The sequence below is a fragment of the Hyphomonas sp. genome, assembly GCF_016125515.1.
Classification (GTDB): domain Bacteria; phylum Pseudomonadota; class Alphaproteobacteria; order Caulobacterales; family Hyphomonadaceae; genus Hyphomonas.
This window is the reverse complement of sequence record NZ_WGLO01000001.1, coordinates 1-230686: the sequence shown is the minus strand read 5'-3', so window position 1 is coordinate 230686 and position 230686 is coordinate 1. Positions and strand designations below refer to the sequence as shown.

At 64.0% G+C, this 230686-nt stretch carries 214 protein-coding genes and 1 other RNA gene (1 of these 215 cut by a window edge); 91 read left to right on the top strand and 124 right to left on the bottom strand.

Features of this window, described 5'->3' with window-relative positions:
• Nucleotides 1-492: the 5' portion of a hypothetical protein gene (locus tag GC148_RS01075; RefSeq protein WP_291068172.1), read on the bottom strand. It extends 123 nt beyond the left edge of the window; the window shows 492 of its 615 coding nt (coding positions 1-492); the start codon lies at nt 490-492; its stop codon lies beyond the left edge, outside the window.
• A gap of 111 nt (nt 493-603) precedes the next feature.
• Between GC148_RS01075 and pip the strand changes: the two genes are divergently transcribed.
• Entirely contained in the window at nt 604-1593 is a 990-nt protein-coding gene (gene pip, locus GC148_RS01070) for a prolyl aminopeptidase (protein ID WP_291068171.1), read from the top strand.
• A gap of 60 nt (nt 1594-1653) precedes the next feature.
• On the opposite strand, the gene GC148_RS01065 is transcribed toward pip, so the two are convergent.
• From GC148_RS01065 to GC148_RS01030, 8 genes are all read right to left on the bottom strand, one after another.
• The gene (locus GC148_RS01065) at nt 1654-1938 is read right to left on the bottom strand and encodes a hypothetical protein (protein WP_291068170.1); all 285 of its coding nucleotides are present in this window, start codon (nt 1936-1938) and stop codon (nt 1654-1656) included.
• A gap of 138 nt (nt 1939-2076) precedes the next feature.
• Nucleotides 2077-3498 carry a sodium-dependent transporter gene (locus GC148_RS01060; RefSeq protein WP_291068169.1) on the bottom strand — a complete coding sequence of 474 codons (1422 nt, stop codon included), beginning with the start codon at nt 3496-3498 and terminating at the stop codon, nt 2077-2079.
• Nucleotides 3499-3579: 81 nt separating this feature from the next.
• On the bottom strand, nt 3580-4812 hold the full coding sequence (rodA, locus tag GC148_RS01055) for a rod shape-determining protein RodA (protein WP_291068168.1): 1233 nt from the start codon (nt 4810-4812) through the stop codon (nt 3580-3582).
• Nucleotides 4809-6764 carry a penicillin-binding protein 2 gene (mrdA, locus tag GC148_RS01050; RefSeq protein WP_291068167.1) on the bottom strand — a complete coding sequence of 652 codons (1956 nt, stop codon included), beginning with the start codon at nt 6762-6764 and terminating at the stop codon, nt 4809-4811. The genes rodA and mrdA overlap by 4 nt, the downstream gene beginning before the upstream one ends.
• On the bottom strand, nt 6764-7315 hold the full coding sequence (locus tag GC148_RS01045) for a hypothetical protein (protein ID WP_291068166.1): 552 nt from the start codon (nt 7313-7315) through the stop codon (nt 6764-6766). The genes mrdA and GC148_RS01045 overlap by 1 nt, the downstream gene beginning before the upstream one ends.
• A gap of 3 nt (nt 7316-7318) precedes the next feature.
• Nucleotides 7319-8188 carry a rod shape-determining protein MreC gene (gene mreC, locus GC148_RS01040; RefSeq protein ID WP_291068165.1) on the bottom strand — a complete coding sequence of 290 codons (870 nt, stop codon included), beginning with the start codon at nt 8186-8188 and terminating at the stop codon, nt 7319-7321.
• A 37-nt stretch (nt 8189-8225) separates the two neighbouring features.
• The gene (locus tag GC148_RS01035) at nt 8226-9266 is read right to left on the bottom strand and encodes a rod shape-determining protein (protein WP_291068355.1); all 1041 of its coding nucleotides are present in this window, start codon (nt 9264-9266) and stop codon (nt 8226-8228) included.
• Nucleotides 9267-9765: 499 nt separating this feature from the next.
• Nucleotides 9766-12102: a UvrD-helicase domain-containing protein gene (locus GC148_RS01030; protein WP_291068164.1), complete on the bottom strand. Its 2337-nt coding sequence runs from the start codon at nt 12100-12102 to the stop codon at nt 9766-9768.
• A 69-nt stretch (nt 12103-12171) separates the two neighbouring features.
• On the opposite strand from GC148_RS01030, the gene GC148_RS01025 reads away from it, so the two are divergent.
• Nucleotides 12172-12720 (top strand): DUF5655 domain-containing protein, encoded by a 549-nt coding sequence (locus GC148_RS01025; protein ID WP_291068163.1) that lies wholly within the window; start codon nt 12172-12174, stop codon nt 12718-12720.
• Here GC148_RS01025 and GC148_RS01020 read toward each other — a convergent pair whose 3' ends face one another.
• Both GC148_RS01020 and GC148_RS01015 read right to left on the bottom strand, forming a co-directional pair.
• Nucleotides 12721-13260 carry a DUF3833 domain-containing protein gene (locus tag GC148_RS01020; protein ID WP_291068162.1) on the bottom strand — a complete coding sequence of 180 codons (540 nt, stop codon included), beginning with the start codon at nt 13258-13260 and terminating at the stop codon, nt 12721-12723.
• 83 nt (nt 13261-13343) lie between these two features.
• Complete coding sequence (locus GC148_RS01015) at nt 13344-14450, bottom strand: NADH:flavin oxidoreductase (protein WP_291068161.1); 1107 nt, start codon at nt 14448-14450, stop codon at nt 13344-13346.
• 116 nt (nt 14451-14566) lie between these two features.
• Here GC148_RS01015 and GC148_RS01010 point away from each other — a divergent pair, with 116 nt between their 5' ends.
• The gene (locus GC148_RS01010; RefSeq protein ID WP_291068160.1) at nt 14567-15571 is read left to right on the top strand and encodes a hypothetical protein; all 1005 of its coding nucleotides are present in this window, start codon (nt 14567-14569) and stop codon (nt 15569-15571) included.
• 11 nt (nt 15572-15582) lie between these two features.
• Here the strand turns inward: GC148_RS01010 and GC148_RS01005 are convergent, their stop codons facing one another.
• The 9 genes from GC148_RS01005 to fumC all read right to left on the bottom strand — a co-directional run bounded on the left by GC148_RS01005 (nt 15583) and on the right by fumC (nt 21781).
• Entirely contained in the window at nt 15583-15708 is a 126-nt protein-coding gene (locus tag GC148_RS01005; protein ID WP_291061953.1) for a hypothetical protein, read from the bottom strand.
• 71 nt (nt 15709-15779) lie between these two features.
• A complete protein-coding gene (locus tag GC148_RS01000) occupies nt 15780-15974 on the bottom strand; it encodes a DUF4169 family protein (RefSeq protein WP_291068159.1) in 195 nt (64 codons plus the stop codon).
• Nucleotides 15971-16567, bottom strand: a complete 597-nt coding sequence (locus GC148_RS00995) for a GNAT family protein (RefSeq protein ID WP_291068158.1) — start codon at nt 16565-16567, stop codon at nt 15971-15973. Before GC148_RS00995 ends, GC148_RS01000 begins: the two co-directional genes overlap by 4 nt.
• Before the next feature lie 10 nt (nt 16568-16577).
• Complete coding sequence (locus tag GC148_RS00990) at nt 16578-16874, bottom strand: aspartate decarboxylase (protein ID WP_291068157.1); 297 nt, start codon at nt 16872-16874, stop codon at nt 16578-16580.
• 130 nt (nt 16875-17004) lie between these two features.
• Nucleotides 17005-17310, bottom strand: a complete 306-nt coding sequence (locus tag GC148_RS00985) for a PepSY domain-containing protein (RefSeq protein WP_291068156.1) — start codon at nt 17308-17310, stop codon at nt 17005-17007.
• 66 nt (nt 17311-17376) lie between these two features.
• Nucleotides 17377-18903 (bottom strand): type IV secretory system conjugative DNA transfer family protein, encoded by a 1527-nt coding sequence (locus GC148_RS00980; RefSeq protein ID WP_291068155.1) that lies wholly within the window; start codon nt 18901-18903, stop codon nt 17377-17379.
• 87 nt (nt 18904-18990) lie between these two features.
• Nucleotides 18991-19443, bottom strand: coding sequence for a GNAT family N-acetyltransferase (locus GC148_RS00975; RefSeq protein ID WP_291068154.1), 453 nt, complete (start codon nt 19441-19443; stop codon nt 18991-18993).
• Nucleotides 19444-19474: 31 nt separating this feature from the next.
• Nucleotides 19475-20278 (bottom strand): SDR family oxidoreductase, encoded by an 804-nt coding sequence (locus tag GC148_RS00970; protein ID WP_291068153.1) that lies wholly within the window; start codon nt 20276-20278, stop codon nt 19475-19477.
• A 96-nt stretch (nt 20279-20374) separates the two neighbouring features.
• Nucleotides 20375-21781, bottom strand: a complete 1407-nt coding sequence (gene fumC, locus GC148_RS00965; protein ID WP_291068152.1) for a class II fumarate hydratase — start codon at nt 21779-21781, stop codon at nt 20375-20377.
• A gap of 132 nt (nt 21782-21913) precedes the next feature.
• Between fumC and GC148_RS00960 the strand changes: the two genes are divergently transcribed.
• The gene (locus tag GC148_RS00960) at nt 21914-22273 is read left to right on the top strand and encodes a RusA family crossover junction endodeoxyribonuclease (RefSeq protein ID WP_291068151.1); all 360 of its coding nucleotides are present in this window, start codon (nt 21914-21916) and stop codon (nt 22271-22273) included.
• Between the two features lie 145 nt (nt 22274-22418).
• Here the strand turns inward: GC148_RS00960 and GC148_RS00955 are convergent, their stop codons facing one another.
• The 5 genes from GC148_RS00955 to GC148_RS00935 all read right to left on the bottom strand — a co-directional run bounded on the left by GC148_RS00955 (nt 22419) and on the right by GC148_RS00935 (nt 25891).
• Nucleotides 22419-22793, bottom strand: a complete 375-nt coding sequence (locus GC148_RS00955; protein WP_291068150.1) for a hypothetical protein — start codon at nt 22791-22793, stop codon at nt 22419-22421.
• A 258-nt stretch (nt 22794-23051) separates the two neighbouring features.
• Nucleotides 23052-24281, bottom strand: coding sequence for a cytochrome P450 (locus tag GC148_RS00950; RefSeq protein ID WP_291068149.1), 1230 nt, complete (start codon nt 24279-24281; stop codon nt 23052-23054).
• A 79-nt stretch (nt 24282-24360) separates the two neighbouring features.
• Nucleotides 24361-24957 (bottom strand): hypothetical protein, encoded by a 597-nt coding sequence (locus tag GC148_RS00945; protein ID WP_291068148.1) that lies wholly within the window; start codon nt 24955-24957, stop codon nt 24361-24363.
• Between the two features lie 8 nt (nt 24958-24965).
• Nucleotides 24966-25418, bottom strand: coding sequence for a PaaI family thioesterase (locus GC148_RS00940; RefSeq protein WP_291068147.1), 453 nt, complete (start codon nt 25416-25418; stop codon nt 24966-24968).
• 11 nt (nt 25419-25429) lie between these two features.
• A complete protein-coding gene (locus tag GC148_RS00935) occupies nt 25430-25891 on the bottom strand; it encodes a ClpXP protease specificity-enhancing factor SspB (protein ID WP_291068146.1) in 462 nt (153 codons plus the stop codon).
• A gap of 200 nt (nt 25892-26091) precedes the next feature.
• On the opposite strand from GC148_RS00935, the gene GC148_RS00930 reads away from it, so the two are divergent.
• Both GC148_RS00930 and GC148_RS00925 read left to right on the top strand, forming a co-directional pair.
• The gene (locus tag GC148_RS00930) at nt 26092-27330 is read left to right on the top strand and encodes an aminotransferase class I/II-fold pyridoxal phosphate-dependent enzyme (RefSeq protein ID WP_291068145.1); all 1239 of its coding nucleotides are present in this window, start codon (nt 26092-26094) and stop codon (nt 27328-27330) included.
• Nucleotides 27331-27515: 185 nt separating this feature from the next.
• Nucleotides 27516-27794, top strand: a complete 279-nt coding sequence (locus GC148_RS00925) for a hypothetical protein (RefSeq protein WP_291068144.1) — start codon at nt 27516-27518, stop codon at nt 27792-27794.
• Between the two features lie 62 nt (nt 27795-27856).
• Here GC148_RS00925 and GC148_RS00920 read toward each other — a convergent pair whose 3' ends face one another.
• A complete protein-coding gene (locus GC148_RS00920; protein ID WP_291068143.1) occupies nt 27857-29221 on the bottom strand; it encodes an ectonucleotide pyrophosphatase/phosphodiesterase in 1365 nt (454 codons plus the stop codon).
• A 149-nt stretch (nt 29222-29370) separates the two neighbouring features.
• Here GC148_RS00920 and GC148_RS00915 point away from each other — a divergent pair, with 149 nt between their 5' ends.
• The gene (locus GC148_RS00915; protein WP_291068142.1) at nt 29371-31323 is read left to right on the top strand and encodes a S9 family peptidase; all 1953 of its coding nucleotides are present in this window, start codon (nt 29371-29373) and stop codon (nt 31321-31323) included.
• 49 nt (nt 31324-31372) lie between these two features.
• Entirely contained in the window at nt 31373-32065 is a 693-nt protein-coding gene (locus tag GC148_RS00910) for a glutathione S-transferase (protein ID WP_291068141.1), read from the top strand.
• Nucleotides 32066-32078: 13 nt separating this feature from the next.
• On the opposite strand, the gene GC148_RS00905 is transcribed toward GC148_RS00910, so the two are convergent.
• The 4 genes from GC148_RS00905 to GC148_RS00890 form a co-directional block, all read right to left on the bottom strand.
• On the bottom strand, nt 32079-32564 hold the full coding sequence (locus tag GC148_RS00905; protein WP_291068140.1) for a hypothetical protein: 486 nt from the start codon (nt 32562-32564) through the stop codon (nt 32079-32081).
• Nucleotides 32554-33198: a DUF5671 domain-containing protein gene (locus GC148_RS00900; protein ID WP_291068139.1), complete on the bottom strand. Its 645-nt coding sequence runs from the start codon at nt 33196-33198 to the stop codon at nt 32554-32556. Before GC148_RS00900 ends, GC148_RS00905 begins: the two co-directional genes overlap by 11 nt.
• Nucleotides 33199-33282: 84 nt before the next feature.
• Nucleotides 33283-33635: a transfer-messenger RNA gene (ssrA, locus tag GC148_RS00895) on the bottom strand.
• A gap of 8 nt (nt 33636-33643) precedes the next feature.
• A complete protein-coding gene (locus tag GC148_RS00890; protein ID WP_291068138.1) occupies nt 33644-34978 on the bottom strand; it encodes an oxygenase MpaB family protein in 1335 nt (444 codons plus the stop codon).
• A 113-nt stretch (nt 34979-35091) separates the two neighbouring features.
• On the opposite strand from GC148_RS00890, the gene GC148_RS00885 reads away from it, so the two are divergent.
• Nucleotides 35092-35703 (top strand): TetR/AcrR family transcriptional regulator, encoded by a 612-nt coding sequence (locus GC148_RS00885; RefSeq protein ID WP_291068137.1) that lies wholly within the window; start codon nt 35092-35094, stop codon nt 35701-35703.
• Between the two features lie 14 nt (nt 35704-35717).
• On the opposite strand, the gene uvrC is transcribed toward GC148_RS00885, so the two are convergent.
• Together uvrC and GC148_RS00875 are read right to left on the bottom strand one after the other, a co-directional pair.
• Entirely contained in the window at nt 35718-37592 is a 1875-nt protein-coding gene (gene uvrC / locus GC148_RS00880; RefSeq protein WP_291068136.1) for an excinuclease ABC subunit UvrC, read from the bottom strand.
• Between the two features lie 40 nt (nt 37593-37632).
• Nucleotides 37633-37920, bottom strand: coding sequence for a hypothetical protein (locus GC148_RS00875; protein ID WP_291068135.1), 288 nt, complete (start codon nt 37918-37920; stop codon nt 37633-37635).
• Nucleotides 37921-38146: 226 nt separating this feature from the next.
• Between GC148_RS00875 and GC148_RS00870 the strand changes: the two genes are divergently transcribed.
• Together GC148_RS00870 and GC148_RS00865 are read left to right on the top strand one after the other, a co-directional pair.
• Nucleotides 38147-39358 carry a pyridoxal phosphate-dependent aminotransferase gene (locus tag GC148_RS00870; protein WP_291068134.1) on the top strand — a complete coding sequence of 404 codons (1212 nt, stop codon included), beginning with the start codon at nt 38147-38149 and terminating at the stop codon, nt 39356-39358.
• Nucleotides 39359-39456: 98 nt separating this feature from the next.
• Nucleotides 39457-39921, top strand: a complete 465-nt coding sequence (locus GC148_RS00865; RefSeq protein WP_291068133.1) for a Dps family protein — start codon at nt 39457-39459, stop codon at nt 39919-39921.
• Nucleotides 39922-39923: 2 nt separating this feature from the next.
• Here GC148_RS00865 and GC148_RS00860 read toward each other — a convergent pair whose 3' ends face one another.
• Nucleotides 39924-40880: an alpha/beta hydrolase gene (locus GC148_RS00860; RefSeq protein WP_291068132.1), complete on the bottom strand. Its 957-nt coding sequence runs from the start codon at nt 40878-40880 to the stop codon at nt 39924-39926.
• A 25-nt stretch (nt 40881-40905) separates the two neighbouring features.
• Nucleotides 40906-42723: an alpha/beta hydrolase gene (locus tag GC148_RS00855; RefSeq protein WP_291068131.1), complete on the bottom strand. Its 1818-nt coding sequence runs from the start codon at nt 42721-42723 to the stop codon at nt 40906-40908.
• Between the two features lie 123 nt (nt 42724-42846).
• Here GC148_RS00855 and GC148_RS00850 point away from each other — a divergent pair, with 123 nt between their 5' ends.
• Complete coding sequence (locus GC148_RS00850) at nt 42847-43731, top strand: hypothetical protein (RefSeq protein WP_291068130.1); 885 nt, start codon at nt 42847-42849, stop codon at nt 43729-43731.
• A 29-nt stretch (nt 43732-43760) separates the two neighbouring features.
• The gene (locus GC148_RS00845) at nt 43761-45692 is read left to right on the top strand and encodes a hypothetical protein (RefSeq protein WP_291068129.1); all 1932 of its coding nucleotides are present in this window, start codon (nt 43761-43763) and stop codon (nt 45690-45692) included.
• 215 nt (nt 45693-45907) lie between these two features.
• Here the strand turns inward: GC148_RS00845 and GC148_RS00840 are convergent, their stop codons facing one another.
• The 8 genes from GC148_RS00840 to GC148_RS00805 all read right to left on the bottom strand — a co-directional run bounded on the left by GC148_RS00840 (nt 45908) and on the right by GC148_RS00805 (nt 54640).
• Entirely contained in the window at nt 45908-46810 is a 903-nt protein-coding gene (locus GC148_RS00840; RefSeq protein WP_291068128.1) for a LysR family transcriptional regulator, read from the bottom strand.
• A 91-nt stretch (nt 46811-46901) separates the two neighbouring features.
• Nucleotides 46902-48347 (bottom strand): pyridoxal-dependent decarboxylase, encoded by a 1446-nt coding sequence (locus tag GC148_RS00835; protein WP_291068127.1) that lies wholly within the window; start codon nt 48345-48347, stop codon nt 46902-46904.
• Between the two features lie 21 nt (nt 48348-48368).
• On the bottom strand, nt 48369-48986 hold the full coding sequence (locus tag GC148_RS00830) for a helix-turn-helix transcriptional regulator (protein WP_291068126.1): 618 nt from the start codon (nt 48984-48986) through the stop codon (nt 48369-48371).
• A 55-nt stretch (nt 48987-49041) separates the two neighbouring features.
• Nucleotides 49042-50304 carry a SulP family inorganic anion transporter gene (locus GC148_RS00825; RefSeq protein WP_291068125.1) on the bottom strand — a complete coding sequence of 421 codons (1263 nt, stop codon included), beginning with the start codon at nt 50302-50304 and terminating at the stop codon, nt 49042-49044.
• A 178-nt stretch (nt 50305-50482) separates the two neighbouring features.
• On the bottom strand, nt 50483-50878 hold the full coding sequence (locus GC148_RS00820; RefSeq protein WP_291068124.1) for a hypothetical protein: 396 nt from the start codon (nt 50876-50878) through the stop codon (nt 50483-50485).
• A gap of 195 nt (nt 50879-51073) precedes the next feature.
• Nucleotides 51074-51283, bottom strand: coding sequence for a hypothetical protein (locus GC148_RS00815; RefSeq protein ID WP_291068123.1), 210 nt, complete (start codon nt 51281-51283; stop codon nt 51074-51076).
• 76 nt (nt 51284-51359) lie between these two features.
• The gene (pdeM, locus tag GC148_RS00810; protein WP_291068122.1) at nt 51360-52088 is read right to left on the bottom strand and encodes a ligase-associated DNA damage response endonuclease PdeM; all 729 of its coding nucleotides are present in this window, start codon (nt 52086-52088) and stop codon (nt 51360-51362) included.
• Between the two features lie 53 nt (nt 52089-52141).
• Complete coding sequence (locus GC148_RS00805) at nt 52142-54640, bottom strand: ligase-associated DNA damage response DEXH box helicase (protein WP_366062857.1); 2499 nt, start codon at nt 54638-54640, stop codon at nt 52142-52144.
• A 91-nt stretch (nt 54641-54731) separates the two neighbouring features.
• Between GC148_RS00805 and GC148_RS00800 the strand changes: the two genes are divergently transcribed.
• Entirely contained in the window at nt 54732-55415 is a 684-nt protein-coding gene (locus tag GC148_RS00800; protein WP_291068120.1) for a hypothetical protein, read from the top strand.
• A gap of 102 nt (nt 55416-55517) precedes the next feature.
• Nucleotides 55518-57389, top strand: a complete 1872-nt coding sequence (locus GC148_RS00795) for a hypothetical protein (protein WP_291068119.1) — start codon at nt 55518-55520, stop codon at nt 57387-57389.
• A 25-nt stretch (nt 57390-57414) separates the two neighbouring features.
• Here the strand turns inward: GC148_RS00795 and GC148_RS00790 are convergent, their stop codons facing one another.
• Nucleotides 57415-58884 carry a serine hydrolase gene (locus GC148_RS00790; protein WP_291068118.1) on the bottom strand — a complete coding sequence of 490 codons (1470 nt, stop codon included), beginning with the start codon at nt 58882-58884 and terminating at the stop codon, nt 57415-57417.
• 158 nt (nt 58885-59042) lie between these two features.
• On the opposite strand from GC148_RS00790, the gene GC148_RS00785 reads away from it, so the two are divergent.
• The 4 genes from GC148_RS00785 to GC148_RS00770 are packed head-to-tail and all read left to right on the top strand — an operon-like array spanning nt 59043 to nt 62565.
• On the top strand, nt 59043-60194 hold the full coding sequence (locus GC148_RS00785; protein ID WP_291068117.1) for a trypsin-like serine protease: 1152 nt from the start codon (nt 59043-59045) through the stop codon (nt 60192-60194).
• Between the two features lie 19 nt (nt 60195-60213).
• On the top strand, nt 60214-60972 hold the full coding sequence (locus GC148_RS00780; RefSeq protein ID WP_291068116.1) for a hypothetical protein: 759 nt from the start codon (nt 60214-60216) through the stop codon (nt 60970-60972).
• Complete coding sequence (locus GC148_RS00775) at nt 60969-62195, top strand: mechanosensitive ion channel family protein (RefSeq protein ID WP_291068115.1); 1227 nt, start codon at nt 60969-60971, stop codon at nt 62193-62195. The genes GC148_RS00780 and GC148_RS00775 overlap by 4 nt, the downstream gene beginning before the upstream one ends.
• 1 nt (nt 62196) lies before the next feature.
• Nucleotides 62197-62565 carry a hypothetical protein gene (locus GC148_RS00770; protein ID WP_291068114.1) on the top strand — a complete coding sequence of 123 codons (369 nt, stop codon included), beginning with the start codon at nt 62197-62199 and terminating at the stop codon, nt 62563-62565.
• Nucleotides 62566-62569: 4 nt separating this feature from the next.
• On the opposite strand, the gene GC148_RS00765 is transcribed toward GC148_RS00770, so the two are convergent.
• On the bottom strand, nt 62570-62986 hold the full coding sequence (locus GC148_RS00765; protein ID WP_291068113.1) for a DUF2147 domain-containing protein: 417 nt from the start codon (nt 62984-62986) through the stop codon (nt 62570-62572).
• A 64-nt stretch (nt 62987-63050) separates the two neighbouring features.
• Here GC148_RS00765 and GC148_RS00760 point away from each other — a divergent pair, with 64 nt between their 5' ends.
• On the top strand, nt 63051-63953 hold the full coding sequence (locus GC148_RS00760) for an SDR family oxidoreductase (RefSeq protein ID WP_291068112.1): 903 nt from the start codon (nt 63051-63053) through the stop codon (nt 63951-63953).
• 60 nt (nt 63954-64013) lie between these two features.
• A complete protein-coding gene (locus GC148_RS00755; protein ID WP_291068111.1) occupies nt 64014-65021 on the top strand; it encodes a hypothetical protein in 1008 nt (335 codons plus the stop codon).
• Here GC148_RS00755 and GC148_RS00750 read toward each other — a convergent pair whose 3' ends face one another.
• The 8 genes from GC148_RS00750 to GC148_RS00715 all read right to left on the bottom strand — a co-directional run bounded on the left by GC148_RS00750 (nt 65022) and on the right by GC148_RS00715 (nt 71750).
• Nucleotides 65022-65993, bottom strand: coding sequence for an NADPH:quinone oxidoreductase family protein (locus tag GC148_RS00750; protein WP_291068110.1), 972 nt, complete (start codon nt 65991-65993; stop codon nt 65022-65024).
• Nucleotides 65990-67039 carry an alpha/beta hydrolase fold domain-containing protein gene (locus GC148_RS00745; protein ID WP_291068109.1) on the bottom strand — a complete coding sequence of 350 codons (1050 nt, stop codon included), beginning with the start codon at nt 67037-67039 and terminating at the stop codon, nt 65990-65992. The genes GC148_RS00750 and GC148_RS00745 overlap by 4 nt, the downstream gene beginning before the upstream one ends.
• 99 nt (nt 67040-67138) lie before the next feature.
• Nucleotides 67139-67762 (bottom strand): TetR/AcrR family transcriptional regulator, encoded by a 624-nt coding sequence (locus GC148_RS00740; RefSeq protein ID WP_291068108.1) that lies wholly within the window; start codon nt 67760-67762, stop codon nt 67139-67141.
• A 69-nt stretch (nt 67763-67831) separates the two neighbouring features.
• Nucleotides 67832-68464: a trimeric intracellular cation channel family protein gene (locus GC148_RS00735; protein WP_291068107.1), complete on the bottom strand. Its 633-nt coding sequence runs from the start codon at nt 68462-68464 to the stop codon at nt 67832-67834.
• Nucleotides 68461-69132, bottom strand: coding sequence for a DUF6498-containing protein (locus tag GC148_RS00730; RefSeq protein ID WP_291068106.1), 672 nt, complete (start codon nt 69130-69132; stop codon nt 68461-68463). Before GC148_RS00730 ends, GC148_RS00735 begins: the two co-directional genes overlap by 4 nt.
• Complete coding sequence (locus GC148_RS00725; protein WP_291068105.1) at nt 69129-69722, bottom strand: hypothetical protein; 594 nt, start codon at nt 69720-69722, stop codon at nt 69129-69131. Before GC148_RS00725 ends, GC148_RS00730 begins: the two co-directional genes overlap by 4 nt.
• A 19-nt stretch (nt 69723-69741) precedes the next feature.
• Nucleotides 69742-70422, bottom strand: coding sequence for a M23 family metallopeptidase (locus GC148_RS00720; RefSeq protein WP_291068104.1), 681 nt, complete (start codon nt 70420-70422; stop codon nt 69742-69744).
• Entirely contained in the window at nt 70419-71750 is a 1332-nt protein-coding gene (locus GC148_RS00715; RefSeq protein WP_291068103.1) for an NAD(P)-binding domain-containing protein, read from the bottom strand. Before GC148_RS00715 ends, GC148_RS00720 begins: the two co-directional genes overlap by 4 nt.
• Before the next feature lie 99 nt (nt 71751-71849).
• Between GC148_RS00715 and GC148_RS00710 the strand changes: the two genes are divergently transcribed.
• The 3 genes from GC148_RS00710 (at nt 71850) to GC148_RS00700 (ending at nt 73514) form a co-directional block, all read left to right on the top strand.
• Entirely contained in the window at nt 71850-72329 is a 480-nt protein-coding gene (locus tag GC148_RS00710) for a PaaI family thioesterase (protein ID WP_291068102.1), read from the top strand.
• On the top strand, nt 72326-72754 hold the full coding sequence (locus tag GC148_RS00705) for a PaaI family thioesterase (protein WP_291068101.1): 429 nt from the start codon (nt 72326-72328) through the stop codon (nt 72752-72754). The genes GC148_RS00710 and GC148_RS00705 overlap by 4 nt, the downstream gene beginning before the upstream one ends.
• Before the next feature lie 322 nt (nt 72755-73076).
• Entirely contained in the window at nt 73077-73514 is a 438-nt protein-coding gene (locus GC148_RS00700; protein ID WP_291068100.1) for a DUF6265 family protein, read from the top strand.
• Between the two features lie 25 nt (nt 73515-73539).
• Here the strand turns inward: GC148_RS00700 and GC148_RS00695 are convergent, their stop codons facing one another.
• The 3 genes from GC148_RS00695 to GC148_RS00685 all read right to left on the bottom strand — a co-directional run bounded on the left by GC148_RS00695 (nt 73540) and on the right by GC148_RS00685 (nt 78490).
• Nucleotides 73540-74430, bottom strand: coding sequence for a DUF3298 and DUF4163 domain-containing protein (locus GC148_RS00695; RefSeq protein WP_291068099.1), 891 nt, complete (start codon nt 74428-74430; stop codon nt 73540-73542).
• Nucleotides 74431-74443: 13 nt separating this feature from the next.
• Nucleotides 74444-77578 carry a bifunctional proline dehydrogenase/L-glutamate gamma-semialdehyde dehydrogenase PutA gene (gene putA / locus GC148_RS00690; protein ID WP_291068098.1) on the bottom strand — a complete coding sequence of 1045 codons (3135 nt, stop codon included), beginning with the start codon at nt 77576-77578 and terminating at the stop codon, nt 74444-74446.
• A gap of 117 nt (nt 77579-77695) precedes the next feature.
• Nucleotides 77696-78490 carry a GGDEF domain-containing protein gene (locus tag GC148_RS00685; RefSeq protein ID WP_291068097.1) on the bottom strand — a complete coding sequence of 265 codons (795 nt, stop codon included), beginning with the start codon at nt 78488-78490 and terminating at the stop codon, nt 77696-77698.
• A 221-nt stretch (nt 78491-78711) separates the two neighbouring features.
• Between GC148_RS00685 and GC148_RS00680 the strand changes: the two genes are divergently transcribed.
• A complete protein-coding gene (locus tag GC148_RS00680) occupies nt 78712-79842 on the top strand; it encodes a glycosyltransferase family 1 protein (protein WP_366062856.1) in 1131 nt (376 codons plus the stop codon).
• Nucleotides 79843-79902: 60 nt separating this feature from the next.
• On the opposite strand, the gene GC148_RS00675 is transcribed toward GC148_RS00680, so the two are convergent.
• Entirely contained in the window at nt 79903-81009 is a 1107-nt protein-coding gene (locus GC148_RS00675; protein WP_291068095.1) for a substrate-binding domain-containing protein, read from the bottom strand.
• A gap of 262 nt (nt 81010-81271) precedes the next feature.
• Here GC148_RS00675 and GC148_RS00670 point away from each other — a divergent pair, with 262 nt between their 5' ends.
• Nucleotides 81272-82465: a type III PLP-dependent enzyme gene (locus GC148_RS00670; RefSeq protein WP_291068094.1), complete on the top strand. Its 1194-nt coding sequence runs from the start codon at nt 81272-81274 to the stop codon at nt 82463-82465.
• On the opposite strand, the gene murI is transcribed toward GC148_RS00670, so the two are convergent.
• Entirely contained in the window at nt 82411-83280 is an 870-nt protein-coding gene (murI, locus tag GC148_RS00665) for a glutamate racemase (RefSeq protein ID WP_291068093.1), read from the bottom strand. The two genes, GC148_RS00670 and murI, sit on opposite strands and share 55 nt — an antisense overlap.
• A gap of 124 nt (nt 83281-83404) precedes the next feature.
• On the opposite strand from murI, the gene GC148_RS00660 reads away from it, so the two are divergent.
• From GC148_RS00660 to GC148_RS00645, 4 genes are all read left to right on the top strand, one after another.
• The gene (locus tag GC148_RS00660) at nt 83405-83728 is read left to right on the top strand and encodes a hypothetical protein (protein ID WP_291068092.1); all 324 of its coding nucleotides are present in this window, start codon (nt 83405-83407) and stop codon (nt 83726-83728) included.
• A gap of 61 nt (nt 83729-83789) precedes the next feature.
• The gene (locus GC148_RS00655) at nt 83790-86174 is read left to right on the top strand and encodes a transketolase (RefSeq protein WP_291068091.1); all 2385 of its coding nucleotides are present in this window, start codon (nt 83790-83792) and stop codon (nt 86172-86174) included.
• Nucleotides 86175-86250: 76 nt separating this feature from the next.
• Nucleotides 86251-87990, top strand: coding sequence for an amidohydrolase family protein (locus tag GC148_RS00650; protein ID WP_291068090.1), 1740 nt, complete (start codon nt 86251-86253; stop codon nt 87988-87990).
• A 110-nt stretch (nt 87991-88100) separates the two neighbouring features.
• Complete coding sequence (locus tag GC148_RS00645; protein ID WP_291068089.1) at nt 88101-89435, top strand: MFS transporter; 1335 nt, start codon at nt 88101-88103, stop codon at nt 89433-89435.
• Here the strand turns inward: GC148_RS00645 and aguB are convergent.
• From aguB to GC148_RS00630, 3 genes are all read right to left on the bottom strand, one after another.
• On the bottom strand, nt 89432-90274 hold the full coding sequence (gene aguB / locus GC148_RS00640; protein WP_291068088.1) for an N-carbamoylputrescine amidase: 843 nt from the start codon (nt 90272-90274) through the stop codon (nt 89432-89434). The two genes, GC148_RS00645 and aguB, sit on opposite strands and share 4 nt — an antisense overlap.
• A 13-nt stretch (nt 90275-90287) precedes the next feature.
• Nucleotides 90288-91271 (bottom strand): agmatine deiminase family protein, encoded by a 984-nt coding sequence (locus GC148_RS00635; RefSeq protein ID WP_291068087.1) that lies wholly within the window; start codon nt 91269-91271, stop codon nt 90288-90290.
• Between the two features lie 94 nt (nt 91272-91365).
• Nucleotides 91366-94530, bottom strand: a complete 3165-nt coding sequence (locus GC148_RS00630) for a TonB-dependent receptor (protein ID WP_291068086.1) — start codon at nt 94528-94530, stop codon at nt 91366-91368.
• Between the two features lie 182 nt (nt 94531-94712).
• Between GC148_RS00630 and GC148_RS00625 the strand changes: the two genes are divergently transcribed.
• Nucleotides 94713-96350, top strand: a complete 1638-nt coding sequence (locus tag GC148_RS00625; protein ID WP_291068085.1) for a glycosyltransferase family 39 protein — start codon at nt 94713-94715, stop codon at nt 96348-96350.
• Nucleotides 96351-96371: 21 nt separating this feature from the next.
• Here the strand turns inward: GC148_RS00625 and msrA are convergent, their stop codons facing one another.
• The 4 genes from msrA to GC148_RS00605 form a co-directional block, all read right to left on the bottom strand.
• Complete coding sequence (gene msrA / locus GC148_RS00620; RefSeq protein ID WP_291068084.1) at nt 96372-97013, bottom strand: peptide-methionine (S)-S-oxide reductase MsrA; 642 nt, start codon at nt 97011-97013, stop codon at nt 96372-96374.
• Nucleotides 97014-97153: 140 nt separating this feature from the next.
• Nucleotides 97154-99274 carry a penicillin-binding protein 1C gene (pbpC, locus tag GC148_RS00615; RefSeq protein ID WP_291068083.1) on the bottom strand — a complete coding sequence of 707 codons (2121 nt, stop codon included), beginning with the start codon at nt 99272-99274 and terminating at the stop codon, nt 97154-97156.
• 18 nt (nt 99275-99292) lie between these two features.
• Complete coding sequence (locus tag GC148_RS00610; RefSeq protein WP_291068082.1) at nt 99293-104287, bottom strand: alpha-2-macroglobulin; 4995 nt, start codon at nt 104285-104287, stop codon at nt 99293-99295.
• 95 nt (nt 104288-104382) lie between these two features.
• The gene (locus GC148_RS00605) at nt 104383-105249 is read right to left on the bottom strand and encodes an SDR family oxidoreductase (RefSeq protein WP_291068081.1); all 867 of its coding nucleotides are present in this window, start codon (nt 105247-105249) and stop codon (nt 104383-104385) included.
• 63 nt (nt 105250-105312) lie between these two features.
• On the opposite strand from GC148_RS00605, the gene GC148_RS00600 reads away from it, so the two are divergent.
• Nucleotides 105313-105987: a hypothetical protein gene (locus GC148_RS00600; protein WP_291068080.1), complete on the top strand. Its 675-nt coding sequence runs from the start codon at nt 105313-105315 to the stop codon at nt 105985-105987.
• On the opposite strand, the gene GC148_RS00595 is transcribed toward GC148_RS00600, so the two are convergent.
• On the bottom strand, nt 105984-107348 hold the full coding sequence (locus GC148_RS00595; RefSeq protein WP_291068079.1) for a leucyl aminopeptidase family protein: 1365 nt from the start codon (nt 107346-107348) through the stop codon (nt 105984-105986). The genes GC148_RS00600 and GC148_RS00595 overlap by 4 nt on opposite strands.
• 127 nt (nt 107349-107475) lie before the next feature.
• Here GC148_RS00595 and GC148_RS00590 point away from each other — a divergent pair, with 127 nt between their 5' ends.
• Complete coding sequence (locus GC148_RS00590) at nt 107476-108402, top strand: tetratricopeptide repeat protein (protein WP_291068078.1); 927 nt, start codon at nt 107476-107478, stop codon at nt 108400-108402.
• Between the two features lie 14 nt (nt 108403-108416).
• Here the strand turns inward: GC148_RS00590 and GC148_RS00585 are convergent, their stop codons facing one another.
• From GC148_RS00585 to GC148_RS00535, 11 genes are all read right to left on the bottom strand, one after another.
• On the bottom strand, nt 108417-109535 hold the full coding sequence (locus tag GC148_RS00585; protein ID WP_291068077.1) for a glutathione S-transferase family protein: 1119 nt from the start codon (nt 109533-109535) through the stop codon (nt 108417-108419).
• Nucleotides 109536-109547: 12 nt separating this feature from the next.
• Nucleotides 109548-111044: an aldehyde dehydrogenase family protein gene (locus GC148_RS00580; RefSeq protein ID WP_291068076.1), complete on the bottom strand. Its 1497-nt coding sequence runs from the start codon at nt 111042-111044 to the stop codon at nt 109548-109550.
• 52 nt (nt 111045-111096) lie between these two features.
• Nucleotides 111097-112122, bottom strand: coding sequence for a type II secretion system F family protein (locus GC148_RS00575; RefSeq protein ID WP_291068075.1), 1026 nt, complete (start codon nt 112120-112122; stop codon nt 111097-111099).
• Between the two features lie 12 nt (nt 112123-112134).
• The gene (locus GC148_RS00570) at nt 112135-113169 is read right to left on the bottom strand and encodes a type II secretion system F family protein (RefSeq protein WP_291068074.1); all 1035 of its coding nucleotides are present in this window, start codon (nt 113167-113169) and stop codon (nt 112135-112137) included.
• Nucleotides 113169-114668, bottom strand: a complete 1500-nt coding sequence (locus GC148_RS00565; protein WP_366062855.1) for a CpaF family protein — start codon at nt 114666-114668, stop codon at nt 113169-113171. The genes GC148_RS00570 and GC148_RS00565 overlap by 1 nt, the downstream gene beginning before the upstream one ends.
• Nucleotides 114669-114695: 27 nt before the next feature.
• Nucleotides 114696-116096 (bottom strand): AAA family ATPase, encoded by a 1401-nt coding sequence (locus GC148_RS00560; RefSeq protein WP_291068072.1) that lies wholly within the window; start codon nt 116094-116096, stop codon nt 114696-114698.
• 33 nt (nt 116097-116129) lie between these two features.
• Nucleotides 116130-116840, bottom strand: coding sequence for a CpaD family pilus assembly lipoprotein (locus GC148_RS00555; protein ID WP_291068071.1), 711 nt, complete (start codon nt 116838-116840; stop codon nt 116130-116132).
• Nucleotides 116841-116851: 11 nt separating this feature from the next.
• On the bottom strand, nt 116852-118354 hold the full coding sequence (locus GC148_RS00550) for a type II and III secretion system protein family protein (RefSeq protein WP_291068070.1): 1503 nt from the start codon (nt 118352-118354) through the stop codon (nt 116852-116854).
• Nucleotides 118355-118356: 2 nt separating this feature from the next.
• Nucleotides 118357-119205: a Flp pilus assembly protein CpaB gene (gene cpaB / locus GC148_RS00545; protein WP_291068069.1), complete on the bottom strand. Its 849-nt coding sequence runs from the start codon at nt 119203-119205 to the stop codon at nt 118357-118359.
• Between the two features lie 97 nt (nt 119206-119302).
• The gene (locus GC148_RS00540; protein ID WP_291068068.1) at nt 119303-119818 is read right to left on the bottom strand and encodes a prepilin peptidase; all 516 of its coding nucleotides are present in this window, start codon (nt 119816-119818) and stop codon (nt 119303-119305) included.
• 145 nt (nt 119819-119963) lie between these two features.
• Nucleotides 119964-120122: a Flp family type IVb pilin gene (locus GC148_RS00535; protein WP_291068067.1), complete on the bottom strand. Its 159-nt coding sequence runs from the start codon at nt 120120-120122 to the stop codon at nt 119964-119966.
• A gap of 363 nt (nt 120123-120485) precedes the next feature.
• Here GC148_RS00535 and GC148_RS00530 point away from each other — a divergent pair, with 363 nt between their 5' ends.
• From GC148_RS00530 to GC148_RS00520, 3 genes are all read left to right on the top strand, one after another.
• Entirely contained in the window at nt 120486-120929 is a 444-nt protein-coding gene (locus GC148_RS00530; RefSeq protein ID WP_291068066.1) for a pilus assembly protein N-terminal domain-containing protein, read from the top strand.
• A gap of 106 nt (nt 120930-121035) precedes the next feature.
• Nucleotides 121036-121596 (top strand): TadE/TadG family type IV pilus assembly protein, encoded by a 561-nt coding sequence (locus tag GC148_RS00525; RefSeq protein WP_291068065.1) that lies wholly within the window; start codon nt 121036-121038, stop codon nt 121594-121596.
• A 4-nt stretch (nt 121597-121600) separates the two neighbouring features.
• Nucleotides 121601-122209 carry a TadE/TadG family type IV pilus assembly protein gene (locus GC148_RS00520; protein ID WP_291068064.1) on the top strand — a complete coding sequence of 203 codons (609 nt, stop codon included), beginning with the start codon at nt 121601-121603 and terminating at the stop codon, nt 122207-122209.
• Between the two features lie 20 nt (nt 122210-122229).
• Here GC148_RS00520 and GC148_RS00515 read toward each other — a convergent pair whose 3' ends face one another.
• Nucleotides 122230-123723, bottom strand: coding sequence for an MFS transporter (locus GC148_RS00515; RefSeq protein ID WP_291068063.1), 1494 nt, complete (start codon nt 123721-123723; stop codon nt 122230-122232).
• Between the two features lie 121 nt (nt 123724-123844).
• On the opposite strand from GC148_RS00515, the gene GC148_RS00510 reads away from it, so the two are divergent.
• The gene (locus tag GC148_RS00510; protein ID WP_291068062.1) at nt 123845-124630 is read left to right on the top strand and encodes a hypothetical protein; all 786 of its coding nucleotides are present in this window, start codon (nt 123845-123847) and stop codon (nt 124628-124630) included.
• On the opposite strand, the gene murC is transcribed toward GC148_RS00510, so the two are convergent.
• From murC to GC148_RS00440, 14 genes are all read right to left on the bottom strand, one after another.
• Entirely contained in the window at nt 124627-126042 is a 1416-nt protein-coding gene (gene murC / locus GC148_RS00505; RefSeq protein WP_291068061.1) for a UDP-N-acetylmuramate--L-alanine ligase, read from the bottom strand. The genes GC148_RS00510 and murC overlap by 4 nt on opposite strands.
• Before the next feature lie 16 nt (nt 126043-126058).
• Nucleotides 126059-126433, bottom strand: a complete 375-nt coding sequence (locus GC148_RS00500) for a hypothetical protein (protein WP_291068060.1) — start codon at nt 126431-126433, stop codon at nt 126059-126061.
• Nucleotides 126430-127530 carry an undecaprenyldiphospho-muramoylpentapeptide beta-N-acetylglucosaminyltransferase gene (murG, locus tag GC148_RS00495; RefSeq protein ID WP_291068059.1) on the bottom strand — a complete coding sequence of 367 codons (1101 nt, stop codon included), beginning with the start codon at nt 127528-127530 and terminating at the stop codon, nt 126430-126432. Before murG ends, GC148_RS00500 begins: the two co-directional genes overlap by 4 nt.
• Nucleotides 127523-128674: a putative peptidoglycan glycosyltransferase FtsW gene (locus GC148_RS00490; RefSeq protein WP_291068058.1), complete on the bottom strand. Its 1152-nt coding sequence runs from the start codon at nt 128672-128674 to the stop codon at nt 127523-127525. The genes murG and GC148_RS00490 overlap by 8 nt, the downstream gene beginning before the upstream one ends.
• Nucleotides 128671-130086, bottom strand: a complete 1416-nt coding sequence (gene murD, locus GC148_RS00485) for a UDP-N-acetylmuramoyl-L-alanine--D-glutamate ligase (protein ID WP_291068057.1) — start codon at nt 130084-130086, stop codon at nt 128671-128673. The genes GC148_RS00490 and murD overlap by 4 nt, the downstream gene beginning before the upstream one ends.
• 10 nt (nt 130087-130096) lie before the next feature.
• Nucleotides 130097-131290, bottom strand: coding sequence for a phospho-N-acetylmuramoyl-pentapeptide-transferase (gene mraY, locus GC148_RS00480; protein WP_291068056.1), 1194 nt, complete (start codon nt 131288-131290; stop codon nt 130097-130099).
• Complete coding sequence (murF, locus tag GC148_RS00475; protein WP_291068055.1) at nt 131290-132726, bottom strand: UDP-N-acetylmuramoyl-tripeptide--D-alanyl-D-alanine ligase; 1437 nt, start codon at nt 132724-132726, stop codon at nt 131290-131292. Before murF ends, mraY begins: the two co-directional genes overlap by 1 nt.
• Nucleotides 132723-134159, bottom strand: coding sequence for a UDP-N-acetylmuramoyl-L-alanyl-D-glutamate--2,6-diaminopimelate ligase (locus GC148_RS00470; protein WP_291068054.1), 1437 nt, complete (start codon nt 134157-134159; stop codon nt 132723-132725). The genes murF and GC148_RS00470 overlap by 4 nt, the downstream gene beginning before the upstream one ends.
• Nucleotides 134156-135787: a penicillin-binding protein 2 gene (locus tag GC148_RS00465; protein WP_291068053.1), complete on the bottom strand. Its 1632-nt coding sequence runs from the start codon at nt 135785-135787 to the stop codon at nt 134156-134158. Before GC148_RS00465 ends, GC148_RS00470 begins: the two co-directional genes overlap by 4 nt.
• The gene (gene ftsL, locus GC148_RS00460) at nt 135784-136119 is read right to left on the bottom strand and encodes a cell division protein FtsL (protein WP_291068052.1); all 336 of its coding nucleotides are present in this window, start codon (nt 136117-136119) and stop codon (nt 135784-135786) included. The genes GC148_RS00465 and ftsL overlap by 4 nt, the downstream gene beginning before the upstream one ends.
• Complete coding sequence (gene rsmH / locus GC148_RS00455; protein ID WP_366062889.1) at nt 136116-137144, bottom strand: 16S rRNA (cytosine(1402)-N(4))-methyltransferase RsmH; 1029 nt, start codon at nt 137142-137144, stop codon at nt 136116-136118. The genes ftsL and rsmH overlap by 4 nt, the downstream gene beginning before the upstream one ends.
• Nucleotides 137144-137707, bottom strand: a complete 564-nt coding sequence (locus GC148_RS00450; RefSeq protein ID WP_291068050.1) for a hypothetical protein — start codon at nt 137705-137707, stop codon at nt 137144-137146. Before GC148_RS00450 ends, rsmH begins: the two co-directional genes overlap by 1 nt.
• Nucleotides 137708-138018: 311 nt before the next feature.
• Nucleotides 138019-138561: a carboxymuconolactone decarboxylase family protein gene (locus GC148_RS00445; protein WP_291068049.1), complete on the bottom strand. Its 543-nt coding sequence runs from the start codon at nt 138559-138561 to the stop codon at nt 138019-138021.
• Nucleotides 138562-138694: 133 nt separating this feature from the next.
• A complete protein-coding gene (locus GC148_RS00440) occupies nt 138695-139252 on the bottom strand; it encodes a peroxiredoxin (RefSeq protein ID WP_291068048.1) in 558 nt (185 codons plus the stop codon).
• A gap of 131 nt (nt 139253-139383) precedes the next feature.
• Here GC148_RS00440 and GC148_RS00435 point away from each other — a divergent pair, with 131 nt between their 5' ends.
• Complete coding sequence (locus GC148_RS00435) at nt 139384-140301, top strand: hydrogen peroxide-inducible genes activator (protein WP_291068047.1); 918 nt, start codon at nt 139384-139386, stop codon at nt 140299-140301.
• Between the two features lie 103 nt (nt 140302-140404).
• Nucleotides 140405-141595, top strand: a complete 1191-nt coding sequence (locus tag GC148_RS00430) for an MFS transporter (RefSeq protein ID WP_291068046.1) — start codon at nt 140405-140407, stop codon at nt 141593-141595.
• Between the two features lie 67 nt (nt 141596-141662).
• Here GC148_RS00430 and GC148_RS00425 read toward each other — a convergent pair whose 3' ends face one another.
• Nucleotides 141663-143129 (bottom strand): sigma-54 dependent transcriptional regulator, encoded by a 1467-nt coding sequence (locus GC148_RS00425; RefSeq protein ID WP_291068045.1) that lies wholly within the window; start codon nt 143127-143129, stop codon nt 141663-141665.
• A gap of 328 nt (nt 143130-143457) precedes the next feature.
• On the opposite strand from GC148_RS00425, the gene GC148_RS00420 reads away from it, so the two are divergent.
• Complete coding sequence (locus GC148_RS00420) at nt 143458-144054, top strand: RNA polymerase sigma factor (protein WP_291068044.1); 597 nt, start codon at nt 143458-143460, stop codon at nt 144052-144054.
• A gap of 37 nt (nt 144055-144091) precedes the next feature.
• Here GC148_RS00420 and GC148_RS00415 read toward each other — a convergent pair whose 3' ends face one another.
• Together GC148_RS00415 and GC148_RS00410 are read right to left on the bottom strand one after the other, a co-directional pair.
• Nucleotides 144092-144448, bottom strand: a complete 357-nt coding sequence (locus tag GC148_RS00415) for a PilZ domain-containing protein (RefSeq protein ID WP_291068043.1) — start codon at nt 144446-144448, stop codon at nt 144092-144094.
• A gap of 223 nt (nt 144449-144671) precedes the next feature.
• Complete coding sequence (locus tag GC148_RS00410) at nt 144672-145031, bottom strand: DUF2200 domain-containing protein (protein WP_291068042.1); 360 nt, start codon at nt 145029-145031, stop codon at nt 144672-144674.
• A gap of 100 nt (nt 145032-145131) precedes the next feature.
• Here GC148_RS00410 and uvrB point away from each other — a divergent pair, with 100 nt between their 5' ends.
• Nucleotides 145132-147315 carry an excinuclease ABC subunit UvrB gene (gene uvrB, locus GC148_RS00405; protein ID WP_291068041.1) on the top strand — a complete coding sequence of 728 codons (2184 nt, stop codon included), beginning with the start codon at nt 145132-145134 and terminating at the stop codon, nt 147313-147315.
• Nucleotides 147316-148526: 1211 nt separating this feature from the next.
• Nucleotides 148527-148829: a hypothetical protein gene (locus GC148_RS00400; RefSeq protein WP_291068040.1), complete on the top strand. Its 303-nt coding sequence runs from the start codon at nt 148527-148529 to the stop codon at nt 148827-148829.
• Nucleotides 148830-150039: 1210 nt separating this feature from the next.
• Here GC148_RS00400 and GC148_RS00395 read toward each other — a convergent pair.
• Together GC148_RS00395 and GC148_RS00390 are read right to left on the bottom strand one after the other, a co-directional pair.
• Nucleotides 150040-150654: a hypothetical protein gene (locus GC148_RS00395; RefSeq protein WP_291068039.1), complete on the bottom strand. Its 615-nt coding sequence runs from the start codon at nt 150652-150654 to the stop codon at nt 150040-150042.
• 107 nt (nt 150655-150761) lie between these two features.
• Nucleotides 150762-151592, bottom strand: coding sequence for an ABC transporter permease (locus GC148_RS00390; RefSeq protein ID WP_291068038.1), 831 nt, complete (start codon nt 151590-151592; stop codon nt 150762-150764).
• Nucleotides 151593-151822: 230 nt separating this feature from the next.
• Here GC148_RS00390 and GC148_RS00385 point away from each other — a divergent pair, with 230 nt between their 5' ends.
• Nucleotides 151823-152353: a GcrA family cell cycle regulator gene (locus tag GC148_RS00385; RefSeq protein ID WP_291068037.1), complete on the top strand. Its 531-nt coding sequence runs from the start codon at nt 151823-151825 to the stop codon at nt 152351-152353.
• A gap of 164 nt (nt 152354-152517) precedes the next feature.
• On the opposite strand, the gene GC148_RS00380 is transcribed toward GC148_RS00385, so the two are convergent.
• Entirely contained in the window at nt 152518-153843 is a 1326-nt protein-coding gene (locus tag GC148_RS00380) for an ATP-binding protein (protein ID WP_291068036.1), read from the bottom strand.
• A gap of 247 nt (nt 153844-154090) precedes the next feature.
• Here GC148_RS00380 and GC148_RS00375 point away from each other — a divergent pair, with 247 nt between their 5' ends.
• From GC148_RS00375 to GC148_RS00325, 11 genes are all read left to right on the top strand, one after another.
• Nucleotides 154091-155554 carry an efflux transporter outer membrane subunit gene (locus GC148_RS00375; RefSeq protein ID WP_291068035.1) on the top strand — a complete coding sequence of 488 codons (1464 nt, stop codon included), beginning with the start codon at nt 154091-154093 and terminating at the stop codon, nt 155552-155554.
• Between the two features lie 2 nt (nt 155555-155556).
• A complete protein-coding gene (locus GC148_RS00370; protein WP_291068034.1) occupies nt 155557-156840 on the top strand; it encodes an efflux RND transporter periplasmic adaptor subunit in 1284 nt (427 codons plus the stop codon).
• Complete coding sequence (locus GC148_RS00365) at nt 156837-160058, top strand: efflux RND transporter permease subunit (protein ID WP_291068033.1); 3222 nt, start codon at nt 156837-156839, stop codon at nt 160056-160058. The genes GC148_RS00370 and GC148_RS00365 overlap by 4 nt, the downstream gene beginning before the upstream one ends.
• Nucleotides 160059-160124: 66 nt before the next feature.
• Nucleotides 160125-162314: a M13 family metallopeptidase gene (locus GC148_RS00360; protein WP_291068032.1), complete on the top strand. Its 2190-nt coding sequence runs from the start codon at nt 160125-160127 to the stop codon at nt 162312-162314.
• A gap of 145 nt (nt 162315-162459) precedes the next feature.
• Nucleotides 162460-162786 (top strand): hypothetical protein, encoded by a 327-nt coding sequence (locus tag GC148_RS00355; RefSeq protein WP_291068031.1) that lies wholly within the window; start codon nt 162460-162462, stop codon nt 162784-162786.
• Nucleotides 162787-162878: 92 nt separating this feature from the next.
• Nucleotides 162879-163124, top strand: coding sequence for a dodecin family protein (locus tag GC148_RS00350; RefSeq protein ID WP_291068030.1), 246 nt, complete (start codon nt 162879-162881; stop codon nt 163122-163124).
• Between the two features lie 64 nt (nt 163125-163188).
• Entirely contained in the window at nt 163189-163773 is a 585-nt protein-coding gene (locus GC148_RS00345) for a glutathione peroxidase (RefSeq protein WP_291068028.1), read from the top strand.
• An 89-nt stretch (nt 163774-163862) separates the two neighbouring features.
• Nucleotides 163863-165044, top strand: a complete 1182-nt coding sequence (locus GC148_RS00340; protein WP_291068027.1) for a thiolase family protein — start codon at nt 163863-163865, stop codon at nt 165042-165044.
• 78 nt (nt 165045-165122) lie between these two features.
• Nucleotides 165123-165743 carry a hypothetical protein gene (locus GC148_RS00335; protein WP_291068025.1) on the top strand — a complete coding sequence of 207 codons (621 nt, stop codon included), beginning with the start codon at nt 165123-165125 and terminating at the stop codon, nt 165741-165743.
• Nucleotides 165740-166825, top strand: coding sequence for a DUF2332 domain-containing protein (locus tag GC148_RS00330; protein WP_291068023.1), 1086 nt, complete (start codon nt 165740-165742; stop codon nt 166823-166825). The genes GC148_RS00335 and GC148_RS00330 overlap by 4 nt, the downstream gene beginning before the upstream one ends.
• A 79-nt stretch (nt 166826-166904) precedes the next feature.
• The gene (locus tag GC148_RS00325; RefSeq protein WP_291068022.1) at nt 166905-167831 is read left to right on the top strand and encodes a hypothetical protein; all 927 of its coding nucleotides are present in this window, start codon (nt 166905-166907) and stop codon (nt 167829-167831) included.
• On the opposite strand, the gene GC148_RS00320 is transcribed toward GC148_RS00325, so the two are convergent.
• Both GC148_RS00320 and GC148_RS00315 read right to left on the bottom strand, forming a co-directional pair.
• Nucleotides 167807-168976: a serine hydrolase domain-containing protein gene (locus tag GC148_RS00320; RefSeq protein WP_291068021.1), complete on the bottom strand. Its 1170-nt coding sequence runs from the start codon at nt 168974-168976 to the stop codon at nt 167807-167809. The two genes, GC148_RS00325 and GC148_RS00320, sit on opposite strands and share 25 nt — an antisense overlap.
• The gene (locus tag GC148_RS00315) at nt 168969-169466 is read right to left on the bottom strand and encodes an Lrp/AsnC family transcriptional regulator (RefSeq protein ID WP_291068019.1); all 498 of its coding nucleotides are present in this window, start codon (nt 169464-169466) and stop codon (nt 168969-168971) included. Before GC148_RS00315 ends, GC148_RS00320 begins: the two co-directional genes overlap by 8 nt.
• A 127-nt stretch (nt 169467-169593) precedes the next feature.
• Here GC148_RS00315 and GC148_RS00310 point away from each other — a divergent pair, with 127 nt between their 5' ends.
• Nucleotides 169594-173055 (top strand): indolepyruvate ferredoxin oxidoreductase family protein, encoded by a 3462-nt coding sequence (locus GC148_RS00310; protein WP_291068017.1) that lies wholly within the window; start codon nt 169594-169596, stop codon nt 173053-173055.
• Nucleotides 173056-173121: 66 nt separating this feature from the next.
• Here GC148_RS00310 and GC148_RS00305 read toward each other — a convergent pair whose 3' ends face one another.
• Complete coding sequence (locus tag GC148_RS00305; protein WP_291068015.1) at nt 173122-173454, bottom strand: DUF6726 family protein; 333 nt, start codon at nt 173452-173454, stop codon at nt 173122-173124.
• 62 nt (nt 173455-173516) lie between these two features.
• Nucleotides 173517-175106 carry a lysine--tRNA ligase gene (locus GC148_RS00300; protein WP_291068013.1) on the bottom strand — a complete coding sequence of 530 codons (1590 nt, stop codon included), beginning with the start codon at nt 175104-175106 and terminating at the stop codon, nt 173517-173519.
• Between the two features lie 161 nt (nt 175107-175267).
• On the opposite strand from GC148_RS00300, the gene GC148_RS00295 reads away from it, so the two are divergent.
• The 8 genes from GC148_RS00295 to GC148_RS00260 all read left to right on the top strand — a co-directional run bounded on the left by GC148_RS00295 (nt 175268) and on the right by GC148_RS00260 (nt 178931).
• Nucleotides 175268-175705 (top strand): hypothetical protein, encoded by a 438-nt coding sequence (locus GC148_RS00295; protein ID WP_291068011.1) that lies wholly within the window; start codon nt 175268-175270, stop codon nt 175703-175705.
• A gap of 3 nt (nt 175706-175708) precedes the next feature.
• Nucleotides 175709-175921, top strand: coding sequence for a helix-turn-helix transcriptional regulator (locus GC148_RS00290; RefSeq protein ID WP_291068010.1), 213 nt, complete (start codon nt 175709-175711; stop codon nt 175919-175921).
• On the top strand, nt 175918-176307 hold the full coding sequence (locus tag GC148_RS00285; protein WP_291068009.1) for a hypothetical protein: 390 nt from the start codon (nt 175918-175920) through the stop codon (nt 176305-176307). Before GC148_RS00290 ends, GC148_RS00285 begins: the two co-directional genes overlap by 4 nt.
• Nucleotides 176256-176483, top strand: coding sequence for a hypothetical protein (locus GC148_RS00280; protein ID WP_291068008.1), 228 nt, complete (start codon nt 176256-176258; stop codon nt 176481-176483). The genes GC148_RS00285 and GC148_RS00280 overlap by 52 nt, the downstream gene beginning before the upstream one ends.
• A 48-nt stretch (nt 176484-176531) precedes the next feature.
• Nucleotides 176532-176732, top strand: coding sequence for a (2Fe-2S)-binding protein (locus GC148_RS00275; protein WP_291068006.1), 201 nt, complete (start codon nt 176532-176534; stop codon nt 176730-176732).
• A 193-nt stretch (nt 176733-176925) separates the two neighbouring features.
• On the top strand, nt 176926-177402 hold the full coding sequence (gene bfr, locus GC148_RS00270; protein ID WP_291068005.1) for a bacterioferritin: 477 nt from the start codon (nt 176926-176928) through the stop codon (nt 177400-177402).
• 104 nt (nt 177403-177506) lie between these two features.
• Nucleotides 177507-178406 (top strand): SIMPL domain-containing protein, encoded by a 900-nt coding sequence (locus GC148_RS00265; RefSeq protein WP_291068003.1) that lies wholly within the window; start codon nt 177507-177509, stop codon nt 178404-178406.
• Nucleotides 178407-178568: 162 nt separating this feature from the next.
• Nucleotides 178569-178931, top strand: coding sequence for a DUF2853 family protein (locus GC148_RS00260; protein WP_291061682.1), 363 nt, complete (start codon nt 178569-178571; stop codon nt 178929-178931).
• A 75-nt stretch (nt 178932-179006) separates the two neighbouring features.
• Here the strand turns inward: GC148_RS00260 and GC148_RS00255 are convergent, their stop codons facing one another.
• The 6 genes from GC148_RS00255 to GC148_RS00230 all read right to left on the bottom strand — a co-directional run bounded on the left by GC148_RS00255 (nt 179007) and on the right by GC148_RS00230 (nt 183340).
• Nucleotides 179007-180143, bottom strand: a complete 1137-nt coding sequence (locus GC148_RS00255; RefSeq protein WP_291068001.1) for an acyl-CoA dehydrogenase family protein — start codon at nt 180141-180143, stop codon at nt 179007-179009.
• Nucleotides 180140-180766, bottom strand: a complete 627-nt coding sequence (locus GC148_RS00250; RefSeq protein ID WP_291067999.1) for a 2-hydroxychromene-2-carboxylate isomerase — start codon at nt 180764-180766, stop codon at nt 180140-180142. Before GC148_RS00250 ends, GC148_RS00255 begins: the two co-directional genes overlap by 4 nt.
• Nucleotides 180767-180770: 4 nt before the next feature.
• Nucleotides 180771-181985, bottom strand: coding sequence for an acyl-CoA dehydrogenase family protein (locus GC148_RS00245; RefSeq protein ID WP_291067997.1), 1215 nt, complete (start codon nt 181983-181985; stop codon nt 180771-180773).
• 236 nt (nt 181986-182221) lie between these two features.
• Entirely contained in the window at nt 182222-182380 is a 159-nt protein-coding gene (locus GC148_RS00240) for a hypothetical protein (protein ID WP_291067996.1), read from the bottom strand.
• Between the two features lie 18 nt (nt 182381-182398).
• Nucleotides 182399-182848, bottom strand: a complete 450-nt coding sequence (locus GC148_RS00235; RefSeq protein ID WP_291067994.1) for a glycosyltransferase — start codon at nt 182846-182848, stop codon at nt 182399-182401.
• Nucleotides 182849-182929: 81 nt separating this feature from the next.
• On the bottom strand, nt 182930-183340 hold the full coding sequence (locus GC148_RS00230) for a hypothetical protein (RefSeq protein ID WP_291067992.1): 411 nt from the start codon (nt 183338-183340) through the stop codon (nt 182930-182932).
• A gap of 55 nt (nt 183341-183395) precedes the next feature.
• On the opposite strand from GC148_RS00230, the gene GC148_RS00225 reads away from it, so the two are divergent.
• The 3 genes from GC148_RS00225 to GC148_RS00215 all read left to right on the top strand — a co-directional run bounded on the left by GC148_RS00225 (nt 183396) and on the right by GC148_RS00215 (nt 185788).
• Nucleotides 183396-184934, top strand: coding sequence for an FAD-binding domain-containing protein (locus tag GC148_RS00225; RefSeq protein WP_291067991.1), 1539 nt, complete (start codon nt 183396-183398; stop codon nt 184932-184934).
• 267 nt (nt 184935-185201) lie between these two features.
• On the top strand, nt 185202-185387 hold the full coding sequence (locus tag GC148_RS00220) for a hypothetical protein (RefSeq protein ID WP_291067989.1): 186 nt from the start codon (nt 185202-185204) through the stop codon (nt 185385-185387).
• A gap of 98 nt (nt 185388-185485) precedes the next feature.
• Entirely contained in the window at nt 185486-185788 is a 303-nt protein-coding gene (locus tag GC148_RS00215) for a UrcA family protein (RefSeq protein WP_291067988.1), read from the top strand.
• A 118-nt stretch (nt 185789-185906) separates the two neighbouring features.
• Here the strand turns inward: GC148_RS00215 and GC148_RS00210 are convergent, their stop codons facing one another.
• Nucleotides 185907-186434 carry a histidine phosphatase family protein gene (locus tag GC148_RS00210; protein ID WP_291067986.1) on the bottom strand — a complete coding sequence of 176 codons (528 nt, stop codon included), beginning with the start codon at nt 186432-186434 and terminating at the stop codon, nt 185907-185909.
• 119 nt (nt 186435-186553) lie between these two features.
• Here GC148_RS00210 and GC148_RS00205 point away from each other — a divergent pair, with 119 nt between their 5' ends.
• Nucleotides 186554-187195 (top strand): peroxiredoxin, encoded by a 642-nt coding sequence (locus GC148_RS00205; RefSeq protein WP_291067984.1) that lies wholly within the window; start codon nt 186554-186556, stop codon nt 187193-187195.
• A 107-nt stretch (nt 187196-187302) separates the two neighbouring features.
• On the top strand, nt 187303-188265 hold the full coding sequence (locus GC148_RS00200) for a calcium/sodium antiporter (RefSeq protein WP_291067982.1): 963 nt from the start codon (nt 187303-187305) through the stop codon (nt 188263-188265).
• Nucleotides 188266-188301: 36 nt separating this feature from the next.
• Here the strand turns inward: GC148_RS00200 and GC148_RS00195 are convergent, their stop codons facing one another.
• From GC148_RS00195 to GC148_RS00185, 3 genes are all read right to left on the bottom strand, one after another.
• The gene (locus GC148_RS00195) at nt 188302-188772 is read right to left on the bottom strand and encodes a hypothetical protein (RefSeq protein WP_291067980.1); all 471 of its coding nucleotides are present in this window, start codon (nt 188770-188772) and stop codon (nt 188302-188304) included.
• A gap of 14 nt (nt 188773-188786) precedes the next feature.
• Entirely contained in the window at nt 188787-189176 is a 390-nt protein-coding gene (gene csgH, locus GC148_RS00190) for a curli-like amyloid fiber formation chaperone CsgH (protein ID WP_291067978.1), read from the bottom strand.
• Between the two features lie 64 nt (nt 189177-189240).
• A complete protein-coding gene (locus GC148_RS00185) occupies nt 189241-189747 on the bottom strand; it encodes a curlin-associated protein (RefSeq protein WP_291067977.1) in 507 nt (168 codons plus the stop codon).
• Nucleotides 189748-189946: 199 nt separating this feature from the next.
• On the opposite strand from GC148_RS00185, the gene GC148_RS00180 reads away from it, so the two are divergent.
• Complete coding sequence (locus GC148_RS00180; RefSeq protein ID WP_291067975.1) at nt 189947-190858, top strand: DMT family transporter; 912 nt, start codon at nt 189947-189949, stop codon at nt 190856-190858.
• Nucleotides 190859-190861: 3 nt separating this feature from the next.
• Here GC148_RS00180 and GC148_RS00175 read toward each other — a convergent pair whose 3' ends face one another.
• Nucleotides 190862-191383 carry a DUF1003 domain-containing protein gene (locus GC148_RS00175; protein WP_291067957.1) on the bottom strand — a complete coding sequence of 174 codons (522 nt, stop codon included), beginning with the start codon at nt 191381-191383 and terminating at the stop codon, nt 190862-190864.
• A gap of 106 nt (nt 191384-191489) precedes the next feature.
• On the opposite strand from GC148_RS00175, the gene GC148_RS00170 reads away from it, so the two are divergent.
• Nucleotides 191490-193163 (top strand): phosphatidylglycerol lysyltransferase domain-containing protein, encoded by a 1674-nt coding sequence (locus tag GC148_RS00170; RefSeq protein WP_291067955.1) that lies wholly within the window; start codon nt 191490-191492, stop codon nt 193161-193163.
• 12 nt (nt 193164-193175) lie between these two features.
• On the opposite strand, the gene GC148_RS00165 is transcribed toward GC148_RS00170, so the two are convergent.
• The gene (locus tag GC148_RS00165; RefSeq protein ID WP_291067953.1) at nt 193176-194060 is read right to left on the bottom strand and encodes a branched-chain amino acid aminotransferase; all 885 of its coding nucleotides are present in this window, start codon (nt 194058-194060) and stop codon (nt 193176-193178) included.
• Nucleotides 194061-194111: 51 nt separating this feature from the next.
• Here GC148_RS00165 and GC148_RS00160 point away from each other — a divergent pair, with 51 nt between their 5' ends.
• The 4 genes from GC148_RS00160 to GC148_RS00145 are packed head-to-tail and all read left to right on the top strand — an operon-like array spanning nt 194112 to nt 198134.
• Nucleotides 194112-194576, top strand: coding sequence for a MarR family winged helix-turn-helix transcriptional regulator (locus GC148_RS00160; RefSeq protein ID WP_291067951.1), 465 nt, complete (start codon nt 194112-194114; stop codon nt 194574-194576).
• Complete coding sequence (locus GC148_RS00155) at nt 194573-195268, top strand: response regulator (protein WP_291067948.1); 696 nt, start codon at nt 194573-194575, stop codon at nt 195266-195268. The genes GC148_RS00160 and GC148_RS00155 overlap by 4 nt, the downstream gene beginning before the upstream one ends.
• A gap of 1 nt (nt 195269) precedes the next feature.
• Nucleotides 195270-196580, top strand: coding sequence for an ATP-binding protein (locus tag GC148_RS00150; RefSeq protein ID WP_291067946.1), 1311 nt, complete (start codon nt 195270-195272; stop codon nt 196578-196580).
• A 9-nt stretch (nt 196581-196589) separates the two neighbouring features.
• The gene (locus GC148_RS00145) at nt 196590-198134 is read left to right on the top strand and encodes a carbon-nitrogen hydrolase family protein (RefSeq protein ID WP_291067945.1); all 1545 of its coding nucleotides are present in this window, start codon (nt 196590-196592) and stop codon (nt 198132-198134) included.
• Nucleotide 198135: 1 nt separating this feature from the next.
• Here the strand turns inward: GC148_RS00145 and GC148_RS00140 are convergent, their stop codons facing one another.
• The 3 genes from GC148_RS00140 to GC148_RS00130 are packed head-to-tail and all read right to left on the bottom strand — an operon-like array spanning nt 198136 to nt 199659.
• Nucleotides 198136-198429, bottom strand: a complete 294-nt coding sequence (locus GC148_RS00140; RefSeq protein ID WP_291067943.1) for a 4a-hydroxytetrahydrobiopterin dehydratase — start codon at nt 198427-198429, stop codon at nt 198136-198138.
• 2 nt (nt 198430-198431) lie between these two features.
• Nucleotides 198432-199022 (bottom strand): hypothetical protein, encoded by a 591-nt coding sequence (locus GC148_RS00135; RefSeq protein WP_291067941.1) that lies wholly within the window; start codon nt 199020-199022, stop codon nt 198432-198434.
• The gene (locus GC148_RS00130) at nt 199009-199659 is read right to left on the bottom strand and encodes an HAD-IA family hydrolase (protein WP_291067939.1); all 651 of its coding nucleotides are present in this window, start codon (nt 199657-199659) and stop codon (nt 199009-199011) included. The genes GC148_RS00135 and GC148_RS00130 overlap by 14 nt, the downstream gene beginning before the upstream one ends.
• A 117-nt stretch (nt 199660-199776) precedes the next feature.
• Here GC148_RS00130 and GC148_RS00125 point away from each other — a divergent pair, with 117 nt between their 5' ends.
• Nucleotides 199777-200694 carry an SDR family NAD(P)-dependent oxidoreductase gene (locus GC148_RS00125; RefSeq protein ID WP_291067937.1) on the top strand — a complete coding sequence of 306 codons (918 nt, stop codon included), beginning with the start codon at nt 199777-199779 and terminating at the stop codon, nt 200692-200694.
• A 187-nt stretch (nt 200695-200881) separates the two neighbouring features.
• Here the strand turns inward: GC148_RS00125 and mtgA are convergent, their stop codons facing one another.
• Nucleotides 200882-201982: a monofunctional biosynthetic peptidoglycan transglycosylase gene (mtgA, locus tag GC148_RS00120; RefSeq protein ID WP_291067935.1), complete on the bottom strand. Its 1101-nt coding sequence runs from the start codon at nt 201980-201982 to the stop codon at nt 200882-200884.
• Between the two features lie 185 nt (nt 201983-202167).
• On the opposite strand from mtgA, the gene GC148_RS00115 reads away from it, so the two are divergent.
• Nucleotides 202168-204867, top strand: coding sequence for a M1 family metallopeptidase (locus GC148_RS00115; protein WP_291067933.1), 2700 nt, complete (start codon nt 202168-202170; stop codon nt 204865-204867).
• Here the strand turns inward: GC148_RS00115 and GC148_RS00110 are convergent, their stop codons facing one another.
• From GC148_RS00110 to GC148_RS00100, 3 genes are all read right to left on the bottom strand, one after another.
• Nucleotides 204868-205317 (bottom strand): hypothetical protein, encoded by a 450-nt coding sequence (locus GC148_RS00110; RefSeq protein ID WP_291067932.1) that lies wholly within the window; start codon nt 205315-205317, stop codon nt 204868-204870. It abuts the gene before it with no gap.
• A gap of 64 nt (nt 205318-205381) precedes the next feature.
• Nucleotides 205382-210103 (bottom strand): NAD-glutamate dehydrogenase, encoded by a 4722-nt coding sequence (locus tag GC148_RS00105; protein ID WP_291067930.1) that lies wholly within the window; start codon nt 210101-210103, stop codon nt 205382-205384.
• 380 nt (nt 210104-210483) lie between these two features.
• On the bottom strand, nt 210484-211581 hold the full coding sequence (locus GC148_RS00100; protein WP_291067928.1) for an AI-2E family transporter: 1098 nt from the start codon (nt 211579-211581) through the stop codon (nt 210484-210486).
• Between the two features lie 137 nt (nt 211582-211718).
• On the opposite strand from GC148_RS00100, the gene GC148_RS00095 reads away from it, so the two are divergent.
• The 7 genes from GC148_RS00095 to GC148_RS00065 all read left to right on the top strand — a co-directional run bounded on the left by GC148_RS00095 (nt 211719) and on the right by GC148_RS00065 (nt 219652).
• Nucleotides 211719-213242: a helicase HerA-like domain-containing protein gene (locus GC148_RS00095; protein WP_291067926.1), complete on the top strand. Its 1524-nt coding sequence runs from the start codon at nt 211719-211721 to the stop codon at nt 213240-213242.
• A gap of 17 nt (nt 213243-213259) precedes the next feature.
• The gene (locus GC148_RS00090; protein WP_291067924.1) at nt 213260-213445 is read left to right on the top strand and encodes a hypothetical protein; all 186 of its coding nucleotides are present in this window, start codon (nt 213260-213262) and stop codon (nt 213443-213445) included.
• Nucleotides 213446-213547: 102 nt separating this feature from the next.
• The gene (locus tag GC148_RS00085) at nt 213548-214978 is read left to right on the top strand and encodes an aldehyde dehydrogenase family protein (RefSeq protein WP_291067923.1); all 1431 of its coding nucleotides are present in this window, start codon (nt 213548-213550) and stop codon (nt 214976-214978) included.
• Nucleotides 214979-215059: 81 nt separating this feature from the next.
• Nucleotides 215060-215674, top strand: a complete 615-nt coding sequence (locus tag GC148_RS00080) for a glutathione S-transferase (protein WP_291067921.1) — start codon at nt 215060-215062, stop codon at nt 215672-215674.
• A 99-nt stretch (nt 215675-215773) separates the two neighbouring features.
• The gene (locus GC148_RS00075; protein WP_291067920.1) at nt 215774-216358 is read left to right on the top strand and encodes a hypothetical protein; all 585 of its coding nucleotides are present in this window, start codon (nt 215774-215776) and stop codon (nt 216356-216358) included.
• 146 nt (nt 216359-216504) lie between these two features.
• The gene (locus tag GC148_RS00070) at nt 216505-217758 is read left to right on the top strand and encodes a multidrug effflux MFS transporter (RefSeq protein ID WP_291067918.1); all 1254 of its coding nucleotides are present in this window, start codon (nt 216505-216507) and stop codon (nt 217756-217758) included.
• Between the two features lie 67 nt (nt 217759-217825).
• On the top strand, nt 217826-219652 hold the full coding sequence (locus tag GC148_RS00065; RefSeq protein WP_291067916.1) for a DUF885 domain-containing protein: 1827 nt from the start codon (nt 217826-217828) through the stop codon (nt 219650-219652).
• Here GC148_RS00065 and GC148_RS00060 read toward each other — a convergent pair.
• Nucleotides 219649-221643 (bottom strand): methylmalonyl-CoA mutase family protein, encoded by a 1995-nt coding sequence (locus GC148_RS00060; RefSeq protein WP_291067914.1) that lies wholly within the window; start codon nt 221641-221643, stop codon nt 219649-219651. The genes GC148_RS00065 and GC148_RS00060 overlap by 4 nt on opposite strands.
• A 143-nt stretch (nt 221644-221786) precedes the next feature.
• On the opposite strand from GC148_RS00060, the gene GC148_RS00055 reads away from it, so the two are divergent.
• Both GC148_RS00055 and GC148_RS00050 read left to right on the top strand, forming a co-directional pair.
• Nucleotides 221787-222290, top strand: coding sequence for a hypothetical protein (locus GC148_RS00055; protein ID WP_291067912.1), 504 nt, complete (start codon nt 221787-221789; stop codon nt 222288-222290).
• 53 nt (nt 222291-222343) lie between these two features.
• Complete coding sequence (locus tag GC148_RS00050) at nt 222344-222652, top strand: SemiSWEET transporter (protein ID WP_291067910.1); 309 nt, start codon at nt 222344-222346, stop codon at nt 222650-222652.
• Here GC148_RS00050 and GC148_RS00045 read toward each other — a convergent pair.
• Nucleotides 222592-223482, bottom strand: coding sequence for an aminotransferase class IV (locus GC148_RS00045; RefSeq protein WP_291067908.1), 891 nt, complete (start codon nt 223480-223482; stop codon nt 222592-222594). The genes GC148_RS00050 and GC148_RS00045 overlap by 61 nt on opposite strands.
• Before the next feature lie 151 nt (nt 223483-223633).
• On the opposite strand from GC148_RS00045, the gene ccrA reads away from it, so the two are divergent.
• Complete coding sequence (gene ccrA / locus GC148_RS00040; RefSeq protein ID WP_291067907.1) at nt 223634-224905, top strand: crotonyl-CoA carboxylase/reductase; 1272 nt, start codon at nt 223634-223636, stop codon at nt 224903-224905.
• A gap of 9 nt (nt 224906-224914) precedes the next feature.
• Entirely contained in the window at nt 224915-225280 is a 366-nt protein-coding gene (locus GC148_RS00035; protein ID WP_291067905.1) for a nuclear transport factor 2 family protein, read from the top strand.
• Here the strand turns inward: GC148_RS00035 and GC148_RS00030 are convergent.
• Nucleotides 225271-226218, bottom strand: a complete 948-nt coding sequence (locus GC148_RS00030) for a DMT family transporter (protein ID WP_291067903.1) — start codon at nt 226216-226218, stop codon at nt 225271-225273. The genes GC148_RS00035 and GC148_RS00030 overlap by 10 nt on opposite strands.
• Nucleotides 226219-226434: 216 nt before the next feature.
• Between GC148_RS00030 and gap the strand changes: the two genes are divergently transcribed.
• The 4 genes from gap (at nt 226435) to GC148_RS00010 (ending at nt 230189) form a co-directional block, all read left to right on the top strand.
• Entirely contained in the window at nt 226435-227448 is a 1014-nt protein-coding gene (gene gap, locus GC148_RS00025; RefSeq protein WP_291067901.1) for a type I glyceraldehyde-3-phosphate dehydrogenase, read from the top strand.
• Between the two features lie 6 nt (nt 227449-227454).
• Complete coding sequence (locus GC148_RS00020; protein WP_291067899.1) at nt 227455-228651, top strand: phosphoglycerate kinase; 1197 nt, start codon at nt 227455-227457, stop codon at nt 228649-228651.
• A 243-nt stretch (nt 228652-228894) separates the two neighbouring features.
• Complete coding sequence (locus GC148_RS00015; protein ID WP_366062887.1) at nt 228895-229806, top strand: fructose bisphosphate aldolase; 912 nt, start codon at nt 228895-228897, stop codon at nt 229804-229806.
• 92 nt (nt 229807-229898) lie between these two features.
• Nucleotides 229899-230189, top strand: a complete 291-nt coding sequence (locus GC148_RS00010) for a zf-TFIIB domain-containing protein (RefSeq protein ID WP_291067895.1) — start codon at nt 229899-229901, stop codon at nt 230187-230189.
• 10 nt (nt 230190-230199) lie between these two features.
• On the opposite strand, the gene GC148_RS00005 is transcribed toward GC148_RS00010, so the two are convergent.
• A partial coding sequence (locus GC148_RS00005) for a hypothetical protein (protein WP_291067893.1) occupies nt 230200-230686 on the bottom strand: 487 nt, incomplete at its 5' end.

Genomic DNA, 230686 nt, shown 5'->3' with positions numbered 1-230686 from the left:
CGCACGCTCCGAGACCAGATCGAGCGCTTCCTGGAAGCCGCGATGGGCCATCTGGGCGCGCACGAGGGCGCGTTCGAAGCTCATCACGTCGGCGCGGTTGGACGCGTTCTTGTCCCGACTGCGCAGCAGTGTTTCGGCTTCGGTGGTGACATCCGCCAGCCCGTTGCGGGCGGCCTGGCTGTCCGCAACGATCCGGCCCAGCACGAGCGCCGGCGCCTTGGTTTCCGCGCCGATCCGCGTGGCATAATAGCCAGCCGCATCGGCCACTTCCGTGCGTCCATGCATCAACGTGTCAGCAAGACTGGCGATGCCGCCTGATTCCTCGACCCAGCCGGCCTGGACGACTTCCTCGCAATAGGCGTTGGAGGCTTCACGCAGCTCGGACTGATTCCTGGTCAGCGATGTCTCGAAAGTCGCCTCGCCGGGCACAACCGAAACGGTTGCGCATCCCGCAAGAACGCATAGGGATACACTAAGAACAACGCTACGCATCAATTTGCCACCCGCCAGCAGCTATGGCTTCACTCATGAGAATTAGTATGGGTGTGGAGTACGGAAGTCCAGTCATTGGCTAAAAGCTAGCCGAACATAAGTGAAGAGTGCATGAACAGACGCCAGAGCCGCCGGATTCTCTATCATAGACACGAGCCCTATGCTTCCGGACGCCTGCGCGTCTCGCCCGTGCACGAGATCTTCTGGGAAGAATCAGGCAATCCCAAGGGCATTCCGGTCGTGGCGCTGCATGGCGGCCCGGGCGGCGGCTCCAGCCCGGAAATGCGCCGATTCTTCGATCCGGACCGCTATCGCATCTTCCTGTTCGACCAGCGCGGCTGCGGCCGCTCTACGCCTCATTCGGAGCTGGAAGGCAATACGACCTGGGATCTGGTCGAGGACATCGAGACCCTGCGCAAGCATGCCGGCGTTTCCAGCTGGCTCGTCTTCGGCGGCTCGTGGGGCTCGACCCTCGCCCTCGCCTATGCGGTTAAGCATACCCCGCAAGTGCTCGGCCTGGTGCTGCGCGGCATTTTCCTCGTCTCGAAATCGGAAATCCGCTGGTTCTACCAGGAGGGCGCCAGCCGCCTCTTCCCGGATGCGTTCGAGCGCTATGTGGCGCCAATCCCGGAGGCGGAGCGCGGCGACCTCGTGAACGCCTTCTACAAACGCCTGACCGGCGATGATCCGGTGGCCCGGATCGATGCCGCCCGCGCCTGGTCGCGCTGGGAAGGCCAGACCCTGTCCATCAAGGGCCCGGTCACCACGCCGCCGCGCTTCAACGAAGACGATTTCGTTGACGCCTTCGCGCGCATCGAGTGCCACTATTTCGTCAATGAGGGCTTTTTCGAGAGCGACAACTGGTTGCTCGAGCAAGCCAAGCTCAAGCTGCAATCGACACCGGGCGTGATCGTGCACGGGCGCTATGACGTGGTCACCCCTCTGTCGACTGCCTGGGCCCTGTCTGAGGCCTGGCCGAAAGCCGAGCTTCACATCGTGCCGGACGCCGGCCACTCCTCGATGGAGCCTGGAATCATCGACCGCCTCGTTCAGGCCACGGACGATTTCGCAGACAAGCTGACGGTGAAGTCGAGAGCCTGAAGGCGGGTTTGAACCTGCGCCGTGCGCACCGCTTCGGCAACAATCTAGCTGAAGGTTGAACTATGGCGCCCACTCTTCTTCGCGCGAAACTCCGACATTGAATCGGAAAATGCCGCCGATGCGGTGCGCTTCCTCCAACATGTTCAGCATGTCCGACTTTACTGCTGTGATGCGTTCGCCCCAATTCAACTTGCTATAGTCGCCATGCACTTCAGCTGGCGATAGCGTGAGATGCGCGTGAGGAATCTCTTGATCCGCTTCCAGCAGGAACGGCTCAATCCGATCTAAAATCAGTCCACTTGAAGCAGCGCAATCAAATAGAGCTAACAGGGTCTCCTCGGTCACCAGACTAGCGTAACCGGAGCAAGCGATCTCAAGTAGCTGCGCCAATTCACTGCTCAACGAAAAAGCCCTGCTTATGTTGGGGTCTGACGTGAGCGACGATTTCCTCGCCGCTCACCCCGCGCCCTGCGCTGCAGCCCGCTACTCCGCTGGCGGAGCAGTCCAGTTCGGGCCCAGCAGGGATTCCAGCACGGCGGGCAGCTGCACGTGGTACTGGTCCTGCACCTTGTCGAGGAAGCCGAAGACCAGGACGAAGGCGATGAAGGGCGGCACGAACCATCGGATCAGGAACCGCCAGACGTTCATCACCATGCCCTCGCCAAGCTCCGAGACCAGCATGTCGCGTGACAGGATCCAGCCCGCGAAGACAGCGCACAGGAGACCGCCGAGCGGCAGCAGCAAGCCTTCGGTCATGAAGTCCATGAAGTCGAGATAGTCGCCGCCGAACACATAGCCCGCGCCGATCATCCACAGCACGAAGCCGATGCCGATGGAGGCGCCGAGGCGCGTGACTCCCTGGCGTTCCTCGAACCAGGACACGCCGACTTCCATCAGCGAGATCGACGAGGTGAAGGCGGCAAACAAGGCCAGCGCGAAGAAGACGACCGCGAACACCGAGCCATAAGGGATCGCCTCAAACGCCACGGGCATCGAGATGAAAAAGAGGCTTGGGCCGGAGGCTTCCGGCAGGCCTGCGGCGAATACGATCGGGAAGATGGTGAAGCCCGCAATGATCGCGACCAGCGTGTCCGACCCCGCGATGATGGCGGAGGAACGCGGAATGTCGGTGCCCCGATCGAGATAGGCGCCATAGGTGATCATCAGGCCGACACCGACCCCGATGGAGAAGAAGGCCTGGCCAAGCGCGGAAAGGAAAGTGCCGAAGCCGACCTTGCTGAAGTCCGGTTTGAGGATGAAGTCGACTGTGCGCGCCACATCGCCGTTCATCAGCGAGAAGCCGAGCACGACCAGCAGCATGATGAAGAAGGCCGGCATCAGGATCGTCGCTGCTTTCTCGAGACCGCCTTTGACGCCCCGGCCAACCACAATGACGTTCGCCGCGATGAACACCGCGGCGAGGCCGAGGATGTACCATTTGGACTGCAGCGGATGCTCGCCCGCGCCGATGATGTCGCGGAAGTTCTGGCCGGACGCGGCGGCGTCATGGCCGTGCAGGTTCCCGCCGACGGCCTGGATCACATAGGCCAGCAGCCAGGCGGAGATGACCATGTAGAAGGTGAGGATGAAGAAGGCGGTCAGGGCGCCGACCCAGCCGACGATTCCCCAATACTGGGTCTTCGATTCGGCGCGGGCGAGCGACTGGACACCCTCAATGGCCGACATGCCGGATTTGCGGCCCATGGCATATTCCGCCATCAGCAGCGGAAGCGCGATCAGCGCCGCGCACAGCACGTAGATGAGGATGAACGCCCCGCCGCCATTCTCGCCGGCGGTATAGGGAAAGCGCCAGAAATTGCCGAGGCCGACAGAGGAGCCGACGGCCGCCATCATGAAGGCAAAGCGCGAGCTCCAGTTCTCAGTCTTGCGGCCAATCTGTTCCATGATTCCTGCTCCCCCGGGGCATGTTTGGCCGGACCCTAGCCATGCAGGGTCAAAAATCAACGAGGATTGCGCTGAAGATCGCTAAAACAATCCGCGGGAGGAGAGCTTTTCATCCTGGTGCAGGTGCGCCGACAGGATCAGGCCGAAGCAGGCCATCACCGTGATCATGGCCGTGCCGCCATAGGAAATCAGCGGCAGCGGCATGCCCAGCACGGGCAGGAGGCCCAGCACCATGCCGCTGTTGAAGATGGCGAAGAAGGCGATGGTCGAGGTCGCGCCGATGGTCGCCAGACGGCCGAACCAGCTCTTGTTGCGCCCCGCCACGCGGAACGACCAGACGAACAGGAAGGCAAACACCGTCAGCAGGCCGACCGCGCCGATGAAGCCGAATTCCTCGGCAATGATCGTCAGGATGAAGTCCGTATGCTGCTCGGGCACGTATTCCTGTTGTGACTGGATACCCTGCAGGTAACCGCGCCCGCTGAACCCGCCCGCGCCGATCGCGATCTTCGCCTGCTCGATCTGGTAGCTTTCACCCAGCCCATTGGTTGCCTGGCCGGTAATGCCCGCGATCAGCGTATCGACGCGCTCGCGCTGGTAAGGCTTCAGGACGAAGGTATAGATTGCCGGCACGGCCATGATGCCAAGGCCGATGGCGCCGACAACATAGCGCATCGCGATACCCGCGAAGAAGATGATCATCACACCGGCCGCGGCCAGGGCGAGCGCGGTGGAGAGGTTCGGCTGGTGGAAGACCAGGCCAGCCGGAATCAGCAGGATCAGGAGCGCGCCGCCATGCACCCAGAGCGGCGGAGCCTGCCCGCCCGTCGGCATCATCCGCTGGTACCAACTGGCAAGCGCCATCGTGACGGCGAGCTTCGCCGGCTCCGACGGCTGGATCACGATCGGGCCGAGCTTCAGCCAGCGCGCCGCGCCGCCGCCCATCACCCCGAACAGTTCCACCAGCACCAGCAGGACGATCACACCGACATAGGCCGGCCAGGCAAAGCGCGCCCAGAGGCCCAGCGGCATCAGCGCCAGGAAGATCATCAGTACAAAGCCGATTCCCAGACGGGTCAGCTGGTCACGCCAGAGATTGGCCTCATCCGGCGACGGCGCCTGCGCAACAGGGTCCCAGCCGACCGAGAACAGCATCGCCGCACCGGTCAGCCCGACGGCGACGATCAGCAGGATGATGCTCCAGGGCAGGCGCGCGATTTTTCCGAACGGGCCAAAATTGGCGAAGCGCAGCGACCCGGCGGTCGCCGTGCGGGCTTCGCCGCGGGTAAACCCGGTATAGCCTTCGCGGCTCATGCGGGATCTCCTTCCGGCGCGCTGTCGGATGCCTGGGGTGGCTGGGCCACATCGGCGCGTTTGGAATAGAGGGGCGTGCGTCCGCTATCCATCTTGATGGCCGCCGCGAGGATGTCGCGCGCCAGCGGCGCGGCGGCGCCGGAGCCGCTCTCACCGTGCTCGACCACGACAGAGATCGCATAGCGCGGATTGTCGGCGGGCGCATAGGCCACGAACAATGCATGGTCGCGCAGCTCGCGCTCGATGTTGACGCCTTTGCGGATGCCCTTGTCGCGTTCGGCCTGCGTGATGCGGCGCACCTGCGCCGTGCCGGACTTGCCCGCCATCCGCGGTCCGCCGAGGCCGAGATCGCCTGACCTGTAACCCGTGCCGCCGGGCTCCGACGTGACGCCATACATGCCGGATTGCATGATATCGACGATATCCTTGTCGAGCGGCGCATCGAGCGTGATGCTGTGCTCGTCTTCCGGGCCGAGCCCGACAAGGCGCGGCGTCATCGGAGCGCCTTCGGCGGCGATGCGCGCCGTCATCAGCGCGAGCTGCAGCGGCGTAACGCCCAGCTGCCCCTGCCCGATACCGAAGTTCAGCGTTTCGCCCTCGAACCAGGGCTCGCCGCGGTTCGCCTGCTTCCAGGCCGGGTCCGGCACAAGGCCGCTGCGCGCACCGGTCATTCCGAGCACGAACGTTTCGCCGAAACCGAATTTGTGCGCGACCTCTGCAATCTTGTTCACGCCGGTGCGGCGCGCGATCTCATAGAAATAGACGTCGCACGAATGCTTGATGCCATTGTGCATGTCCATCGTGCCATGGCCGCCTTTTTTCCAGCAGTGCCAGGTGCGATTGCCGAACCGGTAGGAGCCGCTGCAGCGTACCGTGTCCGACGGTTTGACCACGCCCGATTCCAGCGCGGCGGTGGCGACCACCATCTTGAAGGTCGAGCCGGGCGGATAGACGCCGCCATGTGCGCGCGGATAGAGCGGCGCCATTGGATTGTCGCGCAGCTCGGCATAATCCTTGCCGGATATTCCGTTCACGAACGCATTTGGATCGAAGGCCGGCGTCGAGACCATGGCCAGCACATCGCCGTTGGACACGTCCACCACCACGGCCGCGCCGCTTTCACCGGCAAAGCGTTCGATGGCCGCGCGCTGCAGCTCGGCATCGATGGTGACGTAGAGATCCTTGCCGGGCACGGCCGCGTTGGCGGGGTCCTGCTCCAGTTCCTGCATCGGACGCCCGTGCGCATTGGTCACCACGCGGCGCCGGCCGGGGCGGCCCCGCAGCCAGTCTTCGGCGAAGCGTTCCATGCCCTGCCGTCCGACGCGAATGTCCGGATGGCGCAGCAATTCCTCAAAGGTGCGCTGCTCGTCGGGCGAGCGGCCTTCCGACAGGCGCGTCAGATCATCCGCGCTGGCGCGCGCCACATAGCCGAGCACGTGCGCGAAATCGCGTCCGCGCGGATAGGACCGGGTCGACGCCATCTGCACATCGACGCCTTCCATCTCCACCGCATGCACGCGAAGGCGCGCGAATTCCTCATAGCTCAGTTCCTGCGCCACCGTGACCGGCACAAAGCCCGCGCGGCGGATGCGGTTGTTCTTCACCTCTTGCAGAACGCGGTCGCGGCGGGTGTCGGGCAAGTCAATAAATTTGCCGAGCTGCGCCAGCGTGGCCTGCGGGTCGCTCACGCGCTCCGGCACGACCGAGACCCGGCCGGCCTGTCGCTGCGAGGCAAGCGGGCGGCCGAAACGGTCGAGGATCTGCCCGCGCTCCGGCGGAGCGAGCACGAGGCGGATATGGTTCTCGGCGGCGAGTTCCTTGTAATAGTCCGCTTCGAGGAATTGCAGCTGTGACAGGCGCGCCACGAGCGTTGCGAACACGGTGCCGCCCACGCCCATCATGATCAGCATGCGGCGGTCGAAATCGGCTTCGGGGCTCAGCTTGCGGGCCATCAGCCATTCCCTCCCGGCGACTCGCCCGGGCGACGCCCCAGATCATACATCCGGTTGGCGAAGGCGTAGATCAGGCCCGTATTGATGAAGCTGGTCAACAGCGGCCAGGTGCGCACGATATGGTCGCTGGTAATGCTGGCAAAGCCCCAGACCAGAAGGAACGCCGCCGACAGCAGCACGACCGGTCCCACAAACGCCACCAGCGTATCGCGCATGCCGTCGGTCTGGTCGGCAATGCCGGCGCTCATTCCGTATACCAACAGGTTGATCAGCGCGAAGCAGCCGAGCGGCGCATTCGAAACGATGTCCTGCATCACACCGAAGATTACGAGGAGGATCATGGGGCGCAGCGACAGGCCGACCCTGCCCCAACCCATCGCACCCCAGAGCGCCGCGAACGGCCAGGCGAGCGGAATGCCGAAAAACTCCTTCGGCGTCATGCCCAGCACGCCGACGATGGCAATGATCGCCGCGCCGAACACGAGCCGCGGGCTAGGCCCGGACTGGCTCCAGAGCGTACGGCGTTTCCGGTTGGGCAGGTTCCTCGCCATCGCTCATTGCGCCCCTTGCGACGCACTGGCGGTGCCGTCTTCCGGTGGCAGTTCGGGCAGTTCGGATTCCGGCAGCGGCTCGACGATCTCAGGCGGCGCAATCATGCGCACATAGCCGCTGGAATGTTCGCGCATGGCGAGTTTGACGATCCAGTCATTACCCTGTTTGGTGACGGTACCGACCACGAGGCCGCGCGGAAACGCGCCGCCTTCGCCCGAGCTGAGGATGCGTTCGCCCTCGATGAACTCAGCTTCTTCGGGCATGTCCTTGAGCACGCCGCGGTCGCGGTCCTTGCCCTGCATCACGGCGCGCACGCCGCTGACTTCGCCGAGGGCGGGCAGCTGGCTCTGGTAATTGCTGACGAGCAGGATGCGCGACGAGCGGTCGCCGAGCTGTGTGACGCGGCCGACGAGGCCGCCTTCATTGAGCGCGATGGCGCCCGGCTCAACGCCCTGCAGGCGGCCGGCATTGGCCAGCACGGTTTGCGCGAACGGACCGTCGACAACGGTGGTGATGCGCGCCGTCACGCCGCGTTCCGGCGGCTCGCCCATCAGGTTCAGGATGCGCTCATAGGCTTCCATGCGTTCCGCCATCGAAATGGCAGCCGCCTTGTAGCGTGCGAGATCGCGCACTTCGTTTTCAAGCTCGCGGATGCGGCGTTCGCGTTCGGCCTGCCCGCTGATCTGTGCCCAGAAACTGGTATCGGCGGGCGCGCCGATCCGGTCGTTGATCGTGGTGCGAGCGGGAACGAAGAAATTGCTAATCTGCGGGGCCGACTGAGCGACGATCAGGGCAAGCGCGCCAAAGATCAGGATGCCCAGCGTAACACGCCGGGCACCGGATTTCTGACTGGAGCGGCCGGATCGTGCCATGCCTCAGGCTCCCTCGCCTCGCTGCAATGCCCGCGTTTCAGACCTCCGGGCAGAGGACGCTTTTCATCTTGGAGTAATTCTCCAGGACCTGACCACAGCCATTGACCACGCATTTCAGTGGATCATCGGCGATCATCACCGGCAATTGTGCCTGATTGCGGATGACCGTGTCGAGGTTGCGCAGCAGTGCGCCGCCGCCCGTCAGCACGATACCGCGGTCGACGATGTCGGCGGCGAGTTCCGGCGGCATCGCTTCGAGCGCGATCTTCACGGCATCGATAATGTCGGTGACCGGTTCCTTCAGCGCTTCGGCGATCATCGCCTCAGTGATTTCAGTTTCCTTCGGAACGCCGTCCAGCGTGCCGCGGCCGCGCACGGTCAGGGCCATGCCGGTGCCGTTTTCCGGCGGCAGGGCGGTGCCGATTTCCTTCTTGATCCGCTCGGCCGACATTTCGCCGATCAGGATCTTCTGCTCGCGGCGCAGATAGTTGACGATGGCCTGGTCCATCTTGTCACCGCCCACGCGCACCGAGCGCGAATACACGATGCCGCCGAGGGACAGCACGGCCACTTCCGAGGTGCCGCCGCCGATATCCACAACCATCGAGCCGGCCGGATCATCGATCGGCAGGCCGGCGCCGATCGCCGCCGCCATCGGCTCCTCGATCAGTTCCACATGGCGCGCACCGGCCGCCAGGGCCGACTGGTGGATGGCGCGGCGCTCGACGCTGGTGGCGGAGCTGGGCACGCAGATGATGATGAGGGGAGACACGAACGCCCGGCGGTTGTGAACCTTCCGGATGAAGTGCTTGATCATTTCCTCGGCGACTTCGAAGTCCGCGATCACGCCGTCGCGCATGGGGCGGATCGCCTCCATGTTGACCGGGGTCTTGCCGAGCATGTTCTTCGCCTGCTCGCCGACCGCATAGACGATCTTGCGGCCGCCTTGCGTCATGTACGCGACGACAGAAGGCTCATCGAGCTGAACGCCCTGACCCTTCACGTAGACAAGCGTGTTAGCGGTCCCGAGGTCGATGGCCATGTCCGTGGACAACAGGCCGAGTAGGCTACCAATCATGGTCAATCCGAGCTCTTTTCTATACGGTCCGAAGCGTTCCGTTCGGCGACGTGCACTTGTTTGATCTCAGCCCTGTACACCATGTGCCGTTAACGCCCATTTAAAGCAAGAAGAAGGAAACAGTTAAATGGAACTTTCCGTTCCGTTCATTCAGAGCCCTTGCAAATCCGGGGCTCCTGGCCTTTCGTGCCGTCTAGGCCGCAGATCGAGCGGAACGCATCGTTCCGATTTTGTTAACAGCAAGGTCGGTTTTGTTAACGATCAGGATGCCCACGGATAGGCGGCGGGCGGGGGTCGAGTCGCAAGGTGAGCGCTAGATGAACGGGTCGTTCGGATTTGATTGGGCCGGAGGATGAGACTGTTCACCTGCAACGCCGGTGCGGATGTCTTTTTCTCCCGACACCTCCACCTCCCCGGAGCCGGCACACGGACCCAGCCCCCCTCCCCCCTCAGGCGGGTCCCCCATCCCCCGGCGTTGCATATTTCCCGAAGGGGCGGATCAGGCCGCCGTCACAAAGGTGGCAATGACTTTCTTGCGGCCGGTCTTGTCGAAATCGACCGTCAGCTTGTTGCCTTCGGTGAAAGCGACCTTGCCGTAGCCGAACTTGTCATGGAACACGCGCGCGCCGACGCGGAAGGCGTCCGGCCCGGAGGCCGTGGCGTTAAGGCCCGAGGCCTCGCCCGGCGGCGGGCCGGAGGGCCGGCCGGCATTTTCTTTCAGCCGTTTCCAGCCAGGCGACTGGTAATCCGACCGCTCGCCCAGGTCCTCCACCGTACCGATGAACGCCGATTCGGCCCCCGGCATGCCCGAATAGCCAGTCTCCGAGACCGCATCGACATGCTCGTGGGGCAGCTCGTCCACGAAGCGGCTGGGCATCACGGCCTGCCAACGGCCGTAGATCTGGCGATTGGCGACGAAGGAAATGTAGCATAGCTGGCGCGCCCGGGTGATGCCGACATAGGCGAGCCGGCGCTCCTCCTCCAGGCCGCGCAGGCCGCTCTCGTCGAGGCTGCGGCGGGAGGGAAAGACTTCCTCCTCCCAGCCGGGCAGGAACACGACCGGCCATTCCAGGCCCTTGGCGCCGTGCAGGGTCAGGATCTGCACCTGATCGTCACCGCCGCTGCCCGTGGCGGCGTCCATCACCAGCTCCACATGCTCCAGGAAGCCCGCCAACGTGTCAAACTCGCCCATCGCGCGGACGAGTTCCTTGAGGTTGTCCAGCCGGCCCTGCGCCTGAGGGCTGCGATCCTTCTGCAACATGTCGGTATAGCCCGACTCCTCAAGGATCATCTCGGCCAGCTCGGTATGGGGCATGCCGTCTGCCAGCTTGCCGCGCCAGAAATTGATCTGGTCGATGAACTGGGTGAGGCCGCGCTTGGCGCCGCCCTTGATCTCGTCGGTCTGCAGTACCATCGGCGTCAGCGTGAACAGGCTGCGCCCGTCAGCGCGCGCATAGGATTGCAGCTTGGCAAGCGTCGTATCCCCCACCCCGCGCTTCGGCTCGTTGACGACGCGCTCGAAGGCAAGGTCGTCATCCGGCGAGCGCACGAGGCGCAGGTAGGCCATCGCATCGCGGATCTCGGCGCGCTCGAAGAAGCGCGGGCCGCCGATCACGCGGTACGGGATGCCGAGCAGGATGAAGCGTTCCTCGAAGGCCCGCATCTGCCAGGAGGCGCGCACCAGCACGGCACAGTCGTCATGGCGCCCGCCATTGCGCACCCAGCTTTCGATATCGTCCGCGATCAGGCGGCTTTCCGCCTCGCCGTCCCACAGGCCGCGCACCTTCACCTTGGCCGCATCGGTATCGTCGGCAGCCGCGCTGTCATCGCCCACGAAGAGGGTCTTGCCGAGACGTCCCTTGTTGTGCGCGATCACCGAGGAAGCGGCCGCAAGTATATGTTTTGTCGAGCGATAATTCCGCTCCAGCCGCACCACCTTGGCGCCCGGGAAGTCGTGCTCGAAGCGCAGGATGTTGTCCACTTCCGCGCCGCGCCAGCCATAGATCGACTGGTCATCATCGCCCACGCAGCAGATATTCTTCGAGCCCTGCGCGAGGAGGCGCAGCCACAGATACTGCGCGACGTTCGTATCCTGATACTCATCGACCAGGATGTAGCGAAACTTCGAATGAAAATCCCGAAGCAGATCAGGGTTCTGCTGGAAGATCGTGATGTTGTGGATCAAGAGGTCGCCGAAATCGCAGGCATTCAGCACCTTCAGCCGCGCCTGGTAGATCTCGTAGCACTTGATGCCCTTGCCATTGCCGAACAGCTCCGCCTCTTCCGCCGGCACCTTGTCTGGCGTCAGCGCCCGGTTCTTCCAGCCATCGATCAGGCCGGCGAGATTGCGCGGCGTCCAGCGCTTGGGGTCGAGATTTTCCGCCTGCACGATCTGCTTGCACAGCCGCACCTGGTCGTCGGTGTCGAGGATGGTGAAGCTGGACTTCAGCCCCACCAGTTCCGAATGCCGCCGCAGGATTTGCGCCGAGATGGAGTGGAACGTGCCGAGCCAGCGCAGGCCCTCGCCGGCGTCGCCCAACAGGGCCAGCGCGCGCTCGCGCATTTCCCGGGCCGCCTTGTTGGTGAAGGTCACGGTCAGCGTCTGCGATGGGTAGGCCAGCCGCGTGGAGATGATGTGGGCAAGGCGCGCGGTCAGCACCCGCGTCTTGCCGGTGCCCGCGCCCGCCAGCACCAGCAGCGGCCCCTCGGTGTGCAGCACGGCCTCGCGCTGCTCGGGGTTGAGGCCCTGCAGATAAGCCGCGCCGTCCGACGCCGGCGCGGGGGGCCGTGCGGCGGCCATCTGGCTGATGGGAAGACGATTCGGATTGGAACTCATCGGGAACGTATAGCAGGGACTGGCGATTGTGTTAGGTTTGTCCGGCACCAAAATGTCAGGGAGGATGTGGTGGCTTTATCCGATCAGGAGGTGCTGGCGGGCATGAAAACCGGCCTGCTGGTGAAGACGGGCAAGCCGCTGGAACACTGGGTCCAGCTGGTTCAGGCGAGCGGAATCGAGAAATTCAGCGACCAGATCGCCCTGTTGAAAACCCACGGCGTGGGCCATGGGCATGCCAGTTTCATCTGCCAGGCGGCCAAAGGCCGGTTCGAAGCCGATCCCGGCGACATGCTGGAAGGCCAGTACAACGGCAAGGAAACGCTGCGCCCGGTCTACGACGCGATCGCGAAATATGCAGCCACGCTGGGCAAGGACGTGATGGCCGACCCCGGCAAGACCGCCGTCAGCCTCCGGCGCAACAAGAAATTTGCGAACATCCTGCCCGCGAGCAAGACCCGCATCGACCTCGGCATCAACCTGAAGGGTCACCCCGGCACGGACCGGCTGGTCCCTGAAAAACCGGGCGCGATGTGCACGCACAAGGTCAAGCTGGAAACGGAAAAGGATTTCGACGCCGAGGTGAAGGCCTGGCTGAAGGAAGCCTACGGCAAAGCCTGATTATTTCTTGTTGAACGCGATCGTCACCTGGCCGATCTCGATGCCGTAGCGGGTGACGTAGGCGCGGTTGATCAGGACGTCGTCCTGCATCAGGAACATCCAGTCGTCGAAGCCGACATTCCAGACCGATCCGCCGACTTTGAGGTCGACCTTGTATTTCCAGTTGAACGCATTGCCGCTCACCTGCCCTTCCGCCGGCACCGGCACATCGCCGGCCGTGCCGCGGTAGCGCCCATTGCCGAGGATATCGATTTCCCAGACGCGCGTTTCGCGCTCGCCATCATCGTATTCGAATTTCTCGGTCAGGGTCATGTGATCGCCGGTCACGACGCCGGTGATGTCCACCTTGAACTGGCGGCGCACCTTGCCGAACCGGTCTTCGAACAGTCCGTAGGCGGTGGTCTGGCCTTCGAAATATTCCTCGAGCACGAGTTGCCTCGGCGCGCTCTCGAACTGGGCGAGACGGTCGGAGGAAGCGCAGCCTGCCGTGCCGGCGGCGCTGGCCAGCATCGCAGGCGCAAGAAGTCTGGAAAAGCGCATGGGTCGGGTCCGGTCTGCAAGGGTTTGTCCCCTCGATACGCAGGCCGGACCCGATTGGATGCGCACAAAATGCGCGGACGGCGCTAGTACAGCGTCGCCAGCGACTTGGCGTCGTAGTCGGCAATCTCGCTGACGCGGCCTTCTTTGACCTTCTTCGCCCATTCCGGGTCCTGAAGGATCGCGCGGCCCACGGCGACAAGATCGAACTCGCCGCGATCGAGGCGGGCTTCGAGATCTTCCAGCGAGCGCTGGCCGGCACCTTCGCCCCGGAAGGCATTGACGAAGTCGCCATTGAGGCCGACCGAGCCGACGGTGATCGTCGGCAGGCCGGTGAGCTTCTTCGCCCAGCCCGCACCGTTGAGACCGTTCTCGCCGTCGATTTCCGGGAACTCCGGCTCCCAGTAGCGGCGCTGCGAAACGTGCAGGCAGTCGACGCCCGCATCCACGAACACCTTGAGGAAAGCCTCCAGCGCGTCCGGCGTGGTGGCGAGGCGCGCCGTGTAGTCCTGCTGCTTCCATTGCGAGTAACGCAGGATGATCGGATAATCCGGACCCGTCCGTTTACGGATTTCCCGGATGATGTCGCCGGCGAAGGTTGCCCGCTCCGTCAGGCTGCCGCCATAGCGGTCGCTGCGCTTGTTCATCACGTCCCAGAAGAATTCGTCGATCAGGTAGCCATGCGCGCCGTGGATCTCGACCGAGTCGAAGCCGAGCGACTTGGCCTCGGCGGCCGCATCGGCATAGGCGAGCACCATGTCATCGACTTCCGCCGAGGTCGGCGGATCGAACACCTGCTTGCCGGAATGGGTGACGCCCGAGGGGCTGTCGGTCGGCGCGTCCGGGAACGGGCCGGTGCCTGGCTTGCGCATCATGCCCTGGTGCCAGATCTGCGGCGCGATCGCCCCGCCCTTCCCATGCACTTTCTCCACCACACGGCCCCAGCCGGCGAGGGCTTCGGGCTTGAAGAAGTTCGGCACGTTCGGATCGTTGGACGAGCCGCCCCGGCGCACCGTGGTGCCTTCGGTGACGATCAGGCCGACATCGGCCTCCGCGCGGCGGGCGTAATAGTCCGCGACATTCTCCCCCGGAATCCCGCCGGGCGAGAAGGAGCGCGTCATCGGCGCCATCACGATCCGGTTCTTCAGTTGGAGTCCGTTCAGCTTGAAGGGGGTAAAGAGGGTGCGCGTCATGTGAGTGTCCTGTTTCAGCTTGCGACGAGTTGGGTCTCTCGGGCAACTTCGTCAACCATTGACGCAGCGGCGCACCGGCGTCACGGCTAAACTATGAGTTAAGTGGGGATCGATTCATGCGTGTTCTGGTTTTTGCCCTGATCGGCCTCGTCGCGGCCTGCCAGTCGCCCGGATATGACTATACGGCCCGCGCCGCGCCGACTTTCCCCGAAGCGCTGGACTATACCGACGTTGCCGCCGGCCGGTTCCAGGGGCCCGCCGGGGATATCGCGGAGGCCGAGTTCGCCGCGATGATCGAGGGCACCGAGCTGGAAGGCCGGCCCTGGTTCGTGGTGCTGGACCCAACCCAGCCGCAAGGCATCTATGAGGGCGAGGTCACGGTGACCGGCTATCGCGGCGAGATCCGCCATGAAACGTCGAAGCGCTGTGTCGAGTATGACGCGCCCTTCGATTGCGAACACCGCGCCATCGTCGAGGAGGAATGCGTTAAGGACATCGTGGATGTGGAAGTCCGCGCGCGCCTGATCGACCTCGCCACGCGCCGCCCGGTCTTTACCTCCGCCAAGCTCGGCACCGCCGAGCGCGAGGATTGTTACGACTTTGCCGAGTATCCCGACACCGGCCAGCCGACCGGCTCGGTGGGCTCGGTCGTCTACGAAATCTACGATTCCTATGACGCGCCCTATGGCCTGATCCAGCAGGCCGTGCCCGAAGCGGTGCGTCAGTTCCGGTTCGACATCGCGCCCTACATGACCAGCTTCCGCGCCGAGATCGTCACCAAGCCGCTGGTCGGCGAGGAAGCTGGCGAGCCGCGGTTCGAGGCCGCCGTGAAGGCGACCCGGCAGGGCAATTTCATCGGGGCCTGCGCGCAGTGGCAGGAACTGGCGGCCGCCTATCCCGATGCGCCCGGCATCCAGGCAAACTGGGGCGCCTGCGCCGAGGCGCGCGGCGACATGGCCGAAGCCCATTCGCAATACGCCCGCGCCGCCGAACTCGCCCGCGCGATACCGCTGCTGAAGGACAAGGATGCCAAGCCGATCTTCGAAGCCCTCGAACGCGTGTCACGCGGACGCTACGAAGACACGCTGATCGAACGGGCAAAAGATACCGGCGGGAGCTGAGCGTTAACGCCTCAGCCCTGGAACACGCCGATCAGCGGAAGGCCGGCAGCGCTGGCTTCAGCAGCGATGCCCCAGATGATTCCGGCACCGAACGAGACGAAGCTGAAAGCGGTCTTCATCAAGACGTTTTTCACCATGGCTCCGCACTCCCGATCTGACACAACGCCCGAGACGAAGTGCAAAGCCGGGGCCGTGTGTCAACGCTTTTTTAACCGTCTTTTGGATCAGGCGGGGTGAGCTTGTGCGACTCGGTCAGCCGCGCCTGCTTTTCGGCCCGCGCGGCCTCCAATGACTTGACGGATTTGGGCTGGCCGAACTTCGCGCGGTTCTCTTTTGCGCGCTGTTCCTTCTCCGCCTTCGTCCGCGCCTTGCGGGCCTTGTTGAGATTGATCGGCGTGGTCATGCGCTGGCCGCCGCGATGCGCGCGTCGAGCCTGGCTTTCACGTCCGGCCACTCGCGGTCGATGATCGAGAAGAAAGCGGTGTCGCGCACGAAACCGTCCGAGACGGTCTTGTGATTGCGCAGCACGCCCTCCAGCTTGGCGCCGAGTTTCAGCACCGCCGCCTTGGACCGTTCATTGCGGTTGTCGACCTGGTACTGTACGCGCCGCGCGCCCCAGGCCTCGAACGCCTCTCCCATCAGCAGGCGCTTGGCCGAGGGGTTGACGACCGTGCCCTGCACTTCCGGCGCATAGCAGGTCATGCCCACCTCGACGCTCTTGCTGGTCTCGTTCGGATCGAGCCAGCTGGTGATGCCGAGGAAGGCGCCGTCCTCCGGCCGCGTGACCGCGAACGGGATCATCGTCCCGTCCAATATCCGCTTACGGATGACCTCGATCCAGTCACCCACCCAGTCTCCGGGGCCCCGGTGCGACCAGAGCCGGAAGATTTCCGGCGCCCGTTCGGCCAGCGCGTAAAGCTCCGGCCCGTCGCGCTCCGGCTCGAACGGGCGCAGGCGAACGTGGGCATTCTCCAGGATCATCGGAGCGAGCGGCATCGCGGACGGCTCAGTCCTTGTTGGCTTCGCGCCATTGTTCCATCGCCAGCGAGATGGCGAAGGTTTCGCGGTATTTCGGGCTGGAGGCCGGGCGCGGCGGCTTCTGCGAGGTCATCGCCATGATCTCGGCGAGCTTGTTGTGGGCGGCGCCCGACTGGCCCGCGCCGATATAGGCATGCAGCTCAACCAGCGCCGAGGACAGCGGGTCGTGCGCGCGGATCACGAAATAAGGTTCGTCCTGTGCCAGCTTGGGCAGCACATCGAACTGGGACGGGTTGGCTTTCGAGCCGACGGGGGGCTTGGACATGAGCGGGCCTTTCTGGGTGCGGGTGATTCTCGTGCGCTATCCTAACCGCCCGCCGCCGCGCCGTCAGCCAAACCTTCAAATGCCGAATAAAAGCCTGTTGAAGGCCCTCGCCACCCAAAAAGTCTCCAGATCAGGGCGTGCTGCCGGATTTCCGGTAGCGCTCGACCTTGACGACATCGCCGGTCAGACCGTCGATCTCGACCTCGAGCTTGCTGCCATCGGCGTCTGCCCCTTCAATTTTCCAGACGCCGCGGCGGGCTTCCACTTCCCACACGTCGACAATCCCTTCGGCCTCGGCGATATCGACCGCCTCACTGCGGGTGACCTCGAAGTTAGCTGAAGGTCCCCGGTCGTCGCCACCATGCGCCAGCGCGGCGCCGGCGCCAAACATTGCCAGCGCGGCCGCTGATAGGGCCCCTTTGATTCGTCTGGTCATGGTTCCCTCCTCTGTCTGGGAGGGAGCCATAGCACGGGCGGTCCACAACGCGAGTTGAAAAAGCGTTCAGAGCGCGTTGGACGGACCACCTGATCCGCTGGGCGGCTTGCCACCCATCAACGGGTTCGGGTCATACAGCCCGGCAAACTCGGGATCGGTCAGATAATCGAGCCGCCGGACGGTGATGCCCCGCTGACCCGAGATCTGCAGCGCGAGGTCGCTCCAATCCATCCGGCGCAGCGCCTCGTCCGAGAAGTCCCCCAGCACCTTGGAGAGCTGGGAGGCCGACAGGAAGCCGGGCACACCGAAGGCCTGAATGGCCGCCGTGTTGTTGAGAACGGTTTCCCATTCCGTGGGCAGCGACCGTCTGATCTGCGCGAGGTCCTGGAAGAAGGCCCAGACTCGCATGCCGTATGAGCGCGCCAGCGTGTAGACCATCGGCAGGAGGCCGAAATCCCCGAGCTGGGCGCACTCGTCGATGGCGAACAGGGTCCGGTGCTTCGGCAAGGCGCCGTCGCGCGAGAGCACGGCCGACATCAGCGCCGCCGTCCACAGCCGGAAGAGCGGCGCATGGCTGGCGAGCTTGGTGGGCGGAACGACCAGGTAGATCGTCATCGGGTCGCCGCGCCGCACGGCCGCCAGATCGATGGTGGAATCGCTGACCGTCCGCTGCGCGGCGGCCGAGGCTATCACCGAGAAATAACTGCAGGCCGTGGCATGGATGCCCGAGCGGGTAACGTCCGTGACCTGAAGGTAGTTCGAGATTTCCTCATAGGCGAAGGAAGGCAGCTTGCCGCCGAGCGTGTCGAGCATGACCGCCAGATTGTAGGTGCTGTCGTCCAGTTTCAGCAGGCGGCGCACCTGGATCAGGTTGCGCTGGCCCTTCTCGCGCGTCGCTGCAATCGCTGCAATCACGCCTGCGGAGAGATCATGCCCGCGGATATCCCAGAAGGGATCCTTGCCGATGCTTCCGCCGCCGGACAATTGCTTGGCGATGTCCAGGGCCAGTGCCGAAGGGTCCACGCCCGGGATGTCGAACGCATCCATCGGGTTCAGGCTGTCGGTCTGGTCCGAGATCACCGAGAAGGGATCGAGCACATGCACCGTATGGCCCATTTCGCGGCGGCGCCGCGCGGTGGTATGGCAGGCCTCGCCCTTCGGATCGATGACGATCACCGGACCTTCGTAGGTGAGCAGGTTCGGAATCAGGCCGCCTCGGCCCTTTCCGGCACCGGTGGGCGCGACGGTCAACAGGTGACCCTCGCCGTCCAGCCAGATCGGATCGCCGGCGCTGGCTTGCGTTTCGGGCGCAGGCCCGTCGCGGAAGCCGATGGGCCGGGAAACCACTTCCTTCTGCCAGCCCAGCAACAGCCGGTCACCGGCGCGCAGGACTGGATTATCCGTGTTCGGAGTTTTTTTTGGAGTTTTTGGCTGGCGCTTGCACGCCGCACCTGATCTGGCAGCTTTCGCCGCATCACGCTTCGGCTTTGCCGAAGCCTTCTTCCTGGTCGATGCCGCTGCCTTGCGCTTTGGCTTGTTCGTCCCTGCCCCCCCGGTTTCCCAGCCCCGTGGAGTCTCAGATGACGATGACATGGTGCTTGGTTCCTCCTTATGGGAAGAGGCTCCCTCAACACTTGTTGAATGTCAATTCGGATTTTTATGGGAAATCGCGCATGGCTGCTATGCAGCGGAATTCATCCCGGCACGGAATATGTGCGTATAGCTGACGCCATCGACTTTTGCAAACCCCAACGCTTCCCAGAAGGGCGCGGCCGCTTCGCTCGCGCGGGCATTGCACGTCAACACGGATGCATGGCTGAGCGCGTGAGCCATGACTTCGCGCGCAAGACGCGATCCGAGACCCAGCCGCCGGTATGAAGGATGGACGTAGAAGCGGTGCATCCGCATCGCAGACTCATCCGTGTCCGTCTCGCGCCGTACGCCGCTGATGGCGGCGGCCGTTTCGCCCTCCACTGCCGCAAACAATGCAGCGCCGGCCTGATCGAACCGTTGCGCGCCGCTCTCCCAGTTTTCGATCAGCAGGCGGACATTGCGCACGCCCCCGGCAGCCGCAACCGCCGCCAGACTCTCAAGTCCGGGCGGCAGCCGGTGGTGCACGCGCAGGATCTGCATGGCGCCCTGCCCTCTCGCAAGTCGCGGCGGGTCAGCTCGCCGAGACGATGCCGACGTCACACGGGATCGTGTGGCCGTTGATATAGGCCGAGGCCTTCGAGGACAGGAACATGGCGAGGCCTGCGATGTCTTCGGGCCGGCCGACGCGCCCGGCGGGGCTGCGCGAGCCGATGGCGTCCCAGTCCACCCCCTCGGTCTCGCCTTTGTACCCCACGCCGGTGGACAGCATGTAGGTCGGGAACGGACCCGGCGCGATGCCGTTGACGAGGATGTGCTCTTTCGCCAGCTGCGAGCCCATGAAGCGCGTCAGATGGATCACGGCGGCCTTTGACGTGCCATAGGCATAACCGCTCATCGGCGAGGTGTGCATGCCGTCGATCGAGGCGATGTTGATGACCCGCGCCGGATTGTCGGCGCTCGCCGCCTTGCGCAGCAGCGGCATCAGTTTCTGCGTCAGGAAAAAGATGCCCTTGACGTTGACATCCATCACCTTGTCCCAGCCCTTTTCCGGGAACTCGTCGAGCGAAGCGCCCCAGGCGACGCCGGCATTGTTGATGAGGACGTTGACCTTGTCTTCACGCTTGGCGATCTCGCCGGCGAGGTGGAGGATGCCGTCCATCTGGCCGACATCGGACGGGATGGCGTAGATCTCGCCGCCGAACTGGGCTTTCAGCCGCTCGACCGTTTCATGGCAGGCGGCCTCCTTGCGCGAGGAAATGATCACCTTGGCGCCATTCGCCAGGAAGCCCGCCGCCAGCATCTCGCCAATGCCGCGCGAGCCGCCCGTAATCACCACCGTCTTGCCGTTGACCGAAAACAGATTGCCGAAGTCCATGCGCGTTTCCCTTCACTCCCGGAGTTTCTCCGGTCGTAGTGCAGGACCCGCAGCCTGACGGCAACGGAAAATCGTCCGGATCGGCCCGCCCCGCTCTCAGGCTGGATCTGGGCCGATCATTTTTTCGGGGCGGACGATGGCGTCGAAGTCGGCTTCGGAGATGCCGAGTTTCAGGGCTTCCACTTTCAGGGTCGTGCCATTCTTGTGAGCGGTCTTGGCGACCTTGGCGGCGAGGTCGTAGCCGTACTTTTCCTTCAGCGGCGTCACCAGCATCAGCGAGTTCTCGAGGCCGCGCTGGATGTTGTCGAGGCGCGGTTCGATGCCGACGACGCAATTGTCGGTGAACGAGATGGCGGCATCGGAGAGCAGCTTCACCGATTGCAGGAAATTGTAGGCCATCATCGGGTTGAAGACGTTGAGTTCGAAATGGCCCTGCGAGCCGGCAAAGCCGATGGCGGCGTTGTTGCCGTGGATATGGGCGCAGACCTGGGTCATCGCTTCGCACTGAGTGGGGTTCACCTTGCCCGGCATGATCGACGAGCCCGGCTCGTTTTCCGGCAGGGCCAGCTCGCCCAGTCCAGAACGTGGACCCGAGCCGAGGAAGCGAATGTCGTTGGCGATCTTGAAGCAGCTCATCGCGACCGTGGCGATGGCGCCGTGGGTCATCACCATGGCGTCATGGGCCGCGAGCGCCTCGAACTTGTTCGGGGCGGAGGTGAATTTGAGGCCGGTGATCTGGCTGATCTTGTCGGCGACCATCTCGGCAAAGCCGGCCGGCGAGGCGAGGCCGGTGCCGACAGCGGTGCCGCCCTGGGCCAGTTCCATCAGCATGGACAGCGTCATCTCGATGCGCTTGATGCCATTCTCGATCTGCTTGGCGTACCCTGAGAATTCCTGACCGAGGGTGACCGGGGTGGCATCCTGGGTATGGGTACGGCCGATCTTGATGATGTCCTTCCAGGCCTGGGCCTTGTCGTTCAGCGCATTGTGCAGCGTCTGCAGCGCCGGCACGAGCCGATGGACGACCTCTTCGGCGCAGGCGATGTGCATGGCGGTCGGGAACGTGTCGTTCGAGGACTGGCTCATGTTCACATGGTCGTTCGGGTGGACCGGCGCCTTGGAGCCGACCTTGCCGCCGAGGATCTCGATGGCCCGGTTGGAGATCACCTCATTGGCGTTCATGTTCGACTGGGTCCCCGACCCGGTCTGCCAGACGACCAGCGGAAAATGCGCGTTGAGCTTGCCTTCGATCACCTCGTCGGCGGCCTGGATGATGGCGCGCCCGACCAGCGGGTCCATCTTGTGCAGGGCCATGTTCACCTCGGCCGCCGCCTTCTTGACGATGCCGAGGGCGCGGATGATGGGCACGGGCTGCTTTTCCCAGCCGATCTTGAAATTGCCAAGCGAGCGCTGGGCCTGCGCGCCCCAATACTTGTCGGCTTCCACCTCGATGGGGCCAAAGGTATCGGTTTCCGTGCGGGTGTCGGGGGTCTTGGCGGCCATGCGGGGCTCCTCGGGTCTGGGATGATCTGCCCGGGCGGTCTAGCGAGGCGGCGGGGAAGCTTCAAGGGCGCTCGCGGCGGGGCGGCACCGGGGGTCGTTGCAGCGCGGCCGGGTTGTGCCTATTCGGAAGCGATGAACACAGACTGGATCCAGAGCGGAAAGGTGCGGGCGCGCATCACCGAGGACGGCGCACTGGAGGTGGCGTGCACCGGGCTGACGACGCAGACGAAGTATTACAAGACGCTGCTGAAGGAGTTCTTCCGCAAGGACTTCCCGCCGCTGCGACCGGGCTATGGCGATTACAGCATCCATATCGTGATGGAGCATATGGGCGACGCGCCGTGGATGGACCTCGACAACCTCGCCAAGGCGCTGCTGGATTCGCTCACCGGGAATGTGTTCGAGGATGACCATCAGGTGGCGCGGCTGCTGGTGGAGCGGCGAGGCGCCGAGCGCGACGGAATCTGGCTGCGCGCCGAGGCGATGGGGTAATGGCCTTCCGGCAGCGCGAGTGCCCGGACGCAGCGGGTGCGGGCCGGTTGGAATTGGCATTATTTCAAGGAACTCATCCTGAGCGAAGTCGAAGGATCGAGCGAGTCGTCAGGCGTTTGCGCACGCGCCCATCCTTCGACTTCGCTCAGGATAAGCTTTGATAGGCAGCGCTAGGAGGTGTTGGGAAAGAGCGTGCGGGAGATTGCCCCGCTGCCTGCTTCGCCGTCACCTCCCCCGCGACGCAGGGGCAGATTGAGCTGAAGTCCAGACGCACAGTCAGGGGATCGCACGCGAAGGCCAGCGGCACATCGTTTTCCCGGCAGGGACTGTTCCAGCGAGGCCGGGTCAGGACGTATGGTCTGTAGGCGGAGGGGTCGGGCAGCTTGTCGCCGGTGAAAACGATCTCCACTCCGCCCCACCAGTGGATCGTCAGCAACACATCCGTGATGCCGGTGCGGTTCATCCACGCAATCGTCATTTCGAGCTGCCACCAGAGCACTGGCCAGAAGATCGGATGCACCTGGTCGAACCAGGGGCGGTAAGCTGGGCTTCAGAGGAGGCGTTGAAGGCGCGTCATGAAGCGGAGAATAACTCCGCCTCAAGGGGGGGGGGGGGGTGCACAAGTTTTGCCCCACTATTTTACAAGCCGAGGAATTGGCTCGGTATTTTGTTTCCGGGGCATACGGATTTTGTTGCGTAAGCCCCTCACCTCCCACGCCCCGCGGGCGCGGCCCCCCCCCTCTCCCGCAGGCGGGAGAGGGGTTGCGTAGCGCCTGCCTCAGCCCTCGACGATGAGCGTCTCGAGGCCCCGGAAGAAGGGCAGCGTGCGCCAGTTCATGGCCTGGGGGGCGAGGCGCAGGTTCGGATATCTCTCCAGCAGCTTCAGATAGACATGCCGCGCCTCGATACGCGCGAGCGGCGCACCGATGCAGATATGCGGGCCACCTCCGAACGCGATGTGACTGGCACGTTTTCGTGTGATGTCGAAATCCTGCGCTGCCTCGAAGACTTCGGGGTCGCGGTTTGCCGCCGCGAGCGACATGAAGACCGGTTGGCTCTTGTGCATCGGGCAGCCGGCAACGGTGCGGTCCTGCTCGACGATGCGGGAGGTGACCTGTACGGGCGCTTCATAGCGCAGCACTTCCTCGACCGCCTGAGCGGCGAGCGAGGGATCGGCGCGCAGGGCGGCGGCCTGTTCCGGATGGGTGAGCAGGAGCCAGATGCCGTTGCCGATGAGATCGGTGGTGGTGAGGTTGCCGCCGACCAGAAGGGCCTGCAGGTTGAGGCGGACTTCGTCATCCGCGATATTGGCCTCTCCCCTCGCCTGCAGCTGCACCATGTCGGTGACGAGATCGTCCTGCGGGGCAGCGCGGCGGGCCTCCATCAGCTCGCCGAAATAGGTGTCGAGCGCTTCGCCGCCCGACAACATGCGGGCATTCTCCTCCGGTGTGCGGACGGGGTTCAGACCGAGGATGACATCTTCCGACCACTGACGGAAATCGGCCAAGCGGGATTCATCGACTCCGAGGATGCGGGCGATCACCAGCACGGGCACCGGCACCGCGATCTCTTCCATCAGGTCGAACGCGCCGCTGGCAGGGGCGGCGTCGATGATTTCATCGATCATGGCCTCGATCTCGGGGCGCATCTTGTTGATGCGGGCGTAGAAGGCCTTGGCGAGCGGCTGACGGATGCGGGCATGGTCCGGATCGTCGAGGAAGAGGATGCTGGTGCGGCGCTCGTTGCCTTCCTCGATCAGGCGGGCGGTGATCGAGTCCGGGTCGGCGTTCAGCGGATGACGCACGAAGGTGCGGTCGTTCACCGTGTCGCGGATGTCCTTGTAGCGGCTGAGCACCCAGACCTTCGCGGCTTCATCGCGCATCACGGGGCAGCCCGACTGCAACGACTGCAGGATCGGGTGCGGATTGTCGCGCGCCACCGGATTGAAGGCAGAGATATCGAGAATGGAATTCGGGACGCCGGGCGGCGTCTTCGGATCGTCGGCCATGGATCTTCTCCCCGGGAGTTATTGTTATGGCACAACTATAGCCGATTTATCCGGCGATGGCGCGGGGAATCGACGCCGGCTATCTGGCGATGGGCCCGCCGGTCAGGTCGATCGGGCAATCGGTGAGCAATCCGGCGGTCAGACCGGGCGGCTGGTCCGGCGCTGCGAAGCAAGCTTCAATCTTTGCCTGAAGGTAGGCGCGCTGCGCGGCGGCGTCGCCCTGCTCGCGGAACTCCTCGCGGTCCTGGATCAGGCCGGAGTTGTAATACTGGAAGCGGTCCATCTCGCTGAGGGTGATGGCCTTGTCAGCCTCGGCATAGAAGGCGGCGGTCGCCTGGGACGACTTTGCGAGGCAGGCTTCGTCTTTCGGCAAGCCGGCATTCGACTCATCGAAAAGTTTGCGCGAGCCATAATCTGACGCGTAACGGCCGCAATCCATCATCAGGGCAAAGCGGGCCTTCGCTTCAGTCGTTGCTTCGGCGCGGGCAAGAATGTCTGCGCGCTGGAGACGGGTGACGCGGGCCCATTCGGCGTCGGTGTTCGGCCCGCCATACGGGCCCTGAGCCGGCCCCTCGATCACCATCATCGGCGACGGCGCTTCGGCGGGCGGCGCTTCTGGCGCGGCGCAGGCCGAGAGAACAAGCAGGGTCAGCGCCAAAAGGCGTTGCAGGCGCATTGGCGGCCTCAGAGGCGTTTGAAGGGCATCGGGATTGCGGTGGCCGTGGCCTTGGCGACGAGGGCGCCCTCGGCGTCGAAACACTCCGCCTCCATGAAGCAGGCGGACTTGCCGAGCCTCAGGATGCGCGCCTCGACCGAGGCTTTGCCGGGCATCAGGCGTTTCAGGTAGCTGGTCTTCATCTCGAGGGTCGGCGCGGTCATCGTGACGTTGGAGGCGATGATCACGGCAGTGCTCATCGCTTCATCCAGCATGGCGGAGATGAACCCGCCCTGCACCGCGCCGGTGGGATTGGCGAAGCTGGGCGAGACATCGAACTCCATGCGCACCCACTGGTCGTCCTGGCTGAGCGCGGCAAGGCGCATGCCCAGCGTATCCGAACAGGGCGGGCGCTTCTTCGAGTTCTGGAAACGGGCCAGCATCTCGGCATCTGAGACGCGGGGTCTGGTCTCTTCGGTCAAACGCCGGGGCCTTACTTGCGGCGGTAGGCGTCGAGGTTGACCACCGTTTCGGCCGGCGCAGCCTTCGGCGCCTCGGCGACGACTTCGGTGGCCGGGGCGAGCACGCCGGCATCGCGGCCGCGCGTTTCGAAGGTGAGGCCGAAATTCACCGACGGGTCCACAAAGCGCGTGATCGCGGCCAGCGGGATCGACAGGTGCTGCGGCACGCCGGAGAATTTCAGGACGATCTCGAAATGGCCTTCATGGACTTCGAGGTCCCAGTACTGGTGCTGGATGACGATGGTCATCTCTTCCGGGAAGCGCTGGACCAGGTGGTCCGCGATCTTCACGCCCGGCGCGCGGGTGCGGAAGGAAATGTAGAAATGATGGTCGCCCGGAATGCCGCCATTCGACTTGGCGCGGCGCAGGGCCTCGCGCACGACGCCGCGCATGGCAGCCTGGGTCAGCGCTTCATATCCGATGTAGTCCGTCATCCTGGCGCCGCTCTTCCCGATGTTGATAGGTTATCGAGATGTAAATTACGCAGACCGCAGGAAGGCCGCAACGCCCTTAGCGCAACACGCGAGCATTTATTTTTCTCTCGCGCGCCGTTGTGCGCTGCATCGTGCGGGACATCTGGCCAGCTGCGCGCCCGCAGCATACGCTGGCGGCGCGAACAGGAGGAGCCAGCGCCATGCAAATGCCGACCGAAGGCCGCGACTGGAACGAGGTGCGCGAGGAGATGGTCGCGCGCAGCGGCAAGGACGTGGATTGGCGCAGCGGCCGCACTGCCGTCTATGTTTTCAATGCCGGCGAGGACATTCACCATGTCCAGAAAGAGGCCTACGCGCTGTTCATGGCGGAGAACGGGCTAGGCCCCCTCGCCTTCCCGTCGCTCGCGCAGATGGAGAAGGACGTCATCGCCATGGCGCTCGGCCTGCTGCACGGGCCGCAGGGGGCGACCGGCGCGATCACCTCCGGCGGGACCGATTCGATCACCATGGCGATGAAGACCGCGCGCGACTTTGCCCGCGAATCGGGCCGCCAGCAGACCGGCCACAATATCGTTCTGCCGCGATCGGCCCACCTTGCCTTCGACAAGGCGGCGCACCTGATGGACATCGCCGTGCGGCGCGTGCCGCTGAAGACCGATGGCAGCTTCGAGGCCGACCCGGCCGCGATGGCGGCGGCGGTGGACGAGGCGACGATCATGATGGTCGGCTCAGCGCCGAACTTCCCGCATGGCATCATCGACCCCATCGCGGCGCTCGGCGAGGTCGCGGCAGAGAAGAAGGTGTGGCTGCATGTCGATGCCTGCGTCGGCGGCTATTTCGCGCCGTTTGCGAGGATGAACGGCGTGGCCGTGCCGGCCTTCGATTTCGCGGTGCCGGCGGTGCACTCCATGAGCGCGGACCTGCACAAGTATGGCTATTGCGCCAAGGGCGCCTCGACCGTGCTGTTCCGCTCGGAGGACCTCTACAAGCACATGCCATTCAATTACCGCGACTGGAGCGGCGCGCCGATGAAGACGCCGACGCTGGCGGGTACGCGGCCGGGCGGCGCGATCTCGGCAGCCTGGGCGGTGATGAATGTGTTGGGCGTTTCGGGCTACCGCGAGAAGCAGGGCCTCGTCTGCGCGACGCGGGAGAAGATCGAGGCGGGCGTCAAGGCGCTGGGCTTTGAAGTGCTCGGCCGGCCGCTGCTCGGGCTGATGGCGTTCCGGCATCCCGAGGCGGATACCCTGGCGCTCTACGGCGCAATGCGGGCGCGCGGCTGGTTCACCTCGTTCACCGCCGAGCCGCAGAGCCTGCACCTGATGCTGTCACCCAAGCATGCGGAGGTCGCGGACGACTATCTGCGCGACCTCGCGGCGGCGCTGGCGGATGTGAGGGCGGGGGTGACGAGCGAGAAGGTTGAGGCGCGGTATAGTTGAGGGAGCGTTCGAGATGTCATCGAACATTGAGCGGTTCAATCAATACACGGCGCACTTTTCTGCGAAGCTGTACCTAACATTTCCCCAACCCTGTACATTGGACACGGTTGAGGCAGTGATGGGCGGCGGTTTTCCGGACGCAGTTACGACTTGTCAACTCCAAACGGCAACGTTGAACCCAGAGATTGGATTTTGTTGCGACACTCTTCAGTGGTTGCGAAACACGGGCTATTTCACGGGGGGATGCTCGTCTTCATTTCGTCCAGCTTGCGCGAGCCGTTCTTACTCCAAAAGGATTCGAAGCACTTAATGCTTTCCCTGATGCTATTCAGGGAAAAACTCCTCTGGGAGAAAAACTTTCACACCTCGCGGCCGAAGGGACCAAGGAAGCATCCAAAGCAGCGATCAGCGAAGTTGTTGGACAGGTTATTGGCGTCGCCGCGCGACACCTGTTCCAATCCTAAACAAGGCCAGCGCACTAAAACATAACGACCGAATTGAGTGTCGCCTTGATAGCTTTGTGCAGTTAATTTGATGACGCGGTGCCGACCGCAAACTGGGGCTTCGGCGCCGCACACTTCCCGCCTGTGACGCGTTCCACAACCTCCGCGTCGCCATCCGTCTGCGCGGGCATGATGCCGAGGGCGCAGGCGATCATTCCGTAGACGTTGACGTTCTCGAACGGCGCGACGGTGATACCTTCGGGGAAGATCGGGCCGGCGGCGATGAAGGTGGCGTTCATGCTGGGGTCGTGGTTGTCGTAGCCGTGGTTGCCGGGGATCGGGGCGCTCCAGCCGCCGACATCGGCGGTGCGCATGGTCCAGCCGGGATCGGCGACGGCGAGGAGGTCCGGGCCGCGGGTCGGGTGGTCCATGTGGTAGTGGGCGGGCATCTCGCCCTTTCGGTAGACGTGGATATGTTCGTGCACGGACTTCAGGCCTTCATAGGCGGCCTCAAGCGCGTCGCCCTTACCGTAGATCTGGATGAAGGTCTGGGCCGAGCCGCCATACTTGCCGGTGAATTGCGGCACGACGAGCTGTTTCAGGTCGATGAAGTGGCCCACTTCGACGACCTTCTCTTCCTCGATCCTGGCCATACCGTGATCGGAGACGACGATGATGTCGGTCGTATCGAGGAGGCCGCGCGCCTTAAGGCCATCGACCAGCTGGCCGACATAGCCATCGACTTCGAGCAGGGCCTCTTTCGTCTTGTCCGAGCGCGGGCCGGTATAGTGGCCGGCGGTATCGACGCGGTCGAAATAGACGGCGGCGAAGCGAGGGCGCTCGGTTTCCGGCTTGTCGAACCAGGCGAGGACTTCGTCGACGCGTTCCTGATAGGGCTTGGTGTGCTGGTAGGGCGTCCAGATGGTGGGGCGCACACCGTCATGCGCCACTTCGGAGCCGAGCCAGAACATGATGGCGGTGGGCAGGCCCTGCTTCTCGGCAGTGATCCAGATCGGCTCGCCCTGCCACCATTTTTCCTGCTGCGGGCCAGTGGCGACATCGAAGATCTCGCCGGTGGTGGGATCATAGGGATAGTTGGTCACCATGCCGTGGTGTTCGGGATAGAGGCCGGTCGCGAGGGAATAGAAGTTCACGAAGGTGAGGCTGGGCATCACGGGATACATTGCCTCCGCCTGCACGCCGCGCGCGGCGAGGGCCTTGAGATTGGGCGCGTCCCAGTCCTTGAGAAGAGCGGGGTTGAGGCCATCCAGGCCGATCATCAGAACGCTTTGCGGCCTGGCGGGCGCCTCCGGCGCGGCGGCGGGCGATTCGGGGGCAGCCGCTTCGGCCACCGGGGCGGCGGGGGCCGGCGCGGGCGTCTCATGCACACAGGCCGCAGCGAGCAGCAGCGCGGCCATCGCCGAAGCCCAAAGTTTAATCCTGGCCATGGCGTGCTCCCTGCCGGCTTGAGTCGTGGCCCGTGTTAGACGCCATCTGATGCGCCCGTGTGAAGCCTGCGAACTGAAAAAATAGTGACGCGGCGCGCAAACGCATTAAACCCGTGCGCATAACAAGACTGACAGACCGGGAGACCAAGATGACCCTGCGCCCTGCCCTGCTGGCCTCGATCGCCGCGATTGCACTCAGCGCCTGCGCGACAGCGCCCGCCTCCGAACCGCAAGCCCTGGCGCCCGCCGCCGAGACGGTGCGCAAGACCACAGGCACCCTTGTGACCGAGAACATTCCCGACGCGCCGCCATCGCTGGTGGAGCGTATGGAGCGCTACGAGAACGTGCGCAGCCACAGCTTCCAGGACTGGACGGGCGAAGGCGGCATCCTCATCACGACCCGGTTCGGCGATGTGAACGCGGTGCACGAAGTGCGCTCGCCGGGCGGCGCGCGGCGCCAGCTGACCTTCTACAAGGAACCGGTGAACAATGCCGACGCGAGCCCGAAGGGCGGCGCGTTCCTGTTCGCCAAGGACCGGGGCGGCGACGAGTATTACCAGTCCTACCAGTTCGACCTGGAGACCGGCGAGGTGACGCAATATTCCGAACCCGGATCGCGCAATGGCGCGGCGTTGTGGTCGGACGACGGCGCGCTGGTCGCCTGGGCCCGCACGCGGGCCGGCGACCCGAACAATGATATCCTGATTGCCGACCCGGCAGACCCGGCGAGCCTGCGGGTGGCGCTGGAGGGCGAAGGCGCGATCGGGCCGGTCGACTGGTCGGGCGATGGCAAGACGCTGCTGCTGCAGCGCTACCAGTCGATCACCAAGAGCCAGATCTTCAGCCTGGATGTGGCCACCGGCACGCTGACCGAGATCAATCCCGGCGATGATGTGGCTTATTCGGGCGCGGCGCTGTTGCCGGACGGGTCGGTGCTGACGGTGACCGACAAGGACAGCGAGTTCCAGAACCTGGTGCGCATCGCGCCGGATGGCACGCTGACGAATTATACCGGAAACATCGAGTGGGATGTGTCCGACTGGGCGCTGTCGCCAGACGAGAAGACGGTGGCCTTCACCGTCAATGAAGGCGGGCTGGGCACGATCCGCCTGCTGGAGCTGGAGAGCGGCCAGGTTCGTCCGGGACCGACCCTGCCGGTGGGAATTGCGAGCGGGCTCGTCTTCTCGCCGGGCGGCAGCCAGATCGGCTTCACCTTCAACGGCGCGACGAGCCCGGCCGATGCCTGGTCGTTCGACGTGGCGACGCTGAACCTGACGCGCTGGACCGAGGCGGAGACCGGCGGGCTCGACCCGGACGGTTTCATCACGCCGGAAATGTTCAGCTACAGGAATGCGGACGGCATGGACATTCCGGCCTTCATCTACCGTGCGGAAGGCGACGGGCCGCATCCGGTGATCATCTCGATCCATGGCGGCCCGGAAAGCCAGTCGCGTCCGGGCTTCTCCTCGACCTATCAATACTGGGCGAAGGAACTTGGCCTGACCGTGGTGGTGCCGAACGTGCGTGGATCGTCCGGCTACGGAAAGACCTATGTGTCGCTGGACAATGGCCTGAACCGTAAGAAATCGGTTGAGGATATCGGCGCACTGCTCGACTGGATCGCGGCGCAGCCGGACCTCGATGCGGAGAAAGTGGTTGTGTATGGCGGCTCGTATGGCGGCTACATGGTGCTCGCCTCCGCCATCGATTATCCAGACCGGCTTGCCGGCGCGATCGACATTGTCGGCATCTCGGATTTCAAGACCTTCCTGGAGAATACGGAAGGCTATCGCCGGGACCTGCGCCGGGCCGAATATGGCGACGAGCGCGATCCGGAAATCGCAGCCTTCTTCGAGGCGATCTCGCCGCTGCGCAACGCCGCCAGGATCACCAAGCCGATGCTGGTGATCCAGGGCTTCAACGATCCGCGCGTGCCCTACACAGAGGCCGAGCAGATCCTGGCGGCGCTGAAAGCGAACGGCGTGACGGCCTGGTTCATGATGGCGATGGACGAGGGCCACGGCTTCCGCAAGCAGGCGAACCGCGAGGCCCAGCGCAAGGCGGAGACGCTGTTCCTGCGGGAGGTGCTGGGGGTCGAGTAATCGCCCCCTCGCCCGCGCGCGCGGGCGGTCTATATCCGGCTACTGATACTTGAAGCCTGGAGGATCGAACGTGATCACGCTGCACCACCTTGAGAAGTCCCAGTCGATCCGCATCCTGTGGCTGCTGGAGGAACTCGGCGCACCGTACGAGATCAAGCTCTACGACCGCGATCCAAAGACGCGGCTCGCGCCGGCGGCGTACAAGGCGATTTCGCCGCTGGGCACGGCGCCGGTGATCACGGACGGGGCGGTCACGCTGGCCGAGACGAACGCCATCGTGGACTACATCCTCGACCAGTACGGCGATGGGCGGCTGCGCCCGGCCGCGGGCACGCCGGAGCGGGCGGATTACCTGTTCTGGTTTCACACCGCGCAGGGCAGCCTGCAGCCCTTGCTCACCAACAAGTTCGTGATGTTGGCGATGACCACGCGCGCGCCCTTCCTGGTGCGGCCGATTGCAAAGTCGCTGGTCAATGCGCTGGAGGCCGGCTTCTTCGGCCCGCGCCTCAATGCGTTGATGGGCGAGATCGAGAAGGCGCTGGGCAAGCGCAAGTGGTTTGCGGGCGATGAGCTGACGGCGGCCGACATCGTGATGGGCTATTCGATGGAGCTGTGCGCGCACCGCGCCGGAATGGATGCGGAGCGCTTTCCCAACGGTCACCGGTTCCTCAAACAGATGCGGGAATACCCCTCCTACATCCGCGCGATGGAGAAGGACGGCAAAGGCACGATTTTGCTTTAGGCGGGCAGCTGGCTCAGTCGAGTGCGGCGTTGAGATTTATAGCGAAGCAGTGCTCGCCGCCGGATTTACGGGGTTCGTAGAGCGTCGGCACAATACCAGATTCCCTGGGCCGGTAGACGCCGTTGGAGGAATTCCCGGTCGCGAACACGGCGCAGATATGGGTAACGGCGCCACCATCGCGGCGAAGAACAAAAGCTTCTCCACTCACCGGGTCTCTGGCAACTTTCGAAGCGGAGCAGTTTTCCCGCTCGTGAACATCCGCATTGGCGATGGCGAGTTCGGCATCGACGAGCGAAAGGTCTTCCGGAATTTCGTCCTTAGCCTGATAGTAGCAGGCGAGCGCGCGGGCGGCGTCCGAGAGGGCGTCGATCCGCAGAGCGTCTTGCCGGAGCATTCGAGCCTTTCCGGGACCGCCGGTGATTGCGAGACCCGCCACGATAGCGGCCAGGATGACGGCGCCAAGTGCATAGGCGAAGAGCGTGTGCCGGTCAGATGCCATGGGCTTCGTCCCGTTCCGCATTGGTGATGAAGTAACCGAAGATCGCGCCGGCAATTGCCGCCACGACGAGGGACTTCAGGAAGAACCGCGTACCCAGCTCGCCACTGAGGAAACTGTAGACGAGCGAGATGGCATCGCCAACGAGTACGCAGCCTGCGATAACGAGGCTGACATAGATCAGCCATTTGCGGATGCGCGAACGCTGGAGCGCGGGATTGGTGCGGCGCGCCTTGAGCAGAATTCGGGCGAGCCAGAAGAAGATCGGCGCCGCGACAATGAGGCCCGCGACAGCGCCGTTGATCTGGGAATCCGCGCCGCCGAAGTAGTAGTTGTCGCCCGCGAGCGCGTCCGGCGCTGCCTTGTCGATCAGAGCGAAGAGGAGAGAGCCAAGATTGAACGAGACGATCGAGAGTAGGATGAAGAAGAGGAGGTAGAAAAAGGCTTCTCGGGCCGAGAGATAGATGGCCGGTTTGGGCACGGCGACGGGATAGGCGACATCGGCGAATGCGCTGAGTGACTCGTCGACCTCCCCTGCCCGCCAACCAGCGGCGAGCAACGCCGCACGGATGCCGTCGCGGCCCTCTCCCTTCTCCAGGGCTTCCTTCACGAAAGACGTCAGTGTGGAATTGGCCATTTGCATCTCCCCGTGATTGCAGAAGAGTTTCTGCTCGCGCGCGAGGGAGCGCAAGAGGGACGGGAAGGCCAAGGATAGGAGATAGGTGGGGGCTTCTGTTGCCAGGCGCCCCCGGGCCCCGCCTAGGGGTCTGAAACCCTAGGAGTTAAGTCGGAAAAACCGAGCACCGCTTACGCGGCGAGCAGTTCGCCCTCAGCAAAGTTGTCGTTTGCAACTATTTGCTTTTGAGCTTCTAACGCAGCTCAAGCGAGCGAAAGCCTCGTTTTTACACGTCCGTCGACACTATTTCAGCCCCATCAGGAAACGGCCGCTGAGCCGTCTTTTGGTGGAGCTGCCGGGTACCGCCCCCGGGTCCGAGCCGCTTATTACACGCGCGTTTATCGCCATAGTCCGAAGACAGGACACATATAGGCGATGATGGCCGGGCTGATAAGCCCCTCAATCCTTAACCAGGCTTAACAGCGACCGCACCGGGCGCGGGACGGTAGGCTTCGGCATTGGTGGTGAACTCGGCATTGCCGTAGCGCCGCAGCAGCCGGCGGATCTTCGCGACCAGGCGCCGGTCGGCCAGATCCTTCAGGCCGGGTGTCTTCAGTGCGAGACTGTAGAACGCGGTCTTGAGCGTGATCATCGAGAGGATGACGATACCGATGGCATAGTCCACCGGGCCGACGGGCACGCCCATGTCGCGGGCGGCCTGGGCATTGCCGCCCAGGAAATTCTTGACCAGCACGAGGCGGGCCACGCGGCCTTCGAGCGTATTTCGGATGCGGTTACCGAGTGAGCGATCGGGCGGCAGATAGGCGGCCATGGTGGCGCGCACCAGTTCGCCGCAGGTTGCGTCGTCGAAGCCCTGGCGGATCGAGGCGCTGCGGGCATTCATGATGTCGATGATGCCTTGCGGCGTATCCATCAGCAGGTCTTCCGGCAGGCCGAGCAGGACGCAGCGATAGCGGCTGAATTCGACGCGGGCGCGCTCGTCCTCCGTGAATTCGGTGCGGCCTTCTTCCTTCATCTTATAGGCGAGCAGGAACACATCGATCAGGCCGGCGGGCATCTGGTCGACCTGCGGAATTGGTATTCCGTAGACGGACTTGTCCCAGCCGCTCATGCCGCGCAGCACGTTGAAGCGCACCATCGAGTGCATCAGACGCACCATGGCCGCCGCCTTGAACCCCTCCCCGCGCGGCTCCAGCGCGCCGGGCAATGTGGTAACTGTGAAGAAGGTGGCGGTTTCGTTGACGCGCTTGGCGGCGGTCGTGTTGGACAAGGTGCCGGTCAGCGCCATGGGCAGCGCTGTATACTTGTTCATGAAGGTGGCCAGGAAAGCGCCCCGGATGGTCCAGGGGGCAAAGATGGCCATCGGCAGGCGGTTCAGTTCCGCGCCGCGGCGCACGAGGTCCATGTCGAGCCAGGCCGGCTTCGCCTCCATCTCGCGGATCAGGGCGACGAGTTCGGGCGGCGCATCGGCCACCGCCTCGACGCCCCGCTCGCAGGCCTGCTGCAGCATGCCGACGAGCCGGCGGAAACCGTATTTCGGGATCAGCGCGGCATAGGCGTCTGCGGTGACATCGCCCAGCATCGTATAGGCCTTTACACGCTCAACCATATCGGCAGGCGGCGGCGGGAACCGGTCCGCATAGGCCGCCATCGAGGAGACCGAGATGTCGTCGGTGTAGCGCTCCGGCGTTGCCGAAAAATCGACCTCGCCATACATCACCGGCAAGGCGTCCTTCTGGAACGCAATGCGCTGGCGGACATGTTCGAGCGAAACCTGCATCCTGACTCCTCTGGCGCACGGGATTGGCACCGGTGCTGCAATAATGTAAGTAATCCTCAGATTTTCCACTCGCATAAGCAGAAACACGGGTGGGCGTCGGCGGAGACGCATAAGTGACTGAAAAGAAAAGACGAAACCCCAAACAGGCCCGCGCGCAGGCGACCGTCAATGCGGTTTTAGAGGCGGCGTTTCAGATTCTGGAACAGGACGGCGAAGCCCGCCTGACCACAAACCTGATCGCCGAACGGGCCGGCGTCAGCATCGGCACGCTCTACCAGTATTTCGAGGACCGCGAGGCGATCCTCGCTGCAATGGGCCAGCGCCAGGCCGAAGCGACGCGGGAGCGCATCACCAACATCATCCTGGAATCGCCGGAAACCAGCTCGATGCGCGCCATCGTGAAGGCGATCATGTCCGGCATCGCCGGATCGCCGACGACCCGGATTGCGCTGTCCGATGCCCTGTTCCGGACGCGAGGTGAATCCGTGCTCAGCGAACAGCACGCGATGTTCTTCGACTCGCTGAGCGGCCGGCGGGAGTTCGGTTTCGAGATGACGAAGGAGACCGCCTTCGTGCTGACCCATGCTGTTATCTGCCTGTTGCGCTCGGCGGCGGCGGAGCCTGAACTCAAACTGGCACCGGATGCGCTGGAAGACGAATTGGTTTTGCTGATGGACAGTTATCTTGCGGCGAAGGCGGCGCAGGCCTACCCGTCCGCAGGCTGACGGCTTGCCGCAGATCAGCCGCCGTTGAAATGTCCGTGAATGCGTATGGCGAGGGCTTCGTTCACACCTTCGACCTGCATCAGGTCAGCGACCTTGGCGCGGGAGACACCGCGGGCCGAGCCGAAATGGTGCAGCAGCGCCTTCTTGCGCGTCGGGCCGATGCCTTCGATCTCATCCAGCGGTGAGCGGGCGGCCTCGGCGGCGCGCTTCTGGCGGTGGGCACCGATAGCCCAGCGGTGGGCCTCGTCGCGCAGGCGCTGAAGGTAATAGAGGACGGGCGCGTTTTCCGGCAGCTTGAAGGGCGCGCGGCCCGGGCGGAAGAACTGCTCGCGGCCGGCATTGCGGTCGACGCCCTTGGCGATGGAGACGAGGGTGACATCGTCCGGGGTCAGACCAAGCTCAGCGAGGGTTTGGATCGTGGCGTTCAGCTGGCCGAGACCGCCATCGATGAGCACGAGGTCCGGCCAGTCCTGGTCCTGCCCCGCTTCGCGCTCCTTCAGGGCGCGGGAAAACCGCCGGCGCATGACTTCGCGCATCATGCCGAAATCATCGCCCGGCACGAGATCGGCATCCTTGATGTTGAACTTGCGATAGGCGGACTTCCGGAAGCCTTCCGGCCCCGCGACGATCATGCCGCCTACGGCATTCGTGCCCTGGATGTGGGAGTTGTCGTAGACCTCGATCCGCTCCGGGACTTCGGGCAGTTCGAACACTTTCTGAACTTCGAGCAGCAGCCGCTCCTGGCTGGCGGTTTCGGCGAGCTTGCGGGTGAGCGCCTCGGCGGCGTTGCGTTCTGCCTGGGTGAGCAGGTCGCGTTTGGCCCCGCGCTCGGGGCGGCGCAGCTCGATCCGGCGGCCGGCTTTCAGGCCGAGAGCTTCCTCGATCAGCTCGGCCTGCTCCGGCTTCTCGTTGACGAGGATCAGGCGCGGCGGCGGGCGCTTGTCGTAGAATTGCACGAGAAAGGCGGCGAGCACTTCCTCCGCCGGCTGATCACGTTCGTGGCGCGGGAAATGGACGGTCGCGCCCCAGTTCTGGCCAGCGCGGATGAAGAAGACCTGCACGCAGGAGACACCGCCGTCGACCGCGATGGCGAACACGTCCGCCTCCTCGATGCCGTCGGGGTTCACATCCTGCGTTGAACGCACATGGGCGAGCGCGCGAATTCTGTCACGCAGGCGCGCGGCGGTTTCAAAATCCATCGCATCGGCAGCGGTTTCCATTTCGGCCGCGAGGCGTTTCTGGAGGTCTGCCCCCTTGCCGCGCAGGAAGTCTGCCGCTTCGTTGGCAAGCTCGGTATAATCCTCGGTCGAGATGAGGCCGACGCACGGCGCCGCGCAGCGCTTGATCTGGTGGAGCATGCAGGGGCGCGTGCGCGCAGAGTAGACGCTGTCCTCGCAGGTGCGCAGCAGGAAGGCCTTCTGCAATGTGTCGAGCGTGCGCATCACCGCGCCGGCATTCGCGAAGGGGCCGAAATAATCCCCTTCGTCCTGCTTGCTGCCGCGATACTTCTTGATCTGCGGCGCCTCGTGGTTGCGGCGGATCAGGATATAGGGGAAGGACTTGTCGTCGCGCAGCAGCACGTTGAAGCGCGGCTTCAGGGATTTGACGAGGCTCGCCTCGAGCAAAAGCGCCTCGGTTTCGGTCTCGGTGACGACAAATTCCATCGCCCGGGTCAGCGAGATCATGCGGGCAATGCGCTGGGTGTGTCCGGCCATGCGGGTGTAGTTGGACACCCGCGCTTTCAGGTCGCGCGCCTTGCCGACATACAGGACTTCGTCCGCCTCGCCGAACATGCGGTAGACGCCCGGCTTGGACGGCAGGCGGGTCAGGTTATCCTTGATGACGTCGACGCCGCGCGGGGGCGCAGCGCCGGTGTGATTCTCGCTCATGACCCAGAGATAGTTCACCCCGGGCGGCGCCGGAAGGGCGCTATACCGTTTGACCTGATGCCATCCAGCCGAAGACGGCAGCAACCGAGACGAACAGGAACATCGAGCCGACAAAGCGCACGCTCGCCTCCTCCCCCTCCCGGCGGCCCTGGAAGTGGTGCAGCAGCAGGAAAAACATGCCCATCATCAGCACGCCGGCGAGGACCAGCTTCTCGGACGTCTGCAGTCCTTCCACATATTGAGCGAAGCGGCGGACCATGTCGTGCAGGTCACGCCCGACTCCCGAGAGCGCGGATTCGATCCGCGCCTTCCAGGTGAAACCATCCATTTTGAACCTCCGGGCCAGCCCAACGGCCTGAAGCTTGTCGCCCGTGTTAACAGAATGGCCGATTTATTTTACGGATCACCCAATATTCCGATCAAATTTTTCCTAAACGGGACAATCGGCAGGAAACCAAGCCCTTTCGCGGCGACGCCCCCCGCACGCCTTGCGGAGACGGGGGCGCCCCGGTATGCGTGCGCCGCCTGCCCCCTGCACAAAGGACCTGCCTTCCATGGCCGCCGATATCCAGCTTTCCGATGCCATCTCGCGCGTGAAACCTTCCGCCACGATCGCCGTGACGACCAAGGCCAACGAAATGAAACGGCAGGGCCTGGACGTGATCGGTCTCGGCGCAGGCGAGCCGGACTTCGACACGCCGGAGAACATCAAGGAAGCGGCCATCCGCGCGATCCGCGAAGGCAAGACCAAGTACACGCCTTCGGACGGCATTCCGGAACTGAAGGAAGCGATCTGCGCGAAGTTCGCGCGCGAGAACGGCCTGACCTACAAGCCCTCGCAGGTGAACGTGTCGCCCGGCGGCAAGGCCGTGCTGTTCAACGCGTTCATGGCCACGCTGAATGCCGGCGACGAGGTGGTGATCCCGGCGCCCTATTGGGTGAGCTATCCGGAGATGGTGCTGCTGGCGGGCGGTACGCCGGTGACCGTCAGCTGCGGCCCGAATTCGAATTACAAGCTGCTGCCCGAGCAGCTGGAAGCTGCGATCACGCCGAAGACGAAGTGGCTGATCCTGAACTCGCCGTCGAACCCGACCGGTGCGGCCTATACCGGCGCCGAGCTGAAAGCGCTGGCGGATGTGTTGCTACGCCATCCGCAGGTCTGGGTGCTGACCGACGACATGTACGAGCACCTCGTTTATGACGGGTTCGAGTATGCCACGATCGCGCAGGTCGAGCCGTCGCTTTATGACCGCACATTGACGATGAACGGCGTGTCCAAGGCCTATGCGATGACCGGCTGGCGGATCGGCTACGCGGCCGGCCCGGAAAAACTGATCGGCGCAATGCGCAAGGTGATGGACCAGTCGACCTCCAACCCCTGCTCGATCAGCCAGTGGGCGAGTGTCGAGGCGCTGAACGGCCCGCAGGATTTCCTGCCAGGCTTCCGCGCCGCCTATCAGGGCCGGCGCAACCTTATGGTCGAGGGCCTGAACAAGGCGGCTGGCCTGCACTGCCCGAAACCGGAGGGCGCGTTCTATGTCTATCCGTCCTGCGCTGAATTGATCGGCAAGACGAGCGCGTCGGGCGTGGTGATTGCCGACGACAAGACGTTTGCGAGCGAGCTGCTGGAACACGAGAAGGTGGCGCTGGTGTTCGGCGAGGCGTTCGGACTGCCGGGTACGTTCCGTATTTCCTACGCGACCTCGGATGCGATCCTCAAAGAAGCGCTGGTCCGCATCCAGCGGTTCTGCGCATCCCTGTCATAGACGCAGTCTATAACGGCCTAAAAGAATACTCATTTGAATGGCGCCGGTCGGATCCCCACCTAAGGGACATACGATCAGACATTCGAAAGGATATTTGCATGTCAATTGATATTGGACTGAGCGATGCGGCACGACAACAATCGGCCGACGCGATGAAGGTGCTGCTGGGCGAAACCTACGCGCTTTATGTCAAGACGCACGGCTATCACTGGAACGTCACCGGCCCTCGCTTCAACGAGCTGCACGGCATGTTCATGACGCAATATAATGAACTCTGGCTGGCACTGGACCTGATTGCGGAACGTATCCGTGCGCTGGGCCATTTCGCGCCTGGCTCCTCGGCAGAGATGCTGGAACATGCGACCATCAAACCCGATAAGGGCGTGCCCAATGCGGCGGAGATGGTGAAGAACCTTGCCGCGGGCCATGAGGCGGTCAGCAAAGCGGCGAAGGCCGGCATCAAGATCGGCGAGAAGACGCATGACCCGGTCTCGGTGGACCTATTCACCCAGCGCGCCCAGATTGCCGAGAAGACAGCCTGGATGCTGCGCGCTTCAGCCTGAACCTAGACCGGCACCTTCAACCCGCGCGCCATGGCTGCCATGGCGTCGCGGGCATAGGTTTTCGACACGCCGGCCTTCATCCATTGCATGAAGCCATGCGGGGCGCCCGGATAGACGTGTAATTCGACCGGCACGCCGTCCGCCATCAGGCGCTTGGCATAGTCGAGATTTTCTTCCGTAAACAGATCAAGTGCGCCCGTTGCCATGAAAACCGGCGGGAGGCCCTTGAGGCTTTCTGCGCGCGCCGCCGCTGCGTAGGACGAGACGCCTTCGCTGCCGGGCGGCTGACCGAGCAGGCTTTCCCAGCCGAAATGGTTTGACCGGTTGTTCCAGACGAATTCGCCATACATCGGCGAAAGATCTGTGCGGATGGCCGTGCGGTCGTCGATCATCGGGAAGATCAGCTGCTGGTGACAAAAGCTGTATTCGCCCCGGTCGCGCACGAGCAGGGCAAGGCTTGCGGCGAGACCACCGCCAGCGCTCTCCCCTGCCACCGCAATGCGGCCCGTGTCGATGCCTAGCGCATCCGCCGACTTAACCGCCCAGGCGAGCGTGGCATAGGCGTCCTCGACATTGCCGGGATAGCTCGTCTCCGGACCAAGCCGGTAGGCAGGTGCCACCACGACCGCATCGAACGTGGCCGCCCACTGCGCGCAGAACGGCGCCGAGAAATCCGGACTGCCGAGAACATAGCCGCCGCCATGCAGGTGCAGGATCGCCGGGCGGAGGGCGGCGCCCTCCTTCTTGCGGAAGAGTTTCACCCGCACCTCTGGCGCACCTTCCGGGCCCGGCACGCGCAACTCCGTCACCTCGACCGAGTCGGGCAAAGGTGGAAGTTGGCCCAGCAGGCTCATGCGCGCGGCGCGAACCGCGGCGATGTTGTCTGCAGACAGGGTCAGCGTCGGAAAGGCCTCCAGAAAAGGCAGAAGTTCCGGATCGACAAGATGGCGCGACGACAAGGCAGTCTCCTTCTGCAAGATCCGCTTACTGAGCGTAATAGATCGTGATCTCGATGCGCTGATTGCGTGGCTCGGCGGTTTCATCCGGCACATCGACGAGCGGCCTGTCTTCGCCATAACCCTGAGCGGTAATGATGGCTGGATCGACACCGTCCATCACGAGCCAGTCGCGCATCGTGAACGCCCAGCGCTGGCTGAGCGCGCGGTTTGCTTCAGCGTCGCCGACACTGTCCGTATGCGCCTCGATCACCACTTGCTCCAGCAGCGCAGCGCCGAGCGGGACGAGGACCTGTTCACGGTATTGCGCCTCGGTGATGAAGGCCTCACGGTCTTCCACCGACAGGATGAGCTGCACAGGCGCACGCGTGACCGGCGCAGCCGGCGGCGCCGGAGGCGGCGACATGCGGGGCAACGGCACGGGGGCAAGGTCCGGCTCGGGCGCTGGAACGACGGCCTCATCAGGCACTTCCATCATCACTTCCGGCGGCGCGCTTTCTTCCATCATCTCAGGCGCCTGTTCGGCGGGCACAGAGGCGGGCGTGGCTGCGGCGCTTCGGTCGGTGCCCGGCGGGAATGCCGTGCGGTAGAGCGAGCAATCCTGGTTGACGGGCGCGACAGCCGCGTTCACACGAAAATATTCAAGCCCGTCCGGCACGCCGCCATAGCGTCGCCGCTCCAACGCGCGCAGCTCGGGATTGGCCTCGGCGAGCGCGCAGACGATGTCGCCCAGGATGAACGGGTTGTCGGAATAATAGTTGTGGCCGACGCCGAAGAGTTCGGTGGCAATGCCGGTGGCATCGACGGTCTGGTAGTAGGGATTGGCGCGGATGAAGGGCTTGTCGCCATTGGTGTCGCCGAGGCGCAGCTTGCTGTTGACGATCTCGGAAACGTGCAGCGCGCGGTCGGCGTCGGACGTGTAGATTGTGACGTTGGCCTGCAGGTTGTCGAGGATGCCGGTGGTCGCCTCGAAGATGTCGCGGTCGACATCGGCAGCAACGAGGATGATGCGGAATTCGAGATCGTCGCGCCCGTGCCGCTCCAGATAGTCGCCGGCGTAGGATTCCAGCGCCTGCGTGAGGATGCGGTTGCCCATCGAATGGGCGATGATGTTGATGCGGTGGATCTCCGCATTGTCGGTAATCACGTCGAGGAATTGTTCGAGATAGGGCGCGGCCGCGATGGAACGGTCCTGGTCGCCGCGATAGTCCTCGAGCGAGACCTGTCCGGCCGAGGGCCAGCTGAACAGGACCGGCACGCCGACATCGAAGACATTTCGGCGCGACAGGTCCACCGACAGCTGGGCGGACCGGATCAGCGCATCCTCGAACGGCGTGTTGAAGCCGTGCACGAACAACAGGACCGAGTCGGAATTGCGGTCTTTGAGGGCGTCATCCATTTCGGCCAGGAAGGCCTCGCTGCCTGCCTTGGTGATGCGTGTAAGGAACACGTATTTCGCGAGTTCGCCGGGGTCTTGCGGCGCCGGGCCGTTGAGGATCGGCGTTTCACCGCGATCGCGCGAGCCGCCCTCCTCCACGAGCCTGGGCAGCCAGACATCGGCGCGGCCAAATTGCAGCCGCTTCACATCGGTGGAGAGAACATCCTTCGTGTCGACCTCTTCAGCGAGGCCGGGCTCAAGGCCGGTCAGCACCATTTCGCGGTTCGTGCCGAACAGCACGCGGACGCATTCCACGGCATTTGCGTTAGCCGGCGTCAGCAACTGGACGCAATCGGTGCCGAAGCGAGGGTGGTGTTTGGTCGGCCTAGGCTGAAACTGGAAATAGGCTGCGACCGCGCCGCCGCCGGCGATCAGGATCAGGACAAGGACCAGGAGTATCCGCCGCATGAGTGCCCACCACGTTGCTGCGCTGCCGAGACATCACAGGCTTTCCTGCAATACAAGTCTTGCCAGGGCGCGTGTTCAAAAAGCCGTTGACAGATCGGCCGGTCATGCGACGTGATCGCGGCGATGACCGTGACTGCCCTATCTGGCCGCGACCGCTGTGAAGACCTCGGCAACGGGGTGTTCATGCATATGTTCACCGGGGAGAACGATCCCCGCCTCCTGCGCTTTTTCAAGGCCTATGACGCCGCCTTCATCCTTGAGGACGAAAAGGAAGACCTCAGCGGGTTCAAGGCCTGTCTCGCGCTGAATGAGGGGGACGCCTATGCCCGCCTCAGCGCGCTCTACGGGCCCTACCGCGAAATCGTGATTCTCGTCACCGAAGGCGAGGCGGGGCGCTTGCTGGGCGCGGCGAACTTCATCGCTTTTGCCGGCGACGGCGCGGACCTGACCGTTTCGCTGAGCTACATATTTGTGGACGCGGGCGAGCGCCGGCGCGGGCATTTCTCGCGCCTCGTTGACGTCGTGCGCCGCGAAGCGAAGGCATCCTTCGACTGGCCGGGCGAAGCGCCGGAGCCGCTGGTGTTCATCGAGATGAACGACCCGGTGAAAATGGCCCCGGAAGACTATGCGCTGGACAGCGCCCATGCAGGTCTCGACCAGGTGGACCGGCTGCGCATATGGGAGCGGCGGGGCGCGCGCATCCTCGACCTGCCCTATCGCCAGCCGCCCCTCTCGGCGCAGCAGACGGCCGACGCCGATCTGCTGTTGGGCGTTTTGGGCGCGCCGGGCGACAGCCTCGATGCCTGCCTCCTGCAGGCGCACATGCGGCGCTTCTTCGGCGTTACGGTGTTGAAGGGCGAGGATCCGATGCAGTCGCCCGTGGCGGCGGCGCAGCTGCAGCGGCTGCAAGCCGCGTGTAAGGCGGGCGAGCGGGTCGCGCTGACCGGGTTCGGGCAGATCTTTGCCGAGGCGGCGCGCGTGCGCCTGGACCGAGGGATGCCGGCCTGACGCCGGCGGGGACGAACGAGGGGACTGAGATGACAGCTGAGACAGCCAGGCGCGACGACTTCGAGGAATGCGAAGACCGCTCGCTCTATTTCACGCTGTCGCTCTACATCATCGACAAGAAAGTGCGCGCGGCACTGGGCCGCCCCCTGGACCCGGACACGTTGCGGGCCTTCCAGCCGGGCTATCGCGGCAGCAAGCGCCTGCGCGACGCCGTGGAGCCGCTGTTCAACGACATCGCAGACCGTGAACGCCTCGGCGCGGTGGACGATTTCCTGCTCGACACGCTGTGCCCGCGTGCGGGGGAATTCCTGGAGTTCACGGCGCCCAACGAGATCGAGTGGACGACCGAAGGACGCCGCTTCATCGCCACGCCTCCCGGCCTCGGCAAGACGCGGCTGATCCGTGTGCGGCGGTTCTGGTACACGCACGCCAATGGCGCCATCGGCTATCACCTGTCCTTCCGTTACAACTACGATCACACACCGGGCGACTTCTATTTTCTGTCGCTTATCCAGAAACTAGCAGCGCCTAAGGAGTTCTCAGCCTCCGAACGTCCGGCGGGCAGCCCGTCGATCCGTCCGACCGATGCGGTGACCGGCCTCGCCCCGCTCGACCGGATCAAGGTGAAAGGTGACAGCGGAAAGACGCAGAGCTTCTGGCAATATGTGCGCGACGTGTTCGACGCCGATGCGAGCGACCTGTTCGGCAAGCTGAGGGCGGCACGTCCTGCGGCAAAGCCGGTGGCCACGCTGGAGCCGACCTTTGCGGCGCTGGTGTCCGAAGCGCCGTTCATCGAAGTCCCGGGGCTTGTGATGCCGGTATCGCGGCTAATGTTCTTCTTCGAGGACAAGACCTTCTTCCGCCGCCTGCTGCCGGAGCCTGACCCGCAGACCGGCTTGCCCGTGCCGCGGATGATGATGGTGCAGGAAGGTTGCTACCTGCCCTATCAGGAGAAGCTGGAAGGGCTGAACCCGAAGACACATGCGGAAGTGCCCGAAGTGCGCCTGGGCGCCGACTACTGGAATTGGGTGATCCACCGGCCGGACTATGACCAGTTCACCGACGCTCAGATCGAGGCGGCGCGCAAGACCATCCCGGCCATGGAAGACCGGCGCCGGCAGGATTGCCTGCAATACCTGTTCGTGGCCGGCTTCAACCAGAACATCATCGACTTCATGAACCAGGACCCGTCAGAGATCCTGGACTCGACGGACCCGATCTATCCGGCCAATGAAGACCAGGCTGCTGAGCGCAAATTCGTGCGCTATGCTAATCCGCGCGCCCTGATCACCTATGTCGAGAAGGCGCGCAGCCTTGAGGCCGCGAACGATTTTATTGGCACCTGCCCCTATGCGTTCATGATCCACGTGGTCTCGATGCACAATGAGTTCATGACGCGCGAATACGAAGCGTCCGCCTTCGAGGTGATCGACAAGGTGGAGGATTACGGCAACCGGGGCCGCCTGAAGGACGCCGCCGAAGCGTTCTATGCCTTCCGCACCGGCGAGTATGCCGCCTTCTACCGCGACCGCTACATGAACGTTTTCCGGTACGACACCGAAAGCGAAGTGTTCGAGAAGATGACCCAGTTACGCGGCATCGGCCGGCGCAGCGAGTATATCGAGCGGCTGATCTCCAACATGGAAAGCCAGACCAGAGACCGCGAGGCGCGGATCAACAAGAGCGACGAGAACGCCATGAGCCTGATGCTCGGCGCGTTGGGTCTATTCGGCTTCTTCCAACTGACCTTCCAATGGTCGACGACGCTCAGCCCCCAGGGCGGCGTCCTGTCCGGCGAGCCGCGCGTCAGCTGGATCCCGCCCTTCGTGCACCTGCCCGGTCTGGATTGGTCCAACACGTCCGAAATGATCGCCGGGGCGACCTTCTACGTGTCCGCCGGCTTTTCAGCCCTGCTGCTCGCCTACCTGATCTGGCGCATTTCCCGCAGTTTCAGGCCCTGATTTTGCTGGAAAAAAGAAAGCCCGGCTGCATCTGACGACGCGCCGGGCTAAAGTGGGGTCCTGTTAGGGGGAGGAAACGCCCAATCGAATAAAGATCGGGTTATGCCCAGGACCCATGGCATGACACGTACATAAGACGGTTACGCTGCAATGCAACATGCGCCTCAGCAGGCCACACATGCATTATTGCATGCAATAGCCAAAACTCCGGGACATTAACGCATGGACAGCTTGCGCAGGGGCTCTGTCTCGGTGGTCAGGAAGTCCCGAAATGCGGCGACCCGTTTGGAGCGCCTCAGGTCGCTCGGATAGATAAAATACAAATCAAATGTGGGCCCTGTGATCTCCGGCAGCACCCGGACGAGGCGCGGCAGGGTGCTCGCCATGTAGTCCGGCACGTCGGCAATACCGAGCCCCGCGTCCACCGCCCGCATCATTGCGAACACGTTGTTGACCTTCAAAGTGGCCGCGCGGGGGGGGGCGTCATCCCGTCCCACCCGGCGGGCGAAGCTCATTTCCTGCATCGGCGAGGAGTCGTCGCCATAGGCGATGATCCGGTGATTATCGAGGTCCTGCGGGGTGCGGGGCACGCCGTGGGCCTTCAGGTATTCCGGCGCGGCATAGAGGTTCGTGGCCACCGTGCCCAGCTTGCGCTGGATCAGGTCTGCCTTGTCAGCTGCCCAGAGACGAATGGCGCACTCGGCCTCCAGCTTCAGCAAGTCGTATTCGTGCTGGTCATCCAGGCGCAGGTCGAGGTGAAGATCGGGATGGCGGCGCACGAAATTGCCGAGGCGCGGCACCAGCCAGATCGAGCCGAAGGCGACCGGGGCCGACACGATGAGCTCGCCTTGCGGGGTTTCCTGTTGGTCTTTCAAGGCGGTATTCGCCGAAAGCGCCGCAGCGGCCATGTCCATGGTCGAGCGGTAAAGCGTGTGGCCGCTGTCGGTCAGCACGAGGCCGCGTGCATGGCGCTGGAACAGCGACACGCCGAGTTGTTCCTCCAGCGCGGCAATCTGGCGTGAAACTGCCGATTGCGAAATGCCGAGCCGCTCCCCCGCAAGCGTAAGACTTCCGGCTTCGGCAGCCGCGTGGAACGATCTGAGCTTACCCCAATCCATGGATTCTTTTGACGCCTCCTCCACCGAGCTACACGCAGGATTACTTAACGGCAAGTTCAGACCTTGCCGCCGGCCAGGAACACCCCTTTGTTTACAGGGCTGAACCCAAGGCGGCCACGTCCTTCAGGAGCTGGTCGAGATCGGCCGTCTGCGTCCGGTGATTGGTAAGGTTCACCCGAATCACGCTGACGCCGCGCAGGCGCGTGGTCGAGGGTGCGGCGAGGCCCTCCTCCTGCAACCGGATCACGATTTCCGCATTCAGCGCGTCCAGCGCCGGCCCGTCCAGGCCCGGCGTGAGATAGCGGAAACAGCAGATGTTGAGGGGAACCGGCGCCATGCGTTGAAACCGCGGATCGGCGTCCACCTTTGCAGCCAGATAGGCTGCCTGCTGGCAGTTTACGGCGATCGCATCCCCAAGTCGGCGGGTGCCGAATCCGGCGATCTGGGACCAGACCTTGAGCGCCCGGAAGCCCCGAGACAGTTCCGGGCCGTACTCCACTGGCCAGGGGTTGCCGGCTGCGAGGCCGCGCGCCTCGCCCTTGAGATAGTCCGGCCGATCAGAAAACGCGCGCCGGTGCAGCGACTCATCGCGCACCAGAACGCAGCCCGCATCGTAATTCACGTGCATCCACTTGTGAAAATCGAACGCCAGCGAGTCGGCGCGCGCGATCGCCGCGAAGCGCGGATGCAGTTCGGGCACCAGGGTCGCGAGCGCGCCGAACGCGCCGTCGACATGGAACCAGAGGCCCTGCGCTTCTGCGATGTCGGCTATTTCCGCCAGCGGATCCGTCGCGCCGGTATTGACTGTGCCGGCCGTGCCGATGATCGCGAAAGGCTGCAGGCCCGCCTCGATATCGGCCGCGATCGCGCTGCGTAGTGCTGCAGGATCCATCTCGAACCGGTCGTTGACCGGAATACGGCGCAGCGCATCGGCGCCGAGGCCAAGGATGTCGAAGGCGCGCGCATTGCAGGCATGGGCCTCGGCGGAGGCATAACCGACGAGGCGTGCCGCACCGAGCCCAGCCTTGCGGCTGGCGAAGGCAAGATGTGCGTCGCGGGCTACCTTGAGGGCGATGATCGTGGCCATTGACGTGCCGGACACGACGAGGCCGCTGGCGGTTTCAGGAAAGCCGAAGAGTTCGCGGCACCAGCGGATCACCTGCCGTTCGACATAGATCGCGCCATGGTCGCGTCCGCCGGCATTGGCATTGAGAGCGGAGGCCGTGATTTCCGCGAGAAGGTTCTGCGGTGTGCCGGAGCCGTGCACCCAGCCGAAGAAGCGCGGGTGCGTATTGCCGGCGCCGTAGGGCAGCAGCGCTTCGAGCTGGGCCGACAGGGCCGCTTCGCCGAGCCCGTCCTGCGGCAGCGGCTGGTCGAAGGCGGCTTTCATCGCGTCCGGAAACGGCGTCCAGACCCGGCCGTCTCGCGCGCGTTCCATCTTGCCAAGCGCCGCATCCAGCAGCGCATGCGCGTTCGCGCGGAACGCTGCCCAATCGTCGGGGTCAAGGCCGCGCGCGGCCTCCGGTTCGTCAGTCATGCCCAATGCCTTTCGCGCGCGTTACTGGCTTGCCCAGAGGATGCGCGCAATCCACGCGATCTCAGACGGCTTGAATTCGCGCGAGGAATAATCCGGATTCAGGGAGGCCAGCTCGATGAGGCGGGAGTTTCTGCGGGCGAGAACTTTCGCCATCACTTCGCCCTGCGCCGTCTTCGCCACGACCCGGTCGCCAGGTTTCACATCGGCGCCGGGGGCCACGATGATCCGATCCCCTGCCCGGTAGGCGGGCTCCATCGAGTCGCCACTGATCTGCAGGGCGTAGACGGTTTCCGTGCCGAGGCCGGGGAAGCGCACTTCGTTCCAGCCGGCACCGACCGGGAAGCCGGCATCGTCGAAATAGCCGTCGCGTCCGGCCTGCGCGAAGCCGATGAGCGGCGCCGAGCCGCCCCGGCGGCCTTCCACCAGCGCGGCGAAATCGTCAAAGCCGGCCCCCACCGCAGCCAGCACGCGGGCAAGGCTTTCCGTGGTCGGCCAGCGCGGGCGGCCGTCCGGCCCTTCCCGCTTCGAGGGATTGAAACTGGTGGGGTCAAGGCCCGCCCGCCGGGCCAGGCCGGATGCCGAAAGGCCATGATGCGCAGCCAGCAGGTCTAACCCGCGCCAGATATCCTTGTGGTGCATGCGGCGCTCCGCCGTGTTGTGGAAATATTCCTATGCTAGGAACTATCGCCTATCGTCAACGCTTCGGCGTCTTCCAGTCGGCGGGCGGCACCTCGCGGCGGCGCAGGCGCAGCGCGAGGCCGAGCGCGACCCCGACGCCGATGGCGACCGTCAGGTCCGCCACCACGGTCAGAACCAGCGTCAGCACCAGCAGCACACGGTCCTCTACGCGCATCGTCATGTACTCATGCCATTTCTGCGGCTCGCTCATGTTCCAGGCCGTCAGCATCAGCAGGCCGGCGAGCGCGGGCAAGGCCAGCTCGCCCGCAAGCGGCGCGGCCAGCATCATCACCAACAGGATCGTGACGGCATGGACGATCCCGGCAACCGGTGTCTTGCCGCCCGCCTTCACGTTTGTGGCCGTGCGAGCAATCGCGCCCGTTGCCGGCAAGCCGCCGAACAGGCTGGAGCCGATATTCGCGGCGCCCTGCGCAATCAGCTCCGCATTCGGACGATGCCGGCCTTCGATCATCCGGTCAGCCACCATGGCCGAGAGCAGCGATTCCACACCCGCGAGGAAGGCGATGACGAAGGCCGATGGCAGGAGCTCCTGCAGGCGCGCAAAGGTGATGCCCGGCATGCCCGGCATCGGCAGATGATCCGGCAGCGCGCCAAACCGGTCTGCGATCGACTCGACCGGCCAGGCCAACAGCACCGCCGCCGCAGACGTCAGACCTACCGCCACGATCAGGCCCGGCCATTTCGGGGCGAGACGGCGGAACAGGACAATCAGGCCGATGGTGGCTAGCCCTGTACCTAGGGCGAACAGGTTCAACGTATCGCGCGCCGCCCACAGCGCGGGCAGCTTGTGCAGGAAATCGGCCGGAAGGTTTGCGATCTGAAGTCCGAGCAGATCCTTCAGCTGGCTGGTCGCGATGATCACCGCGATGCCCATGGTGAAACCGTTGACCACGGCTTCGGGAATAAACTGGATCAGGTTACCGGCCCGGAAGAATCCCGCGACGAGCAGGATGGCGCCCGCCATCAGCGTAGCCAGCACGAGGCCGTCATAACCGTGATGCGCGATGACGCCGTAGACGACCACGATGAAGGCGCCGGTCGGCCCGCCGATCTGAACGCGGCTGCCGCCGAGCAGCGAGATCAGGAAGCCGGCAACAATGGCCGTGACGAGACCCTTGGCGGGGTCGGCGCCGGAGGCGATGGCGATCGCAAGGCTGAGCGGCAGCGCCACCATCGCGACCGTCACGCCCGCAAACACATCGGCCGCGAACAGCGGCCAAGTGTAGGTTTTCAGCGTAGTCAGCAGTTTGGGTTTCATCGGCGCTGGCGGGCGGGGGCATTGGGCCAGCGTCCGTACTTGATGTGTCCGTTAGCAAACCGCCAACAGAGGTGCAACCTGATCCGCCGCGCCGGCATATCGGCGCATACAGGTTCCGTGCCACCTTACCCGGTCCGGATAAGGCGGCTGGAACCTGTCAATTGTGCCGGTACCGGGCCTATTCGGCCTGGTAGTGGCAGTTGGACGAGTAGCCGCCGCTCGGCGTCACCGTTTCCTTGCTACCCTTGTTGCAGCCGGCAAGTTCATCCTTGAACATCTGGGCCTTTGCCGGATGCGGCGCACCTTCCGGCAGCGTGCCGTTGTCCTGGTAAATATAGCTGACCAACGCACCGTTCTCGTCGCGCTTGATCACATTGTGCCAGGTGCACTCTGCATCGAAGGTGTAGTTGCCGTCCGCATCGCGCACTAGACAGCCTGTGCCTTTGTCAGTCGTGGCTGCGGTCACCGGCTTGTCCGGCGCCGCCATGGCGATGCCCGATGCGGCGAGCGCCAAGGCGGCGAGCAAACCAATCTTGCCCGCGGAAGCTCCGCAGACGGAAAATCTCTTGGTCATGGTACTTCCTCCCTTGTTTCAACGGCGGGCGATTGTTTTCCCTGCCGCTGCTGGCAAGGAGGCACTGAAGCGCGCCCGCGTCCAGTTGCAACTTGTCCACCCAAAGTCGCCCAAGGCGCAGAATCGCCGGTAGCTGCTGGGCCCGCGCCGGTTCAAACAAAATGCAGCGGCGCCTACGAAACGGCGCCGCAGGGCTCACATCGGGTTTTCTTCCTGCCAATGGTCGATGCTGTCGAGGCAGGCCTGATCATAGGCCGGGCGGCCATCATATCCGGTGTCCCGGCTGCGGCAGGACGATTCCGCCGCAAGGTCCGCAATCACATTTTGAACGAACGAGGCGCAGCCGCCGAGCGACAGACAGCCGGCGAGAAGGCCGGCTCCAAGAATCTTTCGGGGAAGTTTCACAGGCGAGTCTCCATGTCCCCCAAGCTTGAGGATAACATGGCCCATGGCGCCGGAAAATCAGGCCTTAACAGGCCCGTCAGGCGCGCCAGACTGGCCCGCCGCCCGCGCTGCCATCGGGCAGAAGATTGCGGTGGGACACACCGTAGACGCGCGCTTCGCCAATCACGAAGGCCATGCAGCCTTCCGGGAACACGGCGCGGAACGCGGCGTCGAGCACATTGAGGCCGCCCGCGAAGGCGCCCATCGCCGGCATCACCAGCCGGGCACCATCGGACGCGAAACACCGCCGCCGCACGGAACGTCCACGTCCGGCGACCTTTGCGGCGGGATGCAGGTGGCCTGCCACCTCCCCTGTTTCGCCTTCCGGTTCGTGCCGGAATACCAGCGGCCCGCGCCGCAGCACCTTGGCCGCGCGCCCGCCCAGATGGGCCGGTGGATCGGGATCGTGGTTGCCTTCGACCCAGACCCAATCATGCGCGCCGGTCAGCGACCGGATACGTTCGGCATAGGCTAGCGGCAGGCGCGTTTCGGAGGCCCGGTCGTGAAAACTGTCGCCCAGCGAAATGACCGTCTCGGGCTCTAGCGCCGCGCAGAGCGCCTCGACACGCGTCAGCGTCGCGGCAGTGTCGTAGGGCGGCAGCATCTGCCCGGCTGCGGCATAGTTCGAGCCCTTTTCGAGGTGTAGGTCCGAGACGACCAGCAGGCGCTGCGCGCCCCACCAGAGCGCGCCTTCCGGCAAAGGCGTCAGCAGCTCACCGGCTAGGTGGAGCAGCGTCTGTTTCGGCTGGGTTGCGGCGGCGGTCATCCCCTCCAGAACTGGCCCGATGCGCGGGGCGGGTCAATCAGGTTTCGGCGGGGTCACGACATCGCGTCGCGCACGAGGTCTTCCTCCGCCTCGCGCAGCACCGCCTCGACCGCGGAGGCGCCGAAGACGGGCTCGCGGCCGACCTCCAGCATCACTGGAACAGCAAAGGGACTGATCCGGCTCAAGGGTTTGTGCACGATCCGGCCCTCGACGCGCACCAGCATGTCGGCCAGGCGGCGCACGTCGAGAAGCCCGGTCGCAGCGTCCTGGCGCGCGGCCTGCAGCAGGATGTGGTCCGGCTCGTGACTGCGCAACACGTCGTAGACGAGGTCGGTCGAGAACATCACTTGCCGCGAATTTTTCTCCGACCCCGGAAGGTTCCTGTGGATCAGGCCGGACAGGATGGCGCAATGGCCGAACGTGCGCTTCATCAGTGCGCTTTCGGCAAGCCACTCCTCAAGATCGTCGCCCAGCATGTCCGGGTGGAAGACCTGGTCCATATCGAGGCCGCGCATGTCCTCAAGGCCCCAGACCGCCATGGCATACTCGCTGGCCACGAAGCCCGAGGGTTTTGCGCCCATGCGTTCCAGCCGCCGCGTGACCAGCATGCCCAGCGTCTGGTGCGCCAGCCGCCCTTCGAAAGGATAGGACACTAAATAATGCCGGTCGCCGCGGGGAAAGGTTTCTACGAGAAGATGGTCAGGCGGCGGAATGGCCGACTTCAGCGCCTGGATTTCGAACCATTCGCGAACCGGGTCCGGCAAGCCGTGCCACTGGTCCGGGTCGTGGATCATCTTCCGTACACGGTCGGCAAGGAAGGTCGTCAACGGAAACTTGCCGCCATTGTAGGTCGGGATCGCGGGCGAATCGGACTGTGCCCGCATGACCAGCGCGTCGGTGCCGGTAATGCCGACAAGGCGCAGGATTTCGCCAGCAAACAGGAACGTATCGCCCGGCGTCAGCAGGCTGAGGAAATATTCCTCCATCTCACCCAGCTTGCGTCCGGCACGCAGGGCGCGTTGTTCGCCGCTTTCGGGCATCGCGGCCTTGGCCGCAAAGCTTGCCAGCCGCACCGACAACATCGGCGACTCGACAATGGCCCCGATATTCATCCGGTGAGCCTGCTTGTCGCGCGGCGTGCGCGCCACCCAGACGCCGTCGCTGCGCCGGACGATGCGGTGGAACCGGTCATAGGTTTTCAGGGCATATCCGCCGGTCGCCACGAAATCGACGATGCGTTCGTAGGTTTCCCAGTCGAGGTTCGTATAGGTCGCGGCGCGGCGGACTTCGTCGTAGAGCGCGTCCAGCCGGAACCCTTCGCCGCAGGCGCGGCCCATCACATGCTGCGCGAGGATGTCCAGCGCGCCGGTTCGCACCCCTTCCCCATCGATCTCTCCCGCCTCGACTGCCGCTTCGGCCGCGCGGCATTCGAGCACCTCGAATCGGTTCGTCGGTACAAGGAGGGCCCGGCTGGCTTCGTCCATCCGGTGGTTGGCCCGGCCGATCCGCTGGATCAGGCGCGCGGCCCCTTTCGGTGCGCCCATCTGGATGACAAGGTCCACCTCGCCCCAGTCAATGCCGAGATCGAGCGTCGAGGTGCAGACGACGGCCTTCAGCTGACCCGCTGCCATAGCTGCTTCCACGCGCTGACGCTGGTCGCGTGCGAGCGAGCCGTGGTGGAGCGCAATCGGCAGACCGTCCTCGTTTGCCGACCAGAGTTCCTGGAACAACAACTCCGCCTGGCTGCGCGTGTTCACGAAGACAAGCGACATCCTCGCCCGCTGGATCGCCTCGTACACTTCGGGCACGGCAAAGCGTCCCGAATGGCCAGACCAGGGGATCCGCTCGCGCGAGATGAGGATGTCGACCTCCGCTTTCACGCCGCCGGCCGCCGTCAGAACACGGGCATCTGGCGAAAGCCACCGCGCGAGTGCGCCCGGCTCGCGCACCGTGGCGGAGAGGCCCACAAACCGGCAGGCGGGCGCCCATTCAGCCAGCGTGGCCAGACCGAGCGAAAGCAGGTCGCCACGCTTCGACGGCGCCAATGCATGGATCTCGTCAATGATCACGCATTTAAGGTCTGCAAAGAAGGACGCCGCATGATCGGACGCAATCAGCAGGGCCAGCTGTTCAGGCGTAGTCAGCAGTATGTCCGGCGGCGTCTTGCGCTGGCGCTGGCGTACATGCGTTGGCGTGTCGCCGGTGCGCGTCTCGATCCGGATCGGCAGGCCGAGCTCGCTGACCGGCGTCATCACATTGCGTTGAACGTCCGCCGCCAGCGCCTTGAGCGGCGATATGTAGAGCGTATGCAGGGCCGGAACGCCGGAGTTCGTTGCGCCGCGTTCAGACAGTTCGACTAGACTGCCCAGAAATCCGGCCAAGGTCTTGCCGCCCCCCGTCGGCGCAATCAGCAGCGCACTCTCGCCCCGAAGCGTCGTTTCGGTGAGGGCCAGCTGGTGCGGACGGGGCGACCAGCCCCGCGCGCCGAACCACGCCTCGAAGGCGGGCGGCAGGCGGAAGGCAGGCGGCGAGGTGTCGGCCATGGGTTTCATTAAACTACAGCAAGACGCTGCGCCTGCCTCTTTCCTATCCTACACCGCGAATACAGGTGTATCCCAGCCCTCGATTATCCCGGATTTCCAGATGCGTACCCTGTTCCTCGCCAGCCTCCTCGCCCTGACCGCCGCGCTGCCGGCCTCGGCGGATGCCGTTCTGACCAAAGCCAAGGCCGTCTCGAAGGAGGGTCCGCTCTATGCGTTCGATGTGGACGTGGATGACGGCAAGAACCAGTTCCGGATGACGGTCGACCAGAGCCAGCCGAACGGCCAGCGCGTGGTGAAGTTCGCGCCCGAAGTGTCCACGCTCAAGGGTGACTCGGCCAAGAAGGCCGACATGCTGATCAAGAAAACGGCCGGCGACATCTGGTGCAGCAGCTTTGCCGAGAATATTCCGGCCGACGCCAAACGCGTCTCCGAAACGCCCGTGAGCGCGACCTACAGTTTCACGCCTCTGCCTGGCAAGGCCGATGCCCAATCGGCCAGCGCCTACAAGTTCCTCAAGGCCACGGCGACGATCGACAAGTCGACCGGCGCGATCCTCGCCTACGAGATGAAATCCCCGAAGGCGTTCAAACCGATGGCAGTGGCGAAGATCGACAAATTGTCGATGAAGGTCGCCTGCAAGCCCCTGCCGGACGGGCGAACCTATATCGAGTCGCTCGCGTTCGATCTCAAAGGATCGGCAATGATGCAGCCGCTGGACCAGAAAGAAGTCCGCCGGATTTCCAACCTGACACCGCTTCAGAAATCAGGCTTCGGTTCGCCCTGAACCTGCCGGCCGCGCTCAGGCGCGGTTCATATTCGTCAATTCAAAGCTTGAACTTCGCAGGCCTGTCATCCTAAACGGTGACGACAGACGGGGGACCTTGCCATGCTGACACGACCGAATTTCCGCGCGCTTGCCTTTGTGGCTGCCGTCGCCCTGGCCGCGTGCACCACGCAAACCCCCGGCAAAACGGAGCCGCTGACCCCGGAGGCCACTGCCGAAGCGATGTTCGCTGAGGCTCTGGCCCGCCCCGAGGCGCCCTCTTCTGCGTTTGATGCCGAAGGCTTGAAGGCACTCATCGGTGACGGTGTCGCCATCACATGGTCTGCCTCCGGCGCCGACACCGCGAGCGGCGCCTGGCGTCTGGCCGATGTGCGCGTCGATCTGACGGGCGAGAAACCTTATACAGTCCTGACGGCCGACGAAGTGCTGCTGTGGAACGCCGACATCGGCGCAATCGAAGACCGGATCGGCGGCCAACGGCTCGGCGAGACCCTGCGCGTGTTTGACCGGATCGAGATGTCGGGCGTCAAGTTCGACCTCGACGACTATATGAACACGGTTCAAGACATGACCGAGGCGGCCCTCCCCGACGACGCCACCGCGCCGGTCGTCTACTCCGATTCCGCGATGACCGTCGGCCGTATCGTGTTCGAAGGCCTGACCCTTCACCCCTGGACCTTTCAGCCGAACGAAGGCGGCGACAGCGTAATCGAAGCCATCCGGCTGATCTCAGCGATCGCCCGCAGCGTCTCGCTCGACAGTTCGGTCTTCATCGATTCGGCGATCAGCCAGAAGATGACAGAAGCGGGTCTCGAAGGCCATGTCGATCAGACCTACGCACGGCAGATCCTGAAAGGCTATGACCGAGGCAACATCGCCGCGATGATCACGACCGGCACGCACTTCACGGCCGCGATCCCCGTTCCGGATGAGGTGATCACGGAAGCTGACGAAGACCTGCCCACCACATACCGGACGATCGACATGTCCGGTTCCTACGGGTTTTCGTCCTGGTCCGGCTTCGAATTCGCCAACCTCCTGGCCTGGGGCGAAAAAGGCGAGCTTCCGCCGATCACCGAGCGCGACCTGATCAGTATCGGCACGTCCTCGATCACGGACATGAAGTTCGATTTCGGCGGTCAGCCGGTCTTCCGGGCCGCGAAGATGGACTTCGAGATGGACAAGTTCTCCTGGTTCCTCCCGGAGCGGATCGTCTTCTCGCATGAGGACGCCGCGTTCGACCTCGTCGGATTCCTCAAATTCGCGCAATCGGTTGAGCCCGATGCCACGCCGAAGGAAGGCGAGCCCTCGATTGCAGAAATCATCGGAGTCCTCGAACGCTCCGGCCTTGGCACATTGTCCGGCGACGGAACACTCTCGCTGACCTGGGACAGCGAAACCGGCGCGACCGCGCTGGAGAATTCGGGCGTCACCGACAATATCTTCGGCGGCTTGACCCGGCTCGACTTCGTGCTGCCCAGCTACACTGATCTGGTCCCGGCCTTCAAGGCAGACGGCTTGACGCCGGATGATGCCGCTTTCGAGGAACTGATCACCAGCAAGCTCGCCTTTGCCGGTGCCCGCTACTCGGTGACCGATCTCGGCGGCCTCAATGCTCTGGCCACGCTGATGATCGAAGTTGCCAAGCTGGAAGGCAATGACGAACCGATGATGGGCAACTTTGCGGAGTCGACCCCGGCCGACGTCCGCAGCTTCGCTTCGGGCCTGCTGTTATTGGGCGGCGGCGCCATGACTTCGGAAGTCCCGCAGGCGTCGAAGTGGATCGCAAGCCTCGCGAAATTCATCACCGATGGCGGCACGATCGAGTTCGTAGCCGCGCCCGCCAAGCCGCTGACGCTTGCCGATCTCACCGGCATGACACCGGACGCCGGCATGGAGGAATCTCCGAGCCCGGAAGAGATCGTCGAATTGCTCGGTGTGAAGATCACCCATACGCCGCCTGACGCGGAATAGACCTCGCGGCTGCCCGGTCGGAGGGTCAGCGCGCCTGTTCGGCGGCTGAGGCGGCTTCGGCTGCTGCGCGCTCGGCGTCGCGCATCGCATCCGCCGCCATCAGCGCTGTCGCCGCATCAGCGGTGAAGCGCTGGATGTCGAAACTCGCGCCGCCGATCACGTCGAAGCCCTGACGCACGATCACGGCATTCAGCGACGGCATGATGACGATAAACTGGCCGCGATTGCCAGCGGCGTAGAACGTATCTTCCGGAACGCCCTGCACGCGGTTCATCAGCCAGAATTGAGCGCCATAGCCCCGCCCGTCGGCAGGTTGGGCCGGCGCCGGCGTGCTGACGAACTGTACCCAGTCTTCCGGCAGCAGACGCTCACCGCCCCATACGCCGTCCTGCAGGTAGAGCTGGCCTATGCGGGCCAGGTCGCGCGCCGTCGCCCAGACCTGGCTGGACGAGATGAAGTCTCCGTTCCAGTCGATCTCCAGCGTCGTATGTTGCGCGCCGATCTTGTGCAGGAGCTCCTGGTAAGGGAAGCGCTGGAACGTGTTGTCATCCTTCAGTGCCTCGCGCAGCGCCCGCATCGCGATCAGCGTGTCATTGTTGGCATACTTGAACCGCGTGCCGGGGCGCGCTTCCAGCACATTGGACGCCGCCTGATCGACCACGCGGCCACCGCCAAAATACAGGCGATCCGTGCGGGAACCATTGTCGCCGCTGTCAAGGCCGCTGGCCATGTGCAGAAGGTTACGAATCGTGATGGCCCGGCGCGGATCGGCGCCGCTGTTCCAGGCGGAGATCACGGCCGGGTAGTCGATGTCGATCTTGCCCTTGCGGCGCGCCACGCCGATAATCGTCGCCGTCAGCGACTTGGCGGCAGACCAGGTACGCACCGGCGTTTCATGGTCGATGCCGCGATCATACCGCTCCGCCACCACCTGCCCGTCGCGCACCACCAGCACGGAGGCCGTGCGCGTACCGCTGCCATAGGTGATCTCGTCGAAGGCGGCGGAGACCGGCGGGTCGAGCCGTTCGGCTTCCTCAATCTTCAGCTCCAACTTCACATCCGAACCGATGGCGCTGCCCCGGTCTTGCGCCGCCGGCGTCGGCCAGGACGTGAAGCGCGGCAGGTAGCCGAGCGCTGCTTCGGCTGCCCCGGTCGGCAGCTGGGTGCAACCGAAGCCCGGACGGTAAGCGGCGATACGCGGCGGCATGTCGGGCGAATAGGTCACCGAAACAAGCTTGCGCGCCGTATCGATCTCCGCCGGCGGCAGGGCATCATAGTCGCGCTGGAAATCCGGATAGATGCCGGACAGTTCGTTGCGCTCGATCTCCTGCAGCGTCTGGCCCGCCACGAAAGTGCCCGAACAGATGAACGTCGCCTTCCAGCCTGCGGCCAGCGATTGTTCCAAGGCCTCGGTTGTTCCGCCCTCCTGGGCGGAGGCTATGAGGACGGGAAAGCTGAAGGCAAAGGCAGCGGCGGCCGCGCGAAGTGAACGCATCGTGACAGGTCTCCGGAGGTCTGACCGGAAGAATAGGCACGCGGCCTTCCGGGGCAAGCCTGCAGCGGCAGTTACATGACCTGTGCTTAACCTGCGTGCGCTTGACCGGGCGCCTTGCGGCGGCGTTAATGCAGCGACTTTCAGAAGGGAAGCCCACCATGAACCGCGCCCACCTGCTGGCCGTGACCGGTCTCGCCGTACTGCTCTCAGCCTGTGATCAGGTCCGCCTGCCCGGCGTCGATCCCGGGGCGCCGGAGAAGCCGGGCGAAGCAATTGAAGCCGATGCGACCGAAGCGGACGTTCCCACCACCGAACCAAGCGCTGCGCCCACCGCTGCCGAGCCCGCCGCCGAGAACGAAACGCCGACCGTCGACCGCGACGAGGCCGCGCCGGAGACCAACGCCGCCGAGGACCCGTCCGCCGAGACCGCCAGCGCGGCGCCGGCGCCAACCGACCTTGCGCTCTACAACGCAAGCCGCTGCGCCCTACCCGCCGACGCACCGCCGACGCTCACGGTAGCGGCTGTTGCAGGCGCAACCGAACTCGAAGAGCCGGTGGCCGGCCCCGAGGCCGTCAACGCGCTGGCCGCCACGCTCGCCGCTTTTCCCGGCATCGTGAAGCTGGAACCCCGCCGCACCGAAGAAAACGGCCTCGTCTCCAGCGGGCATTGCAGCGCCGTCCGGGTGCGCGCCAACTGGTTCCTCACCGCCGCGCATTGCGTGGACCAGCCCTATGATGAAATCCGCCTGATCGGTGACGCCGCCAGCCTGCGCAGCCCCGCGGCGCGGATCACAACGGCCGAAAGCACGATCTGCCATGGCGGTTATCAGGGCACGGACAATGCCTATGCCAACGACATCGCCCTCGTGCGCCTCAGCGCCGAACAGGCAGCGCCTTTCGTCAACGTGCCGGTCGCCCGCATCGGCGCGACCCAGCGGCCACTCGCCCCCGCCAACTATGCCACCGGCGAAATGGCGGGCTGGGGGCTCACCCATTTCGGCGGCCAGCTGTCGAGCGACCTCCTCGAAACGCCGCTCAAGATCACCGCCGTCGGCCCGGCGGCCATCACCGTCGCCAGCCAGGGCGGCGCAGGCCCGTGCATCGGCGATTCCGGCGGGCCACTCTATGTGACCGAAGCGGACGGCACAAAGACCGTGGTGGGCATTCTGTCCGTCGTCGAACAAAATCACGCAACCGGACAGTTCTGCGCCGGAGACTATAATGGCCGTTATACCAACCTTCAGGGCTATACCGGCTGGATCGACTCCGTGATCGCCCTGTGCGAAGCCGAGCCGGAGGCCTGCAAATAGGCCCAAGGACCCGCCCTGCATGACCCGCGCCCTGCCCTGGCTGATTCTTCTGCTTGGCATCCTGCAACCATTGTCCGGCGCACTCGCGCCTGTCTTCCAGATCGGCACGCCGATCGGCGCCTCAACCGCCGGCACTGACGCGCCGGAACAGCCTCTGCCAGCCTTCTTCTCCATCTGGGGCGTCATCTTCCTCGCCTATGCAGGCTTCGGCCTTGCCGGTCTCCTGCGGCCGTTCGAAGATTACGCCCGCATCGGTGTTCCCATGTTCTGGGCCGGTATCGGCAATATTGTCTGGATGCTGAGCGCCCAGCTGATCGATCTGCAGCCGCTGAACTTCGTGTTGCTCGCGCCGATCTTCGCCGGTGCCTGGATCGCCGCAGCCCGCCTTGATGCCCTGAGAGGCACACTCACTGGCCCGGTCTTCCATGTCGCCGACATCGCCTCAGGCCTGCTCGCCGGCTGGATCTCGGTCGCCACCGCCATCTCCGTGCCGCTCACGATCCGCACCTTCACCGCGCTCGGCCCGACCGACTATCCCTGGCCCATGTTCTGGTGCGCCGTCGCGGTGGCTGCGGCCGCCGCCTACGTCTTCGCCAGCCGGATCAGCCGCAGTCCCTGGTTCTTCGCCGCCCTCGGATGGGGCCTCACCGGCATCGTGCTCAACAACTGGCTGCGCACAGGAATGCACTGGATTGCCTTCATGGCGGCGGTCGCAGCTGCGACAATCCTGCTCCTGCGGGTGACGCGGGGCGCGAAGCGCTCTAAAACAGGGGCATGACCCCATTCCCGATCCCGTCACCGGAGCAGATGCTCCTGTCAATCGATACGTCCGTCTGGCCTGAATGGGCCGCGGCGGTCTGGCCCGGCACTGTCAAATGGGGCCTTGTCCTCGCCGCGATCGTGCTGATCCTTGCCGTGTCTTCGGTTGTGAAGCAGGCGGTCCTCTTCGTGGGTCGGCGCCTGACGAAGAACAAGGAAGATTTCGAGAACTCTTCCTGGGACCTCGCGGCTTCCGCCAGCCGGTTCCTGGCTGCGTTCATCCTTCTGCCCCTGCCGCTGGGCCTCGCCGGCTATGACTGGCGCGCCCTGATCGACAAATACGGCCCCGGCGTGTTCGGCGCGACGGCGGTGTTGGTGGTGGCGGTCGTCGCCGCCAACTCGATCGCAAGTTCGCTGCGCAAGTTCGGCGCCAAGGCCCACGCTCATTCCGGCGCGGACGACACGCTGATCGCCTTCTCAGCCTCGCTGGTGAAGTACATCATCTTCGCCATCGCCATCGTCTTCGCGCTCAGCCAGCTCGGCTTTCCCGCCGCCTCGCTGGCCGCCGTGCTCGGTGCTGCCGGCCTCGCCATCGGCCTCGCACTGCAGGACACGCTGAAATCGGTTGCTGCCGGTGTGATGCTCGCCATCTTTCGGCCGTTCCGCATCGGGGACTATGTCGGCGTCGCTGGCCTTGAAGGAACGATCACAAACATCACCCCTTTCACCACCTCGCTGCGCCAGATCGACAACAAGATCGTGTCGATCACCAATGACAAGGTTTGGGGCGATCCGCTGATCAACTTCACCGCAGAAACGCGCCGGCGCCTCGATATGTTCTTCGACATTTCGTACAATGACGATATCGATCAGGCGCTCACGGTGGTGCAGGATGTCGCCAACGACCATCCGCTGGTGCTGATGAAGGATACCACCTGGGTGGGCGTGCATGCGCTCGCCGAGTCCAGCGTGCAGCTGCGCCTGCGCGCCTGGGTGCCGACCTCGGATTTCGTCCAGGTCCGCGCCGATCTCAACAAGAATGTCAAACAGACCTTCGACAAGGTCGGTATCTCGATCCCCTACCCGCACCAGGTGCAGGTGGACGATCCGGGCAGCATGAAACGCCGCGCCGAGCAGCGCCAGAAGGAGCTGGGCCTCCTGAAGACTGCCGACCGGCCGAAATCCCACGACGTGTCCGACAATGTACCGGACACATCGGACGTCGACGGTCTGGACGACTGACATGTCCACGCCGCCGGAAGCGCTTGTCCCTGAACACGAACCGGCCCCGGCCGCGCCAGCTGACAACACGCCCGAGCTCAAGGTCGAGCCGAAATCCTTCTGGGTACGCACGTTCAGCCTGACCGTCGGCCAGGCCTTGCGGCTGCTGTTTTTCAGCACGATCGCCGGTTTCTTCGTGCTGGCTTTCGACTACAAGCCCGGCGGCGCCACGTTCGATGCGGGCGGCGCCTTCACGGCCATCGTCCACCGCGCGCTGACAGCCATCGGCTGGGCCCTGGAGAGCTTCTGGAAACCCGCCCTTGCGGGGCTCGTCGTTGTGCTGCCGGTCTGGGCGCTCTGGCGCCTGATCCGCTCGCCGTGCCGGAAATGACGGCCTAGCTCACTGGCTTCCAGATCTGTGTCTGGCAGATCGGGCCGATACAGCCCTTCACTTCCAGATCGCCATTGGACAGCCGCCTCAACCGCGAATCATAAGTCTTGCTCTCGACCGGATCGTGGATCTTGCCGCCGCGCCAGTCCTTCGCCTTGCGGTCAAATCCGCTGAGCAAGGGATAGCCCATGATCCGCTCGCCCTTCTCATTGGTGACCGTGTCGGGCGTCTTCCCGGACGGCAGGCCTTCGGCCCTGATCCAGACGACTTTCCCGCATGGCGAGCCATCGCCGCAGTCGGAAATCTTCACGTAGGAATCGCCCTTGGGCAGCAGGTAGGTGCCGAACACATCGAAGGAATCTGCGGCGGCCGGACCGGCCATCAGTGACGCGAGGGCAGCCGCGATCAGCAGTCGTTTCATGCGTGTCTCCGGCAAAAGTGGCAGTATAGTCCATCAAGATATTGCGCAGACGAGGGAGAGACAAATGGATACTTCGAAACTGATGTTCAAAGATGGCCTGATGAAGGGGGAGCGCATCCTGGTCACTGGCGGCGGCACCGGCCTCGGCAAGGAAATGGCCGAAGGCTTCCTGGCGCTGGGCGCCGAAGTACACATCTGCGGCCGGCGCGGCGGCGTCTGCGAAGAGACCGCCAAAGAACTGATGGACAAGCATGGCGGCAAGGTCGTGCCCCACGCCTGCGACATCCGCGTGGCCGAAGCCATTCATGACATGAACGACGAGATCTGGGCGAAGCAAGGTCCCCTGACGGGCCTGATCAACAATGCCGCCGGCAATTTCATCAGCCGAACCGAAGACCTCTCGATCCGGGGCTTCGATGCCATCTCGAACATCGTCTTCCGCGGCACGTTCTACATGACGCAGGACATCGGCAAACGCTGGATCGCCGGCAAGACGCGCGGCAGCGTCTGTTCCATTCTCACCACCTGGGTGTGGAATGGCGGGCCCTTCGTCGTACCGTCTGCCATGTCGAAGGCCGCGGTCAATACGATGACCCAATCACTGGCCGTCGAGTGGGGCCGCTACAACCTGCGTTTCAATGCCATCGCGCCGGGCCCCTTCCCGACCGAGGGCATGTCCAAACGCCTGTCGCCGGACGCCGAGGGCGCCGAGCGGATGGAACGCGGCGTCGCCAATCCGATGGGCAGGGTCGGCGAGATGCATGAGCTGGTGAACCTGGCCGTACTGCTGATGGCGCCCGGCGCCGAGTATATCAACGGCCAGACCATCGCCATCGACGGGGCGATGTACAACGCCTCCGGCGGCAACTTCTCCATGCTGACCGGCTGGGGCGACGAACAATGGGCCGCAGCGCGCGCCGCCATCGAGGCCACAAACGCACAGGACAAGGCGAAGCGGACCGTATAAGCAAGGTACCGCCGGGTTCCGACGCACGAGGCCCGGCGGCACACTTTACGGGGGTATGGAATGCAGCAACCGAACCGGGACGTCTTTCCCAGCCCGGCCATGCTGGAGCGCTTTCCCAACATCACCCCCCTCCTGAAGAACGAGGCGATCGAAACGGCCTTCATGCGCCATGAAGTGCTGTCGGTCGCCGGCAAGAAGATTTTCCACCGGCTGGGCCTCGTCTCGATGGTCCTGATCGGCAGCAGTGCCATTTACACCATTGCAGAGGCCCTGCTGTTCAAGGGCGCCTCCAACCCGTTTGTCAGCATCGCGGCGGCCGTGTCTGCCGCGATTGGCATCGTGGCCCAGATCTTCTCCCTTGTGGCGCAGCTCAAGAGCAAATGGCTGGTCAACCGCTTTGCCTGCGAACGGCTGCGGTCGATCAAGTTCCAGGCCTACGCACTGGCCGCCACGGCCCGCGATGAAGACGAACTCGCCGCCCGTGCCAAGCGGTTGACCTCCGAGGAGCTCGCCAAGCTCGAGAGCGAGTTGAACATGGGCATCTCGATCTTCGAAGCCTTCGTGCCCGAGAAATGCGTGCACGTGCCGGCGCCCGGCCCCGGCCCGGCCAACCCGGACATCGTGGCCGAGGCGACGACAGCTTTCCGCGAACTGCGGTTGCTGTACCAGGACCGTTTCGCCGCGGCGGAACTCCACCGCCTGCGCGAGAATCGCCGCGCCTTCCACTCGGCCGCCGATATTCTCTACTTCTCCGGCGCCTGTCTGGTGCTGTTGTCGCTGCTCGGCAAGATCGTGCCCGGCATGCCGGTGACGCTGAACGCCTGGGTCGACTTCCTCGCCATCTCGGCCTTCGTTTTGTCGATCTCGAAGACCGTGCTCGACAGCGCTTCGCTGACCGAGCCCTCGGCCGCCCGTTTCGTGCGCTACCGGGAAGACATTGCCGAAGTAGAACGCCGCATCGAACGCGGGGCGAGCCTGGACGTGGTCGTGCCGCAGATGGAGCGCATCGCGTTGGGCGAGCTTGAGGAATTCTGCGACGCGTCGAAGTCGATCAATTACCGGCTCTGATCACATCACGATCGCAACCTTGCCGACGATTTCGCGGTCGCGCATCATTTCAAAGGCGCGGCGCCAGTCGCTGAGCAGCACTTCAGCATGGATGCGCGGATGCACCTTGCCCTCCTCGGCCCATTTCCAGATCGTTTCCATGTTCTCGCGGCCCCGCTCCGGGAACTGGCGGCCATATTCCCCGGCGCGCACCCCGACCACCGAGAAGCCCTTGATCAGGGGCATGTTGACGTTCACGGACGGAATACGTCCGGAGGTGAAGCCGATGACCAGCAGACGGCCGTCGAAGGCAATGCAGCGCACGCTCTCGTCGAACACATCGCCGCCGACCGGATCGAAGATCACGTCCGCCCCGCGCCCGCCGGTCAGGTCCTTCACGGCCTCGCGGAAGCCGGAATCCGGCAGCACGTGATCGGCCCCGTAGGCTTTCAGGATTTCACGCTTCAACGCAGAGGCCGATGTGGCGATGACTTTCGCGCCCAGGAGACGGCCCACATCGACCGCCGCAAGACCCACACCGCCGCTGGCGCCGTGCACCAGCAGCGTCTCACCTTTCTGCAGATTGCCCCGCCGCACCAGCGAGACATAAGCGGTGAGATAAGCGGCGCTGTAGGACGCAGCCGCCGCAAAGCTGATCGCAGCCGGCTTCCGGCGTACCGTTGCCGCAGGCACTACCGCATATTCGGTGAACGCACCGATCCGGTTCCCGCCGGATACTTCATCGCCCGGCGCAAAGCCGGTCACGCCTTCACCCACAGCATCGATGACGCCCGCGAATTCCATGCCCATCACGAAGGGCAGGTCCGGCTTCAGCTGGTACTTGCCCTCCGTCATCAGGAGGTCGGGAAAGTTCAGGCTGGCGGCCTTGATCCGGATACGCACTTCATGCGGGCCGGGCTCGGGAACCGGACGGTCCTCAAGGCCAACGCCCGCATAGTCCGGCAGCAGCGCGCTACAGACCAGCGCCTTCATACCGGCACGCGCGCCGCCTTGGCGAACACATCGTGCACCATCTCGGCAATCTCGCGGCAAGCCGCCCGCGAGCCGGGTGAGATGAAGGTAAAGGCCGTGAAGGCATGGGCGAGGCTGTCATAGCGCTTGTGCACCACGGGCACGCCGGCGGCATTCAGGCGCGCAGCATACTCGTCGCCCTCATCCGACAGCGGATCGTGCCCGGCGGTGATAACAACGGCAGGCGGCAGGCCGGAGAGGTCGCGCTCCTGCCCCGGCGAGACGCGCAGGTCTGTCAGGTCGAAGCCGGGCGGCAGATATTGCGCCATGAACCAGTCCATCGTGTCCTGGCTCAGCGAGAACGTGTTCGCGAACGCCTTCTTGGAGCGGTAGTCCTTCGAAATATCGATCGCCGGATAGATCAGCAATTGCAGCGCCGGCAGCGGACCGCCTTCGCGCTTCATCAGCTGGCTGATGATGGCGGAGAAATTGCCGCCCATGCTGTCGCCGCCCACGGCCGCCTTGCCGGCCGGCGCACCGAAGCGCGGCGCGTTCGCCACGCCCCACTTGTAAGCCGCGATGCAATCATTCAGCCCGGCCGGGAAGATGTGCTGCGGCGCAAGACGGTAGTCGACCGACAGGACCGGCGCCTGCGACCCGAGCGCCAGCATCGCGCACCAGGCGTGGCAGGTATCGAGATCGCCGATCACCCCGCCGCCCATGTGGAAATAGACGATCAGCGGATGGCGCGGGTCCTGCGATGAGGGACGATAGAGGCGCGCGGGGATGGTGTTGCCGTCCGGGCCGGGGATGGCCACGTCCGAGACACCAGCGCCTTCGCTGGCCACGTCCGCCAGCAGCGCCAGCTGCGCCTTCACGGCTTCCTGCACGGTCTCTGCCGGCAGCGAGGACAGCGGCGGCGCCGCACGGCCATTCCAAGCCATCATCTGCAGCTGGGGCTCCAGCGTCCGGCCTTCGATGGTGACCGGCTCACCGCCGGACAGTTTGACGATCAGGTTCCCGGGCAGGCTGGCAAATGTCTTCGCAAGCAGGCGTTGCAGGCTCATATCGGTAGAATCCTTTGGGGTTTGATCACAATGATGAGGCGCTTCGACCGCGCCGCCAAGAGGTGCCGCGAGGGGCACATTGGGAGCGGCGGGCGCCCGCTAGAGGGCCACCATGGCCCGCGACCCCGCCAGCACGAGGCTGGAGGCAAACCGCGTTGCCCCTTCCACATCGACCGGCCGGCGCTGCAGCATGTAATCGCCCATCTCGCGGGCGATGCCGATAGCCGCTGCGGTCAGGTATTCAAGGTCCAGCCCCGCTGCTGCGCCGCCCGACAGGGCGACTTCCAGATCCGCCCGGATCTCTTCGGCCACGGCCAGCATTTCCGGCGTGTCGACTCGAACGCCCATCAGCGCCAGGTGCGGCGCACCTGCCTTGATGGCCTCTTCGTTCTCTTCCGCGATGAAGCTGAAATAGGCCCGGAACGCATTCTCGATATAGTCTTCAAGCGAAGACGTGCGGGCCCGAACTTCGGACAGGTGCGTCCGGAATCGCTGCGTCGAGTCCTCGGCGATGGCCTGGAAGACTTCCTCCTTCGACTTGAAGTAATTGTAGAACGTGCCCGAGGCGAGATCGGTCTCGCGGATGATGTCGCGCACGGTGGTCGCTTCGTAGCCGATCAGCGCGAACACCCGCCGCGCTGCCGTCAGGATCGCGCGCCGGTTGGCGGCTTTGGTGTTCGCCCGTTTGCCGCCGGTGCGCGTGTCCGTCCCGATATCTGCCATGCTTTGTGCCCTGAACTCACTCAGGAATCACCTTGCACCCCGCGTCATGAAGCGTCAACTTTGTTCCCTTCATGGGATATCTTCGGGGTTCCGGCCGGGCCGAGCCTTATAGGGCGGGAACGACCAGCCGAATTTCAGCGCCCCGCCCCGGATGGCGAAGGCCACAATCGCGGCGGGCACTGCGGCCCACATCATCGGCAAGCCTGCGAGGTCAAGCCCGACATAGGCGCCAGCCCCGACGAGGGCGCAGGTGATATAGATCTCCTGGCGCAGCAGCACCGACGGCTCGCCCGCCAGCTGGTCGCGCAGCACGCCGCCGAAGGTGGCTGTCAACACGCCCATCACGATGGCCACCAACGGCGCGCCGGTCACGTCCAGCGCCTTCCAGGCCCCGAACACGCAATAAGCGGCAAGCCCCACCGCATCGAGCCAGAGCAACAGTTTGTAACGCGACTCGAACAGGTGAGCCGTCAGGAACACGACCACCGCCGTCACGGCGCAGACGACCAGATAGACGGGGTTTGCGACCCAGAAGACCGGAACGCCAAGGATCAGGTCGCGCACGGTGCCGCCGCCCACCGCAGTCATGCCGGCGAAGAACAGGAAGCCGATGATGTCGAGCTGCTTGCGCGACGCCGCCAGCGCCCCAGTCGCAGCAAACAGTGCGATTCCGGCATAATCAAGGATCAGGATGGGGGTCATGTCGGGATACTGACCGTTGGGAGCCCCGCGTCCCGCTTGCGGCGGCGGCGAAGGGTCATGAGGATGCCAAAGACCACGCGGATGAGGATCAGCAGCAGCACGCCGAGCAGCGGCTGGCCAAGTCCGAAGGCGATCCCTGCCCCGAGGATGATGGCGATGTGCAGCGTGACGATGCGGCCATAGGGCGAGGCCATCTCCTGGTCGAGACTGGCGGTCCGGTATTCGCCGCGCCCGATGAACTCGACAACATAGTAGAGAAGACTGACGGCGAAGACGGCGCCGACGAACCAGACCATCTGCGGCGCGGTGCCGAGAGCCCAGCGCAGCAGACCCTCCGGGGACGGAAAATCATCCTGGCCCGCGAAGACCGCCAGGAACACGCCGTGACCGTAGCAGAAGCCGCCATAGTGGACCGTGAAGAACGGCGCCATGAACACGGCGCCCAGAAGGTTGCCGACATTGGCGAAAGCCGTGCCGATCATCCGCGCCACAGTGAACACGCCGATCACGAGGTTTTCGAGCCAGTAGAGCGCCACCAGCGGTGTCGCGCTCCAGCCGAAAGCGATCACCGCGAAGATGGGCAGCAGGTCGACGGCGAGACTGGCCAAGGACAGAGGATCGCGGTAGGCCCGGACGATCTCGGCGGGATCGATGAACCGCCCTTTCATTCGGTGAGCTGGCCTGTAACCTTCGGAACCTTGGCCCGGACTTCGGAATAGACAACATTGCGGCCCGGCGACCAGACATCCTTGGCGAGATATTCCGACACCATCGCCATGCGTCCGTCCGGCTGGATGCGGCCGGTGGAGCGTACACGGGTGATCGTTTCATGGCCGGTCACCGCCTCTTCGGCGGTCCAGCTGCCATCTTCGCCGAGCACGAAAGTGCCGGTCGTGTGGAAGCCGGCGCTGGTGACATAGACATAGTCGAGGCTACCGGTCTGAGCGTTCTCATAGACATAAGTGACGCCGCCATAGGAACCGTCTTCCAGCGCATGCCGGTTGACCAGCACACGCCCGCCGAGGTCCCAGCTCCAGGCGGAGATGTCGGCCGGGCCGGCCTTGCCCTCGCCGGCCGCTTCGCTGCGCCAGGTCCGGCCGGCAAGGCCGGCGAGCGCGCCGAACGTGCCGGTCTGCGCGGTGGTGGGCGCCGCTGCGGGCGCCAAGGATGGGAAGCAGGCGCAGCCCGTCAGCAGCGCGGCAGCAAGCAGGGCCAGTCCCATGCGGCGTGCAGCCGCGATCAATGCGTGGCGGGGCATGTCATTTTCCTCCGCCGCCTCAATAGCCCAGATCGGTGTAGGCTGGGAAGCTGAACGGATCCTGCGGCACAAGACCCTTTGAGCCGAGCGGGTTGTCGTAATTGCCGGTCAGGATCTCGAAATGGAGGTGCGGCCCTTCGGCATTGCCGGTGGCGCCCATCAGACCGACCGGCTGGCCATAGCCGATGGCGGCGCCGAGCTGAAGGCCGAGGTCGAAACTGTCGAGGTGGGCATAGCGGGTGTAGACGCCGTGTCCGTGATCGATCAGCACCTGGTTTCCGTAGCCCGACGACCAACGCATCTCGATCACCCGGCCCGGGGCAGCGGCGTAGATCGTGCCGGGAGGGTTGCTGATCAAGTCAATGCCATCATGCGGCCGGCCTCCCCGCAGGCCAATACCCGAGCCGAGGCAGACATCATTGACCGGGACCGCGACCATGACGACCTGCCCCACCACGATCACCGGTTTGAAATCGACGACCCAGCGTTCGCCGTCGACGGGCGGGCTGTTGGACACGCTCATGCCGAGGCACTGGCGCAGGTAGGCATTCGGCTGGAACGTTCCCTGCGGCGGATTGCGCGCGTCGCCTGGCGGGCCGTAATCGACCGGCGGACCATAGACGATGACCGGCGCAGGTTGCGTCGCGCAGGCCCCCAGCATCATCAATGCAAGGCCGAAGGCCGCGCGGCGAAGGTTCACGCGGAGACCTTCGCCCGTTTCGCGCCGCGCTCGATCTCCTTCATCAGGTCCTTGCAGTAGACATTGAAGTCGACCTGCATCCGGTGGCGCGGACTGTCATAGAAGTGGCCGAGATGTTCCTCCTCATCGGCCTTCGTGACCCGGCGCATGTCTTCCGCAGACGGAAAGGCATAGGCGCCGGTCAGCGCGGCGGCCACGAGCTTCGATTGCTGCTCGGCGAAATTGACCAGCGTCGGCAATGGCTGGGCAAGACCCAGGAAGAACAGCGACTCTCGGCCCGGCTGAACCATGCGCTTGAACAGCGGGAAGACGTTGTCCTTCGGCGTCAGCTCGTCCTGCTTGAAGAAGGGGAAGGTCGTGTTGTAGCCGGTGGCCCAGACAATGGCGTCCACCTTCTCGCGTGAACCGTCGGTGAACACGACATGATCGCCGTCAAGACGCTCTATGCCCGGCTTCGGAATGATATCGCCACAACCGACCCGCGTTAGGAATTCTCCGGACACGGAAGGGTGACCGTCCAGCGGGTCATGGTCGGGTTTCGGCAGGCCATAGTCTTCCATGTTGCCGATGGTCTTGCGGATCGTCGCCTTGGCGAGCGCCCGGCCGATCTTCGGCGGCAGCCACGCTGGCAGCACGGCCTTGTCGGCCGGCGTGCCGTTCATGTATTTCGGCAGCACCCAGACGCCTCGCCGCATCGAGATAAACAGGCGCTCGGCGAGGGGCCGCTGGGACAGCTCCGAGGAGATATCCATCGCCGAATTGCCGGCGCCGACGATCATCACGCGCTTGCCGCGGAAATCGTAGGGCTCGAACGGGTCGCGGTAATGGTGCGAGTGGACCTGGTAGCCGTTGAACGTGCCCGGATAAGTGGGCATGCGGGCATCCCAGTGGTGGCCATTGGCGACACAGACCGCGTCATAGTCGCGTGTCTCGCCAGTCGACAGCGTCACCCGGTAGCGCCCGCCCGGTAGGTCGGCCACATCCTCGACCGAGGTGTTGAACGTGATGGTCTCACGCAGTCCGAAATGATCGACATAGTTGTGGAAGTACTGAAGCAATTGGGCGTGGTGGGGAAAGTCCGGCCAGTCTTCGGGAACCGGAAAGTCCTCGAAGGCGAGGCGCCATTTCGACGTGTCGATGTGCAGCGACTGGTAGCAGGATGAGACCCCGTTGGGGTTCTGGTAGTACCAGTTGCCGCCAATATTGTCCGACTTTTCAAAACAATCGTAAGGCAGGCCGAGATCCTTCAGGCGTTTTGCCATCGTGAAGCCCGAACACCCTGCCCCGATGATGCAGGTCTTCGGCTTTGCCGTAGCGTCAAAGGCCATTGCGCGTCTCCTTGTCACCGGGGAAAGCAGTTCCCATGACTCGGCGGCGATGTTATCCGGCGTTTCAGACGCGTCAAATCCCAAAGCAGGCTGAACGGCATGAACGACAAGCCCCGGAAGCAATATGACATCGCGGCCATCATGAGCGAAAACCTGAACGTGATGCGCGATGTGGTGCCCTGGGCCAACGAGACCGGCTTCCGAGTGAGCAAGGTCGAGAAGGGGCACGTCTTCGGTCTCCAGCCCTGGGCGGAGCATCTGGTGGGCGATCCGGAATCGGGCATCATCCATGGCGGCGTCATCACGACCTTCCTCGACAATCTCAGCGGCATGGCCTGCACGGCGGCCATGACCGAAATGCGCTTCGTGGCGACGATCGACCTGCGCATCGATTACATGCGCCCGGCCGAAAAGGGCCGCGACATCATCGGCGAAGCCGAATGCTACCACCTGACCCGTTCGGTCTGTTTTACGCGGGCCTGGGCCTATCATGAGACACGGGACAAGCTAATCGCCACTGCGGCCGGCACGTTCGCCATCAACAAGCCCCGCCTCGGAGGCGGCCGGAGCAAGTCATGAACCCCCAGCTGACCAATCCGCGTGCGGACGAAATAGATTCGATCCTGAAACGCCTACCCTTTGCGCAGACGCTGGGCATGCGCTGCGAGGTGCTGGGCGACGAGATGACGGCCATCCTGCCCTTCCAGGAAAAGCTGATCGGCAATGTGGCCATCCGTGCGCTGCATGGCGGCGCGATTGCCTCCTTCCTCGAACTAACCGCCATGCTGCAGGTCTTCCTCGTGTCCGACATGCCGCGCCCGCCGAGACCGATCAACCTGACCATCGATTACCTGCGCCAGGGGCATGCGAAAGATCTCTACGCCCGCGCCTATGTGCTGAAGATGGGCCGCCGGATGGCTTCGGTGCGCGCCGAAGCCTGGCAGGAGAACCGCGCCGAACCGGTAACAGCCCTGATGGCGCACTTCCTTGTGACGTCGGATTGAGGGATCCTCCTCAACGTTTTCGTTTACCTCGGCCCCACCCTGGTCCTGCCCAAAATGGGGAGGGGGCAGCTCAGTCTGTGGCGTGCGCTCAGTCTGCCCAACTGTGCAAAATGTCCCCTCCCCGCCTGCAGGGAGGGCTGGGGTGGGGCGCGCACGCCCATACTTCGACGTCGCTCCGTATGAGCTCTAAGGGCGGGACGATTGGGCGCTGAGGGAATGACTTCACGCGCGGGCTTCGCGTGCTATCCTCTTCCCGTGACCCGGACTGGTTTCCGGACGGCTCGAAACGCTGGCTGTGCGCCGGCCGAATATTGGTGACAAGATGAAACACGCCCTGCTCGCTCTCTCGATGTTCGCTGCTTCGGCGGTGGTCGCGCCAGCCGCCCGGGCCGATGAAGGCCTGAAATGGATGAGCGGCTGCTGGCAGACGAAGGACAAGTCTTACCGCGAAGTCTGGACGAAGCCTGATTCGGGTTTCCTGTTCGGCTATTCACTGACCTTCGAGGATGGCACGGTGGCGTATTTCGAGCAGAGCCGCATCGATGCGGGCGCGCCGGCAGTGTTCAACGCCTATCCGGGCGGGTTCGGTCCGTCGGAATTCACCGAAGCGAGCCGCGCGAAGAATACGGTGACCTTCGAGAATGCCACGCTCGATTACCCGCAGCGCATTGTCTACACCCGCAAGGGCAGCAAGATGACCGCGACGATTTCCCTGCTAAACGGCGCCCGGCCTCAGACCTGGGAATTCAAGAAGTGCTAGGCTGACCCGAAGGACGGCGTGAGGACTATTCCTCGCCTTCCACGGCCGGCTCGCCGCCGAAACGGGGCGCCCAGCCTGGGGTCAGGATCGGCAGGAGATCGGCCGCCGTGAGCGTGATCTCATAGCTGCCCTCGGCATAGGAGCCGACATCATAGGGCGAGAAGAGCACGGTGATGCCGCCGAGCTTTCCGGCCTCCGTGGACGGATCAAGCACGAAATTGCCCTTGTAAAGGTCCGGATGTTCCGGCGACGGGGCGAGCATTTCGCGGATTTCCGATTGGATCGAGGCTTGAGCGGTCTCTTCATAGCCGCGCGTGATCTTTTCCGCGACGAGGGCGGCGATGACCTGATCATTGAAGGCGGCAGGATCGGTGACGAACGTGCCGAGCGCGAGTGGCTCCGGCGCACCCTTGCGATAGACGCCGCCCGAAAGGGCATAGTTCGGATGCGCACCGCCGGTATAGGTGCTGTAGGTTTCCTTGATGGAGATCACGTCGTCGAGGACGGCCGTAGCGCGGTAGGCGATGTCCAGCGTGTAGCCACGAAACCAGTTCTCGCCCGTGGCGGCCTCTTCCTTATCCGCGGCGGCCTTGTCGGCATCCGCTGTCGCGGCCAGCCCGTCAAGCGCGGCCTGGGTGTCGACCCAGAGCTTCCAGGCGAGCGGCGCATCGAAGGCGAGGATGGCGGGATCGATCTCGGCGCTGACTTCGTATGTTTCGCCGCTGCGCTTGTAGGAGAGCTGGAAGTCCTCGGGCTCGTTGGCGGGCGCTGCGGACGGGGTGCTTTCCGGCTGGACAGCCGGGTCCACCACCTCGGCGGGCGCCTCAGGCGTTTCCGAGGCGGGATTGGCGGGCGGCGGGGCGCAGGCCGCCAGGATGAGGAAAGCGGCAGCGGCGGGGGCAATCAAGCGCAACATGGGCGCGTTTCCTTCAAAGACTCAAGAGTTCGGCATCACCGCCCTGGGCGGTGATATTGACACTTACCACCCGTTCGGTGGCGAAACGAGGGAGGTAATGTGGCCCGCCCGCCTTAGGCCCGGTGCCGGAGAGCCCCTCCCCGCCGAAAGGCTGGACGCCGACCACAGCGCCGATCATCGAACGGTTCACATAGGTGTTGCCCGCCGGCATGGCGGCCTTGACCGCCGCATGGAAACTTTCGAGGCGCGAATGGATGCCCAGCGTGAGGCCGTAGCCCTTGGCATGGAGCGCGGCGCCCATGGCGGCGACGTCATCCGGATCATACCGCAGGACATGTAGCACAGGACCGAAGGTTTCCTCCGCGATCTGATCTAGCGAGGCCAGCTCGACCAGAGATGGACCGAAGCCTGTGCCCTTTTCGCCGAGCAGGCCCGGATCGATCTGGTGGAGCAGCTTTGCTTCGGTCTTCATCCGGTCCATGTGCTTTTCGAGCAGGGCGCGCGCCTCGGCATCGATGACCGGGCCGGTATCGGTGTCGGGCAAGGCGGGGTCGCCCATCTTCAGTTCGTTCATGGCGCCGATCAGGCCTTCGATCAGGATGTCTGCGGTGGCCTTCGGAAGAAAGGCGATGCGCAGAGCCGAGCAGCGCTGGCCGGCCGAGCCGAATGCGGAGGTGATCATGTCGTCGATCACCTGCTCGCGCAGCGCGGTGGTGTCGACGAAAAGACCGTTGAGGCCGCCCGTCTCGGCGATCAGCGGGATGATCGGACCGTCCCTGCCCGCGAGTGTGCGGTTGATCAGGCGCGCCGTGGAGGTGCCGCCGGTGAAGCAGACGCCGGAGACGCGCAGGTCTGCGGTGAGGCGGGCGCCGACGGTTTCGCCGCGGCCGGGCAACAGATGCAGCGCATCTTCCGGCAGACCTGCCCGGTGGAACAGGCGGACGGCCTCGAAGGCGATAAGCGGCGTCTGCTCGGCAGGCTTGGCGACCACCGTATTGCCGGCCGCCAGCGCGGCCGCGATCTGGCCGGTGAAGATGGCAAGCGGGAAGTTCCAGGGCGAGATGCAGCAGAAGACGCCGCGCCCGTGGAGAGAGATGTGGTTGGTCTCGCCGGTGGGGCCCGGCAGGCGCTCAGGCGCGGCAAAGCCTGCGGCGGCCTCGGCGGCGTAGTAGCGGCAGAAGTCCACTGCTTCGCGCACTTCGGCGATGCCGTCCGGCAGGGTCTTGCCGGCTTCGCGCGACATGAGAGCGATAAGGCGCGCGGCGTCGGCCTCCATCGCATCGGCCATGGTGTGGAGGTATTCGGCGCGTTTGGCGCCGCCAAGCGCGTCCCAGCCTGGCTGGAAGGCGGCAGCTGCATCCAGCGCACGGTCGCACGCCTCAGTGTCGGCTTCGAGCACGGCGCCGAGCACGCGGGAATTGTCCGAGGGCGAACGGACCATGTCGCCGCCGCCGATCCGGGCCTTGCCGGACACGATGGGACCGGCAGCAATGGCGGGGCCTTCATCCAGCGCGCGCAGGGCCGAGGCGAACCCGCCCCGCACACCGAGCTGGCTGAGATCGTGACCGGCGGAATTCCTCCGTATGCTGCCAAAGAGACGCGGCGGTGTCGGGATACGAGGGTGGCGGCGGGGACCTGCCTCGACGCGGGCGATCGGATCGGTGACGACCTGTTCGGGCGGGATATCCTCGTTCAGGAACGAATGGACGAAGCTGGTATTGGCGCCGTTCTCGAGCAGGCGGCGGACGAGGTAGGGCAACAGATCTTCATGCGCGCCGACCGGGGCATAGACGCGCACGCGGCTGCCGGCTTCGGCGGCGTCGTAGAGCGGTTCACCCATGCCGTGGAGTCGCTGGAACTCGAATCCGGTGACACCCGCTTCGCCGGCGAGCAGATCCACCGCGGCGAGCGTGTGGGCGTTGTGCGTGGCGAAGCAGGGATAGATCGCCGGAGAGGCCGCGAGCATGGCGCGGGCGCAGGCGAGGTAGTGAACGTCCGTACCCTGCTTCGTGGTGAAGACCGGGAAGTTCGGATAACCTTCAACCTGAGCGTTCTTGATTTCGGAATCCCAGTAGGCGCCCTTGACGAGACGGATCATGAAACGCCGGCCAGTGACTTCGGCGAGCGTCGACAGGCGTTCGATGACGGCGAGGGCGCGCTTCTGGTAGGCTTGCACGGCGAGGCCGAGGCCGGTCCAGCCTTCGAGGGACGGCTCGCGGGCGAGCTTTTCGAAGATCTTCAGGCTGATGACGAGGCGGTGGGCTTCCTCCGCATCCAGACACAGGCCGATATTGGCCTTGGCGGCCTGCTGACAGAGCGTGAGCACGCGGGGATACATCTCCGCCATTACGCGCGCTTCCTTGACGGCGAGGTAGCGTGGATGGAGCGCGGAAAGCTTGACCGAGACGCCGTTGGCGCGCTCGGGCGACTGGGCAGGATCCTTGTCGGCTGCGACGGCCGCGATGGCGTTTTCATAGGCCTTGAAATAGCGCTCCGCATCGGCGGCGGTGCGCGCGCCCTCCCCCAGCATGTCGAAGCTGAAATGTGCCGCTTCGCCGGCCTTGACCATGCGGCGGCCGCGCTTCAGCGCTTCGGTGACCGTCCGACCAAGGACGAACTGCTCGCCCATGATACGCATGGCCTGCATCATGGCGGCGCGGATGACCGGCTCGCCACTGTCGCGGATGAGGCCGCCGATGAACGCGGCGGGGCCTTTCTTGGCGCTGTCGGGCGCGCCGATGACGCGGCCGGTGAGCATCAGGCCCCAGGTGGAGGCGTTGACCAGCCAGCTGTCGGACTGGCCCTGATGGGCGCCCCAGTTCCCGGAACGGATCTTCTCAGCAATCAGGTCGTCGCGGGTGGCGGCATCAGGCACGCGCAGCAGCGCCTCGGCGAGGCACATCAGAGCGAGGCCCTCGGAGTTGGTGAGGCCGAACTCCTCCAGGAAGCTTTCCATCATGCCTTTGCGCCGGCCGCGGGCGCGCGCGATCGTGACGAGTTCGCGGCCGCGCCGCACGGCGGCGTCGCGCACCGGGCCCGGCAAGATGCCGGTCTTGAGCAGGGCTTCGAGCAAGGCCTCCTCATCGGCGAATTTCAGGGCGTCGAGGGCATCCCAGTCAACGGGGACTGAAGCGAGGGTATCGGGCATGGGATATTTGGAACTCACAGGAAAAGGGCAAAGTTTTGCGCCTCACCAAAGCGCGAAGCACAAGTATACCCTTGGACGATGTGATCTGCGAGGGGAAATCTGCGCCCGGCGGCGGGCTCAGTGCACGATGGCGTACGGGCCGCCGGCCTCGTGCAGCCGGAATTCGACGCGGTTGCGGCCGTTGTTCTTGGCCTGATAGAGATGCGCATCGGCGCTGCGATAGAGATCGCTGAACGGTGAAACTCCGTTGAAGGCCACGCCGCCCACGCTGATGGACAGCGGGTAACGCGCTTCGCCGGGCACGAAATCCGTATCGGCGACGGCCGCCCGTATCCGTTCGGCCGCCTCGGCGGCGAGTTCCGGCGACTGGCCGTGCATGAAGACGCAGAATTCCTCGCCGCCGACGCGGCCCACAAGATCGGTGTCGCGCACGGTCGAGCGGATGGCATCGGCGATTAGCTTTAGCGCCTCGTCGCCCTTGGCATGGCCGAACCGGTCATTCACCGATTTGAAATGGTCGACGTCGATCACGAGCAGCGCGCCCCCGCTTTGCTTTTCCGACGCTTCGACAAGTTTCAGGTAGCCATCGACAAGTTCCGTGAAGGCGCGGCGATTCAGCAGCGAGGTCAAACTGTCGGTGGCGGCCACGGTCATCAGCTCGTGATGGGCGACAGCCAGTTCGCGCATCTTTTCGAGCAGGAGAAAAAAGAAAGGTGGCGCCAGCACAAGCGGGATGACGAGATTGTTGATCGGATCGGCGCCCCAGCGCCACCTGGCGCTCGCAAGGTCATAGCTGTCCACGGCGAAGGCGACACCGATACAGACCATCGTGCCGAGAACCATCAGCGCAAAGACCCGCGCCCTGCCTCGAGAGGACCAGTCGAGCTTGGTGAGGGAAGAAACCCGTGTCATCCCGCCAGGCTAGCGGAAAATGCTTAATGTTTCGCTTGGGCCGGTGCCAGCCACAGGTGCGGCGTCCGGCGGAATGCCGCTTCCGGCTTCACAGGGTTTCCGGGGCCGCCTATACCCCCAACCGGGCGGGACCGGGCCGGAGGGTGCGGTGGCGAGGGCTTTACGGTCCGAATCATGCCCGTCATGTTGCCTTCGGTCGCCTGGCCACGGATGGAGTCCCGATGCGGATAATGCTGATCACCGATGCCTGGGACCCCCAGGTCAACGGCGTCGTACGCACCATGAAGCGGATCATCGCCGAGACCGAGGCGATGGGTCATGTTTGGGAGATCGTGCATCCCGGCGCAGGCTTCATGACCATGCCGCTGCCGACCTATCCGGAGATCAAGCTGGGCTTGTGGGGCCGGCCGCGGATCAGCAGCATCTTCCACGAGTTCGAGCCCGACGCCGTGCATATCGCCACCGAAGGCACGCTGGGCATGGCGGGGCGGGCCGTTTGCCTGACCGAGAAACACCCTTTCTCGACCGCCTATCATACCCGGTTTCCAGAATATGTGTCGGCGCGCTTGCCGGTGCCCGTGAGCTGGGGCTATTCCTTCGTGCGCTGGTTCCACAAGTATTCCGGCAAGGTGATGGTAGCGACTCCGTCGCTAATGGAAGAACTGGAAGGCCATGGTTTCAGCAACCTGGTCGCCTGGAGCCGGGGGGTCGACACCGACGTCTTCACACCGCAGAAGCGTATCGCCGAGGGCGAGTCGGGCGATCCGTTTGCCGGCCTCGCGCGGCCGATTTTCCTTAATGTTGGCCGCGTGGCAGTCGAGAAGAATATCGAGGCCTTTGCCGGGCTCAACCTGCCGGGCACGAAGGTGATTGTCGGCGACGGTCCGCAGCTGGAAGAGTTGAAGCGCAACTACAAGGACGTGGTGTTTCTGGGCGCGAAGTTCGGCGACGAGCTGGCCGCCTGCTATGCGGGCGCCGATGTGTTCGTGTTCCCGAGCCTGACCGATACGTTCGGCCTGGTGGTGCTGGAAGCGATGGCGGCCGGCACGCCGGTCGCCGCGTTCGATGCGACCGGGCCGCGTGACGTAATCCCTGGATCCGGAGCGGGCACGATCACGCCGTTGGGCGGCGACCTTGCGAAAGGCGCGATCGATTGCCTGGCGCTGAGCCGGCAGACGGCGCGCGCGCATGCCGAGACGTATAGCTGGCGGGCGTGTGCGGAAGTGTTCCTCGAGAACCTGCAACCCCTGCCCCCTCCGCAACGCCGGCGCTTCTGGCATAAGATCCGTATCCGGAGGAGAAAGGTGAAGCCGGAGGCGTTGCCGCCCCCGGAAACAACCCCGGAAGCCTGAGCCTCCGGGCGAAACATCCGGGACCTGCGATGCAGGCCCCGGACACGTAGGACGTGGCGCTTACGGCGTGGTCGAAGCGGTCAGCGCAGCCGCGATGTCCTGCGCCTTGGCCAGTTCGGTTTCGTGCAGCGGGATCAGGCCCTTCTCGACGAGATAGCCATCTTCACCGGCGGCGCCTTCGCTGACCGATTCAACGACGAATTCAGCCAGGCCCGGCACCAGCGGCAGGTTCTGGTCCTTGACGTAGAAATACATCACGCGAGCGAGGCCATACTGGCCGGTGGTGATCATTTCGAAGGTCGGGTCGATGCCGCCGAGATGGGCACCTTTCACGCGGTCACCATTCTGCTCCAGGAAGGAGAAGCCGAGCACGCCGATGGCTTCCGGCGACTTCACGAGCGACTGGGCGATGGCGGTGTCGTTCTCGCCGAAGTCTACCCAGGCGCCGTCTGTGCGAATCGTGTGGGCGTAGTTCTTGAAGGCTTCTTCATCGGTCTTCTTCAGTTCGGCAAGTTCCGGCACCTCAAGGGCGCCGAGTTCCATGCCGAGTTCGACGAAGGCGTCGCGCGTGCCGGAGGTCGGTGGCGGACCGAGGACGAGGATCGGCTCGGCCGGCAGGTTTGGTGCGACTTCGTTCCAGGCCTTGTAGGGGTTCGGCATGAAGCCGCCCTTGCCGTCCGGGATGTCCTTGGCGAGGGCGAGATAAAGCTCCTGCTTGGTCAGGTCGAATTCCGGGCCTTCCTTGGCGTTGGCGATGACGATGCCGTCATAGCCGAGCGGGATCTCGGTGATACTGGTCACGCCGGCGGCGACGCAGAGGTTGCGCTCGGAGTCCTTGATGGGGCGTGAGGCATTAGCGATCGACGGCTGGTCGGGGCCGACGCCGCTGCAGAAGGCCTTGAAGCCGCCGCCGGTGCCGGTCGATTCGACGATCGGCGTGCCGAAGGCCGTGGTGGCGCCGAAACGCTCGGCAATGGTGCGCGAGAACGGGGCGACGGTGGACGATCCGACAATTTTGACCTTCTGCTCGGCGGTGGCGGCGCCGGCGACCGGACCGGCTCCAGAGGCCGAATCATCTTCGAGCTTTGACAGATCGCTCTGTCCGCAGGCGGCGACCGCCAGGAAAATTGCAGCGGGCATGGCCGCTTTGAGGAAACCCTTAAACATCTCACTTCTCCGCTCTGTTTGGCCGGATTTACCGGGGAATTCGCGCTCCCGCCATACGCCCAAGATGTGACAGTTGCTGCGACTATAAGTGACAGTTTTGCGACAGAAAGCAGGAGCCCGAAATTTCTTCTTGCAAGACCGGGCGTTATCCCCTATTTGCACCTTCGAAATTGATGTGGCGGACATCTGGGCTAACCCGATAAGGGGGGCCCCCTGTACTAACGCCCAAAGCTGGTTTGAAGCCCTTTGGAGGTTAGGTGTCATGCACACTTACGCGACCCCGTATAATATTGTGCGCAATCTGCAGCCAGAGCTGCCGGTTTACTGCTTCCGTCCGGAGCGTGTAACTGCTGCTGCGCGTTGGTTTGTCGAGAAATTTCCGGCGCAGGCCTTTTATGCCGTGAAGGCAAACCCTGCCCCGCACGTTCTGGACGCCCTCTGGGAAGGCGGCGTGCGCAGCTTCGATGCGGCCTCGGAAAAGGAAATCGAACTGATTCGCGGCCGGTTCCCGGAGGCGAAGATCGCTTACCTGCACCCGGTCAAGCCGCGTCACGCGATCAAGCGCGCCTATGAGAACCACGGTGTGCGCATCTTCGTGACCGACACCGTGGCCGAGCTGAACAAGATCCTCGAAGCCACCGGCCGTGCGAAGGACCTGACGATCCTCGTGCGCATCGCTGTGTCTTGCGAAGGCTCGGCCCTGCCGCTGGCGAACAAGTTCGGCGCCAGCCCGGAAGAGGCCGCGGAAATCCTCCGCCTCGCCCGCCATCATGCCGACGAAGTCGGGGTGTCGTTCCATGTCGGCAGCCAGGCGATGAAGCCGTCGGCTTGGGCGCAGGCAATGGCCGATGCCAGCCGGATCATCATCGAGGCCGGCGTGACCGTGGACATCGTGGATGTCGGCGGCGGCTTCCCTGCGATCTATGCCGACAAGACCCCGCCGGAAATGGACGACTATGTCGCGATGGTGATGCGTTCGTTCGAGAACATGTTCGTTCTGGAAAACGCTGAACTGTGGTGCGAGCCGGGCCGTGCGCTTGTGGCGGAGGCCGAGAGCCTTCTCGTGCGCGTGGACCTCGCCAAGGGCAACACGCTGTACATCAATGACGGTTCGTATGGTTCGCTGTACGACGCCGTGCACGAGCGCTGGGACTTCCCGATCCGTGCCATCCCGGGCGATGCCCGCAAGATGGGCCGCATGGTGGAGTACACCGTGTACGGACCGACCTGCGACTCGACCGACATGCTGGCCGAGAAGGTCTGGCTGCCGGCCGGCATGACCGAAGGCGACTATATCGAGTTCGGCAATATCGGCGCCTATGGCCGCGCGATGGCAACCCGGTTCAACGGCTTCGGTGAAGCCGACACCGCGATCGTGCAGGACGCTCCTTGGCCGACGCTCTACGGCGCGGCTTCGGCCGAAGTCGTCGCATTCGGTTCGCACGCCACAAACTGAATCTCAGGAAATCCGTAGCGTCTGAGGACGCGCGAGATGCCATCCGTCTCATCCGGCGGGCTGGTGAGGCTGGCTGTGCCTCCCTGCCCGCCGGCATGAGTATCTTTCGGCAGGACACGAATGGTCTGGCGGGCAATGGCGGCGCCGGAATCAATGTAGGAGACGGGCCGCGGCGCAGTGGCGATGAGCTGTCCGCGCACAAGCGGGAAATGCGTGCAGGCGAGTACGACTGTGTCGATCGCATCGCCGCCCTCCATCGCGAACAGCGGCGCCTGGGCGGAGGCGAAAGCTTCCGGCGGAATGTCTTCGCCGCGCGCGTTGGCTTCGGCGAGTTTCACGAGGTCGAGGCTGCCATGCAGGAGCACGCGCTTGCCGGCGGCGAACTCCTCGATCAGCTGCGCCGTATAGGCACGCCGGATGGTGCCGGGGGTGGCGAGGAGGCCGATCGTGCCGGTCTCGGTGAGCTGCGCCGCCGGCTTGATGGCGGGCACCGTGCCGACGACCGGAATGTCGAGGGCGGCGCGAACCTCGGCGAGGGCGAGCGTGCTGGCTGTGTTGCAGGCGATCACGAAGACGTCCGGCTGGACGGCCTCGACCAGGGCCCTGGCAACCTTCGGCAGGCGTTCGCGCAGGGCCTCGTCGGACTTGTCCCCATATGGGAAAAAGCCCGTATCGGCGGCGTAGTGGACCGACAGGCGGGGCCCGAGCGCGCGGATCTCGCCCGCCACGGTGAGCCCGCCGACGCCGGAATCGAACACGAGAACGCGGCCCCGCGCGGGTGAGGGTTCGAACGTGTAGGGCATCGTTTCGCTCATCTGTGCGGGAAACTAGGCGCATTCGGAGACGGCGCAATATAGGCAAGGCGGCGGCGCCAGCGTGGCCGGTGGCACAAAACTTGTTGTGCACCGCACAATCGCGGACTAGCTTGAGGCGGAACAGATGGGAAAACAGGACATGATGGACTTCTGGCTGAACTCCTGGCGCAACTATACCACCATCACGGCGGCCTCGCTCGAAGCGCTGCTGAACATGCAAAAAGGCGTGATGAGCTTTTCCCAGATCACATTGTCGGACGGGTTCGACGACAAGGACGGGAACTTCATGCGCGAGGCCTTCCACCGTGCGGCCGATGCCAATGTGCGCCGCTGGGCGGATACCGCCGACCTGCTGAAAGGCATGCCAAGCTGGGTGCAAACGATGCATACCCTGCCGAGCTCCACACTGACCGACCTGTTCGACAAGGCCCAGCGCACCCGCGGCTAAGGCCGCTGCATTCGGGATCGGCCCCCATGGACTTGGCGCACGCGCTGATTTACGCCGGGGCATGGCTCACCCGATCGATCATCTGAAGACCCTCGAGCAGCGCCTGCTGTGGCTGGCCTCGTGGACCGTACACAATGCGAACCATCTGCGCGAGAAGCGCGACGATGACGTGAAGGTGGGCGGACATCAGGCGAGCTGCGCCTCGATGGTGTCGATCCTGACCGCGCTGTACTTCCATGTGCTGCGGCCGGAAGACCGCGTGGCGGTGAAGCCGCATGCCGCGCCCGTTTTCCACGCGATGCACTACCTGATGGGCAACCAGACGCGCGAGAAGCTGGAAAACTTCCGCGGCTATGGCGGCGCGCAATCCTATCCTTCACGGACAAAGGACATCGACGACGTGGATTTTTCCACGGGGTCAGTCGGGCTTGGCGTGGCAGAGACGGCGTTTGCCGCACTGGTGCAGGATTACCTGCTGGCCCGTCCGTGGACGGAGCTTGGATCAGGTGCGCGCAAGCCCGGCCGCATGGTGGCCCTGGTGGGTGATGCGGAACTGGATGAAGGCAACGTTTACGAATGCCTGCAGGAAGGCTGGAAGCACGGCCTGCGTAATACCTGGTGGATCATCGACTATAACCGCCAGAGCCTGGACGGCGTGGTGCATGAGGGGCTCTGGGCTCGGGTGGAGGCGATCTTCAAGGCGTTCGGCTGGCGTGTGGAAGTGCTGCGGTTCGGCGCGCTGCAACGCGCAGCCTTTGCTGAGCCCGGCGGTGCACGCCTGAAGCAGTGGATCGAGACCTGCCCCAATTCGCTCTATTCGGCGATGACCTATCTGGGCGGCGCGGCCTGGCGCAAGCGGCTGCTGGACGATATCGGCGACCAGGGCGACGTGACCCGGCTGATCGAACGGCGCACGGACGCCGAACTCAGCCAATTGATGAATAATCTGGGCGGCCAGTGCCTGGAGACGCTGTGCGAGGCGTTTGACGGCGCGCGCGACGACACGCCGACCGTGTTCCTCGCCTATACGATCAAGGGCTGGGGCACGCCGCTGGCCGGCCACAAGGACAACCATTCAGGTCTGATGACCAAGACGCAGATGGGCGAATTCCAGAAGGCGATGGGCGTGGCAGAGGGCGAGGAATGGGAGCCACTGGCGGGCGTCGAGGACGCCGGCGCCCTACGTGGTTTCCTACGTGAGGTGCCCTTCTTTGCAGCGGGCCCGAGGCGCTATAGTTCGCCGGCCGTGCCCTCCCCCGGGCCGGTCTTCCTGGACGACGAAATGCTGTCGACGCAGGCCGGGTTCGGCAAGATCCTCGATGCCCATGCCAAGGAAGACACTGAGCTGTCGCGCCGGATCGTGACCACCTCGCCAGATGTAACCGTGTCGACGAATCTCGGCCCCTGGGTCAACCGGCGCGGCCTGTTCGCACGCGAGAGCCTCGCCGATACGTTCCGTGACCAGAAGATTCCGTCCGCACAGAAATGGCAGTTCTCGCCCGAGGGCCAGCATATCGAGCTCGGCATCGCGGAGATGAACCTCTTCCTGCTGCTGGGCGCGGCAGGCCTGTCGCATTCGCTGTTCGGGGAACGGTTGATTCCGATCGGCACCGTGTATGACCCCTTCATTGCGCGCGGGCTCGATGCGCTGAACTATGCCTGCTACCAGGATGCGCGCTTCATCATCGCGGGCACGCCGAGCGGCGTGACGCTGGCGCCGGAGGGCGGCGCGCACCAATCCATCGGCGCACAGCTGATCGGCATGAGCCAGGACGGGCTGGTTTCGTTCGAACCAGCTTTCCTGGACGAACTCTCGATCATCATGGACTGGAGTTTCGACTATCTGCAGCGCGACGGCGAGGGCGATCCGGATGAGCGCACCTGGCTGCGCGACGAAACGGGCGGTTCGGTTTACCTGCGCCTGTCGACCAAGCCGCTGGAACAGGTGCGCGTGTGGAAGCGCGACGATGCTGCCTTCCGGCAAGGCGTGATCGATGGCGGCTACTGGCTGCGCAAGCCGGGACCGAATTGCGAAGTGGTGATTGCCTACCAGGGCGTGATTGCACCCGAGGCCATCAAGGCCGCGGCGCGGATCGGCGAAGGCCGACGCGATATCGGCGTGTTGGCGGTAACCTCCGCAGACAGACTGAATTCAGGCTGGACGGCGGCGCGGCGCGCCCGCGCGCGCGGACAGGCGAAGGCGAAGAGCCAGATCGAACGCCTGATGGAGGGCGTGCCGCCGCATTGCCAGCTGATCACCGTGACGGACGGACATCCGGCAACGCTGGCCTGGATCGGCGGCGTGAAGGGGCATGCCGTCACGCCGCTGGGCGTCGAGCATTTCGGGCAGACCGGCACGATCCGCGATCTCTACCGGCATTTCCAGATCGACGCCGATGCCATCGTCTCGGCGGCCAGCCACCTGTCTCCCGGGCGCGTGCTCTAGACCCACTGGCGCAGCACGGCGCATGGGGTTAGCCTTGCGTAGATAGCCGGCAAAAGACCGGTCGAGGGAGGATATCATGCTGACACGCCGACTGTGGCTCGTGGCCGCGTTTTTATGGATTGCGACCTGCGCGGCGCCGCCTGCGCCCGTGCCCCTGTCCGACGTGACGATCTATGTCGCCCGCGAGGTCATCCCGATGACCGGCGAAGGCGTGACCGCCGAGGCGGTTGCGGTGGACGAAGGCCGCGTCACGGCGGTGGGTAGCCTGGGCGCCTTGCAGGCCGATTATCCGGGCGCACGCATCGACGAGACCTTCCGTGACAAAACGATCGTACCGGGGCTGATCGATCCACACATGCATTTGCTGCTGGGCGGAATGCTCTATGCACATCCGTTCGCACCACCGTGGCCGATGGCAACCCCGGAGGGCATGACGGCGGGCTACCCCTCCCCTGAAGCCTTCCGGGCGCGACTTGCCGAAATCGTCGCCGAAGCGCCGCAGGACGGCGCGCCGGTGGTTGTGTACGGATTTCATAACCTGGTGCAGGGCGATCTCGACCGGCACATCCTGGATGCCGTGGCCCCCGACCGGCCGATGATCGTGTGGCATTATTCCGGGCACGACTTCTACCTGAACTCCGCCGCCCTCGACATGATCGGCGCAACACCGGCGTTGGCGGAGACCTTCCACGGCGTGGATCTCGATGCGGACGGCGCACTTACCGGGCGTATCTATGAAGACGCGGCGATGGTGGTGTTCGCCCGGGCAAAGGATGTGTTGTTCAATCCCGTCAGCTTCGGCGCGGGGATCGAGCGGTACTTCGAAATCGTGCGCAATGCGGGCGTGACTACGACGGCAGATCTTGGGTATGGCGTTTTCGGGCTGGCGCTGGAAGACCAGACGATCGCTGCAAGCTGGTCGATGGCAGAAGATGGCTTCCGGCTTTACCTGATCCCCGAATTCCGATCGTTGCAACGGGAATTCGGCGACGGAGCGCCGCAGGCGGTGTTGGACATGGTAAGCGGGGCGCGCCCGGCGGCGGCGCCGGTCTTGCCTCGGGTGAAGTTTTTCGCAGACGCCGCCTATTATTCGCAGACGATGCGTCTGTCGCCGCCGGGATATCTCGCTGGGCAGTCGAAGGGGTTGATGGGGCTCTGGGTGATCCCGAACGGCGAGATTGCCAATACTATGAGGCCCTATACCGATGCCGGACTGTCCGTCCACATACATTCCAACGGCGACGCGGCGCAGACCGCGACGCTGGAGGCGCTGGCGACGCTGCGCACGGAAGGGTTTGAAGGGGATTTTGTGATCGAACATGGCGGTCTGTTCTCACCCGAGCAAGCGGCGCGGGCGGGCGAGCTGTCGGCGATGGTGTCCGCGGCCAGCCATTACGTATTCTACATGGCCGAGGCGTATGCCTCGCCGCTGGGGCCGGCCCGGGCAAGCTGGATCACGCCGCTGGGCAGCCTGTCAGCGGCCGGCGCCGTGGTGGCACTGCACTCCGACGCGCCGCTCGCCCCGCCCCAGCCGCTGCGGGCGGCGGGCGCCCACATCACGCGCGCGACACGCGAGGGCGGCACCTATGAGGCGGCCAATGCCCTGAAGCCTTATGATGCGCTGGAGGCGATTACACTGGATGCGGCGCGCGTGCTGGGGCTGGAAGCCGAGATCGGCTCGCTGTCACCGGGCAAACGCGCCGACTTCACCATCCTCGATTCAAACCCGCTGGATCTGCCGGGTACGGACTGGTCCGAAATCGGCATCTGGGGCGTGTTGCTGGGCGGCGAACTGCGTCCGTTGGAGGTGGACTGAGCCGGATCCCGAAACGCCCCCCCCGAAACATTTTGCTTGAGCTGGCGTTTTTTGGCCATAGCGTTGGCACTGGCGGTGTCACTATCAGGTGAGCCCGGGGGACAATCGATATGGCACACTCTGTTGAGAGGGGCGGCCTGCCCGCGATTTCAGAATACCAGACGCTCCGCTTCCTGTCGGTTTTCCTGCTCTATGTGGCGCAAGGCGCGCCCATCGGTGTGTTCTACTTCGCCATTCCGGCCTGGCTGGCGGTGAACGGCGCCTCGCCGCTCGAGATCGGCGGATTTCTCGGCGCCACCGGTCTTCCGTGGACACTGAAGTTCGTGAACGGATTTATCATGGACAGGTTTACTTACCTTCCCATGGGCCGGCGGCGGGCGTGGCTGATAGGTGCGCAATCGGTCATGGCGCTCGGCCTCATCCTCATGGCGCTTGTTGATCCTTCACCGAGCCAGATCGGCACGCTCTCCTTGTTTGCCTTTTGCATCATGACTGCAACGACATTCCAGGATGTGGCTGTTGACGGCATGGCGGTCGATCTGATTCCGGACGACGAACGCGCAAGGGCAAACGGTCTGATGTTTGGCGGCCAATCCATCGGCATTGCTGCGGGAACAGCCTTTGCGGGCTTTGCTATCGCTTCCATCGGTTTCCCAGGCGCAATGATCGGCAATGCTGGGTTTGTTGTCGCTGTACTGATGATCATGGTAGTGTTCCGTGAACGGCCGGGCGAGCGCCTGTTGCCATGGACGGCCGGCGCCCCTTCGGCAGAGTCGGCTGCGCGGCAAGCCGGAACGTGGTGGCCCCTGATCAGGTCCGTCTGGAAGGCTATGGTCACGCGGGATGCGGGCCTGCTTGCAGTTGCGCAGATCGCCACGGGCTTGCTCTACGGCTTCTATGTCGGAGCGATGCCGCTGATCGCCATCAGGATCGGCGGCTGGAACGACGCAGAATTTTCCGCGTTGTCCGGATCGGCGAACCTGCTCGCGGGCATCCTGGGCGTCCTGGTGATCGGATTTATCGCTGACCGGCTGGGATCAAGGCCAACAACCCTGTTGGCCTTTGGCCTGATGGGCGGCGCCGTAGCGATCTACTGGATGGCCCAGCCCGTCTGGGCGGCCGATCTTGCGATCCAGATTGCAGCGCTGGCTTTCCTGTCGCTTTACACGCTGGCCCAGATCGCGATCTGCGCCTCGGCCATGAAAGTCTGCTCACTGAAGGTTGCCGCGACACAGTTCACGCTGTTCATGGCGATCGCCAATCTCGGTATCACGCTGGCCTCGGCGAGCCTTGGCCCGATTGAAGCGCTGGGCGGCTATCCCGCCGTCCTGGCGGCCATGATCATCGTCGCGGCCGTGGGCGCCAGTGCGATTTACCTATTCAACGAGAACGCCGTGAAACAGCGTGTGCTCGATGAAATCGACGGCGCTGCTGCCGCTCTCTAGAGCAGGATGTCGTAGAGGTCGCTGCGGCGGTCGCGGAAGAAGCCCCAGGCGGCGCGAGCCTGGTCGATCTTGTCGAGATCGAAGGACGCGATGAGCACCCCCTCCTCCGTGCGGCCGAAGTCGCAGGCGATCTCGCCCGTCTCGTCTGTGATGAAGCTGGTGCCATAGAAGACTTGCCCGCCTTCATCGCCGACACGATTGGCGGCGACGATTGGTATGACATTAGCGACGGCGTGGCCCTGCATACCGCGGCGCCAGCGCGCGGCGGTATCGAGACCGACATCCTGCGGCTCTGCACCGATGGCAGTGGGATAGAGGAGCGCGTCTGCCCCCATCAGGGCCATCGCGCGGGCCGCTTCCGGGAACCACTGGTCCCAGCAGATACCAACACCGATGCGGCCCTTGAGTGTCGACCATGTGCGGAAGCCCGTATCGCCGGGGCGGAAATAGAATTTCTCCTGATAGCCGGGACCATCGGGAATGTGGCTCTTGCGATAGACGCCGAGGGGCGTGCCGTCGGCATCGATCATCACGACCGAGTTGAAGTAGAGCGGGCCTTCCTTCTCGTAGATCGAGATCGGGATAACAACACCGAGTTCGGCCGCAAGCTCCGAGAACTGACGAACGGCTGGATGCTCGGGCCATTCCATCGCGCGAGCGAAGTGTTCCTCTTCCTGCGTCTTGCAGAAATAGACGCCGCAAAAGAGCTCCGGCGGCAGGACAACATCGGCGCCTTTGGCGGCCGCCTCGCGGATGAATCCGGCGACACGGTCGATGTTCGCCTGCACATCATCGGACGGAGCGAACTGGATGGCGGCGAGGGTCAGCGTGCGGGCCATGGGAAGCCTCCTATCAGGCGGGGATTTCGCGGGTCATGCAATGGAAACTGCCCCCGCCGGCGAGAATGCCGCGCGCAGGCAGGCCGATCACGTCCCGGCCGGGGAACAGCGCCTTCAGTTCGGCCAGGGCAACGGCGCTGTACCGATCCTCATAGATCGGCACGAGGACGGCTCCATTCGTGATCGTGAAGTTCATATGGCTGGCGGGCACCGGCACGCCATCGCCGAAATGGATGCGGCCAGGCGACGGGATGGTCGACACCATCAGGCCGGCCGCCGCGAGCGTACGTTCGATGTCGCGCAGAACCTCCGTATTCGGATCATCCGGGCCGGCGGGATGCTGGCAGAGCACATGGCCGGGGCCGATAAAGCGGGCGATGTTGTCCACATGGCCATCGGTGTGGTCGTTGGCAAGACCATCGCCGAGCCAGAGGATCTCCTCGACGCCGAGCGCAGCACGCAGATGGCCCTCGATCTGGTCTTCGGAGAGCAGCGGGTTACGGTTCGGATTGAGCAGGCACTGGCGGGTCGTCAGCAGGCGGCCTTCGCCATCGACATCGATGCCACCCCCTTCGAGCACGAAATCGTGGGCGCGCGTGGGGAGAGCCTCATGACCGGCCAGCGCGGCCGCCGTGTCGGTGTCGCCGTCCATCAGGTATTTGCCGCCCCAGCCGTTGAAGCGGAATACCTGAGCTTGGCGGGCGGCGCCCTGCCCCGTGACGATCGGGCCCGTATCGCGCAACCAGATATCACCGGTGGGAATGCGCACGAGCTCGGCGGCGCCGCCGACGGCGGCCAGCGCCGAAGCCATCGCCTCGTCCGACCCGATTGCGACCTTCACCGGCACGTGCACCGCCGCGGCGTGGATGAAGGCAGCAGTATCCTTGCGGGCGGGCGCAAGTTCGCCGCCCCATTCTTCAGCAAGGCGGGGCCAGCCCGCCCAGAGGGCGGCATGCGGCGCCCATTCGGGCGGGAGGAAATTCTTGGATCCGGGCATATTGCTGCGCGCCTTGCCACAGGTTTGTTCAAAGGAAAAGGGCGGCCCGGAAAGGCCGCCCCTTGTATTCAATCGTTCTGAGCCGGTTGGCAGATCAGAACTTGTACTTCAGGCCAAAGCGGATCTTCCACAGAGACGGGTCAACGTTGATAGAGTCGTTGTCTGCCGACGAGTTGAAGGCCGAGATCACGTATTGGTTGTTGGCGTTGATCGTGGCCGTGTAGAGCTCCGCGTTGCCCGGGAAGCCGTGCTCGCGTTGGATGCCCCAGTCGCTGTTCAGCAGGTTACCGAGGTTCTCGATGACCATGTAGACCTGCGTACGGTCGTCCTTACGCAGGCCCGGGAGATCCTGGGACAGACGAAGGTCGAACGTGGTCCACCAGTCGTCCGCAGCGATGTTGCGTGGCGCGATCTGTCCACGATACTCGTCAAGCACATCGTGGCTGGAGATGAACGCGTTAAGCGCAGCAACAGCGGCGGCATTCGAGGTCGGCGCGATCAGCGGATCGTTCACACCGGTCGGGATGTACGCCAGCTGACGACTGTTGGCGAACGAGTTCGGTTCGAACAGCGTGTTGCGAGCAAAGGTGTAGCTGTAAGGCGAGCCTTCGTTGGCTGAACCGAACAACGAAATCCGCGAGGTATAATCACCAATAAAATCGTGCTCGTAGTCGATCTTCATCGTGATTCGGTGCGCGATCTCGTAATCGGTCGTTGCGGTCGGGATGTTGACCGGATCGTAGGTCGTGTAGTTCGCGAAGTTCGAGAACGCGACCGATGAGGTCATCGGGTTGGTGTCTTTGGCGTCCGTGTAGGCGTAGGCCAGCGACCAGTCGATGCCGTTTTCATACTGCTGCGAAGCTGCGATCGAGAACACTTTCGAGCTGCCTTTGTTGTCGGCATTCGTCAGCATGAAGTCGTTGGTGTTGCTGGTACCGCGATAGATCGGACGGCCGTCAGGGCCAACGCCCGACTGGGCGTAGCCGAGCGGGACGACGATCGCAGACTCGTTGGTCTTAGAAACAAGAAGGTCAGCCTGGAGGCGCAAGTCGTCACCGAGGATCGGAACACCGGTGTCGATATTAAACACGCCGCCGAAAGCAAACTTCCACTCAGAGGGGATCTTGAAATTCGGATCCAGCGCGTTGACGTTGCCGGCGCCGTTTGCGTTTGCAACAAAATCGATCGCCGTTTGTGGCACGTCGATGAACGGGCTGCCGCCGTTCGGATAGGTGTCCGTGTTCACGTTGCCCGAGGTGATGACATAGTCCGCCAACACGACGCCGTTGTTGGAATAGTTGTTCGATAGCCAGACGTTCGGGTTGCCGCCGGAGAAGAGGCCGACGCCGCCGTGGAACTTCACGTCCGGATTGACTTCAAGGTTGAAGCCGATGCGCGGCTGGACAATGCCTTCGCCGTCAAGCGTCGCATCATTGCGGAAGCCAGAACGGGCGAAGAAAGCCGGGTTGTACGCTGGCTTGTCGCTGGTCGTGTAGTAGTCGTAACGAATGCCTGCCGTCACATCGAGATAGTCCGTGACGTTCCAGGTATCCTGCAGGTAACCGGTCGTGATTTCGTAGCCGAAGTCAGCTGCGCCATCGTTCTGGTTGTTCGTGCCCGCGGCGTTCGTGTAGTTGAAGAAGTTGTAGTCACCCGAAGCGAAGGTCGTAGGGCTCGCGAAGCGCCACTCACCCTGAACCTGCTGGATGAAGAGGTTGAACACATTGAACTCTTCGCGCTCAACACCGGCCGTCAGCAGGTGGTTGCCGAGCTGGTAGTTTGCGGCAGCCTTGTAGTTCGTCAGGTCATAGGAGAGCTGGTTGGCGTGACGGCTATCGTCAGCGCCGAGATAGATCGTCGTCGTGCCCGAGAACAGGTCGCGAGGAACGCGGATCTGGACTTCACCGAAACCGTCGAGGCCGGCGACCGGGATCTGACGGTTGTCGAGGTTCAGAACCGAAGCGCGCAGCTCGGTGTTGAAATTCGGCGTCCAGTCAGAATACAGGGCGGCGGTGTAGGATTCCAGCTTCGCACCGCGCTCGTAGTAGTGATTTCCATCGGAAATCTGGCTCGAGCTATTGTCAGAAGGCGAGAAGTTGAAGCCGTCGTTGTAAGTGTAGGTGAACGCCGCGCGCTGGGTTTCCGTGATGTTCCAGTCGATCTTGGCGAAGAATTTTTCGTCTTCGACAGCCAGCGAGGTCGGCAGACCACCGGCCACATAGCCATACTGGTTCACAGCAGTGTCGATGACGCTCTGGTAAAGAGCCTGAGACAGGCCGACATCTTCTGGCGTTGCGCCAAAGATGTTTGCGCCTTCGAATTTCTCGTAGGCGAGGAAAGCGAACAGGCGGTCCTTGATGATCGGCGCGCCGACGTGGACGCCGTAGCGCTTTTCGTCGAAGGTGCCGAGATCGCGGTCGATGCCGTCAGTCTTGTCACCCGTCAGCGAGTCGCTGGTGTAATCGTAGAAGAAACCGCCATGGATTTCGTTCGTGCCGGTCTTGGTGACGGCGTTGATGTTACAGGCCGTGAAGGAACCGTAGGCGACGTCGAACGGTGCGAGTTCAACCGAGACCTGCTCGATTGCGTCGTACGAGAACGGGATTCGCTCGGTCGGATAGCCGTTGCTGTTGAGGCCGAAGTTGTCGTTGAGGCGGACGCCGTCAACGGTCAGCGAGTTGTACCGGGTGCTGGCACCGGCGCACTGCACGCCGTCAGAACCAGCCGAACCGCCAGCGTTGGGATCGATGTAGACGCGCGGGTCAAGGCGGATGATGTCCTTGATGTCGCGGTTGATCGCCGGGGAATTTTCCAGCGTGGCGAGGTTGAAGGTCGACGACGGGCCGGTTGCAACCTGGGCAACGATCGACGAGCCGGTCACGACGACCGTATCGAGGCGGGCCGTATCATCGGCCGCAGCGGTGACAATGTTGACAACAGCGGTGTCGCCGAGGCTGGTGTAGACGCCCTCCACACGGCTGGCGGTTACGCCTTCACCGGTGACGGTGAAGCTGAACGGACCGCCGACGCGGAGGTTCTGGGATGTGTAGGCGCCGTTGAGACCGGTGGTCGCCGTGGTGACGGTGCCGGTGGGCTCGTGGACGATCGTGACAGTGGCGCCAGCGACGGGCTGACCGGCCGAGTCGGTAACGACCCCGCGCGCGCTCGAAGAGGTGACCTGAGCGTGGACTGCCGCAACCGGCAGGATCGCAGCGATGGCCGCAACGGACACGCTACGTGCAAAGAAATTCTTGATCATGTTGTCTTCCCCGACTTTGTCGACCGCTACCGGAGTGCCCTCGTGCCGCTCCGGTTCTAGCTCGGCATTAGTCCCGCTACATGACAGATCAGTGACAGACAATTGAAGGTTCTGCTGAGGCGGCCAATCCGGGGCCGGTTTTTTTGTTGCGATGCAAAAATGACACGCTGTGCGGCACACTTGTGCTGAATGCGCCGCAAACTGATCTGTATTTGTGTGCGCCAAGCCGCCATAAGAGGCGCAAACAACCCGAATCGGCCATGTCTGCTGTGAACCTCATCCCGAAGAGTCCCGAGGCCCGGCTGACGCTGGCCGCCCTGGCCGTGCTGTTGCTGGTACGGGTCTGCGCGATCCTGGCCTCGCCGCTTAATCTCTATGCGGATGAAGCCCAGTACTGGCGCTGGTCGCAGGAGCTGGCCTGGGGTTATTATTCCAAACCGCCTATGATCGCCTGGGTCATCCACCTGATGACCGCTGTGTTCGGCAACAACGAGTGGGCCGTGCGGCTGGCTGCGCCCTTTCTGCATACGGCGGCAGCCGGCCTCCTGTTCCTGGCCGGACGGGAAATGTTTTCCGCAAAAACAGGACTCTATGCAGCCCTGCTCTATGCGCTGATGCCGGCGGTGACGCTGTCGTCGAGCGTGCTGTCGACCGATGGCGTGCTGATGCCGTTTTGGTGCACCGGGCTGTTTCTCGCTTGGCGGCTGCGCAGTGGCAGCGGACGGATGACGGCTGCGGCGCTGGGCGCGGTGGTGGGGCTCGGTATTCTCTCCAAGTATGCAATGCTCTATTTCGTCATCGGCCTCGTCCTGACCTGCCTCGTCGACGCGCCGATGCGCCGCGCCCTGCTGTCATGGAGCGGCGCGCTGGCACTGGGCGTGATGACGCTCCTGATCGCCCCGCACTTTGCCTGGAATGCCGCGAACGACTTCCAGACGGTCGGCCACACAGTGGACAATGCCAATCTGGGCGGCGACCTGTTCCACCCGGAAAACGCCCTGACCTATTTTCTCGATCAGTTGGGCGTGTTCGGGCCGGTCAGTTTCATCCTGCTGATTGCCGGCCTGATCACCTGGAAGTCTCGAACGGAGGGCGACCCTGCACCGGCGCGCTGGCTGCTCTGTTTCATATTGCCGGTGCTCTTGTTTATTCTCTGCCAGGCGGTGCTGTCGCGCGCACACGCTAACTGGGCGGCGACGGCCTATCCGGGGGCGAGCCTGCTGGTCGCGGCCTGGTTTGCGGAGCGCCGCGCGCTGATCTGGGCAAGCCTGGGCGTCAACGCGCTCGCTGCGCTGATCTTCCTCGTCGTGCCGGTCCTGTCGCCAGCCCAGACGCGGGCGCTGGGGATTGACAATGCGCTGAAGCGCACGCGCGGCTGGGACGTGGCGGCTGATCAAGTGTTCGCCGAAGCGGAGCGAATCGGCGCCGTTGCCGTGCTCGTGGACGAACGGGAGGCCTGGCACGGGCTGGACTTCTATGGCCGCGATCGGACGGTGCCGCTGATTTCATGGCGCCGGTATGCGTCGCCGAAGAGTTTTTCGGAGCGGGTCGGGCTGGAAACGGTGCACAACGGGCCCGTCCTGGTGGCGTCGCTTCATCCCTGGATGCGGCCGCGCATCCGCGGCGATTTTGAGCGCTTCGAGCCGGCCGGACAGATCCGCATCGATCTCGGCGTGCGCGGCAACGGCTGCCCGATCACACGCGTGTTCCAGCTCTACGTGGCGCAGGACTTCGCGCCCGCCGAGCGCAACGCCGATTGGGATGCCAAATACACGACCGTGAAGGAATTCGACGAGCCGCCCTGCCCCTCGAAGGACTGAGCGACGCGCGCCGCCGGACGATCAGGAGCCCTTGGCGACTTTGCCCCAGAGATCCTTGATACGGTCATCACGGCCACAGGCGGTGCGGTAAAAGTCGTACTTCACAGCACTGCGGATGTAATAATCCTGATGGTAATCCTCTGCCGGCCAGAAGCCGCCTGCCGGAAGGATCGCGGTGGCGACATCCTGGCCCAGCTGTTTCTTCGCCAGTTTGAGCGCGGCTTCAGCCGACTGGCGCTCACCCTGCCCGGACACGAAGATCGCCGAACGGTAGCTCGGCCCCTTGTCGCAGAACTGGCCCTTGGCGTCGGTGGGGTCGATGTGGTGGATGAAATAGTCGGCGAGTTCGTCGTAAGAAACTTTCGAAGGGTCGTAGGTGACCTTGACGGCTTCGTAATGGCCCGTGTCGCCGCGCGTGACCTGCTTGTAGCTCGGATTGTCGACCGTGCCGCCGGTGTAGCCGGAGGTGGTGTCGATCACGCCTTCGACCTTGTCGAAGTCGGCTTCCACGCACCAGAAACAGCCGCCTGCAAAAATCGCCGTGGCCACGCGGGCCGGCGGATCGTCAAACCGGCGGTCTTCCGCCCCGGCGCTTGAAAAGAACGCAAGCCCGGTGGCCAGCAGACCGGCCGTCAGGGCAATAAGCAGGGCGGGATGTTTCATCGGCACGCTAATCTTTCACACACAGAACGGAACTGAATACACCGTCCAGATGGCGAAATAGTTGCAGCAGGCGAAGGAAAAAAGCCCCGGAGGGCAGGGACTGCGCAATTGTCACGCTGATGTGACCTGTTTGCACACCACTATGCCGGGTTTTCAGTCAGTACGCGGACTCTGACGCGGGTGGCGCGGCCTTCCGGATCGACGGCCGTGACCTGGTAGAACCCCGGCTGGCGCGGTTGCCAGATCGGCGCGCCCGCATCGTCTAGTTGTGTCGGTGTGCCATCGATGTACCAGCTGAGCGCGCCCTGCCCGCGCCCGGCCAGCACGAAGGGACGCCCCGGCTTGCCATTGACAGGGCCTGCCCAAAGCTCGGCCCCCTCGGGCGGAAACAGGATTTCTGGCGGCCGGTTCTCCGACAGGTTGCGCTGCGCGCCTTTGGACTTGCGCAGCGGCTCTGAGGACAGGCGCGCGCGCGATTCGCCTTCATCGCGCAGATGGTGCGATACGCGGTCCGCCATCTCGAAGAGCACCGGCAGGGCAATGTCGCGCCCGGTGACACCCGTGCGCGGCGCGCCGTCCGCGCGTCCGATCCAGACGACGATGGCGTGCTCGCCGGAAACTGCCGCTGCCCAGGCATCGCGGAAGCCGTAAGATGTGCCGGTCTTGAAGGCGATCTGCGGCGCGTCGCGCGTCAGGCTGCCGGGCATGCGGCCCGCCGGTGCGGGCGAGCCCCTGAGGATCTGGAGGATTTCGTCCGCGCTCGCCTCGCCAAGCAGGCGGCGGCCCGGATCCTCGAAGCTCGCGCGTTCTTCATCGGCGCGCCAGACCAGCGGCTTGGCGATTCCGCCATCGCCCAATGCGGCATAGAGGATCGCCAATTCGCGCGCGGTGAGCCCGGCGCCGCCGAGCGCCAGCGCGAGACCGGCATTGTGGCTGGCCGCGCCAGTATAGCGCGGGCGGGCGCCTGCCATCGCCAGCTGAGCAGAGAAGCGCTCGGCTCCGATCCGATCCAGCATGAGCACAGCGGGAATGTTCAGCGAATGCTGGAGCGCGTCCGAGATGCGCACATCGCCGCGGAATATTCGGTCGAAGTTTTCCGGCTGGTAGCCCGCAAAGGTGCGCGGCACGTCTTCAACGCGCGTGTCCGGCGAGGCGATACCGTCATCGAAGGCGAGGCCATAGATAAAAGGCTTCAGCGTAGAGCCGGGCGAGCGGGCCCGATTGGTCAGGTCGATCCAGCCCCCGGCCCGGTCGCGCGAGGCGGAGCCGACCAGCGCGCGCACGGCGCGGGTGGGAATGTGCACCACGATCGCCGAGACCTGCACATCGGCGCCTTCCGCTTCAGCGCGGGTCAGCGCGATGCGATCGAGTTCAGCCTGCAGCCCGGCATCCAGCGTGGAGCGGACATCTTCGCGCGGCCCGCTGGCCAACACCGCATCTGCGCCATGCCAGGCCTGATCCGGGAAATCGAGCCGGCGCGGCGGCACCGGCAATGCAGCGACTTCCTCAGCCTCGTCCGGCGCGAAGACGCCGTAGGCAGCCAGCTTAGTGGCCACCCAGTCGCGCGCCTTCTTGGCCTGTTCCGGGCGGCGGTCCGGGCGGCGTACTTCAGGCGATTGTGGCAGGGCAATCAGCAGCGCAATTTCATCCGAAGACAGACGGTCGGCCTCGTGTCCGAAATAGCTCCAGCTGGCCGCACGCACGCCTTCGAGGTTGCCGCCATAGGGCGTCAGCGTGAGATACAGTTCGAGGATTTCCTGCTTCGTGAAGCGCCGCTCCAGCTGGTTGGCGCGCCACATCTCGATGAATTTCGAGCCGATGTTGCGATCGCGCGGCTCCAGCATCCGGGCGGTCTGCATGGTGATGGTGGATCCGCCTGAGACGATGCGGCCCGCCGCCGCGCTGTCGATGGCGGCGCGCACCATGCCGGACCAGTCCGTACCATGGTGAGACCAGAAGCGCTTGTCCTCGACCCGCACGAGCGCATCGATGAAAGCGGGATCGATCTCTTCGAGCCTGACGGCGAACCGCCAGCGGCCGTCGGGCGCGGCGAAGGCCCGGAGCGGTTTGCCGAGCCGGTCGGTCACCAGAACGGAATTGACGTGAGCCCGCGTCAGCGGCGGCGGGAAAACGGTATCAATCAGCAGCACCGCTGCAAGGCCGGCGGCGAGGCCGGCGATGAGACGGCGCGGCCAGGCGACAGATCCGGTGAAGGATTTGAGCCTGGCCCAGGAATTGGCCACATACCCGGCCACACGCACGCTGCGCTCCCCTGTTTCCTACTTGCCGCCGGCAGTGCCCTGCGCGGCGAGGATGGTGACCCGTCCGGGTGCGGAGCGTCCGTAGACTTCCGGCCGGTACATGTCTTCGGCGACCACACCGGGCATTGCGAACGTGCCGGGCGTGACCGCGCGCACGACATAAGCGAGCGTGACCGGTTTGTCGTAGACGTTCACGGCAGCGACGAACCGGTCGTCCTGAGCCTGGGCGGTCTGGGCCTGCGTGATCGTGCCGAGGAAGGCAAAGGCGCCCTCGCGGACCCGGTCGGTGCCGCTGTACCAGTCATACTCGACGATGCGGGCATCGGCGACACGCAGCACGGTCTCGATCTCGAAGCCCGCCGGCAGCAGGTCTGCCACGATCACCGGGTTAAGGCGTTTCTCATCCGGCGAGACCGTGAGGCCGACGACGAACTTGTCGCCCTGGCGCACCTGATCGAGTTTCACCGGCGCCCCCGACATCGTGTAGAACTGCTTGTCGGCTTTCAGCTTCGACGACACGGCGGGCGGCGCTGAGGCCGGCGCACCGGTGACCAGCACCGTCCGGAAGACCGGAGCTTTGGCGTTGAGCTTGAAGCTGACGCCGGTCGCGGCCTGGGCCTCGCTCAGCATGTACTGGCGCTGGTTGTCATTGCCCGCACCGAGGCCGGTGACGCCGACCTGCAGCAGGTCTTCGCCCTGCGTCAGCGCGTTGACCGCCTGAAGCATGTAGGACTTTTCCTGCGTTGTGAGGCTGGAGGCGTCCGGCACATCCTTGCCGAGACGGGTGGCGAGACGCTCAACCGTTTCCGGCAGCTGGGCTTCGGCCGCGAGGGCGAGAATGCCCGCGAGGTCGCGCAGAGGCGTCTGGTAATAGTCGCCCGAGTTCTTGTAGCCGAGCTGGGATTCGGCCGACTTAAAGGCCGAGACCGCGCGGGCCCGGTCACCGAGATAGGCAAGGCCGGCGCCGATATGGGCACGGGCCAGCGGACTGTCGATGGCGTCGAGTTCGCGGTCATGCATGTAGCGCAGGCGGGAAATGTCCGCCTGCCCCGCCTTGGCCAGCACGTAGAGTGCATAGGCCGACGAGCGGTACATCATCTGGCGCTGGGTGTCGGTCGAGTACGGACCTTCATAGACATCCGTATCGTAGCCGTAGACCCGCCAGGCGTCGCCGCTGGCGACGCTGCGCAGCGCGCCATAGGCCCGCGTCAGCGCTTCGTCGGGCACCGAATAGCCGGCCTGTTTGGCGCGGTAGACGAAATCGGTCGCATAAGCGCCGAGCCAGGGGGTGGCGTAACCATCCCCTTCCCGCCACAGGCCGAAGGCACCATCCGCACCCTGACGGTTCAGGATTGTGTTGAGCGCAACCTGCACCTTGTCGCGGGCATTGTCGCGCGACCCTTTCGCGCCCATCGTGACCAACTGCTCGGCATAGACGAGCGGCAGGGCGCGGCTGGTGAGCTGCTCGGTGCAGCCATAGGGATAACGGTCCAGTGACGCATAGAGCGTGCCTGGATCAACCGGGATCGGCGAGAAGCCGACGGCCACATCCACCGAGCCGGGAACATAGCCTTTCAGCACATCCTTCCCGATATTGAACGAGTCGCCCGGACGCATCAGCTGGGTCGTGGCGCGCGATTCCGGCAGGTAGGGCGAGCGGGTCTGGATCTCGTAGTTGCGGGACACCGAATACTTGTCCGGCCCGGAGACTTCGAGGCGCAGCGACGAAATGCCTTCGCTCTTCGCGGCAACGCTGACCGGAATATCGGCGCGTTGGCCCTGTTTCAGCGTGCGGGTCATCTGCGCAGCCGCCACACTGACCTGCTGACCACCGGCAACCTTGGCAATGAATTGACCGGCGGCGAGTTCGACGTTGTCGATGGAGGCGGTGATCACCGCTTCGTCACCGGGGGCGAGGAAGCGCGGCATCACGAGATCGGCCGGCGCGCGGTCACGCACCTTCATCTTCTGGTCTGTCGAGCCAAGACCGGTCTGCGACCAGGCCACCGCCATCAGGCGCAGCTCGCCATTGAATTCCGGCAGGTCGAGCGGGATCTTGGCCTTGCCATTGCGGCCGACCTCGACAAGGCCCGAGAAGAGGACGACGGATTTCGTCGGCACAACCGTGAGGCCTTCGCCGCCGAGCTGGTCGCCGCCGACGCGGACTTCAGCCGGCAGGCCCATGTTGGGATCAAGCAAGCGGCCATAATCGTCGTGGAGTTCGACGCCGAGGGCCTTGCGGCCAAAATAGTAGGCGACCGGGTCCGGCGACTTGAACTTGGTGAGTTGCAGGATGCCTTCATCGACCGCCGCGAGGGTGAGGTAGACCGGCTCTTTCGGGCCACCCTCGATCTTGACCTCGACGATCTGTTCCGTCAGCGGACGGGCGACTTCCGGCGCTGTCATCGACACGTTGAAGGTGCGCGAGTCCATGTCGACCGGAACGTGCGCCACGCCGACCGCGCGGCGCGGCTTGGCCCGCAGGGCAGGGTCGCGGCCGGAATAGACCGTAACCATGACATAGGCGCCCTCCCCCCAGTCTGCCGTGACCGGCAGGGTGATGCGCGTACCCTTCTCGGAGACGGCGAGGTTCTGGACCGTCAGCACACGGTCGGTTGCGACCACGACCTGTGCCTGGCCGTCATAGGGCGCCACGATGGTAAGCTCGGCATTCTGACCGGCTTTTGGCGACGTCTCGGATGCGATGACCTTCACGCGGTCCGGCGCTTCGGTGCCGTCCTCACTGGTCCAGCCGCCCCAACCCACATAGAACGTGGTGCTGGCGCCGACATTGGCGAGGGCGCCCTGCCCTTCGATGACGAGTTCGTGGCTGCCCCATTCAAGGCCGGGCGCCTTGATTTCGGCTACACCACCGGCGGGCGTATTGACCACGCCCTCGTTGACCTTGGTGACCGTGCGCGAGCGGCGCCAGGTCCACTGATCGCCGTCGCGGTACCAGTCATAGTGGAAGTCGATCGCGAGCACTTTCCAGCTCAGACGCTGGGCCACCGCTTCACCGTCCGCATTGATCGCGACAACTTCAAACTTGGCGTCGCCGCCTTCTTCGACACTCGATTCAAAGGCTGGCTTGATCCCGACATAGAGCGGCTCGGGCCTGTAAGGCACGCGCACGCTTTCAGCGACGGCCCGGCCACCAGGCTCGAGCACGCTGACCACCGTGTTCAGGCGCAGCGGCAGGCCGGAATTCGAACCCGCCGTGCCGGGCGAGAGGCGGACGAGCGCCTTGCCTTCGCCGTCCGTCGTCGTGTCGTCGAACTCGAGGATCTGCTCCTCGAATGACTGGTCCTGGCGGCCATAGGTGAAGCCCTTGTAGGCCTTGAAGGGCGCGGGATCGGCTTCGACCCGGGCTTCGGTTTTCACCGTCAGGCCTGCGCCGGGGGCGCCGTACAGGAAGCGGGAGGCGATTTCGACATCGCGCACACCGCCGGCCTTCAGCGGGCGCGTTTCATCGGCGGTGATGTCTACCGCGATCCGCTGGGGCACGAAGTCTTCGACCGCGAAGCGCGCTTCGCCGGCGGGCATGGAGACGCCGTCGATCTCGATGCTGGCGCGCCATTCACCGCGCGAAGCGCCTTTGGGCAGATTGAAGGTCGACAGCACAGCGCCGGGCTTCGGATCGGTGAACCGGGTCTTCGACGCAATGAGGCCGTTGGGGCGGTAGATGATCAGGTTGCCATTGCGGCCCGAAACCTGGCGGCCGGCGCGGTCGCGCAGCATCGCCGTCAGTTCGACGCTTTCGCCGGGGCGATAGATGCCGCGGTCGGTGTAGACATAGGCATCCACCGGGCCGGGCGTGTGGCGTCCGCCGATCGCGTCATCAGACAGGTCGACCGGCGCGCGGGCGAGATCCAGCGCGGCGAGTTCCCCATTAGCGGCCGTGGCGAGCACAAGACGCGGGGTCATGTTGCCTTGCCCATTCATCAGCGGCGCATCGAACGTGACACGGCCCTGATCATTCGGCTTGGCTTCGGCGAGGACAGCGTTGTTGGCCGCCAGCAATTGGATGGTCGCGCCCTTGACGACTTTGCCGTCTTTCAGGGAGCGCAGCGTTACGTCGAGGCCGTTCTCGCCGCGATAGGCGGTCAGCGCGAGATCGGTGAGCAGGATCCAGCGGCCGGACGAGGCGGGCGGGCCTTCATTTTCTGAGATTTCGGCGGCGTCCGTGACACTGACGAAATAGGCGCCGGGCTTCATCGGGCCTACGACATCCTGCAACGGGAAGACCGTCACCACGGGTGCGTTGGCTGTGTTGTCCACATCCATCGTGCCGGTGAAGAGTTCTTCCGCGACATCTTCTGGGGAATCCGGACCCCACATCCAGGACCATTGGCCCTGCCCTGTGGTGGTGCCGGCATTGATGTTCTTGAACACCAGCGCGCGGTCATTGATGCGGCTGACGACCACGCGGACCTTGTCGACATTGACCGTTTCAATAGGCAGGCCATCGGCATTCTCGCGCGGCAGGATAACGCCGGTGCCTTTGAAGCCGACAAAGGGCGGACGGTCGGCAAAGTCGACCGGGACGGTTTCTGCGCGCTTCAGGGTGCGCCCGTCCGCAGCTGGAAGTCCGGCAAGGATGGTGGCGGTGCGCGTGGTGCCGAAGGTCAGGCCACCCACGCAGAGTTCGCGGCCCTCAACCGACAAGGCCGCCCGGAAGGCAGGGCGGAATTCGACATAGGGTGAATAGTCCGTTTTCGGATCAAGCGCTGCGGAGAAGACGAAGCAGGCGAGCGGTTGTTCGGTCGAGGTGTCGATGCGGTAGCGGAAATAGGAGAATTCGGTTTCGGCGGCGTCACGGGCCCGCTGGCGGGCTTCTTCGCGTTTGCGGGCGGCGACTTCATCGGCCGGGGAGCGTTCGACAAGGACCTGGGCGTCAGCATCTTCCCCCGGTTCTCGTGCGGTCTGCGACCCGCCGCAGGCTGCGACAAACAAGAAAGCTGCGGCTGCCAATGCACGCAGGCCCCACGACCGGCCACGAACCAAACTCGACATCTACACGTCCTCCCGACTCTGCATTAACTCTTACACAGGAACCGGGCGGCGCCAACGGGGCGCGAATCCGGCAGAAGCAAGAACAATCAAGGAGATTACGTGCCGGACAGGCTGCGGCTTTCGGCGTCGAGGATCGCCGCGAGCCCTTCTTGATATGAGGGGTAGCGGGGCTTCCAACCGAGCGCAGCCTTCGCCCGCCCATTGGCAACGCGCTTGCATTCGGCATAAAAGCTGAGCGCCATATCGCTGAGACCGGCCGCCTCGATCGCAACATCTGGGGGGACCGGAAGCCCGAGCAAAGTGGCCGCATGGGCGATGACGTCCTGCGGCGGGGCCGGAAGATCGTCGCAGAGGTGGAAGACGCCGCCGGCTTCGGGACGCGCCAGCAAGGCGGCGAGCCCCCCGGCGATGTCGTCGACATGCACGCGGGAAAAGACCTGCCCGGGCTGGATCACCCGCTGGGCCGTGCCATCGCGCAGACGGTCGAAAGGTGAGCGGCCCGGACCGTAGATGCCCGGCAGGCGCACGATCCGGGCGCGGTCATCGCTGGCGGAGAGCCATTGGGTTTCGGCCGTGACCCTCGCCTGAGCCCGGGCTGACCCCGGTTTGACGGGGCTCCATTCGAACGCCCAGCCGCCGCTCAGGTCTCCATAAACCCCGGTCGTCGATAGATAGTTTATGGACGCCGCCATGCCCGCCTTGTCGCCTGCCGCGCGTGCCGCGGGGCAGCCCTTTGCGTCCGGTGGCAGTGTGATCAGCCAGTGCGCTCCGTCTGGCACATCGACCGGTTCCTCCCCCGCCCAGACCTGCGCGGCGATGCCTTGGACCTGGAGCGCTGCTGCCTTGGAAGGCGTGCGTACGGTGCCGGCGACCTGCCAGCCAGCCGGTTTCAAGCGTTCCGCCAGCTGCAGGGCGCTGTAGCCAAGACCGAAAACAAAAAGCAGAGATTGCGGGGTTGTCATTTGCCAATGCGGATGCGTCGTTGCCTAAAGCGCATTGCATAGCCGGATCGGAGTCCTGTGCCCATGTTCTTGATCGCCTTTGCTGCCGGTACGGCGCTGATGATGCAATCCGCCGGCGCAGAACTCGCCAAGGCGGAAGAAGCCCGGCTCGAAGCCTGCGTCGCCAAGATCGAGGTTGATCCCGAGAACGCCTATGAAGACGCGCTGGCCTGGACGTTCGAGGGCAACCGCCCCGGCGCGCGCCAGTGCACCGCCCTCGCGCTGATCGAGCTCGGCAATTATGAAACGGGTGCAGACCGGCTGGTCGCGCTCGCCAATTCGACCGATGGCGGCACGCTGGAGCAGCGGGCGGTCTACCTGTCGCAAGCGGGTCAGGCCTGGATCATGGCGGGGGCGTCTGAACAAGCTGCCGTTGCCTTTACCGATGCGCTGAAACTGGCGCCGGGAACCGTGGACCTGCTGGTCGACCGGGCGAGCGCCTACATGATGACGGAAGACTGGGACAAGGCGCTGCCGGACCTGGACCTCGCGCTGGCCAATTCGCCGGGCTTCGGCCCCGCGCACCAGCTGCGCGCCGAAGTGCACCTCAACAAGCACAGCTATGGCCTCGCCATGCGCGACGTCGAGGCCGCGATGGCCGCCGATCCGAAGAATATCGACACCCTTCTGGTGCGCGGGCGCGTGCGGGAAGCCATGCGGGTTGAAGCCGAAAGCGGCGTCGCAACGCCGCTCGACTAGCCGGCGTAACGGGCCTCCAGCATCGACCAGACCGCGCGCAGGCCGCACGGCGCGCCGCCATCCGGCCGGCCATACTTGGCCTTGCGCCAGGCCCAGATGTCGAAATGTGCCCAGCTTTTCGCCGAGACGAACTGTTTCAGGAAGATCGCCGCCGTGATCGACCCGCCGAAGCTGCCGCCGGAATTGACGAGATCGGCGACGGGGCTTTTCAGGTCCGAAAGGTAGGGATCCCAAAGCGGCATCCGCCAGACCGGATCGCCGGTGCGCGCCGAGGCAGCGAGCACGTCCGCCGCCAGCGCTTCATCATCGGTATAAAGCGGCGCGAGATCGGCGCCGAGCGCCACGCGGGCAGCGCCGGTGAGCGTCGCGAAGTCCATCAGCAGGTCCGGATCGAACTCGCAGGCGCGCGCCAATGCATCGCCGAGCACGAGGCGGCCTTCAGCGTCCGTGTTGTCGATCTCGACCGTCAGGCCCTTGCGACTGGAGAGGATGTCGCCTGGGCGGAAAGAATTGCCCGAGATCGCGTTCTCGGCTGCGGAGACATAGAGCTTGAGGTGGACCGGCAGGCCGGCGCTCATGACGAGTTCGGCAAGCGCAATGGCGTGGGCGGCGCCGCCCATATCCTTCTTCATTATGCGCATACCGTCGCCGCCCTTGATGTTCAGGCCGCCGGAATCGAAGGTGATCCCTTTGCCGACGAGCGCGACCTTCGGGTGATCGGGATTGCCCCATTCGAGTTCGAGGAAACGCGGGGCGGCAGTGGCCGCGCGGCCGACGGCGTGGACCATCGGATAGTTGGCTTCGAGCAGGTCATCTCCGACAATAACCGTCAGGGTCGCGCCGAATTTGTCCGCCAGAGAGGCGATCTCGGCCTGGAGACCGGCAGGCGTCATGTCAGCCGAGGGCGTATTGACCATGTCGCGCAGGTGGGCGGCTGCATCCGCCTCCCGCGACAGGCGTTCGCCCTCATTGCCGCCAGGCACCTTGAGCCGCGGCGGTTTGGACTTTTCGGACTTGTAGCGGTCGAAACGGTACGCGCCGTCCGCCCAGGCCGCGGCGATGTGGGCGAGGGGCTGGCCGCCCTCCTCGGCGATCTCGTAATCCCCCTCAGGCAGCTTGCCCGCCAGCGCCGCCACGGCGAGAGCGTCGCGGCCGTTGCCGAGCCCGAACAGCACGGACTCGGTGCGCCCGTTCGCGCCGGGCACCAGAACGGTCTGCCCTGCCCCGCCGGTGAAGCCTTGTGCCGCCGCAATGGCGCGGGCGCCGGGGAACGTATCGTTCTCGAGCACTGAAAAGCTCGCCGTGGTGAACAGGAAGATGCGGGCGGGGCTGGAAGCCGTGGTCGTGAAACTCTTGTGCATGGGCGCTTTCCTGTCGGCGGGCCTGTCCGGGTCTGGTTAAAATCGGCCTGAGCGGCGTTAACCGAACTTTGACCCCGGTCGTGGACACTGTGATCTGATGCTGCCGATACATACACGGAGCCTGATGATGTCCAGTGCCAAAACGTCTCTGGCCTTGCTTGCCTTTGCCCTTGCTGCCTCTGCGTCGGCCTGTGCGACCAGCCCGCAACAAAGCGCCCGCAAGGACGCTGACCGGGCGTTCGCCGAATCGATGAAACCGGCCACCCCCGAGGAACGCGCCGCCGCTAACCGCGCCGATCCGCTGACACGGGCGAATTTCTGGGCCAAGGAAAACACTAAGGACCCGGAAGACCTGACCATCGCGATCGAGTTCGCGCGCGCCTTGCGCGAGATCGGCAGCCAGGATCGCGCGGTCGATATCCTGTCGCGCGCGCTGATCGTGAACCCAGACAGTCCTGAAGCGCTGATGCTGCTGGGCCGGATCCAGATGTCTGCGGGCGATATCGTCAATGCCGGCCGGGCTTTCCACAGGGTCACGGAAATCGATCCGGACCGCGCCGAGGCCTGGGCCGCGCTTGGAACGACCTTCGACCAGCAGGGCCAGCATGGGCTGGCGCAGACCTCTTATATGCATGCGCTGCAGTTCGAGCCGAACCGCACGACCACGCTGACCAATTACGGCCTGTCCCTGCTGCTGACCGGCGACCTCGCCGGCGCCGAGGCGAAACTGCGCCAGGCCGCTGCCAATCCGGATGCCGGCACGCGGGTGACCGAAAACCTCGCCCTCACCCTCGGCTTGCAAGGCAAGTTCGATGAGATGAAGGCCGTGAGTAGTGTTGCCGCACCGGCCAAGGTGGTCGAGCAGAATGTTGCACTGCTGCAAGGCCTGATCAAACCGGCCCGCAGCTGGGACGCGCTGGCAGACACGCCGGCCCCGTCACAGGTGGCTGCCCTGTCGGCGCCCGCAGAAACGCCAGAGGCGGAGCCCAGCACCGCAGTTGAGACGGCCCCAGCGAGTGAAGCACCCGCCCGGACACTCCGTCTACGGAATTGATCTCTGCGCGGGACTCAATGCGGCGGAACGCCGGTTCCGAAGACGTTGATGGCCTTGTTGAACGGCGCTGCGCTTGTGACGTCGTACTCTGACGGCTTGATCGATATGGAGTCCCACAGGATGGTGGCTTCGGGCGCGGTCAACAGAGCCTGCAGCGCCGCCTGGACGTCCGCAGAGAGGCCTGACCAGACGCGGCGCAACTGTTCTAGACACCAGACCCGGTAGCGCGACGCCGGCACCTTCTCATAGCAGGTCCCCTGCACCGTGAGATCGTAGCGCCCGTCACCGTGTCCGAACGCGGCGGCGTTCTGGCGATGCTGCGCCAGATTGGTTTCGCAGATCTCGGTCAGGAAACGCACGAGGCACGGGTCGACCGCTCCGATCAGATCGGGCGCGCCTTCCGCCGGCTTGAGGTTCCACATGCGCGCCACCCACTCATACACGGCCGGCGCCCGGTTGCGCATAATCTCTGCCGGGGTCGGGTCCTGACCGAAATGACGCAGCATTGGCCCCATCATGCCAAAGTCGGCAATGGTGGGCGTATTGCCGAGGATGAAGGACCTGACCTCGAAGATCGCCTGCAGGTGATCGAGCGCGTTGAGATAAGTCCGGTCTGCATGAGGCCGCGACTTGTCGTTGACCCCATCGCCCAGCACAAAACCGCCGCGCTGGCGCGTTTTCAGCCGGTTCAGCGCGATGAACCGGGGAATCGGAAGCGCGCCCTTGATCAGTTCGTTGTAAAGCGTTTCAGCCGCGTACTGACGATCCGTGCGATAGGACCAGCGATAGTGCATAGCGGACCGCCAGAGCCATTCATCAGCATAATCTTCGATCAGAAGCGCGACGAAGTTGAGCAGAGGATCGGCCGGAAAAATCCCCGGCGCCGACTGTCCGGACTCCAGCCAGGCGATCATCGGTGTCGAGTCCGTCATCCAGCGGCCATCCGTGAGCTCAACGACCGGCATCTGGACGACACCCGCACCAGACAGCAGTTTCTTCTCGTTGCCGACGGTCGGCTTCAGGTCATAAGGAATCCCACGATACCGGAGATACGCTTCAAGCTTGCCGGTATAGTAGGATATCCGGCTGCCATAGACCTGCATGAGTGGTGGCCTGGTCTCGGGTTCGCTCATGATACGGACTTTCTAGGTGTCGAAGCGGATGCCTTGTGCGAGGGGGAGCGCGCTGGAATAATTGATCGTGTTGGTGGCGCGGCGCATGTAGCCTTTCCAGGCGTCAGAACCGGATTCGCGGCCGCCGCCGGTTTCCTTTTCGCCGCCGAATGCGCCGCCGATCTCCGCGCCGGATGTGCCGATATTGACGTTGGCGATTCCGCAGTCTGAACCGGACGCCGACAGGAAGCGTTCGGCTTCGCGCAGGTCGGTTGTGAAGATGGAAGACGACAGGCCGGCAGAGACAGCATTGTTGAGCGCAATGGCGTCGTCGAGGCTGGTGAAACGCATCACATAAAGGATGGGCGCAAATGTCTCGCGCAGCACCGGGCCGGTCTGCGCGGGTATCACCACCAGGGCCGGGCGACGGTAGACGCCTCCACCGGTTTCGACCGGGTCGCCGCCGAAGACGTCGCCGCCCGCTTCCGCAGCTTCGGACAACGCCGCCGTCATGGCCTCCCCCGCGGCGGCATCGATGAGCGGACCGACCAGCACACCGGGCGTGAGGGGATTGCCGACCTTGGCGGAGGTCCAGGCGGACTTGAGGCGCGGGATCAACTGGTCCGCAATCGTGTCGTGGATGAACAGGCGGCGTAGCGTGGTGCAGCGTTGGCCGGCTGTTCCCAGCGCCGAAAAGGCGATGGCGCGCACGGCAAGGTCGAGATCGGCCGAAGGGCAGACGATCGCGGCATTGTTGCCGCCGAGTTCGAGGATGGTCTTGCCGAAGCGCGCGGCGACAACCGGCGCGACCGCGCGGCCCATACGGGTGGAGCCCGTGGCGGAAACGATGGCGATGCGGGGATCCGAAGCGAGCGCGGCGCCAACATCCGGTCCGCCGATCAGGCAAGTCGAAAGGCCCGCGGGCGCGTCCCCGAACTGTCGCAGGGCGCGGGCGAACACGGCCGAGACAGCGAGTGCGGTGAGCGGCGTTTTCTCCGACGGTTTCCAGATGACTGGGTTGCCACAAACAAGCGCCAGCGCCGCATTCCAGGCCCAGACGGCGACGGGGAAATTGAATGCGGTGATGATGGCGGTGATGCCAGCGGGATGCCAGGTTTCCATCATGCGGTGGCCGGGGCGTTCCGAGGCGATCGTAAGGCCGTGCAGCTGGCGCGAGAGGCCGACGGCAAAGTCGCAGATGTCGATCATCTCCTGCACCTCGCCTTCGGCTTCAGCCGGGATCTTGCCCGCTTCCAGTGTGACGAGTGTCGCAAGGTCTTCCTTTGCCGAGCGCAGCTCCTCGCCCAGCAGGCGGACGAGTTCGCCCCGCCGCGGCGCGGGCACATCGCGCCAGCGCGTGAAGGCTTCGTTTGCGGCCGTGATCGCGGCTTCCACCTCGCCGGGCGCAGCCATCTCAAGATGGGTAAGGATATCGCCGGTCAGCGGCGTGCGGCAGGCCAGCGGGCCGGAGGTTGCAGGCTGGAGGCCGAAACGGGCCAGGGCGGCGGAAGCAATGGGTCGGAGGCTCATGCAGCCGGTCTAGCGGGCGCGCGCGGGCGGGGAAAGCCCCCGCCCCGCCCGATCAGGCGAAGTCCGAGCCCGTCTCGATCACGCGTTCGGTGACTTGCGGTGCGGCTGCGTTATTGTCCTGCATCTTCTGGTACTTGATGTAGGCCGGGCCGAGCACGACGAGGAACAGGACCGGCAGGAAGAACAAGATCATCGGCACGGTCAGCTTCGCGGGCAGTGCAGCGGCCTTCTTTTCGGCTTCCGACATCCGCATCTCGCGGTTTTCCTTGGCCATCATGCGCAGCGCATCGCCGAGCGGCGTGCCGTAGCGTTCGGCTTGTCCGAGCGCCATACAGACGGCCTTGACGCCTTCATGGCCCGTCCGGATCGCGAGGTTTTCATAGGCCTGCCGGCGGTCAGGCAAGTAGGAAAGCTCGGCCACCGTGATGCCGAATTCCTCGGCGAGTTCAGGCGAGGCCGAGCCGATCTCCTGGCTGACCTTCTGGAAACCCATCTCGATCGACATGCCGGCCTCGACGCAGATCAGCAGCATGTCGAGCGAGTCCGGGAACGCGCGCATCAGGGATTTCTGACGGTTCTGCGCAAGGTTCGAGACGTAGAGGTTCGGAGCGTAGAAGCCGGCCGCAGCGCCAAAGGCGAGCGAGCCATACTTCATGGTCGGGTTCAGACCATGGTCATTGACGAAGAAGATGTAGAGGAAGGTCAGGATGGCGCCGACGAAGGGCAGCGCCATACGCGCGAAATAGAAGGCCGAGATCGGGCCCGGGCCGCGCAGGCCGGCCTGGTTCATCAGCTTGACGACGTTAGGATCCTCAAGCGCCTTGGCGAGGTTCAGCTTGGACGAAATGCTGCCGACGACCGAGTCATCCTTGCGGCGAAGGCCCTTCTTCTCGAGGGCGGCGCGACTCTGCTTGCGCAGTTTTTCGCGCTGCGTCGCAACGGCCTTCAGGCGGGTTTCAAGCTTGTTGCCCTGCAGGTAGGGCATCGCCACGGTCAGGAAGGTGAAGAAAACGGCCGCTGCAACGAGATAGGCCGCCAGGGTCTGGGGCTTCGTGAAGGACAGGATGAACTCGTACACGTGCTGCCTGCCTTACATATCGAAGTTGATCATGTTGCGCATGACCGTGATGCCTGCCCCCATCATGCCGGCCGCCATCGCCAGGATCACATGACCCGTCTCGGTACGGAACAGCTCCATGATGTAGTCCGGCGTGGTCATGAACACCATGACGCCCACGGCGAAGGGCAGCGAACCGATGATAAAGCCGGAGGCCTTGGCTTCGGAGGACAGCGCGTTGACCTTTTCGCGCATCATCTTGCGCGAGCGGATGACCGCTGACAGGTTACCCAACGCTTCGGAGAGGTTGCCGCCGGCTTTTGCCTGGATGGCCAGCACGATCGCGAAGAAGTTGACCTCCTGAAGCGGCATGCGCTTGTAGAGCGAGGCCAGCGCGCGTTCGAGACCCGAACCCATGGCGAGATTGTCGGCGAAGGTGAGGAACTCCTTCTTCAACGGCTCGGGGCTCTCCTTGCCGATGATGCGGATACACTCGCCCAGCGGCAAACCGGTTTTTACACCGCGCACGATCACATCGAGCGCATCGGCGAACTGGTTGACCATCTTCTTGTGACGGCCCTTGATCATCGTGTTGAGCACGAACTGGGGTAGACCGAATGTGCCCGCAAAGAAGGCCGCGCCGCACAGGACCGGCCGGCTCTTGAAGCTGATGCCGCTGATGACGAGACCATCTGCTCCGGAAATCCAGACCACGCCCGCGCACACGGCGCCAGCGATCACCGAGATCAGCCAGAACATGGGAACCGGAATATCGAGACCCGCCTGGGTCAGCTTCGAAGCAATATCGCGCGCCGCCGTGATCTTGCGGCGCTCCTTGTCCTGCTTGCGCAGGTTTTCGAGCATTTCCTGCGTCTTGGCGCGGCGGCGAACGGCATCATCGGCCGCCTTGCCATTGGCCTTGGCGCTCGGAACCATCCGCCCTGCCCCGATCTCGCGGGCGCGCTTCTTGGCGGCATCATCCTGGCCAGTCGTGAACGTGAAGCCGATGCCGACGATCGCCACGAAGGCGAGCGCGGCGACGATGAGGATGATCAGTGTCTGGTTCATCAGGCGCCGTTCAGCGAATCAAGCGCGGCAGCCAGTTCACGTTCCATGTTGTAGTAAGAGGCGCGCTCCCAGAAGCGCGGGCGGCCAATACCCATGCCGCGATGGCGGCCGATGATCTTGCCGTTGTCGTCTTCGCCGTCGATCTCGTACTTAAGGATATCCTGCAGGACGATCGTGTCGCCCTCCAGACCGAGGACTTCGGTGATGCACATGATGCGGCGCGAACCATCGCGCAGACGCGAGGCCTGGACGACAACGTCGATCGAGCCGACGATCATTTCACGGATCGTTTTGGCAGGCAGCGAGAAGCCGCCCATCGTGATCATGGATTCGACACGGCTGAGTGCTTCGCGCGGGGAGTTGGCGTGCAGCGTGCCCATCGAGCCATCGTGACCGGTGTTCATGGCTTGCAAAAGGTCGAAAGCTTCAGGTCCGCGAACCTCGCCCACGATGATCCGCTCCGGACGCATACGCAGACAGTTCTTGACCAGTTCGCGCATCGTGATCTCGCCCGAACCTTCGATGTTCGGTGGGCGCGTTTCGAGTCGAACGACGTGCGGCTGTTGCAGCTGGAGTTCGGCGGAGTCTTCGCAGGTGATGACGCGCTCGCCCGGCTCGATGAACGCGGTGAGACAGTTGAGAAGCGTTGTTTTACCCGAGCCGGTACCGCCGGAGATCAGGACGTTGCAGCGGCTGTGGCCGATGATGCGAAGCACTTCGGCGCCGGCTTCACTGATCGAGCCGAACTTCACGAGATCCTGCAGCTTCAGTTTGTCTTTCTTGAACTTACGAATGGTGAGCGTCGGGCCGTCGATGGCCAGCGGCGGCGCGATAACGTTCACACGCGAGCCGTCGAGCAGGCGCGCGTCACAGATCGGTGAGCTTTCATCGACTCGGCGGCCCACTTGGCTCACGATGCGCTGGCAAATGTTCATTAGCTGCGCGTTGTCACGGAAGCGGATATTGGTCCGCTCGATCTTGCCGTTGACCTCGATATAGGTCGTGTCGGCACCGTTCACCATGATATCGGCGATGTCGTCGCGTGCCAGAAGCGGCTCGAGCGGGCCATAACCGAGCACGTCGTTACAGATATCATCCAGCAGGTACTCCTGCTCGGAGATCGACATCACGACATTCTTGATGCTGATGATTTCGACGACGATATCTCGGATTTCTTCACGCGCGCTTTCGGTGTCGAGCTGGGCGAGTTGCGACAGATCGATGGTGTCGATCAGCGCATTGAAGATCGTTGTCTTGGTGTTGTAATATTGTTCGGAGTGCTGATTGACCTTGCGCACCGGCTCGGGCTTGATGTCCGGCGTCTTCAGCTTGACGGCGGGCGCCGCCGGCCCCGGCGGGGGCGCGGGCCGGGGCGCGGAGGCGGCCGGTGCCGCAGGTGCGACAGGCTTGGGCGCTGCCGCAACCGTCGGAGGCGCCGAAGCTGCCGGCGCGTTTGGCAGCGTTGTCACCGTTGAATCGGAGCGTTTTCCGAAAGCCATATTCCTACCCGTTCAATCGAACCCGGCTTACTTGCCCAGAAGTTTCTTGATGAAAGATTTTTCGGCCCGCTGCACCGCGCGGCCCGTGAGCGCGCAGGCAAGCTGGTCAACGGCCATTGACGATTTTGCGGTCGGCGAGGTTTCTGAAATCATCTGGCCATTGTTGGCCGCCATGCCGAACACTTCCGGTTCGAAGGGCACGATGATCTCCGGCTCGACGCCAATCGCCGCAGCAAAATCCTTCACCGGGATTTCAGGGCGTTTCGGCACACCGCACATGTTCAGCACGAGACGCGGCGCGTGGTCATTCACGCGGTGGCCTTTGAGCTGGTCGATCATGTTCTTGCCATTGCGCAGCGAGGCGAGGTCCGGCTGGCAGACGATGACGACTTCGTCAGAGGCAATCAGCATGTTCCGGACCCAATGGCTCCATGCGTGCGGCAGGTCGAGCACCATGTAGGGCACATTGCGGCGGACGCTCTCGATCACGGTTGCATAGGACTCGTCCGGGATGTCGATGATCTGGTTGATGTTCGCCGGCGCCGTGAACAGCGAAAGCCGCTCGGTGGCGCGCGTCAGGAGGCGTTCGATCACCGAATTGTCGGCGCGCTCCGGCGCCAGAAGCGCATCCGCAATGGTTTGCGGTGTGTCCTGATTGAAATCGAGCGCGGTGGTGCCGAAAGACAGGTCGAGGTCGACCAGCGTCGTGTTGACGTGGGTATTCTCGGCAAGCGCCCAGGCCAGGTTGTGCGCGATGGTCGAGGCCCCTACCCCGCCCTTGGCGCCAACGACCGAAATCTGCTTGCCGAGGAACGGCGCGCTTGGATCGGCGAACAGGCTCGAAATGGACCGGATGATCTGCAACGGCTGGAAGGGCGGAACCAGGTATTCTGAGACGCCGCGCGCCACCAGCTGGCGGTAAAGCGTGATGTCATTAACGGCACCGATGACCAGCACCTTGACGTGCTCGTCGCAATGCTCCGCCAGCGTGTCGATCTCGTGCAGGACCTGGCTGGCCTGGGCGGAGGACTCGATCATCAGCAAGTTCGGCGTTGCATTTGCGCGCAGATCGGCAACAGCCGCCGGAATGCCTCCGGGAATACACTCAACCGTCGCACGGCCCATGCGGCGGTCCTGCGCACACAGTTGCATGAGCGCGCGGGTCTCTTCGCGCTCGTAGAACAGCTTGATCGAGATCGCGGGCAGCATCGCGTCTCCGCCGACCGGCTCATTCGGCATGTAGGGGAAAGCCGCCGAATAGACAGGCTTGGCCGAAAATTCCGTCACCGGCTGGACCGGTTGCGTCTCAATCCCGGCAAACGGATCTGCCGGAGCGCTGTCATTGGCGCCCGCTATCGTTCCTTCGCCGAAAACATCTTCGAACTCCGTGCCGAAGTCGTCCTCAAACAGTGCGGTTTCCTTGCCCATGGTACGCGTACTCCTGTTGCCGGACTGGCCGGCCTAATTCACTGCCTGCGAAATGGCGCCGGATTCTTGCGCCGACCGTTCAGCCGTTGTGGCTTCGCCCTTGCGGAACTTTTCGAGAATGACCTCGCGCCGCGCCATATCTGTCGAATCAAGCGGCCGGTCACCCAGCAGGTCGGCCGGATCGGCAATCATCGCGGCGAGATTTGTACGAACCGAACAGCCGAGCGTCGGAAGGCTGTTGTTCGATGACACGTCGCTGAAATCGATAGAGGCCCGGGATGCGCACGCGGGCGGAACGGCGTCGTAGACCTGGAAGGCAAGGATCAACGGCTGCGAGCTCCTGCTGCCGGCGCCGTGGGTCGTTCCGGAAATCTCGTCGAACTCGATGCCCTTCTCCCAGGCAATGGCGCGCGATTCTGCGACGGCTGTTATTGCAAGCTGCGGATTTGCGCTGGCTTCGGGGAGCGACATGACCAGCGGACCATGCCCCTTCTGTGCGTAGACACCGACGAAGTTGCGTATCCGGGCGCGGGCATCCTCGGTCAGTTCGGCCGCCGACGGATCAATCGCAACTTCGAGGAATTCCGTGTGTTTCGTGACACCCAGTTCGTTTCGCGACAGCGCCGTACCCTGGAGCTGGTCCGGTGACGTGGCGGTCGGTGCATAGCTTGAGCAAGCGCTGAAAGTCATCAGACTTGCGCCGATGGCCAGCAGTGTGCGGTACTGTTTCGAGGCGATGGTCATTGCGCGATCCCCTACTCTTCCATAAAGCCCACAGGGGCCTTGTATTCATCGGCTTCAACGGGTGCGCCGTCGCGGCCATAGGTTTCGTTCAGCTTGCCGAAGAAGATTGTTTTGGCGTCCGATGCATTGGCAAAGCCGTCCGCCGGCGTCTTCAGGTCCGACTTGGCCGCCGGATTTACCAGGTACGGCGTGACGATGATCACGAGTTCGCTTTCCTCGGACAGGAAATCGCGGGACTGGAACAGCGCGCCGAGGATCGGCAGCTTCTTCAGGCCCGGAACCTGATCGAGGTTCTGGCGGTCCTTCGACGTGATCAAGCCAGCCATCATCATCGACTTGCCCGAAGGCAGTTCGATCGTGGACTCGGCGCGTCGCACGGTCAGGCCCGGCAGCGTGACACCTTCGGAGACGTAGGTATTGCCATCGCTGTCGGTAACGGTCTGCTGCTCACCCTGGAAGGCGCCCTGCGATGTCAATTCCGACACTTCAGTAGACACTTTCAGGGAAATACGTCCCTCGGAAAGCACGACCGGCGTGAAGCCAAGACCGACACCGTACGGCTTGAATTCAACCGTGATGCGGCCCTGGTTGTCTTGACCGACCGGCACCGGAAATTCACCGCCCGCCAGGAACTTCGCGCTCTCGCCCGAGACCGCCACCATGTTCGGCTCGGCCAGCGTCTTGACGACACCGATACGTTCCAAAGCATTGATCGTGGCACCGACACGCGACTGCAAGTTCGTGCCGTTATAGTTTGTGTAGCTCAGGTCCGTCGTCAGACCACCGATTGAGCGGCCCTGGATCGGAAAGGCGAGACCGCTCGCGATCGATGCAGCCGTCGAATAGCCCGGGCTGATCACGGTCGACTCGAAGTTGCCAAGAGTCGGCATGCCGGAAAGGTTGATCCCCAGCTGCTTGATGACGTTGCGCTGCATCTCGACGATGCGCACTTCAAGCAACACCTGATCCGGTGCGAGCACGTCCATCATGTTGACGATCTGCGGCGCGTCCTCCCCCGTCGGGAAGTAGGCCGCTACAAGTTTGCGGATCTGGTCCGACTGCGCGAGGCTGTCGACCGAACCGGTCATCACGATGCTGCCGTTCAAGCTTTCAAGCTTGACGCGAGCATCCGGCACGTGGCGGACAATCGTCTCCTGAAGCGCAGCCATGTCGGTTTCGACGTGCAGTGAAAGGTCCAGCAGGGTCCGTCCCGAACGATCAAAGATCAGCGCGCTGGTCTCGCCATAGCGCACACCGCGGAAGATGATCCGCTGCGACGTCTGCACGACCGCATCGGCGATCTCGGGGTTGGCGATCACGACATCGGCAGCCGGCGTATCTAGCTCGATGATCACTGACTTGTTCACACCCACCGTGACATTGCGCGAAACATTGGAGTTTCCGGCTGCGGTGATCACCGTGCCCATTCCGTTCGGAACGGTCTGTGCCGGAACCGGGCCAACCGGCCCGAAGGCCAGGATCGTCGTGACAGCGAGGATTTTCAGCATGCGCATGATTAGTTTCCTCCCACGCCGGCCGGAGACGGCTGACCGTTGCGGATGATCGTGATGCCGGCGCCGTTGGCGTCGACTTCACCGTCCAGAAGATCCGTACGCGGATCGCGGCTGGTACCGCTGACGAACTGGTCGAGCGGGCGAAGCGCTAAGGAAACTTCACCGAGACGTTGGGCCATGGCCACAAGCTCGGCTTCTTCAGGCTTCACTTCGAGTGTGGCCGTGTTGCCGATCCGGGCGACCTCGCCCTCTTCCGTGTTGGCGAAATTCTGGTCGATGGCCAGGACGCGCACGTTCTTGATGATCGTGCGGGCCAGCGTACGCTCGGAAATGCCGCGCTCGGGCTGGGCCTTCTGCTCATAGGTCAGGATCAGGTCCACCCGGTCGTTCGGTAGGATGAACCCGCCCGATGCCGATTCGGCGGAGATCTCGACCGAGACAGCACGCATCTCCGGATTCAGCATCGCTGACAGGAGTCCCTGCTCGCCTTTCATGACAATCTTCTGGGGCATCACCGGCTCACCCTTGTAAAGGGCGGTCTTCACAACAGCGCCCGTGAGGGTCTCGATCGACGCCGGAACCGTGGTCTCGACATAGAATCCTTCCACGACGTTCGACTTCGGCCAGGGCGACCAAAGTAGGTCGTCCGCCTTGATCGTTTCGCCTACGACAATATCGCGCGCGACGGTCAGGACCTGGACTTCGGAAACTTCCTGCTGCTGGACCAGCAGTTTTTCATTTGTGACCGTCTCGGTGACGACCTGCGGCTTGCTCAGCTGGATGACCAGGAAGGCCGCGCCACCCGCAGCCACGAGCGCCACTAGAAGGATGATGATACGCATCGGCGACATATGGCGCCACTCCTTTGTTCGAAGTCGTCAGGCCTGCGCAGGACACGGCAGGCCTTTTCATTCCGTGCGAAATTCGCACGCGCCACCTAAAGGAACGTTAACCGACCAACCCGATCGCTTCATAAATTCCGGCGAGTAGCGGCGAGGCCGCGCCGGCCATCAGCGCACCGCCGGCAATCGCGACTCCATAGGGTACGCCTGCCTTCGGCTCGAAGGGTGCCCGCATGAATCCGGGCACGGACGTCACCGGCACACTCCGGCGTGCAACAACCAGAAGCAGCGAACACGCGCCGCCGATGATGGCCATCCAGTAAACAAAAGGTAACGCGGCGGCTGGCCCCATCCAGAGGACAACGGCAGGGATCATCTTGGCGTCCCCTCCCCCGAAGATCCGGAACGCGAACAGGCCGAAGGCAATCAGGAAGGCCAGGCCAGCGACGAGAAGATGGCCCCCGAGGATTTCCAGCGGCAGGCCGGAGACCAGCGCCGCCGGTACGAACAGTCCCGCCAGAGTCAGGTTGAGCCAGTTGGGAATGGTCAGCCGGTTCACATCATGAAGGGCCGCAAACAGACAAAGAGCCAGGAAGAGGCCCGAAAGAAGAATCAGAATCACGACGCATACTCCGGATCAGCAATCCGGCACACGCTGCCGCAAAAGCCTGAATGAAGCCTTTCGACCCGCTGCGCCGCCGCCAGAACGAAAAGAGCCGCCGGAGAAGACTCCGGCGGCTCCAATCAGCTAGGCTGATCTCAGTCGATTAGACTGCGATCGAGTCAGCAACCGTGTTGAACGTGTTGCCGGTCTGCGTACCGAGGGCGGTCACGCCACCGATGATGGCAACAGCGATGAGGGCGGCGATCAGGCCGTACTCGATTGCAGTTGCGCCAGACTCGTCTTTCAGAAAACGTGCGAACATTTGGAAACTCCCATCATGCATTTTTGACATTTCCCGGCATGAACTTTTCTTCCCGGAACAAAAACAGGTATACGCCTGCACAGTTCAGATCTGATTGAAGAATTCAGAAAAGTCGTGAAGCCGTGTGAGGGATTCGTTTACCGCGTCCGAATCATTCGTGAAGACCGATTGGCGCTGGCTGTTCCCTGCCCTCTGATCTGCCCGGCGCCCCCTATTATAGAGTATGGCCTTGCGGCGCGGGATTTCCGGAATGAGCCCGGTTGAAGCCTGTATGCCGTAGGCGGACAAATGGTTCCCGGTTAGGAATCAGTAAACTAAAAGCTGGAATATTGCGGCATTCCAATATGCCGGAGTCTCCGCCTCATGCCTAACTGCCTGAAAGCAGCCGTCTTCGGCGCCGCCGCGCTCGCGCTGGCTTCTACCGCTTGCGCCGAGCAACTCTTCGTCGAGTCGAGCAAGACCGTACCTGTTCGCATCAGCGGCGCTGCGTCGAGCATCGTCATCGGCAACAAGAACATTGCTGACGTTGCGGTCCACAACGAAAACCTGATCTTCGTGACGGGCAAGAGCTTCGGCACGACAAACCTGCTGGTTTTCGACAAGGCCGGGCACCAGATCTACAGCACGGACATCATGGTCACGACCAATTCGTCGAACCTGGTGACGATCAACCGCGCCGGCCAGAGCTTCACGTATGATTGCTCACCCAACTGCAAGGCCGTGCTGAGCGTGGGCGACGATCCGGATCACTTCGCAGCGCTCATCGACCAGCAGATACAAACCCAGTCCCTCACCGACGGGCAATGATCGCAGGGAAGCTGGGTGATCGGTCAAATTTCATCGACCGCTTCAACCGCCTGCAAACCGGCCCGTGATAGCTGTCAGGCTTCAGACTCAACGGGATTCCGATCAGATGTCCGGCGACCAGCAGTTCAGCCTCACCGCGCGCCTCGCAGCGCGCTGGAAACGCTTCGCCGACGACCGGCGGGGCGCGACCGCTGTCGAGTTCTCGCTCATCGCGGCGCCCTTTTTCTTTCTGATCTTCGGGCTGCTGGAAGTCTGCCTGGTCTTCATCATGTCGACCGTGATGGAACACGCCGTTTCAGAAGCTTCGCGCCCGCTGCGGACCGGAGAGGCACAGGAAGCCGGGATGAACCAGGCCCAGTTCCGACAGGCCGTGTGCAACGAGCTGTTCGATATGCTCGACTGCGATTCCCGTCTCTACATCGACGTGCGCACCGTCTCGAACTTCGGCTCCTCCCCTACCGGCTCGGCGCTCGGTGCTGATGGAGAAGTCGACGACACCGACTTCATATTCGAGCCCGGCGGCCCGAACGATATCGTCGCCGTCCGCGTGTTCTACGAATGGGATCTGATCACACCATTCATTTCCCAGCCGCTTCGCAACATGGCGGGCAACAAGACATTGCTGCAGGCGAATGCCGTTTTCCGCAATGAACCTTTCGGGAGCTGATCCGATGACGCCTGGCGCCCTCCTCTCCCGCCTGACCCGCCGCACGCGCTGGCGCGGCGTCAAGGGTCTCTGGTACAATGAAAAAGGCGTCTCGGCCGTCGAGTTCGCGCTGATCGCACCGATCCTGATCCTGATCTATTTCGGATGTATCGAACTCAGCCTGCTGATGCGCGCCGATCGCCGCGTGACGTCCACGGCGTCCGGCCTTGGCGACCTCACGGCTCGCCTCGTCACGGCGGATGACAGCGACATGCAGGAATTGTTCGACGCCGCCGCGGTGTTGATGCAGCCCTATGATGCGAAGAATGCCCGGCTGCGCATCACGTCGGTCGTCGACAATGGCGATGGCGTCACGCGTGTTGGCTGGTCCGACGGGTTCAATATCGAACCCTATTCGGAAGATGCCCTGATCACTGTTCCGCCGGGCCTCGTCACGACGCCGGGTTCCGTCATCGTGTCGGAAGTCGAATTTGAATATGAAAGCTCGATCGGGTTCGTGATCGACACGTCACGCACGCTCAAGGACACATTCTATCTTCGTCCGCGCCGTGTCACTGTCATCAACCGAACCAAGGACGGCGATCCAGGCACCGGCTTCGGCCCGTCGAGCTGATCTGTCCGCCCCGTTAAAGGCTACCGGTCCACGTCGGCGATCTTTGCCGCCTTCACTTTCCACAGCACGATCAGCCCGATCAGGAACATGAAGCCTATACCGCCCATGCCGATGCGCTGGTTACCAGTGATCCATGTCAGCAGGCTGACGATACCCGGCCCCATCCAGACCGTGACGGTGCCGGCAATCGCATAGAGCCCGAAGAACTCACCGATCCGTTCCCGCGGCGCGATATGCACCAGCATGTAGCGGCTCGACGAGATCGACGCGACGACCGCGATCGCAACCGGGATCACGAAGAGGAAATAGGTGATGTCGGACAGCGTGTCGAAGAAGGGGCTGTTCCAGACCGGCGTATCTGCGGGGATCAGGCCGAACAGTAGCGCGTCCGGTGTGATAGACAATTGCGCGAGCAGCAGGATTACCAGGGCCGAGATTTCCCAGACCAGCGCCAGCTTCGGGCCGAGCATGCGGTCAAGGTAACCGCCGACAAATCCGCCCACAGCGCCGAACAGCACGCCTGTGATTCCGTAGAACAGGATCTCGACGCCGGTCCAGCCAAGGAAGGTGCTGGCAAACACGGCACCGAGTGTCAGCAGCGCCGACATGGCATCGGCATAGATCGTCCGCGCAATCAGGAACCGCATCGTCTGCGGATGCTCTTTGAAAAGGCCGGTGAGATAGCGCTGGAACACACGCGCGCGCTCGAACACCGAATGGCGCTTCTGCCCTTCCACGGGCTCGCCCAGGAACACATCAGCCGCCGCGCGCTTCCAGGTCAGGCCACCCGGCGCGCCATCCGGCATGAACATGAAAAAGGGTATCACGAGGAGCGACATCCAGACCGCCACGAAGGGCCCGGCAAACCGTTCCGGCGCATGGGCTTCGCGGTCCAGTGCGATCAGCGGCTGGTCGGCTGCAAAGGGCAGCCCCGACCCCGGCAGCAGAAGGCCGAAGAGGAAAAAGATCAGGATACCGACGCTGAGAAGGTTGCCCATCGAAAGCCCGAGACCGGAAATGTATGGCAGCGCGCTCGGACGCCCCGCCATCGGCAGCATCGCGTTGTGCAGGACTTCTGAATAGCCGTAGCAGCAATAGGCAATCGCCAGCACCGCCATCGTTGGCCACATCGTCAGCGGTCCTTCCGGCCGCGCCCACCAGAGCGCCAACGAACAGGCAGCGAGCAAGGCAACGAAGAAAAGAAGCGGCGGTTTGCGCCGGCCCGCCTTGTCGGCAATCACGCCGAGGAAGGGCGCGGTCAGCGCGGTGACGATCCCGGCAATCGTGATGGTCAGGCCGGACAGGCTGAGCGCGTCGGCCCCTCCCCCCGCCAATACCGAGGCGAAGTACGGCGCGAAGATGTAAATGACGATGAGGTTGTAATAGGGATTGCGGGCGCCTTCGAATATGGCCCAGGCCAGCCCCTTGATCCCGAATGGTCCACCTTCGGCCTCAACGCGCGTCGATGTTGCGACAACCGGTTCGACAACCGTCATTCCAACAGGAGTATCCATTCGTTCCGTTTCCTCGCGGCGGCTGACGCGCCTTCCTATGACCTGCAGCCTGCGATATTCGAAGCGCAAGGGGAAGCGTTTCCGGCAGAATGCCGACGCTGACGTTGCGGAGGGTCTGCCCATGAAACGACCAGCCGGCCTCGCCATTTCCGGTTTGTGGCTTGCTGCCGCCTGCGCGTCCGCGCCGGGCATCGACCGGCCGGTGCCGCTCGACCCCGGCTATGCCGCCCGGGAATCCGCGGCCAGCAAGCTCAGCGACCGGTGCGGACCGGAGTTCATTTCGGACCATTTGCCCAAATCGCTCGTGGCTTTTATGGGCCCCGCCCTGGACGGACCCTTCCGGCCGGCCTGCGAGCGCCATGATGCCTGCTACGAATTGCGCGAACAGACGCAGTCCTGGTGCGATGCGCGGATGCGGACCGAGATGCTGAATATCTGTGCGGCCGGGCGCAGCGACGGCTCGTTCGGCGGCGCAATGTGCCGGATGCGGGCGGGGCTCTACTACGGCATGGTCGACAACACGTTCGGCGCACATGCCTATGAAGGCGAAGCCGGCGGCCGCATTGCCGCGCTCGAAACGGCCTCCGCCCCCGAAGGCGAATTCGAAATCTGCATCACCGCTGAGAACAATACCAAACTGGTCCAGGGCTACGTCCTGGAGCTGTGGACACCGTCCGGCCAGCGCTTCGCGCGTGAACCCCGGATCAAGCATCATCCGGTCCGTGCCGGCGAAACCACAAAGCTCTGTACGGGGACAACAGGTTCGACCTACTGGAAAGTCAGCCGCCTGACCGGCCCGATCGATGTGCGCCTGCTTGCGGACCTGCCTGAGTCGCTCGCCGTCACGGGTCGCTGGACGTTGGTCGATCAACGGACCTTCGACCTGCCAGAAGCAGGTCGTGACTAGAGTTTGCCGGCGAGCTCGCCTGCGTAGCGGGTGATATCACCCGCCCCGAGGCAGACAACCATGGCGCCCGGCCCGGCCAAAGCGCGCACGCGGTCCGGCAGCGCCGCCAGACTGGTCAACGCCTCAGCGCTCTTGTGTCCATGACGCCGGATCGAATTGACCAGCGCCTCATGCGTGATGCCGGCAATCGGCGTTTCGCCGGCTTCATAGACCGGCGCGACCAGCACATGGTCGGCCTGGTCGAAACAGGTCGAGAATTCCTCGAACAGGTCACGCAGGCGCGTGTACCGGTGCGGCTGGCAGACGGCGATCAAGGTGCCCTTGCCCTGCATCGCGCGGGCCGCCTTCAGCACGGCCGCGATCTCGACCGGGTGGTGGCCGTAATCATCAATGATCTTGGCCGGCGGCGCGCCGGCCACAGGCACCCAGTCGCCCACCGCCGTGAAGCGTCGTTTCACGCCGGCGAACTTGGCCAGCGACGTGCGCACCTGTTCATCACTGGCGCCCAGCTCCAGCGCGACAGCAATCGCTGCCAGTGCGTTCTGCACATTGTGCTCGCCGGCCATGGGCAGCGTAAGATCTGAGATCACTTTCGGGCCGCCGGAGGGGCGCCGGATCTCGACGTCGAAATGCGCCCCGTTGAGATCGGTGGTCAGGTTGGTCGCGCGGATGTCGGCCTGCAGGTTGAACCCGTAGGTGATGCGGCGCCGGTCCGTAACACGGGCCGCCAGAGCCTGGACTTCAGGGTGATCGGTGCATAGGACCGCGAAGCCGTAGAAGGGCAGGTTCTCGACGAACGTGTCGAAGGCTTCGCGCAGTCGGTCCATGGTGCCGTAATGGTCCATGTGTTCGGGATCGATATTGGTGACGATAGCGCAGGTCGGATGCAGCTTGGCGAAAGTGCCGTCGCTCTCGTCGCTTTCGACGACCATCCAGTCGCTCTCGCCCGCCTTGTAGTTCGAGCCATAGGCATGGATGATGCCGCCATTGATGACGGTCGGGTCAATGCCGGCCCCGTCGAGCAGGCCCGCGACGAGCGAGGTGGTCGTCGTCTTGCCATGCGTTCCGGCCACGCAGACCGTGTATTTGAGGCGCGTGATCTCGGCGAGCATGTTGGCGCGCCGCACGACCGGAATGCCTGCCGCGCGGGCCGCCTGCACTTCCGGATTGTCGCGCTTGATGGCGGAGGAGATGATCACCGTACCGGCGCCCGTCACGTTCTCCGGCTTGTGGCCGATGAACACTTTAACGCCGCGCGCCCGCAGGCGTTCGACATTTGCGCTGTCCGAGACGTCCGAACCTTGCACCTCGTAGCCCATCGTCAGCATCACGTCGGCGATGCCGGACATGCCGATGCCGCCGATACCGACGATATGGGCGGGGCCTACGGAGAACGGTGTCGGAGGTGACATGGCGCGGCGTGAACTCCTAGATCGACCGTCGGGACAGCGACAGCACCAGCCCGGTGATGGCCGCGGCGAGCAGGCCGCCGAACACCAGCGTCAGCAAACCGTCGCCGATCATGCCGCCTGCATACGGCGATTGTGCGCCCGCATTGAGGGAAAGGGTGTGCGAAAAGAAGGCCATCCAGAATGTGCCGACCGCGACACCCCAGGCTGCCGACAGTAGCCGGGACGAACCCTGGCTGAGCGTGCGGACGCCGCCCCAGCCGAGCGTGACCGCGCAGATCAGGCCCGCAATCGCGAGCGCTATCGCCCGGCCGCCCTGGGACAAAAGCACGAGGTCCAACAGCACGAGCACCGCAGCGTAGGGCAGCGCCAGCAGCGCGGAATTCCGGGTCATAGTTCTGCGATCCTCTCGGCCATGTCGGCCAGTTCCCTGGCCGCGTCGGGCTTGGCGGCCGATTTCGCCGCCGCCGCGCGGGCCTTGAGGTCTTCCATATCGGAAAACCGCGCGGCGATAAGCGCTCCGAGCAGTTTGGGGGTCACATTCGACTCCAGCAGCATGTCCGCCGCGCCCACTTCGGTCAGCGCCTCGGCATTGGCCGCCTGGTGGTCGTCCATGGCGATGGCCAGCGGGATCAGGATCGACGGCCGGCCCACAGCGGCAAGTTCGCTGACCGTGCCGGCGCCGGAGCGGGCGATCACCAGATGCGCATCCGCCAGGCGGTCCGGCATGTCGGAGAAGAACGGCGCCAGCTCGCAATCGATCTTCGCGACCCGGTAGACTGACCGCACGCTCTCGACCTGTTCTTCCCTCACCTGTTGCACGACCTTTATCCGCGCCATCAGGGGCGGCGGCAATTGCTGGGCAATCGCGAGCGGAACCATCTCACCGATGATGCGCGAGCCCTGGCTGCCGCCGGTGACGAAAATGTTGAGCATGCCGTCCGTCGGCGGAAAAGGCCGGCTGGCCGCCGCCAGGATCGGTGCGCGTACCGGGTTGCCGACCGCCAGATGGGCCGAGCCTTGGGGCAGGAAGTCGAGCCGCGAAAAGCCGCTGGCGACCAGCTTGGCATGCTTGGCGAATTGCCGGTTTACACGGCCAAGCACGGCGTTCTGTTCATGGATGATGATCGGCACGCCCTGGCGCCGGGCGGCCGCGAGGGCCGGGAAGGCCGGATAGCCGCCGAACCCGGCGACCAGCGCCGGGCGGTGCTGTTTGAGGAGGCGCGAGGCTTTGGAGATGCCGGCATTGATCTTCAGCGCCGCGCCGGGAAGCTTCCACGGCTTGCGGAAGTTGGGCGAGGCGGCCTCGATCTCTTCCTTCCAGTCTGCCGGAAAGTCCGCTGCGTAGCGCAAGCCGCGGGAATCGGAGATCAGCGCCGTCTTCCAGCCGCGCGCGCGCAGCTCGTCCGCAAAGGCGCGGGCCGGGAACATGTGGCCGCCCGTTCCACCAGCGGCGATCACGACCAGCTTCTCTCGGGGTGGTTTAGCCATACGGCCCACGGCTCCTCGTGCCTTCGCCGCGCACGAGAGCAAGCGCGAGGCCGAGCGTCAATCCCATGCCGACCATCGACGAGCCGCCATAGGAGATGAAAGGCAGCGTCAGGCCTGTCGGCGGCAGGATGGCCAGATTGACGCCAATGTTGACCGCCGCCTGGATGGTGAACAGGGCAAACAGGCCTGCAGCGGCGGTGCGGGCGAAGCCGTCCTCGATCCGGGCGGCGGCGCGAAAGCCCCGGATCGCAATCAGCGCGTAGATCGCCATCACGGCGACGATGGCGATCAGGCCGAATTCTTCGGCAATCACGGCAAAGATGAAATCAGTGTGCGCTTCAGGAATCTGGATCTTCACCTTGCCCTCGCCCGGTCCGGTGCCAAACAGACCGCCGCGCGCGATCGCCTCCATCGTCTTCTCGATCTGGAATGTGTCGACCGAACTGGGGTTGAGGATCGTGTTCACGCGCACGCGTATGTACGGGAGCAGGTTGTAGAGCAGGATGGCGAGCAGGCCGCCGCCCGCGCCGAACCCGACGATCCAGCGCTTGGGCAGGCCGCTGACATAGAAGGCCGTGAGGAATGCCATCGTCATCAGCGCGGCGCCGCCGACATCCGGCTGAAGGATGAACACGGCCAGCGTGGCACCGTAGAAGCCGAAGGCGATGATGGCCCAGGGCGCATCCGGATAGCGATCGCGCTGGGCCAGCAGCCAGGCGCAGAGCACGATCAGGGTCGGCTTCACGAGTTCGCTCGGCTGGACGGAGAAATTGGTGAACCGGAACCAGCTCTGCGCGCCGTTGATCTCCCGTCCGACCAGCAACAGCACCGTCATCAGGACGAAGGCCCCGGCAAAGACCAGCAGCGCAAGGCGCCGCGCCCAGGTCCGGTCAAGCAGGCTGACGGTCAGCATCAGCGCGACGCCGATGACCGAGAACAAGACCTGCCGGTAGACATAGTGATAGGGGTCCGCATAGCCGATGCGCGTGGCGGCGGACGGACCAGCTGCCAGAGACATCAGCATGCCGATTGCGGCGAGCAGCATGATGCCGGCCACAAGGCCCCAGTCGAGCGTCCGGCGCCATTCGGTAAACCAGGACGAATCCGAACGCGGGAGTAGCGGCCCTGCAGCGGCGGGGTTCACGCAGACTCCTTCATCGGCGCCGGCATCATCGACTTCACGTAATCGCGGAACACATCGCCGCGATGTTCGTAATCCTTGAACTGGTCGAAGCTCGCGCAGGCCGGCGACAGCAGGATGACCGGCGAGGGATCGCCCGACGCGCGTGCATCACGGAACGCCGCATCGATCGCGCGCTCCAGCGTGCCGCACTTCTGCACTTCGACCTTGCCCTGCAGCGTGGCAGCGAACGCCTCTTCCGCCTGCCCGATCAGGTAGGCCTTGGTGACATTCGGGAAACAGCCTGCCAGTGGCGCGATCCCTTCGGCTTTCGCCACGCCGCCGGCGATCCAGTAGATGTGCTTGAAGGCGCGCAGCGCCTGCTCGGCCGCTTGCGCATTCGTGGCTTTGGAATCGTTGACGAAGCGCACGCCTTCGATGGCGCCGACATTCTCCATCCGGTGGGCAAGACCCGGAAAGGATTTGAGGCCGGCCATGATGGTCGAAGGGTCGAGCCCGAGCGCGCGGCAGGCGGCATAGGCCGCGGCCGCGTTCTGGAAATTGTGGCGGCCCTGCAGCGCGGGGCAGTCTTCCAGCTTGCCGATGAACTCGGCCTTGCCGCCCATGTTGTCATAGAGGCGCCCCTCGACCGCGCTGACGCCCTTGCCCAGCGTGTAGGTGGACGAAATCTGCGTCACCTTCTGCGGGCCGCTGGCCGACAGGCCGATGGCCATCGACTGGGTATAGATATCGTCGAATCCGATGACCGCGACGTCCTGCGGCGTCTGGTTCTGGAAGATGCGCATCTTCGCGGCCTGATAGCCATCCATGCCGCCATGCCGCTCCAGATGGTCCGGCGACAGGTTCAGCATCACCGCCACATTGCAGTGCAGGCTTTTGACGAGGTCGAGCTGGTAGGACGAAAGCTCGAGTACATAGACCGCGTTCGAATGCAGCGGCGCGAGATCCAGAACGCCGGTGCCGATGTTGCCGCCGACGCGCACATCGCGGCCCGCTTCTTTGAGGATGTGCCCGATCAGCGCCGTGGTGGTCGATTTGCCGTTGGTGCCGGTAATGCCGACGACTTTCGGGCGGCTGCGCTCCGGCATGGCCTGCACGGCGCGGGCGAAAAGCTCCATGTCACCGATCACCGGCACGCCGGTCATCTCGGCCATCCGCACCAGGCGGTGCGGCTGCGGGTACTTGTAGGGAATGCCGGGCGACAACACGAGCGCAGCAAAGGTCTGCCAGTCGCGCTTGTTGATGTCGGACAGGGCTATGCCGGCCGCTTCGGCCTTGGCGCGTGTTTCCTCATTGTCATCCCATGCATGCACGCGCGCGCCGCCGGCCTTCAGGGCCAGCGCAGCGCTGAGACCTGTGCGGCCGAGGCCATACACAGCAACGTCTCGTGCAAAGTATTCGGAGATGCGGATCATCGCGCGGCGGTCACCTCAGCTTCAATGTGGCGAGGCCCGCGAGGGCGAACAGGACGGACAGGATCCAGAAGCGGACGACGACCCGCGTCTCGGGCCAGTTCTTCTTCTGGAAATGGTGGTGCAGGGGCGCCATCAGGAAGATGCGCTTGCCTTCCCCAGTCAGGCGTTTGGTGATCTTGAACCAGCCGATCTGGGTCAGCACCGAAACCGCCTCGATCACGAACAGACCGCCGACCACGACCAGCGCGAACTCGTGCTTGGTCGCCACGGCCACGACGCCGAGCATGCCGCCGAGGCCGAGCGAGCCGGTATCGCCCATGAAGACCTTGGCGGGGTAGGCGTTGTACCAGAGGAAACCCATGCCCGCGCCGATCATCGCGCCGAGCACGACGGCGAGTTCACCGGCGCCGGGGGCGAACTGGATGCCGAGGTATTCGGCGAACACGAAGTTGCCGGTGAGATAGGCGATCATCGCATACGCGGCGGCGGCGAAGGTCATCGGCACGATCGCGAGTCCGTCCAGCCCGTCCGTAAAATTCACGGCATTGGCGGCACCGACGATCACGATCATGCCAAACAGAATGAAGAAGCCTCCGAGGGGCAGGAAATAGTTGTTCACGAACGGCACCGCGACACCGCCGGAGAAATCCGGATCGGCCGGCTGGACCGACGTCTTGGGCGCAAAGTCCGCAATCCATTCGGCGAGCGGGTTCAACGCCCCCCATTCGGCATGACCGGCCGGCGTATGGGCGCCGTGGAGGCCCATGATCACCGCGCAGGCCAGCGCCGCGATGCCGAAGCCCGCGATGAGGCGCGCGCCCGCCGACACACCATCGGTCGACTGTTTGGTCACCTTGGCGAAGTCATCGAGGAAACCGAGGAAGGCGTAGGAGAAGGTGACGAACAGCGTCACCCAGACATAGGGGTTCTTCAGGTTACCCCAGAACGCGACTGCAACGATCAGGCCGAGCCAGATCAGCAACCCGCCCATCGTAGGCGTGCCCTTCTTCGACATCTGCGCTTCGAGCGAGAGATCGCGTATTGGCTGGCCCTTGCCCTGGCGGGCGCGCAGCGCGTTGATCATCGCATCGCCGAACAGGACCGTGACGAGGAATGCCGTGACGACTGCCGCACCGGTGCGGAAGGTGATGTAGTTCAGAAGATTGAAGGCGCCACTCGGCGCAGCGAGCCATTCGTAAAGCATCAGCTTGTCCTCGCAGCCCCTTCTGGACTGCTTTCCATCTTGCCCAAACCGGCCGCTGCACTCCATTGGCGCAAGCGGTCCGCTAACCGTCCCATACCGGAGGCATTCGACCCTTTGATCAAGAGCAGATCGCCGTCCTTCAGGGCCTTTTGCAGCTGATTCCACAAGTCATCCGCTGACGGAGCAGATGCCTGCGGCAATCCCGGTGGCAGCGCCTCTGCAAGGCGCTGCATTTCCGGGCCTGCGAGGAAAATTCCCTCGACCCCTGCTTCGACAACCGGGCCGGCGAGGGCGATGTGCTCTTCCGCCGAGGACGAACCGATCTCGCGCATGTCGCCCAGCGCTGCGAGACGACGACCGCCGGTACGCTGTGCGAGCGATTTCAACGCCGCGCGCATGCTGGCCGGGTTTGCATTGTAGGCGTCGTCGATCAAAGTGAAACTTCCGCCATCCGGCAGTGCCAGCGTCTCCGCTGTGCCCCGGCCCGGCGGCGGCGCGTATCCGTTGAGCGCTTCGGCGCACTCGGCCACCGAGCGGCCAGTCTGGCTGGCCGCGAGCAGGGCGGCGGCTACATTCGACGCCCAATGTTCGCCGACGGCATTGATCGTCACTGTGGCCGTTCGCCCGACGACATCCACCGTGATGCGGCTCGTCTTGCCATCGGTCTCGTAACCGGTGATGCGCGCGGTGGCGTCTTCCGAACGGCCGAAGGTTTCGACATTGCCGGTCGGGCAGAGTTCGCGGGCACGTTCGGCCAGGAAATCCAGGAACACATCGTCGGCCGGCAGGATGATGGTTCCGCCCGCTTCAAGACCGGCGAAGATATCCGACTTCTCCAGCGCAATGGCCTCGACCGAGCCGAGGCCTTCCAGATGGGCGGCTCCGATACAGGTGATGATCCCGATCTGCGGGCGCACCATATGGCTGCGCGGCGCAATCTCGCCCGGCGTGTTCATGCCGATCTCGAAGACCGCGCGCTGCGTGTCTTCCGGCATCCGCGCCAGCGTCAGGGGCACGCCCCAGTGATTGTTGAAACTCTTGGCGTTCGAATGGGCCGGGCCGAAGGCTGCATAGATGCGCGCCAGCATTTCCTTGACCGAGGTCTTGCCCGCGGAGCCGGTCACCGCCGTGCGGATCGCGCCGCAGCGGATGCGCGCCGCAATGCCGAGCGCGGTCAGCGCTTCGAGCACATCGTCCACCTGCACCACCGGTCCGCCGCCGACCGGCTTCGACACCAAGGCGCCGGCTGCACCGGCCTTGAAGGCGGCTTCGACGAAATCATGCCCGTCGCGCTGATCGGTCAGCGCCACAAACAGGTCGCCGGGCTGCAGACTGCGCGTGTCGATGGACACGCTGCCTGTCACCGTGAACGGCGCACTCGCTGTGCCGCCGGTCGCCAACTCGATATCCTCGGACGTCCAGAGGGGCGCGCTCATAGGGCACCTTCCTTGAGCGCCGCGAGCGCTGTGTCCTGATCAGAGAATGGCAGGATATCCGTGCCGATGATCTGGCCGGTCTCGTGCCCCTTGCCGGCGATCACCAGCGTGTCGCCCTTCTTGAGCTCGCCGATCACCGTGCGGATCGCTTCCGCCCGGTCGCCGATCTCGCGCGCGCCCCGGGCGCCGCCCAGCACGGCCGCGCGGATCTTGGCCGGATCCTCCGAACGCGGATTGTCGTCGGTGACGATCACGTCATCGGCCTGGCGCGAAGCGATCTCGCCCATGATCGGACGCTTGCGCGCGTCCCGGTCGCCGCCGCAGCCGAAGATCACCTTCAGCCGTCCGGCCGTGTGCGGGCGAACCGCGCGCAGCAGCACGTCCAGCCCGTCCGGCGTGTGCGCGTAATCCACGAACACGGCCGCTCCCGTCTCCGTCTTGCCGACGAATTCGAGGCGGCCTTTGACCGGTTTCAGTTTCGACAGGCCCTCGGCCACGGCCGGGAAGTCCATGCCCAGCGACAGGCAGATCGCCGCCGCCGCCAGCGCGTTCAGCGCCTGGAACTCACCGATCAGCGGCAACTCGACCGGCTTCTGCTCCACGTCGCGCCAGTAGAGGAACAGCGACTGCCCGGTTGCCTTCGGCATCAGCTCGTCGATCCAGAGATCCTCGCCCTTCCAGCCGAACGAGACGACCTTCAGGCCCGCCGCGTTCGCCGCCGCTTCGAAATCGTCCCGCTGCGGACTATCGGCGTTGACGATCGCCGGCACGCCTTTCGGCGCCAGCGTGCGGAACAGTTTCAGCTTCGACTGGAGGTATTCCTCCATCGTGCCGTGATAATCGAGATGGTCCTGCGTGAAGTTCAAGAACCCGACGGCCGCAAGGTCCACGCCGTCCAGCCGGTGCTGTTCCAGACCATGGCTCGACGCCTCCATGGCGCAATGCGTCACGCCCTGCCCGGCCAGAAGTTCCAGCGTCTGGTGGATGGTGACCGGATCGGGCGTCGTGTGACCCACATCGATCTTGCCGTTCGGTCCGATGGCGCCCAGCGTGCCCATCGAGGCCGCCTTGTAGCCTGCGCCGCTCCAGATCTGGCGCGCAAAATCCACCGTCGAGGACTTGCCATTCGTTCCGGTGATGGCGACGACTGTGGCAGGCTGCGCAGCATGGAAGCGTTTTGCGGCAAGCGCCAGCGCCCGGCGGGGCTCATCTGCCACCACGTGCGGCGTCGTGCCCGTCTCGGCGCTGCCATCCGAAAGCACAGCGGCCGCGCCCTGGGCAATCGCCTGGGCCGCAAACCGGGTGCCATCATGCACCGAGCCCTTCAGCGCCGCGAACAGCCAACCCGGCTGCACCCGGCGGCTGTCAGCCGTCAGTCCGAGGATCTCGGTCTCGCCATTCTCGGCAAGCGGGAAGAGGTCCTTCAATTTCACAGAGCGCTCCTTTCTGGAGTCTGGTCCGAGAAGCCCGTTCGCAGCGGGCGGTTCGTGTCGAAGCGCGGCGTGACCCCCAGGATAGGCGCGACACGTTCGATGATCCGGCCCGCCACGGGGGCCGAACTTCCGGACGCCGTTGCACCACGGCCCGCACGGGCCTTTGGATCATCCAGCGTCACAATCAGGGCATATTGCGGGCCGTCTTCTGGAAAGACGGCAGCAAAGCTCGAGATATTGGCATTCTTGTCATAGCCGCCGTTCAGCGGCTTCTCGCCGGTGCCGGTCTTGCCCGCCACGCGGTAACCTTCGACGTCTGCGGTTTCGCCGGTGCCGCGGATAACCGATTCCCGCATCATCCGGGTGACCGTCTCGGCGGTGACCGCCGACATCAGCGGCACGGGCTTCCACTTGCGATCCGGATCGAGGCGCAGCGTCGGCGGCATCAATTCGCCGCCATTGCCGAGCGCCGCAAAGGCCGACAGGAACGCCAGCGGCGTGACCGAAAGACCATGCCCGTAGGAAATGGTCGCTGCCGACACCTCGGTCATGTGCTCCGGCTTGATCGGCGCTTCGCTGCCCGGCAATTCGATGGCGGCCTTGTCCAGCAGGCCGGCCGCCTTGAGGAACTCGGTCTGGCGGGGAATGCCGAGCGCGCGCGCCACATGCACGGTGCCGATATTCGAACTCTGCACGATGATCTCGGTGAGGTCCGCCGTCTCCGCAAACTTGTGCGTATCGGTGACCGTGAACCGGCCGAGCTGGATCGGTTCGCTGACGTTGAACCGGCTGTCGGGATGCACGGCACCGGCTTCGAGGGCCGCGGCAATGGTCAGCGGCTTGAACACCGAGCCGAGTTCGTACACGGCGCCGATCGCGCGGTTCATGCGCGCCGGATGGTTGGCCGGAAAGTCGGCCGGGCGGTTCGGGTCATAGGCAGGCCAGCTCGCCATGCCGAGGATTTCACCGGTGTGCGTATCCATCAGGATCGCCGCCGCGCCGTCCATGTCATAATCCGTTGCGGCCGCCGCAAGCTCGGCTTCCAGCGCGGTCTGCACCTCGATGTCGAGCGTCAAGTGCACCGGCACGCCGGCCTTCAACTCCGCATTAAAGGTTCGCTCGGCGCCGGCGATGCCCTTGCCGTCAAGATCGACCTGCCCGAGCACGGCGCCGGCGAGTTCGCCCAGCGGATAGGCACGGCGCATTTCCGAGCGGAAATTCAGCCCTTCGAACTTGAGCGCCATCACCGCTTCGCGCTGGCGCGGGGTGAGCCCGCGCTTGACCCATTCGAACTTGCGCTTGGGATCGGACAGTTTCGATTTGAGGGTCTCGAGACCAATCTCGGGGAACATCTGGTTGAGGCCGATGGCGACCTCTTCGGCGTCCCAGATCATGCTCGGATTGGCCCACAGGGAATAGGTTTCGACCGAGGTGGCGATCAGCTCGCCATTCCGGTCGAGAATGTCGGCACGCACCAGGCGCGGCGCAGCCTGATCGGCCGTGATGACCGCATCACCCGCCGACTTGCCGGACAATGCCAGGTATCCGCCCCGCCCGGCCATGACGACGAAGACCCCGCAGAGCACAAGCCCTGCGAGCCGCGTCCGGTCGCGCGAGGCTTCGCTCATGGAGTCGCCTCCGTCTGCGGCGCGTCCGCGGCGCGCACGCCGTCAGTCGGCGGGCCGACCACAGCGTCGAGATCGTCTTCGCTCGCCATCTGGTCCGCCTTGGGCGGGGCCATGCCCAGCTCCTTGCGGGCGTATTCCTCGATCCAGTCACGCCGGCTCATATGGGCCAGCTCGGTTTCGAGAACCGCCTTTTCCTTTTGCGCTGTTTCGATCTGGGCCTCGACCGCCATCAGTTCGGCCGCCGTATCCCGCGCGCCATATTTCGCGCGGTACAGGCTGAAAACCAGGACAGCGGCCACCAGAAGCCCGAAGAAAAATGCTCGCCGGCTCATCGCGATACCTCCAATTCAGAGATCGGCGGCAGGCCCATTCCATCATCCGCCGGACCACCAAAGGCGGCAGCATCCGTCCGGATCGCCGCCCGCAGTCTTGCAGAGCGTGCCCGTGGATTGGTTTCCACTTCCTTTTCAGAAGGTTGCAGCGCCTTGTTTGTAATCTGCTCGAAGCTCGGCGGCTTCGGCTTCGACATCAGGGGCATATGGCGCGATCCGGCCGGAACACCGCCCGAACGCTCGCGCAGCCACTGTTTCACCAGCCGGTCTTCCAGCGAGTGGAACGTCACCACCACAAGCCGCCCTCCGGGCCGCAGAACCTTCTCGGCCGCCACCAGTCCGCGAGCCAGCTCGCCCAGCTCGTCGTTCACGTACATCCGGATCGCCTGGAAGGTCTGCGTGGCCGGGTGCATGCGCGCGCCGCGCCGCCCGCCGACTGCCGTCTCGACCAGCGCGGCCAGATCCGCCGTCGTCGTGAACGGCTCGGTCGCCCGGCGCTCGACGATGGCCCGGGCGATCCGGCGCCCATTACGCTCTTCGCCGAGCCGGAAAATGATGTTTGCCAGGTCGCGTTCAGCCATCTGGTTAACCACATCGGCCGCTGATGGGCCGGACGCGCCCATGCGCATGTCCAGCGGACCATCCTTCATGAAGGAGAAGCCGCGGATCGCCTCGTCGATCTGGAAACTCGACACGCCGATGTCCAGCACCACACCGTCGACCCGGGCGTGTCCGGCTGCTTCCAGCAGGGAGTCGAGATCGCCGAACCGGCCGAGCAGCGGCACGAGACGCGGAAACTCCGCCGCCAGACGTTCGGCGCGCACAATGGCGTCGAGATCGCGGTCGATACCGATCACGGTGCAAGCCGCTGCCGTCAGGATCGCGCGCGAATAGCCGCCGCCACCGAACGTACCATCGGCAATCACATCGCCGTCCACCGGCGCCAGCGTTTCCAGCACTTCGGCGAGCATGACGGGCAGGTGGCCCGGCGCGGCGGCCGGGCGGGCAGGTGTGCGAGCCGCCATCATTCAGCCTCCCCCCGCAGCGCCGCCGCCCGGCGCTTGCGCACCTGGTTGTAGGCGGCGTGGAAGGCTTCCAGCGTATCGGGGCGCTGCGCGATACCGGCCTGCTTGGCGCGGTGAGCGTCAAACCGGGCAGGGTCCCAGATCTTGAAACTCTCGATCGCGCCTGTGAACCGGATCCGGCCCGACAGCCCCGCCGCCTCGCAGAAATCGTCCGGCAGCTTGATCCGGCCCGTGTCGTCGATCTTGAGATCGGCGGACCCGGCAATCACCGACGTGACGAAGGCTTCCCGAACTGGGGATTGCAGCGGCAGCTCGGCCAGCGTCTCGGCGTAAAGCTCCATCAGGGCCTCCCCGCCGCCTTCCAGCGCGCCCGATCCGTCGGGCGCTACCCAGATGAAAACGCGGGTGTTTCCACCAAGCGCAGCGCGGAAGGGTGCCGGGATCGAAACCCGCCCTTTTGCGTCAATAGCACCCTCATAGGTGGAAAAAAACACCCGCCCGTCCTTGTCTTGATTTGCCTCAACCCCGCCATGGGTAAACCATGTGTAAACGTGGACTATCATGGGCGACTATGGGTCTCAATGGGCGCCTGAAGCGAATCAGGATTTCCACATAAGACCAATTCGGGAACAAAATGAGTTCATCGGCGGAACCGGGTGAACACGGATTATCCGCTCGCGTACAAGGCGATCAAATTTTCGAACTATTTCCGGGACTTGCCAGTGTGTGTTGCGATGCCGCATCGGTCGCCAACCAAGCGATGCGTCTACCCCAACGCGCAGCGAACCTTACACGATTGCAATGCAGCGCCGCCCAAAAACAAGGCCCCCGGATCCATGGATCCGGGGGCCCGTCATTTTCGTTTCAAACCGGCTCAGGCCGGCTCGGTCTGCAGCGCCTTTTCGGCCGCCATCACGCAGGCAACGGCATTCACCACCGCCCCGATCCGCAGCGCGGCCTGGATCTGCTCGCTGGTCATGCCATGCTTGCGCAGCTCCGCTTCGTGCGCATCGAGGCACATGCCGCAGCCATTGATCGCCGACACAGCCATCGACCAGAGCTCGAAATCCGCCCTCGGAACACCGGGATTGCCGATCACGTTCATCCGCAGACGGGCGGGCATGGTCTGGTAGGTCGTGTTCGAAAGGAGGTGGGTGGCGCGGTAATAGACATTGTTCATGCCCATGATCGCGCTGGCCGACTTCGCCGCTGCGAGGGCTTCCGCCGACAGGAACAGACGCACTTCGGCATCGACCGCGCGCAACGTTGCCGGCTCGCCGGCCGCATGCGCACAGGCGAGGAAGCAGCCATATTTCTGCTGCTCCGTGAGGATCGTTTCATTGGCCAGCGAACCGATGTTCAGCCGGATATCCTTGGCGTAGTCCGGGATCAGGGTCTTGAGGGTTTCGAGCGACATGGTTCAAACGGCTCCTGCAACAGGATCTGGAAGGAACCATCCGGCCCCGGAGCAAACAGCTTCGCGCTGGGTGGGGGAACGCGCGAAGCGGCGCCAGGGCCGGATGGATGGGGTCAGGCCGAATCCGGACGGATCAGGCCAGTTCGAGCGTCTTGCCGCCAACCGGACGGTTGCACGGGCACAGCTCGTCGGTCTGCAGCGCGTCGAGCACGCGCAGCGTGTCCTGCGGGTTACGGCCGACGTTCAGATTGGTGACGTAGACGTGCTGGATGACATTGTGCGGATCGACGATGAAGGTCGCGCGATAAGCAACGCCCGCATCCGGCTCACGCACGCCCAGGCCATCGACCAGCGAGCCATTGGTGTCGGCAAACTGCCACATCTTCAGCGCGTGCAGATCCGGATGCTCACGGCGCCAGGCGAGTTTCACGAACTCGTTGTCGGTCGAACCGCCCAGGACCACCGCGTCGCGGTCCGCGAATTCCGGTGTCAGGCGGGCGAACTCGGCGATTTCGGTCGGGCAGACGAAGGTAAAGTCCTTCGGATAGAAGAAGATGACCTTCCAGAGACCTGCGAAGCTGTTCTGGTCGATGGTCTCGAACGCGCTTTCGCCGTTCTCTTCGTGACGCATGAATTTCGGCTTCACGCCGGTCACGCTGAATTCGGGCAGCTTTTGGCCAATGCCAAGCATGGGGAGGTCTCCTGCAGTGGAAAATTCGGATGGACGACTCACCACGGTGAACGATGAGTCCTCTGGACAATTGCTGCGCTGCAGCAGATAAAGAAAATTGATTATTCCGCCATGAGATATAGAGTTAAACTATGACCCTCCCGACCTTTCGCCAGCTGCAGTTCCTTGTCGCCCTTGGAGAGACCGGCTCGTTCTCGCGCGCCGCCGAGGCCTGCCATGTCACCCAGCCGACTCTGTCGGCCGGGATCAAGGAACTCGAGGACATTCTCGGCGTTTCACTGGCGGAACGCGAATCGCGGGGCGCCACGTTGACCCATGCGGGCGAGATCGCGGCCGCCCGGGCCTCTGCCCTGCTGGGGGACGCCCACGCCCTCGTCCAGTCGGTCACCACGGCCGGCGCCCTCTTCTCCGGCCCCTTTCATCTGGGCGCCATCCCCACCATCGCGCCCTTTGTGTTGCCCCAGACGGTCAGCCTGCTGACCCGGGAATATCCCGACCTGAAGCTCTACCTCACCGAAGACCGCACCAGCCGGCTCGTCGACCAGCTGAGGGCCCGCACGGTCGACGCCGCCTTCATCGCGCTGCCCTGGGACGCACCCGGCATCGAGACCATGACCCTGTTCGACGACGAGTTCCTGCTCGCTGCCCCTTCGGGTCACCCGCTCGCCCGCAAGAACGGCCTCGCGCCCGAAGACCTCGCGGGCGAGGACCTGCTGCTGCTCGAAGACGGCCACTGCCTGCGCGAGCATGCGCTGTCGCTGTGCCGCCTGAAGGCGGGCACCGGGCGCGAGCAAGTCGCCGCCACATCGCTCGGCACACTGGTCAACATGGTCGCGGGCGGACTTGGCGTCTCGCTGATCCCGCGCCTCGCGGCCGATAACGGCCTCGCCCTCGGCCCGGATGTCGCCGTCCGCTCCTTTGTCACCCCGGTGGTCGGCCGTCAGATCGGCATTGCCTGGAAGGCCGGCAGCCCGCGCGCCGCCGAGGCCCGCAAGCTCGGCGAATTCGTCCGCGACCAGCTGAAACCGCGCGCCGCCCAGCACGCCTGACGGGCCGCGCGGCAACACCCCGGAATAATCTGCGCGCGGGGGTTTCAGCGCCGCCCGGGCTTGGCCTATTAGGTTCAGACACAGGGGCGGGACGGCACGGCGCATGACTCTCAGTGACTCATGGCGGGCAACCCTCGCAGCCGGTGCGGTCAATCTCGTCCTCGGCGCGAACCTGCCCTATCTGCCGGTCTGGATGGAGAAGGCCGCCGGCATGTCGGGCGCCGAAATCGCCGGCGCCAGCACGATCGCCATCGTCATCCGCATCTTCGCTGGCCCCTTCTCGGCGGGCATTGCACAGGATCACGGCCTGCGCGCCACGCTCGCTTCGGTCATGGCCATCGTGCTGGCGGGCTATGTCCTGCTGTTCCCGGACTCGCCGCGCGCCGTCGACTTCTTCCTGTGCGTCCTTGTCTACAGCGCCATGAACCTCGTCGGCCCGCTGTTCGAAGCGATCCTCGTTTATGGCACACGGTATGGCCGCCCGGACTATGGTGAGGGCCGCGCCATGGCGTCGGCCGCGTTCGTGATCTCCAATCTTGCCGGCGGCGCAATCCTCGGCGCCTGGGGGCCCGACTGGGTGCTCGGCTATCTCATCGCCGCATCCTGCATCGCCAGTATCGGGCCGCTGCTGACCAAGCGCGGCGCGCGCACGGTCATCACCCGCCGCCCGCTCTGGTCGACCTTCTCGCAGGCCTTCGCCCTTTACCGGATTGACGGTGTACTGATCTATCTGATTGCCGCCTCGCTGATCCAGGCAAGCCATGGCGCCTACTACGCCTTCGCTTCCAACATCTGGATCGCGCAGGGCATTGACGGCGGCCATATCGGCGCGCTCTGGGCCACCGGCGTGGCCGCCGAGATCCTGTTGCTGCTCCTGTCGCGCCGGCTGCTGAAGGATACCGGCGTTTACACGCTTCTCTGGCTAGGCGGCATGGGCGCGCTCCTGCGCTGGACGGCGGCCGGCTTCGTGCTGCCGATGGGCGCGGTCTATGTGTTTCAGACCTTGCACGCGGCCAGCTTCGCCATGACCCATCTCGGTACGATGCGCTTCCTGCAAGCCCGTTTGCCGGAAGACCAGTTGCCGCTCTCCTATTCCGCCAATGGCGCGCTGATCTTCGGCCCCGCCATGGCGGTGACCGGGTTTGCCTCGGGCCTCGCCTATGACGCGCTCGCGCCGGGCGGCATCGAGGCTCAGACAAAGCTTTACTGGCTGATGTCGCTCGTCACGTTCGCCGGCCTCGCCATCGCCTGGCGCGCCGGACGGCGCGCCGCAATGGCGGCCGGGCCGGGTTGACCGGACGGCACAAAAAAATGCGGCCCCGAAGGGCCGCATCCTGTTTTCCCTTTGACCTTCGGCCTTGTTATCCGGCTTCGCGTTCGCCGCGGACGTCGAGATCGTATTCCCGCACCTTGCGGTACAGCGTCGAGCGGCCGATCCCGAGACGGCGCGAGACTTCGCTCATATGGCCGTCATAGAATTCGATCGCATACTGAAGAAGGTCGCGTTCGATATCCTGCAGGCTGCGCAGTTCACCGTCCTTGTCCTTGATCGCCACTGGGCTTTCGGGGTCGACCGGCATCGCATCATTCGCCGCCACCGGCACTGCCGGACGCAGCTCAGGCACGGCGGGCAGGCTGGCCGCTTCCGGCATCTGGCCGGAGATCTGCGGGAAGTCCTGCGGACGCAGCAGTTCGCCGTCGCACAGCACGACCGCGCGGAACACCGCGTTCTCCAGCTGGCGTACGTTGCCGGGCCAGTCATAGGCGTGCAGCATCTTCATCGTGTCCGGCGCCGCGCCGGTCACTTTCGCGCCTTCGCTTGCATTGAATCTGGCGATGAAGTGATCCACCAGCGCCGGAATGTCTTCGCGGCGTTCGCGCAGCGACGGCATGTCGAGCGGGAAGACGTTGAGGCGGTAGAACAGGTCCTCGCGGAACGTGCCGGCTTTCACCTGGCCTTCGAGGTCGCGGTTCGTGGCCGAGATGATGCGCACATTAACCTTGGTCGGACGGCGCGAACCCACGGCGTCCACTTCGCCTTCCTGCAGCACACGGAGCAGCTTCACCTGCGCATCGAGCGGCAGCTCGCCCACTTCATCGAGGAACAGCGTGCCGCCATCGGCCTCGACAAACTTGCCGAGCGATTTCGACACAGCGCCCGTGAAGGCGCCCTTCTCATGGCCGAACAGGATCGACTCCACGAGGTTTTCCGGGATCGCGCCGCAGTTCACCGTCACGAACGGCTTACCGGCGCGACTGGAAGCGCCCTGGATGCAGCGCGCCATCACCTCTTTACCCACACCGCTTTCGCCAAGGATGAGCACCGGGATATCCGACGCCGACGCCCGCTCTGCCATGCGCAGCACGCCGCGCATCGACGGCGCCGACGCAATCATGTCCTCGAAGCGCATGCCGCCTTCGGCCTTGCGCGACAGGCGTTTCACTTCGCCGGTCAGACTCTGCATCTTCAGGGCGTTCCGGATACTGACGACCACACGCTCGGGGTTCGCCGGCTTGACAATGAAGTCCACCGCCCCGCGGCGCATCGCCTGCACGATCGTATCGATCCCGCTCGTCGCGGTCAGCATGATGACCGGCAGGTCCGCGCGGCGCTCGGCCAGACGGTCCAACGTCTCCATGCCCGACAGGCCCGGCATCGTCAGATCCAGCAGCACTACATCGATGCCTTCGCGGGCTTCGCAAGCGGTCGCGATCCCGGTCTCGCCATCCGGCGCCGTGCGGCAGGCAAAGCCCGCCTTCTCCACGGCCGCCTGCAACAGGCGGCGCTGGGTCGGATCGTCATCGATCACGAGAATCGTCTTGGCCATGGTCATACCCTTCAGGTCTAATCCGTGCACGGACGCCTCAGGACGCACCGTGCCACATCGTTACGGCCCGTTCTGACACAAACGCGTGGAAGTACGGTTTGCACAATCGGTGAAATTTGACCGACCGGCCCGCCCGCCTCGCCTTAAGGTTTGCGCGCTCCGCGTGCGCGATGGGCCTTGCCGCGACGTCACGCCTGTTCTGCAGCGGCCGCAGCACAGGCCGCCGGATCGCCCCGAGCTGTCCAGCGGGATCATTGCGACTTTTGACCAACCCTTTGTTAAACTTTAAGGCGCATCAACACGATTAACCGAACACGAGATCCACGACATGGCCGACCCCCGGCGCCACGCGTGCCCCCCGCCCGAAGCACGCGCCGCCGAACCCAGCGCGGGTGACCGCGACGCCCTGTTCGCCGCCCTGGTCGAGGAGTGCCTGCCCGCCCTGCGCGCCTATGCCCGCAATCTCTGCGGCGACCCGCACCTCGCCGACGACTGCGTCCAGGACGCCTGCATCCGCGCCCTCTCGGCCTTTGCCAGCTTCGAAACCGGCCGCCATTTCCGCCCCTGGATCTTCCGTATCCTGCGCAATGAATGGCTGCAGCGCCTGCGCCGCGACCGCCGCATGACCGCGATGCCCGACGAGGAAATCCAGGACAGGCTGATCGATACCCGCACGCCCGAAGATGCCGCCAGCGTCGCCGACCTGATGGCGGCGATCTCGCGCCTGCCGCCCGACATGGCCGACGCCATCGGCCTCGTGCTGGGGCTCGGCTTCTCCTATGAGGAGGCGGCCGAGGCCTGCAATGTCGCCACCGGCACCATGAAAAGCCGCGTCAGCCGCGCGCGCCTCATCCTGATAGAACGTCTGGAGAGCGCCCTGTCCAGCAATCAGGACACGCCGCCGGTCCGGCCAAAAGCGGCGTAAACCACTGAAGGCCGCCGCACGGCGGCCTCGCCGGTCGTTAATGGGCTGACGCCCTTTCCACTCTGGCCAGCGCGTGGACCAGCGGCAGATCGATCGGTGCGTCGAACCGCACACCCAGCGTATCGCCGACCTGCCAGCGCACTTTCGCCACCAGCCGGCGCGGCTCCGCCTCACCCTGCAGGTGGGCGAGCACGTAGACATCGCCGCGTGCTTTCTCGCCGCCCTCGACCACGATCCGCGCGCCCGATTGGGAAACGTCCTTCAGCCGTCCGGCGCAGGCATCGGTCATGTCCACCCACACCACGCGCACCGCAAAGCCCGACGAGAGCCGCGCCTCCTGCCGCGAGCCCTCGCCCGCCGTCATCTCACAAGATCCGAATTCCGTGTCAGCCATGGTTAATCTATGCCCCGCCGCAACGTTTGGTTCCCGCGGGGGCACAAAAATTTCGTGGTTAATGGCGGCGCCAAAAACTGCCGAAGTCGCAGCACCCCGCGTGAGCGGCCTCGGCACCGAAGATTCGCGTGAGTAATGGCGGTGCCGCCGCTTGAACTGGGCCGAGACATATTGGGCTACCGGGAATGGAGCATAACGCTGGATTGGTATCCGCCAACCGCCCCTACCCCCTCAAGATCTTCGCCATCGCCTTGCCCTTGGCCAGCTCGTCCACGAGCTTGTCCAGGTAGCGGATCTCGCGCATCAGCGGATCTTCGACCTCTTCCACGCGCACACCGCACACCACGCCCGTGATCAGCGCCCGCGCGGGGTTGGGTTTCGGCGCCCCGGCAAAGAAGGTCTCAAGGTCCGCGCCCGCCGCAATCTGCGCCTCCAGCTGCGACTGCGTGTAGCCGGTCTGCCAGCGGATGATCTCATCGACCTCCGCCTGCGTGCGCCCCTTCTTCGCGGCCTTCGCCACATAGGCCGGGTAGACCTTGCCGAACGCCATCGAGAAGATCCGGTGTCGTTTCGTCTCCGCCATTGCCGCGCCCTCCGGTTGCCTGCCCGATCAAAGCGCAACTGCCTGCACAAAACAAGAACAGACTGGACAGTCCACACCCCGGAGCCCATATCTTGGCGCCATGGCCCGATCCCCGAAATCTTCCGCGCGCGGCGTTGCCGACGCCTCCGCCGCCTTCAGCTTTGACGGATTCGCCCTTGATGCAGCCGGCGCCCTGCCCTCCGACCAATGGACGCCCCACCGGCCCGACCGCGACTGGGTGAAACTGGAAGGCGGGCGGCGCTTCCGCGTCGCCTCGGCCTACGAACCCGCGGGCGACCAGGTCACCGCCATTCCCGAACTCGTGGAGGGCATCCAGGCCGGCGAGCGCGACCAGGTCCTCCTCGGCGCGACCGGCACCGGCAAGACCTTCACCATGGCCAAGATCATCGAGGCGACCCAGCGCCCCGCCCTGATCCTCGCGCCGAACAAGACCCTCGCCGCCCAGCTCTATGGCGAGTTCAAGTCCTTCTTCCCGGACAACGCGGTCGAGTATTTCGTCTCCTACTACGACTACTACCAGCCGGAGGCCTATGTGCCGCGGGCGGACCTCTACATCGAGAAGGAAAGCTCGATCAACGAGGCCATCGACCGGATGCGCCACTCCGCCACCCGCGCCATCCTGGAGCGCGACGACGTGATCATCGTCGCCTCGGTCTCGTGCCTCTACGGTATCGGCTCGGTCGAATCCTACACCTCGATGACCTTCACGCTGAACGCTGGCGAGCGCATCGACATGAAACAAGTCGCCGAACGCCTCGTTGCCAATCAATACACCCGCAACGACATCGCCTTCGGCCGCGGCACCTTCCGCATCAAGGGCGACGGGCTCGACATCTTCCCCGCCCACTATGAAGACCGCGCCTGGAAGCTCTCCTTCTTCGGCGACGAGCTAGAATCCATTGTCGAGTTCGATCCCCTGACCGGCCGCAAGCTCCAACAGCTACCCGCCATCAAGATCTATGCGAACAGCCACTACGTCACGCCCCGCCCGACGCTCACCCAAGCCGTGGAGCAGATCAAGGTCGAGCTGAAGCAGACCATCGCCCATTTCGAGAAGCACGGAAAACTGCTCGAGGCGCAGCGCATCGCCCAGCGCTGCCAGTATGACATAGAGATGATGTCCGCCACCGGCTCTTGCAACGGCATCGAGAACTATTCGCGCTACCTCACCGGCCGCAAGCCCGGCGAGCCGCCGCCGACCCTGTTCGAATACCTGCCCGCCAACGCCCTCGTCTTCACCGACGAGTCCCACCAGACGATCCCCCAGATCGGCGCCATGTTCAAAGGCGACTTTTCCCGCAAGTCCACCCTCGCCGAATACGGCTTCCGCCTGCCCTCCTGCATCGACAACCGCCCCCTCAAGTTCGAGGAATGGGACGCGATGCGCCCGCAGACCGTCCACGTCTCCGCCACCCCCGGCAAGTGGGAGCTGGAGCGCACCGGCGGCGTCTTCACCGAACAGGTCATCCGCCCCACCGGCCTGATCGACCCGCCCGTCGAAGTCCGCCCCGTGTCCAGGGATGGCGCCAATCAGGTCGATGACGTCATGGCCGAGGTCAAGGCCGTCGCCGCGCGCGGCTATCGATCATTGATCACGACACTGACGAAGAAGATGGCGGAAAACCTGACCGACTTCCTGCATGAGAACGGCGTGCGCGTGCGCTACATGCACTCCGATGTCGACACGATCGAGCGCATCGAGATCATCCGCGACCTGCGCCTCGGCGTCTTCGACGTCCTCGTCGGCATCAACCTCCTGCGCGAGGGCCTCGACATTCCGGAATGCGCCTTCGTCGGCATCCTCGACGCCGACAAGGAGGGGTTCCTCCGCTCGGAAACGTCACTCGTGCAGACCATCGGCCGCGCCGCGCGCAATGCCGAGGCGCGCGTGGTCCTCTATGCGGACCGGATCACCGGCTCGATGGAGCGCGCGATGGAAGAGACGCGCCGGCGCCGCGAGAAACAGTCCGCCTACAACCTCGAACACGGCATCACGCCGACTACCATCATCCGCGACGTCTCCGACATCCTCGGCGAACTCGGCGACAAGCCCTCCGCCAGCCGCGCCCGCCGCCAGCGCGAACGCGGCGTCTCCGAAGCGAAAGCCGTTCCACTTGCCGGCGAGTCAGGCCATAATCTGAAAGCCGTCATCGCCGATACTGAAAAACGCATGCGAGAAGCCGCCTCGAACTTGGAGTTTGAGGATGCGGCCCGGCTGCGGGACGAACTGAAGCGGTTGCGGGAGCAGGATTTGGGCATATGATTGCGGTTGAAGGGCTCGCCCATTTGCGGCGCCTTTATGATGACGAGTATGCCATTGTAATCGATCCGGCTACTGATTATTTTCACTAAACCGCAGAATTTGCTCGACATCTTTTTTGTATCGAGCTCAAGATATCTTGCAATCGTGGTTCGAAGATTTCTATGAAGATTGCCTGTATTTATCCAACGGCGCCAGAAGCCTGATCAGGATGAGCAATTAGGCTGTCAAGCTTCGCTTCTATGCGGAAATTTTTTCTTGAGCGTCTTGAGCTCTTTTACGCACTGGCCAAAACAACGATAAAGTCAGCTTAAAGGGTAGATGCGAAATCTGCAGCCACACTCCAGATACGTGGATTGGGCGCCCAGAATACAGCGAGCTCTAGCCAACAGAAATATATTGGGAGAAGTTTAAGTTCGAAACGACAGATGATATCGGGGGTACGCGCGGCCCGCACTTCATCTACTAACTGAAGTGGACCATCGGACTTTCGCTATTCCATTTCTTGGCACGAGCTGATCCCGAAGTACGGGAACACTTTGGCGAAGACGTTGCCCCGCACGCCGCAAACCTCGAGCGATATCAGGGCTACTGGCTATGCGTGCCCCTTCACCAGCTCGAGGAAAAATGGGAAGCGCACTGGAAAGGCTTTGGACACGTATGGCTGGCTGACCATGAACGGCACATATCTGAAATAGATTCCGCGTCGCCCTCATCTGGCGGCACTGGACGGCCAGGGAAGCGATAGGCGCTGGCAGAAGTGTGCCGCGCGAAGATTCCCAATGGAAATCGAGGAAGGTCTTGGAACGAGGCCCTTCGAGTATTCGAACTTGAGTACGGCATTTCTGGATCCGTTGAAACGCTCAAAAGGCGCCTCAAAGACTAAGACTTGTAGCACAAAATCCGTCAAAATCTCGACCGCTGTGACGGCGAAGTTTGCTGGTTTTTCGCGAGCGCCGCAGGAGGGGATTTTGAATCATCTTCGCTTGGTCACCGATAGGCGGCCTTGCCAATAAGCAAATCCGCGAATGAAGCCGCAACTGAAACGAAAGGGATTTTGCGTCGCAGACTCCAAAAAGATCTTTTTGCCAGCGTTCGGCGCCATCGCTCGAGCGGCAATCTCGGAGTTCATTGGTGCTGCTCGGCCGAACCATATCACCCCTCCTTAACCCCTCCCTGCTATCCCTAGCCGTCTCGCACAGGAGAGCCCCTATATGTGGATCCATCGTAAGGAACACTTCCGCAATGCGAGTGACCGGCCGGAGCGCTCGAAGGTCGCTGCGACGGTGTATTTCCTGCCCGACACGAAAGAGCCCCCGCCCCGCCAGGGTTGGGAGGAGGCCTGCCCGCATTGCGGCGCCCCGATCCGCGTGATGAAGCCCCGCCATGGCGGCACCGCGGTCTCCGAGGCCCTGCCCTCCGGCCGCCTCATCCCCCACCCCTGCTTCGACCGCCTGCGCGGCAAACGCCCCAGCAACGAGACGCTGGACCTCTTCTTCGACTACCACCCGGCCTGAGCCGCCACGCCCTTCAGGGCGAAGGGCGCAAGGCCCACCCAATCCGTACACGCACAATATAAAAATCGCTGCACCGCACCAATTTCACAGCTGTCTTAAACCTGTGAAATTTCTCCCCGTAAAAGCGATTTTTCCCTCGACAGCCTCTCGACTCAGGCGAGGTTTGGTGAGATCGTTTCGTTAAGCCAACGAAGTCCGGGTGGGAGACAACCCACCGACGGAGCGGAGGCCAAGCCCATCGCCCCCGTCAGGTGGCCGGGCCAGGAGCGAATCCGGGAGACCGGTGGAGCAAAGGGTCAGGCAGGAAGACGAGATAAAAACAGGCGGTGGCCTCACGGAGCGGAACTCGAGCCGCAAAGAGAGGTGCTGTAGGCCGTGACCGGAGCGCAGTCCGAAACACGGCGGCCAAGACCGGAAAGTCCCGAGAGGGACGCCAGGAAAGCTGTGTGCTGCAAGGCATGGAGACTGGAGAGGTGCGACCCGACAATCCCGCAAGGGTGTAAGGCGAGCAGAGGCGGCGGCCAAGTCCTGAACAAGCGACTCCCCCCCGGGAGAGCGCAGGATCAGGCACCGCCAAACGGATCGTGCGCCTGCCAGGGCGAACGTCCGTGAACGGCGGAAGGGTGATGGAAGGTGCGCCTCAGAAGCGGACCGGAAAACACTCTGGTGAACTTCGAACCACCGCTCACGAGTGCTAGCACAGTGTCTCGGTAGTCTGATTCGAAACACCGTGAAAGGCGTGGTTGCCCTTAAAAGGCACCGCGCCTTTCTTCGTTTTTGCGCGGCACGCAGACAACGCCCTGCTCCAGCGCCTGTCCCCGCATCCCCGCTTCCTCAGAAGCGAGCCCGCCGCTACCGGGATCGCCTCCCAATGGCTCGCCTTCGGGCCCGGCCGGGTCAGCGGCACGGTCGCCCGGCTCAGTCCGTTCGGCGGAACCTGCAAACCAGGCTGTCGAATAGGGCGTGTTCAGCACGCGTGCGGCCGCTGCGCGGCATCGACCACCGGATCCTTGCCATCATAGCCACCTTTCAGCATCCGCATCCCCCCCGCCCTGTCCAGTCGGGCTGGCCGCTCACAGAATAATCCGCTTGACGCGCTGGCGCCTCAGGTTCCGCCAAGACGCAGGCACAAGCCTGACCTTGCGCAACAAAAAACCGTCCACACCTGCGTGTGGACGGTTTGTGGACTCCCCCGTGCGGGAAAGTGGGGTTAGGGCGAAACCGGAACCGGGGTCTCTTCCGGGGCTTCGACCGGGGCAGAGGCTTCGACCGGAGCGGCTTCTTCGCCTTCCACCAGTTCGTCCGCCGGCTGAGGAACCGCGCTGGCCGTACCGCAGCAGCGAACCTGCATCTCGAGGACACGGTCGTTGAAGCGGCACTGCTCGTCGTTGATCTCACGCAAGATCGACGGGCCACCGGCGCGCGTCGTGTAACGGGTCTGCGTGCAGCTCGTCAGCGTGTAGCCTTCGCGGCAGGTGCCGATATTGGTCTTCTGGATCGTGCGGGTTTCGCAGACCATGCTGTTGTCCTTGGCCAGGGCTTCCTGGGCGGCGGACATGGCAGCCGCAGCGTCCGCTTTCGCGGCATCGGCGGTGGCCTGCGCGTCGGCCGTCAGCTTGAAGGCATCGGCCAGGCGCATGTTGGTATCGGCGAGCGCGGTGGACTGGCCATCGATCTCGACTTTCAGGCGGCAGACATTCTCGTTCGCCTTCTTGGGGTTTGCACAATACTCCGCGACAGTCATGTCATTCGGAACGTTCATGCAGGCAGAAACACTCAACGCAGCGAGCAACAGCCCGCCGGAAAGGACTTTTCCAAGTTTCATATGGATTCTCCATCACCGGTTAGCCGGGGGCATCTTTACCCTCCGCCCAGACCGATTGGCGGCGAAATGTGGCGAAAAATCAACAGATCGCCCCTGAGGGGAGATTTTTAGGTCTTCAGCTTGTATCCGTTGCGGAACATTGCCCATACGGCAATGACTGACACCAAAGCGAGCAGACCTGTATAAGCCACACCGATTGCGAGCGATCCGTTGGCGACGCCGATATGGCCGTAGCGGTACCCGTCGATCATGTAAAAAATCGGATTGAGGTGCGCGATGGACTCGAACGGTTCGACCATGACTTTGACATCATAGAAGGTGCCCGAGAGGAAGGTCAGCGGCACGATGATGAAGTTGGTGACCGCGGCCAGGTGGTCGAACTTGTCGGCCCAGATGCCGCCGAGGATGCCGAGGGCGCCCAGGATCACCGCGCTGGTCAGCGAGAACCAGAGGATCGGCCAGACGTGGCGGATCGGCAGGTTGGCGAGGCCCGACAGCTGGATCGCGACGCCGCAGATCAGCGCGATCAGCAGCGCCCGGGTCACCGCGCCGCCGAGGAAGGCGATGGACAGTTCCAGGGGCGAGAGCGGCGGCATCAGGAAGTCGACATGGGTCGAATTAAACTTCGCCTGCACGAGGCTGGAACTGGTGTTGGCAAAGGCGTTCTGGAGGATCGCCATCATGATCAGGCCGGGCGCTAGGAAGTCGTTGTAGCGCAGGCCCTCGAAATCGCCCGTCAGCTGGCCGCGGTCGCCGAAGGCGAGCTTGAACACGGTCATGAACAACAACGTCGTCACCACCGGCGCAAACACCGTCTGCATCCAGACCTTCAGAAACCGGCCAACCTCCCGCTGGTAAAGGGTCCAGAGACCGAGGCCATTGAACGCGCCGTAGTGGCGCAGGGTGCGGGATTGATCGGGCGGGGGAATCGTCTTCATGGCCACAGCACATAAGCGATGCAGCCCGCACTTGCGAGAGGCATCCACGCGACAATCCCGTGCCACAAGATATAGAACTCTGTGGAAAGCGGAGGCCGCATGTTGTGTTTCGTTTCGCCGCTGATACGATATCTAGGTGTCAGGACAGATGGCGCGTACAGCCAGAACAACATATAGGGGTTCATGTCCTCAGCGATGAGGCCTGCCCTGTAATGCGGGAGACTTCCAACATGTCGTGGAACGACGAGCGGGTGAACACCCTCAAGAAACTCTGGGCGGAAGGCCATTCGGCCTCGCAGATCGCCAAGCAACTGGGCGGCGTGACGCGCAATGCGGTGATCGGCAAGGTCCACCGCCTCGGCCTTTCGGGCCGCGCCACCCCCTCGCGCCCGGTGAAACGCCCGCCGCGCCTGGCCCGGCCGAAGCCCCGTTTCCTGGCGGACGGCACAGCCGCCGCCACACCGGTCGCCGCCGCGCCGAGCGCGCCGGCCCCGTCGCTGGCCGTGGAACGGGTCACCTCGATCGCGCCCCTGCCCCCGCTGCCGCTGGCCGATGGCACCCCGGCGACGATCCTCACGCTGCGCGACACGATGTGCAAATGGCCGATCGGCGACCCCGCCGACCCGAAATTCGCCTTCTGCGGGCGCAAGGCCGATTGCGGCCCTTACTGCACCGAGCACGCCCAGGTCGCCTTCCAGCCGGCCCGCAAGCGCGAAGCCCGCAAGTCGGAATACGACTACGTCCGGCGGATTGCCGGCTAACGCCGCGCTGACATCGAAGGACCTTGAGGCCCCCAGCGCAGAAATGTGCCGGGGGTTTCCACTTTCGAACCCGCAGGGTGCATTAGGCCGAAGACCGTAATGCACCACGAAGGCAGGCGGGGGTTTGACGGAGCATTACGCTTCACTAATGCACCATACACGGATCATTCTCGCGCCGCGGGCATCCAGACGCCGAAGGCGGTGCCCTGGCCAAGGAGGGTTTCGACGGCGAGACCGCCGCGGTGGTGGGCCATGATGTGCTTGACGATGGCGAGGCCGAGGCCGGTGCCGGTGATCCTGCCGCCGCGCGACTGGTCGGCGCGGTAGAAACGCTCTCCCAATCTGGGCAGGTGTTCGCGCTCGATGCCGGGGCCTTGGTCTTCAACGCGCAGCCAAACGGCCGGCTCCGGCAACTGGCTGCGCGCGAGGGCCTGCAGCAGGGTCATCCGTTGACTGATGTCCCAGCGCTGGGAAGCGGTGGTGCGTGCCTCGGCGAGCGAAGGTGCGGCGCCGAAACGTAGGGTCACTTCGTTGCCCGGCTTTGAATATTTGACGGCGTTCGAGACGAGGTTTTCCACGACCTGGATCAGCTCGTCGCGGTGGGCCGTGATCTCGCGGATCGCCTCGGCCGGCGCCTCGACCTTGAGGCTGACGCCCTGCTCTGCCGCAATCGGCTGGAGCGCGGCGATGGAGGCGCTCACGATCTCGGCGAAATCCTCGCGGCCGCGCGGCAGCATATGCTCGGACGACTCGATGCGAGAGAGGGAGAGCAGGTCTGCAATCAAGCGGCGCATCCGGTCGGTCTCGGCGGCCATGATGTCGAGGAAGCGCGGCCAGGCGGCGGTGTCGTCTTTGGCGGGGCCGCGCATGGTCTCGATGAAGCCAGAGACGGCTGTGAGCGGGGTGCGCAGCTCGTGGCTGGCATTGGCGAGGAAATCCGCCCTGGCGCGGGCGGCGCGCTTCACGGGGGTGAGGTCTTCGAGGAGGACGAGGACATTCTTGCCCGAGGGGATACGGCTGACATGGGCGCGCCAGGTCTCGTCCGGGCCGGTTTCAAGCTCGGCCGAGAAGGTGCCGGTCATCGGCCGTTCAAGCGCCTGATCGATGGCGGAGAGGAGGACCGGCGAGCGGATGACGGCGCTGGCGCGGGCGAAAGGCAGGTTGGCCAGCTGGAACAGGTCGTCGGCGGGGCGGTTATAGGCGGCGATCTTCTGGCCGGGACCGATCTCCAGCGCGGGCAGCGGAAGGGCCGACAGGAGCGCGGAGCTGGCCTCGGCGGGCTCGGGCGCGGCCTGTTCGGCCCAGCTCTGGCTGACACCGCGCGGCACGCGGGCGGCGGAGCCAGCGAAGTAGGCCACCGCGACCGAGGCGATGACGCCCAGGGCGCTGAGCGCTTCGATGAGGCCGAGGGCGCCGGTCGCGACCAGAAGCAGGAGCACGACCCCGGTGGTGCCGATGAGAACGGAAAAGTCCCGCGTACGGCGGGTCATTGACGGTCGATGGGTGTCTTCGCTCACGGTTTCACCTTTAGAATCAATGCCCGGTGGGCGTGCGCCGATGGCGGACTATATTGGCGGTACCCTGCGCTCCGGCGGCTGCCAAGTGCCGCCCGGCGGGGGCCGTGCGGCGCCGGGATCACGCGTCGACAGAAAGTTATTGAAAATCGATAATTTCATATTGACGATCGGCAAAGCCGGGCGTATCCGGTCCGCTCAATCGATAGGTTTAAACTCTGGCATGAATAAATCGCTCCTATTCCTCGGTTCCGCGATGCTTGCGGCCTGCGCGACCTCGCCGGATCCGGCCGAGCGGTTCATCGGTGACCATGACGCACTGGTGGAGACTGTTCCGGGCGCGCCGGCCGAATGGGCCGCGCAGGGCGTGGCCGGCAAGGCACCGACCGGCGACTGGCTGGGCCAGTTCAATGACCCCGTGATGGAAGCCCTGGTGGCCGAAGCGCTGGCCGCCAATCCGACGCTGGAATCCCGCGCCGCGCTGACCCGCGCCTCCGAGGCGCTGACACGGTCGGCCCGCGGCGCGCGCTTGCCGAGCCTGTCGGGGTCGGCGACGGCGGGGGGCACGTCCACCGGGGTCGAAGTGGCCGGCCAGGACGAGCGGCTCAACGACCCGATCTACGGGCTGGGCATTGATGCCAGCTGGGAAATGGACCTGTGGGGCCGTGTGTCGAACAGCATTGCGCAGGCCGATGCCGACTATGCCGCGAGCGAGGCTGACCTTGCCGCGACCGAACTGTCGATTGCCGCGCAGACCGCGATTGCCTGGATCCGCCTCAACGAGGCACTGGAGCAGGAACGTATCGCGCTCCTCTCCTACGAAGCGCGCGACCGTGTACTGACGATCACCGACCGCCGGGTGCGGTCGGGCGTGGCCGGGCCGCTGGAACTGCGCACGGCGCGCAGCTCGCTGGCCGGCGCCGAAGCGACGATTGCCGCCCGGCGGCAGAATTCGATGGAGGCCGCACGCCGGCTGGAAGTGCTGCTGGGCCGCTATCCCGGCGCCGAGATCACCGCGAACGGCACGCTGCCGCAGCTGACCGCGCTTGAGGCGCAAGGCAACCCTGCCCTGTTGCTGTCGCGGCGCCCGGACATCGCGGCGCTCGAGGCGCGGGTGGTTGGCGCCGGACTCAACGCGGAAGCGGCACGCCTCGCGATGCTGCCTGCGCTGCGCCTGACCGGTTCGGCATCGACAAGCTCGACGGAGCTGAAGGATATCGTCGACCCCGCCCTCGTGGCGGCCCGTCTGGTCGCCGGACTGTCGCAGCCGCTGTTCAACAATGGCCGGCTGAAAGCGCAGCAGGACGCTGCCATCGCGCAGGCCCAGGCGGCGGTTGCCAATTATGCCAGCGGCGTGCTGACCGCCTGGCGTGAAGTGGAAGATGCGCTGTCGGCGGATGTCCTGCTGGCCCAGCAGGAAGCGGCGCAGGGCATCTCCTTCGAGGAGGCGCGCTATGCCGAGGAACTGGCCGAGCGCCAGTATGTCAGCGGCACGATCACCATCTTCAACCTGATTGACGCCCAGACGCGCCGACTGACGGCTGAGAGCCAGCTGGTCACGGCGCGCGCCAGCCGTGGTATAAACCGCGTATCCTATCACCTTGCACTCGGAGGCGGCGTGCCCGTCGCGGCCGCAGACACTGCTTCCAACGCTACAGACGCCGAAGAAAACGGCAGGAGCCAATAATCATGGGACGCCTTATTGCGATCATCGCCCCGATCCTGATCATCCTCGTCCTCGGCGTGGGCGGCTTCGTCGCTGTCAGCTCGATGAAACCCGAACCGGAGAAGAAGGACGAGCCCCGCGCAGGCCTCAACGTGTTCGCCGAGCCGGTTCGCGAAGTGGCCCTGACACTGACCGTGCAGGCGCAGGGTGAAGTCCGTCCCAAGACGGAAATCGTCGTGGCGCCGCAGACTTCGGGCCGCGTGGCCTTTGTGTCGCCGGACTTCATCGATGGCGGCTTCATCCGCAAGGGCCAGGTGCTGGTGCGGGTCGAGTCCCAGGACTATGAACTCGCCGTGGTGCGTGCACGCTCGTCGGTCGCCTCGGCCGAGCAGCGTCTTGCGCGTGAGCAGGCCGAGTCGGAACTCGCCAAGCAGGACCTTGCCGATCTCGGCATGTCGGACGCTTCGCCGCTGGCGCGCCGCGAACCGCAACTGGCAGAAGCGCAGGCCTCGCTGGACGCTGCCAAGTCGCAGCTGATGGATGCCGAGCTGGCGCTGGCCCGCACGGCGGTGATCGCCCCCTTCGATGGCCGCGTGCGCGAACGCAGCGTGGATATCGGCCAGGTGGTGGCGGCCGGCCAATCGCTGGGCAAGATCTTCGGCAATGATGTGGTGGAAGTCTCCCTACCGCTGAAAGACGCCGAACTCGGCCGTCTGGGCCTGCCGATTGCCTTTGCCAGCAGCAAGGAAAATCCCGGGCCGGAAGTGACGTTCACCGCGAATGTCGGCGGTGTGCCGCGCACCTGGAAAGGCCAGGTCGTGCGCACCGGCGCAGCGGTCAACTCGCAGACCCGGCAGATCAACGCGATTGCCGAAGTGGTGGACCCGTTTGGCAAGGCCGCTGACAATGGCGCGCCGATGGCGCCCGGCCTGTTCGTGAACGCAAAGATCCAGGGCCGCAGCCTCGACAAGGTGCTGGTCGCGCCGCGCTCGGCACTGCGCGGCGAAGACAAGCTGTACATCGGCGATCCCGAAACCGGAAAACTGTCGATCCGTACCGTGGATGTCGAATTCTCCGACCGCGACGGCGCCTACTTCCATGAGGGCGCCGAGCCCGGCGAGCTGGCGATCACTAGCCCGATCCAGGCCCCGTTCGATGGCATGAGCCTGACGGTGATGCAGCGCCAGGAAGACGGCACTGTGAAGGTGCTGAACCCGCCAAAGAGCGCGACCAGCGGCGAGGTCAAAGCCGGAACGGAAGTCGCCAACGCCGAAACCGCCAGCGCTGACGAAGGAGCCAGCCAATGAACGGCATAGTCGCCTGGTTTGCCCGCAACTCGGTTGCAGCAAACCTGTTGATGTTCATCTTCTTCGCGGGGGGCGTGTTCGGCTATTCCGCGATGGAGCGGGAAATGTTCCCGGTTGTGAAAGTGTCCGGCGCCTCGGTGTCGGTCGCTTGGACCGGCGCCTCCCCGCGCGACATCGAAGACCAGATCGTGACCCGGATCGAAGAAGCGGTGGCCGACATCAACGGCCTCGACCGGATCACGTCGATCGCCAGTGAAGGCGTCGGCGTGGTCAATATCCGCGGCCGCGACGATGTCGATATGGACACGTTCCTCGATGAAGTGAAGCTGCGGGTCGACCAGATCAACAACCTGCCACAAGCAGCTTTTGAGCCGCAGGTCGAACGCTGGGAACAGCGTAACTCCTTCATGGGCCTTGCCATCAACGGAAACGTCGATGCCCGCACGCTGCGCCGGATCACCGACAAGGTGCGCGACGACGTGGCTGCCCTGCCCGGCGGCGAACTCGCCCAGATGCAGGGAACGCTGGACGAGCAGGTGAGCATCGAAGTTTCCGAAGAAGCGCTTCGCCGCTTCGGTCTCAGCCTTTCGGACGTGGCCAACGCCGTGCGTCAGACCTCTCTCAACTCATCCGGCGGCCGTATCGAGTCGCCCGTGGGGGATGTCTCGCTTACGGCGCGCAACCTTGCCGACACGGCCGACCAGTTCGGCCAGATTATCATCCGTCAGACCACCGATGAAGGCACCGTCCGCGTGGCGGATGTCGCGACCGTGATCGATGGCTTCGTCAGCGACAAGCTGCGCGCGAGCTTCAACGGGCGCACCACCGCTTTCGTGATGATCCCCGAGCCCGACAAGATGGACATCACGCGGTATGCTGAAGGCGTGCGCGATTACGTCAAGCGTGCCAACGATCATACATCGGGCGTCCTGCCGGAAGGCGTCAGCATCGGCATCCTTTGGGACGATTCCGAAGCTTTCGAGGCCCGTATGGACCTGATCACCTCTTCGGCCCTGTCGGGCGCGTTGCTGGTGATGCTGGTGCTGCTGCTGTTCCTTCGCCCAGTGGTCGCCTTCTGGGTGACCTGCGGGATCTTCACGGCCTTCGCCGGCAGTATCCTGCTGTTCCCCGCGCTCGGCGTCTCCTGGAACATCCTGTCGACCTTCGCTGTGTTGCTGGTGATTGGGGTGATCGTGGACGATGCCATCGTCGTCGGCGAGAACATTCACAAGGAAGTTGAAAGCGGACGGCGCGACGGGTTGGACGCAGCAATTGTCGGCACCCAGCTGATGCTGAAACCGATCGTCTTCGGCGTGCTGACGACCGTGATCGCCTTCCTGCCCTGGGCCTTCGTCACCGGGCCGACGCGGATGTTCACCCAGCAGATCAGCTTTGTCGTCGTCGTGTCGCTGCTGATCTCCATTGTGGAATGCCTATTGATCCTTCCTGCGCACCTTTCGCACATGAAGAAACAGAAGTTCGAAGGCCCCACGGGCAAGCTGATGGTGTTCCAGCGGCGGATTGCCGACAGTCTGCTCTGGTTTGCAAACCACATCTACCGGCCTGTTCTGGAGCTGGCGATCAAGTTCCGCTACGCGACGGTTGCCTTCTTCTTCTCGCTGTTCTCGATCGCGATGGCCCTGCAATCCAGCGGCATCGTGCCTTTCCAGTTCATGCCTGAAATCGAGGCGGACCTTATCCAGGTCAGTATCCAGATGCCGGACGGCACGCCGTTCGAGCGTGTCGTGGAAGTGCGCGACCAGCTTCAGGCCGGTGTTGATGCTGCCAAAGCGGAAACGGCGAAACTGCATCCGGAAATCGAAGGCGGCCTGATCCGCGATGCTTCCATCGTGGCCAGCGGCAAGACCGTGCGCTCATGGATCAGCCTGCTGCCACCCGAAGACCGGCCGGAGGATGTGACGTCGAAAGACCTGGCCGAGGCGCTGCGCCGGAATACCGGCGACATCCAGGATGCCGAGGAGATCAATTTCGACTTCACCTTCAACCGTCCGGACACGGGCGTGACATTTGCGCTGAGCCATCCGGATCTCGACCGGCTGCGCGCCGCTGCAGATTATGTGAAGGCTCACCTGGCAACCTATTCGGAAGCTTATGACATTTCCGACAACCTCTCTTCGGCGGCGGAAGAGATCCAGATCTCGCTGAAGCCGGGCGCAGAAACGCTTGGCATCACGCTGGCCGACGTGTCTAACCAGTTGCGTCAGGCCTATTTCGGTGAACTCGCCCAGCGCCTGCCGCGCGACGGTCAGGACGTTGAAGTGCGCGTCCGTCTGCCGCAGGAAGCGCGCGATGATCTCGACAGTCTCCAATCCATCCGTATCCGCACGATCGATGGACGCGAGATCCCGGTGACGCAGGTGGCGGACTTCGAGTTCGCACCCGGCATCAACCGCATTGTGCGCCGCAACCGCGTCCGGTCCGTGTCGGTGTCTGCCGAAGTGCTGGGCGATGGAGGCCGCGCCCGCATCATGGACGCGATGGAGAAAGACTTCTGGCCCCAGTTCAAGCAGGAATTCCCGGACGTCGTGCGCGGCGAGGCCGGTGGCTTCGAGCAGGAGCAGGAATTCTTCGCCGAGATCCAGCGCCTGCTGCTGATTGCGGTCGGGGCGATGTATATCCTGCTGGCGGTCGGCTTCCGGTCCTATTCACAGCCGATGCTGCTGATGATGGCCCTGCCCTTCGCGTATTGCGGCGCCATCTTCGGCCTTGCACTGACGGGCACACCGATGGCGATGTTCGCCTTCTTCGGGATTGCTGCGGCCTCTGGCGTCGTGATCAACGACAACCTCGTGCTGCTCGACTATGTGAACCAGCGGCGCGAAGAAGGCGCGGGCGCCGTGCAGGCGCTGGTCGACGCGGGCGTGTCGCGCTTCCGGCCGATCCTGCTGACCTCGCTGACGACGTTCGTGGGTCTCGCTCCGCTGCTCTACGAGAAGTCGGTGCAGGCGCAGTTCCTGAAACCGATGGTCGTATCTCTGGCTTATGCTGTGACATTCGCCCTGTTCGTTTCACTGCTTATGGTGCCAGCGCTGTATGCGATCGGCGTGGAGATCGGCCGCGTGTTCCGCTGGACCTGGGGCGGCAAGCCGTACCGCCAGATCGGCGAGAGCTATTCGGGCCATGCCTCCATCGATGAAGACGAGCTGATCGGGACAAGTACAGGTGAAACGCTTGCTCGCCCGTCTCCGGCGGAATAGTTGAGTACCAGACTCTGATTTCAATTCGCCCTGCGCGTTTGGCCGGGGCCCTACAGGGAGTACATCATGAAGAAACTCTTGCTTGGCGCAGCATCGCTTGCGCTGATCACGGCGTGTGCACATCACCCGGATGTCACCGTGCCGGAAGCGGACCTGGCCGCGAGCGAAACAGTCGAGCCGGCCAAGACCGAAGAGCTGAACCTCTCGGCGCCGGATGTCTGGGGCGGTTGGGGTATTAACCTCGACGCACGCGATACCGCCGCGAAGCCGGGCGACGACTTCAATGAATACGTGAACGGCGCGTGGATCGCCTCGTTCGAAATCCCTGCCGACAAGTCGCGCTATGGCTCGTTCGACCTGCTGCGCGAGAAATCGGAACAGCGCACCCTGAAGATCATCAACGATCTGGCTGAAGCCAAACCCGCCGTCGACACGCCGGAAGGCAAGATCGGCGCTATCTACAACGCATTCATGAATACAGACGCAATCAACGCGGCCGGACTTGCGCCGGCACAGCCCTATTTTGACAAGATCGATGCGGTCGCCAACCTTGACGACCTGGCAACCCTGATGGCGACGCCGGGCTTCGCGTCACCGGTCAATGGTTTCGTCTTCGTCGACGACAAGGACCCGGAAACCTACATCTTCCAGATGGCGCTCGGCGGCCTCGGCATGCCGGACCGCGACTACTACCTGAAGGACGATGAGAAATCGGTCGAACTGCGCGCGAGATACGTCGCGCTGCTTTCCAACATGCTGGGCAAGGCAGGCTATGCCGATCCGGCGGCCGAAGCGGCCAAGGTGATGGCCTTCGAGACCGAGATTGCCAAACTGGACTGGGACCGCACCGTCTCGCGCAACCCGGAAATCACCTACAACAAGCTGACCCGCGAGGAGTTTGTCGCGCTGGGCGGTGAGTTCCCGGTGCAGCGCGCGCTCGACACGCTCGGTGTCGGCAGCGAGGCACAGTATCTCGTCGCCGAAATTCCTCCGACCAAGGAGGAACTTGATTCGGCCGGCCTGACCGCCGAAGACGCCGCAAAGCTCGGCAATGGGTTTGCCGGTATCTTCCAGCTCAGCTCTGAAACGCCGCTTGATACCTGGAAGGCCTACATGAAGGCGCACTTCCTGATCGACCATGCCGCCGTGTTGCCGACCGATATCGACGATGCGGTGTTCGCTTTCTACGGCACGGCCCTGCGCGGCCAGCCGCAGCAGCGCGAGCGCTGGAAGCGCGCCGTCAGCGAGACGGAGAACGTGCTGGGCGAGGCCATCGGCAAGGTGTTCGTTGAACGCTACTTCCCGCCTGAGAACAAGGCGGCGATGGACGATCTGGTCAAGAACCTGCGTAAGGCCATGGGCTCCAACATCGCCGAACTGACCTGGATGAGCGACGACACGAAGGTGAAAGCGGTCGAAAAGCTCGATAGCTTCAATCCGAAGATCGGCTACCCGGAAGAGTTCGAGACCTATGAAACGCTGGTTGTCGGCCCGAACGCGCTCGACAACACGGTGGCTGCCGGTGAGTGGGCCTTCAAGGACAACATGTCCAAGCTTGGCACGACCGTGGACAAGTCCGAATGGTTCATGACCCCGCAGACGGTTAACGCCTACTACAACCCGAGCTTCAACGAGATCGTGTTCCCGGCTGCCATCCTGCAACAGCCCTTCTTCGGACTGTCGGCGGATCCCGCGGTCAATTACGGCGCCATTGGCGGCGTGATCGGCCACGAAATGGGCCACGGCTTCGACGACCAGGGCGCCAAGTTTGACGCCCTCGGCGCGCTGAACAACTGGTGGACCGATACCGACCAGGCCGCGTTCCGGATGCTGACCGATGCCCTGGCCGCCCAGTATGACGGCTATTGCCCGCTCGACGACGGCAAGACCTGCGTCAACGGACGGCTGACCCTCGGCGAGAACATCGGCGATGTCGGCGGCCTGTCGATGGCCTACAAGGCCTATCAGATGAGCCTGGATACGGATGGCGACGGCGTTGTCAGCGAGGCCGAACAGGTCCCGGTGATCGACGGCTTCACTGGCGACCAGCGCTTCTTCCTCGGCTGGGCACAGGTCTGGCGGTCGAAATACCGCGACGAAGCCAAGCGCCAGCAGCTGCTGACCGACCCCCACTCGCCGCCGGAATACCGGATCAACGGCGTGGTCCGGAACTTCGACGAATGGTACGAAGCGTTCGATGTCGGCCCGGATGACGCCCTTTACCTTCCGCCGGAGCAGCGTATCCGGATCTGGTAACCCTAAACCGGACTGAAAACGGGACTGAAAAATGCGGCCGCAGACCACGAGCGTGGCGCTGCGGCCGCAATTTCATTTTAACTGGCCTGGAATATGCATCTTCCAAGGCGAGTTGTTTCACTATTTGACCAGAAGCCTGCCCACCATGTCCCTGCTGCCCCGTCTTTTTGGATCCAGGAAACCGGTCGCCCCGACAAATCGGGTCGATCAGGTGCTTGCGGCCGGACCAGACAGCGCGCGGCCCGTTCGTGCGCATGTCTACCGCGAAGCTTACGTCACGTATGAATCGGGATACCGGCGCAAAGGTGTCGTCATGGACTTCACTGAAACGGGCGTGCGTATCCGCTTCCCGACCAATGAAAGCCTGCCCGCTGTCGTGACCCTGTCAGCCCGCTCGGTCGGTCTTGAGGGCGAAGCCGACGTGATCTGGCAGAAAAATTCCGAAGCCGGCCTGCATCTGCGCGGCCGGTAAGAGGCTGGCTGGACTCGCCCGCCGGGACTTGCCAACCCCATCCGAAAAGCGCTCACTGACCTTGTGCCCAAAGCCAAGGAAGGATCCTGCGCATGGCCATCCTGAAATCCGAACAGATCCTCGCTGAGTCCTCGAGATCGTTCGAGGACGCAATCCAGACCGCCGTCAGCCGCTTTTCGCAAACCGTTCGCGGGCTGGCCTCCTGCCACATCAATTCGATGTCGACGACGATCAAGGACGGCAAGATCGATATGTACCGCGTCAACATGCAGATGACGTTCGAGATCGACGCACCCGCTGAGCCGGCCGAAAACGGCAAGAAGAAAAAGAAGAAATAGACCGGGGGCTGACGCACGCCGCGTGCGGCCTATATTGAGTGTCTGAACCGACCCGGAGATGCCTGTGCCCCGTATCCGTCTTTCGACCTTCGCCGGGACCGCTGCCGTGCTCGCGCTTCTGGCGGTGCCTGCCCTCAGCGAGCCGCGCGCCCCTGCCCCCAAGGAGACATCCGCTATGTCCGCAAACCAGTTCACGTCGATCGATGGCAAGCCGCTCGACCTCACCCACCTCGGCGCGAAGGCCATCCTGGTTGTAAACACTGCTTCGAAATGCGGGTTCACGCCCCAGTACAAGGGGCTTGAGGAACTCTACCAGGCGAAGAAGGGTGAAGGCCTTGTGATTGTTGGCGTGCCCTCAAACGATTTCGGCGCGCAGGAGCCCGGCACGGAAGCGGAGGTGAAAACCTTCTGCGAAATCAACTATGGCGTGACCTTCCCGCTCACCCGGAAGTACGCGGTGACCGGCGCGGACAAGCACCCGTTCTACGCCGCCGCCGTCGGGGCGCTGGGTGACGACGCGCAGCCGAAGTGGAATTTCCACAAGGTCCTGATCAAGGGCGATGGCACGCCGCTGAAAGCCTATCCGTCCAAAGTGAAGCCCGATGATGCCGGGCTGCAGGCCGACATCGAAGCGGCGCTGAAGGGTTGAACCTTTCCTGATCTTGACGGGCGTGGCGTCAGGGCGCCTAAGTGCCTATATAGCACCTGCACAAAAACCTCAGGAAGGAATGCCCCCTCATGTCCGATAAAGATCCCGTTGTTATCGTTGGTATGGCCCGCACCCCGATGGGCGGTCTGCTGGGCGACCTCGCTGGCTTTTCCGCCAACGAACTGGGAGCATTGGCCGTCAAGGCGGCGGTCGCCGAAGCCGGGCTGAAGCCGGGCGAAGCCAACGAGATCATCATGGGCAACTGCCTTCCGGCCGGACAGGGCCAGGCCCCGGCCCGCCAGGCGGGTATCAAAGCCGGTGAAGACAAGGGCCTTGAGGCCGTAACCATCAACAAGATGTGCGGTTCGGGCATGCAGGCCGCCGTGATGGGCCGCAACGCGATCCTCGCAGGCGACGCCAACATCGTGATTGTCGGCGGCATGGAATCGATGACCAACGCCCCGCACCTCATCAACGTGCGCAAGGGCCACAAGTACGGCACCCTGGGCGCTGAAGACCACATGGCGCTGGACGGCCTGACCGATGCCTATGCCAAGGGCCCAATGGGCGTGTTCGCGGACAAGATTGCCAGCGAATACCAGTTCACCCGCGAACAGCAGGATGCCTACGCGCTCGAAACGCTGACCCGCGCGCAGAACGCTACCAAGAACGGCAAGTTCAAGCGCGAGATTACGCCGGTGACCGTGAAAGGCCGCAAGGGCGACACGGTGATCGATACCGACCAGCTGCCGCGCGAAGCGATGCCGGAAAAGATCCCGACCCTGAAACCTGCCTTCTCGAAAGACGGCACTGTGACGGCGGCGAACGCGTCCGCGATTTCGGACGGCGCCGCAGCTTTGGTGCTGATGAAGGAATCCGAAGCCAAGAAGCGCGGCCTGAAGCCGCTGGCGAAAATCGTCGCGTCGTCGAGCCATGCCCACGAGCCGGAATATTTCACCACCGCGCCCGTGCCCGCGATGAAGAAGGCGCTCGCGAAAGCCGGCTGGAAAACCGAAGACGTCGACCTCTGGGAAGTCAACGAAGCCTTCGCGGTCGTCCCGATGATCGCGATGAAGGAACTCGGCATCAGCCATGACAAGCTGAACGTGAACGGCGGCGCCTGCGCCATGGGCCACCCGATCGGCGCATCGGGCGCCCGCGTGCTGATCACGCTGATCGCTGCGATGGAAGATCGCGGCGTCAAGAAAGGCATGGCCTCGCTCTGCATCGGCGGCGGCGAAGGCATCGCCATGGCGGTCGAGCGCTACTGACCTGATAGGCCGGAAGGCTGAAATCAGGCCCGGGCGATGCGAGCGCATTGTCCGGGCCTTTTCTTTCCAGGATCGACCATGCCCCTCCAGAACCGGGTTGACCCCTTTGGTCTCGTCCACACGGTGCCGGCGAGAGGCCTGTTCATGGGAAACCGGGGCGGCTGTTTTCACCGCGCTGACCGGACGCTGAAAGACCGCCGCTGGGCCAGCCGGCAGTGGATCATCTGCGTCCTCGACTTCAAGGACCGCAAACGGGCGCTGATGCAACCCGGTCTGTATACGGAGCTATTCTTCATGGACGAGGCGACAGCGTTGGCGGGTGGGCACCGCCCCTGTTTCGAATGCCGCCGCGCCGATGCGGCAGCGTTCCGGCAGGCCCTGATCACACACGGCGCGATCAATGCCGGCGCGCGGGCCGGCGATATGGACCGCCTGATCGCCGGCGAAATGCAGGAGGTGCTCACGGGCGTGAGAGCCCGCGAGGTGATCTCCCCTGCCGGCCTGCCGGACGGCGCTATGTATGCTGTGGACGGGACCGCATATCTCAAGATGGGGGACCATGCCTTGGCGTGGTCCTTCGACGGATACGAACCTACCCGTCCGTTGCATGCGCACGGCCTCCGCCTGACACCCGGCCTGACGTGCGAAGCCCTTCGGGCAGGTTTCAAGCCGGTCCTTCACCCAACGACGAACACATGAGTGAAAGACCGACCACGGACGAGATCGTTGCGCACTTCCGCGAGCAGGCGGAATTTTGCCGAGAGCTCGGCTCGCGCTTCACCGCAGAGCTGTGCGAAGCAATGGCGGCAGATATCGAAGCGGGCGGGCCTGCGGCGATGCTGGTGAGAGACTGGCCCAGCAATCCGCGGCGCGATGCGCTGTCACTACGCCTTGCCGGCTACCTGCATCACAGCGTGCTGACGGGCGCGGCGCGGGACCTTAGCGCGCTCTACCCGGGACAGGATGCAGACTGGTCGATGACAAAGGTTTGGCCCGTAGCAAGAAGCTGGCTGGCCGATACGCCCGATGCAACGCTTGCCTTCATGCAATCCCCTCCGCAGACCAATGAAGTGCGCCGCGCGATTGCCTTGCTACCCGGCCTGCTTCACCTTGCCGCCGCCCATCCTCGTCCGATGCACCTTCTGGAGCTCGGCGCGAGTGCAGGCCTCAACCAAAATCTCGACCGGTTCGATTATCGCACTGGCAGCTGGACGCGGCCGGGCGGCAGCGGGGTGCTGATCGATACCGACTGGATCGGCGCGCCGCCCGAAAACCTGGACGGCGCGCTTCATGTCGTCTCCCGCGCGGCGTGCGACCAGAACCCGATCGACATAACCGATCCGGGGAGCGCGCTGCGTCTGAAATCCTATGTCTGGCCCGACCAGCCGGAGCGGCTTGCGCGCATCAGCGCCGCGATTGCACTCGCGGTGCAGACCGGCGTCACGGTCGACCGGGCGGACGCAGCCGACTGGCTGAAGGCAAAACTCGCCTCAAGGCCGTCCAGCGGGCTCACGGTCGTCTATCACTCGGTGTTCCTGCAGTATCCGCCTGCGGACGTTCGCCGCTCGCTCCTGGAAACGCTGGCGAAGGAAGGCGCGGCCGCGACGGCGGAGCGACCGCTGGCCTGGCTCTGTTTCGAACCGGCGGCATTCTTCCAGGGGCCGGAACAGGCGGGGATTAGCCCGAACGCGTTCATCACCTATCTCAAAGTCTGGCCGGGCGGCGTTGAGAAGCGTTTCCTGCGCTCGGATGGTCATGTGACGCGCGTTTCTGTAATCTGATCGCTGCGAAAGCCGTCTGGGCGCGTGCGCCGACGCAAAACTGCGCCAGGGTGGCGGCGAAGCCAGAGGGATTGGGGCCATGACCGACTATTACGATCTGCCCGCGCGGCCGCCGAAAGAGAAACGCGACCGTCTCGGGCTGTTGTTGCTTCTGTTCCTGCTGCTGTTCCTGCTGGGTCTGGCGGCAACGCTCTGGTCGCTGCGGCTGAAACCGGGCGAACTTGCGCAGGATCCCCTCCTGTCGACCACATCCTTGAGAGCGGAGTCGACTGCGCCCGCGCAGGCGGTGGCGCAGGCTCCTGCGGCCACCCCCGTGCCGGAACCGGAACCCGTCGTGGAAGCGGAAGTGCCCACGCCTGAAGCCGACGCTGCGCCCGCCGAGCCGGAGCAAGCAACCGAACCTGCGCCCGAGCCGTCCCTGCCCCTGTTCTCTGACGTGCGCTGGCGCGAGACGGCGCGCTTTACCGGCACCGACGCGGCAGGCCGCAGCGCAGACTTTACCGCCTACGTTCTGGTCGGCGATGAGACCTGGACATTCGCGAAGGCAGACTCAATTTTTGCGGCGGGTCTTGCCCAGCCGGTCGATACCGCTTTCGAGAAACTCGATCTCGGTCTCGGCATCTGCTCGTTGACCCGCGTGATCGCTATCGGCGCCGCGTCCGTTGAAGGCACCTCGGAACGCAACACGTATCTTTCCCATACCCGCGGCCACGCGCTGAAGGCCGCGATTGCTGCTGACCTGCCCTGCGAACCCGGCGTGCTCGCCACCAGCGTGCTCGATCTTGGCTACAACCGGGCAGGTGTCACCTGTCCCGGCGGCGGGCGGACCTGTCCTGACCTGACCGCGCCTCAGAGACCCGTGGCGATGATCCTCGCCGATGCCGAAGATCCGGACACGGACATCGGTGAAGCGCTGCGGGCTGGCATCGCGGCGCATGAAGCCGCTGGTGAGAGCGTCCTGCCCGACGTGGATATTTCCGACTATTCGTCGTTCAACCTGCGCTGAGTACCAGCTTGCGCGACGAGAGCTTCTGTCAATTCCCGGACTGCCTTATCGGCATTCTGGTTGTACTGGTTCGTGTTCACGATGATCACGGTATCGACCGACGGCAGCACGACGACCTGCGAAAGCCAGAGCGTGTTTGAGCCGGCGTGCATGAACGCTTCGCCGGCTGGCCATACCTGCTTCATGCCCCACCCGAGCGCATATTCGGACGTGCCATCAGGATAGGGCGACATGAGTTTGGCGCGCATCGCCTTGGGCAAGGCGTCTGGGCCATCAAGGAACGAGAGCAGCATCGTCGCGTGGCCGCGCAGACTGTAATGCACGGTACCGGCAGGGCCCAGCGCGGCTGGATTATCGGCGTCCACGCCGCGCCCGAAGGCCCGAAGTCCCAGTCCGAACAAGCGCGGTCCATGACCTTGCGGGCCCGTGCGGGGCGGCCCAAAACCGAAGCCTGCGGCGGAGCCTTCCGGGCCTTTCAGAATAACGAGTTCGCGCAGCAGTGTCTCGTAGGGATTTCCGCGCAGTGCTGGCACATCTGACGCAATGCGCTCGATGGCTGCGCCTGCCATCATGAAGCCGAGGTTGGAGTAGACAAATTCGCCGCGCGTGCCTGACGGCGGCGCGGCGACCGTTCTTGCAACGAGGCGCGCGCGCTGTTCGTCAAGCGGCGACTTGTCAGCCTTGGCCGCGAGCATCCACCCCATTGAGGCATTCGCTGCGGCGCCGGAGCGATGCGACAAGAGATCCTCGATCGTCACGTCGGTCCAGCCCGCGTCCATGTCTTCGGCGAGCTGCGGAAACATTTCCGGCAGCGTCGCGCCCCACTTCGCGTGACCCGCCTGGACGAGCCGCGCATAGAGCAACGCCGTCAGCATCTTTGTGTTGGAGCCGATATGCCAAGAGTCGGTGACGCGGATCGGATCGTCGCCGCCCAAGACACGCTGGCCCGATACCGCAATCTCGACAACGCCGTCCTTTGACGTCGCGATAACAGCCCCGAGCCCCACCAATCCGTAGTCTGACCTTGTCTGGTCGACTCGCTTCTGGAGGTGGTAGTTCGGCGACTCGGCATGGGCCGGCGCGATTGCGAAGACAACGAGCGCACAGACGGCGGTTACACGCCGGAAGGCAGCGCCTCTAGTCACTGACTTTGGTCGTCTGGCGCACAAGCCCCAGCGGCAAGGCCGTCGTGCGTTTGGCGACGCGGATCACGATGCGAGACTGGACGTCCGACACCAGCTTTGAGCCCAGCAGCTTGTCGCGCAGGAAATTGTCATAGGCGTGCATGTCGGTGGTCACGATATGCATCATGTAGTCGACCGCGCCGGTCACCGTCATGCATTCGATGACTTCTGGCCAGGCCTGGACCATCGCCTCGAACGCTTCGAGATTCTCGCGGCTGGGCAAAGCCAGCTTCACGCTGGCCATGACCTCAAAGTCCAGCCCCAGCGCGTGATTGTTGATCAGCGTCACCCGGCCGAGGATGAATCCGGCCTCTTCCATGCGCTTGATGCGCCGCCAGCACGGCGACGAGGACAAGCCGACACGGTCGGCAATTTCGGCCACGGAGAGGCTCGCATCACGCTGGATGAGGTCCAAAATCCGGGCATCAACGCTATCTAGTTCTTGGGACAATATTCTGTCGTTCCGTTCAATCGTGGAAATTATTGCCCCTAATTAGCAAAATTTGCGCAAGTTAGGCAAGCTTTTTCACGCGATTCACCCAATAATATACCTTGGGGAATTCCGAGGATCCGACGCCATGAAACATCGTGAAGTCACGCTGGACGACAAATACGATCTTGTCGAGGGCAAGGCTTACATGACCGGCATCCAGGCGCTGGTGCGCCTGCCGCTTGATCGCAAGCGGATCGACCAGGCCGCCGGACATCACACGGGCGGGTTCATTTCGGGCTATCGGGGCTCTCCGCTCGGCGGATACGACCAGCAGCTGCGTGCCGCGCAGAAATGGCTGGACGCGCATGACATCAAATTCTGGGAAGGCCTGAACGAGGACCTGGGCGCCACCGCCGTATGGGGCTCGCAGCAGCTCGGCCTGTTTCCCGGCGCGAGATTCGACGGCCTGTTCGGCATCTGGTACGGCAAGGCACCGGGCGTCGACCGCACCGGTGACGTTTTCAAGCACGCGAATGCGGCCGGTACTTCGGCGCTGGGCGGCGTTCTGACCGTGGTGGGCGACGACCATAATTGCAAATCCTCGACGCTGCCCTCCCAATCCGAATACGCGATGCAGGACGCGGAGATTCCGACGCTCAACCCCGCCTCGATCCAGGACGTGCTCGACTATGGCATCCATGGCTGGGAGATGAGCCGCTTTTCCGGCGCCTGGGTAGGTCTCGTTGCGCTGGCCGACACAATGGATTCCGGCGCCGTGGTGAATGTCGACCTGTCCCGCTTCGCAATCCAGAAGCCGAACTTCGCTTTGCCCGAAGACGGCGTGCACATGCGCCGGGGCGACGTTCCGCTGAACAAGGAAGCGCGCCTTCGCCAGATCAAGATTCCGGCCGCGCAGGCCTATGTGCGCGCTAACCGGCTGGACCATGTGATCCTGCCCTCACCGAAGCCACGCCTCGGCCTGATCGTCACCGGGCAGGCGGCGCGCGACGTGTTCGAGGCGCTCGGCGCGCTTGGCCTCAGCCCGCAGGAAGCCGGCGCGCTGGGTCTCAGCATCTACAAGGTGGCCATGCCCTGGCCACTGGAGCCGCAGGGCGTGCGCGAATTCTGCGCCGGGCTCGAGCGGGTGATCGTCATCGAGCACAAGCGTCCGCTGATCGAGAGCCAGCTCAAAGCCGCGCTCTATGACCTGCCTGAAAGCCGCCGCCCGGTCATCGAAGGCAAGTGTGACGCCAACGGCGCACCGCTTTTGTCCGATATCGCGTCCCTGACCATTCCGGAGATCGCGAACGCCTTGATGTACGCCCTTCCGGCAGGCTGGGACACGACACGCGCGAAAGCCTATTTCGACCGCGTCGGCCGCGCCAGCGAAGCGGCCCGTACCAACGCCTCCCCGACCGTCCGTTCACCGCATTTCTGCTCAGGCTGTCCGCACAATTCCTCGACCGTCGTGCCGGAAGGCAGCCGCGCCCTGGCTGGGATCGGTTGCCACTACATGGCGAACTTCATGCCGGACCGAAAAACCGACATGACAAGCCAGATGGGCGGCGAAGGCCTCGGCTGGGTCGGCCAGCACTGGGCGACCGACGAGAAGCACGTTTTCGTCAACCTTGGTGATGGCACCTATTCCCATTCCGGCAGCCTGGCGATCCGCGCAGCGGTCACCTCCGGCGCCAACATGACCTACAAGATCCTCTACAACGACGCCGTCGCGATGACCGGCGGCCAGCATGTGGAGAGCGGCCAGACGCCGGCGATGATTGCCCAGCAGGTCGAAGCCGAAGGCGTCAAGACCATCCGTATCGTGACGGAAGACCCGACCCGCTATGCCGGTGTCAAGGGCCTGCCCCGCCGCGTCACCATCCATCACCGCGACGACCTCGAAGATGTGCAGCTTGAACTGCGCGAGACGCCGGGCGTCTCGGTGATCATCTATGACCAGATGTGCGCGACCGAGAAGCGCCGCCGCTCCAAGCGCGGCATGATCGCGCCGGACCGTGTGCGCACGATCATCAACACGGAAGTGTGCGAAGGCTGCGGCGACTGTTCGGTGAAATCGAACTGCCTGTCGGTAGAGCCGGTGGAGACCGAACTCGGCCGCAAGCGGCGGATCAACCAGTCGACCTGCAACACCGACCTTTCCTGTCTCAAGGGCTTCTGCCCGAGCTTTGTGACGATCAAGGACGGCGAGCCGGCCTGGGAAGACCAGCCGCGCCAGGTGTTCGATGCCGAGGGCCTGCCCCTGCCCGAAACGCCGAGCCTTGCCCAGCCCTGGAACATATTGTTTACCGGCGTCGGCGGCACAGGCGTCACCACCGTCGCAGCTGTCCTCGCCATGGCCGCGCATGTTGACGGCAACGCCGCCTCTTCTCTCGACATGACCGGCCTCGCCCAGAAGGGCGGCCCGGTGCTCAGCCACATCCGTTTCGCGCGCGAGCCGGAGACGATCTCCACCGGCCGCGTACCGCCGGCCAGCGCCGATGTCGTCATCGCGTGCGACCTTGTCGTCGCAGCCGGCGGCGATGCCTTGAACCTGATGGATCCGGAACGCACGGCCGCTTACGCCAACTCGGATGTCACGCCGACGTCGGAATTCATCCGTAACCGGTCAAAACGTTTCGAGAGCGACCTCCTGTCGGCGCGTGTGAAGCGCCAGGCGGCAGAGTTCGGCGCGTTGGATGCCGAAGCCCTCGCTGTGGGCTATCTGCATGAAGCGATCTACACCAACATGATCATGGCCGGATACGCCTGGCAGAAGGGCAAGGTGCCGGTGAGCCTGCGCGGCCTCTACCGCGCCATCCGGCTGAACGGCACGAAGGTCGAAGACAACATGGCCGCGTTCAATATCGGACGCATCGCCGCAGCGGCGCCGGAACGCCTCGCCGCGCAGCACGATCCGCGCGGGCATGTTGAAGAGAAGACGCTGGACGAACTGATCGAACACCGGGCGGCACGTCTCGTGGCCTATCAGAACGCCGCCTATGCTGATCGCTATCGCCAGACCGTGGCGCTCGTGCGCGCCGCCGAAACCAAGGCCGGTCTCGGCGAAAACCTCACCCGGGCTGTGGCAACCTACGCCTACAAGCTGATGGCCTACAAAGATGAGTACGAAGTCGCCCGTCTCTATACGGACGGCACGTTCGCCCGGCAGCTCGAAAGCCAGTTCAAGGGCGGCAAGCTCCGCTTCTGGCTCGCCGCGCCGCTGATCGCGAAGAAGGACAGCCACGGTCATCTGGAGAAGAAGCATTTCGGGGCCTGGATGATGACCGGCTTCAAGATCCTCGCCCGGCTCAAGGGCCTTCGTGGCACCCGGCTCGACCTGTTCGGCTATACTGAAGAGCGCCGGATGGAACGCGGCCTGCGCGACACCTATCTCGACAACATGGCGAAGCTCGCCAGCGAACTCACCGAGGCAAACCACGCACTGGCGGTCGAGATCGCCAAGGTGCCGGACGAAATCCGTGGCTTCGGCCACATCAAGGAAGCGGCCGCCGAAAAAGCGAAAGCGCGTGAAGCGGAGCTCTGGGCCGGATGGCCAATGGGCAAGCTGCCAAAAGCCAGGACGTCGCTGATTGCGGCGGCCGAGTAGAGTAATTCTCCCCTGGAACACCTGCCCCGGTCGCGCTGATCCGCTTCCGGGGCTTTTTTTTTGCCCTCAATCCGCAGGTGATACTTCCACGTCGACGACCTTGCCCTTCTTGCTCATCTTCTCGATTTCGCGCTCGACATACTTGGCCTTGACCGTTTTCGTCTCGGTGCGCGTCTTCTTGCCCTTCTTGTAGGTCACTTCGAGCCGGACCATTTCGTCCGGCCCGTCAAATGCGTCGCCGGTTACGCGCACAGCCGTACCGCCGACATACATCACGCCCTTCCCCGTCGCCTCGAGCGCATAGCCGGCGACGCTGACCGGAACGGTCACGATCTTGGTGGCCATGCAGCCACCCAGCGGCAGTGTCAGGGCGGCGAGCACAAGCAGGATTGAACGCATGCTGAAGACTCCGTCTTTGAGCACAAGACTAGCCTGCCCCGGACAGGCCCACACGTTACAATTCAGCGGGCCAGCGCTTGGTCGATCAGCGCGGCGGTCTCAGTCTGGCCATAGAGCGCCGCGAAACTGCCGAAGCGCGGCCCCTGGCTCTGGCCGAGCAGCACTTCATAAAGCGCCTTGAACCAGTCGCGCAGATTCTCGAAGCCATGGTCGGTGCCGACACTGAAGGTCATCGATTGCAGATTGTCCGGGTTTGGAGATTCGTCGAAGGCCTTCAGGCGGGCAGACAGGTCGGCCATAGCGGCGCGTTCCTTCTCATCCGGGGCGCGGTAGGATTTCGTCGGCAACACAAAGTCGCGGTAATAAGCCATCGCATAGCCCGCCAGGCTGTCGAGCAGCGGATGCGTTTCCGGAGTCGTGCCCGGCGCATAGCGCTGGATAAAACCCCAGAGTTGCGAGCGATCTTCCGGGTTTGCCACGGCGACAAGGTTCAGCAGCAGCGCGAAGGAAACGGGGCTCGACCATTGCGGCGGATTGCCGAGATGGATGTGCCAGACCGGGTTCTCCAACCGCGCGGCCGGCTCTTCGGTCTGGAACTTCTCCAGGAAGGTCAGGTATTCGTCGACCGCCTTCGGGATCACGTCGAAATAGAGCTTCTTCGCGACGCGCGGCTTCTGGAACTGGAACAGCGACAAGCTCTCGTCCGGCGCATAGGTCAGCCATTGCTCGACAGAGATGCCGTTGCCCTTCGTCTTGGAGATCTTCTCGCCCTTGTCGTCGAGGAACAATTCGTAGACGTACTGTTCCGGCGGGCGAGCACCGAGGATTTTCGCGATGCGTGAATAAATCGGCGCATTGGCCTGGTGGTCCTTGCCGAACATCTCGAAATCGACGCCGAGCGCCGCCCAGCGCATGCCGAAATCCGGCTTCCACTGCATCTTCACGGCGCCGCCGGTCACCGGCAACGTCACATCCGCGCCGTCTTCGTCCGTAAACGTCACTTCGCCTTTCGCCGCATCGACCTTTTTCATCGGCACATATAGCACGCGGCCCGTGCTCGGGCTGATCGGCAAGAAGGGTGAATAGGTCGCGCGGCGTTCTTCGCCGAGCGTCGGCAGCATCACGCCCATGATGTCGTCATACTTCTCCGCCGCGCGCAGCAGCATCGCATCGAACCGGCCGGATTTGTAGCAATCCGTCGCCGAGAGGAACTCATACTTGAATCCGAACTGGTCGAGGAAGGCGCAGAGACGCGCGTTCATGTGCCGGCCATAGGAGTCGTGTGTGCCGAATGGGTCGGGCACCACAGTCAGCGGTTGCTGCAGGTAAGGCTCCAGCGCCTTCGGGTTCGGCACCGTGTCCGGAATCTTCCGCATGCCGTCCATATCGTCCGACACGCAGATGAGCCGCGTGGCATACTTGCCGGCGGTGAGCACTTCGAACGCGTGACGTACCATCGTCGTGCGCACGACTTCGCCGAACGTGCCGATATGCGGCAGGCCCGAGGGGCCATAGCCGGTCTCGAAGATCACCGGCGCATCCGCCTTCCGCTCGCCCGCCTTCACCTGCTCGGCGACGCGTTTTTCGAGCGCGCGCGCGAGTTCGAATGGCCAGGCCTTGGCGGTTTGGGCGAGGACGGAAAGGTCGGTCATGGTCGGTGTCGTTCTTCGTAGTTACCGGTGCGCCCGGGCCTAGAGGCCACATCCGGAGGCGTCAAGCGAGGCGCGAGGCGCAATGTCGAAAATATTTGACATGTCAAAAATCTTCGACTACATGTCGGTGTAAATTATCTTTGACACCACAGGAGCCTGCCATGAACCTCATCGACATGCCCTTCCGGGAGAAAACCGCCTGGGCCATGAGCGTGATCCTGACGCTGGGCGCCTTCTATTACTTCGAAGACGTGGTCAGCGTGTCGCGCGCCCTCGGCCACACGGCGCCACCGATCGTAGCGTTCGTCATTGCTTATGTGGTGTTCATTGCGGTCACGTCGGCCATTGTGATGTCGATCCTCGGCGGCACGGCCGGCAAGGAGGCAGATGCCCCGGCCGACGAACGCGAGCGGCGCATTATGGACAAGGCCGGCAACTGGTCCGGCTATGTGCTGGCCGCCCCCGCGATCGGCGCGCTTTTCCACTATGCCAATTATGGCGACGGGAACATGCTGTTCCATATCGTCTTCCTCGGCCTGATGTTGTCCCAGATCGCCGAGTACGTGTTCCAGATCATCCTCTATCGCCGGGGCGGCTGAAACATGGCGAAGCCCCCGCCCATCGGCAACCGTATCCGCGAGCTGCGCGAGCAGCATGGCAACATGAGCCAGGCGGCCCTTGCCGAAGCCATAGGCGTCACGCGCCAGACGGTAATCGCGATCGAACTTGGCAAATACTCCCCTTCCCTCGAGAGCGCCTTCCGCATCTCGCGTGTTTTCGGGGTGGGCGTCGAGGACGTGTTCAGCTGGGAGTGAACGGCCGCAGACAACCCCGCACCGCGTGCTGCACGCGCGCCGTCAGCGCGGCATGGTGCGTCTCGCCCCCCAGGCTGCACCTCGATGCCCGGCGCGACCGCTTTGTGTTTGCCCGCGCTCTGTCGTCGATCCTGCTTGGCGCTTTCTCGGGCCGCAGCGTGTTCCAGTCCGCCGAGCCCTATCTCGCGTCGGCCTATATCCCCGTCTCGGAAGAATTCGGCCGGCTTCTCTATGTGACAGCCCGCGCAACCGGCGCCCGGAACATCGTCGAGTTCGGATCCTCGTTCGGGGTCTCGTCCATCTATCTGGCCGCCGCGCAGGCCAATGACGGCCGGTGGACTTCGTCTTCCTGGACGGCTGGAAGACCCTCTACATCCCGGTGCTGAAACTGGTCGAGCCCAAACTGGCGCCGGGCGCCGTGATTCTCGCCGACAACTTGAAGACCTTCGCCAAGACCTTGAAACCCTTCAGGGAATACGTTTGCGACCCCCTCCACGGTTATGAAACGGTGGTGCTCGAAATCGGCAGCGGGGTTTCTATGTCCACCTGGTCTGGCGGTTAACCGAAAACTTCGATTGACACTCATTCGCAAGTCTTGCAAATGGTTCTCATGATCATTTGCGTCTGCAATCGAATCAACTGCCGGTCGGTCCGCGAGGCCGTTGATTCGGGCGCGCGCAGCCCGAAAGCCGTGCAGGCGCACCATGGCTGCAAGATCAATTGTGGGAAGTGCACCACCACGATCGGCGAAATGATCGCCGAACAAATGGACCGCGCCGTTCCACAAATGCAGGTCCTCGCCGCCGAATAGGCAGGCGGGCCATTCGTAAATCCCTTTCAATTCAAACCGTTCGGACGTGCGCCGGAATGGGGCGTACACCTGATTGCAAGTGTGTCGCACTTGCATATGCAATTGATTTTATTGGATTTTTTGTTGCACCTGCCGGCGCGCTCGCCTATAAAGATACGTAGATATCCCTACCTCCCAGCCGACAGGAGCCGTCATGCAAGGCGACAAGAAAGTCATCGAATACCTCAATCTCGCCCTCAAAAACGAACTGACGGCCATCAATCAGTACTTCCTGCACTCCCGCATGCTGAAGGATTGGGGCGTGACCAAGCTGAGCAAGAAGGAACACGAGGAATCGATCGAGGAAATGCACCATGCCGACTGGCTGATCGAGCGCGTGCTGTTCCTGGGCGGCCTGCCAAACCTGCAGGACCTCGGCAAGCTGCATATCGGCGAGAGCGTGCAGGAGATCCTCGAGTGCGACCTGAAGCTTGAGAACATCGCCATTCCGGTGCTCCGCGACGCCATGGAGCATTGCGAGAAAGTGCGCGACTATGTGAGCCGCGACCTATTCGGCAAGATCCTCCACAACGAGGAAGAGCATGTCGACTACCTTGAGACGCAGTTCTCGCTGATCGAGCGGGTCGGCATCGAGCGCTACACCCAGCTCCAGTCCGAAGCGAACGGATAACGCCCCTCAAGGGTCATTGTGCCGACACATTAAGACGCAGATAGTTTGACCGTTGCAGCGTGATGCGCGGCAGCTGTCAGACACACGTCTTCATGGGGAAATACATGACTCATCGCACTTTCCTGACCCGTCTCACGGGCAGCGTCGCCGCCGCTTGCGCGGCCACCGCCTTCCTGCCGGCCCTGGCGCAAGGCGCGCCCGACTTCCAGGACCAGGCATTCACCACGCCCTACTGGACCCGCGTACCGGTCATCGAAGCCATGGGCCGCGCAGATATGCAGGTGGCCCCGAACCGCGCCTCGTTCAGCGTCACCTATCTAGAAACCGACAAGGATTCGAAAAAGGCCATGCAGCTTGCCGTCGAGCGCGGCCGGCTCGCCTATGACACGATCAAGAAAGCCGCCGGCAAGGACTCGGTGATCCAGTCCTCGGTCAACGTGACGGCGCTGTATGAGCAGTACAAGGACAAAGACGGCAACCGCATCGATAATGAGCGCTCGGACAAGATCCGCGCCTATGAAGCCCGCGTCACGCTGAGCGTGATGGTAGTGGATGTGTCGAAGGCCGGAACGGCCCGTGCCGGCGCTCTGGCGCTTGGCCCGGAAAACTCGTCGGGCCTCTCGACCTATCTGGAACGCACGACCGAGCTGAACCGCGAGGCCTATGAGGCCGCCGTGAAGGACGGCGCCGCGCGCGCCAAGGCCACGGCCGCTGCCAGCGGTGCCAAGCTCGGCAAGCTGATGGTCGTGCAGGAAGGCTCCGGCCCGTGCCTGGGTAGCTGGGCCTCATCTTCTGGCTCCGACTATGACTATTACCGCGCCGCGCCGGCTTACGCGCCGCCCCCGCCACCTCCGCCGCCGCCCGCACCTGTGGCGTCCGGCATGGTTGGCGGCCGTCAGGTCACCATCACGCAGGCAGATATCGACTCGCTGAACCTGCCTTCGGATGACAAGACGCAAGGCGTTTCGTCCAGTGTCTGCATGATCTACAAGATCGAGCAGTAATATTCTTTATACGGATCGTTTTTGACCGCTGGGTCAAAAAAGGTTGATCCTTGCGTCAAACTGGCGTCTTAAGGGGAGGCGGGGCAATAGCTCCGCCTCCCAACGCATTGTCACGCTCCTTTATGGAGCCAAGGCAGACAAACCAGAAAAGGAAAACACCCCATGGCGAAAGCGCCCAGTGCGAAGGAACTGCTTGTCGAGAAGTACATCGCAGACCTGAAGGAAAAGGTCGGAGAAGCAAGGCCGGATCTTGCGCTGCTTGATGCATGCGTCAAGGCGAGCGGCCCTTCGATCTACAAATCCGACTCGGCCACGGTTGCCGCGTCGAACAAGGACGAGATGGAACGTGTACGGACCAGCTTCATCGTGAAGAAGCTCGGCGTCACCGACGAAGCAAAAGGCCACGCCGCCCTCAAGGCTGCGGTCGAGAAATACGGCCGCGCCGTGCGCGCGAAGCACCGCCCCGTGGTCTACTACCTTGTGGCCAAGGAATTGAAAAAGGCGGCGGCCCTGAAAGCGGCCTGACCCTCAACTTCCCAAACGAAAATCGCCGCCCCGGCTGGTCCGAGGCGGCGATTTTTTTTAAAGTTGATCCGGAAATCAGAACCCGTTCAGCTTCGCATACCGGTCGCGGTGCCAGCTGGCCGAGCCGTAAAGTGCTTCCTGCACGCGGGCGCGCTTCATGTAGAAGCCCGGCTCGGCTGCGTCGGTCATGCCGATGCCGCCGTGCATCTGTACGCAGTCATTCGACACCATATGCACGAGTTCGCCGGCCTTCGCCTTGGCGAGGCTGGCGAGTTCGGCGAGATCGGTCTTGCCCGCATCCGCCGCATCCAGCGCCGCCGCAACGCAGGAACGCGTCATCTCCAGCTCGGTGAACATCTTGGCGGCCCGGTGCTGAAGCGCCTGGAACGAGCCGATCAGCTGGCCGAACTGCTTGCGGCTGTTCAGGTATTCGAGCGTCATGTCGAACGCCGCCTGGGCAGAGCCGAGCATCTCGGCCGCCATGCCGATCGCCGCCCGGTCGAGCACCGGATCAAGAATGTCGGCGCCTTCGTCCGCGGGTCCGAGCAGCGCCGACTCCGGCACATGCACGCCGTCGAAATTGACATGCGCAGCGCCGTGGCTGTCGACCGTCTTCAACGGCTCGACCGTTACCCCCTTCGCGCCGCGCGGCACGAGGAACAGGCTGATGCCATGCCGGTCACCGGCTTCGCCGAACGTGCGCGCAACGACGATGAACATGTCGGCATAGTGCCCATCAGGCACGTATTTCTTCAGGCCGTTCAGCGTGAAGCCCTGGCCGTCACGCTCCGCTTCGGTGGAGATATTGTGCGGCGAGAAATGCGCCGTCTCGTCCAGCGCCAGCGCGAATGTGGCTTCGCCGGCCGCGATCTTCGCCAGCCACTCGGCCTTCTGCGCCGGCGTGCCGCCCAGCTGCAGCGCCGAGGCAGCGATCAGGGCCGTCTGCAGCAGCGGCGTTGCCGCCAGCGTGCGGCCCTGCGCTTCCAGGATCTGGCCAAGGCCGGTGAGGCCGAACGTCTCGCCGCCCGGTTCATCCGGAATGATCACGCCGAAGAAGCCAAGCTCTGCCAGCTTCTTGCGCGTCGCGGGGTCGTTCCCGTTGGCGCCCGAGTCGCGAAGGTTGCGCAGGTGCGAGACGGGCATCTCATCGCGGGCAAACGCCATCGCCGTTTCGCGCAGCATTTCCTGATCTTCGGTGAGGATAAAACTCATGTTGCGTCCACCTTTGTGTCCATTGATACGTTTTTGACTTTGCGGGCCCAACGCACGGCCTGCTCCAGCCGGTCATTGCCCCAGAACATTTCGCCGTCCGGCGCGAAGAAGGTCGGCGCACCGAACACGCCGCGCGCGGCCGCCTCTTCGGTATTCTTTTTCAGTTCGGCCTTCACCGCATCGCTGCTGGCGCGTGCCATCACGCCGTCCGGCGAATGGCCGAGCCGGATCAGCAGGCCCTCAAGGAAGCCGTCATCCGAAATCACTTCGCCCTCGACGAAGTTCGCGCGGTAGACCGCGCGCACGAAATCCGGCCGCGCCGACAATGGCAGGGCCAGCACAATGCGCGCCGCCTTCAGCCCGTTCTGCGGAAAGATCGCCGGCTTGTTCAGCGGCAAGCCGTCATCGATGCAGGTCCGTTCCAGATCGCGCCACATGTAACGGCCCTTCACCGGGAACGCATTGAAGGGGCTGTCCTTCAGGCCCTGCTGGGCCTGGAACAGCGGTCCGAGCAGCATCGGCTTCCACACCACATCCAGTCCTGCAGCGCCCGCGACCTTCTCGATCCGCATGGCTGCCGGGTAGGAATAGGTTGAGGCGAACTCGAACCAGAACTCGATCATCGGACTACTGATGATCTTTCAGGCCCAGCACCCGCTTGGCGATGACATTGAGGTTGATTTCGGACGTACCGCCCTCGATGGAGTTGCCCTTGGAGCGCAGCCACTGGCGGGTGACTTTCTTGGCGTTCTTGTCGAAGCCTTCCCCTTCCCAGCCGAGGCCTTCCGTGCCCAGTGCTTCGATCAGCAGTTCATGCCGGTCCTGGTTCATCTTGGCTGCGGCGTATTTGAGGATCGAGGCGGTGTGGCCGACCGCCTGGCCGGCTTTTGCCTGTTCAGTCTGGCGCTGCACGGTCAGGGCGAAGGCCTTGGCGAACATCTTGTGATCGGTGATACGCCCGCGAAGATCGCCGTCGGCGATGCGGCCAGACTCGTCCGTGCCGATATGCTGCTTGGCATAATCTTCCGGCCCGAGGATGCCCGATCCGCCCGTGCCACCGAAACCGCCGGCCGAGATGGACGAGCGTTCGAATTGCAGCAGGCGTTTCGCGATCTCCCAGCCGCCATTGACCTTGCCGACCAGCTGGTCCTTCGGAACCTTCACGTCCGTGAAGAAGGTCTCGCAGAACGGGCTCTCGCCGGAGATCAGCTGGATCGGACGGGCTTCCACGCCCGGGCTCTTCATGTCGAACAGGATGAAGCTGATGCCTTCATGCTTGGTCGAGGTGTCGGTACGCACAAGGCAGAAGATCCAGTCTGCCTTGTCGGCGTACGACGTCCACACTTTCTGACCGTTGATCAGGTAGTGATCGCCCTTGTCCTCGCAGCGCGTCTGAAGACCTGCGAGGTCAGAGCCTGCGCCCGGCTCGGAATAGCCCTGGCACCAGCGGATCTTGCCTTTCACAATGTCCGGAATGAAGCGCAGCTTCTGTTCGTGATTGCCGAACTCGAGCAGCGCCGGTCCGAACATCCAGAGACCGAATGAGAACAGTGGCGGCCGCGCCTTGATGCGGCGCATTTCCTGCTCCAGCACGCGGACTTCCTCACGGTTCAGACCGCCGCCGCCATACTCTTTCGGCCAGTGCGGCGCGGTCCATCCCTTATCGCCCATCCGGTCGAGCCAGATCTTGGACTCCGGGTTCTTGTAGGTCGCATTGCGGCCGCCCCAGACGATCTCGTCATCCTGCATCGGCGTACGCATCGAGGGCGGGCAATTCTCTTCCAGCCATTTGCGGGTCTCGGCGCGGAACGCCTCGAGTTGCTCGGCATTGTCGTAGGCCATCGGCTCACTCCCTCGGATGATGTGTTTTGGTCGGGGGCATCCTAAGCCGCCCCTCCTCATCCGCCAAGCGCTCACGCGGCGTCAGAACCCGCCATCGTCGCGCTTGAACGGAGCAGGAACGTTACGTATCCGGAACGATAAGCCTGCCTGGCGACCCGGTGCGGCGTTTTGGCCCAGAAGTGCGGGCAACGCGCCAAGCCGTAGATCGCCCGCACCATCGCCGCCGATTGCAGCGTTCAGTCGAGCGGCAGGCTCACCGCCAGAACCCAGCGCCGCCAATCCTTCCGGCCCGGCGCCCCCAAGGCCATCGCGATGCCCGCCGCATAGGACACCGCTGCCAGCGTCAGGAAAGCCGGCTCTATCGCCAGATCCGGTACAAAGGCGCATAGCGCCAACCAGACAGCCCAGGGGCCTTACACCATTGCCGACAGGATCGCTGCGCCGAGCGTCAACTGCATCGACACAAAGCCGGCCAGCCCCATCTCGCGCACGGCCTCACCGCGCCGGCCCTCCCCCACCCGCGGGGCCTGCACACAGGCAAGCGACGCCCCGCCACTCCGGAAGGCGTGCACCGCCGCCTTAAATTGATCCGGATGCGGACGGTCTTCGGCATCATAGACCACGATTTGCTCGCCACGTGCCCGCGCAAGCCCATAGTTCAGGGTGCGCGGCCTGGTACGTGGCAGGCCTGGCGGCACCACCAGCAGCTCCGCGCCCTCGGGCCAGCGTAGCCGGCGCAGCGCGAATGCGGTCGCCGTGTCGCCCGTCTCGATCAGAAGCTTCACGTCGAGCTGTCCGGCCGGATAGTCGAGCCCGCAGATCGCAGCCGCGAGCTGCGGCGCCGGCTCCGCTTCATCCTTCAAGGCGATCAGCAAAGTGTAGACAGGCCACTCTTCCTCCCCATCCAGCGGCGGCGCCGCAGGCGCGGCGGCAAAGCCGCTGACTTACAGCCAGATCCGGAAGCCCAAGACCAAAGCGAAGAGGAGGATCTCGGCGAGGCCCGCGAAGGTGCAGACTGCCGCCGGCGCTATTAGTCCCGCGATGCCGGCGGCCGCCAGAACTTGCGCGAAGACGCGCTGTTGCCCTTCTGTCAGCGCCCGCACAGCTGACTTGCCGGGATTGCGCAGCATCAGCCCGAACGCCGCAGCATGCGCCGCACGCCGGTCAAGCCGCGGCGATGCCAGTTCGCCTGCCCCCAGCCCGCCTGAGCGCTCGAAAAAGCCTTCCCCGTCGGCCGCCATCTGCCGAAACCCACAGCCCATCCACATCGAGTTCCACAGGCTTTTGATCGCAGTCGTTTCGCCTTCGGAACGATTGCGCGAAATTACGTCCCGCCTCAGCGCGTTCGGCGCCACTCAGCCGCTGACACGGCCTCTTGTGGCACCGGGCCAGATGTTCTATGTTTGTTCCATGTCTGGTGTTCACCTTGTCTGGTTCAAACGGGACCTCCGGGTCCATGACCACGCCCCGCTGCTGGCCGCCGTCGCGAGCGGCGCGCCGGTGATCCCCCTCTACATTTTCGAGCCGGGCTATTGGGCCGAGCCGGAGCTTTCCCGCCGCCAGTTCGATTTCCTCATGGACTCGCTGCGTGAGCTGGACGCCGCCCTGCAGGCGCGCGGCAGCCGGCTGATGGTGCGCACCGGCGAAGTCACCGAGGTCTTCTCGGCGCTGCACGGGAAACACGGCCTCGACGCCATTCACGCGCATGAAGAAGTCGGCCTGCAATGGGCATTGGGCCGCGACCGGGCGGTCTATCGCTGGGCCCGCAATGCCGGCGTGTCGATGCGCGAGCAGCCCGCATTGCCGCCGGGCCGGGAAAGCTGGTCGGTCCGCTGGGATCGGCGCATGGCTGAGCCGCGCGGCAAGGCGCCCGAGCAGATCCGCTCGCCTGCGCTCACAGCGCCGGACTGGCCCCTGCCAAAAGATTTCGGCCTCGGCGCAGATGACTGTCCGGCCCGCCAGCCGGGCGGCCGAAGCGCCGGGGTCGATTGCCTGCGCGCCTTCCTGGAGGCGCGCGGGCCATCCTATGCCGAAGGTCTGGCGCACCCGAAAGCCGGCGCGGAACTCTCTTCGCGGCTTTCAGCCCATCTCACCTTCGGCACGCTGTCCCTGCGCGAAGCCTGGCAGGCCGCACGCCGCACCCTCAGCCTCGCGGCTGAGCAGGGCGATGCCGCCTTCGCCGCGTCGATGGAGGCTTTCCTCGCCAGCCTGAAGCTTCACGGCCAGTTCGTGCAGATGCTGCAGGAGCAGACCACGCTCGACAGCCGCAATCTGCAGCCCGCCCATGATGGCCTGCGCCCCCGCGCCGAGCCCTCCGATCCGCGCCTCGAAGCCTGGATCGAAGGCCGCACCGGCTTTCCCTTCCTCGACGCCTGCATGCGCAGCCTGAAGGCCACCGGCTGGTTGAACTTCCAGACACGCGCGATGGTGATGGGTTTCGTCTCGCATCACCTGTGGCTCGACTGGCGCCTGCCGGCCGAGCGCATTGCGGCCCGCTTCACGGATTTCGATCCGGCGATTCACTATGCCCAGGCCCGAATCCAGGCGGCGGCGACGGGTGTGGACGCACCGCGCATCTTCAACCCGGTCAAGCAATCGCGCGAGCAGGACCCCGACGGGGCCTTAATCCGCGAATGGGTGCCGGAACTTGCCCGCCTGCCCGATGCCTTTCTGCACGCGCCCTGGGATGCGCCGCCGGAATTCCTGTCCGCCGCGGGCGTTGTGCTCGGCCAAACCTATCCGATGCGTATCGTCGACCACATGGCCGCCGCGAACGAGGCGCGCACCCGGATCGCCGCCGTGCGTCGCTCGCACGCCCCGGCTGCGGCCGCTGATGACTTCAAGGCTCGTCTCGCAGGCCGCCCGCGGCGGGCCACGCCGCGCCGTAACCCGCCCAAAACCGTCGTCCAACAGCTCGACCTCGACTTCGGCCTCACCCAGGCCTCCTGACCGGCGGCGCGATTCGCGTTTGCCATCCGGTTTGACCCCAAACCCGTTCCATATTGACCATCGATAATAACAGCGAGCACCTCGCTTCGGCCGTTATTATCGTTTTTCAATGCGAAAAGTGCCTTGATTTTGCTTGAGTTTATTTTTTTTCGATAATTTCATATTGAAAAACAATATGAGTTGGTCTATCTAGAACTTGTCGGCAGCGGGATGAGCCCGCCAAGGACAAAACAAACAGCAAACCAGCACAACCAAGGAGTATTGATCATGTCCCCCCGCGCCCAACTGAGCGACCTCGAAGCACAAGTCTTCGTCCCGGTCGTGGCGCTTGCCCGCCAAACCGGAACCGCCCCGATCCGGTATCAGCCCGCAAACGACACGGTCGCGGTGGAACGGATGGATCTTCTGGCCCGCCGCCGCCGCCGCCAAAATCGCCGCGACATTCGCTCGTAGCGATCCGAAGCACCGCCGACCGCCCCTGAACCGGCGGTGCTTCCCCCACTCTCTTCTCTCTGCCCCCCCTCAATCACCCCAAAGGAAGGAAACACATCATGTACCGCACCCTCATCGCCGCCGCTTTCGCCGTCACCGCCATCGCAACGCCGGCCTTCGCAGCCTCCAGCACTTTCCGCATGGACGTCGAATATTCCAAGGCCAACCTCGCGACGCCCGCCAGCGCCGCCAAGGAATACGCCCACATCCGCGATCAGGTCGTCGACCGCTGCGAATCGGAACTGGCTGAAGTGAAATACGGCAAGGACTTCGCCGTCAAAGCCTGCACCGAGCGCACCCTCACCAATACGGTCCGCGCCATCGGCAACGCCAATCTCAGCCAGGTGCACGCCAACCGCTGAGCCAACGACCTGCCGGGCTGCGGCGCCCGCCTCTCACTCAAGCCTGCCGCAGTCCCAGCAGCCAGCCGCCTTCGTCCTCACGGATGAAGGCGGCTTTTTATACGTGCAATGAAGCAGATCAGCCCGCGTCGGCTTCGCGCAGGTCTTTGGCCCGCAAGACCTGCACCAGCCGGAAATGAGCAGGCACAAACGGGCCGTCCTTGTCCGCCTCGAACAGGGCAACGCAGCTTGTGGGGAATTTCTCGTTCAGGCGCAGCGAAGCCTGGTGATCGTTCGAGCCGCCCTCGCGCAGGATCGACAAGGCAAAATCGTGCAGGCCCGGATTGTGTCCGATCACCATGAGCGTGGCTGCACCGTCATTCTGAGCCACCGCTTCGCTCAGTCCGCGCTGGCCGGTGAGATAGAGCGACTCCATGGGGCGCACCTTTTCGCCGGTGAACACCACCGCCGCCTCAGCGCAGGTTTCACGGGCTCGCCGCGCGCTGGACACCAGGATGCGCTCAGGGCTCCAGCCCAAGGCCACAATCTCCTCCGCCGTCCGCTTGGCATCGGCATGGCCGAGCGGCGTCAGCGCACGGCCAAAATCGTCAAGGCCTTCCGACCAGGGTTCGGTCTTGGCGTGGCGCATCAGAATCAGACGTTTCATGTGCGGACCGGACCCCGGCGGCTTTGAGGATTTCTCATCGGCGGCTTCAGGTAGCTGTGGTTGTTCGGGCCTCGTTAGGCACTAGTTTCGCAGCATAAATCAAGAGACAGGACCCACGAATGACCCTTTTGCTCGGCGACACCGCCCCGGACTTCGAAGCCGAGACGACCGAAGGCCCGATCCGGTTCCACACCTGGGCAGGCAAGGACTGGGTCATCTTCTTCTCCCACCCGGCCGATTTCACCCCCGTCTGCACGACCGAACTCGGCTACACCGCCAAGCTGAAGGATGCCTTTGCCCAGCGCGGCGCCAAGGCCCTCGTGATCTCGGTCGACTCGCTGGAGCATCACAAGGCCTGGGCGTCCGACATCGAGGAAACGCAAGGCGCCGCCGTCAACTTCCCGATCATCGCTGATCCCCGCCGCCAGATCGCGACTCTCTATAGCATGATCCACCCCAATGCGGACGCCAAGGTCACCGTCCGGGCCGTCTACATCATCGACCCCGACAAGAAGATCCGGGCCTCCATCGTCTACCCGCCGAGTGCCGGGCGGAATTTCGACGAGGTCCTGCGCCTGCTCGACTCGCTGCAACTGACCGATGGCTACAAGGTGGCCACCCCGGTCAACTGGCAGGACGGCGACGACGTGATCATCGTGCCGTCCTTGCAGGACAAGGACGAGATCAACCGCCTCTTCCCGAAAGGCTACAAGACGCTGAAGCCCTATCTGCGCCTGACCCCCCAGCCAAACAAGGCCTAGGTCAAGTCCGCCGCACGCGGAATATTTTTGCAGCGCCCGCTTCCCCCGGACCGCGGGTTGGGCCAAATCCATGACCTGTGGGCCGGTGCCCCCGGGATAGTCGTTCCATGACCCTCCTTCTCCTGGCGCTCGGCCTTGTCCTTCTGGTCGCCGGCGGCGAGTTCCTTGTGCGCGGCGCGGTGGAGCTCGCGCAGAAGTTCCGCATATCGCCTCTGCTGATCGGCCTCACGCTCGTCGGTTTCGGTACCTCGACGCCGGAACTCGTCACCAGCCTGCAGGCGGCCTTTGCTGGCTCGCCGGGTATCGCGGTCGGCAATGTGGTCGGCTCGAACCTCGCCAACATCCTGCTCATTCTCGGCGTGGCCGCCGTGATCAACCCGGTCACCATTGCCCGCGAAACCTTCAAACGCGACGGCATTGTGCTCGCCATTGCCACACTGATGTGCGTCGCCGCCGTGCTGGTCGGCCGGCTCACACCCTGGATCGGCGCGCTCTTCGTGCTGTCGCTTGCGAGCTACATCCTGTTCGCATTCTGGCAGGAGCGTCGCAGCAATGCCGTAGCCGATGCGGCTTCCGGCGCACCGGTCTCCGATGCCCCGAAGCCCACGGCCGCGCGCATCCTCGTCGACCTCGTCTTCGTCGTCGGCGGTCTGCTGCTAACCATACTCGGCGCCCGGCTGCTGGTCTCGAGCGCGATCGAGATCGCCACCCAGTTCCATGTCTCGCAGACCGTCATCGGTCTCACCATCGTGGCGGTTGGCACCTCGCTGCCCGAACTCGTCACTTCGATCATGGCCGCCCTGCGCAAGCATGGCGACATCGCCTTCGGCAACATCGTCGGCTCGAACATCTACAATGTGTTCGGCATTCTCGGCGTCACCGCGATGGTCAAACCCATCGACGTGCCGCCGGAAATCGCGAACTTCGATGTATGGGTGATGCTGGCGGCTACCGTGGTGCTCTTCGCCGCCGCTCTGTCGCGCTGGAAGATCACGCGGCTCGAAGGCGGCGCAATGCTCGCCGGCTACACCGCCTATGTCGGCTGGCTGGGCCTCAACGCCGGCGTCTGACGGCGGAACTGCGCCGCTGGCGCCGGCTGGTTGGCCTTACGGTTCAATCCGGCCCTGCCTGAACCGGCGGACTCGGAACGAGTCTTCCGAGCGTTGCGGCATGTAAGCTGCCAGGTCCTGCCGTGTGGTCGCGGCCGAGCAAACCTCAACCGGAATATCGGCTGTGCCCCAGCGGTTCTGCAGCACGCCGGTCGTGAGGTTGTCACCCACCTGCTGGATCCCGCCTTCCAGATTGCGCCCGGCCTGGATGAGGCAGGCCGAGTTGTTGGAACCGGCTTGAAGGATCGTGCCCGTATTGTTGTGTCCGAACTGGACCAGACCGGCGGTGTTCCCGCTGCCGGTCTGGGCGATGCCGGCCGCATTGCCGCGCCCTTGCTGGACGGTCAGTGCTGCATTGGCGGTGCGCGGAAGCCCATCGCGGCCGCGTCCGGTGTCAGCCTGGGCCACGCTGGACACAGCAAGGCCTGCCAGCAGGGCCGCGCTGAGGAAAAGGGTACGGGTGTTCATTGGACGGATACCTTTCAGGCGCTGCGTTCAAGATGGCAGAGCTCGCCGGCTTCATCGATGAGCGTCAGCGTGGCACGGTAATGACCCTGCGGGAGTTCGGCCGACCCGACCGTGGCGACTTCGCCCGGAGAAAGATCGAGCGGGCCGCCTTGAGTCACATCAGACGTGCCGCCCGCACCCCGGGCCGAGATGACGAATTCATAGGTGCCGCGTCCCGCTTCACCGGCCTGCACGACCGCTTCGAGCCGCACACCCTGCGGCGTGGCGGTTTCGCGGATGTCACAGGTGGCGATGTCCACAAAACCGGGCGCAGTGGCGGGCAACAATTCCGCATACATATCATTGCGTGTCTGGGCGGCGCAGGCTGCAACCAGTCCAAGCGACGCGAGAGTCAATCGTTTCATCATGTCCGTTGCTCCTTGAGCACGGGGCGTCACGGGGAGGCGAAGCCGCCTCCCCGCACCAGCCTCAGTTATAGCCGCTCTGTACGACCACGGAGATATTGCCATCGCCGCGCTGGCGCACCGCCACATCCTGACCATTGCCGACCTGGATGATGCCGGAGGTGTTGTTCTCACCGTCCTGATCCGCCACGGCCGTGTTGTTGGTGCCGATCTGCGCGATGCCGGAGACATTGCCATAGCCGGTCTGCAGCGTGCTGGCGCGAAGGTTCAGTCCTTCCTGACCGGTGACCGCGAAGTTGTCTTCGCCGATCTGGGCCGTTTCAACGCGGTTGCGCGTGCCATACTGGTCCATGCGCAGGAAGTTGTTGTAGCCGGACTGCACACCGCGGGCATACTGGCCGCGGCCGCCCTGCACGACGACTGTGCCGTTGCGGTCGCCCTGCTGCGCCGCAGCGGCGCCGTTGCCATAGCCCGACTGGTCGATGCGGACCCGGTTGCGGCCATCCGCATGCGCGGTGCCAAGGCTCAGGAACATGATCGCGGCGGCGGCAGTCGAAAGAAGATGTTTCATTGTCCAAACTCCTGGGTTGCGTCTTGCGCCTTCGAGGAAGCGGCGCTCGAACACGCACAGGAATGACGCCAACGCACTGAACGCGCTTTGAACGCGCGGTTCAGGTCTGTTCATGTCCACAGGGCGCAAACCGCACCGCCGCGCCCGTTGATCACGCCGCTTGACGCCGGACGGGCGCAGCGCCAAAGGGTGCGCCACCATGCGACTCCCCCATCCCATCCTGCTTGTCTGTTTCGGCGTCATGTTCGGCTGCAGCGTCGATGCAACGATGAAGCATGTGATGCTCGGCGGCACCCATGTGCTGACCGCCACGACCTGGCGCTACATCCTTGGATCGGTGATCATGCTGGCGCTCTTCACCGCCACGCGCCGGCCGCTGCCGGCCCTTCCCGCGATCCGCTTCCACGCCATGCGTTCCATCGCGCAGGTGATCTCGGCGTTCGCCTTCTTCTACTCGCTGACCCAGATCGCGCTCGCCGAAGCGGTTGTGATGGGCTTCACCGCCTCGCTGATGATCGCGCCGATCGCGCGGGTCATCCTGAAGGAAAAGATGAGCCCGGTCACCATAGCCGCCTCGCTGATCGGCTTTGCCGGCGCGGCCCTTGCGGCCACCGCCCAGACAGAAGGCGGGCCGGTCGATGGCAACCGGCTTTACGGCACGATCTCGATCCTCGTTTCTGCCGTGCTCTATGCCCTAAACATCGTGCTGCTCCGCCTGCGGACAAAAGAAGAAGACAGCCTGACGCTCGTCACCTTCATGAACGTCTTCCCCGCCCTCTTCCTGCTTCCCTTCATGCTGCTCTTCTCGGAGTGGACGCCGGAGACCGGCAGCTGGCCGATGATGATCCTTGTCGCCTTCCTCGGCATCGGTATCTGGTGGCTGATGACGCTCGCCTATGGCCGGGCCAGGGCGCAGACGCTGGCACCGTTCGAATATACCGGCCTGATCTGGTCCGCCCTGCTCGGCTATGCCCTGTTCCAGGAAGTGCCAGGTTGGCGCGTCTATGCCGGCGCCGCGATCATCATTGCGGCCTGCCTCGTCGTCGCCTTCGAAACCCATTTCATCAGCCGGCGCGAAGCGCGCGTCCCCGCCAGCGACATCCTGACCTGAAGCCTATTCGCGCGCTTCCAGCAGCTCCGTGATGCGCGCAAAGTCGCGTGCCTGCTGCGCCTCCATCCGGTCGATCTTTTCGTGCAGCGCCAGGATTTCGAGCTCTGCCTTGAGATTCACCTCATAGTCCGTGTTCGCCACCAACCGGTCCTTCGCCGCCTGACGGTTTTGCGACATCATGATGATCGGCGCCTGCAAGGCAGCCAGCATCGACAACACGAGGTTCAGGAACACAAACGGGTACGGATCAAACCGCAGCTGACCCTGAAGGAGGATCGAGTTGGCGGTCACCCAGAGCGCCAGGATCAGCAGCGAGACAATGATGAAGCGCCACGAGCCGCCGATGCGCGCAATCGAATCGGCCAGCCTGTCACCCGGCGAGCTCATCGCATCGAAGGCCGCATTGGCATCCCGCACGACCGGATGGCGCGACCGGAAGGCTTGGATCACGCGGGCAGATTTCTCCTTCCCGCCGGGTCCATGCAGTGCCGCGTTCACAAGGCCTACGATTGAGTCGATGATCATGGAACCTCCTTGTCATATCAGGTCAGCGGTATCATTACGCCTTGTCCGGACCGCCTTACAGGGGCTTTGCCGGGCGCGTTGAAGAACCCAAGGAAAGGTTTCCCACTTGAGCAAGGAACCGGCCGCCGAAACCACACCCGATGACCTGCCGGATGACACGCTCGGCTGGCGTGTCGCGGTCCTTGAACTGGCCCCGCCGGTGGCCGCTTCGCTCACCTTCATCGCCGGGCTGGTCCTGCTGGCGTCGGCGGCCCAGCCAGCCCTTCCGGACCGGTTGAATGCCCTGTTGCAGGCCTGGCCCCTGGCGGCGGCCGAACTCTCCCACTTCCTGGCATCGATCGCCGGGGTGCTGCTGCTGATCGTGGCGGACGGCCTGCGCCGCCGGCTCGATGGGGCCTACTGGCTCACCCTCGGCCTGCTCGGCGCAGGCGCCCTATTCTCGCTGCTCAAGGCGCTCGACTATGAGGAAGCCATCATCCTCACCCTGATCGCGCTGTTGCTGATCCCGGCCCGTCGCGCCTTCTACCGCCGCTCCCAGCTCACCGGTGCGCTGTTCAGTGGGCCCTGGCTGATCGGCGTCGCCTTGGCGCTGGCGCTGGTCACCGGCCTGCTGCTGATCGCTTACCATGATGTCGCCTACCGCGACGAGCTGTGGTGGACCGTGCTGCGCGACCAGGATCTCAGCCGCTCCCTGCGCGCACTGGCCGGCGCCGTCGTCGTCGGTGTCCTCGTGCTCGTCCGCTCGGCGCTGCGGCCCCACCGCAAGAGCCCGTCCGGCGACAAGGCCGCTGCCGACCTTGCCCGCGCCGAGGCGATCCTCGCCCGGGCCGAAGGCGCCCGCGGCGAGGCGAACCTCATCTTCACCGGCGACAAGCGCTTCGTCTTCTCGCCCTCCGGGCAGAGCTTCTTGATGTTCCGCCCGCGCGGCAATCTGTGGATCGGCATGGGCGATCCCGTCGGTCCGGCTGCCGACCGGCTGGACGCGCTGCTCGCCTTCCACGCCGCCGCCGATGCGGCATGCGCTAGCCCGGCGCTCTACAGCGCCTCGGCCGCCCTGCTGCCACAGCTGATCGAACTTGGCTATGCCGTGCGCAAGATCGGCGAGGTCGCCCATATCGATGCGGCTCGGTTCAGCATGGACGGCCCGGCCCGCGCGCGCCTGCGCCAGACCTGGAACCGCTTTAAGCGCGATGGCTGGCGCATCGAGGTGGTCCCGCCCGGCGGCGCGGTGGACTGGCCGGCGCTCAAGTCGATCTCGGACGAGTGGCTCGCGGCGCATGGCGGCCACGAGAAGTGCTTCTCCCTCGGCCGGTTCGATCCGGACTATCTGACCCACTTTCCCATTGCCATCGCCGGCAAGGATGGCGAGCCGCCGGCCGCCTTCTCCTCGCTCTGGCCCTCCGCCGACAAGGGCGAGATCGGTATCGACCTGATGCGCCACCGGTCCGGCACACCGTCCGGCCTGATGGACATCCTGTTCATCGGCCTGATCGAATGGGCCAGCGCCGAAGGTTACAGGATCGTGGACCTCGGCATGACGCCGCTGGCCGGAATCTCGCGGGCCCGCTACGCGCCGTCGATGAACAAGATCGGCGCCGCGATCTACGAGCACGGCGAAGACCTCTACGGCTTCAAGGGCCTCAGATCCTACAAGTCGAAATTTGCACCGGACTGGCAGCCGGTCTTCATCGGGGCGCCGGGCTATGTGTCCCTGCCCATCGCCCTTGCGCAGGCCGCCATCCTTACGTCCGGCGGCCTGAAGGGCCTGTTCGCGAAATAGTCCGTGCCCGGACTAGAGCGCCATTTCCAGCTTGCCGTTGCACAGCGCCGAATAGTCGTTGACCAGGGCTTCGGAAATCGCGCCCGGCTTGTAGCGGTGCTCGCCGATCTCGCAGACCGGAGTGATCTCGGCGGCCGATCCCGTAATGAAGCATTCGGAGAAGGTGGGCAGCTCCGACGGGAAGATTGCCCGCTCGACCACTTCGATCTGGCGGGCCTTGGCCAGTGCAATCGTCGTCTGGCGCGTCAGGCCATTGAGGAAGCAATCCGGCGTCGGCGTGTGCAGCGCGCCGTCACGCACGAAGAAAATGTTCGCGCCGGTCGCCTCGGCCACCTGGCCCCGGTAGTCCAGCATCAGCGCATCCTGGTAGCCGGCCTTCTCGGCCGCGTGCTTGGACAGGGTGCAGATCATGTAGAGGCCGGCCGCCTTGGCCTCGCACGGCGCGGTGTCCGGCGCGGGGCGTTTCCATTGGGCATGGGTCAGGCGGATGCCCTTCATCTTGTCGGCAAAATAGTCGCCCCAATGCCACACGGCCACAGCCAGGTGGATCGTGTTGTTCTGGGCCGAGACGCCCATCATCTCCGACCCGCGCCAAGCGATGGCGCGGACATAGGCGCTGTCGAGACCCGACTTGGCGAGGGCCTCGGTCTTGGCGCGCTCGACTTCCTCGACGCTGAACGGAATGTCGAAGCCCATGATGCCGGCCGACCGGTGCAGGCGCTTGGAGTGGTCCAGCGACCGGAAGATCTTGCCATTATAGGCGCGCTCGCCCTCGAACACGGCCGAAGCGTAGTGCAGGGCATGCGTCAGCACGTGGACCTTGGTGTCGCGCCACGGTACGAAGGCGCCGTCCATCCAGATGTATCCGTCGCGGTCATCGTAGGGGGCAGCAGCCATTTGAACGCTCCTTGCTTGAACTTTCTGCGTATTCAGGTTCATTTCCGACTTATGGCCGTGCCCGTCAACCTGAACCGTCCGTTCGACCCTCGCCTGTTCCTCATGGACCAGGAGCTCGACCGTGCGGCCGGATTGCTGCTGGCAGGCGCCAACGCGCTGGCCGGGGCGGGGGAAAAGGCGCGCAAGAAGGCTGGTCTGAGCAAGCCAGAGCTGCAAATTCTCATGGCCGTCCGCTACCGGCCCGGCCAAACCGTCAGCGAATTGCGAACCGCTCTGGGCATGACCGTGCCCACCTTCGCCCGCCTGATCGGCCAGCTCGACACGCGTGGCCTGATCGAACGGGCCCGGGAGGCCTCGGACGCCCGCCGCCGCAAGCTGACCCTGTCGGACGCCGGCGTGACCCTGACCACCCCCATCGCCATCGAGGTGCGCGAACGCCTGCGCCTCGCCTTTCGCGCTAGCGGTCCGGAAGCCGCCGCCGGGGTGCGCACCTTGCTCGAAGCGCTGGTGAAGTGAGCGCCCCTGTGAAAGAGCCCGCCCATATCCTGATCGTCGATGATGACGACCGCATCCGTGACCTGACCAAGCGCTTCCTGACGCTGAAAGGGTTCCGGGTTAGTGCCGCGGCCGATGCCGCCAGCGCCCGCCGTCTGATGGAGAACCTGAACTTCGACCTTGCCGTCCTCGACATCATGATGCCCGGCGAGGATGGTCTCTCCCTCCTCACCTCCATCCGCAAGGGCCCGGCCCGGGAGACGCCCGTGATGCTGCTGACCGCGCGCGGCCAGACCAGCGACCGGATCGAGGGCCTGCGCACCGGGGCGGACGACTATCTCGCCAAACCTTTCGAGCCGGAAGAACTGGTGCTGCGCTGCGAGGCGATCCTGCGCCGTTCGGCCAAGGCCGCCCCGCCGCCCGAAGAGATCGAGATGTCGGGCCTCGTGTTCAACGCGGCGCGCGGCGAGCTCAAATCCGGCGACCAGCGCATCCGCCTGACCGATGCCGAGTTGCAGCTGCTCACGGTGCTGGCCCGCACGCCCGGCGAGCCGGTCAGCCGAGAAGACCTTGCCGAGCTGACCTCGGCGGGCCTCGAACGCTCCGTGGACGTGCAGGTCACGCGCCTGCGCCGCAAGATCGAGCCGAACCCGAAGGAGCCGGTGCACATCCAGACCGTGCGCGGCGTCGGTTATCGCCTGATGCCAGACTGACATGGCCATGCCACGCCTCCGGGACTTCACGCCGCGCGGTCTGTACGCCCGCACCCTGCTCCTGTTGCTAGTGCCCGTGCTGCTGATCCTCAGCCTGATGACCTGGTATTATTATTCGAGCCAGGTGGCCGAAGTGAACCGCAAGCTCGGCCAGGCAATCGCCCGCGATGCCAGCCTGATCCGCGCAGCCTGTCAGAACCCGGACTATGTCGAAGCCGACTACACGCGCATCCAGTTCCAGATCGAAACCTATTTTACCTGCACGCTTCCGAAGTCTGCCGTGAGCGAGAGCAAGCTGAAGCATCACTTCCCCTATGACGACACGCTAAGGGGCGAACTTGCCGGCCGCCTCGGTGAGCCGCTCTTCGTCGGCTTGTCGCGGGGCGATGCCCGCGTGCATATCCGCTTTCCGACCCGGCAGGGCACCGGCGAGATCATCATCGACCGCAAGCGCGCCTTCATGATCAACTCGCACATCTTCATCGTGTGGGTCATCGCCTTCTCGCTGCTGATGGTGTTGCTGGCCATCGGCTTCCTGAACCAACAGGTGCGCTCCATCCTCCGCCTATCGGAAGCCGCGCGCGCCTTCGGCCGAGGACGCGATCTGCCGGACTTCCGCCCCTCCGGCGCAACCGAAGTGCGCGATGCGGCGCGCGCGTTAATCGACATGAAACAGCGCCTGACCGCCTTTGCCGACCAGCGCACCGCCATGCTGGCTGGTGTCAGCCACGACCTGCGCACGCCGCTGACCCGGCTGAAGCTGGCGCTGGCAATGATGGAAGAGAACGCCGATATCCGCGCTGCCAAATCCGACCTCGACGACATGGCGATGATGCTCGACGAATACCTCGCCTTTGCGCGCGGCGAGGAAGGCGACGAGGCCGAATTGTTCGACCTCGGACAAATGGTGCGCGAGGTCGTATCCAGCTTCGGCGGTCATATCCCGGTTGTCGGCCCCTCACGCATCATGGTGACCGGGCGGCCGCTCGCCCTGAAGCGCGCGGTGACAAACCTGATCTCGAACGCCATAAAGTATGCGACTTCGGCGCGCGTGACACTGGTCGACGGCCCGCACTGGGCCGAGGTCGCAGTCGACGATGACGGGCCGGGCATTCCGGCCGAACGCCGCGAAGAGGCCTTCCGCCCCTTCTCCCGACTCGACGACGCGCGCAGCCAGAATGAGTCAGGCACCGGGCTCGGCCTGACGCTTGCGCGCGACACGGCGCGGGCCCATGGCGGGGACGTTCGCCTGTCGATCAGCCCCCTCGGCGGCTTGCGCGCGGTCTTGCGTGTACCGAACGAGCCGCGCTAAGAGGCGCGTGTGAGCACTTCAAAATCAAAACTTGTCATCCGCAACGCAACGCCCAAGGACATACCGGCCCTGCTGCCGCTGTATGAGAAAGCCTATGGCGTCGGCTTTGGATATACCGCCGACCAGATCGCCGGACAGATCAACCGCTTTCCGGACGGCCAGTTCGTCGCCGAGTTCGAAGGCCGGATTGTCGGCCACTGCGTGACCTTCATCATTTCTTCCAGCGTGGCGATGGCCCAGCATACCTGGAACGAGATCACCGGCGGCGGCTTTGCAGCCCGCCACGATCCGGACGGCGACATGCTGTACGGCATGGACGTCCTGGTCGATTCGGAATTCCGCCGGCTGAGGATCGGCCAGCGCTTCTACAAGATCCGGCAGGACCTATGCCAATGGCACGAACTGAAGGGCATCATGTTCGGCGGCCGTATCCCCGGCTATCACCGCCATGCCAAGCAATACCCGAATCCCGCCGACTATGTGGAGGCTGTGCGCGAGTCCAAGCTGCGCGATCCCGTGCTCAGCTTTCAGCTACGCCAGGGATTCGAGGTCATCGGTGTGCTGAAGAACTACATGGCGGAGGATCTCGAGTCCGGCACACATGCGACGCAGATGCTGTGGCGCAATCCGCTGGCGCAGGAGAAGATCAAGGCTAAGCCCGGCTCCGGCAACACGTCCCTGCCCGAACGGGTGCGCGTGGCCACCGTCCAATTCCAGATGCGCCGCATCAACTTGATCGACGATTTCGAACAGCAGGTGGAATATTTCGTCGACATCGCCTCCGACTACCGCGCCGATTTCGTCACCTTCCCGGAACTCTTCACGCTGCAACTGCTGTCGCTCGAGAACAAGCCGCTGGGCCCGGTCGAGTCGATCCAGAAGATCTCGGAGTACACGCCGCGCTTCATCGCCTTCATGGAAAAGCTGGCGGTGGCTTACAACATCAACATCATTGGCGGCTCGCACCCGTCAGAAATGGCAGACGGCGACATCCACAATGTGGCCTATATCTTCCTGCGCGACGGATCGGTCCACACGCAGGAGAAGTTGCACCCCACGCCCTCGGAGCAGAGCTGGTGGAACATCAAGGGCGGCGAAGGCAATCATGTCATCCAGACCGATTGCGGCCCGATCGGCGTGATGATCTGTTACGATTCCGAGTTCCCGGAAGTCGCCCGCCACCTTGTGGACCAGGGTGCGCTGATGCTGTTCGTCCCCTTCTGCACAGACGAGCGGCGCGGCTATCTCCGTGTACGGTATTGCTGCCAGGCCCGCGCGATCGAGAACCAGTGCTACGTGGTCATGTCGGGCGTTGTCGGCAACCTGCCGAACGTCGAGAACATGGACATCCACTATGCCGAAAGCTGCATTCTGACGCCGTCTGACTTCGCGTTCTCACGCGACGGCGTAGCGGCGGATACGGCGGCCAATACCGAGACGATTGCCCTGGCAGACCTGTCGCTGTCAGACCTGCTGACTGCACGCCAGTCCGGCGCGGTGCGCAACCTCAAGGACCGCCGCTTCGATCTCTACCGCGTGGCGTGGAAGAAATAGGCTAGCTTAGCCGAGCAGCGAGCTGATCCATGAAGCCGGCCAGTTCCAGGTCCTTCTGCGTGACACCGTCAGCGTCATGCGTGGTGAGGGTGACTTCGACCTTGTTGTAGACATTGAACCATTCCGGATGATGGTCCATCTGTTCGGCCTTCAGCGCGGCGGCGGACATGAAGGCGAAGGCCGATTTGAAGTCGGCGAACTTGTAGCGCTTGAAGATCGCGTCGCGGTCACCCTCGGCGCTTGTCCATCCCTTCAAGGCCTTGATTGCGGCAGTCGCGCCGATCTTTGCGGTCATGTTCAGTCTTCCCCGTCTTGTCCGAGTACGAAGTAAATCCACACGCCCTCTTCCGAGATCGCGGTGCGCATGCCGGGATAGCCTTCGCCGGCGCGGATGCGGCCGACGCCTTCATCGCCGATCAGGTCCAAAAGGCGCTTGCGGTCCTGGAAGGTCAGCTTCTCCGGGATCAGATCGGCCGCGTCCTTCGCGGCCAGGTCCGGCCAGACATACCAGCGCTCGCCATCAATCTCGCGCAGGCCGGCCGGCTGGTCCAGCAGGTCGCGCAGCTTGCGGTTGGGATCGACACCGGTGCGGCGCAAGAGGTCCCAGAAGCGTTCATGGTCCTGCCCGCCAAGGTTCGACTTGAAGTCCGGATTGCGCGCGGCGATGGCGGCAAGCCCGCGCAGCGAGCCGCGCGTCGCCTGCTTCAGCAGCTCGTCGCGCGTCCGGGCGGCGGCGTCGCTGATCTCGATCTCCGGCGGCGCATGGGGCGGCTGGGCAAGGCGTTCGTCCGGCACCGGCGGCAGCGGCAGTACGACCTCCGGCTCCGCGCGCCCGCAGGCGGCAAGACCCATCAGCGCCGCAGCGAGGCAGAGACTAGCTGAGCGCATAGCCGGTCACGGCTTCCAGATCGGCCAGAAGCTGCGCCTCGCTGGTGACCTTGATGGTGGCCATGCCCATGTCCCGGGCGGGCTTCAGGTTGATGCCGAGATCGTCGAGATAGACGCAGGCCTTCGGGTCGACATCCAGCGCTTCGCACATCAGCGCATAGATGCGCGGGTCCGGTTTGCGGATGCCGAGCTTGGAGCTTTCGATCAGGTGGTCGAACAGGTCGAACACGGCCGCGAGCTCGCGGGCCTTGGCATCGTCATTGGTCATCGAGGCGCCCTTGCCGATGGGGGCGTTGTTGGTGATGCAACCGACCTTGCCATGGCTCTTGCAGACCTTGAGCGCGTTGACGACCCGCGGGCGCAAGCTACCTGACAGGAGGCCGAGCACATCACGGCCCGGCACTTCCCGGCCGAGCGCCTTCGACTCGGTGCGGAAGAGCACGTCGAACTGGGCGGCGTCCACTTCCGAACGCTCAAGCTTGGCCCAGGCATTCTCCAGCGGGTTCACGGCGTTGACGGAGCGGATGAAGTCTGCCGGCAGGCCTTGCTCGGCTTCATACCGGTTGAAGGCTTCGAAGGGCGAGGAGGTGAAGACCCCCCCGAAATCCCAGATGATGGCTTGGAAGGTGCGTGTCATGACGCGCTAGCTAGCCGTTCGGGGCGGGCATTTCAAACCTTGATTTTTGCGCCCCCTGCCCTTGCGGGGATGAATGAGCGCAGTAGTGTCCCGGCCCGAGACAATCAGGAGGAAAACATGGGCGTTCTGGACGGAAAAGTGGTGCTGGTCACCGGCGGCGGCAACGGCATCGGCCGGGAGACCGCCCTGTTGGCGGCGCGCCAGGGGGCGAAAGTCGTGGTCAACGATCTCGGCGGCAGCCTGAAGGGCGATGAGGAAGGCTCGGCCGGGCCGGCCGAGGCTGTCGCAGCGGAAATCCGCAAGGCCGGCGGCGAAGCGGTGTCGAACTCCGACAGCGTAACCGACTATAACGCCGTGGCGGACATGGTGACGCAGGCGATGGACACCTATGGCCGGCTCGACGCGGTAATCAACCCGGCCGGCATCCTGCGCGACGGCATGTTCCACAAGATGAGCGAGAGCGATTGGAAGGCGGTCATCGACGTCCACCTGCACGGCTCGTTCAACGTGACCCGCGCCACGATCGAACACTTCCGCGAGAAGCAGGCCGGCGCCTATGTGCTGTTCACCTCGACCACCGGCCTGATCGGCAATATCGGCCAGGCCAATTACGGCGCCGCCAAGCTCGGCATCGCGGGTCTCAGCCGCATCATCGCGATGGAAGGCGCGGCCAAGAATGTCCGCTCGAACATCATCGCGCCTTTTGCCTGGACACGGATGATCGCCTCGATCCCAGTGAAGGACGAAGCGAGCGCCGCACGGGTCGAGCGGATGAAGAACGGCATGCGCGCCGACCAGGTGGCGCAGGTGGCGGTTGCGCTCTGCGCCGACACGGCGGCCCATGTCAGTGGACAGATCTTCGGTGTGCGCGGCAATGAAGTGATCCTGTTCGACCAGCCCCGCCCGGTGAAGACGCTGGCGCGCCTTGAAGGCTGGACACCGGAATCGCTGATCGACCATTGCTTCCCGGCGATGAATGGCAGCTTCACGGACCTCGGCCCGACGACCAGCGTGTTCCCCTACGATCCGGTTTAGGCGGCACGTACGGCCAGACGAAGCTTTAGGCTGTCCGGTTTCATGGACTGTTGTTTGATCCGCTCATCCCCGCGAAAGCGGGGAGAGGGCGGACTTGGCACAAGTCTGGGTTGCCGGCGTGTATCGGGATGACAAGAGTATCCAGGAGGTGTTGGGGATGGGGGTGAGGGCCTGCGCCGCCTGCCGCTCATTCAGGTGGGGTGAGGATTGTGGGGCCGCCTTCGTCAGTGGGCGGAGACGGGTCGGGTTGCGGGTCGGACGGGGCGGATTCCGGTTCCGGCAGGGATTCGGGCGTGGTTTCGGGCGCCGCTTCGGCTGGATCGGCGGCGGGCTCGGTGTTGAAGGTTTCGTCGGCTGAATTCAGGATCTCGTTCAACGCGTCATTGGCGTTCTCGTCCGGCGCCGTGGCGTCGGCCGGCGCGATCAGTGCTTCTTCGCCGGTTTCAGGCGCATCAGGCAGGTCTTCCAGGACCGGCGGCGGACGCGGGGTCTCGCCCGGTTCCGGCTTCGGCAGGTTCGAGCGGAAATCGTCGCCGAGCACGCAGGCGGCAAAACCTTCATTGGCGACGATGCGCATGCGCGACTGGATGGAGCCGGTGCGCTTGCGCACATAGGGGCCGGGCTTGTCGGCGCTCCATTTGTTCGGGGACGGAAGGACGGCTGCGAGGCGGGCCGCTTCGAGCGGCGTTAGGTCGGCGGCGGACTTGCCGAACCGGGCCTGCGCGGCGGCCTCCGCACCGAAGAGGCCATCGCCCCATTCGGCCACGTTGAGATAGACTTCCATGATGCGCCGCTTGCCCCAGACGGCCTCGATCACATAGGTCATCCAGGCTTCGCCGGCCTTGCGGGCCATGCCGCCGCCATTCCAGAAGAAGACGTTCTTGGCCGTCTGCTGACTGATGGTGGAGCCGCCGCGGCGCTTCTTGCCTTCATGCTTCCGGTTGAATTCGCGGGCCTTCTCGATGGCGTCCCAATCGATGCCGTCATGTTCGCAGAACTTCGCGTCTTCGGCGCTGATGACGGCGAGAACGAGATGGGGCGAAATTCTGTCCAGGGAGACCCAGTCCTGCTGGACATGCTGACCCTCCCCCGACCGCTGGATCATCAGGAGCGTGCCGGGAGCGGGCACGACCTTGAGCGCGAGGGCGTAGACGTGGAACAGTGCGAAGACACCGACGCCGACCTGCACCGCGCCCACCGCCAGGCGCCGCCAGAGCGGCACGGTGCGCGTCGGTGAGGGCGCAGGCTCCGCAGGCAGCGGCGGCGGTTGCGGTGTCTCGTACGTCATTCCCCGGACCTTCGATTCGAGCGCCCAGACCTAACATAACCGCCCGGGTGGCGGCGCGCCTTTTCTTCAGCAAGGCCGCGCACTATGCGACGGAAATGTGACTGCAACTTCCCGTTTCGAAGCCTTGAGACAGGGGCGCGGCCTATTGTAGGAGAGCCGGGTCTGCCCGGAATGGAGCCCCTCCCATGAAACGTTTGCGTCTTGCGGCTGCCCTTGTGGGCGCGGTGTCCCTGCTGGCCCTTGGCGCGTGCGGCGCGGCGGGCGGGACCGGCGCCCAACCGGTCAAACTGGAACAACCGCCGACCGGCCAATTACCAGGAGGCGTGACGCCGACTGTGTACCGCGTGAACCTGAAGACCGACCCCAAGGCGGACACGTTCTCCGGCGCGGTCGAGATCGACGTGGCGCTGGACAAGCCGCATGCTCGCATCTGGCTGCATTCGGTGGACCAGGACATGCTCAAGGTGTTCGCCCGCCTGCCCGATGGCAGCGAAGTGCCCGCAACGTTCACCGGCAACCTGGCCGAAGGCGGGGTGAGCGCGCTTGATTTTGCAACACCGCTGCCAGCGGGCAATGCGACGCTCGTGTTCGATTATACGGCGCCCTACAATCTCTCGCTCGCGGGGCTGTACAAGGTGACGCAGAACGGCGCCGACTATCTCGTGACGCAGATGGAAGACATCGATGCGCGCCGGATGGTGCCGAGCTTTGACGAGCCGCGCTTCAAGACGCCGTGGGTGATCACCGTGACCGCGCCGGAAGGCGACAAGGTGGTGGCGAACGCGATGGAGCGCGAGGCGCGTCCGCTGGGCGACGGGTTCGTGGAGCATGAATTCCTGCCAACGCGGCCGATTCAGTCTTATCTGATCGCGCTTGCAATCGGTCCGTATGAAGAGGTTTCCGGCGAGCCCGTGCCGATCTCGCCGGGCCGGCCGGCGCCGATCCTGCTGCGCGCGTTCACCGCGAAGGGCAAGATCGGCCAGACGGCGGATGTGCTGGCGATCACCGATGACATGCTGCTGTTCCAGGAGAATTATTTCGGGCAGCCGTATCCCTATGGGAAGCTCGACCTGATTGCGGCGCCGGACTATGCCTATGGCGCGATGGAGAATGCCGGCGCGATCGTCTACCGCGAGGCGGCGTTGCTGGTGAACGAGGACACGCCCCTTTCGCGGCGGCGCAGCATCTACTCGACGCATGCGCATGAACTGGCGCACCAGTGGTTCGGCAATCTTGTGACGCCGGCCTGGTGGAACGACATCTGGCTGAACGAGGCGTTCGCGACCTGGATGGCGAACAAGACGATGAACGCCATCGATCCGGGCGGGGAATGGAATCTCAATCCGATTGCCGGCGGCCTCGGCGCGATGGGCGGCGATGAGCTGAAATCGGTGCGCACGGTGCGCAACCCTGTGCTCACCAATGGCGACATCAATGACGCCTTCGACGGGATCACCTACCAGAAGGGCGGCAGCCTCCTGAACATGTTCGAGTCCTATATTGGTGAGGACAAGTTCCGCGAAGGCATCCGCGTGTACATGCGCCGCTTCTCCGACAAGGTGGCGGATGCGGATGATTTCATGGCGGCGCTGGCCGAAGGCGCCGGCGATACGGCGATCACGCAGAGCTTCAGCACCTTCATCGAGCAGCCGGGCATTCCGATGCTGGACGTGACTGTATCGTGTACGGACAAGGGCGCGGAGATCAGCGTGGGCCAGAGCCGGTATGCGCCGCTTGGTTCGGAGATCGACCGCGAAGCCTCGATCTGGCAGGTGCCGTTCTCCGCGCGTGTGGACACCGGCAATGAGAGCCATGTGGTCCGCCAGATGCTGACGGCGAAGCATGAGACGGTGGCGCTGGCGGCCTGCCCGGACTTCGTGATGCCGAATGCGGGCGGTACGGGCTATTGGCGCTATGCACTGGATGAAGCCTCGGCGGCGAAGCTGGCGGCAAATTTCGGAAAACTGTCCGCAGGCGAACAGATGGTGTTTGTCGACTCGCTATTGTCCGGATTCGGTGCAGGCTCGGTGAGCGCGGATACGCTGCTGGACGGGTTGGAAGCCTCGGCCACAGGCGCGGCGCTGGCGGCGGGTCTGCCGTTCGACACGTTAAAGGGGTATCATGCCCGCCTCGATGCGGCCGGCAGGAAGAACCTGTCCGCCTGGATCGAGAAGACCTATGCGCCGCTGGAAGCGAAGCTGAAGGCGATGCCCGCGTCGAAGGTGACCGACCGAGAGAAACTGCTGCAAACGAGCCTGGCAAGCCTGCTGATCCAGTATGGTGAGCGCCCGGCGGCGCGGGTGCGGCTGATCGCGGGCGCCAAAGCGATGATCGGTGTGGGCCAGACGGTCGATCCGTCCGCCCTGCCCGCGCAGGACGTCAGCACCGCCTTCGGCCTTGGCGCGCAGGCAGAAGGCTGGGCCTTCATCGAGCCGGCGCTGGACTATGCCTTCAACTCCTCGAACCAGACCGAGCGGGCGGACATCTTCCGCGCGCTGGTCGCGAAGGCGGACCCGCGGCTGGCGGGCGAGCTGGTCGGCGGCGCGGTGAACCTGCCCTATACGGCGTCGGAGATGTCCACACTGCTGGGCGGCGCGTTCAGCAATACCGGCGCGGTGGATGCGGTGTGGGCTGCATTCAAGGACACGTTCGACGAGCTGGTTGTGAAGCTGCCGGAGGTGCGCAAGCAGCAGGTGGCGGGATATGCCGGTGCGCAGTGTACGGAAGAAGGTGCAGCCGATGCGAAGTCCTTCTTCGAGAGCAAGGCGGAGATGATCCCCGGCTATGAGCGCCGGTTGGCGCAGGGGCTCGAGCGTGCACGCCTGTGTGCGGCGCAGGCGAAGACGCAATGGCCCGCGCTGGCCGAGGCCCTGGCGAAACGCTGATCAGAGGTATTGCCGGCAGGCGCCCTTGAGCTTTGTCAGGCGGTCCGAGAAGGCCCGGGCGAGCGCCGGCGTCTCGAACGGGATGGTGTGATCGGTGACACGTTCCGGTGTGTCGTCCAGCGCGCCCTGTTCAATACAGGCGGAGCCGTCGCGGCAGGTAAGACGCAGCTCGGCTGTGCCCTCTGCGGTCTCTTCCACCTGGCCTTCATCGACAGCCCAGATCGACATGCGCCAGAGGCCCCAGGCGGCATTGCGGCCGTGGGAATGGTTGAGCGTATCGCAGGTGCCGATCAGGCGGTGATAGGCGTAGGGGCCCTCGCCCGTGCCCCATTCATCGAAGCTCGGGAATGTCTGCGGCTCGGCCGCAAAGGAGTCCGGCTTCGGCGCGGCGGCGACCGTGCAGGCCGCCGTCAGGGCGAGCGCGAGGCTGGCGATGGTCCGGTGGCGCATGAAACCGTTTCCTTGCTGCGAAGGCTGAACTATCCGCCTGCGCCCTGAATGCGTGATGAATGTCTCAGCGGCCCATGAACTGGCGCACCGCGTCAGTCGACAGGGCGAACTTGGCGAAGGACCAGGACCGGTCTTTGCCGAGCGCGGACAGGGTGGCCAGCAATTGCCGCCGCCCTTCCCCGCGCCCGCCGAGCCAGGCTTCAGCGCCGCCGAGTTTCAAGGCCTCTTCGGTCGCGCCCGCCTGCAGGCGGACAAGTTCGGAAATCAGGCGGCGGCCGGCCACGCGGTCCCAATAGGGCGCATTGACGAGACCTTCGCGGGCCGAGGCGCGCATCCGGTCGAGCCGCAGGGCGTCGCCAATGGCGTAGAAGGTGGCGGCTGTCTCCGGAACGGTCCGGCCGGACGTGCGGGCCACATCGACGACTGTGAGACCTTGCGAAAAATAGCTCATCGCCGCCGACCAGCGGGCGAGGCTGTCCGGCGCGCCCTGCTTGATGAAGACGCGCGCATCGCGCTCGATGCGCGAGGCGGGGAACGCCGTCTGGACCGAAGCGAGCGAGGCCTTCAGCTCGTTGAGCGGGCCATGGGTCTGCTCAACAGCCTTGCCGACCGGTTGACCCGGCAGGGTGCGGATGAACCAGGCGGCCGCTTCGCTGGCCGCATGGATCGCCTCCAGCTGCAGATCGGTCTGCAGGTCGGCATGCACCTTGTTGTCGAGCGCAAAGATCTGCTTACGGAAGGTGGCGATGTCGAGCACCTCACGCGCCGCTTCCAGCGCACGCACGGCCTCGGCCGGCGCGGCGCTGGTGAGCTCGCGCAGGCGCAACAGGGCGACAGGGCCCATGAAGTCCAGCGTGCGGTTGGCAACGACCGTGGCGATGATTTCGCGGCGCAGACGGTGGCCGTCCATCGCCTTTGAATAGCCGTCGATCGGCGGCGGGAAATAGGCCTTGAGCACCGGACCGAACCAGGGATCGTCCGGCAGATCGGACGCGACAAGATCGTCGAACAGCACGATCTTTGACCAGGCCAACAGCACGGCCAGTTCAGGCCGCGTGAGCGGCTGGCCGGCTTCCTTGCGGGTCTGCATCTCCGTCGTCGTCGGCAAGCCTTCGAGCTTGCGATTCAGGACGCCGCGCTCTTCAAGATAGACCATCAGCCGCTCGAGCGCCTCATGATCGTCCGTGACGGTGGCCGAGGCGAGCGTCAGGGCGTTCGACTGGTCATAGTTGTGGGCGAGCACATGATCAGCGACATCGTCGGTCATCTGCGCCAGCAGCGCATTGCGGTCCGCTTCCTTTAGATTGCCGAGGCGGATCGCTTCGGCGGCGAGGATCTTGATGTTGACTTCGTGGTCGGACGAATCGACGCCGGCCGAGTTGTCGATGGCATCCGTGTTGAGGCGCCCGCCGGCCAGGGCAAACTCAATGCGCGCGGCCTGCGTCATGCCGAGATTGGCGCCTTCGCCGATGACCTTCGCCTTGAGATCGCGACCGTTGATGCGCACGGCGTCGTTGGCCCGGTCACCGACATCGAGATTCGATTCGCGCACGGACTTCACATAGGTGCCGATGCCGCCGAACCAGAGCAGGTCGGTTTCCGACTTGAGCAGCGCGTGGATCAGCTCGTCCGGGGTGACGGCATCCGCTGACAGGCCGGTGAGCGATTTGATCTCGGCCGTGAGCGGGATCGACTTGGCCGCGCGCGGGAAGACGCCGCCGCCTTTGGAGATCAGCTTCGTGTCATAGTCCGCCCATGTGGAGCGCGGCAGATCGAACATGCGTTGACGCTCGGCCAGGCACTTTGCGGCATCGGCCGGGTTTGGATCGAGGAAGATGTGCATGTGGTTGAACGCCGCGACGAGACGGATCTCCGGCGAGAGGAGCATGCCATTGCCGAACACGTCGCCCGACATGTCGCCCACGCCGATGACGGTGAAAGGCTCGGTCTGGATGTCCTTGCCCATTTCGCGGAAGTGGCGCTTGACCGCTTCCCAGGCGCCGCGGGCAGTGATGCCCATCTTCTTGTGATCGTAGCCGGCCGAGCCACCCGAGGCGAAGGCATCGCCGAGCCAATGTCCTTTCTCGACGCTGATCGCGTTGGCCGTGTCGGAGAAGGTGGCCGTGCCCTTGTCGGCCGCGACCACGAGGTAAGGATCCTCGTCGTCCCAGACGACGGTGTCCTTCGGGGCGACGACCTTGCCCTTCACGAGATTATCGGTGAGGCCAAGCAGCGCGGTGATGAATTCCTTGTAGGCGTCGCGGCCAGTTTCAAACCAGGTCGGATCCGTACGCGGAGGAAGCTGTTTCGGATAGAAGCCGCCCTTCGAGCCGACCGGCACGATGACGGCGTTCTTGACCTGCTGGGCCTTGACGAGACCGAGGACTTCGGTCCGGTAGTCGGACGGGCGGTCCGACCAGCGCAGGCCGCCGCGTGCGACGGGGCCGAAACGCAGGTGGACGCCTTCGACGCGCGGGCTGTTGGTGAAGATCTCGCGGTAGGGCTTGGGTTCCGGCAGGTCGGCGAGTTCGCGGCTGGCGACCTTGAAGCTGATCCAGGGGAGCGGCGCTTCGTCTTCATCCTGCTGATAGAAGTTGGTGCGCTGGATAGCGCCGGTCAGGTGGAACAGGCGGCGCAGGACGATGTCGTCGGCAAGGCTGACGACCTCCTTCATCTCCTCCTCGAATTTAGCTTCGATCTTTTTCGCGGCGTTCGTGCGCTGGTCCAGCGTCTTGAACGCCTTCGGATCAAACCGGGTGGCAAACAGGTCGAGGATCAGGCGCGTGGCTCCGGGATAGCGCGCGACGGCGGCCTCCTGGATGTCCTGCGGCTGGTCGAGCCCGCTCTGGCGGCGATAGGCGGCAAGCGCGCGGATGAGCGCGGCTTCGCGCCAAGTTGCGCCGGCGGAGAGGACGAGCCGGTTAAAGCCGTCATTCTCTGCCTTGCCGCTCCAGACCGCGATGAAGGCCTCCTCGAAGAGGTGGGCGAGCTTGTCGAGATCGACCACCGATCCGTCGGCGGACTGCATGGCGACCGAGTGGACCCAGTAGACATCCGGCGCATCGGCGACCGGCTTGCTGACCGGGCGAACCGGATAGCCGGTCTCGAAATGCACGAAGAGGCCGATATTCTCGAACACCGGTACGCAGCGCGACAGGGCGATGGCGCCGTCGCGGGCAAAGATCTTGACGCGAAGCTTGACCGGATCGTCGGTCTCCAGACGGTAGGCGCGAGCGACCATCGGGCGGCCGGCGCTGAGCGCGGCCATGCTGATCACATCCTTGAGCGCCTCTTCGGGCGGGAATGCTTCACGGTAGGCCGCATTGAAGGCGCCGATGAAGGTGCGGGCCCCTTCCCGGTCGCCGCCTTTCAGGTCAGAGGCCATCAGGAGATCGCGGAAGCCCTGGTCCCAGGTGCGGGCGAGTTCGGCGATCTTGCGCTCGATCTCATCCGGGTCCGGTTCGGGATGGCCCGGCGAGAGGCCGATCTCGAAATGCACGCGCGCCATCGGGCCGGCATCGAAATAGGGCTGGAAGGAGCGCAGCGTGCCGCGATAGGCATCGGTGAGCACCTGTCCCATGCGCTGGCGCAGTGACGTGTCGTAGGATTCGCGCGGCACGAAGACGAGGGCGGTGACGAACCGGTCGAACTCGTCACGGCGCAGGAAGACTTTCGTCCGTGGGCGGCCGATCAGGTGGAGCGCGCCCATGATCATCGGGCCGAGCAGGGTCGAGCGGGTTTGGAAGAGTTCGTCGCGTGGCCAGGTCTCGATCAGGTTGGCGAGCGCCTTTTCGGTATGTCCGCCGGGCGCGGCGCCCGAGGCGGCCATCACCTTCTGCACACGCCGGCGCATGAACGGGATGGAGCGCGCGGTTTCGTCATAGGCTTCGGCCGTGAACAAGCCGAGGAAGCGGACTTCGCCAATGACGCGGCCTTCGCCATCATATTTCTTGACGCCGATATAGTCGCACGGGACGCGGCGGTGGACCCGGCTCGGCAGGGTCGATTTGGCGATGATCAGCGGCGCGGGCTGGGCGATGAAATCGCCGATGGCCTGGGTGAGCACGAGCGGCTCGCTGTCGCGCGAGAGAACATTGAGATGTTCGTCACGCAGGATGCCGAGGTTCGAACCCTCGATCATCAGCGGCTCGACCGGCAGGACACGGCCTTCCTTGTCGGTATCGAACTCGTATTCGCGGCTGCCGAGGAAGACGTAATGTTCCTTGAGCAGCCATTCGAGGAAGGCGACGGCTTCGTCGCGCTCGGCCGGATTGATATGCTGGACCGCAGCCAGGCGCTTCATCTCGACGCGCATGCGCGCCTGCATTGCGGCGTGATCAGAAACGGCTCGGCTGACATCGGCCAGCGTTGCGATGGCGCCCGCTTCGAGGACGCGCTCTTCGCCCGGGGTCAGCGGCGCGGTGTGGATCTGGATCACCGAGACGCGGCGGCCATCGGCCAGCGTGACCACGGGGTGGAACAGCGTCTTGACCTCGAAGCCCTGCGCGGCGCACTCGCCAAGCAGCGAATCAACGAGGAAGGGCATGTCCGGACCGGTCGCTTCGAGGATGCTGCGGCCGATACGGCCCTTTGAACCCTCCGCATGCGGAATGACGCGCACGGCTTGCTCGCCGGCAGGCACTTTCGAAGCCCAATCCCAGAGTCGCGCCGCGAGACTGTGAAGGTCGTCCTGGGAAAGGCCGGTCAGGTCTTCGCCCGCCGCCTCCTGCAGAATCTGTTCAAGCACCTGGGCTTCGGGCCCGGTGACAGCGGCGGATCGGGTCATGGCAAGGACTCACGCAAGGGAAATCTGATCTCTCCGTCCTACTCTCCGACCGTTACCGCTTCAAGAAACTTGGATGTGAAGACGGCAGGCAGGAATAGAAACGCAGGCTGACGTTTGCGTTCACGTAAAGCTGGAGTGTACCGGCACCGGAAATAAGCGGGCCCGCCGAACGGGGACATGTCCGGCGGGCCCTTCAGAAACTTCCGCAGGCTGGGTGGGGGGACGCACGCGGAAGCCTGAATTCACTATTTCGTCGATCTACATCCGAATTCAAGCCGGAAGCAGTCTCTAAATCGTTAACGATTCTACATGAGGCGGTCGCCCAAACCGCGTCCTCTGGTTCGCGCTCATAGCCCAAATGAGGGCCTTTGGCCAACTTTTCATTCAGTCGCACCCTCGGCGTCCGGCACGAACTTCCCGCTTGGGTTGCCATCTGCAGACAGGAGGATGGCCATCCAGCGTGTTTCGTTCGACTGGGCGAGAACAATCATCATTAGTACTGTCAAAGGTGCGGACAGGAACATTCCGGGAATACCCCAGAGAAGGCCCCAGATCGCCAGCGCCAACAGCACGACCAGTGCCGATAGATTGAGCGAATCGCCCATCATTCGGGGCTGAATGAAATTCCCAATCGAAAATTGCCAGAAACTGGCAGTTCCGAAGACGATGGCGGCATAAATATACGAGTTATCCGGCACAATTCCGGGAACCCAACCCGGCACGGAGGGCTGGACGAGTGCAAACAGCGGCGGCACGACGGCTGCGGCAATTGAACCAACCGTTGGTATGTAATTCAGAACAAAGATCAAGGCCGACAGGAACAGGGCATTTTGCACGCCGAGCAGAAGCAGTGACACATAACTCAGCGCGGTGATCATGACCGAGATCAGCGTCTGGACCCAGAGATAGCGTTCGATGCCGATGCGCGCGTCGTTGCCGATGGCGCGCACCTGGGCACGCCGCTCCTGGCTGGGAAAGATGTTGTCGAGCTTGGTCGACCAGCCCGCCTGGGCCGAGAAGAGGAAGGCGACATAGATCAGGATCAGTGTCAGGTCACCCGACAGGCCGCTGACCGAATTGGCGATGGTGGCGAAGAATTGCTGGCCGCGTTCATTGAAGACCAGTTGGGTCAACGTCGGCGAGTCGTGCATGCCGACGACGCCATAGGCATCCGAGATCAACGCATTGATCCGGGTCTCGTAGTCGCCCGCGTCGCGGCCGAACTCCGCCACACCATTCGCCATCAGCGCAATGAAGCCAATGAAGCCGCCCGTGATGATCAGGATGGCGATCACCCGCGCCTGGCGCTGGTTCAGCCTCGTGGTCGCATTGTCGACGGCCGTGGCGAAACCTTCGATGATCAGGAACAGAAAGACCGCCATCGCGAATGTCGAGAGGATTTCACGGCCCGCATAGAGGAACGCAAGGATCACACCGGTGGCGATGATCCAGGTTCCGATCTTGGCTGAACGATCCATGCACGTCTCCTGTTGGGCAGGGCATAGGGTGGAAGGGCCCGATGGCGGCGTCAAGCGCACCTGACGGGTGATGCGGCTTGCCGAATCCGGCCAAACCTCTAGCCTGCAGCGCTGGAATTCAGAATGAAGGGCCAAGAATGAGCGATACGATTTTCCTGGGCGGCGCCGACGCCAATGGCACCGGCCATCCCGATGCCGCCCAGAACCTGATCTTGAAAGTCGCCAACCGGCACGGCCTCGTCGCCGGCGCCACCGGCACCGGCAAGACGGTGACGCTGCAGATCATGGCGCAGGCGTTTTCGGATGCCGGCGTGCCGGTTTTTGCAGCCGACGTGAAGGGCGACCTGTCGGGCATCTGCATGCCGGGCACGGAAACGCACAAGGCCCACACCAACCTGGTCAAGCGTGCGGAATCGATCGGGATGGGCGAGCTGAAATACGAAGGCGCGCCGACGATCTTCTGGGACGTCTTCGGGGAAAGCGGCCATCCGATCCGTGCCACGATCAGCGAGATGGGCCCCTTGTTGCTGTCGCGCCTGATGGGCCTGACCGATGTGCAGGAAGGCGTGCTGAACATTGCCTTCCAGTATGCCGACGACAATGGCCTGCTGCTGCTGGACCTGAAGGACCTGCGCAAGCTGCTGGTGAGCCTGGGCGACGATACGGTGCGCACCGAGGTGAGCCGCAAGTATGGCAACGTGGCCCCGGCCTCGCTGTCGGCCGTGCAGCGCGAACTGCTGGTGCTGGAGCGCGGCGGCGCGGAGCGTTTCTTCGGCGAGCCTGCACTTGAGCTGGCCGACTTCATGCGCACGACCCGTGACGGGCGCGGCTATGTGAACATTCTCGACGCGCGCAAGCTGATCAATTCGCCGAAGCTCTACTCGACCTTCCTATTGTGGCTGCTGTCCGAACTGTTCGAGGAGCTGCCGGAGATCGGCGACCCTGACAAACCGCGGCTGGTGTTTTTCTTTGATGAGGCCCACCTGCTGTTCTCGGACGCGCCCCCTGCCCTGATGCAGAAAGTGGAACAGGTGGTGCGCCTGATCCGTTCGAAGGGCGTTGGCGTCTATTTCGTGACGCAGAACCCACGAGACCTGCCGGAGAGCGTGCTGGCGCAGCTGGGCAACCGGATGCAACACGCGCTGCGCGCCTATACGCCGACCGAGCAGAAGGCGGTGAAATCCGCCGCCGCCTCGTTCCGCCCGAACCCGGCCTTCAAGACGGAAGAGGCGATCACCACACTGGGCGTCGGCGAAGCATTGGTCTCGACGCTGGAGGCCAAAGGCGCGCCGGCAATGGTGCAGAAGACGCTGATCCGGCCGCCTTCATCACGGCTGGGCCCGGCGACGGACGCTGATCGGGCGGACATCCAGAAGACCAGCCCCGTGCTGGGCAAATATGAAAAGACCGTCGACCGGGAGTCTGCTTACGAGATCCTGTCCAAGCGCGAAGAGGCGGCCGCCAAGGAGGCCGAGAAACTGGCCAAGCTGGAAGCCAAGGAAAAGGAAGCTGCCGCCAAGGCGAAGGCCAAGGGCAAGACGACCACACGGTCGCGCCGGATGACGACGACCGAGCGGGCCGTGAACAATGCGGCGAGCACGGCGAGCCGCGAAGTGGTTCGCTATATCCTGCGCGGCATCTTTGGAACCCGGAAGCGGTGAAACAGATGCGCAGCCTGATGATTGTTTTCGCCGTTGCCCTGTCCGCCTGCGCCACCGGCCCCAAGGAGGGCGCGTGGACCAGCAGCGAGGACGCCCAACCCTTCGAGACCGCCGTCGCGGCTTGCAGCCAGTCGAGCTATAATGTCGAGACGAATTTCGTGATCTGCATGGCGGGGCGCGGCTGGACGAAGCAGGCGCGTTAGCCTCACCCCTCCCGTAGCGTCAGCAGTGGCGGAAACGCCCTGCCGGCCCTATAGTAAGTGTCTGAGCCCACATCAGACATGCCAAAGGGAGGCACCTGGCCCATGAAAGAGTACCTGAAGTTTTACATCGATGGCGCCTGGGTTGACCCGGTGACGCCGCGCCGCCTGGAAGTCGAGAACCCAGCAACCGAAGAGAATTTCGCCGTGATCTCGCTCGGCTCGAAGGCCGACGCGGACAAAGCCGTGGCCGCCGCCAAGGCAGCCTTCCCGAGCTTCTCTCAGACTTCGGTCGAATACCGCGCCGACCTGCTCGACAAGATTGCGGCCGGTATCCAGAAGCGCATGCCCGAACTCGCAACCGCTATCTCTGAAGAGATGGGCGCGCCGATGTGGCTGGCCAACGCCGCGCAGGTGCCGGCCGGTATGGGTCACTTCGCGACCACGGCGGCCGTGCTGCGCAACTACGAGTTCGAAGAACTGAAAGGGACGACCCTGCTGCGCAAGGAGCCGATCGGCGTCTGCGCCTTCATCACGCCCTGGAACTGGCCGCTGAACCAGATCGCCTGCAAGGTCGCCCCGGCGCTTGCCGCAGGCTGCACCATGGTGCTGAAGCCGTCGGAGATCGCGCCGCTCGACGCGATGATCTTCGCCGAGATCCTGCATGAAGCCGGCGTGCCCAAAGGCGTGTTCAACCTCGTCAACGGTGACGGCCCGGGCGTCGGCTCGGTGCTCTCCTCGCACCCGGATGTCGACATGGTGAGCTTCACCGGTTCGACCCGCGCCGGCGTGCTGGTGGCCCAGGCCGCTGCGCCGACCGTCAAGCGCGTCGCGCAGGAACTGGGCGGCAAGAGCCCGAACATCGTCCTGCCGAACGCAGACCTCAAGAAGGCCGTCTCCGGCGGCGTGATGTCGATGATGCTGAACACGGGGCAGAGCTGCAACGCGCCAAGCCGTATGTTCGTCCAGAAAGACCAGCAGGCCGAAGCCATCGCGATTGCCAAGGCGACCGCCGAAGCGGTGAAAGTGATGATGCCGGCCGAAGCGGCGCCGGGCGCGATCGGCCCGATCTCGAACGGCAACCAGTACCAGAAGGTCCAGGACCTGATCCAGAAGGGCATCGAAGAGGGCGCCACCCTCGTGGCCGGTGGCCCCGGCCGCCCGGAAGGCTTCAACAAAGGCTACTTCGCCCGCCCGACCGTCTTCGCCAACGTGACGAACGACATGACCATCGCGCGCGAAGAAATCTTCGGGCCAGTGCTCTGCATCTTGCCTTACGACACCGTCGATCACGCTGTCGAAATGGCCAATGACACGGTGTATGGCCTGGCCGGATATGTGCAGGGTCCCGAAAAGGACGCCTACGCGGTCGCGAACCGCATCCGCGCAGGCCAGATCAATGTCAACGGTGCAAACCCCGACTTCTCGGCACCTTTTGGCGGCTATGGCCAGTCCGGCAACGGCCGCGAGTGGGGCGAGCACGGTTTCGAGGAATTCCTCGAAGTAAAGGCCGTGATAGGCTACAAGGCGGCATGAGCCTGACCGCCAATTGAATTGCGGAAGCGGCAGCCTCGGGGCTGCCGCTTCTTTTTTTATCCGTTTACTGAGGAAACACCCATGACGCTCAAACTCCATCATCTGAATGCGTCGCGCTCGCAGCGGATCGTCTGGCTGCTGCTGGAGCTCGGCGTGCCGCACGAGATTGTCCATCACAAGCGCAACGAGACGACGCGACTCGCTCCGCCGGACCTTTTGCACATCCATCCGCTGGGCAAGTCGCCGCTGCTGGAGCATGACGGCATCGTGATCGCTGAGACGGGCGCAATTGCGGAGTACCTGCTGGCGAAATACGACACCGCGCACCGGTTGCACCCCGAGCCGGACTCGCCGGATTTTCCGCGTTACCTGGAATGGATCCACTCGGCTGAAGGCGCCGCTTTCCTGCCTTCGCTGCTGACGCTTTATCTTGGTATGGCCGGCGTCATGGACGGCCCTGTCGGCCACCGGATCATGCAGGAGCGGGAAAAGGCGGCCAACCATATCGAGGCCCACCTTTCCCAGAACGCCTATTTTGCCGGCAGCCAGTTCACGGCAGCCGACTGCCTGATGGGCTTCCAGATCGTGATGGTGAACGCGCAGGGCGCGCTGGCGAGCAAGCCGGCGACCAAAGCCTGGCTCGACAAGGTGACCGCGCGGGACGCGTACAAGGCGATGCTGGCGGTCGGCGTCTGATCGCCGGCCCTCTCACGCGAATGTGATGCGGAAAGTTGTCTGGCGTTCGCTCCGGCGGGGTCATATTATGGCGAAATCAAACAGCCAGGAGGCTCAGTCATGTCGAAAATCAGTCTTGCTGCGGGACTTGCCGCACTGGCAATTCTGGGCGCGTGCGCGACGGCGACACCATACCAGGCCGCCGCCGGCTTGGACCGCGGATATTCCGAACAGAAGATCGAGGACAACCGCTACCAGGTCCAGTTCGCCGGCAACTCGCTGACGGACCGCAAGACGGTCGAGACCTACCTTCTCTACCGGGCAGCTGAGCTGACCAAGCAGAACGGTTATGATCACTTCCGCGTGGTCCGGCGCGATACGGACGCAAACACCCGCGTGGTCGGCGGCGCCGCCTATTCGCCCTTCTATGACGGCTTCTTCTGCGACTACAGCTATTTCGGCCCGCGCGCGGCCTATTTCCGCGACCCCTATCGCTCCTTCTATCCGGGTCCGACCTATGCCTCACGGTTCGGCTATTATGATCCGTTCTGGGGCGGCCCGGCCGACTACCGTGAACAGACAAGCTATGTCGCGTCAGCTGAAATCGTGATGGGCAAAGGCGAAAAGCCGGACGACGTGGCCTATTTCGATGCCGGGCAGGTGATCTTCAACCTGACGGACTCGATCCAGCGCCCCGAGGCGTAAACGACTTCCGCCCCAGCGAACCTGACAAGCCGCGCAGCCGCCTGTGGGGCTTTTTCATGGGAACTATGCCCATTCGGCACTAGGCAAGCCGGTCTTGCGGGTCCAGAACGCCCCGTTCCCTTTCCTCCCGGAAGCGTCAGCGAGACATGGCCGATTCTGAAGCCGCCCTCGAAAAGCCGACCGCGCCGCCCACCGGGCTGCGCAAGGTCGAGCTTGTGGCGATCATTGCCGGGCTGATGACGCTCAACGCCATGGCAATCGACATCATGTTGCCGGCCCTGTCGCAGATCGCGGCCGCAACCGGGCTGACGGAGCCCGGCGGCGCCACCGACAACCGGCAGCAGCTGATCATCTTCGCCTATGTGCTGGGCTTCGGTGCGCCGCAGCTCGTCTGGGGCCCGGTAACCGACCGTTTCGGCCGGCGCGCGCCGCTGTTCTTCGGCCTGGCGGGCTATATTGCCGTCTCGCTGCTGTGCGTGATGATCAACGACTTCTGGCTGCTGCTGGGCGCCCGGTTCCTGCAGGGCGTCTTCTCGTCGGGCGCGCGCATCGTCGCCTCGGCGGTCGTGCGCGACACGTTCGCGGGCCGGGCGATGGCGAGCTTCATGTCGCTGGTGATGACCATCTTCATGATCGTGCCGATCATTGCGCCCAGCCTTGGGCAAGCGATCCTCCTGGTCGGGCCGTGGGAAGGCATTTTCATCTGGCTCGCGATCTGGGGCAGCCTGATGCTGGTCTGGACCTGGTTCCGCCTGCCGGAAACGCTGCCGGTGCCCGCGCGGCGCCCGCTGAACCTCGCCAGCGCCTTCACGGCCTATCTCAGCGTGCTGCGCACACGGGCGAGCCTTGGTTACATGTGCGCCTCCGGCATCGTGTTCGGCGCATTGTTCGCGTTCATCGCCTCGTCCGAACAGGTGTTCCGCCAGGTGTTCGGCAAAGGCGAGTCGTTCACGCTGTGGTTCGCAGGCGTCGCGGGCGTGATGGCAATCGCCAACTTCACCAATTCGCGGCTGGTTGAACGGCTGGGCATGCGGCGCATCAGTCATGCGGCGCTGCTCCTGTTCACAACACTGTCGGCCACGCTCGCCCTCTCGACCTTGGCGTTCGGCGAGAACTTCGCGCTGTTCTTCCCGATCTTCGCGATTGCCTTCGGCTGTTTCGGCCTGATGGGATCGAACTTCTCGGCCCTCGCAATGGAACCGCTCGGCAAGATCGCCGGAACGGCCTCGGCCGCCTATGGCTTTGCCACCACGCTCGCGTCGGCTTTGATCGGCGCTTATATCGGCCAGCAGTTCGACGGCTCGACCGTGCCGCTGATGTCAGGCTTTGCCTGTCTCGGCATCAGCGCGCTGGTGATCGTGCTGATCACGGAAAAGGGCCAGTTGTTCAGTACGCGCTGATCCCGCGCGAGGTGACGGCCTGCACTTGATACGCTAGCCTTCGCCTCGACTTGCGGGGAGCTGCGCCATGAAACTGGTTTTGAAAATCGCGGGCGGCCTGTCCGCCCTGCTTCTGGCGGCCCTGTTCGGGCTCTACACCTGGTTCTGGTGGAAGCCGGTCGGCATCAACAATTACATCAACAAGGCGACGATCTCGTTTGCCCTGGACTCGCCGGAGCTGATGACCCAGCTTGGCATGATAGATAATACGCCTCTGGATTTCCACTCCGGCAAGCTCGCCGACTATACGAAGGCGGCCGACGACAAGACGCTGGCAAAGCTGCGCAAGGCGCGCGCCGGCCTCGACAAGTATGGGCCCGAAGGCCTCGAGGGGCAGGAACTGCTGAGCTACCAGATTGTCGCCTGGTTCTTCGACGATTTGCTCCGCGACGCCGAATTCGAGCATGGCAGCTACCGCGTCAACCAGATCTCGGGCGTGACGGTGAACCTGCCGCAATTCCTGACTGATACGCATGTCATAATCAATGAGAAAAGCGCGAAGCGTTATGTCAGCCGGGTGAAGGAATTCGGCCGTGTGCTGAAGGAAGTACATGCCCGCGTCGAGGACGACCGCGCTGCCGGCGTGATCCCGCCGGACTTCATAATCGACAAAACGATTGCGGGCATGCAGGCCTTCATCGAAGGCGGCGCGGCCGGGAACGTCCTCGTCGCCACCCTGCCAGCCCGGCTCGACAAGGTCGAAGGCCTCAGCGCCGATCAGAAGGCTGACCTGATCGCCCAGACGACCGAAGCCGTCGAAACAGGCGTGATCCCTGGCTACGAAGCCCTGATCGCCCTGATGACAGAGATGCGAACCGACGCCACGCATGATGCAGGCATCTGGCATGTTCCGGGCGGCGACGAGATCTATGCAGTGGCACTTAAATCCAACACCACGACCGACATGACCGCCGACGAAATCCACGCGCTCGGCTTGTCCGAAGTTGCCCGCATCGAAGCGGAGATGGAGGCGATCCTCGTCGCGTCCGGCCGCACGGAAGGCACTTTGCCCGAGCGTATCGATGCGCTGATGACGGACCCGGAGGAGGTGTTCCCCAATGACGATGCCGGCCGGCAGCAGATGCTCGATTATCTCGTCGAACTGAATGATGAAGTGATGGCGAAGGCCAGCGACTATTTCATAACGCTGCCGACCCAGCCGCTGGAGATCGTGCGGGTGCCGGAATATTCGCAGGATTCCTCGCCCGGCGGATATTACACCCAGCCCGCGCTCGACGGGTCACGGCCCGGACGCTTTTACATCAATCTGAAGAACACGGCAGACAATCCAAAATGGACCCTGCCGACGCTGCTCTATCATGAAGCCGCCCCCGGGCACCATTTCCAGATTTCGGCGGCGCAGCTGATTACCGGCGTGCCGATGATCCGGAAGTTCAGTCCATTCAATGCCTATACGGAAGGCTGGGCGCTTTATGCCGAACGTCTCGCATCCACTGATATGGGTATGTACACGGACGACCCGCTGGGCGACCTTGGACGGCTGAAGGCGGAAATGTTCCGCGCCGTGCGCCTCGTGGTCGATACAGGCATGCATGCGAAACACTGGTCACGCGAGGAGGCCATCGCCTACATGCGCGAGAAGACCGGTATGACCGAAGAGGAGGTTGTCCGCGAGATCGAGCGCTATGTCGTTTGGCCGGGTCAGGCGACCGCTTACAAGACCGGTCAGCTGGCGATCCTCAAGGCGCGGGCCCGGGCCGAAGCCGAGCTGGGCGACACGTTCGACCTGCGACAGTTCCACGAAACCGTGCTCGGCAACGGCGCCATGCCGCTCGGCATTCTCGACGAGGTGGTGGACGACTGGATCGCGGCCGAAAAGGCGAAGGGAGGCTAGCCCTTCACCAGCCAGGCTTTTTCGACCAGCTTCGTCACGTCGCCCATGATTTCGGTGATCTTGAAATCCTTCGGCGTATAGACGCGGGCAATGCCCATTTGCTTCAGCGCGCGGGCGTCTTCCGGCGGAATGATGCCGCCCACCACGACCGGCACATTGCCGAGACCGGCGGCGCGCAGTTCCGCAATCGTTTCGCGAACGAGATCGAGATGGCTGCCTGAGAGGATCGAAAGACCGACCACATGAGCCTTGGCGGCTTTGGCCTGGGCGGCGATTTCCGACGGCGTGAAGCGGATGCCTTCGTAGACCACCTCCATGCCGACCGCGCGGCCGCGCGCGGCGATCTGCTCGGCGCCGTTCGAGTGTCCATCGAGGCCCGGCTTGCCGAGCACATAAGTCAGTGTACGTCCCAAAGCCTTCGAGACGCGGGCGACTTCGGCTTTCACCGCTTCGATATCGGCGTCGCCATCCGAGCTGACGACCAGCGCCACGCCCGTGGGCGCACGGAATTCGCCGAAGACTTCGCGCAACACCGTGCCCCACTCCCCTGTCGTCACGCCGGCCTTGGCGCAGGCGATGGAGGGCTCCATGATGTTGCGGTTCTCAGCGGCCGCCGCGCGAAGCTCCGCAAGGGCGGCTTCGGCCGCCTTGGCGTCGCGGGCGCTGCGCCAGGCCTTGAGATCGCGCACCTGCGCGGCTTCTTCCGCAGGATCAACCGTCATGATGGCGCCGTCGCCGGTGCCGAGCGGGCTCTCTTCGGTTTCAGTATAGGCGTTGACGCCAACGACCTTCATCGCACCCGACTCGATGGCGCGGATACGGTCGATATGCGCGCCGACGAGGCTCTCCTTCATGAAGCCGATCGCATCTTTCGCGCCGCCGATGGCGTCGATCTTTGCGAGCGTGGCCCGCGCCTTGTCCTTTAGTTCTTTGGTCTTGGAATCGATGACGTGGCTACCATCGAAGATGTCTTCAAACTCGAGCAGGTCGGTCTCGTAGGCGAGGATCTGCTGCAGGCGCAGCGACCATTGCTGGTCCCACGGACGCGGCAGGCCCATGGCCTCGTTCCAGGCGGGCAGCTGCAGCGCGCGGCACCGGGCCTTCTTGGACAAGGTGACCGCGAGAGCCTCGATCAGGATACGGTAGACATTGTTCTCGGGCTGCGGCTCGGTCAGGCCGAGGGAGTTCACTTGCACGCCGTACCGGAAGAGCAGTGCCTTGGGATCGGTGACGCCGTAGCGCTCACGGCCGATCTCTTCCCAGAGATCGACGAAGGCGCGCATCTTACAAAGTTCCGTTACGAAACGGACCCCGGCATTCACGAAGAAAGAGATCCGGCCGAAGACCGTTTCAAAGTCTGATTCCGGAACTTGTCCGCCCGCCTTGACCGTATCCAGTACGGCGATGGCCGTAGCGAGGGCGTAGGCCAGCTCCTGTTCGGGCGTCGCGCCGGCTTCCTGGAGGTGGTAGGAGCAGACATTCATAGGGTTCCATTTTGGAACTTCAGTGTAGCACCAGCTCACCATATCACCGATCAGGCGCAGGGAGGGTTCTGGCGGAAACACATAGGTGCCACGAGAGAGGTATTCCTTCACGATGTCGTTCTGCGTCGTGCCGCGTAGTTTCTTGCGGCTTTCCCCACGCTCGTCGGCGAGGGCAACATACAGCGCCAGCATCCAGGCGGCCGGTGCGTTGATCGTCATCGAGGTGTTCATCTTTTCCAGCGGAAGCTGGTCGAACAGGAGGCGCATGTCGCCGAGGTGTTTCACCGGCACGCCCACCTTTCCGACCTCGCCCTTGGCCAGGATGTAGTCGGCGTCATAAGCGGTCTGGGTCGGCAGATCGAAGGCGATGGACAGGCCTGTCTGGCCTTTGGACAGGTTCAAACGGTACAGTTCGTTCGATTTCTGCGCGGTCGAGTGGCCGGCATAGGTGCGGAAGATCCACGGCTCTTCAGGCGCGTGCTGATAGTCTGTTCCGGGCTTGCTCATCTGGCTCTGCCTCCCCTTTGTTGCGGCGCAACATGACGGACCAAAGCGTGGGATGCAAGCGACTTGCCGCCGCGCCTTTTCGACACGTTGGCATTCGCGCGCGCCGATCCCCATCTGCTGTTCAACAGACGGAGCTGCGCCCCATGAACCAACCTGGCCTGCAGACTGTGATCAGCCTGCGCCTCGTTTCGCTCATCGCTTTTCCGATGGGCGCGGCGCTGCTGGCCGTTTACCAGCGCAGCCCCCTTGCTCTGGCGGGTCTGGCCGCACTGATGCTGATCGTCAGCCTGATCGAACGGCGCCGCATCGCCGCCGCGCAAGTGAACGGTGCGTCCCTGGTCATGGGTTTCGCCTTCCGGCTCGGCCTGCTGATCGGTGTCTTTGTACTGTTCAACGGCGTGCTGACCCTGTTCCGGGACACGGCCCTCGCCCGTACGTTCGCCCTTCCCGATCTCCTGATCCTCGGCGCCACCACCGCCGCAGCCCTGATCGCCAACGAAGTCAGCGCGCGCATCGCGGGCCGGCAGATCAACGCCGTACGCAGTGAGCTGCAGGCCGCCATGCGCGCGCATCAGGGCGGCCCGGCAGCGGAGGGCGATGGGGAAATCATCGAGGGCGAAATCATCGACCCCGATCCGCCCCGGTGACGCCGCCGCCGAAGCGGCCTAGAGCAGGCGCTACGGCCTTGAGGAGCGTGCGCGTGACGGACATTTTCGGATTTGTGGGCGCATTCCTGACCACGCTGTCCTTTGTACCGCAGGCCTGGTTGGTATTACGAACGGGCAAGACCGAAGGCATTTCGCTTGCGATGTATGCGTTGTTCACCATCGGAGTCGCGGCCTGGCTCATCTATGGAATACTCGACGGCGCGCTGCCCGTGATCCTGGCCAATGCCATCACGCTGACGCTCGCCACGCTTATTCTCGTGCTGAAAGCCCGGGCCGTGCTTCAGGCCCGCTCCATCGCCCAGGGCGCGACCGCGGCAAGGTCTGCCCCCATCGCTTCATAGTAAAGACGCTGGATCTGCCGGGTGACAGGTCCCGGCTTGCCATCGCCCACCGGGCGGCCTTCGATATGGGTGACCGGAGCCACCATCGCGCCTGAAGAGGTCGTGAACACCTCGGCCGCATTAACCGCTTCGTCCGGTGTGAATGCGCGCTCGGTGACAGCGAATCCGCCCTTTCCCCGCAGCGCCATGACACCGGCCCGCGTGATGCCCGGCAGGATCGCCGGCGAGAGGTGGCGGGTGATGATTTCGCCGGACGGCGTGACGATCCAGGCATTGGAAGAGGCCGCCTCGGTCACGAAACCGTCCTCGACCATGAATGCCGTATCGGCGCCGCGCGCCTTCGCTGTGCGATAGGCGAGACCTTGCGAGAGCAGCTGGACCGTCTTCATGTCGCGCCGCTTCCAGCGTGTGTCGTCCAGGAACACGACCTTGATGCCATCGCGCGCTTCGGCGCCGATGAGCTTGCGGGAATCGGCATAGGCAAAGACGGTGGGCACGAAGGTTTCAGGGCCCGCAAAGTCGCGCACATCGTAGGCGCCGCCGGTGACCTCCAGGTAGACGATTCCCTCATTGAGATCGTTGCGTACGATCAGTTCCTTATGGAGCGCTTCCCAACCTGACGGCGAGAGCGGATCTGGCAAGGCAATCCCGGCCAGCGTGCGCGACAGGCGCGTTAGGTGGCCCGGCATGTCAATAAAACGCCCGCCATAGACCGCCGTTACTTCATAAGCTGCATGGGCGAACAGGAATCCGCGATCGAGCGGCGAAATTCGCGCCTCTGCGAGCGGCAGGAACGAACCATTCAGATGGACAATCTGACAAACGGGCATAAGGCAGTCCTGAGGAAACGGGTTGCAATTGTGCGCCGCAACATTTTTCTTGCGCTGCGGCATGACACTTGCCAGTGTGCCCGCGCCAATCAGGGCTGTGAAGCCACCGCAGAGTGGAAGGCAGCACAAACAGATCAGACGGAGGAAGGTGATGGCCACCAAAACGGCGGGACGCATCGAAAAAGACATCTACGAACTCGGCGAGATTCCGCCTGAGTTCCACGTTCCAAAAATGATGCATGCCTGGGCAATCCGGCGCGAGCGCCACGGACGCCCGATGACGGCCATGCAGGTCGAGCAGGTACCGGTGCCGGAAATCGATTCCGACGAAGTGCTGGTCCTCGTGATGGCGGCCGGTGTCAACTATAACGGCATCTGGGCCGCGCTCGGCGAGCCGATTTCACCGTTTGACGGTCACAAGCAGCCCTTCCACGTTGCGGGCTCCGATGCATCAGGCATCGTGTGGGCCGTCGGCAAGCGCGTCACCCGGGTTAAGCCGGGCGACGAAGTCGTCATCCACTGCAACCAGGATGATGGGGATGACGAAGAGTGCAATGGCGGCGACCCGATGTTCTCATCGAGCCAGCGCATCTGGGGCTATGAGACACCGGACGGCGCTTTCGCGCAATTCTGCCGCGTGCAGGCCCGCCAGTGCATGCCGCGTCCGAAACACCTGACCTGGGAAGAGAGCGCCTGCTACACGCTGACGCTCGCCACGGCTTACCGGATGCTGTTCGGCCACCGCCCGCACATCGTGAAGCCGGCCGACAACGTGCTGGTCTGGGGCGCCTCGGGCGGCCTTGGTAGCTTTGCCGTGCAGCTCTGCGCCGTGACCGGTGCGAACGCGATCGGCGTCGTCTCGTCCGAGGACAAGCGCGACTATGTTTTGAGCCTGGGCGCGAAAGGCGTGATCAACCGGAATGACTTCAACTGCTGGGGCCAGCTGCCGAAGGTCAACGGCCCGGAGTTCAACAACTACATGAAAGAAAGCCGCAAGTTCGGCAAGGCGATCTGGGACATCACCGGCAAGAAGGACGTAGATATCGTCTTCGAGCACCCCGGCGAATCCACTTTCCCCGTATCCGTGTTCGTCGTGAAACGTGGCGGTATGGTGGTGATCTGCGCTGGTACCACGGGCTTCAACCTGACCATGGATGCCCGCTTCCTCTGGATGCGCCAGAAACGTGTTCAGGGTTCGCACTTTGCTCATCTGAAACAGGCCAGTGCCGCGAACGACCTCGTCATAAACCGGCGGATCGATCCCGGCATGTCGGAAGTCTTCCCCTGGGCGGACATTCCGCTCGCGCATGAGAAGATGCTCGACAACAAACACCTGCCCGGCAACATGGCCGTGCTCGTCACGGCGCCGAAGCCGGGCCTGCGCACGGTCGAGGATGTGCTGGCGGTCAACGGTCAGGGCTGAAAAGCTTCGATGAAGCCGCCCTTCGACCGCGCCAAGGCGGAGAAGTTTGCCCGGTCCTGGCTGTCAGCCTGGAACGACCGTGACATCGACCGGATCCTCGCCCATTATTCGGACGGCGTCGTCTTCCATTCCCCGCGCATTGCGCTGGTGATGGGCAATGGCGCGCCGTCCGTTTTGGGCAAGGCGGCCCTGCGCGACTATTGGACGAAAGCGCTGGAGCGGTCTGCGGAACTGTTCTTTGAACTGGAGAACGTTCTGACCAGCTCCGACGGCGTCACCCTTCTGTACACGAACCACCGCGAGGAACTCGTCGCCGAGACATTCCTGTTCGACGCCGACGGCGAAGTCCGCGAGTCGATCGCTGCCTATCGCTGAGCCGGCAGGCGTCCGCGCCCGCCAGTGCGGGCGAGCCAGACGCCGGTGAGAATGAGCGCAAACGCGAGAAGCGCATTCCAGCTTTGTGTTTCGTGGAAGAAGACCCAACCCAGAACCGCACTGATCACGGGGATAGCGTAGCCGTTCAGCGACACGAAGGTGGCGCCCGCACGGGCGATCAGTGTGACATAGACGATCTGCGCAATACCGGATGAGCCGAGCCCCAGCCCAAGCACGCCAAGCCAGTTTATCCAGTTGGCATTCACCTCTGCCGGAGCAACCATCAGTGCCATGGGCAGCGCGGTGAGCGCCGAAACGGCGGCATAGCTGGCCGCGAAGACGATAGCCTCCATCGGCGGGGCGGCGCGGGCGATCAGCGTACTGGCTGCGAAGGCGAGCGTCGCGATCAGCAGGAAGACCTGCGCGATGACATCGGCGGAGCCCAGCCCCTGCAGCGCATCAGGCCCGAACAGCACGCCGACACCGACAAAGCCGAGCAAGACACCAAGGCCCGTCCGGCCGGTCATGCGCTCTTCCGCAAACATCAGGTTGGCGCCGATGGCGACAAATACCGGCGACGCGGCCGTGTAGAGCGCGGCAAGGCTGGAATTGACCGTCTGCTGGGCCGTGGTGATGAAGAAGAAGGGGATCACCGAACCGGTGATGCCCATGGCGACAATCGTGCGCCAGCGCCGCCAGTCCCGGAACGGGGGCAGGTGTTTGCGAGACGCAATCAACACCGTCCAGAGAACGACCGCGCCGATCACCAGGCGGCCAGGCAAGACCCATTCCGGCGGAAGGCCGGTCTCCGTACCCTTGCCGACCGCAAGACGGGTCAAGGGATAGGCCCCCGCCCAGATCGTCGACAGAAGGCCGAACAGGACCCAATCGAGCAACGGCCGGCCGGCCTCGTTCCCCGGCTCTGGCGTGTCAGTCATGCGATCCTCTCTCCCATTTCGGGACTAGGCGGGTGCGCCGCCGCTGTCCAGCGATCCGGCTTGCATGGAACTTGCAGGCGCCGGGCAAGGCAAACGCTCCCTTCCCCAGCGTCATTTAGCGGCGCGGTGCCGCACGGAATGCGGGTGGACGTAGGGGGCCAGCGCCAGTAAATGGCAGCAAAACTGCGAGATATCTCGCCTGACAGGAGAAAACAGATGGCCGTTCGCGTTGCAATCAATGGTTTTGGCCGGATCGGCCGCCTCGTCCTGCGCTCGATCATCGAACATGGCCGCACCGACATCGAAGTCGTGGCCATCAACGATCTCGGCCCGGTCGAGACCAACGCGCACCTCTTGCGGTTCGATTCGGTTCATGGCCGCTTCCCGGCTGACGTGAAGGTCGATGGCGACAAGATCGTCATCAACGGCAAACCGATCCTCGTGACCGCGATCCGCGACCCGAAAGACCTGCCCCACCGCGAACTCGACGTGGATATCGCGATGGAGTGCACCGGCATCTTCACGTCGAAAGAGAAAGCCTCGGCCCACCTCGCCGCCGGCGCCAAGCGCGTGCTTGTGTCCGCGCCGGCTGATGGCGCCGACCTGACGGTCGTCTACGGCGTCAACCACGACAAGCTGACGAAGGGCCACATGGTCGTCTCGAACGCGTCGTGCACCACGAACTGCCTCGCGCCGGTCGCCGCAGTCCTGCACAAGGCCATCGGCATCGAAAAGGGCATGATGACGACGATCCATTCGTACACGAATGACCAGCCCTCGCTCGACCAGATGCACAAGGACCTCTACCGCGCCCGCGCGGCTTCACTTTCGATGATCCCGACCTCGACCGGTGCCGCCAAGGCTGTCGGCCTCGTCCTGCCGGAGCTTAAGGGCAAGCTGGACGGTATCTCGGTGCGCGTGCCGACGCCGAACGTCTCGGTCGTCGACCTGAAATTCATCGCCAAGAAATCCACGACCGTCGAGGAAGTGAACAACGCCATCATCGCCGCCGCGAGCAGCGGCCCGCTGAAAGGCGTGCTCGGCGTCACCGACCAACCGAACGTCTCGTCGGACTTCATCCACGATGACCGCTCCTCGATCTTCCACCTCGACCAGACGAAAGTCATGGACGGCAATTTCGTGTCTATCATGACTTGGTATGACAACGAGTGGGGCTTCTCGACCCGCATGGCGGACACCGCCGTCACGCTGGCGAAACTGATTAAATAAGTCACCATGGCTAACTTCAAACGCATCGCCGACGCGGGCAATCTCATCGGCAAGGTCGCGCTTGTGCGCGTCGACTTCAATGTGCCGATGGAAAACGGTCTGGTTACGGACGACACGCGCCTGCGTGCGGCCGTCGATACCGTCCAGAGCCTGCGCACGGCGGGCGCGAAGGTGGCCCTACTGGCGCACTTCGGCCGGCCGAAAGGTGAACGCGTGGCTGAGATGAGCCTCGCGCCGGTGGCCGGCGCGTTTGCGAAAGTGCTCGGCGCCAATGTCAGCTTCGTGGCCGATTGCAAGGGCGAACATGTGAAGAAGGCGATTGCCGACCTCCAGCCGGCCGGCGTGATCCTGCTCGAGAACACCCGTTTCTACAAAGGCGAGGAAAAGGGCGACCTGGAACTCGCCAAGCAAATCGCGAGCCTCGGCGACATCTATGTCAACGACGCCTTCTCCGCGGCGCACCGCCGCCATGTGACAACGGCCGTTCTGGCCGAGCTCCTGCCCGCCTATGCCGGCGTGACGATGGAGGCCGAACTCGACGCGCTCGACAAGGCGCTCGGCAACCCGGAACGCCCCGTCATGGCGATCGTGGGCGGCGCGAAAGTTTCGTCCAAGATCGACCTGCTGAAAAACCTTGTGACCAAGGTCGACATGCTGGCCATCGGCGGCGGCATGGCGAACACCTTCCTCGCCGCCCAAGGCGTCGATGTCGGCAAATCGCTGTGCGAGCACGACCTGGCCGATACGGTGCGCGAGATCGAAGCAGCTGCCAGAGCGGCAGGCTGCGAGATCCTGCTGCCGCGCGATGTCGTGGTGGCCAAGGAGTTCAAGGCGAATGCGGCAAACCGTGTGTGCGGCCTCGACGAGGTGGCGGCAGACGAGATGATCCTCGATGCCGGCCTGATGTCTGTCGTGCACCTGGTCGCAGCACTCGGACGCGCCAAGACACTGATCTGGAACGGCCCGCTCGGCGCGTTCGAGCTCACGCCGTTCGACATGGCCACCGTGAAGGTCGCTGAGGCGGCCGCGCGTCTGGCCAAGGACGGCAAGCTGGTCGCGGTGGCAGGTGGCGGGGACACGGTCGCCGCCATGAACCATGCCGGCGTGGCGGACGACCTGACCTTTGTCTCCACAGCGGGCGGTGCCTTCCTGGAATGGATGGAAGGCAAGCCGCTGCCGGGTGTTGAAGCGCTCCGCCACTGACCTGCAGCCGAGTTGCCGCATGGCAACGTTGTCTGTCTTTTCCGGCACGGCGCTTGAATATAGGGCAGTATGCAAGGTCAGCCGCACGGCGCCGCCACATTTGAGACACCGGCCCGCATTACGGACCGGACCGCTGTTTCAAAGCGTGACAGCAGCCTTCTCCAGGTTCGGCGGCGTGACATTACGGATACGGATGAACAGGCCGCCCTGCGGGGGCCAAGGAAGGTCGGGACAATGACAAGCATGGATATGGCAATGATGGCTGACAACAAGGCGATGGCGCAGCAGATGTCGCAGAAGGCGGGCTTCATTGCTGCGCTCGACCAGTCGGGCGGCTCGACGCCGAAAGCGCTGCGCCAGTATGGCGTGGACGAGAGCGCCTGGTCGACGGAGGAGGAAATGTACGGCCTCATCCACGACATGCGTGCACGGATCATCAAGTCGCCGGCATTTACTGGGGAAAAGGTGATCGGGGCAATCCTGTTCGAGCGCACCATGGATGGCGCTATCGACGGCATTCCGACTGCGGAATATCTCTGGACCAAACGCGGCGTCGTTCCCTTCCTGAAGGTCGACAAGGGCCTCGAAGCCGCCAAGGAAGGCGTTCAGCTGATGAAGCCGATCACCGGGCTCGACGCGCTGCTGACGCGCGCCGTTGCCAAGGGCATTTTCGGCACCAAGATGCGCTCGGTCATCGATGCGGCCAACCCGGCAGGCATCGCTGCCGTGGTCGCCCAGCAGTTTGAAGTCGGCAAGCAGATCCTTTCGCACGGCCTGATGCCGATCATTGAGCCGGAAGTGACGATTTCGATCGCCGACAAGGCCGAAGCCGAAGAGATCCTTCGTTCGGAAATCCTGAAGCAGCTCGATGCCCTGCCCTCGAACCAGCAAGTCATGCTGAAGCTGACACTGCCGACGGTTGCCAACTTCTACAAACCGCTCGTTGACCATCCGCGTGTGATGCGCGTCGTTGCCCTTTCGGGCGGCTACAGCCGCGAAGTCGCCTGCCAGAAACTGGGCGAGAATACCGGTATCATCGCGAGCTTCTCGCGCGCCCTGACCGAAGGTCTATCGGCCCAGCAGAGCGATGCCGATTTCGACACGGTCCTGGCAGAGACGATCAACATCACCTGCGAGGCCTCGAAAGCGGGCTGAGACAAGCAGGCCTCTTGCGAGGCCGCGGGCGAAACCCATGTTTGAAGGCGCGGGAGGCAACTCCCGCGCCTTTTTTATTTCAGGAGACGCCGATGCAATGCCCCGTTGATAACGAGACCCTGGTGATGGCCGAGCGCAATGGCGTCGAAATCGACTATTGCCCGAAATGCCGGGGCGTTTGGCTGGACCGCGGCGAACTCGACAAGATCATCGACCGGGCAGCGACCACGGCGCCCGCCCCTACCCCGCATCCTGAAGCCCACCGCCCGGAACACTACCGTGACGAAGGGCGTTTCCGCGATGACCATGATGACGACGACTGGAAGCGCAAGGGCAAACGCTACAAGAGGGAAAGCTTCCTCAGCGACCTGTTCGACTTCTGAGGCGCCGCCGTCAGCGATCCGACATCAGGATCACTGCGCCTGAGACGATGATGTAGATGAAGAAGATGAGCGCGTTGAAAAGCGAGATACCGGCGCCCTGCTCAAAAATCTGCGCGTTTTCGCCAAGCGCAACGATGTGCGGGCGGATTTCGCCTGCAAACTTGTAAGACAGATAGCCAGCGCCGGCGCCGACCCCGAAAGTCACAAGCCGAAGGAGGAGACCGACCCGGCGCGCGATCAGGCCGGAGGTGTGGATCCCCGCCAAGATGATCGACGTTACGATGACGAAGCCCAGCTCTGTCAGCTCCTCAATGCCTTTCAGGAAGTGCAGTGGCTGAAAGATCAGGAATGCCGCAAGGCTTGTCTTATGACTTTCCCAGCCGATTGGGAGATATTGGCACCGCCGCCGGGAGTTGCAGCTCCCGAACGGCGGCGAGGGACGGATCGTCGCAAGGCAGGAGGTCTTACGCTCCGAACTAGAGTTTGATCGCCCTCGT

Coding starts and splice junctions, on each gene's coding strand:
- msrA (WP_291068084.1), bottom strand. CDS start 97,013: ATGAAACATCCCGCCCTGCTTATTGCCCTGACGGCCGGTCTGCTGGCC.
- uvrC (WP_291068136.1), bottom strand. CDS start 37,592: ATGAGCGAGAATCACACCGGCGCTGCGCCCCCGCGCGGCGTCGACGTC.
- GC148_RS00740 (WP_291068108.1), bottom strand. CDS start 67,762: ATGGCAGATATCGGGACGGACACGCGCACCGGCGGCAAACGGGCGAAC.
- GC148_RS00340 (WP_291068027.1), top strand. CDS start 163,863: ATGTCCGATAAAGATCCCGTTGTTATCGTTGGTATGGCCCGCACCCCG.
- GC148_RS00890 (WP_291068138.1), bottom strand. CDS start 34,978: ATGCAGGTTTCGCTCGAACATGTCCGCCAGCGCATTGCGTTCCAGAAG.
- GC148_RS00990 (WP_291068157.1), bottom strand. CDS start 16,874: ATGTCCAAGCCCCCCGTCGGCTCGAAAGCCAACCCGTCCCAGTTCGAT.
- GC148_RS00670 (WP_291068094.1), top strand. CDS start 81,272: ATGCACACTTACGCGACCCCGTATAATATTGTGCGCAATCTGCAGCCA.
- GC148_RS00355 (WP_291068031.1), top strand. CDS start 162,460: ATGTCCCTGCTGCCCCGTCTTTTTGGATCCAGGAAACCGGTCGCCCCG.
- GC148_RS00755 (WP_291068111.1), top strand. CDS start 64,014: ATGCAGCAACCGAACCGGGACGTCTTTCCCAGCCCGGCCATGCTGGAG.
- GC148_RS00550 (WP_291068070.1), bottom strand. CDS start 118,354: ATGCGCATGCTGAAAATCCTCGCTGTCACGACGATCCTGGCCTTCGGG.
- GC148_RS00370 (WP_291068034.1), top strand. CDS start 155,557: ATGGGACGCCTTATTGCGATCATCGCCCCGATCCTGATCATCCTCGTC.
- GC148_RS00110 (WP_291067932.1), bottom strand. CDS start 205,317: ATGCGCCACCGGACCATCGCCAGCCTCGCGCTCGCCCTGACGGCGGCC.
- mtgA (WP_291067935.1), bottom strand. CDS start 201,982: ATGACGTACGAGACACCGCAACCGCCGCCGCTGCCTGCGGAGCCTGCG.
- GC148_RS00970 (WP_291068153.1), bottom strand. CDS start 20,278: ATGGACTTCGGCAATCTGTTTTCGGTCAACGGCAAGACGGTGGTGATT.
- GC148_RS00330 (WP_291068023.1), top strand. CDS start 165,740: ATGAGTGAAAGACCGACCACGGACGAGATCGTTGCGCACTTCCGCGAG.
- GC148_RS00855 (WP_291068131.1), bottom strand. CDS start 42,723: ATGCGGCGGATACTCCTGGTCCTTGTCCTGATCCTGATCGCCGGCGGC.
- GC148_RS00070 (WP_291067918.1), top strand. CDS start 216,505: ATGGCCGATTCTGAAGCCGCCCTCGAAAAGCCGACCGCGCCGCCCACC.
- GC148_RS00400 (WP_291068040.1), top strand. CDS start 148,527: ATGTGGATCCATCGTAAGGAACACTTCCGCAATGCGAGTGACCGGCCG.
- GC148_RS00045 (WP_291067908.1), bottom strand. CDS start 223,482: ATGCCCGTTTGTCAGATTGTCCATCTGAATGGTTCGTTCCTGCCGCTC.
- GC148_RS00210 (WP_291067986.1), bottom strand. CDS start 186,434: ATGAAACGTCTGATTCTGATGCGCCACGCCAAGACCGAACCCTGGTCG.
- GC148_RS01030 (WP_291068164.1), bottom strand. CDS start 12,102: ATGAGTTCCAATCCGAATCGTCTTCCCATCAGCCAGATGGCCGCCGCA.
- GC148_RS00875 (WP_291068135.1), bottom strand. CDS start 37,920: ATGGATGGTTTCACCTGGAAGGCGCGGATCGAATCCGCGCTCTCGGGA.
- murD (WP_291068057.1), bottom strand. CDS start 130,086: ATGATCCGCATCTCCGAATACTTTGCACGAGACGTTGCTGTGTATGGC.
- putA (WP_291068098.1), bottom strand. CDS start 77,578: ATGCCCGATACCCTCGCTTCAGTCCCCGTTGACTGGGATGCCCTCGAC.
- GC148_RS00250 (WP_291067999.1), bottom strand. CDS start 180,766: ATGATCGAGTTCTGGTTCGAGTTCGCCTCAACCTATTCCTACCCGGCA.
- GC148_RS00945 (WP_291068148.1), bottom strand. CDS start 24,957: ATGCGCCTGCAACGCCTTTTGGCGCTGACCCTGCTTGTTCTCTCGGCC.
- GC148_RS00985 (WP_291068156.1), bottom strand. CDS start 17,310: ATGACCAGACGAATCAAAGGGGCCCTATCAGCGGCCGCGCTGGCAATG.
- murF (WP_291068055.1), bottom strand. CDS start 132,726: ATGAGCGCGCCCCTCTGGACGTCCGAGGATATCGAGTTGGCGACCGGC.
- GC148_RS00430 (WP_291068046.1), top strand. CDS start 140,405: ATGACTCTCAGTGACTCATGGCGGGCAACCCTCGCAGCCGGTGCGGTC.
- GC148_RS00760 (WP_291068112.1), top strand. CDS start 63,051: ATGGATACTTCGAAACTGATGTTCAAAGATGGCCTGATGAAGGGGGAG.
- GC148_RS00135 (WP_291067941.1), bottom strand. CDS start 199,022: ATGCGCTCAGCTAGTCTCTGCCTCGCTGCGGCGCTGATGGGTCTTGCC.
- GC148_RS00055 (WP_291067912.1), top strand. CDS start 221,787: ATGAACCAACCTGGCCTGCAGACTGTGATCAGCCTGCGCCTCGTTTCG.
- GC148_RS00795 (WP_291068119.1), top strand. CDS start 55,518: ATGCTGACACGACCGAATTTCCGCGCGCTTGCCTTTGTGGCTGCCGTC.
- GC148_RS00995 (WP_291068158.1), bottom strand. CDS start 16,567: ATGCCGCTCGCTCCGATGATCCTGGAGAATGCCCACGTTCGCCTGCGC.
- GC148_RS00150 (WP_291067946.1), top strand. CDS start 195,270: ATGGCCATGCCACGCCTCCGGGACTTCACGCCGCGCGGTCTGTACGCC.
- GC148_RS00375 (WP_291068035.1), top strand. CDS start 154,091: ATGAATAAATCGCTCCTATTCCTCGGTTCCGCGATGCTTGCGGCCTGC.
- GC148_RS00275 (WP_291068006.1), top strand. CDS start 176,532: ATGATCATTTGCGTCTGCAATCGAATCAACTGCCGGTCGGTCCGCGAG.
- GC148_RS00870 (WP_291068134.1), top strand. CDS start 38,147: ATGGCCGCCGATATCCAGCTTTCCGATGCCATCTCGCGCGTGAAACCT.
- GC148_RS00900 (WP_291068139.1), bottom strand. CDS start 33,198: ATGGCCAATTCCACACTGACGTCTTTCGTGAAGGAAGCCCTGGAGAAG.
- GC148_RS00010 (WP_291067895.1), top strand. CDS start 229,899: ATGCAATGCCCCGTTGATAACGAGACCCTGGTGATGGCCGAGCGCAAT.
- GC148_RS00225 (WP_291067991.1), top strand. CDS start 183,396: ATGTCTGGTGTTCACCTTGTCTGGTTCAAACGGGACCTCCGGGTCCAT.
- GC148_RS00310 (WP_291068017.1), top strand. CDS start 169,594: ATGAAACATCGTGAAGTCACGCTGGACGACAAATACGATCTTGTCGAG.
- GC148_RS00580 (WP_291068076.1), bottom strand. CDS start 111,044: ATGAGCCTCCGACCCATTGCTTCCGCCGCCCTGGCCCGTTTCGGCCTC.
- GC148_RS00060 (WP_291067914.1), bottom strand. CDS start 221,643: ATGAGCAAGCCCGGAACAGACTATCAGCACGCGCCTGAAGAGCCGTGG.
- GC148_RS00365 (WP_291068033.1), top strand. CDS start 156,837: ATGAACGGCATAGTCGCCTGGTTTGCCCGCAACTCGGTTGCAGCAAAC.
- GC148_RS00450 (WP_291068050.1), bottom strand. CDS start 137,707: ATGATAGTCCACGTTTACACATGGTTTACCCATGGCGGGGTTGAGGCA.
- GC148_RS00750 (WP_291068110.1), bottom strand. CDS start 65,993: ATGAAGGCGCTGGTCTGTAGCGCGCTGCTGCCGGACTATGCGGGCGTT.
- pip (WP_291068171.1), top strand. CDS start 604: ATGAACAGACGCCAGAGCCGCCGGATTCTCTATCATAGACACGAGCCC.
- murG (WP_291068059.1), bottom strand. CDS start 127,530: ATGGCTAAACCACCCCGAGAGAAGCTGGTCGTGATCGCCGCTGGTGGA.
- GC148_RS00630 (WP_291068086.1), bottom strand. CDS start 94,530: ATGATCAAGAATTTCTTTGCACGTAGCGTGTCCGTTGCGGCCATCGCT.
- GC148_RS01035 (WP_291068355.1), bottom strand. CDS start 9,266: ATGATTGGTAGCCTACTCGGCCTGTTGTCCACGGACATGGCCATCGAC.
- GC148_RS00020 (WP_291067899.1), top strand. CDS start 227,455: ATGGCTAACTTCAAACGCATCGCCGACGCGGGCAATCTCATCGGCAAG.
- GC148_RS00300 (WP_291068013.1), bottom strand. CDS start 175,106: ATGACCGACCTTTCCGTCCTCGCCCAAACCGCCAAGGCCTGGCCATTC.
- mraY (WP_291068056.1), bottom strand. CDS start 131,290: ATGCTTTACGAATGGCTCGCTGCGCCGAGTGGCGCCTTCAATCTTCTG.
- ftsL (WP_291068052.1), bottom strand. CDS start 136,119: ATGAGCCGGCGAGCATTTTTCTTCGGGCTTCTGGTGGCCGCTGTCCTG.
- GC148_RS00390 (WP_291068038.1), bottom strand. CDS start 151,592: ATGAAGACGATTCCCCCGCCCGATCAATCCCGCACCCTGCGCCACTAC.
- GC148_RS00565 (WP_366062855.1), bottom strand. CDS start 114,668: ATGGCTTTCGGAAAACGCTCCGATTCAACGGTGACAACGCTGCCAAAC.
- GC148_RS00165 (WP_291067953.1), bottom strand. CDS start 194,060: ATGGCTGCTGCCCCCTACGATGACCGCGACGGATACATCTGGATGGAC.
- GC148_RS00180 (WP_291067975.1), top strand. CDS start 189,947: ATGCGACTCCCCCATCCCATCCTGCTTGTCTGTTTCGGCGTCATGTTC.
- GC148_RS00465 (WP_291068053.1), bottom strand. CDS start 135,787: ATGAGCGAAGCCTCGCGCGACCGGACGCGGCTCGCAGGGCTTGTGCTC.
- GC148_RS00650 (WP_291068090.1), top strand. CDS start 86,251: ATGCTGACACGCCGACTGTGGCTCGTGGCCGCGTTTTTATGGATTGCG.
- GC148_RS00535 (WP_291068067.1), bottom strand. CDS start 120,122: ATGTTCGCACGTTTTCTGAAAGACGAGTCTGGCGCAACTGCAATCGAG.
- GC148_RS00095 (WP_291067926.1), top strand. CDS start 211,719: ATGAGCGATACGATTTTCCTGGGCGGCGCCGACGCCAATGGCACCGGC.
- GC148_RS00950 (WP_291068149.1), bottom strand. CDS start 24,281: ATGGCCGACGATCCGAAGACGCCGCCCGGCGTCCCGAATTCCATTCTC.
- GC148_RS00585 (WP_291068077.1), bottom strand. CDS start 109,535: ATGAGCGAACCCGAGACCAGGCCACCACTCATGCAGGTCTATGGCAGC.
- GC148_RS00015 (WP_366062887.1), top strand. CDS start 228,895: ATGGATATGGCAATGATGGCTGACAACAAGGCGATGGCGCAGCAGATG.
- GC148_RS00905 (WP_291068140.1), bottom strand. CDS start 32,564: ATGGCATCTGACCGGCACACGCTCTTCGCCTATGCACTTGGCGCCGTC.
- GC148_RS00825 (WP_291068125.1), bottom strand. CDS start 50,304: ATGAAACCCAAACTGCTGACTACGCTGAAAACCTACACTTGGCCGCTG.
- GC148_RS00680 (WP_366062856.1), top strand. CDS start 78,712: ATGCGGATAATGCTGATCACCGATGCCTGGGACCCCCAGGTCAACGGC.
- gap (WP_291067901.1), top strand. CDS start 226,435: ATGGCCGTTCGCGTTGCAATCAATGGTTTTGGCCGGATCGGCCGCCTC.
- GC148_RS00220 (WP_291067989.1), top strand. CDS start 185,202: ATGTCCCCCCGCGCCCAACTGAGCGACCTCGAAGCACAAGTCTTCGTC.
- GC148_RS00830 (WP_291068126.1), bottom strand. CDS start 48,986: ATGCACCACAAGGATATCTGGCGCGGGTTAGACCTGCTGGCTGCGCAT.
- GC148_RS00200 (WP_291067982.1), top strand. CDS start 187,303: ATGACCCTCCTTCTCCTGGCGCTCGGCCTTGTCCTTCTGGTCGCCGGC.
- GC148_RS01060 (WP_291068169.1), bottom strand. CDS start 3,498: ATGGAACAGATTGGCCGCAAGACTGAGAACTGGAGCTCGCGCTTTGCC.
- ccrA (WP_291067907.1), top strand. CDS start 223,634: ATGGCCACCAAAACGGCGGGACGCATCGAAAAAGACATCTACGAACTC.
- GC148_RS00500 (WP_291068060.1), bottom strand. CDS start 126,433: ATGACCCGGAATTCCGCGCTGCTGGCGCTGCCCTACGCTGCGGTGCTC.
- rodA (WP_291068168.1), bottom strand. CDS start 4,812: ATGAGCCGCGAAGGCTATACCGGGTTTACCCGCGGCGAAGCCCGCACG.
- GC148_RS00185 (WP_291067977.1), bottom strand. CDS start 189,747: ATGAAACATCTTCTTTCGACTGCCGCCGCCGCGATCATGTTCCTGAGC.
- GC148_RS00835 (WP_291068127.1), bottom strand. CDS start 48,347: ATGACTGACGAACCGGAGGCCGCGCGCGGCCTTGACCCCGACGATTGG.
- GC148_RS01005 (WP_291061953.1), bottom strand. CDS start 15,708: ATGGTGAAAAACGTCTTGATGAAGACCGCTTTCAGCTTCGTCTCGTTC.
- GC148_RS00245 (WP_291067997.1), bottom strand. CDS start 181,985: ATGGCCTACGACAATGCCGAGCAACTCGAGGCGTTCCGCGCCGAGACC.
- GC148_RS00960 (WP_291068151.1), top strand. CDS start 21,914: ATGAACACAGACTGGATCCAGAGCGGAAAGGTGCGGGCGCGCATCACC.
- GC148_RS00705 (WP_291068101.1), top strand. CDS start 72,326: ATGAACCCCCAGCTGACCAATCCGCGTGCGGACGAAATAGATTCGATC.
- GC148_RS00675 (WP_291068095.1), bottom strand. CDS start 81,009: ATGTTTAAGGGTTTCCTCAAAGCGGCCATGCCCGCTGCAATTTTCCTG.
- GC148_RS00695 (WP_291068099.1), bottom strand. CDS start 74,430: ATGTTGCGCTTGATTGCCCCCGCCGCTGCCGCTTTCCTCATCCTGGCG.
- GC148_RS00805 (WP_366062857.1), bottom strand. CDS start 54,640: ATGAAACCCATGGCCGACACCTCGCCGCCTGCCTTCCGCCTGCCGCCC.
- GC148_RS00215 (WP_291067988.1), top strand. CDS start 185,486: ATGTACCGCACCCTCATCGCCGCCGCTTTCGCCGTCACCGCCATCGCA.
- GC148_RS00555 (WP_291068071.1), bottom strand. CDS start 116,840: ATGACCATCGCCTCGAAACAGTACCGCACACTGCTGGCCATCGGCGCA.
- GC148_RS00265 (WP_291068003.1), top strand. CDS start 177,507: ATGACTCATCGCACTTTCCTGACCCGTCTCACGGGCAGCGTCGCCGCC.
- GC148_RS00065 (WP_291067916.1), top strand. CDS start 217,826: ATGAAACTGGTTTTGAAAATCGCGGGCGGCCTGTCCGCCCTGCTTCTG.
- GC148_RS01020 (WP_291068162.1), bottom strand. CDS start 13,260: ATGCGCTTTTCCAGACTTCTTGCGCCTGCGATGCTGGCCAGCGCCGCC.
- GC148_RS01010 (WP_291068160.1), top strand. CDS start 14,567: ATGCGTGTTCTGGTTTTTGCCCTGATCGGCCTCGTCGCGGCCTGCCAG.
- GC148_RS00130 (WP_291067939.1), bottom strand. CDS start 199,659: ATGACACGCACCTTCCAAGCCATCATCTGGGATTTCGGGGGGGTCTTC.
- GC148_RS00520 (WP_291068064.1), top strand. CDS start 121,601: ATGACGCCTGGCGCCCTCCTCTCCCGCCTGACCCGCCGCACGCGCTGG.
- GC148_RS00425 (WP_291068045.1), bottom strand. CDS start 143,129: ATGGCCAAGACGATTCTCGTGATCGATGACGATCCGACCCAGCGCCGC.
- GC148_RS00605 (WP_291068081.1), bottom strand. CDS start 105,249: ATGACAACCCCGCAATCTCTGCTTTTTGTTTTCGGTCTTGGCTACAGC.
- GC148_RS00445 (WP_291068049.1), bottom strand. CDS start 138,561: ATGTCGCTCGAAACCCTCAAGACCCTGATCCCGGACTACGCCAAGGAT.
- GC148_RS00035 (WP_291067905.1), top strand. CDS start 224,915: ATGAAGCCGCCCTTCGACCGCGCCAAGGCGGAGAAGTTTGCCCGGTCC.
- GC148_RS00935 (WP_291068146.1), bottom strand. CDS start 25,891: ATGACGGACTACATCGGATATGAAGCGCTGACCCAGGCTGCCATGCGC.
- GC148_RS00195 (WP_291067980.1), bottom strand. CDS start 188,772: ATGAACACCCGTACCCTTTTCCTCAGCGCGGCCCTGCTGGCAGGCCTT.
- GC148_RS00730 (WP_291068106.1), bottom strand. CDS start 69,132: ATGAAAGGGCGGTTCATCGATCCCGCCGAGATCGTCCGGGCCTACCGC.
- GC148_RS00105 (WP_291067930.1), bottom strand. CDS start 210,103: ATGACCCGATCCGCCGCTGTCACCGGGCCCGAAGCCCAGGTGCTTGAA.
- GC148_RS00775 (WP_291068115.1), top strand. CDS start 60,969: ATGACCCCATTCCCGATCCCGTCACCGGAGCAGATGCTCCTGTCAATC.
- GC148_RS00325 (WP_291068022.1), top strand. CDS start 166,905: ATGACCGACTATTACGATCTGCCCGCGCGGCCGCCGAAAGAGAAACGC.
- GC148_RS00865 (WP_291068133.1), top strand. CDS start 39,457: ATGTCAATTGATATTGGACTGAGCGATGCGGCACGACAACAATCGGCC.
- GC148_RS00920 (WP_291068143.1), bottom strand. CDS start 29,221: ATGGCCAGGATTAAACTTTGGGCTTCGGCGATGGCCGCGCTGCTGCTC.
- GC148_RS00510 (WP_291068062.1), top strand. CDS start 123,845: ATGAAACGACCAGCCGGCCTCGCCATTTCCGGTTTGTGGCTTGCTGCC.
- fumC (WP_291068152.1), bottom strand. CDS start 21,781: ATGGCCGCCAAGACCCCCGACACCCGCACGGAAACCGATACCTTTGGC.
- csgH (WP_291067978.1), bottom strand. CDS start 189,176: ATGAAACGATTGACTCTCGCGTCGCTTGGACTGGTTGCAGCCTGCGCC.
- GC148_RS00295 (WP_291068011.1), top strand. CDS start 175,268: ATGAACCTCATCGACATGCCCTTCCGGGAGAAAACCGCCTGGGCCATG.
- GC148_RS00645 (WP_291068089.1), top strand. CDS start 88,101: ATGGCACACTCTGTTGAGAGGGGCGGCCTGCCCGCGATTTCAGAATAC.
- GC148_RS00395 (WP_291068039.1), bottom strand. CDS start 150,654: ATGAAACTTGGAAAAGTCCTTTCCGGCGGGCTGTTGCTCGCTGCGTTG.
- mrdA (WP_291068167.1), bottom strand. CDS start 6,764: ATGGCCCGCAAGCTGAGCCCCGAAGCCGATTTCGACCGCCGCATGCTG.
- GC148_RS00660 (WP_291068092.1), top strand. CDS start 83,405: ATGGGAAAACAGGACATGATGGACTTCTGGCTGAACTCCTGGCGCAAC.
- GC148_RS00700 (WP_291068100.1), top strand. CDS start 73,077: ATGAAACACGCCCTGCTCGCTCTCTCGATGTTCGCTGCTTCGGCGGTG.
- GC148_RS00515 (WP_291068063.1), bottom strand. CDS start 123,723: ATGGATACTCCTGTTGGAATGACGGTTGTCGAACCGGTTGTCGCAACA.
- GC148_RS00140 (WP_291067943.1), bottom strand. CDS start 198,429: ATGACCGCAAAGATCGGCGCGACTGCCGCAATCAAGGCCTTGAAGGGA.
- GC148_RS00410 (WP_291068042.1), bottom strand. CDS start 145,031: ATGGCGGAGACGAAACGACACCGGATCTTCTCGATGGCGTTCGGCAAG.
- murC (WP_291068061.1), bottom strand. CDS start 126,042: ATGTCACCTCCGACACCGTTCTCCGTAGGCCCCGCCCATATCGTCGGT.
- GC148_RS00560 (WP_291068072.1), bottom strand. CDS start 116,096: ATGGGCAAGGAAACCGCACTGTTTGAGGACGACTTCGGCACGGAGTTC.
- cpaB (WP_291068069.1), bottom strand. CDS start 119,205: ATGTCGCCGATGCGTATCATCATCCTTCTAGTGGCGCTCGTGGCTGCG.
- GC148_RS00255 (WP_291068001.1), bottom strand. CDS start 180,143: ATGAGTTTTATCCTCACCGAAGATCAGGAAATGCTGCGCGAAACGGCG.
- GC148_RS00845 (WP_291068129.1), top strand. CDS start 43,761: ATGACAGCTGAGACAGCCAGGCGCGACGACTTCGAGGAATGCGAAGAC.
- GC148_RS01015 (WP_291068161.1), bottom strand. CDS start 14,450: ATGACGCGCACCCTCTTTACCCCCTTCAAGCTGAACGGACTCCAACTG.
- GC148_RS00075 (WP_291067920.1), top strand. CDS start 215,774: ATGTCGAAAATCAGTCTTGCTGCGGGACTTGCCGCACTGGCAATTCTG.
- GC148_RS00710 (WP_291068102.1), top strand. CDS start 71,850: ATGAACGACAAGCCCCGGAAGCAATATGACATCGCGGCCATCATGAGC.
- GC148_RS00725 (WP_291068105.1), bottom strand. CDS start 69,722: ATGCCCCGCCACGCATTGATCGCGGCTGCACGCCGCATGGGACTGGCC.
- GC148_RS00840 (WP_291068128.1), bottom strand. CDS start 46,810: ATGGATTGGGGTAAGCTCAGATCGTTCCACGCGGCTGCCGAAGCCGGA.
- GC148_RS00790 (WP_291068118.1), bottom strand. CDS start 58,884: ATGCGTTCACTTCGCGCGGCCGCCGCTGCCTTTGCCTTCAGCTTTCCC.
- aguB (WP_291068088.1), bottom strand. CDS start 90,274: ATGGCCCGCACGCTGACCCTCGCCGCCATCCAGTTCGCTCCGTCCGAT.
- bfr (WP_291068005.1), top strand. CDS start 176,926: ATGCAAGGCGACAAGAAAGTCATCGAATACCTCAATCTCGCCCTCAAA.
- GC148_RS00655 (WP_291068091.1), top strand. CDS start 83,790: ATGGCTCACCCGATCGATCATCTGAAGACCCTCGAGCAGCGCCTGCTG.
- GC148_RS00785 (WP_291068117.1), top strand. CDS start 59,043: ATGAACCGCGCCCACCTGCTGGCCGTGACCGGTCTCGCCGTACTGCTC.
- GC148_RS00530 (WP_291068066.1), top strand. CDS start 120,486: ATGCCTAACTGCCTGAAAGCAGCCGTCTTCGGCGCCGCCGCGCTCGCG.
- murI (WP_291068093.1), bottom strand. CDS start 83,280: ATGAGCGAAACGATGCCCTACACGTTCGAACCCTCACCCGCGCGGGGC.
- rsmH (WP_366062889.1), bottom strand. CDS start 137,144: ATGGCGGCTCGCACACCTGCCCGCCCGGCCGCCGCGCCGGGCCACCTG.
- GC148_RS00175 (WP_291067957.1), bottom strand. CDS start 191,383: ATGATCATCGACTCAATCGTAGGCCTTGTGAACGCGGCACTGCATGGA.
- GC148_RS00440 (WP_291068048.1), bottom strand. CDS start 139,252: ATGCTTGGCATTGGCCAAAAGCTGCCCGAATTCAGCGTGACCGGCGTG.
- GC148_RS00115 (WP_291067933.1), top strand. CDS start 202,168: ATGAAACGTTTGCGTCTTGCGGCTGCCCTTGTGGGCGCGGTGTCCCTG.
- GC148_RS00595 (WP_291068079.1), bottom strand. CDS start 107,348: ATGCACAAGAGTTTCACGACCACGGCTTCCAGCCCCGCCCGCATCTTC.
- GC148_RS00335 (WP_291068025.1), top strand. CDS start 165,123: ATGCCCCTCCAGAACCGGGTTGACCCCTTTGGTCTCGTCCACACGGTG.
- GC148_RS00590 (WP_291068078.1), top strand. CDS start 107,476: ATGTCCAGTGCCAAAACGTCTCTGGCCTTGCTTGCCTTTGCCCTTGCT.
- GC148_RS00820 (WP_291068124.1), bottom strand. CDS start 50,878: ATGACCAAGAGATTTTCCGTCTGCGGAGCTTCCGCGGGCAAGATTGGT.
- pdeM (WP_291068122.1), bottom strand. CDS start 52,088: ATGACCGCCGCCGCAACCCAGCCGAAACAGACGCTGCTCCACCTAGCC.
- GC148_RS00160 (WP_291067951.1), top strand. CDS start 194,112: ATGGCCGTGCCCGTCAACCTGAACCGTCCGTTCGACCCTCGCCTGTTC.
- GC148_RS00735 (WP_291068107.1), bottom strand. CDS start 68,464: ATGACCCCCATCCTGATCCTTGATTATGCCGGAATCGCACTGTTTGCT.
- GC148_RS01045 (WP_291068166.1), bottom strand. CDS start 7,315: ATGGCGAGGAACCTGCCCAACCGGAAACGCCGTACGCTCTGGAGCCAG.
- GC148_RS00610 (WP_291068082.1), bottom strand. CDS start 104,287: ATGTCGAGTTTGGTTCGTGGCCGGTCGTGGGGCCTGCGTGCATTGGCA.
- GC148_RS00635 (WP_291068087.1), bottom strand. CDS start 91,271: ATGCCCGGATCCAAGAATTTCCTCCCGCCCGAATGGGCGCCGCATGCC.
- GC148_RS00435 (WP_291068047.1), top strand. CDS start 139,384: ATGACCCTCCCGACCTTTCGCCAGCTGCAGTTCCTTGTCGCCCTTGGA.
- GC148_RS00360 (WP_291068032.1), top strand. CDS start 160,125: ATGAAGAAACTCTTGCTTGGCGCAGCATCGCTTGCGCTGATCACGGCG.
- GC148_RS00385 (WP_291068037.1), top strand. CDS start 151,823: ATGTCGTGGAACGACGAGCGGGTGAACACCCTCAAGAAACTCTGGGCG.
- GC148_RS00205 (WP_291067984.1), top strand. CDS start 186,554: ATGACCCTTTTGCTCGGCGACACCGCCCCGGACTTCGAAGCCGAGACG.
- GC148_RS00420 (WP_291068044.1), top strand. CDS start 143,458: ATGGCCGACCCCCGGCGCCACGCGTGCCCCCCGCCCGAAGCACGCGCC.
- GC148_RS00100 (WP_291067928.1), bottom strand. CDS start 211,581: ATGGATCGTTCAGCCAAGATCGGAACCTGGATCATCGCCACCGGTGTG.
- GC148_RS00930 (WP_291068145.1), top strand. CDS start 26,092: ATGCAAATGCCGACCGAAGGCCGCGACTGGAACGAGGTGCGCGAGGAG.
- uvrB (WP_291068041.1), top strand. CDS start 145,132: ATGGCCCGATCCCCGAAATCTTCCGCGCGCGGCGTTGCCGACGCCTCC.
- GC148_RS00915 (WP_291068142.1), top strand. CDS start 29,371: ATGACCCTGCGCCCTGCCCTGCTGGCCTCGATCGCCGCGATTGCACTC.
- GC148_RS00415 (WP_291068043.1), bottom strand. CDS start 144,448: ATGGCTGACACGGAATTCGGATCTTGTGAGATGACGGCGGGCGAGGGC.
- GC148_RS00780 (WP_291068116.1), top strand. CDS start 60,214: ATGACCCGCGCCCTGCCCTGGCTGATTCTTCTGCTTGGCATCCTGCAA.
- GC148_RS00305 (WP_291068015.1), bottom strand. CDS start 173,454: ATGCGTTCAATCCTGCTTGTGCTCGCCGCCCTGACACTGCCGCTGGGT.
- GC148_RS00975 (WP_291068154.1), bottom strand. CDS start 19,443: ATGCAGATCCTGCGCGTGCACCACCGGCTGCCGCCCGGACTTGAGAGT.
- GC148_RS00685 (WP_291068097.1), bottom strand. CDS start 78,490: ATGACACGGGTTTCTTCCCTCACCAAGCTCGACTGGTCCTCTCGAGGC.
- GC148_RS00980 (WP_291068155.1), bottom strand. CDS start 18,903: ATGTCATCGTCATCTGAGACTCCACGGGGCTGGGAAACCGGGGGGGCA.
- GC148_RS00770 (WP_291068114.1), top strand. CDS start 62,197: ATGTCCACGCCGCCGGAAGCGCTTGTCCCTGAACACGAACCGGCCCCG.
- GC148_RS00800 (WP_291068120.1), top strand. CDS start 54,732: ATGCGTACCCTGTTCCTCGCCAGCCTCCTCGCCCTGACCGCCGCGCTG.
- GC148_RS01000 (WP_291068159.1), bottom strand. CDS start 15,974: ATGACCACGCCGATCAATCTCAACAAGGCCCGCAAGGCGCGGACGAAG.
- GC148_RS00715 (WP_291068103.1), bottom strand. CDS start 71,750: ATGGCCTTTGACGCTACGGCAAAGCCGAAGACCTGCATCATCGGGGCA.
- GC148_RS00350 (WP_291068030.1), top strand. CDS start 162,879: ATGGCCATCCTGAAATCCGAACAGATCCTCGCTGAGTCCTCGAGATCG.
- GC148_RS00085 (WP_291067923.1), top strand. CDS start 213,548: ATGAAAGAGTACCTGAAGTTTTACATCGATGGCGCCTGGGTTGACCCG.
- GC148_RS00600 (WP_291068080.1), top strand. CDS start 105,313: ATGTTCTTGATCGCCTTTGCTGCCGGTACGGCGCTGATGATGCAATCC.
- GC148_RS00380 (WP_291068036.1), bottom strand. CDS start 153,843: ATGACCCGCCGTACGCGGGACTTTTCCGTTCTCATCGGCACCACCGGG.
- GC148_RS00850 (WP_291068130.1), top strand. CDS start 42,847: ATGACCGTGACTGCCCTATCTGGCCGCGACCGCTGTGAAGACCTCGGC.
- GC148_RS00765 (WP_291068113.1), bottom strand. CDS start 62,986: ATGAAACGACTGCTGATCGCGGCTGCCCTCGCGTCACTGATGGCCGGT.
- GC148_RS00080 (WP_291067921.1), top strand. CDS start 215,060: ATGACGCTCAAACTCCATCATCTGAATGCGTCGCGCTCGCAGCGGATC.
- GC148_RS00570 (WP_291068074.1), bottom strand. CDS start 113,169: ATGAACCAGACACTGATCATCCTCATCGTCGCCGCGCTCGCCTTCGTG.
- mreC (WP_291068165.1), bottom strand. CDS start 8,188: ATGGCACGATCCGGCCGCTCCAGTCAGAAATCCGGTGCCCGGCGTGTT.
- GC148_RS00030 (WP_291067903.1), bottom strand. CDS start 226,218: ATGACTGACACGCCAGAGCCGGGGAACGAGGCCGGCCGGCCGTTGCTC.
- GC148_RS00290 (WP_291068010.1), top strand. CDS start 175,709: ATGGCGAAGCCCCCGCCCATCGGCAACCGTATCCGCGAGCTGCGCGAG.
- GC148_RS00090 (WP_291067924.1), top strand. CDS start 213,260: ATGATTGTTTTCGCCGTTGCCCTGTCCGCCTGCGCCACCGGCCCCAAG.
- GC148_RS00125 (WP_291067937.1), top strand. CDS start 199,777: ATGGGCGTTCTGGACGGAAAAGTGGTGCTGGTCACCGGCGGCGGCAAC.
- GC148_RS00260 (WP_291061682.1), top strand. CDS start 178,569: ATGGCGAAAGCGCCCAGTGCGAAGGAACTGCTTGTCGAGAAGTACATC.
- GC148_RS00525 (WP_291068065.1), top strand. CDS start 121,036: ATGTCCGGCGACCAGCAGTTCAGCCTCACCGCGCGCCTCGCAGCGCGC.
- GC148_RS00745 (WP_291068109.1), bottom strand. CDS start 67,039: ATGAGCCTGCAACGCCTGCTTGCGAAGACATTTGCCAGCCTGCCCGGG.